The sequence below is a fragment of the Mycolicibacterium sp. XJ879 genome (assembly GCF_053483935.1).
Map to the genome: position 1 here is coordinate 57672 of NZ_JBEFTH010000005.1, position 226357 is coordinate 284028.

Sequence of the window (226357 nt, forward strand, 5' to 3'; positions counted from 1 at the left end):
TGATCTGTCGTTCCGGCTCACACAGCCGGCGGATCACCGCGGTGTCGACGTACTCCGGGTGTTTGGAAACCACCGGTCCCAGGCTGTGCAGCACCTCGTAAACGGCTTGGTGGAACTCGGTTTCGCCCGGGTTGCGCCGGGATACTTCCTCGTAGATGTCGTGCAGCTTGTTGTGAAGGCCACTCATTCTCAGTCCAGTTGGTAGCGCGGGAACACGCCGGTCGGTGCGGGCAGCGCCGTACCCGGCGCCAACCGCGTGCCAACCGACGCGAATGTGCGTTGTTCGGCAGGCTGCCCGAGCAAGTCGAGCAGCTTACCCGTCGATTCCGGCATCACCGGCTGGCTCAATAGCGCCGCGATCCGCACGGTCTCTAACGTCGTGTAGAGGACGGTTCGAAAGCGTACCCCGTCCTGGGGGGACTCCGACTTTCGCAGTACCCACGGCTCCTGCGCCGAGAAGTACCGGTTGGCCGCGCCCAGCACCGACCAGATCGCTTCCAGTGCCAGGTGCATCGCCGTCGCATCGAAATGCCCGCGCACCCGCTCCAGCAGGGCATCGGCGGCGGCCAGCAACTCGGAATCCTCCGCGGTGAAGTCACCCGGCTCCGGCACGATTCCGTCGAGGTTCTTGGCGACCATGGACAGCGAACGCTGGGCCAGGTTGCCCAGTTCGTTGGCCAGATCGGCGTTGATGCGCCCGATGATCGCATCTTCGCTGTAGCTGCCGTCCTGGCCGAACGGCACCTCGCGGAGGAAGAAGTACCGCACCTGGTCCAGCCCGAAGGTGTCGACCAACGCGTTCGGGTCCACCACGTTGCCGACCGACTTGCTCATCTTCTCGCCGCGGTTCAGCAGGAAGCCGTGCACAAAGACCTTGCGCGGCAACTCGATCCCCGCCGACATCAGGAACGCGGGCCAGTACACCGCGTGGAACCGGATGATGTCCTTGCCGATCATATGCAGGTCGGCGGGCCAGTAGCGGGTGAACAGATCCGATGAGGTATCCGGAAAGCCCACGCCCGTCAGGTAATTCGTCAAAGCGTCCACCCACACGTACATGACGTGGTCGGGGTGGTCGGGAACCGGTACACCCCAGTCGAACGTGGTGCGGGAGATGGACAGGTCACGCAACCCGCCGGTGACGAAGCTGACCACCTCATTGCGGCGCACCTCGGGCTCGATGAACTCCGGATTGGCCTTGTAGTGCGCCAACAGCCGCTCGGCGTACGCGGAGAGCCGAAAGAAGTAGGTCTGCTCCTCAGTCCACGTCACCGGTGCGCCGGTTTCGGCGGACAATCGCACACCGTCGGCGCCGACGATGGTCTCGGCCTCGGTGAAGAACCGCTCGTCCCGCACCGAGTACCAGCCCTGGTAGGAGTCGAGGTAGATGTCGCCGGCGTCGTTCATCCGGCGCCAGATCTCCTTGGACGCCTCGAAGTGGTCGGGATCGGAGGTGCGGATGAACCGGTCGAACGAGATGTTGAGCTTTTCCTGCATCCGCTGAAACACGTCGGAGTTGCGCCGCGCCAGCTCCGCGGTCGCGACTCCCTCGGCGGCGGCTGTCTCGGCCATCTTCAGCCCGTGCACGTCGGTGCCAGTCAGGAACCGCACGTCGTAGCCGTCGAGACGCCGAAAACGCGCGATCGCGTCGGTCGCGATGTACTCGTAGGCGTGGCCGACGTGCGGGTCGCCGTTGGGGTAGGCGATCGCGGTCGTGACGTAGTACGGCTGTTTCATTTCTAGGTCAGCTTATGGTGTTGCCGTGAGTGAGAAGCGCCCAGGCAGACGGCAGCCGCCGCCCGCACCGGAACCGCTGAGCCCGCTCATCGACGCGCACACCCACCTCGACGCCTGCGGCGCCACCGACGCCGAGAGCATCGCCGCGATCGTGGACCGCGCCGAACAGGTCGGCGTGCAGGCCGTCGTCACGATCGCCGACGACCTGGACTCCGCACGCTGGGTGACCGAAGCCGCCGACGCCGACCCCCGCGTCTACGCCGCGGTCGCGCTGCACCCCACCCGGGCCGACGCGCTGACCGAGGAAGCCAAGATCGTGGTCGAGCGGCTGGTCGAACAGCCCCGGGTGGTCGCGGTGGGGGAGACCGGCATGGACATGTACTGGCCCGGCAAGCTGGACGGCTGCGCGGAACCCGCCCGTCAGCGCGAGGCCTTCGCATGGCACATCGACCTGGCCAAGCGGACCGGCAAACCGCTGATGATCCACAACCGCGACGCCGACGCCGAGGTGCTCGACGTGCTGCGCGCCGAAGGGGCGCCCGAGACCGTGATCTTCCATTGTTTCTCCTCGGACGCGCAGATGGCCCGCACCTGCGTCGAGGCCGGCTGGCTGCTGAGCCTGTCGGGCACCGTCAGCTTCAAAAACGCCAAAGCGCTGCACGAAGCGGCGTCGCTGATACCGCTCGAGCAAATGCTCGTGGAGACCGACGCACCGTTTCTGACGCCGCACCCGTACCGAGGCGCCCCCAACGAGCCGTACTGCTTGCCCTACACTGTGCGGGCGCTGGCCGAACTGCTCGGCAGGCGCGCGGAAGTCCTTGCCCAAGCAACTACTGAGACGACCGCACGGGCCTACAGGCTGCCGAGTTGTTGGACGTAGTCCTTTTCGTTATCGTTCGGTGATCGAACAGCGCCCTTAGCACGCCGTCCGAGTCGGGATAAAGCAAATTTTGAACGTCATAAACAAGATTCATGAAACGCGCTCGCCGTTGCTGCGGCTTCTGGTCGGCGCGACATTGCTCGCACTGGTTTTCGCCGGCGGGGTAGCGGTTGCTGCGCACAAAACAGTCACGCTGACCGTGGACGGCACAACCACCAACGTGGCGACCATGAAGTCGCGTGTCATCGATGTCGTCGCCGAGAACGGGTTCGACGTCAGCGAACGCGACGATCTTTACCCGGCCGCCGAGGCGCCGGTTCGCCAGTCCGACACGATCGTGCTGCGTCGCAGCCGCCCGCTGCAGCTTTCGCTCGACGGTGAGAACAGCAGGGAGGTCTGGACCACGGCCTCCACGGTCGACGAGGCGTTGGCGCAACTGCAGATGACCGACAAGGCGCCCGCCGCGGCGTCGCGCGGAAGCCGGGTTCCGCTGGCAGGCATGTCACTTCCAGTGGTCAGCCCCAAAACGGTGCACCTGCACGACGCCGGGAGGCTGCGCACCGTGCACCTGGCCGCACCCAACGTCGCCGCGCTGCTGGAGGCCGCAGGCGCGCCGCTGCAGCAGAAGGACACCGTGGTGCCCGCGCCGCCCGCACCCGTCGTCGACGGGATGACCGTGCACGTCACCCGCGTCCGCATCGACCATGTCACCGAGCGGGTCCCGCTGCCCGCGCACACCACGCGCGTCGAGGACCCCACACTGAACCAGAGCCGGACTGTGGTCGAGGACCCCGGAACGCCCGGCACACAGGACGTGACCTTTGCCATCGCGAAAATCAACGGCGTGGAGACCGGCAGACTGCCAGTAGCCAATGTCGTTATTGATCCGGCCCGCGAAGGCGTGGTTCGCGTTGGCGCCAAGCCAGGAACCGAGGTTCCGCCGGTCTCCAACGGAGCTGTTTGGGACGCCCTTGCCCGGTGCGAAGCCGGAGGTAATTGGGCCATCAATACGGGCAACGGATATTACGGCGGTGTGCAATTTGATCAGAACACCTGGGAGCGAAACGGTGGTCTGAGGTATGCTGCGAGAGCCGACTTGGCGACAAGAGAAGAGCAAATTGCGATTGCTGAGGTCACTCGGGCGCGGCAAGGTTGGGGTGCGTGGCCGACGTGTAGCGGGAGGATTGGGGCGCGCTGACCATTCGACTACTCGGGCGGACCGAGATACGACATCTGGCCAAAGAGATTGACTTTCGGCCACGCAAATCGTTTGGACAGAACTTCGTCCACGATGCCAATACCGTGCGGCGAATCGTGTCCGCGTCCGGCGTCAACCGACACGATCACGTGCTCGAGGTCGGCCCCGGTCTGGGGTCCCTGACATTGGCCCTGCTGGATCGCGGGGCGCGGGTGACCGCGGTCGAGATCGATCCGGTGCTGGCCCGTCAGTTGCCGACGACCATCGCCGATCATTCGCACAGCGAGATCAACCGGCTGACGGTGCTCAACCGCGACATCCTGACGTTTCGACGGGCCGAGATGGACGATGAGCCCACCGCGCTGGTCGCCAACCTGCCCTACAACGTCGCGGTGCCCGCGCTGCTGCACCTGCTGGCCGAGTTCCCCTCCATCCGCACCGTGATGGTGATGGTTCAGGCCGAGGTCGCCGAGCGGCTCGCCGCCGAACCGGGCGGCAAGGACTACGGCATACCCAGCGTCAAAGCCAGGTTCTTCGGCAACGTGCGCCGCTTCGGCATGGTGTCGCCGACGGTGTTCTGGCCGATTCCGCGGGTGTACTCCGGGCTCGTACGCATCGACCGCTACGAGGTCTCACCGTGGCCCACCGACGAGGTCTTCCGCAAGCAGGTCTTCGGGTTGATCGACATCGCGTTCGCGCAGCGTCGTAAGACGTCGCGCAACGCGTTCGCCGAATGGGCCGGTTCGGGCAACGAATCGGCCAGCCACCTGCTGGCCGCGAGCATCGATCCGTCGCGGCGCGGCGAGACGCTGTCGATCGCGGACTTCGTGCGGCTGCTGCAGCGGTCGGGTCGGGCATATGAGCCCGAGGTCGAACAGGACGCCGGCGAGCAGGAGAAGGGCTCCATCGGCGTCAGCTAGCTGCGCCCCTAGTGCAGTGCCCGGGTGATCAACGAAACGAGCTCGCGGCACGACTGGTAGCGACCGGCGGGGTTCTTGGCCAGTGCTTTGGTCAGTACCGAATCGAACACTCTTGGCAGCCAAGAGTATTGGCGTGACAGCCGCGGCGGTCGCCGGTGTAGGTGAGCGCGGATCAAAGCCATGCTGGAGTCGTCGGTGAACGGCGGTGACCCGGTGATCAGCTCGACGGCGGTGCAGGCAAGCGCGTATTCGTCGGTGGCCGACGTCGGGGCGTGGCCGGCGATCAGTTCCGGCGCCGCGTACGGAAGGGACAACTCGGCCCTGGCGGGGCGACGCCCGATGTCGTCGGTGATCGAATGGGCCGCGCCGAAGTCGATGAGCACAGCGCGCAGCCGGTCTTCCGAGCTCATCCGGATGTTGGCCGGTTTGACGTCACAGTGCACGACCGCGCGGTTGTGCGTGTAGTCCAGGGCATCGGCGATCTGGCCGAGCGCGGTGAGCCGAGCGTCCAACTCGGCCAGCGTCGCCACCCCGCCGCCATCGACGACTTCCATTGTCAGCCAACCGCGCCCGCGCTCGAAGACCTGCACGATGTGCGGGTGGTCCAGCCGGTGCGCCAGCTCGAACTCCCGGCGAAGTCGCGCGACCTGATCTTGGTGGCGGTGTCGTTCGTCGAGGATCTTCAGCGCCGCCTGCCGGTGCGGAGCGGCGGCGTCGTGCACCAGATACACCGTCGCGTACCCGCCGTGACCCAGCACCGCGTCAACGACGTAGCTTTCGAACCGGTCGCCAGGGGCAATCACCGTTTCAGCCTAGGTTCAGCCTGCCTGCGCAGACGGCTGCTGGCGGCCGCCGGACTCCGATAGTGTCGTGCCGTGCCGACCTGGAACGGAAACACCGCCTCGGAATGGGTCCCCACTGGGTCGGTCACCGTGCGGGTGCCGGGCAAGGTCAACCTCTACCTCGCGGTCGGAGACCTCCGCGACGACGGCTATCACGAGCTGACCACCGTCTTTCACGCCGTGTCGCTGCTCGACGAGGTCACCGTGCGCAACGCCGACGTGCTGTCGCTTCAGATGTCGGGCGAAGGGGTCGATTCACTGCCCGCCGACGAGCGCAACCTGGCCTGGCAGGCGGCCGAGCTGATGGCCGAGCACGTCGGGCGCGCACCGGACGTGGCGATCTCCATCGACAAGTCGATTCCGGTGGCCGGGGGCATGGCCGGCGGCAGCGCCGACGCGGCGGCGGTATTGGTGGGCATGAACACGCTGTGGGAACTCGGGGTGCCGCGACGTGATCTGCACGCGCTGGCTGCCCAGCTCGGCAGCGACGTACCGTTCGCGCTGCACGGCGGCACCGCGCTGGGCACCGGCCGCGGCGAAGAGCTGGCGACGGTGTTGGCCCGCAACACTTTTCACTGGGTGTTGGCGTTCGCAGACGGTGAGCTGTCGACGCCGGCGGTGTTCGCCGAGATCGACCGGATGCGCGACGCCGGCTCGCCCGATCAGCCCCCGCGCCTCGCGGATCCCGAACCGGTGCTGGGCGCGCTGGCATCGGGCGATCCGAAGACGCTGGCACCGCTGCTGGGCAACGACCTGCAACCGGCGGCGTTGCGGCTGGACCCCGCACTTGCCCACACGCTGGCGGCAGGCACCGAGGCCGGCGCGCTGGCAGGCATCGTGTCGGGTTCGGGGCCGACGTGCGCTTTCCTGTGCGCATCGGCCACCGCGGCGCTCGACGTCGGCGCGATGCTGTCGGATTCCGGCGTGTGCCGCAGCGTGCGGGTGGCCAGCGGACCGGTACACGGGGCGCGTGTCGTCCCGGCGCCGTCGACGCCGGTCTGACCCCACGCCGGACGCCGTTCGCACGCCCTTGGCGCCAAGTTCCACCGGAGGGTTGCTGATTCTCAATCACGACCCGGGCGCAGAACTCGGTGAACCCGGCGCCCAGAAGGGTGTGACACACGACTCAAAAGTCACGAGAGTTTGGCAGCTACTTAAGAGTTGCATAAGATGAGCGACGGTGAAAACTAGCGGTCAAGCATCGGACGCGAGCATTTCGCCCCCCGACACCGTCGGTGGGCGGCTCGTCAGACGCATCCACTGGTCCGGTGCATCACCGATTCGAGACATAACCGCTCCCGTTTTGTGCGCGCGTAATCGCGAAGGTGCCCCTGATCAGGCGGACCATTACACCGGGGCCCTCGCCTCGGAACCGAGGAGGTTGTCGTGAGCCGATTCACCGAGAAGATGTACCGCAACGCGCGCACGGTCACGACCGGCATGGTCACCGGTGAACCCCACGAACCCGTTCGGCACACCTGGGGTGAGGTTCACGAGCGGGCCCGCCGCATCGCGGGCGGGCTGGCCAACGCCGGCATCGGACTCGGTGACGCCGTCGGCGTGCTGGCCGGCTTCCCGGTCGAGATCGCCCCGACCGCGCAGGGGCTGTGGATGCGCGGCGCCAGCCTCACCATGCTGCACCAGCCCACCCCGCGCACGGACCTGGCGATTTGGGCCGACGACACGATGACGGTGATCGGCATGATCGAGGCCAAGGCCGTGATCGTCTCGGAGCCGTTCCTGGTCGCGATCCCGGTGCTCGAGGAAAAGGGCATCACGGTGCTGACCGTCAGCGACCTGTTGGCCGCCGAGCCCATCGACCCGGTCGACGTCGGCGAGGACGATCTGGCGCTGATGCAGCTGACGTCTGGTTCCACCGGCTCACCGAAAGCCGTGCAGATCACCCACCGCAACATCTACTCCAACGCCGAGGCGATGTTCGTCGGCGCCGAATACGACGTCGAGAAGGACGTCATGGTCAGCTGGCTGCCGTGCTTCCACGACATGGGCATGGTCGGCTTCCTCACCATCCCGATGTACTTCGGCGCCGAGTTGGTCAAGGTCACGCCGATGGACTTCCTGCGCGACACCCTGCTGTGGGCCAAGCTCATCGACAAGTACAAGGGCACCATGACCGCGGCGCCGAACTTCGCCTACGCGCTGTTCGCCAAGCGGCTGCGCCGCCAGGCCAAGCCCGGGGAGTTCGACCTGTCGACGCTGCGGTTCGCGCTCTCGGGCGCCGAACCGGTCGAGCCCGCCGACGTCGAGGACCTGTTGGACGCGGGTAAGCCGTTCGGCCTCAAACCGGACGCCATCCTGCCGGCATACGGCATGGCCGAGACGACGCTGGCGGTGTCGTTCTCACCGTGTGGTGCGGGCCTGGTCACCGACGAGGTCGACGCGGACCTGCTGGCGGCGCTGCGGCGCGCCGTGCCTGCCACCAAGGGCAACACCCGCCGGCTGGCCTCACTGGGCCCGTTGCTGCAGGACTTGGAGGCCCGCGTCATCGACGAGCACGGCAACGTGATGCCCCCGCGCGGTGTCGGGGTGATCGAGCTGCGCGGTGAGTGCGTGACGCCCGGCTACATCACGATGGGCGGCTTCATCCCGGCGCAGGACGAGCACGGCTGGTATGACACCGGCGATCTCGGCTACATCACCGATGAAGGCAACATCGTGGTGTGCGGCCGCGTCAAAGACGTCATCATCATGGCGGGGCGCAATATCTACCCGACCGACATCGAACGTGCCGCCAGCCGCGTCGACGGTGTGCGTCCCGGCTGCGCCGTCGCGGTGCGCCTGGACGCCGGGCACTCCCGCGAAACATTCGCCGTTGCAGTCGAATCCAACGCCTGGCAGGACCCGGTCGAGGTGCGCCGCATCGAACACCAGGTCGCCCACGAGGTGGTGGCCGAGGTCGACGTGCGGCCCCGCAACGTCGTGGTGCTCGGCCCGGGCACGATTCCCAAGACGCCGTCGGGCAAGCTGCGCCGCTCCACCTCGGTGTCGCTGGTCACCTAATCCGGTCAGGCGACGCGCACACCCACGCCGCCGCTGGGCAATCCCCGTGCGCGCGACGGAGTTCGAGTTCGATATCCGCAGCGCGATTCGCCGCAGCCAGACCAGCCATGGGCGCTTCCCCCAACGCGACGACAAGATGGCAGACCCTAATCGGGCCGGTCCGCGCGTACGCCGGCTAACCCCTTGCGCGGCGGGGTGCGCCGGTCCTTCCGGGTCTATAACGTCGGAGTGTGCCCCTTTCACCGGCCGTCGAGGCCATTGATCTGGTGAAGCGTTTCGGAAACGACACCGCGGTAGACGGCGTCAGCTTCACCGTCCCGCCCGGTACCGTGCTCGGCCTGCTCGGGCCCAACGGCGCCGGAAAGACCACCACGGTGCGGATGATGACGACGTTGACCGAACCCACCTGCGGCACCGCGCGGGTGGCCGGCTACGACGTTCGCCGCGAACCGCACCAGGTGCGCCGCAACATGGGTCTCACCGGTCAGGTCGCGACCGTCGACGAGTTGCTGACCGGCCGCGAGAACATCCGGATGATCGGCGGGTTGTACGGCATTCGCCGCAAACCCCTCAAGCAGCTAGGAAATCAACTGCTGGAACGGTTTTCGCTCGCCGATGCCGCCGACCGTGTAGTGCGCTCGTACTCGGGCGGTATGCGACGTAGACTCGACCTGGCGGTGAGCCTGCTGGCGTCGCCGCCCGTGCTGTTCCTCGACGAGCCGACCACCGGCCTGGACCCGCGCAGCCGCAGCGAGCTGTGGGAGGCGCTGCGCGACCTGGTGCGGCAGGGCACCACCTTGGTACTGACCACGCAGTACCTCGAAGAGGCCGACCAACTCGCCGACAACATCGTGGTGATCGACAAGGGCCGCATCATCGCCGAAGGCTCACCGCTGCAACTCAAACAACAGGCAGGCAACGCCAGCCTGGTTGTCACGCTGTCGAACACCGACGATCTACCCCGAGCGCAGGCGCTGCTCACCCAGACCGGCGCGGAGGTGTTCGTCGACACCGGAGCGCGCCGGCTCACTGCGCAGGCCGACGGCCTTGACGACATGGTCCGAGTAGCGGACTGGCTGCGAGGCAGCGACATCGCCGTCGACGACATCGGGCTGTCGCGGCCCAGCCTCGACGACGTGTTCCTCACGCTCACCGGTCATCGCACCGAAGCGGAGGCTAGCGCATGACAGCCGTCGACGCAGCGGTGCGTATCCAGCAGCAACCGGTGCCGATCCGGCCCACGAACATCGCCCAGCAGTCGTGGATCATGGTGAAACGGAACATGATCCACACCAAGCGTATGCCGGAGATGCTCAGCGACGTCACCGTGCAGCCGATCATGTTCGTGCTGCTGTTCGCGTTCGTGTTCGGCGCGTCGATCATCAACCCGGGAGGGACCAACTACCGGGAGTTCCTGCTGCCCGGAATCCAGGCGCAGACCATCGTGTTCTCGGCGTTCGTGGTGGCCTCGGGCATCACCGCCGATGTCGAGAAGGGCATCATCGATCGCTTCCGGTCGCTGCCCATCTTGCGGTCCTCGGTGCTGATCGGGCGCAGCATCGCCAGCCTGATCCACTCATCGCTGGGCGTGGTGGTGATGGCGCTGACCGGGTTGGCCATCGGATGGCGGATCAGGGGGAGTGTCGCCGAGGCGGCGCTGGCGTTCACGCTGGTGCTGGTGTTCGGCTTCGGGATGATCTGGTTCGGCATCCTGATCGGGTCGCTGCTGCGGTCGGTGGAGGCGGTCAACGGGGTGATGTTCACGGTGCTGTTTCCGATCACGTTCCTGGCCAACACCTTTGTGCCCACCGAACCGATGCCGCATTGGCTGCGGGTGATGGCCGAATGGAATCCGGTGTCGTCGCTGGCGCAGGCCATGCGCGAACTCTGGGGCAACGGTGGACCCGCCCCAGCCAGTGCCCAACTGCCACTGCATCATCCGGTGCTCGCGACCATCGTGTGGTCGATGGTGCTGACCGCGATCTTCGCGCCGTTCGCGCTGTGGGCCTATGCGCGGCGCACCGGAAGCTAGTCGCCGATCGCCGCGGCGTCCAGGCCGGCCGGCTCACGGGCGTGCGCAAACTCGTCCAGTTTCGCGGCGTGTCGCCCGCTGAGCCCACCGCGCAGCGCAGGGAACACGCACGCTCGCGGCAAGAATTAGCCCCAGGCGTGCACGATGTTCTGCGCCGGCTCAAGCCCTTGTGACACAAGCAGTTCGGCAGCGTCGGCGGCCTGCTCGCAGATTGTCGGCACCTCGCGCCACTCGGCGGATGTGAAGTTGCTGAGCACGTACGCGGCGCCGTCCATCCGGCCGGGTGGACGGCCGATACCGATCCGGACACGGTGGAAGTCCTTGCTACCCAAGGATTGCGCGACCGAACGCAGCCCATTGTGGCCTGCCACGCCGCCGCCGGACTTCAGCCGAATCCGGCCGAACTCGATGTCGAGCTCGTCGTGGATCACCACGATGTCGGCGGGTGGCACCGAGTAGAACTTGGCCAGCGGGCCCACCTGCCGCCCGGCCTCGTTCATGTAGCAGCGCGGCTTGGCCAACACCACCGGGCGGCCGGCGAGTTGGCCGGTGACCACCTCGGCGCCGGACTTCTTGTGCGCCTTGAACCCGCCGCCGATGCGGTCGGACAGGATGTCGGCCACCAGAAACCCGAGGTTGTGTCGGGTCGTGGCGTACCGCGGGCCCGGGTTTCCGAGGCCGACCACCAGCCGGGGGTGCGCTCCGCCCGCCTGCGGTTCGGCCATGCCGGCCTACTCGGCCTCTTCGGCAGGCGCCTCGGCTTCTGCCTCGGCCGCGGCCTCGGCGGCCTCCTCGGCCTGCTCCTCCAGCGGTGCGCCGCCACTCTCGGCTTCGAGCTCCTCGGCCGTCGGCGCGGCAACCACGTTGACGACGAGCAGCTCCGGGTCGGAGACCAACGTCACCCCGGACGGCAGCTCAATCGAACCCGCCAAGAACTGCGTGCCGACATCGGCGCCCTCGATGGAGACCGTGAGCTGCTCGGGGATCGACTGCACGTCCGCCTCGACCGTGATGGTGTTGTACTCCTGGGTGACCAGCGTGCCCGGGACCGCTTCGCCCTCGATGACGACGTTGATCTCGACGGTCACCTTCTCGCCGCGGCGCACGACGAGCAGGTCGGCGTGCTGGATCGTGCGGCGGATCGGGTGGATTTCGAGCGCCCTGGTCAGCGCGAGCTGCTCCTTGCCCTCGATGTCGAGGGTGAGCACCGCGTTGGTGCCCGAGTAGCGCAGCACGGCGGAGAAGTCGTGGGCGTTGAGCTCGAGGTGCTGCGGATCGGTGCCGTGGCCGTAGAGCACGGCGGGCACGTTGCCGTTGCGGCGCGCACGCCGCGACGCGCCTTTGCCGGTCTCTTGCCGGACCAGCGCCTTGAGATTGTTGACGGTCTTCTTGGCCATGAGATGTTGCTCCTGTTTCGTGTCCTGAGCACGGCAGGGTCGCAACCTCGAAAGGCTCCCGTCGATCACGGTGGCCGAAACCACCCTCGCCGTGACGCGCCGTCGAGGGTAGCGCAGTCAGCGGCGAGCCCCCAAATCAGAGGCTGAATTTGGTGTCTGTGAGCTGCTCGGACAGCTCCCAGAGCGCGCCCGCCGTCTTCGCGCTGCGGGCCAGCGGGCTGCGGTACGACGTCGGCCCGGTCGGGCCCCGGCTGCCGAACCGCGGTCCCACGAACGTGTCGCCGGGCAGGTCCTCGGACACCGCGTACAGCGTCTGCCGCGCCCCGAAATCCGGCTCGGTCGCGAACAGCCGGTTGGCCGCCAGCCACACCGGCGTGCCGATCGGGTTACCCGTGCGGCCCTGCAGGTTCGTCGCCGAGTAGCCGGGGTGCGCGGCCAGCGACTTGACCGCTGAACCCGCCGCGTCCAGGCGCCGCTGCAACTCCATGGTGAACAGCAGGTTGGCCAGCTTGGACTGGCCGTAGGCCGGCCAGGCCAGGTACGGACGCGCCTTCCAGTTCAGGTCCTTGAGGCTGATCCGGCCGATGAAATGCATGATCGACGACACCGTGACGACACGTTCGCGGATCTTGGGCAGCAGCAGGTTGGTCAACGCGAAGTGGCCGAGGTGGTTGGTGCCGATCTGGCTCTCGAACCCGTCGACGGTCAGCGCGTAGGGCACCGCCATGATGCCGGCGTTGTTGACCAGCACGTCGACGCCGTCCCCCGGCCCGGAAAAGCCGTCGGCGAACTCGCGCACCGACGCCAGGTCCTGTAGGTCGAGCTTGCGCACCTCGACCGGCCCGAACCCCGTCCCGGTCATGGACGCGGCGGCCTCGTCACCCTTGGCGGTGTTGCGCACGGCCAGGATCGTCTTGGCTCCCACCCGGGCCAGTTCCCGCGCAGTGACCAACCCGAGCCCGCTGTTGGCGCCGGTGACGATGACAGTGCGTCCGGCGAAGGAAGGCAGATCGGCAGCGGTCCAACTCATGTCTTCGACCCTAGTGGTCGCGAGCGGGCCGTGTCGGTTTAGCGGGGCGGCTCGGGGGCTTTCGGGGCTTTCGGGGCCTCGACGTTGAAGCCGCCGATGATCGCCTCAATGTCCGGTGCCTGCTCGGCGGCCTTCGCCGCATAACCGGTGACGGTGAACTGGATGAGGTAACGCTGGTTCGCCGGGGGCGCGCCGGTCGCGATGACGATGCGGTTGTAGGTGTGCATGCGCTGACCGTTGAGGTCGTAGCTGCCCTCGATCATCGCCGACGGGAAACCCTTGAAGTCGTCGGTGGAGGCGTTGAGACGCTTGAAGTTCTGCGACAGCTCGGCGTCGGCGTAGCCGTGTTCGGTGATCGCCTTTTCGACGTCGAACTCGCCGGTGAGCCGAAACACCATGAGCATCGCGGTCGGATACGTCTCGCCCTTGGCGATCACCCGGGTGAGCGGCGTCAGGTTCGTGTTGACGTAGGGCGCCCAGCCCGGCGGCGTCGGGAACGTCACCGTCAGGTCGGTCAGCTTCTCGGGCGCCACGGGATCGCCGACCACACCCTGCTCCTCGAGATACATCGCGATGGGCACCGGCGGCTCGGTGTTCTCTGGCGTCGTGGTGGTCGGTGACGTCGACCAGACCGACTGGTAGTCAGGCGGTTCCGTGCCGCAACCCGATGCGAACACGGCGACCACCAGCGCGGCCCCCGCCACGTAGCGCAGAGCCGTCACAGAATCTCGCGCACCGCATCGATCGGCCGGCCGAGCCTGGTGCCCTTCGGCGTTACGACGAACGGGCGCTCGATGAGGATCGGATGTTCGACCATCGCGTCCAGCAGTTCGTCGTCGCTGGCGTCTGCGAGCCCCAGTTCGGTGTACACCGCTTCCTTCTTGCGCACCGCGGTGCGCACGTCGATACCGGCGTCGGCGATCATCTTCTCGAGTTCCGCGCGCGACGGCGGCGTCTTGAGGTACTGGATTACCGTCGGCTCGATCCCGTTCTCGCGCAACAACTCCAGGGTTTTGCGGGAAGTCGAACAGCGCGGGTTGTGGTAGATGGTGCTGTCTGTCATTCACGCCGATCCGTTGAAGAGTCCTGTGACGGAACCGTTTTCGAACACCGCGCGGATGGTGCTGGCCAGCAGCGGTGCGATCGAGAGCACCGTCAGCTGCGGGAACTGCTTGTCCTCACCGATCGGCAGGGTGTTGGTGACGATCACTTCACGTGCGCCGCAGTCGGCCAGCCGCTGCGACGCGGGCTCAGAGAGCACCCCGTGCGTCGCGGCGATGATCACGTCACCGGCGCCCTCGTCGCGCAACAGCTTCACGGCGCCGGCGATGGTGCCGCCGGTGTCGATCATGTCGTCGGTCAGCACGCAGGTGCGGCCGGCGACCTCGCCGACCACCCGGTTGGACACCACTTGGTTGGGCACCTTCGGGTCCCGTGTCTTGTGGATGAACGCCAGCGGCGTGCCGCCCAGCGCGTCGGCCCACTTCTCGGCCACCCGCACGCGACCGGAGTCCGGCGACACGACCACGAGGTTCTCGCACGGATAGTGCTCGGCGATGTAGCCGGTGAGCAGGTTCTGCGCCCGCATGTGGTCCACGGGCCCATCGAAGAAGCCCTGAATCTGGTCGGTGTGCAGGTCGACTGTCACGATCCGGTCCGCACCGGCGGTCTTGAGCAGATCGGCGACCAGCCGCGCCGAGATCGGCTCGCGGCCGCGGTGCTTCTTGTCCTGGCGCGCGTACGGATAGAACGGCAGGATCGCGGTGATCCGCTTGGCGCTGCCCCGCTTCAAAGCGTCGATCATGATCAGCTGTTCCATCAGCCACTTGTTCAGCGGATCGGCGTGTGACTGCAGCACAAACGCGTCGCATCCGCGCACCGATTCGTCGAAGCGGACGAAGATCTCGCCGTTGGCGAAGTCACGGGCAGTCTGCGCGGTGACGGGAACGTCGAGCTCTTTGGCCACCTGATCGGCCAGTTCGGGGTGCGCGCGACCCGCGAAGAGCATCAAATTTTTGCGGTTGTCGGTCCACTCGGTGCCCACAGTGTCTGTCGCCGCCCTCGAAATCGGGATCGATACGGCCCAATCGTACGTAGCGTTGACGGGTTCCCGTTGCCGGGTTACCAGAAAACGAACAGCTACTGGTCGGCGTCGTCTGATTCGGCGTTTGCGGCGGCCTGCGCCGCGGCGCTGCCCGGCCGCTTGCGCGACACCCAGCCCTCGATGTTGCGTTGTGGACCCGCCGACACCGCCAGCGCCCCCGGCGGTACGTCCTCGCGCACCACGGTGCCCGCCCCGGTGTAGGCGCCGTCGCCGACGGTGACCGGCGCGATGAACATGGTGTCCGAGCCGGTCCGCACGTGTGAGCCGATGGTCGTGCGGTTCTTGTTCTCGCCGTCGTAGTTGACGAACACGCTCGAGGCGCCGATGTTGCTGTGCTCGCCGATGTCGGCGTCGCCGACGTAGGTCAGGTGCGGCACCTTGGTGCCCGCGCCGATGGTCGAGTTCTTGGTTTCGACGAACGCGCCGAGTTTGCCGTCGGCACCCAGCACGGTGCCCGGCCGCAGGTAGGCGAACGGGCCGACCGCGGCGCCGTCGCCGATCACGGCCTGCCCGCCGTGGGTGCGCACCACGGTGGCGTGGTCGCCCACCGTGACGTCGGTCAGCGTGCTGTCCGGGCCGATGTGGCAGTGCCCGCCGATGCGGGTGGCCCCGAGCAGCTGGGTGCCGGGGTAGACGATGGTGTCGCGGCCGATCGTGACGTCGACGTCGACCCAGGTGGTGGCCGGATCGACGACCGTCACCCCGGCGCGCTGGTGCGCAGCCACGATGCGCCGGTTCAGCTCGGCGCCGAGTTCGGCCAGCTGCACGCGGTCGTTGACGCCGGCGACCAGGGTGGCGTCGTCGATGTGCTGGCCCCGCACCACCTGCCCGTCGGAACGCACGATCGAGATCACATCGGTCAGGTACTGCTCCTGCTGGGCGTTGTCGGAACCCAACCGGCTCAGCGCCGAGCGCAGCGCGGTCACGTCGAACGCGTATACCCCGGCGTTGACCTCGTCGATGGCCTGCTGCGACGGGCTGGCGTCGGCCTGCTCGACGATGCTCAGTAGATCCCCACCCTCCCCTTTCGGGGTGCGCAGGATCCGGCCGTAGCCGGTCGGGTCGGGCAGCGTGGTGGTCAGCACGGTTACCGCGGCGGGTTCGGCACTATGGGTCGCGATCAGCTCGGCCAGCGTGTCGGCGTCCAGCAGCGGAACATCACCTGAGGTCACCACGACGGTGCCGGCGAAGTCCTCAGGTAGCGCGGCCAGCCCGCAGGCCACCGCGTGGCCGGTGCCCAGCTGCTGCTCCTGCACCGCGATGTCGATGCCGCGCCCGAGCCGTTCGGCCAACTCGTCGACGGCCGGCGTCACCCGCTCGCGGTCGTGGCCCAGCACGACGACCAGGTGCTGCGGCGCCACCTTCGCGACCGCGTGCAGCGCGTGGGCCAGCATGCTGCGGCCGGCCAGCGTGTGCAGCACCTTGGGGGTGTCGGAGCGCATCCGGGTTCCGGCGCCGGCCGCAAGTACGACCACCGCAGCTTCGGTAGTTGCCGTCATCCGGTCTCCTGCCCTGTCGAATGTGCAGTTTCAGCCCGACACGCCGATGACACCGTATGAAAGCGCACAGTGGCGACCTCAGGCTGTTTGCTCACTCGGCAAGCCTCGCTCGCTGCTCCGTCGCCAGGACTCGAACCTGAACTATCTGAACCAAAATCAGAGGTGCTGCCGATTACACCACGACGGATCGATCACCACGTGATGCTAGTCGAACCAACTAGCCTGGAATCCGTGGCCGCATTCGACAAAGAGGTGCGTGCGCCGCGCGCCCGGATGACGGGTGCCGAGCGGCGCCATCAACTCATCGACGTCGCGCGTTCCCTGTTCGCCGAACGTGGTTACGAGGGTACCTCGATCGAGGAGATCGCCCAACGCGCCAGCGTCTCCAAACCCGTGGTCTACGAGCATTTCGGTGGTAAAGAGGGGCTCTACGCGGTGGTGGTCGACCGCGAGATGTCGGCGTTGCTGGACGGGATCACGTCGTCGTTGACGCGGATGACCAACAACCGCTCCCGGCTGCGCATCGAGCGCGTCGCGCTGGCGCTGTTGACCTACGTCGACGAGCGCACCGACGGGTTCCGCATCCTGATCCGCGACTCCCCGGCGGCCATCACCTCCGGCAGTACCTACTCGACGCTGCTCAACGAGGCCGTCAACCAGGTGTCGTCGATCCTGGCCGGCGACTTCTCCCGCCGCGGCTTGGACCCGGAGATGGCGCCGCTGTACGCGCAGGCGTTGGTCGGCTCGGTGTCGATGACCGCGCAGTGGTGGCTCGATGTGCGTGAGCCCAAGAAGGAGGTCGTGGCCGCGCATCTGGTCAACCTGTGCTGGAACGGGTTGATGCATCTCGAGGACGATCCGCAGTTGCTCGACGAGTAGGTCGGTCCGCGCCTTTGGCCCCCCGCGCCTTTCGCCGAGACCGACGTCTTGGTCGTTTTCGGCCGTACTCTCCCGCCGTTTCGTTGGTTTCGGCATTCCCAACAGCCACTCAACGCTGGAAATCACGCCGAAATCGCGCGCGCTTACGATGGATGCATCATGACCGTATCGGGGAACACCCATGTCCAAACCCCGATCGCGGGGCTTGTCGAGCTGGCGCTACGCGACCCCTCGCTGAAGGAAGTCGCGCGGCGCGCTGCCGACGAACCCGCCGATCTCCACCTCGTCGGCCCGTCCAGCGCGCGGCTGTTCGTCACGTGCGCGCTCGCGCAGGCCGGCCCGCTTGTCGTGGTCACCGCCACCGGCCGCGAAGCCGACGACCTGACCGCCGAATTGCGCGGCGTCTACGGCGACCAGGTGGCCATGTTCCCGTCCTGGGAGACCCTGCCCCACGAGCGGCTGTCCCCGGGCGTCGACACGGTCGGCGCCCGGCTGATGCTGCTGCGACGGCTCAAGTACCCCGACGACGCGCGCCTGGGCCCGCCGCTGCAGGTGGTGGTCACCACGACCCGCTCGCTGCTGCAGCCGATGGCGCCCGACCTCGCGGATATCGAGCCGGTGACGCTGACCGTCGGGCAAGAGCCGCGGTTCGAGGCCGGAGTCGCCCCGGCGGCGACATTCGACCAAGTCGTCGCCCGCCTGGTGGACCTGGCCTACGAACGCGTCGACATGGTCGGCAAGCGCGGCGAGTTCGCCGTCCGCGGCGGCATCCTCGACATCTTCCCGCCCACCGCCGAACACCCGGTGCGCGTCGAGTTTTGGGGTGACGAGGTCTCCGAGATGCGGATGTTCGCGGTCGCCGACCAGCGGTCGATCCCCGAGATCGACATCGACACCGTGATCGCGGTGCCCTGCCGCGAACTGCTGCTCACCGACGACGTCCGCGACCGCGCCGCCGCGCTGGCCGCCGAACATCCCGTCCAGGACAACCATCTGACCGGCAGCGTCCCGGACATGCTGGCCAAACTCGCCGACGGAATCCCGGTCGACGGTATGGAGGCGCTGCTGCCGCTGCTGCGCAAGACCGACCTCGTCACGCTGCCCGCGTATTTGCCGCCGAACACCCCGCTGCTGATCTGCGACCCGGAAAAGGTCCGCACCCGCGCCGCCGACCTGATCAAGACCGGCCGCGAGTTCCTGGAGGCGTCGTGGTCGGCTGCGGCGTTTGGTGCGCCAGAAAGCACAGCACCGATCGACCTGGAGTCGATGGGCGCATCGGGTTTCGTCGACATCGACGACGCCCGCGCAGCCGCGCAAGAGGGCGGCCACCCGTGGTGGACGCTGAGCCAGCTCTCCGATGAGGCCGCACTCGAAGTCGACATCCGGCCCGCCCCGTCGGCGCGCGGCTCACAGGCCACCATCAGCGAGATCTTCGCGATGCTGCGCGCCCACGTGGCGACCGGCGGCTATGCGGCGGTCGTGACACCCGGCACGGGAACCGCGCACCGCGTCATCGAGCAGCTGGGCGAAGCCGACACGGCGGCAACGCTTTTGGAAGCCGGCGCCACACCCAAGGAGGGTGTGGTCGGCGTGCTGAAGGGGCCGCTGCACGACGGGGTGGTGGTGGCGGGCGCGAACCTGGTTGTGATCACCGAGGCCGATCTGACCGGCACCCGGGTCGCGGCGAGCGAAGGCAGGCGGCTGGCCGCCAAACGCCGCAACGTCGTCGACCCGCTGGCGTTGACGGCGGGTGACCTGGTGGTGCACGACCAGCACGGCATCGGCCGGTTCCTGGAGATGACCGAGCGCGTCGTCGGCGGCGCCCGCCGCGAGTACCTGGTGCTGGAGTACGCGTCGAGCAAGAAGGGTCAGAAAGCCGACCGGCTCTACGTGCCGATGGACTCGCTGGATCAGCTGTCGCGCTACGTCGGCGGTGAGGCGCCGTCGCTGAGCCGGCTGGGCGGCAGCGACTGGACCAACACCAAGACCAAGGCCCGCCGCGCCGTCGCCGAAATCGCCCAGGAACTGGTGGCGCTCTACGCGAAGCGGCAGGCGTCCCCAGGGCACGCGTTCGGCCCCGACAGCCCGTGGCAGGCCGAGATGGAGGACGCGTTCGGGTTCACCGAGACCGTCGACCAGTTGACCGCGATCACCGAAGTCAAGGCAGATATGGAACGGCCGATCCCGATGGACCGGGTGATCTGCGGTGACGTCGGCTATGGCAAGACCGAGATCGCGGTGCGCGCGGCCTTCAAGGCGGTGCAGGACGGCAAGCAGGTGGCCGTGCTGGTGCCGACGACGCTGCTGGCCGACCAGCATCTGCAGACGTTCACCGACCGGATGGCCGGGTTCCCGGTCACCGTCAAAGGGCTGTCACGGTTCACATCGAACGTCGAGTCCAAAGCCGTGCTCGACGGCATGAAGGACGGCAGCATCGACATCGTGATCGGCACCCACCGGCTGCTGCAGACCGGTGTGACGTGGAAGAACCTTGGCCTGATCGTGGTCGACGAGGAGCAGCGGTTCGGCGTCGAGCACAAGGAGCACATCAAGTCGATGCGCACCCACGTCGACGTGCTGACCATGAGCGCCACCCCGATTCCGCGCACGCTGGAGATGAGCTTGGCCGGGATCCGGGAGATGTCGACGATCCTCACCCCGCCCGAGGAGCGCTACCCGGTGCTGACCTACGTCGGTCCGCACGACGACAAGCAGATCGCCGCGGCGCTGCGCCGTGAACTGCTGCGCGACGGGCAGGCGTTCTACATCCACAACCGGGTGCGCACCATCGACCAGGCCGCGGCCCGGGTGCAGGCCCTGGTGCCCGAGGCGCGCGTCGTCGTCGCCCACGGCCAGATGCCCGAGGAACTTCTCGAGCGCACGGTCGAGGGGTTCTGGAACCGCGACTACGACATCTTGGTGTGCACGACGATCGTCGAGACCGGCCTGGACATCTCCAACGCCAACACGTTGATCGTCGAGCGCGCCGACACGTTCGGGCTTTCGCAGTTACATCAGCTGCGGGGCCGGGTGGGCCGCAGCCGCGAGCGCGGCTACGCGTATTTCCTGTATCCGCCGGAGGTGCCGCTCACCGAGACCGCCTATGACCGGCTGGCCACCATCGCGCAGAACAACGAACTGGGTGCGGGCATGGCCGTGGCGATGAAGGACCTCGAAATCCGCGGCGCGGGCAATGTGCTGGGCGTCGAGCAGTCGGGTCACGTCGCGGGCGTCGGGTTCGACCTATACGTGCGGCTGGTGGGCGAGGCGGTCGAGGCGTATCGGGCGGCTGCAGACGGGAAAACCGTTGCAGCACCGGAGGAACCGAAGGACGTGCGCATCGATCTGCCGGTCGACGCGCACCTGCCGCAGGACTACATCGGCAGCGACCGGCTGCGGCTGGAGGGCTACCGCCGGCTCGCGGCCGCCGTCAGCGATGATGCAGTCGCCGCCGTCGTCGAAGAACTCGTCGACCGTTACGGACCGCTACCGGCGCCGGCGCGGCGGTTGGCGGCGATCGCGCGGTTGCGCCTGCTGATGCGGCACTACGGCGTGACGGAGGTCAGCGCGATGTCGGAGACGACGCTGAAGCTGGCCCCGTTGCAGCTGTTGGACTCCCAGCAGCTTCGGCTCAAGCGGATGTATCCCAGCGCGCGCTACCGTGCGACGACGTCGACGGTGCAGGTGCCGATTCCGCGCGCCGGTGACGGGGTGGGCGCGCCACGGATCCGTGATCTTGAATTGGTCCAGTTGGTCGCCGACCTGCTGTTGGCGCTCGACGGCAAGCCCCAGGGCAGCGTCGATGTGACGAAGCTCGAACTCTCGGTTTAACCCCTGCTCAGCCCGGTTGTGATTTGACCCACGGCGAGAATCGCGGCACCGCTGATAACGCGGCGCGGCGGGCGATCCGACACACCTAGTGGGGGGTCAAGGTGTTGCGCTGTCGTCTAGATCGGAGGCGGCCAGATCGTGCAATTCCTAAACCGAACATCACGCGACTGACGTCGCTGTGACGAGAGGCGAAGGAGTGAACATGAACTTCAAGAAATTCGCGGTAACCACGACGATGGCCGGTGCACTGGGTCTCGGCGGCGCGCTTGGCCTGGGTGCAGGTGCGGCGCAAGCCGATCCGTTCGTGCCGCCGCCGCCGCCGATTCCGGTTCCGGACGTCAACGTGCCCGACGTCAACCTGCCGGCCGTGAATGTTCCAGATGTGAATGTGCCGGCCGTCAACGTCCCGGACGTCAATGTGCCGGCCGTGAATGTTCCGGACGTGAATGTTCCGGACGTGAACGTTCCGGACGTGAACGTTCCGGACGTGAACGTTCCGGACGTCTGGCTCCCTGAGCTCGGTGACTACTTCCGGCTGCCACCCGCGGACATCGCGCCCGGCCAGCTGAAGAATTCACCGTTCATCAACGGGGTGCCCAACCCGTTCTACGGCATCCCGCCCGGGCAGCTGAAGAAGATGCCCACCGTGAACGGGCTCGTCAACCCGTTCTTCGACGAGGCGCCGGGACACTGGACCATTCCGGAGTCCTGAGTTACCAGCTATGACACGATGGCCGCCTTGCCACCAGGCAGGGCGGCCATCGCCTGTCACCAGGGCCGCCGCGCTCCGACGAAGTGTTGGTATAACCGAAACCAGCGGTCTCATCGAAATTGCGTGAGGGGGTCCAGCCCATGACCGTCGTATTGGTCGACCCCCGCCGCCCCGCCCTCGTGCCTGTCGACGCGATCGACCTGCTCAGCGGCGACGTCCAGTACACCGAAGAGATGCCGGTGAAGGTGCCGTGGTCGCTGCCGTCGGCGCGGCCGTGGTTCTCCGACGGTTCCGACGAGGAGGCCGCACCGGTGCTGCTGTCGTCAGATCAGGACCATCCCGCCGTCAAGGCGCGCCTGGCCGCCGGTGAGAAGCTGATCGCCGCCTCCGAGCCCGCACCGGGGGAGCGGCTTATCGACGCCGTCGAGATGATGGACAAGCTGCGCACGTCGGGACCGTGGGAAAGCGAACAGACCCATGACTCGCTGCGGCGTTACCTGCTGGAAGAGACCTACGAGCTGTTCGACGCGGTGCGTAGCGGCAACGCCGACGAACTACGCGAAGAGCTCGGAGATGTGTTACTGCAGGTGCTTTTTCACGCCCGCATCGCCGAGGACGCGCCATACAACTCGTTCACGATTGACGACGTCGCCGACTCACTGGTGCGCAAACTCGGCAACCGGGTGCCGGCAGTGCTTGCGGGCGAATCGATTTCACTCGACGACCAGTTGGCCCAGTGGGAGCAACGCAAGGCCTTGGAGAAGAGGGCCAGGCGGGCCTTCTCGGCCATGGACGACGTTCCGACCGGTCAGCCCGCATTGGCGTTGGCGCAGAAGGTCATTGAGCGCGTCACGGCGGCCAACCTGCCCGCCGAGCTGATCACCGACGCCATCACATCGGTGACCGTGACGGCGGGGTGCGACGCCGAGAACGCGTTGCGGGCCCAGGTCCTGGAGTTCATGGACACCGTGCGCAAGGTCGAGCACGCGGTAGCCGCCGCGCGCCGCGGCGACGACGTTCCCGAGGAACTCGACGTCGCCCCGCTCGGGGAGATCACCGAGGAGGAGTGGCGCGCACACTGGCCGTCGGCTGACACCGAACCGGCCCCGGACCGCATCCCGGAGCCGACGCCCGCCGAGGTGCCCGAGCCCACGCCCGCCGACGTGCCCGAGACCGGCCCCGAAGACGTACCCGAACCGTCGCCGGAGGATGGGGCAACCGATGAGGTCGTCGCATCGGAGTTCGAGCCGCGCTGAAAACGCGAGGGGCGTTCGGGCGCGACGCGGCAAACACGTGGGAACATGGGCAGCAACCGAAGTTGGTTGAGGAGTTTGGTGTCGCCGGTGCGTTGGCTGCGGGCTGTCGCCGTCGTAGGCGCGGCAGCGCTGCTCTTGGCTTCGAGCTGTTCCTGGCAGCTCGGTACGCCCATCCCTGATGGCGTGCCCCCACCCCCGGGTGACCCCGTGCCGCAGATCGATACCTACGCCGACGGCCGACCCGCCGACCAGTTGCGCGACTGGGCGGCCGAACGCGCGCCGGCGCTGGAGATACCCGTCGCCGCGCTGGAGGCCTACGCCTACGCCGCCCGGGTCGCCGAGGTGGAGAACCCGGACTGCAACTTGAAGTGGACGACGCTGGCGGGCATCGGTCAGGTGGAAAGCCACCACGGCACCTATCGAGGCGCGGCCATCGGGGACAACGGTGACGTGCACCCACCCATCCGCGGCGTCCTGCTGGACGGCACCGGCGGCAACCTCGAGATCCTCGACAACGACGCGGTCAGCCACGACGGCGACATGGACTACGCCCGTGCGATGGGACCGATGCAGTTCATCCCCGAAACCTGGCGGCTCTACGGCGTCGACGCCAACAACGACGGGGAGATCAGCGCCGACAACATCGACGACGCCGCGCTGTCGGCCGCCGGCTACCTGTGCTGGCGAGGCAAGGACCTGGCCACCGCCCGGGGCTGGATGAACGCGTTGCGCGCCTACAACCATTCCGACCAGTACGCCCGAACCGTGCGCGACTGGGCGAGGGCATATGCGAACGGACACCCCCTCTGAGCACGCCGGGCAGGTCCGCAGGCTCTAGGCTCGACCCCTAACGCCATCGTTCACATCACGATCAAGGAGAAGCGAGTGCCCATCATCGAGCAGGTCGGAGCCCGCGAGATCCTCGACTCCCGGGGCAACCCGACGGTCGAGGTCGAGGTGGCGCTGATGGACGGCACCTTCGCCCGCGCGGCGGTGCCGTCGGGCGCATCAACAGGTGAGCACGAGGCTGTCGAGCTGCGCGACGGCGGCGCCCGCTACGGCGGCAAGGGCGTGCACAAGGCGGTCGAGGCGGTGCTCGACGAGATCGCCCCCGCGGTCATCGGTATGAGCGCCGACGACCAGCGACTCATCGACCAGGCTCTGCTCGACCTGGACGGCACCCCCGACAAGTCCCGGCTCGGCGCCAACGCGATCCTCGGGGTGTCGCTGGCGGTGTCGAAGGCGGCGGCCGAATCGTCGGCGTTGCCCCTTTTTCGGTACATCGGCGGCCCAAACGCGCACATCCTTCCGGTGCCGATGATGAATATTCTCAACGGCGGCGCGCACGCCGACACCGGTGTCGACGTGCAGGAGTTCATGATCGCGCCGATCGGCGCCCCGTCGTTCAAGGAGGCGCTGCGCTGGGGCACCGAGGTGTACCACGCGCTCAAGGCCGTGCTCAAGGAGCAGGGCATGGCGACCGGCCTCGGCGACGAGGGCGGTTTCGCCCCCGACGTCGCGGGCACCAAGGCCGCGCTGGACTTGATCGTGAACGCCATCGAGACGGCGGGCTTCACGCCGGGCTCCGACGTGGCGCTGGCGCTCGACGTCGCCGCCACCGAATTCTTCAGTGCCGAGCAGGGTTACGCGTTCGAGAACGAGACCCGCAGCGCCGAGAACATGGTCTATTTCTACTCAGGTCTGATTGACTCCTACCCGCTGGTGTCGATCGAGGATCCGCTTTCCGAGGATGACTGGGACGGTTGGGTGGCGCTGACCAACGCGATCGGCGACCGCATCCAACTCGTGGGCGACGACCTGTTCGTCACCAACCCCGAACGGCTGGAAGACGGCATCCACAAGGGGGCAGCCAACGCGCTCCTGGTGAAGGTCAACCAGATCGGCACGCTGACGGAAACCCTCGACGCGGTGGCGTTGGCGCACGCCAGCGGCTACCGCACGATGATGAGCCACCGCAGCGGCGAAACCGAGGACACCACGATCGCCGACCTCGCCGTCGCGGTCGGCAGCGGTCAGATCAAGACCGGCGCCCCGGCACGCAGCGAGCGCGTCGCCAAGTACAACCAGTTGCTTCGCATCGAGGAGACCCTCGGTGACGCCGCCCGCTACGCCGGCGACCTGGCGTTCCCCCGGTTTACGCTGGAGACGAAATAGCCCGTGCCCGAAGCGAAACGACCCGATCCGAAGAGAAGGTCACCCACCTCCCGGCCCGGTAAGCCGGGTAAGGGCGGTGGCAAGGGTCGTCCTCGCACCACGGCTCGCCGCGACAGCCGCGCCGCCGATCCGAAAGAACCGCGTCAGGCCTCCGACGCAACCAAGGACACCACGGAGTCCATCCGCAAGTCGATCGTGGAGGCGGCCGAGCAGCAGTCCGAGCAGCGGTTCGGCTCCGCGGCGCGGCGCGCGGCGATCCTCGCCGCGGTGGTGTGCGTGCTGACGCTGACGATCGCGGGCCCGGTGCGCACCTACTTCGGTCAGCGCACCGAGATGAGACAACTCAAGGCCACCGAGGAGCAGCTGCGCGCGCAGATCGCCGAGCTCGAGGAGCAGAAGGTCAAGCTCGCCGATCCGGTGTTCATCGCCGCCCAGGCGCGTGAGCGGTTGGGGTTCGTGATGTCGGGTGAGACGCCGTATCAGGTACAGCTGCCGGAGAACTTCGCGGTGCCCGGCGCCCCGGGGCAGGAGCCCGAAACCGCGAAGCTCGACCAGCCTTGGTACACGGCGCTGTGGAACACGATCGCCGATGAGCCGCACGGGATCTCGCCCGCACCGCTGCCGCTGCCAGGAGCGCCCGGAGCACCGCCCGGGGCGCCTGGGGCGCCGCCGCCGACCCCCGCGCCGCCCGCTGCCGGTGGTTGAGCAGTCCGACCTCGACGCCGTCGCGCGGCAGTTGGGGCGGGAACCCCGCGGTGTCCTGGAGATCGCGTACCGATGCCCCAACGGAGAACCCGGCGTCGTCAAGACCGCGCCGAAACTGCCTGATGGCACACCGTTTCCGACGTTGTACTACCTGACCCACCCGGTGCTGACCGCGGCGGCCAGCCGCTTGGAGTCCGACGGCCTGATGAAGGAGATGACCGTGCGACTGCGCGAGGATCTCGAGCTGGCGGCCGCCTACCGCCGCGCCCACGAGTCCTACCTCGCCGAGCGTGATGCGATCGAGCCTTTGGGCACAACGTTTTCCGGCGGCGGTATGCCCGATCGCGTCAAATGCCTGCATGTGCTGATCGCGCATTCGCTGGCCAAGGGGCCGGGCACCAACCCGTTGGGTGACGAGGCGCTGGCGCTGTTGGCCAACGAACCCGCCATGGTGGGCATCCTCGAGCAAGGGAAGTGGACATGACCAGGGTCGGCGCCATCGACTGCGGAACGAACTCCATCCGGCTGCTGATCGCCGACGTCGACGGGCCGCGGCTGCGCGATGTGCACCGCGAGATGCGCATCGTCCGCCTCGGCCAGGGGGTGGACGCCACGGGAAGGCTTGCGCCCGAGGCCCTGGAGCGCACCCGGGCGGCGCTCAGCGACTATGCCCGGCTGCTGGCCGATCACGAAGTCGCCAGAATCCGGATGGTGGCCACGTCGGCGACCCGTGACGCAGCCAACCGTGACGTGTTCTTCGCGATGACGGCCGGTGTGCTGGGCGCCGTGGTGGCGGGCACGGTCGCCGAGGTGATCACCGGCACCGAGGAGGCGGAACTGTCGTTCCGCGGTGCGGTGGCCGACCTGGACGCGGCCGCAGCGCCTTTCGTCGTCGTCGACCTGGGCGGCGGGTCGACCGAGGTGGTGCTGGGCGACGACGACGTGACGGCCAGTTACTCGGCTGACATCGGCTGCGTTCGGGTGACCGAACGCTGTCTGCACTCCGACCCGCCGACCGCCGAGGAGGTCGCGACGGCGCGCGAGGTGGTGCACGACGGCTTGCGCGAGGCGCTCGACATGGTGCCCGTCGCCGGGGCCCGCACCTGGGTGGGCGTCGCAGGCACGATGACGACGATGTCGGCGTTGGCGCAGCGGATGACGACCTACGACTCGGCGGCCATCCACCTGTCGCGGGTCGGATTCGGTGATCTGTTGGGGGCGTGCGATGAGGTGATCGCGATGAGCCGTGCTCAGCGCGCAGCGCTGGGACCAATGCACGAGGGCCGCGTCGACGTCATCGGCGGCGGGGCGATCATCATCGAGGAACTCGCCGCCGCGCTGGGCCAGCGGGCCGGCATCGACGAGCTGGTGGTCAGCGAGCACGACATCCTCGACGGCATCGCGCTGTCGATCGCCTGAGCCGGATCGGTCAGGCCCGTACCCTTCTGCGCCGCTTGGTCGGGTCGCGTTGGCCTGCCAGCGTCAGCCCGAGCAGCGCCATGATCATGGCGAGCCCGAAGTGCAGCCAGTTGGCCGCTCCCTCGAAGAAGAACCCGTAGGCCCACAAAACCAGATACACCAGCGCGCCGCCGAGTAGGTATGCCCGTGCGGCGGCGTAGCTGTGGGCCATCATGAAGCCTGCCGCGCCGGTGACCAGATGCACCATGTTGTGCAGTGCCGTGACGGCGAACAGCCCGAACACCTCGGCGCCGGTGTGCCCGCCCGCCCACGTCAGCCGGTTGTAGCCGGTGGTGACGGCCGGGATGAAGCCGCACACGCCAAGGATGAGCAGACCCGCGCCGACGAAGATAGCCGCGGCTTGCACGGCCATGTATTTCGGATTATTCGCCGTCATCTCCGCCTCCCGCCCGACCCGCTGCATATTGACGGGCCGGCAGATCTAGGAGATACCCCCTAGGCCGGCGGTTAATCGGTCCGGGCGGCTACTTTTTGATGTAGCAGTTCGGTGCGTTGCCGCAGTGGTGGCCCTGGTCGCACTTGTGACAATGGCATGAACAACCGGAACGGTCATTAGCTGGTGCACGCATCGCAGATCAACTCCTCTGTCGAATCGTTCGCGCGAAGTAGGGCGAACGTGCGGACGCATATCAACATATGCCGATATCGCAACGGTGTCGATGCTTTGCGGGCTCATGCGCCGAGTCACCCCGGCGGACGATATCCGCTTCAGCAGGCGTTCAACACGTATTCAGCTGCCCTGCAAAGGATTCAACGCATCCAGTCGATTTGCTCCGGATGACATCGCGGGTGCCTATAGTCGTTAGCTGGGTTTCCTATTGAGTCGGGGGCGAGGATCTTGGCGGGTTCGGTGCAGCCGATCTGATGACAAAGGAGTGATATGGCAACCGATACGCCGATGCAATTGGGAATGGTGGGCCTGGGCCGGATGGGGGCCAACCTGGTGCGACGGTTGATGCGTGACGGGCACCGCTGCGTGGTCTATGACCGCAACGCCGACGCCGTCACCGCCCTGGCCGGTGAGGGCGCAACGGGTGCAGAGTCGTTGAGCGACTTAGTCGCCAAGCTCGAAAAGCCGCGCGCGGTATGGCTGATGCTGCCCGCGGCGGTGGTGGATTCGACGCTGGATCAACTGGTTGCGCTGCTCGACGCCGACGACACGGTGATCGACGGCGGAAACTCCTACTATCGCGACGACATCACCCGGGCGAAAGCCCTGCAGGAACACCACATTCACTACGTCGACTGCGGCACCAGCGGTGGGGTGTGGGGCCTGGAGCGCGGCTACTGCCTGATGATCGGCGGTGAGACCGACGTGGTCACCCGCCTCGACCCGATCTTCAAGACCATCGCGCCCGGGCAGGGCACCGCCGAACCCACCCCCAGCCGCACCCGTACCGACGGCACCGCCCCCGACGGCTATCTGCACTGCGGACCAAGCGGGGCAGGGCATTTCGTGAAGATGGTGCACAACGGTGTGGAGTACGGGATGATGGCCGCCATCGCCGAGGGGCTCAGCATTATCAAGCACGCCGACGCCGGCACCGTCGACCGGACGGTCGACGCAGAAACCACACCGCTGCGCGACCCGTGGGCCTACCAGTACACGATCGACGTCGGCGAGGTGGCCGAAGTCTGGCGGCGCGGCTCGGTGGTCGGCTCGTGGTTGGTGGATCTGACCGCAGACGCGCTGGCCCGCTCACCCGGACTCGACGATTTCACCGGCCGGGTGTCGGACTCCGGGGAGGGCCGCTGGACGGTGCTGGCTGCGGTCGACGAAGGTGTGCCTGCTTCGGTGATCACCACATCGCTGTTCGAACGCTTCGAATCCCGCCAGCTCGGTGGGTTCACCGACAAGGTGATGTCGGCGATGCGCAGTGAGTTCGGCGGCCACGCCGAGAAGAAGTAAGAACATGAAGACCGCATCCGCCGATGTGCTGGTGATCTTCGGGATCACCGGCGACCTCGCCAGGAAGATGACGTTTCGGTCGTTGTACCGGCTGGAACGAAATGGTCTGCTGGACTGTCCGATCGTCGGTGTCGCCCTCGACGACTGGTCGGCGTCGACCCTGCGTGACCACGCCCGCAAGGCCATCGATGCGAGCGGCGAGCCGGTCGACGACAAGGTGTTCGAGCGGTTCGCGCAACGGCTTTCGATGGTGTCGGGCGATTTCGCCGACCCGAAGACCTATGACCGCGTGGCCCAGGCGATCGAGGGCAAGCACACACCCGTGTTCTATCTCGAGATCCCGCCGTCGTTGTTCGGCCGCGTCGTCGAGGGTCTGGCGCGGGCCAGCCTCACCACCGGGGCCAGGGTCCTGGTGGAAAAGCCGTTCGGCCACGACCTGGCGTCGGCGCGGGAACTCAACGCGATGCTGCGCAGTGTTCTCGAGGAGTGGCAGATCTTTCGCATCGACCACTTCCTGGGCAAGGAACCGGCGATGGACATCATGTTCCTGCGGTTCGCCAACTCGATCTTCGAACCGCTGTGGAACCGCGACCGGATCCACTGTGTGCAGCTGACCATGGCCGAGAACTTCGGCGTCGACGACCGGGGCAGCTTCTACGATCCCGTCGGCGCGCTGCGCGACGTCGTGCAGAACCACCTGCTGCAGTTGATCGGATTGTTCGCCGCTGAACCGCCGAGCGTCGCAGGCGCCGACGGGATCCGTGACAAGCGCGTGGAGGTGTTCCGCGCGATCCCGTCGATCGACCCGGCCCACTATGTGCGCGGACAGTACGACGGCTACCCGTCGATCGAGGGGGTCAAACCGGACTCGCAGACCGAGACGTTCGCGGCGCTGCGCCTCGAGATCGACAACTGGCGCTGGTCAGGGGTCCCGTTCTTCATCCGGGCCGGCAAGGGTTTACCGGCGCGCGCCACCGAGATTCGCGTCATCTTCAACCGGCCGCCCAAGTTGCCGATCACCGCGACAACCCACGACCCCAACGAACTCGTGTTGCGCATCGATCCCAAACCCGGCGCCGACCTGATCGTGCAGGCCAAGGAGCCCGGCGCCAACCGCACCCGCACGGTGGACCTCTCCCTGGTCTTCGCCGAGGAACTCGGTGAGGCGCCCGAGCCCTACGAGCGGCTACTCAGCGACGCCATGCGCGGCAACTCCAGCCAGTTCGCCCGCGAAGACGGGGTCGAGGAGACCTGGCGCATCGTGCAACCGCTGCTCGACGCGCCACCACCCGTGGAGCCGTACCCGCGGGGATCGTGGGGTCCGCCCGGAGCGGCCAAACTCGTTGCCGGCTATCCGGGTTGGCGCGACCCCTGGCTGTAGTACTTCGCTCGCGAGGTGAATCTAGCGCTGCAGAATCGGCGTCAGCGCGTCGAGCACCGCGGGATCCTCGATGGTCGACGGCACCGGCTCCGTGCGACCCGCGGCGATACCGCGCATGGTCTTGCGCAGGATCTTTCCCGAGCGGGTCTTCGGCAGCGCAGGGACGACGTCGACGGTCTTGAAACACGCGACAGCGCCGATGTTCTCCCGCACCGCGGCGACCAGTTCGTCGGCCAGCCGATCGGCGGACGCTCCGGCTTTGAGCACGACGAACCCGCGCGGAACCTGGCCCTTGATCTCGTCGGCCACGCCGATGACCGCGCACTCCGCCACGGCCGGGTGTGCTGCCAGCACTGCCTCGATCGCGCCCGTCGAAAGACGGTGTCCGGCAACGTTGATCACGTCGTCGGTGCGCCCCATCACGAACAGGTAGCCGTCTTCGTCGAGATAGCCGCCGTCGCCGGTGAGGTAGAACCCGGGAAACGCCGACAGGTAGGACGCGATGTAGCGGTCGTCGTCGCCCCACAGCGTCGGCAGGGTGCCGGGCGGTAGCGGCAGCCGCACGCAGATCGCGCCCTCCTCGCCAGCGTCGCACTCCGAGCCGTCTGGGCGCAGGATTCGCACGTCGTAGCCGGGCATCGGCGCCGTGGCGGAACCGGGCTTGATCGGCATCGGCTCGACGCCCATCGGGTTGGCCGCGATGGACCAGCCGGTCTCGGTCTGCCACCAGTGATCGATGACCGGCAGGCCGAGTTTCTCCGCCGCCCACTGGTAGGTGTCGGGGTCGAGGCGCTCACCGGCCTGGAACAGATACCGCAGCGCGGACAAGTCGTACTTGTCGAGGTGCAGCCCGTCGGGATCCTCCTTCTTGATGGCGCGCATCGCCGTCGGCGCGGTGAACAACGCCTTGACCCCGTGCTCGGCGGCCACCCGCCAGAACGCGCCGGCATCGGGGGTGCCGACGGGTTTGCCTTCGTACAACACCGTCGTCGCGCCCAGCAGCAGCGGACCGTAGACAATGTAGGAGTGCCCCACCACCCAGCCGACATCCGAAGCGGCCCAATAGATGTCGCCGGGCGCGGTGTCGTAGATGTGGCGCATGCTCCACAGCAACGCGACGGCGTGCCCGCCGTTGTCGCGAACGATGCCCTTCGGTTTTCCGGTGGTGCCGGAGGTGTAGAGCACATACAGCGGATCGGTCGATTTCACCGGTACCGGGTCGACGGGTTGAGCCGTTGACATCAGCGCGTTCCAGTCCCGGTCCCGGCCATCGACCAGTTGGCACGGCTGGTGCTCGCGCTGCAGGATCACGCACGGGGGTGCCGGGTGCTCGGCCATCTCAAGGGCGGCGTCGAGCATCGGTTTGTAATCGACGGTGCGGGTCGGCTCGACGCCACACGACGCCGACACGATCACCGTCGGGCGGGCATCGTCGATGCGTAGGGCCAGTTCGTGTGCGGCGAACCCACCGAACACCACCGAGTGCACCGCACCCAGCCGCGCGCACGCCAGCATGGCGATCACGGCTTCGGGCACCATCGGCATGTAGATCACCACGCAGTCGCCCTTGCAGACTCCCAACTGGTGCAGTGCTCCAGCGAAACATGCTGTGGCCGAGAGGAGTTCACGATAGGTATAGGTGCGCTGAGTTCCGGTCACGGGGGAGTCGTAGATCAGCGCGGGTTGGTCGGCGCGGCCGCCCTCGACGTGGCGGTCGAGCGCGTTGGCGCATGTGTTCAATTCACCGTCAGGAAACCACCGGTAGAACGGCGGGTTGGAGTCGTCGAGGATCTGTTGGGGCTCGCGCATCCACGTCACCTCCCGCGCGGCATCGGCCCAAAACGACGCGGGATCACGGAGGCTGGCGTCGCACAGTTCTCGGTATCCGGTCATACCGGCACGGTAGCGCGACAAGCCTTCCTATAGTCGCGTTATGCCTGCGCAACCGCCACCTATCGACGGCGTTCGACGTTCGTTCATCGACGCCCGGGGCGTGCGGTTCCACGTCACCGAGGCCGGTCCGGCAGACGGCCGTCCGGTCCTCGCCCTGCACGGGTGGCCGCAGCACCACTGGGTGTACCGCGACCTGCTGGCCGATCCGCCGCCTGGAATGCGGATCATCGCACCCGATCTGCCTGGTTACGGCTGGTCGGGGCCCGCGCCGCACCGCTGGGCCAAAGACGATGTCGCCAGCGATGTCCTGGCGCTGATGGATGTGCTCGGACTGGACCGGGTGCTGCTGGTGGGCCACGACTGGGGCGGTTTCGTCGGCTACCGGATGCTGCTGACCGCGCCGCAACGTTTCGACGGTTATCTCGTGATGAATATGGCCCATCCGTGGCTGTCGCCGCGCGCGGTGGCGCCTCATCTGTGGCGGTTCTGGTACCAGCTGCTGATGGCCACAGTCGGCGTCCAGGTGCAGCAGCGCACGTCGTTTCTCGAGCGGGCGTTCGCGTCGATCTCCGACATCGACCGCGACACCGCCCGCATCTACGTCGAGCGGTTCCGCGATCCGGTGGTGGCCAGGACCGCACGAGACACGTACCGGACGTTCCTGCTTCGGGAACTCCCCGCCGCGGCGCGGTCGCCGGCGCCGCCGCGGGCGACTGTGCCGATCCGGTGCCTGTTCGGGCTCGATGACAGTGCGGTGCACGTCTCGTTCGCCGCGCCGGAATCCGCCAACGCCGACGACTACACGCTGGAGACCGTCGACGCCAGCCATTTCATCGTCGACGAGCGGCCCGATCTGGTTCGGGCGCGGTTGATCTCGTTGGCCGAAGAGACGCAGCGGTAGTGGCCGAACGAGATCGCGACGAGTTGGGCAAGGCGCGCAGCAGCCGGCCCCGCGACGCGCTCGGCAGACCGCTGCCGCACGGCAGCGAGGGCGTGGCGCGCATCCCCGAAAATCTCGAGTTGTCGCCGTCGGAGTCCCTGTCCTACGCGCAGGAGTTGCTGGACGACGGGCTGGCGTTCAACGCCCACGAGGTCCTGGAGGCGGCCTGGAAGAACGCGCCCGACGACGAACGCAACATGTGGCAGGGGTTGGCGCAGCTCGCGGTCGGCATCACCCACATCCAGCGCGGCAACACCGTCGGCGCCGCGACCGTTCTGACCCGGGCTGCGGAGCGGCTGGCGGACCGGCCCGAGGCCCAGCCGCACGGCATCGACGTCGACGGGCTGATCACCCACGCCCACGCGCTGATCGAGGACCTGCAGCGACAAGCCGACATCTCGGTCGAGCGGCTGCGGCCACGGCTTGAAGCCACCAGATGAGAACCTTCTCATCTGGTTATCACCACGGTGACATCCGAACGTCCGATCGTGGATGTCATGCGCAGCTCATTGACCCTTGTCCTGGCCGCGTTGGCCCTGCTGGCCGCCGGTGTGGGCGGCGTGGTGATCGCGTCGACGGGATCTACCGCCGACCATGAGCCGCTCGATCCGATCACTGTGCACGCGCCTGAGCAGCCGGCGACCCACGGGCCCGCGGCGCCCGCCGAGCCCGCTGCCCCCGCCCCGTCGCCGCAGCTCCCCGCCGCATCCAAGATCGCGCCGCCGCCGCCACCTGTGGATGTGCCCGCCCCGCCGCCCCCGGTCAGCGTGGGGGACTGGGACGACGATGACGACGACTGGGATGACGACGACTGGGATGACGATGACGACGACGATGACGACGACTGATCGCGCGTCCGTCGCCGAAGGCACGACGCGAGAGGATGGGTACTAGCGACGGCAGCGACCCGGGGAGGACGACGGATGACCGTTGAATCTGCCCCGGTGGATCCGAGGCGGAGATGGCGTCGGCTGCTGCCGTGGACAGCGCGCACACAGATCATCGCGTGGGTGCTGCTGCTGGTGCTGACCGCGTTGGGGGTCGTCACGTTCGTGACGTGGCAGCTGCTGGTCAGGGCGGTCGACGCGCGGATGGACGAGGCGCTGCGGTTCGAGGTGCAAGAGTTCGCCGAGCTGACCGAGCCCGGCGTCAATCCGCGTACGGGTGAGCCGTTCACGAGCGTCGAAGAGGTGATCCGGGAGGCTATCGCCTACAACATCGCCCGGCCCAACGAGAAGTTCCTCGGCTACGTCAACGGGCAGTACCGCACCCAGAGCAGGCAGGAACCCGGCGCGCAGGAGGTGCTGTCGCAGGACGAGGCTTTTGCCGAGCGGGTCGCCAACGTGACCGAGCCGGTGGAGGGCCGGTACCAGCACGCAGAAGCCGGCGAGGTGCGCTACCTCGCGATCCCGGTACGTCTGGCCGGTGATCCCGCGCAGGGTGTCATCGTCGCGGCGTACATGGGCGACGCCGAACGTGACGCCGCCAACGACGCGGCGCGGCTGATGCTGATCGTCGGTTCGGTGACGATGATCGGCGCCGCGGCGGCGGCCTGGATTCTGGCCGGCCGGATCTTGCGTCCGTTGCGCGACGTCGCCGACACCACTCGGATGATCAGCGACACGGACCTGTCGCTGCGGGTGCCGTCGCGGGGTAAGGACGACGAGCTCGACCTCCTCGTCGCTACGATCAACGAAATGCTCGACCGGGTCGAGGCGGGCGTTTCCGCGCAGCGGCGGTTCGTCGATGATGCGGGCCATGAACTGCGCACACCGATCACGATCGTGCGCGGTCACCTCGAGGTGCTCGACCCCGCCGACGCGCAGGATGTGGCGTCGACGGTGGCGCTGGTCGACGACGAGCTGGGCCGGATGAACCGGATGGTGTCGGACCTGTTGTTGTTGGCGCAGTCCGAGCAGCCGTCGTTCCTGCATCCCGACGTGGTCGATGTCGAGGCGCTGACTCGGGAGGCCTTCGAAAGATCACCCGGCTCGCACCGCGGGGCTTCAGGTTGGAGACGGTGGCACGAACGACCGCCGTCCTCGACCCGCAGCGGATCACCCAGGCGCTGGTGGCATTGGCCGACAACGCATCGCGGTTCACCGAAGACGGTGGCTGGATCGGCGTCGGCTCCCAGCTGTCCGGCGGGTCGCTGCGGTTCTGGGTATCCGATTCGGGACCGGGTGTCAGCGACGAAGAGCGACATCGGATCTTCGAGCGCTTCGCCCGGGGTGGGACACGGCGCTCAGACGGTGCGGGGCTTGGTCTTTCGATTGTGCGGGCGATCGCGGTCGCACACGGCGGTGACGTGCTGCTGGACAGCGAGCCCGGCCGGGGCGCGACGTTCTCGGTCGTGATTCCTGCGGTGAAAGAGGATCAATGGCGCGGATACTGATTGCCGAGGACGAGCCGCGGATCGCGTCGTTCGTCGAGAAAGGCTTGGCTGCCAACGGGTTCACCACCACGGTGGTGGTCGACGGGCCGTCGGCGTACGACTACGCGGTCAGCGGCGGGTTCGATCTGATGGTGCTGGACATCGGGCTGCCGGAAATGGACGGGTTCGAGGTGCTGCGCAGGCTCCGGGCCGAGAACCATCCGATCCCGGTGATCGTGTTGACGGCGCGCACCAGCGTGCACGATACAGTCGCCGGGCTGGAAGGTGGCGCCGACGACTACATGCCCAAGCCGTTCCGGTTCGAGGAACTGCTGGCTCGCATCCGGGTGCGGTTGGCGCCGGATCGGACACCTGAGCTGACCGTGTTGTCCTGCGGCGGTTTGCATTTGGATCTGCGTACGCGACAGGCCGAAGTGGATGGTCGCACGGTGGATCTGTCGGCGCGGGAGTTTGCGCTGGCGGAGACGTTCCTGCGCCATCCGGGTCAGGTGCTGTCGCGGGAACAGCTGCTCAGCCACGTGTGGGGCTACGACTTCGACCCGGGTTCGAACGTGGTCGACGTGTACGTGCGCTATCTGCGACGCAAGCTCGGCGCGGAGCGATTTGTCACGTTACGGGGGATGGGCTACCGGCTCGAGACCATCGACTGATCGGTTTTCCTTGCGTGCGGCCGGCAGGTCGATCTCGATCGTCAAGCCACCGCCGGGGGTGTCGGACGCCGTAATCGTGCCGCCCATCGCTTCGACGAACCGCCGTGCCACCGAAAGCCCGAGACCGACACCGATTCTCGGACCATCACCGAACCGTGAGAAGGGCTCGAAGATCTGTTCCTCGGTGCCGCGCGGGATGCCCGGGCCCTCGTCGACGATGGCGATGAGCATGCGGTCGCCCACCTGACCTGCTGTCACCCGAACCGCGCTACCGGGGGCGTAGCGCAGCGAGTTGTCAATCACGTTGGCCAGTACGCGTTCGAGCAGGGCCGCGTCTGCGAGGACCGCTGCGCCGTCGACGGTTGTCTTGACCCGCTCAACACCGCGCCGGGTGAAGTCGGTGTTACCCGTGGTGATCCCGAGCAATGACCGTTGGACGGCCTCCTCCAGTTCGACGCGGTCACGTTCGGGGTGGATCACTCCGGCGGTGAGACGCGACGAGTCGAGCAGGTTGCCGACGACGGCCATGAGTTCGTCGACGGATTCCTCGCCGGTGGCCAGTAGGTCAGCGACGTCCTGCACCGGGAAGTCGGCGTCACTGCTGCGCAAAATCGGCGCCGCTGATTTGGCCGCAGCCAGCGGACTGCGAAGTTTGTGGGCCACCGCTGAGGACAGCGAGCGCCATAGTTCGTCGACTGCGACGGCGGCGCCGGTTTTGGTGGCGTCCTGGGCTGATTCCCGGCGTTTGACGAGGTCTGCGGCGTGGTTGGCGACGGCGCTGATCACGCGGCGCTCACGGGTGGTGAGCGGTGGGCCGGCCAGGAGCATGCTGTATTCGTCGTCGCCGATGTCGACGGCGGTGTCGGCGTCGTCGACATCGGTGCACGGATCCTGGCCCACGGCGGCGACGACCTCGCCGGTTTGGGTGTGAATCATGCTGACGGCGCGTTGCAGATAGGCCTCGCGGATCCGTTCGAGCAGTACGTCGATGTCGACATCGCGGAGCACCGAATCTGCGAACAGCGAAAGCATTTCGGAGTCCTGGGATGTGCGACGCGCTTCGCGGGCGCGGTTGACCGTGTGGTCGAGGAGAGCGGCCACCAGAACGGCGACGAGCATCAGCATTACGACGGTGATTGCGCCGTCGGTATGCCCGACGGTGAACGTGTTTTGCGGGGCGAGAAAGAAATACGTGAGCAGCGCTCCGGAGAGCATCGTTGACAGCACTGCGGGGATGAGGCCGCCCAGCAGTGCGACGCCGAGTATGCCGGTCAAGAACAGCGCACCCTGACCGCCGATGCCGAGGAGTCCGTCCGGCAGTGCCATGGTCGACCCGAAGATCGCGAGCGGAATCGCCAGGGCGGCAAACCAAGACAGCGCCCGGTGCGGGCGAGGTGAGTTACGCGACCCCGAGGTGCCGCCACCGGCGTCCTCGTGGGTGACCATGTGGACGTCGATCGTGCCGGACTGCCGCACAACCCTGTCGCCGACGCCTTCCTCGAACAGGCGCGCCCACCGCGACTTTCGGGTGCTCCCGATGACCAGTTGCGTGGCGTTGGTGTCGTGGACGAAGTCGAGCAGTGCCGACGCGACGTCGCCGGCGACGACGGTGTGCATGGTCGCGCCGAGGCTGACGGCGAGGTCGCGCACGGCCTTTTTCTGCTGTGCGGAGATTCCGGTGAGGCCCTCGCCTTGGACGACGTAGACGACCTTCAGTTCCGCGCCTGACCGCGAGGCGATGCGGGAGGCGCGGCGCACCAGAGTTTCGGATTCGGGGCCGCCGGTGACGCCGACCACCACGCGCTCGCGAGGTGCCCACGTTTCAGGGATCTTCTTGTCGGAGCGGTATTTCGAGAGCGCGGCGTCGACCTGGTCGGCCATCCACAGCAGCGCCAGTTGCCGCAGCGCGGTGAGGTTCTCGACGCGGAAGTAATTGGACATTGCGGCGTCGACGCGCTCGGGCGGGTAGATGTTGCCGTGAGCGAGCCTGCGCTGCAATGCTTGTGGTGTGATGTCGACCAGCTCGATCTGGTCGGCGGCGCGAACGATCTCGTCGGGGATCCGCTCCTTGGTTTCGACACCGGTGATCTGGCTGGCGACGTCGGCGAGGCTTTCGAGGCTCTCGACGCCGACGGTGGTGATCACCGTGATGCCGGCGTTGAGCATCTCCTCGACGTCCTGCCAGCGTTCGGCGTTCTTGCTGCCGGGAGTGTTGGTGTGGGCGAGGTCGTCGACGAGCACGACTTTGGGGCGTCGCTCCAGGACCGCCTCTACGTCGAGTTCGGGATGTCGCTCGCCGCGATGCTCGACGTAGCGGGGCGGTAGCACCTCGATGCCAGCGAGGCGCTGGGCGGTTTTGCGGCGTCCGTGGGTCTGGATGACGGCGGCGACGACGTCGGTTCCGCGCTCGAGGCGCCGGTGCGCCTCGGACAGCATCGAGTAGGTCTTGCCGACGCCGGGTGCGGCGCCGAGGTAGATCCGCAGGTCGCCTCGGTTTCGGCTCAAGATTCCCATAGGGCCATTTTCCCTGATGATCGGCGTGTCGGGGGCGGCCCGTGCGTATCGAGACGATCAGCGCAGCTCACTGGGCCGATATTCTTGACCGTCGGCCCCAAGCGGTACCGTATTCGACGCCTAGCCCCCATAGCCCAATTTGGCAGAGGCAGCAAGCTTAAAACTTGCAAAGTGTCGGTTCGAGTCCGACTGGGGGCACCGGAGTTCTTGCAAGTAGGGGCCGATTGCGGCTCGAACATTCGAGCGGTTGCTGTCGTTGGCAGCTCCCTGCGTCAGCACCGCGTCAGCGAGGAACTTCGACCATTACCTAGACTCCGAGAATGCGCGTGCCGCGCCGAATCGCGGAGTTCAACAAGCGAGTCACCAATCCGGCGGCTCGCACGATCACACCGTGGCTTCCGAACCTCGGAACGCTCGAGCACGTCGGGCGGAAGTCGGGTAAGCGATATCGAACGCCCCTTCTGGTATTCAAGACCCATGATGGCTACGCCATCCTCATCGGCTACGGCCTACAGACGGACTGGTTGAAGAACGTGCTGGCCGGCGGGCCGACGGTGCTACGCAAGCGTGGACGGGCTGTCGCGCTCGTCAACCCACGGGTGGTAAGCAAGGCCGAGGCCGCGGCCCTGGTCATACCGCGTTCTCGCCTCCTCTACCGAGCGTTTCCCTACAACGAGGCAGCCGTGCTGCTGACGAATGCGGGCTCTGCGGGTTGACCTCGGTACCGCACCGGGCTTGGAGCCGAGGAAGCGGCTGAAATCCGCACAGTGTCGGTTCGAGCCCGACTGGGGCGCGACATCGATGCAGTCGCCGACGTGGTGTGCTAGCTGCGTCTCATGTGCTGAGAGTAGACACCCCTTTACGATTGCTACTGTGCACGCAAAACCCTGGTGAGGAGCCCTGATGGCGGCCGGCGTCCGGCAAAAGTTGCAGCAGGTGACCGAGGCGGGGCGCGCGGCCAAACGCCTCGTCGAAACCGGAATCATCGATCTGAAGGATCTCGGCTCGGGCGTCGAGACCGCCAAGCTCGCGCGCACGTATGGCCCGCAGGCCACGATGGCGATTCAGGGTGGTCGCAAGTACGCGGACCTACCCGCGGTCGTCGACGAGCGCGGAACATTGACCTACCAGCAGATCGATGACCAGTCGTGGGCATTGGCACACGGCTTGCAACGCCTCGGCGTCTCCCCGGGCTCAGTCGTCGGCGTACTGTGCCGCGACCACCGCGGTCTCCTCATCACCATGGCCGCCTGCGGCAAGGCAGGCGCCCGAATGGTGTTGATGAACACCGGGTTCGCCAAACCCCAGTTCGCCGACGTCTGCGAACGCGAGAAGGTGACCGTGGTGCTGCACGACAGCGAATTCCTCGGTCTGCTCGACGCGCTGCCCGCCGACCTGCCGCGTGTGCTGACGTGGGTGGACGACGGAACTGAACCGCCCGCGGGTACTCAGACTCTCGACGACATCGTCGCGTCGAACTCCACCGAGCCCCTGCCGCCGCCGAACAAAGCAGGCGGGTCGGTGATTCTCACCAGCGGCACGACCGGGCTGCCCAAGGGTGCGCCACGCGAAACGGTCTCTCCGCTCGCGACGGCGCAAATCGTCGACCGAATCCCCTTCCCGCGCAAGGGAACCATGGTCATCGTGTCGCCCATCTTCCACAGCACCGGGTGGGCCACTTACACCGTCGGTGCGGCGTTGGGCAACAAGGTCGTGACGACTAGGCGGTTCAACGCGGAGGGCACGTTCAAACTCATCGCCGACCACAAAGCTGACATGCTGGTCGCGGTCCCGACAATGCTGCACCGGATGGTCGAGCTCCCGTCCGACGTCATCGGCAAGTACGACACGTCCTCACTGAAGGTGATCCTGATCGCCGGGTCGATCCTGAGCCCTGACCTGTCCAACCGGGTGCAGGACACCTTCGGCGATGTTCTGTACAACATGTACGGCTCCACCGAATGCGCGATCGCCAGCGTCGCAATCCCTGCCGAGCTGCGCGCCGCCCCCGGCACTGCCGGTCGTGCTCCGGTGACCTGCGAGGTGGTGCTGTACGACGAGCAGGATCAACGCGTCGAGGGCGCGAACCGTCGCGGCCGGATCTTCGTCCGCAATGGCGCACCGTTTTCCGGATACACCGATGGTCGCCACAAGCAGATCATCGACGGCTACATGTCCAGCGGCGACATGGGTCATTTCGACGAGAACGGGCTGTTGTTCGTGGACGGCCGCGACGACGACATGATCGTGTCCGGCGGCGAGAACATCTTCCCGCAGGAAGTGGAGAACCTGCTCGAAGAGCGTGACGACATCGCCGAGGTGGCGGTGGTCGGTGTTGATGACGCCGAGTTTGGAAAGCGGTTGTGCGCCTTCATAGTTGCCGAGCCCGGCGCCGCGCAAGACGCCGCAGAGATCAAGCAGTACGTGAAAGATAACTTGGCGCGGCACAAGGTGCCTCGCGATGTGGTCTTCATCGACGAGCTACCCCGAAACGCCACCGGAAAGCTGGTACGCCGGGCGCTGGCCGACATGGACATCGAGGGCTGAGGTCGGCCGGAGCCTCTCCTAGACCGTTAACCGGTGGCCAAGCCCTGCAGTACACCGTGGCGTCGGCCAACAGTCTCGTGAAATACGCTATGCAGGGCCTGCTGCGCTGATAGCCGGCCACCGCTGTCGGACAACAAAATGCGCTGCTGTACTCCGATGTCGGAAGTGCAGCGGCGCTTTTCGTGTGGTACCTAGCTGTAGGCAGCAGAAAGCCCACCGGACGCTCTTGGTTTTGCGGCCGGTGTAGACCGCGACCCGGAGGACGGGTCGCGTTCGAGAGCTACGGGTCGTCGTCATCGTCGTCGGGCCGTAGATATCTCTCGGGAAAATGGTAGTTGTTGACACGGGCTTGGCCGGTATCGAGGTGTGGTGGTGGAATCCACTCGGTGCGGCCGTCGGCCCGCTTACGGGTGGTCCAGCCGCCCTTTTCGACGAGGCGGTTGTCGGGGCCGCAGGCGAAGGTGAGCTTGTCGATGTCGGTAGGCCCGTCATCGGCGGCCCAGCCCTCGACATGATGAACCTGGCTCCAATACCCCGGCACCGTGCACCCTGGACGCGAACATCCGCGCTCCTTGGCGTGCAACACAATCCGCTGTCCCGGCGCCGCGAAGCGTTTGGTGCGGCCGAGGTAGAGCGCTTGCTCGGTGTGCTTGTCGAATACCGCGAGATAGTGGTAGGCGTGGCTGGCCAGCCGGATCAGGTCACTCATCGGCAACAGCGATCCGCCTCCGGTGACGGCCTGGCCGGCACCGGCCTCCAGATCCTGCAGTGTGGTGGACACGATGATGGTGGCGGGTAACCCGTTGTGCTGTCCCAATTTACCTGAGGCCAACAACGCCCGACCCATTGCCTTGAGCGCGTCGTGTCTGCGTTGCCCGGCTGAGCGCAGATCGGCCGCCGCCTTGCTGGGATCAGGTTCACCGTCGACACAAGGGGTCTCGTCATCCGGGTTGCACTGACTGGGTGCGGCCCATTTGGCGAAGATCGCCTCAAAAATGGCACGCCCCTCGGGATCCAAGTTGCCGGTGACCTTGCTCATCCCGTCGGGGCCCTGCGGGTGCATGGTGAACTCGCGCTTGCGTGCTCGCTCCTCATCAGTGGGCGGCTTGCCGTCCTGGTTGGCCAGATAGGCCAACTTGTTGGCGGACTTGCGCAGCTGGGTGGGGCCGAGTCCGCTTGCCAAATCGGCGAGATGGGCCTCCAAATGGTCCCACAGGTCGCCGGGCACATAGGAGGGCAGTTCGTCGAAGAATTTGAAGATGATCTTCACGTGCTCGGCGCCGATGTCGCCGCGCTGCTGAGCGGCGGCGACGTTCGGCATCTTCGGCTCGAGCGGCTGGCCGGTCAATGTGCGCCGCGGACCCAGCAGCTCGGCTTCTTCGACGCGCTTTTTGGCCGCATCGTGGGAGATGCGCAGCGTGGTGGCCAGCACCTCGGGCAGCGAGGTGCCGCCCAGCGCGGCTGGATCGGCTTCGGTCGCCAACGCATTGACCAACCGATGCTCCACGGTCGGGACGCGGCGCATACTGCGCTCCAGCCGCACCGCCAGCTTCACTTTCTCGCGGTCAGAAATCGCGTCGAAAGACAGGTCGAGCAGCGTGTCGATCGCGGTGTCGAGCGCATCGAAAGCCGCCGTAACGGCTGCCCGATCCGACACCACACCCGAACTCATGACTCGAACATTAGTTCGAGGCACTGACAGAAAACCTCGTGCTGAGACCAAAGAAAACAAAGTGACAGAAGGGGTTTGCATGACTCGGCCTACCGGCGGCGGCAACGGGATCGCGCGGCGTTGTTCGACCGACTGCTCAGCGAGGCGCGGGCCGCGGGATATGTCACAGCCCGCCTCGAGGCCATGAGCCTTCATGACCGCGGCGCACGCGCTGTATCGGTCGGCGGGCGCGCGGGAGATCGACCCGTTCGACGGGTCCGGGGCGGGGCCTTGCCGGAGCCACCACGTATCTGGAGGTGCGGCTGTGAGCTCAAAAGAGTCACAAATGTTGCGGTAATACAAATAGTGGGACATATCCGGAAGCCAACGCCGACATGATCAGCGACGGCCAGCTGCCTGAGGACCGCGCGTCGGGGTGCGATGGCGAGTGGGCTCAACTCGAGAAGGCGTGGTCGACGCTGCTGGATCCCTACTTCAAGTAGCGGGCCATCCGTCGGTGACGAAGCGGGTCAGCGAAATCGACGTGCAATGAACCCCATAGATCGGGTATCAGTGGATGTATGACCGCCAAGGCGCGGACCGTCTCGAAAAGCACTGAGCCCGAAAGGACTTCTGCGTGCCCCAGACAAGACCTTGGACCGGCGATCCGGTTTGGCTGGCCGACGTACTGCGCGCCGAAGGTGTCGACCTCGTGGAGTTTCCCGGCTGGCAGAACCGCGGTCACGGAGACTTCAAGGACATCCGCGGTGTCATGGTGCACCACACCGGATCCGACAACGCCACCGCCGCCTCGATCGCCTACGGCCGTCCCGACCTGCCAGGGCCGTTGTCGCAGCTTCACATCGCGCGCGACGGCACCGTGACCGTCGTGGCGGTCGGTGTTGCATGGCACGCCGGACGCGGTATGTACCCGTGGCTTCCGACGAACATGGGTAACTGGCACATGATCGGAATCGAATGCGCCAACAGCGGCACGAGCCCGACGGCCCCGCACCGCCACAATTGGCCTGACGCACAGTATTTCGCACTGGTGCAGTGCTGTGCGGCCATCAATCGTCGACTGTCGCAGACTTCTGCGCGCACGATCGGGCACAAGGAGTACGCGGGCCGCGTCCAAGGTAAGTGGGATCCCGGCGCGATCGACATGGAAATTCTGCGCCAGGATATCCAGAAGCGAATCGGCGACACCGCGGGCTCGGCGCAGACCCCGCAACCGCCCGTGCCCGTCGGCGAATACGCGCACGTCTTGCTGTTTCGCGGCTCCGAGGGGCCCCAGGTCGCCGCACTCCAGCGCCGACTCAAGTTCGCATATCGCGAGTACGCCGGCCACCTCGTGGTAGACGGTGACTTCGGACCTCAGACCGAAGCCGCCGTCAGGGAGTTCCAACGTCGTACCCCAGGTTTGACAGTTGACGGCATCGTCGGCCCGGCCACCGCTGCCGCGCTGCGACTGGACCTGGTGCCTGCGCCGACCGTCACCACCGCTTCGTCCGCATTTCGCCGCGGCTAAGCGGGCATCAGCCGTCGGCGCCGTCGATTCCGCCGGGACTTCCGCCGCTACCGCCGGTGCCGCCGGGAGACCCGCCATCGCCGCCGTCACCGCCCCCGCCGATGCCGCCGTTGCCACCGTCACCGCCGTCGCCGCCCGCACGGTCCGGCGCGGTGCCGAGCGCTGAGCCGCCATCACCGCCCGCGCCTCCTGCCGACAGGACGCCGCCGTTTCCGCCGTCGCCGCCGTTGCCTCCGTCGGCAGTGCTCAGGGCGCCGTTGGCCGTCGCGCTGCCTGCCGTGCCACCGGCCCCGCCGTCTCCGTTGAGCGTGCCGCCATTGCCGCCGTTACCACCGTCGCCGCCGACGGTGTTGGCGAATCCGGCAGCGGAGCCTCCTGTGCCGCCAACACCGCCCGCGCCGCTGACTGCGGTACTGCCACCGGCGCCGCCGTCGCCGCCCTGGGTGCTGCTGCTGTGCAGGTCCAGCGCCGACGCGCCGCCACCGTCACCGCCGTCACCGGAGTCGCCGACACCGAGAACGCTGCCGCCGTTGCCGCCCGCGCCCGCGATCGCGTCGCTGCCGTCGCCAGTTGTCTTGGCCGCACCGCCTGCGCCGCCGTCACCCGCGTTGCCGTTGAGCCCGGTGCTTCCGCCGTGACCGCCGGCGCCGCCCGTGACGGCCCGAAGGCCCTCTGCGGCACCGCCGTTGCCCCCGACCGCGCCACTGCCGAACAACAGACCGCCGTTGCCGCCGTCGCCGCCGGATCCGCCTGCGGCGTCACTGCCGTTTACTCCCAGCGCCGTACCACCGTCACCGCCTGCGCCGCCACTTCCGACCAGCTTGGCGCTGCCGCCGTCGCCGCCGTCCCCTGCCGTGGCCGCGCCGCGGCCGCTCGACGCGTCACCGCCCGCCCCGCCGCTGCCACCGGCTCCGATGAACGCACCGCCATCGCCGCCTTGGCCGCCAGCACCGGCGACGGTGTCCGCGAACCCATCGGCGATTCCGCCCGCGCCGCCGTTTCCACCGGGTCCGATGAACCCGACGGTGCCGCCGTCGCCGCCAGCGCCCGCGGTCGTGCCGACTGAGTGCAGATCGAGGGAGTCCGCGTTGCCGCCGGCACCCCCGTTGCCCGCGGCGCCGATGCCGAGCACGTTGCCGCCGTCGCCGCCCGCCCCGCCGAGCGCGCCACCGCTGTCTTCGGACGTCTTCGCCGTCCCTCCGGCGCCACCGTCTCCGGCGCGGCCGAACAGTCCGGCGTTGCCTCCGGCGCCGCCCGCGCCACTGGTGGCGTTCGCCCCACCTTCGGCGTTACCTCCTCTGCCGCCTGTTCCGCCGTTGCCGAACAGCAGACCGCCACGGCCGCCGGCGCCTCCTGGGCCGCCAATTGCGTTGCCCGTCAACTGAATGTCGTCAACACCGTTTCCGCCGTTGCCGCCGTTGCCGATCAGACCAGCGTCTCCGCCTCGGCCACCGGGGCCACCGTTTCCGCCGTTGCCGAAAAGCAGGCCGCCGCGCCCGCCGGCTTGCCCGGGTGCCACACCGTCGGCGCCGTTGCCGATGAGCAATCCGGCATTCTCGCCCGGCTCATCACCATCGCTGATGAAGAACGCGATGAAGTCGGTCACGAAGTTGGCGGACGACGGCACAAGCAGCGCGGTGCTGCGATCGCCTGATCTTGAAGGCGCGCCACCCGTTCCGATCAACGCGACCGGCTGAGGCGCACGCAGCGCGGGCCTGTTCGGCCGCGTGACGTTTTCGGGATCTCTCGATAGTGGTGCAGCGAATGCGAAGGGCGCAAAGCTGTTTGGAGGTTCGTCGAGGGGTGTCCAGCTGCTGGCTACCACGCTGAGCAGCGGGTGCGGCGTTATCGGGGGAATGACGGTCGTTGTGGCGATGGCCGCGGCCGAACTGAGCGGCTTGACCGGAGTCACCGGCGGGGGAGGGTCGGCAGAACCGGTGCTGGGTACAGCAAGAACTCCGGCTGCCATCACAACAGTCGCCATGGATTTATGCGGCGAAATGTTCATCGCCGAGCCTCCCAGCGCCAGCCCCGAACTCAGCTGACACGAGAAGTGTCCCACCGCGGAATGACCGGTGGGCCGGACTTGCAAAAAGTCACCCCTTCGCGCGGCGAGTCCGATCCGTACGCTGGCGAATATGCCTGACGTCATCTTCTCGCTCGATCCCGACAAGCGATTCGACGAGCAAGATGTTCTTGGCCATAGCCGGTGGCATCCTGAGATCCCGCCCGTCGCGAGTGTGCGACCCGGACAGACATTTCGCGTGCACTGCCGCGGCTGGTTCGACGGTTCTATAGGCAATACCGACTCGGCCGACGACATCCTCAACGCCCCGTTCCACGAGGGCCACAAGTTGAGTGGTCCGTTCGCCGTGGACGGCGCCAAGCCCGGCGACTTACTCGTGGTCGACATCGTCGACATCGGCCCCATCTCGGAAGGCGACGTCGGGCCGCTCGCCGGACAGGGGTGGGGCTACACCGGCATCTTCGCCCCGCGCAACGGTGGCGGATTCCTCGGAGACCTGTTCCCCGACGCCTACAAGGCGGTGTGGGAGTTCTCCGACGGCCATGCCACTTCGCGTCACATCCCCGGCGTGAAGTTCGCCGGCGCGCCCCATCCCGGCTTGATGGGTACGGCGCCGTCATCGCAACTGCTCACCACGTGGAACAAGCGCGAAGCCAAGCTCATCGCCACCAAACCGGTGCGCGTCCCGCCACTGGCGCTGCCGCCGATGGCCAAGGGAGCGCTGCTGGGGCAGACGGCGGAGCAGGATGTGGCTCGGCTGGCCGTCGTCGCCGCCCAGACGGCGCCACCCCGCGAAAACGGGGGAAATCAGGACATCAAGGATCTGACCAAGGGCAGCCGCATCTTCTATCCGGTGTTCGTCGACGGCGCAAACCTGTCGGTGGGAGACCTGCACTTCTCCCAAGGCGACGGCGAAATCACCTTCTGCGGCGCGATCGAAATGGGCGGCTACATCGACCTGCATGTCGACGTCATCGCAGATGGTATGTCGCTCTACAAGATTCGAGAGAACCCACTGTTCGTACCCGGCGGCGCCGGAACCCAGTGCGACGAGTGGCTGACGTTCTCCGGGATTTCGGTCACCCGCGACGGCAAGCAGACATTCCTCGATCCCTTCGTCGCCTACCAGCGTGCCTGCCTCAACGCGATCGACTACCTGACCGCGTTCGGCTACTCGCGCGAACAGGCCTACCTGCTGCTCGGCGCCGCACCCATCGAGGGCCACCTGTCCAGCGTGGTCGACATTCCCAACACCTGCGCCACCGTGTACCTGCCCACGGCGATCTTCGACTTCGACGTCAAACCTCGAGCCGAAGGTCCGCACCAGGTGGTCTCGACGGTCGCCGTACCGCGCAGCGACGCCTCCGGTCTTCCCGAGGACAGCGTTTTGCGAGCGGTACCGAAAGACAAGCGCAGCCTACTGCCGACTGCCCAGCAACTTGGCGGCCGTGCTGCCCGGCCGATACGTAACGCGATGCGAAAGTTGTTGGGCTAGCGGCGTCAGTAACCCGGTGTGACGACCTCGGCGAGTTCCTGTTCGGGTTCCTGCGGGGGCACCGCCGCGGGCAACTCGGGCTGCGGCGAGCTGGCCTGGCCCCCGGTCGAGCCGCCGCACTCGGCGCCGCTGACTCCCGGCGGGCACATGCTCGGGCTCTCACCCGTCGTGGCGGCGTCCGCAGGCGCCGACGCAGGGGCGGAAGCCGGAGCCGAACCCGCCGAGTTCGGTACCAGATGGGGTATGCACTGGCTGGTGAAATTGTCTGGCTCTTCTCCGGCCGGGCAGTCGGCGAGATGGGAAGGAGGGCTGGCGGGCGCGGCCAGTGTCACCCCGACCACCGGAGCCGCTGCTGCGAGCGCGAACCCGGCAGCCATGATCACTCGTCGCGCGAACAGGGAGTTGGAACCCATTGATCACCCTTCACTCGGGGGCTTTGAGGTACGCCGACACTAACGCGTGGGCGGTCCCACCGCGCGTTTTACGACCAGGACAGAGCAGCGGACCTGCCGATATGTCAAAGAATCTGCTCCGCCACCGGCGCATCTGGGTGCTGTCGATGCATCGAGTTGACGAAGTCGATACTCTAGCGGCGGGTTCAGACTGCAGCCTCGTGATGTTGAATGAGGTTGCTTTGCGGGCGCCCCAAGTAAGAGGTGAGGTTTGGACGGACAGCTTTGTACCGAGAACTGGGTCGGACGCGTGGCGGTGGTCGCCGCGTCCGGTGACCTCGACATGCTCACCGCCCCCGAGCTGAAAAGCGCCGTCGAGGCGGCTTTGGCCAAGGATCCTGCGGGTCTGATCGTCGACCTCACCCAGGTGGACTTTCTCGGGTCGGCCGGGATGCAGGTGCTGATGGAGGCCCACAATCAGGTCGAGGGCACCGAGATACGGTTTGCTGTCGTCGCTGAGGGACCGGCGACCAGTCGACCGCTCAAGATCACCGGTATCGCGGATCTGATCGCCATGTATTCCACGGTTGAAGCCGCTCTCGAGAACTTCGCCGCATGACTTCAGCCGCGACGGGGTAATCAGTTCGCACGATGTCCGAATCGAATTGCTCCGCGGGCGAGATGGACGCGAGCCTCATCCGAAACGACACTGCCCACGCCCATAATGTCGCGCAGTTCCGTTCCGAGCTGTCCGGATGGCTGCGCAGGCACTTCACGCTCGACCCGGCCAGGTTCAACGACGTCGTGCTGGCCGTCAACGAAGCCCTCACCAACGCGGCGGAATTCGCTTACCGCGGGGGCACCGGCCCGATGACGATGCACGCCCGTCACTACGCGGCTGACCGTCAGCTAGAGGTTGTGGTCTCCGATCACGGCAGTTGGCGCTACGTCGACGGCGAGGGGCAACCGAATACGCGCGGCCGCGGTATTCCGCTGATGCGTGCGTTGGCCGACCGCACGACGATCTCCAAGCAGTCGACCGGCACCGAAGTGCGGTTGCAGTTCGACGATTGCGGGCCGGTTACCGAAAACGCCTGCAGCGCGTCGGTTTGATACGTTGTGGTCCGCGCCGTCATCGGTGGTTGAAGTGACGTGAATCACTGTTGCACTGGATGCGATTGACGTTGCACGCGAACCCAATCCGGCATGTCGTTTGTGATTTGTCGCTCACTTTTCGATTGCGAACCTGAGAGCGCCTTTTCGGCGTCGATATCGGAATCCGTTCAGCCACCGGTAAAGCCGCACGTTACCGGCACATTACGGATAACCGCCGAAGGGTAACGAACGGATAACGAAGAGTTTCTTAAGCGCTGTCTGAGAGCTTTTGACGCGTCGACGCCGATTGACGGTTGCGGCGAGAAAACGCGTCGGTGTTCGTCGCTAGACTCGTGGGTAATCAGCGCCAAAGGCGTAGGAAGACTTGAAATCTAGGGCCGGTGAACGCCATGCCGGCGGAGGTACACCGATGGAGATGGCTAAGTTTGTGGCGCCCATGAGGCAGATGAAGACGTCTGATTCAGATGAGACGAACGTCAGCTTCGCGGGCGCCGTCGAGGGGCGGCGAGGGCCGATCGGCGACATCGCGGCCGCCGATGACGTGATCGTGGCCGCCAATTTCGGCGACGACAGCATTTCGGTGCTCGACCCGACCACGCTGGCCTTGGAAAGCATCATCGCGGTGCCGGGCGAGCCCGTTGCGGTGGCGGTCGCAGACGACCGCGCGTACGTCGGCACATCGTCGTGGACCCATGACGAGGTCTCGGTGGTCGACCTCACGGCCAAGAGCGTCATCGCAACTTATGACCTGGCGTTGAGCGTCACGGCGTTGACCGTCAGCCCCGACGGTAAGCGGGTGTTCGCCGCGCGGACCGGCGACGGCTACGCCGACGTCGCGGTGATCGACGTGCCCGCAGAGCAGATGGGCACCATCGACATCGCCACCGGCGCCGGGATCGGCATCGACGCCGTCGAGGTAGACGCCAGCGGTAAACGCCTGTACGTGGGCACCACCGACGCCCGCGGCAGCGCGCTCGTGATCGTCAACGTGGAGACCACGCGCGTCGAGCGCGCCGTGCAGATCGGCGCACCGATCCGCGACATCACCGTCGCCGATGGCATCGCCTACGTGCTGACGTCGGACCGCACCCGCGGTGGCGTCGTGCACGTGATCGCGCTGGCGACCGGCCGCATCACCGGAACGGTCCAGCTCGGCGGCGCGCCGACGCAGCTGGTCATGGGCGCGGACAAGAACCGCGCATACGTCGTCGACTACGACGGTGTCGCGGTGCTGTGTCCGCTGACCCGCAAGGTGGTTCACACGATCACCACCGACGCTCGGCCGTCGAGCGTCGCGGTCGACGGTGACCACCTGCACGTCGCCGACTACGCCGGCGTTGTCACCGTCTTCGACGTCGAGTCGGCCACGCCGCTGACGTACTCCGATTTCGTGGCGACCGATCCCATCGCGGTGCCCGGAGTTGCCCCGCTGGAGCCGGCCACCGTCTAGCGCGAAAAAACTCTTTCGGCGCCGTTGAACCCCTCACGCGGTTGTCCCGTTGAACCGCAGTGAAGGCCATGGGGGCCTTCGCAAACGGAAAGGGGCGCGGCCATGCGCGCAACGCTGTTGGTACTAGCCGGGATCGCCGCGGCAGCCTTCGGGGCAATCGCGGTACCGGCAGTCGCGTCGGCCGAGTCGGCTGACCTGACCATCGCCACGCTCGAGGCGCAGGGCTTCGAGGTGAAGGTCAACAAGATCGGAAGCGCAACGCTCGACGAATGCGTCATCACCGATATCCGAAAGCCTAAGGAGCGAACCGAATTCGTGCGTCGCGGCAACGACCGGATTCAGGTGGTCACCGAACGCTCGATCACCGTGACGGCTGACTGCTCACGGCGGTGACACACAGCGGTTTGGGCGTATTTGGTCACGCTGAACGTGACCAAATACGCCGAGATCCCTTAGTTGCGGCGGCAGTCCAGCGACACCGAGATCGGTTGACTGATCGTCACCGGAAAGAGCACGCCGTCGTTTCTGCCGCCGAGCAGAGGCATCAACTGGGTGAACTGCTGCGGGTTGCGGACACTGGTCACCACACATTCCGACATCGGTGCCGTACCGATCTTGTCGATGGTGACGTTGTAGCCCCTGTCCTGCAGCTTGTTGATCACGTCCTGCGCTGACTCGCCGTCCTGGGCTGTGGCGATACCGGCGGGCGCGGCCATCGTTGCGTACGCGACAGCCGCGGCCCCGGCAAGGATCCATGTGGTGCGCATGGCATCAATGATCCCCTATCAGCGCTCGGCGCGCTGATAAGCGGTGACGACAGCGGCGCCGCCGAGCCCGATATTGTGCTGCAGCGCGGCGTTGACGCCGTCGACCTGCCGCTTGTCGGCCGTGCCGCGCAGCTGCCACGTCAGCTCGGCGCACTGCGCAAGGCCCGTCGCACCGAGCGGGTGGCCCTTGGAGATCAGCCCGCCGGACGGGTTGACGACCCAGCGCCCGCCGTAGGTGGTGTCGTTGTTGTCGATCAGCTTCGGCGCCTCGCCCTCCGCGCACAGGCCCAACGCCTCATAGAGCAGCAGCTCGTTGGCCGAGAAGCAGTCGTGCAGCTCGATCACCTGGAAATCACTCGGGCCGAGGCCGGACTGCTCGTAAACCTGCTGAGCGGCTTGCACGTTCATGTCATAGCCGATGAGGTTCTTGGCGCTGCCGTCGAACGACGACTGGAAGTCGGTGGTCATCGACTGGCCGACGATCTCCACGGCCTGCCCGGCCAGGTTGTGCTTGTCGACGAATGCCTCGTTGGCCACGATCGCCGCACCCGAACCATCGGAGGTCGGGGAGCACTGCAGTTTGGTCAGCGGATCGGAGATCATCTTCGCCGCCAGAATGTCGTCGAGGGTGTACTCGTCCTGGAACTGCGCATACGGGTTGTTCACCGAATGCTTGTGGTTCTTGAACCCGATCTTCGCGAAATGCTCAGCGGTGCTGCCATGTTGACGCATGTGTTCACGGCCTGCCGCGCCGAACATCCACGGTGCCACCGGGAACGCGAACTCGTCGATCTCGGCCATCGCCTTGACATGCTTGCCCATCGGCGACTCGCGGTCCTCGTAGCCACCCTTCAGCGAGCCGGGCTGCATCTTCTCGAAGCCGAGCGCGATCACGCAATCGGCGAGCCCGCCGCGGATGGTCTGCGCGGCAAGGAACAGCGCGGTGGAACCCGTCGAGCAGTTGTTGTTGACGTTGGCGATCGGAATTCCGGTCAAGCCGAGCTCGTAGAGCGCACGGTTGCCCGACGTCGAGTCGCCCGCGACGTAGCCGACGAAACCCTGCTGCACTTCCGAATAGTCGATGCCGGCGTCCTCGAGGGCCTTGGTGCCCGACTCCTTGGCCATCTGCGGATAGTCCCAGCCCTCGCGTCGGCCGGGCTTCTCGAACTTCGTCATTCCCACACCGACGACGTAAACCTTGTTGGGCATCTCGTGTTCCTTTCGCTGCGCTCTGCACACCCTAATGCGACGAGAAGACGCAAAGTCGTCCATTCGGGGCACGAAAAGTGCGACTTTGCGTCTGCTCGGCGGAGCGGCGGGGTACAAAGAGTAGAACGTGTTCTAGTTTCTTGGAGGCGATATGGGGTTGCGGGTCGTGCAGTGGGCCACCGGCGGGGTCGGCGTCGCAGCCATCAAGGGTGTGCTCGAGCACCCCGACCTCGAACTCGTCGGCTGCTGGGTGCACTCACCGGAGAAAGCAGGAAAAGACGTCGGTGAGATCATCGGCGCCGAACCCCTGGGCGTCACGGCCACCAACAGCGTCGACGACATCCTCGCGCTGGACGCCGACGCGGTGGTCTACGCCCCACTGCTGCCCAACCCGGACGAGGTGGCCGCGCTGTTGCGATCGGGTAAGAACGTCGTGACGCCCGTCGGCTGGGTGTACCCGAGTGAGCGCCAGGCCGCGCCGCTTCACACCGCCGCGCTGGAGGGTAACGCGACGCTGCACGGCACCGGCATCGCGCCCGGCGGTATCAGCGAGAAGTTTCCGCTGATGTTCTCGATCATGTCGACCGGGGTGAGTTTCGTTCGCGCCGAGGAGTTTTCGGATTTGCGTACCTACGAGGCGCCCGATGTGGTGCGGCATGTGATGGGTTTCGGCGAGGTGCCGGAGAAGGCGCTCAGCGGCCCGATGCAGAAGCTGCTCGACGGCGGCTTCATCCAGGCGGTCCGGATGTGCGTCGACAAGATCGGGTTCCGCGCCGAACCGAAAGTCCGCTCCTCACAAGAGATCGCGGTCGCGACAGCACCCATTCCGTCGCCGATCGGAGAGATCGAACCCGGGCAGGTCGCGGGCCGCAAATTTCACTGGGAGGCGCTGGTCGACGGTGAACCCGTCGTGCGGATCACGGTGAACTGGCTGATGGGTGAGGACAACCTCGACCCGGCGTGGAACTTCGGGCCCGAGGGGCAGCGCTACGAGATCGAGGTCCGGGGCAACCCGGATATCACCGTGGCCATCAAGGGTTTTCAGTCCGAAATCGGCGGCGAGGGACCCGAGTACGGCGTGGTCGGCACCGCTGCGCACTGCGTGAACTCCATCCCGGCGGTGTGTGCGGCACCGCCCGGTATCGCGACCTATCTCGACCTGCCGTTGATCAGCGGTAAGGCCGCACCGGATCTGAGCCGGCCATAGTGACGAAAATTGCGTTGGTGCTTGCCGGCGGCGGGCTGGCCGGTATCGCTTGGGAGACCGGGGTTCTGGTTGGTATCGCCGATGAAGCCCCCGAGGTGGCCAAGGCGCTGGTGGAGGCCGACGTATTGGTGGGCACCTCGGCGGGCTCGGCCGTCGCCGCACAGCTGTCCAGTGGGCTGGACCTGGAGGCCTTGTACGAACGGCAAACCGCGGCGACGTCGGCCGAGCTCACCCCGAGCGTGAGCATCGACGACATCACCGAGTTGTTTCTGGCCGCGGTGACCCAGCCCGGCACCAGGGCCGAGAAGCTGCAACGCATCGGCGCGGTTGCGGTGTCGACGCCGACGGTGGCCGAACCCGTGCGCCGTGCGGTGATCGCCCACCGCTTACCCATCAAGCGCTGGCCGCAGCGTCAACTGCGGATCAGCGCAATCGACGTGGCCACCGGCGAACTCGTCACCTTCGACCCGACCTCCGGCGTCGAGCTGGTCGATGCGGTCGCCGCGAGTTGCGCGGTGCCCGGGGTGTGGCCGCCGGTGACCATCGGCGATCGACGCTACATGGACGGCGGTGTCGGCAGCACGGTGAACATGGCGCTGGCCGCGGACTGCGATACCGCGGTCGCGCTTGTGCCGCAAGGCAAGTCGTCGCCGGCACCGTTCGGGGTCAGCACGTCCGAAGAGATCGACGCATTCGATGGCGCGACGTTCGCGGTGTTCGCCGACGACGACTCTCTGTCGGCGTTCGGCAAGGATCCGCTCGATCCGCAGTGCCGGATACCGTCCGCGGCGGCGGGCCGACGGCAGGGCCGGCGGGTGGCTGCCGAACTCGGCACGTTCCTCGGGCGCTGATCAACCCTCAGTCGAAGGAGTTTCGAGCTCGTCGAGCGCGACAGCCGCCAGCGCGCGGCCGACCTCTATGACCTCTGCGGCGCGGTGGAAATCCAGGCTGCGGCACGCACTGCGCGGCACCTCGATCAACAGGTCGGGCGGATAGTTGGCCAGCTGATGGCGTGCCAGCGCCGCCTGGGCGATGTCGATGGTGCGGTTCATCACCTCGAAGCTGCCGAGTTTGGGCACCGTCGCTTCGTTGGTGGCGTCGACCAGTTCGGTGTCGCTGTCGCTCTCGTCGTCGCTACCGGACCCGGAGCGGCTCCGCACCGCACTGGAATCGAACAGCGCCGTGGTGCTGCGCCATACCCTGCTCAGCCACTCGGTTGTCCTCGGGCCGCCATCGGAAACGGCCTCGGCACCACCGGATTCGCTGCCGGCCAACGACACTGCGATCGTGAGATCGGCATTGACGGCCGCGATGGGCGCCATCGGCAGGGGGTCGAGAATGCCGCCGTCGGCGAGCAGCCTGCCGTCAAGCACATGCGGGGTGATGACGCCGGGTATCGCGATCGACGCGCGAATCGCCGCATCGACAGGGCCGCGTTGCATCCACACCGACTTACCGGCGATCAGATCCGTCGCCACCGCGGTGTAGGGGATCGCAAGGTCCTCGATGCGGACATCACCGAGAATGTCGCGCACGGCATCCAGAATCTTCGATGCGCGCAGCACACCCGCGGCGGTGATCGAGGGATCCAGCAGCCGCAGCACCGCGGCCTGGGTCAGCGCCCGTGCCCAGTCGGCGAACTGACCGAGTTTGTCCGCCGCCTGTAGCCCACCGACGAGTGCACCCATCGACGAGCCGGCGATCCCGACGATGTCGTAGCCGCGGTCCCGGAGTTCGTCGATGACGCCGATGTGGGCGTAACCCCGTGCGCCTCCGCTGCCGAGTGCCAGCGCGACACGCTTGTCAGCCATCCCGTCATTGTCTCGCGCCGAGGGCAGTCAGCCACAGAGTGCGTCGGCGGCGGCGCGGACCGCCACGATGACGGCGGCCTGGCGCGGTGGATCCAACTGCGACCACGGGGTGCCGTAGGTCGCCGGTCCCGCCGAATCCGTCGACTGCAGCATGGCCAGATACGGCTCGACCTGCTCGTGCGGGTCGCCGCCCTGCTGCGCCATCCACTCCCGCGCGGTGGTGCAGGCGCGGTAGTACTCGTCCTCGGTGGAGTCGGCGGGTGCGCCGACGGCGGTGGTCACGCCGCCGGGGGAGACCGCGACCGACCCGGGTGCGGCCGTCGGGGTCTCGGCCCTGGTCGACGTGGTCGATGTCGGCGACGACGTCGGCTCGGTGTCGGTGCCCGACGAACAGGCCGTGGCGATACCGAGGCCGGTGATCATCAACGTCGCCGCAAAGGCATGCCGAAGGTGCGAGCGCATGCCCGCCAATCTATGCAATCGCTATCCGTCGGCCCCGTCGGAGCCATCGGAGCCGCCGTCAGAACCGGAACCGGTGCCGCCCGAACCGCCCGGGCCGTCCGCGGCGCCCAGGCCGTCACGTCCGCCGGTGCCGCCGTCGCCGCCGTTGCCGACGCCGTCGGTCGCGGTGCCGTTGCCGCCGTTGCCGCCCTTGCCGCCGCGGTAGCCGTTGGCCCAGCTGGTCCAGCCGCCGGTGCCGCCGTTTCCGCCGTTGGCCGTGCCCGTGTCCGCGGTGGCGTCGCCGCCGTCGCCGCCGTCGCCGCCGTTCTGCATCAACCCGCTGCCGCCGCCGCGGCCGCCGTTACCGCCGGTGGCTTCGCCCTCGTCGACGTCCGCGTCGCCGCCGTCGCCGCCGTTACCGCCCTGCCCGTCGATCCCGCCGGAGCCCGCGGACCCGCCGTCACCGCCGGTGGCCGTGCCGGTTCCGGCGTCCGCGGCACCGCCGTCGCCGCCGTCGCCCGCGGTGCCGTTGAAGAACGAGCCGCCGCCGGTTCCGCCGTTGCCGCCGGTCGCATCGCCCTCGTCGGTTTGCGCCGCGCCACCGGTTCCGCCGTTGCCGCCGTCGCCTTCGATGCCGATGTTGCCGCCGTCGCCGCCCGCACCGCCGGTGGCCGTGTTGGTGGTGCTGGTGGCCGCGCCGCCGTCGCCGCCGCCGCCTGCCCAGCCGAACAGCCATCCGGCATTGCCGCCGTCGCCCCCCGCTCCGCCGGTGGCGGCGCCGGTGTCGCTGGTGGCGCTGCCGCCCACACCGCCGAACCCGGCGCTGCCCAGCCACGTGTTGGCGCCGCCGTGACCGCCTTGGCCGCCCTGTGCATCGCCGGACCCGCTGACGGCGTCGCCGCCCGCGCCGCCGATGCCTGCGTTGCCGTGGAACCACCCCGCGTTGCCGCCGTTGCCTCCGTTGCCGGCGACGACGTCACCGTCCTCGTCGGTGATGCTGGCGCCCGCACCGCCGGCGCCGCCGTTGCCCCACAGGCCGGCGCTGCCGCCGTTGCCGCCCTTACCGTTGTTGACGCCTGCGACGCCTGCGCCGCCGTTTCCGCCGCTGCCGAAGAGCAATCCGCCGCGGCCGCCGTTCTGGCCGGGACCGCCGTCGGCGCCGTTGCCGATCAGCAGACCGCCGTTCTCGCCGGGTTCGGTGCCGTTGTGAAACAGCGTTTTGAAACCGGTCTGAAATGCCGAGCTCATCGCGAGCGCCGCGTTCTGGAACGCGGCGTTGGCGCCCAGCAGTGCTGACGTCGAGGGGTTGCCGTTGCTGCGGATGCCGGGCGTCCCGTCGCCGCCGCTCGGCACGGATATGGTCCAGCCGAACAGCGGGTTGCCCGCCGATGGGGGCTTCGGGATCACGTCTGTCCAGTCGAACAGCGGAGTGTTGGCGTTGCCCGACGGCGCGACCGGTGACGGCGGCAGGTAGTTGGTCCAGCCGAACATCACCCTGTTGTTCGGGTTCTCGTACAGGTCAGGCGAATACGGGGTGCCGCCATGCGGTGTCAGCCCGAGGAGCGAAGGCAGAAATGCGCCGAAGCCGAACAGCGAGTCGTTGAGCGCCGAGGACGAGGACGACGATGGGGTCTCGGCCACCGCCGGTGCCGAGGTGGCAAGCGCGCCGCCACCGGCTGCCGCGAGCACACCACTGGTCAACGCTGCCGCTGTCACCAGCGACTTCTTGTCCTTGGACGGTCGGGCGCGCGTGTGCTTGGCCATCGGCAATGTCGATCCCTTCGCTCGGTGAAGAAGCCATCGAATGTCATGGCTAATCAACCGCAAACAGTGAGCAACATATGATTAGCACAATTAGTGAGAAATTTCCCGGGTAACTCGGTGGTTGACAAGAATCCCTGATCGGCTCGTTCGGCATTTTCCCTGCTGGTTCCGCGCGTGCGCCTCGGCGGCACACCAGCAAACGCCAGGATCAGCCTCGATGAGTGTGCGTGCCGCGGTTACCGATATGAACGCAAACTCGGACGCCATCCGGTCCAATTTCGTTGGACGGCGTTTCGGTCGTCCTCTGGTGAGCCATGGCGATGCTGGCTTTCCCTGCCCATTATTGACGTACATGCCGAATAGTGGCTGGTGGTCAGCAACGCTGATGATGATGACCTGCAAAGCGGAACGTTGCCGACGACGTCCCCGGTTAATCGTTTTCGTCGCTGTGCAATATCGGACGCAGCTTCTCGGTCTTCTCCGCTGTCCATCCAGGCGGTTGCAGGATCGCCGCCCAGGCGTTCGCCACGTCCTTGACGTAGACGTGGCCGTGTCCGTCGGGCACGTCGACGGCGACCGCCATATCCGCCGACACCTGAAGGAACGTCACGATCGGAATCCACTGCATACGGCCGGACACGTCGTAGCCTTTCGGCTCGCGCAGCCAGTCCGGTTCGGCGAACAGCAGATCCGGATTCCACCACGCGATGGGGTCGGAGGCATGCTGCAAGTACACGACGCGCGGTGCGCCCCATGGGGCGTCGGGCCTGCCCAGGTTCTCGGCCCTGGCCGCGAACCTGACGTTCTCGCCGTCGTCGTAGATCGGCAGCCACATCGGTGACCCCGCGTCACGCTCGCGGGTGAGCTGGGTCCAGATGGTGTTGTTGAACGTCGGCCCGCTGAACAACGCGCCGTCGGTGCGGGCGATGAGGTTGTTGAGCGCCAGGAACGGCGCCTCACCGCCGAACGAACCGAGGCTCTCGCCGAAGACCACCAACCGCGGGCGCTGCGCTTCGGGCATCTCGCGGATCAACTCGTCGACGGCCTCGAACAGTGCCTGCCCGGCTTGGCGTGCGTTCTCCTTGTCCACCAGGAACGACAGCCAGCTCGGCAGGAACGAGTACTGCATGGACACGATCGCGGTGTCGCCGTTGAACATGTACTCCAGCGCAGAGGCCTCGGCATCGTTGATCCAGCCGGTGCCGGTGGTGGTGGCGACGGCGACCACCGCGCGGTCCAGTCCGCCTGCGCGCCTTAGCTCTTGGGCCGCCAACTCCGCGGTGGCCTTGATGCCGTCCGCGGAGTGCAGCCCGGCGTAGGCGCGGATCGGTTCGATCGCAGGCGCGCCGTTGAACTCGGTGAGCTGCTCGACCGTCGGTCCACCCGATACGAAGATCCGGCCTTGGTGCCCCAGGGACTCCCAGCTGTCCAGCGATTGCGGTCCGCCGGATCGCAACGGCGACGTCGGCGCAGCGAAGTCCGGGTCGGTCTCGTCGTTGACCGCCGAGAAGGTGTTGTTGATGGTGCTCATCGCAAAGCGGACCACCACGCCGTTGAGCAGCGCGATGCTCAACGCCAGCAGCAGGACCACCACCACGACGGCCGACACCCGCGGCGGTGCGAAGCGGCCGAGTTGGTGAACCAGGAAGCGCACCAATCTTCCGATCAGCTGGCCGATTTCGACCAGTACGAACAGCACGACGATCGACAGCACGGCGGTCAGCACATGGTCCCAGAACCCCATCCGCGGTACCCCGACGAGATCGCGGACCTCGTCCTGCCACACGTGGAAGTAGATGATCATCAGGATCTGGCCCACGATTCCGACGAACACCAGCCCGATCCATGCCAGCCGCGGTGCGGATGGGCTGCTGTCCTTGGACAGCATGTAGCGGGTCAACCAGACCGCGAACACGCCGATCCCGTATCCGGTGGCTCCGGCCCCGCCGCTGACAAGCGCTTGGAACAGCGGCCCCCGCGGCAACAGCGACGGCGTCAGCGAGAACCAGATGAACACCAGGCCCATCGCGGTTCCGGTGAACGTGTAGTGGCGCACCCACCACGGCTTGCGGGACGGTCGCTGTTGCGGTGGCTCCTCCTGGACGACCTCGGCCGTGTCGTCTCGGGTATCGGTCACCAAGGCAGATTAGCGATGGGTGAAGTTCGGGGGGCGCTTCTCGGTGAACGCGTTCATACCTTCGGTCTGGTCGTCGGTGGCGAACGCCGAGTGGAACAACCGGCGTTCGTAGAGGAGTCCCTCGGCCAGTGTGCTCTCGAACGCGCGGTTGACCGCCTCCTTGGCCATCCGCGATGCCGACAGCGACATATCGGCGATGGTCTTGGCCACCGCGCTCGCCTCGTCGAGCAGCTTGTCGGCGGGTACCACGCGCGACACCAGCCCGGCGCGCTCGGCTTCCTCGGCGTCCATGTTGCGCCCGGTCAGGATCAAATCCATGGCCTTGGCCTTGCCGATCGCGCGGGTCAGCCGCTGTGAACCACCCATACCCGGCAGCACGCCGAGCTTGATCTCGGGTTGACCGAACTTCGCCGAGTCGGCGGCGATCAGCACGTCGCACATCATCGCCAGCTCGCACCCGCCGCCGAGTGCGTAACCCGCCACCGCGGCGATGGTCGGGGTGCGCGTCGCGGCGAACTTGCCCCAGGCGGCGAAGAAGTCACTGGCGAACACGTCGGCGAACGTCAGGCTGGCCATCTCCTTGATGTCGGCGCCAGCCGCGAAGGCCTTCTCGCTGCCGGTGAGGACGATCGCGCCGACGCCGGGATCGCTGTCGAATTCCGCTGCGGCAGCGGTGACTTCGTGCATCACCTGGCTGTTGAGCGCGTTGAGCGCCTTCGGCCGGTTCAGCGTGATGGTGGCGACGCGGTCATCACGAGTGACCAATATGGTTTCGTAGCTCGTCATGAGAACTCCAGTTCGCGATCGGCCGGCGCGAAGTACGCTTCGACGTCGGCGGGGGTGACGGCCGCCAGCGAGGCCGGCGACCATTTCGGGTTGCGGTCCTTGTCGATGACCTGGGCGCGGATGCCCTCGACGAGATCATGGCTGCGCAGCGACGCGCACGAGGTCCGGTATTCCTGGCGCAGCACGTCTTCCAGCGTTTCGAGTTTGGCGGCCCGGCGCACCGCTTCCAACGCCACCGACACCGAAATCGGTGAACGGCTTTCGATCAGGTCGGCGGCCTCGCCGGCCAGCTCCGCGTCGTGGCCGCGCAACGCGGTGACGATGTCGGAAACGGTTTGCCCGGCGTAGCATTCGTCGATCCAGTTCCGCTGTGCGACAAGCTCGCTCGCCGGAGGCTCGGAGGCATGGGCGGATACGGCGGCGTCGATACCGTCGCGCAGCAGCGTATCCCTGAAGGACTGCAGCCGGTCGTGGGTGACGTAGTGGTCCGCGAAGCCCATCGCGATCGCGTCGGCGCCGTTGAACGTGACGCCGGTCAGCGCGGCGTGCAAGCCCAGCAGGCCGGGGGCGCGCGACAGGACCAGGGTGCCGCCGACGTCGGGTATGAAGCCGATGCCGACTTCAGGCATCGCCATCTTGGTGGTGTCGGTGGCGATCCGCACGCGCCCGTGGGCGCTGACGCCCACGCCGCCGCCCATCACGATGCCGTCCATGAGCGCGACGTATGGCTTGGGGTATCGGCCGATGTGGGCGTTGAGGAGATACTCGTCGTACCAGAAGTTGCGCGCTTCGGTGCCCTTTTCGGGGCCGTCGGCGATGGCGCTGTGGTAGATCGCCACGATGTCACCGCCTGCGCACAGGCCGCGCTCCCCGGCGCCGTCGACCATGACGGTGCGAACGGCGTCGTCGCTTTCCCATTCGGTCAGGACTTGGGACATCGTGATGACCATCGCGTGGTTGAGCGAGTTGATGGCCTTGGGCCGGTTCAGCGTGATCAAGCCGACGCCGCGGTCAACAGTTACTAGGACATCCTCGTTTTCGCCCACAAATGCAATCTAGATCGTCACGCGGGCTGATGGGGCGCCGGGTAAGGTTTTTCTGGAAATGGCCCGGCATCTTGGGAACCGACGTCTGGCCGTGATCGTTATCTGTGTGTTCGCCAACTCTGTCGAACCCACTTCACAGGAGAGGAACCGACGGTGCGGGAATCCAGCAACCCGGTATTTCGTTCGCTGCCCAAGACACAGGGCGGATATGCGCAATTCGGTACCGGAGCCGCCGGCTACGGTGCGGCGGCGGTACAAGCGGACCCCTATACGACCCAGTACCCCCCACAGCAGCAGGCCGGTGTCGCCCGCCCGCTGACCATCGACGACGTCGTCACCCGGACCGGCATCACGCTGGCCCTGCTGACCGCCGTCGGTGTCGTTTCGTACTACCTCGTGTCCCAGAACCTGGGCCTGGCCATGCCGTTCGCCCTGGTGGGCGGCCTGGGCGGGTTGGCGCTGGTGCTCGTCGCGACGTTCGGGCGCAAGCAGGACAACCCGGCCATCGTGTTGAGCTACGCCGCGCTCGAGGGCGTGTTCCTCGGCGCGATCTCGTTCATCATCGCCAACGTCATCTCGTTCGGCGGTGTCGGAATGATCGCGCAGGCGATCGTCGGCACGCTCGGGGTGTTCTTCGGTATGTTGGTCGTCTACAAGACCGGCGCCATCCGCGTGACGCCGAAGTTCACCCGGATGATCGTCGCCGGCCTGTTCGGTGTGCTGGCGTTGATGCTGCTCAACCTCGTCCTCGCGGTGTTCGGTGTGGGCGGCGGCACCGGTCTGGGCCTGCGCGACGGCGGCATGCTCGCCATCGGCTTCTCGCTGCTGTGCATCGGCCTGGCGGCGTTCTCGTTCCTGATCGACTTCGACGCCGCTGATCAGATGGTTCGGGCCGGTGCGCCGGAGAAGGCCGCGTGGGGTATCGCGTTGGGCCTGACGGTGACGCTGGTCTGGCTGTACATCGAGATCCTGCGTCTGCTCAGCTACTTCAACAGCGAGTAGTCGCTTCAAACGAAAAGCCCGGCACTACGGTGTCGGGCTTTTTCGTACGTTGGCTCTGTACACATGGCGTAGTTCATCCACAGATTCGCGCCGTGGGCGCAGAGTGACACTCTATTCGAGCGGCGAGGCTGCGAATGTGCGGTCATGGGGGAGATATCCGAACCGTTCATCGGATCAGAGGCGGTTGCGTCGGGTGCGCTCAGCCGGTACGAGCTGCGACGGTACTACCGCGCAGTCATGCCGAACGCCTACCTGGACAAGCGGATCGAGCCGTCTCGGAAGGCGGGGAACCCTTGGCCATGCGGTGGAGCGCCTCGATGCGTTAGCGCGGGCCACCGGTTTCAAGGCTTCGGCGATCGAAGAGCTGGCGGCAAGGCACCGCCACACGCGCGGCCTGCTCCAGCTCGAGCAGGCCCTGGATCTGATGGACGCCGGTGCGCAGTCACCAAAGGAAACGTGGTTGCGGCTGTTGCTCATTCGCGCGGGTTATCCGCGACCCCAGACACAGATACCGGTGTGGAGTCCAGACGGTACCCGACGCTATTTCCTCGACATGGGTTGGGAAGACCTCAAGATCGCCGCCGAGTACGAGGGCGATCAGCATCGGACCACCCGAGAACGGTTCGCCTACGAGATCCAACGTCTGGAGGACATCGCCGAACTTGACTGGCTGAACATCAGGGTGGCGGCGCGTCACCATCCCGCCGACATATTGCGTCGTGTCCGCCGCGCGTGGGAGGCACGCAATCGTTGACTCGGCGTCCAGGGCTCAAATTCGACTTTTTTGGCACCCTCAACGCAGAGTCAACGCCAACAAGTCAGGACAGCCGCTCGATCACCATCGCCATGCCCTGACCGCCGCCGACGCACATCGTTTCGAGGCCGAACGTCTTGTCGTAGGTCGTCAGGTTGTTCAGCAGTGTGGCGGTGATGCGCGCGCCAGTCATGCCGAACGGATGGCCCAGCGCGATCGCACCGCCGGAGACGTTGAGCTTGTCTTCGTCCATCCCGAGCTCACGCGCCGAACCCAGCACCTGCACCGCGAACGCCTCGTTGATCTCGTAGAGGTCGATATCGCCGATCGACATGCCCGCATTGGCCAGCGCCTTCTTCGTCGCCTCGATCGGGCCGAGGCCCATGATCTCCGGCGAGAGGCCACTGACACCGGTGGACACGATGCGCGCCAGCGGGGTCAGCCCCAGCTCGCGAGCCTTGGTGTCCGACATGACCACCAACGCCGCGGCGCCGTCGTTCAACGGACACGCATTGCCGGCCGTCACGGTGCCGTTGGGCCGGAACACCGGCTTGAGCTGGCTGATCTTGTCGTAGGTGGTGCCCGCGCGCGGACCGTCGTCCTTGCTGACCGTCGTCCCGTCGGGCAGCGTCACCGGCACGATCTCACGCTCGAAGAAGCCGCTGTTGATGGCCTCCTCGGCGCGGTTCTGGCTGCGCACGCCCCAGTGGTCCTGGTCTTCGCGGCTGATGCCGGTGGCCAGCGCGACGTTCTCGGCGGTCTGGCCCATCGCGATGTACACGTCGGGCAGCTGGCCGTCCTGGCGGGGGTCGTGCCATTCGTCGGCGCCGGCGGCGGCCTGCTCGGAGCGGCTCATCGCGTCGGAGAACACCGGGTTCTTGCTGTCCGGCCAACCGTCGGCAGTGCCCTTCGGGAACCGCGAAACCGTTTCCACGCCAGCGGAGATGAACGCATGGCCCTCGCCGGCCTTGATGGCATGGAACGCCATCCGGGTGGTCTGCAGCGACGATGAACAGTACCGATTGACCGTGGTGCCGGGCAGGAAGTCGTAGCCCAGTTGGACGGCGACGGCGCGGCCGACGTTGAACCCGGCCTCGCCAGCAGGTTGTCCGCAGCCCATGATCAGGTCGTCGATCTCCCGCGGATCCAGTGCAGGCACCTTGTCCAGCACCGCGCGCACCATCTGCGCGGCCAGATCGTCGGGGCGCATATCGACCAGCGAACCCTTCGCGGCGCGGCCAATCGGCGACCGCGCGGTCGCGACAATGACGGCTTCAGGCATGGTGTCTCCTCGCGTTGACGGCTATCAGGAGAACCTAGCTCGCGCGCGCCACGATGGGCGCGGGCACCCCAGTCGAACGCCGCCACAGCCTGCTCAAGCTGCCGACCCGAGCCACGAGCGTCGTGCCCTCGGACGGCTGCGTCTGCCACGGCAGCTCGGGCACCGCGCCACCGATCCAGTCACCCAACGCATTACACAACGCCGGGAACAACTGTTTGGCCGCGAGCGCATAACCGGCCGCCGACGGATGAAACATGTCGTGGGAGAACAGCACCTCGGGCATCTTGCGGAAATCGGGCGCCAGTAGGTCGGAGAACGGCACCGGCACACCACCGGCCGAGCGCACGGCTGCGGCCTGCACACGTGCCAGGCGCAGGCCGCGGCTGCGGGCCACCATACGCAGCGGCTGGGGGATGGCGCTGATCACGCCGAAGTCGGGGCAGGTGCCCACGACGACGACGGCTCCGCTGGCCCGTAGCCGCTGCACCGCCCGCGCCAGTCGCCGCGCCGACGCGCCGATTCCGTTCAGCGCGGTGACGTCGTTGGCCCCGATCATGATCACCGCGGCGTCCGGCGGCGGACCCGCGACGAACATGGCGTCGATCTGGCCAGCCAGCCCCTTCGACGTCGCCCCCACGATGGCCTTGGTGCTCAACCGAATTCGCTTACCCGACCTCTCGGCAAGCTCGCGGGCCAGCAGCACGCCCGGCACCTGGTCGGCGTCGATGCAACCGTATCCGGTCGCGGTGGAGTCACCGAAGATCATCAGATGCAGATCGAATGGCACGTCGCGCTGCCAGCGCTCGACCGGTCCGCCGCCCGGGGTGTACACGCCGTCGGCGCGCGGGGGGATGTCCCATGATTTGGGAATGACTTGGCGGGTTCGGGCCGCCTGTTCGCTGAGCAGGTTGCGCGCTCCGAGATATGCCGAACCCGTCGAGGCCAGCGCCGCCGCGGCCGCCAGGGCGACGGTTTTTGTCCGGTGCGGTGCGTGAGTGCCCACACACCGAGTTTAAGTGGGATTTTCTGGGATATCCGCGTGGCGGCAGGCAATCTCGTGTCACATTGCGGTATCAACTCCGGTATCGAATACGACTCGTCGATTGTTGATCGGCTTATAGAGTGTCAAGCTAAGGTACGGGCCACGCTCAGTAAAGAGGCGGCACCCGGAACTACAGTGGCGTAGGGAAGGGGTGGCGATGACGGCACCCAGCAAGGTTGCCAGGGCGCACAGCGCTGGTATACCGCCTGCTAAGGGGCGAAAACCCCGCAAGTTTCCGGTAAGTGACGGCGCGCCTGTCGAGGTTGTCGAAGACGGTCCAAGCCTCGCAGGACGGGTCACCGCGCTGGCTGCTCTGCTAACTATCCGGCCGACTCTAGCTATCGGAAGCTACGCACCGAAGCTGCCGTGGCCTTGGGGTTTGGTGGACTTCGTCTCGCGGGTGATGCGGCCGGCGCCCGGCACGGTCCGTGCGACGATCTCTTTGCCGAAGTGCACCGCGCAACTCGTGCGAGCGCCGGGCGTGCTGCCGGCAGACGGTAACCGCGCCGTCATCCTCTACATGCACGGAGGGGCGTTCTTGACGTGCGGCGTCAACTCGCATGGCCGCTTGGTCAGCGGGCTGTCACGGTTTGCTGACTGCCCGGTGCTCATCGTCAACTACCGGATGATCCCCAAGCACTCGGTGGGCATGGCGGTCGACGACTGCTACGACGCCTACAAGTGGCTGCGCCAGAAGGGCTACGAGGCCGACCAGATTGTGCTGGCCGGCGACTCCGCGGGCGGATATCTGGCGCTCGCACTGGCCGAGCGGCTGCAGGAGGAGGGTCCGCACGGCGAGGTGCCCGCGGCGATGGTGACGATGTCACCGCTGTTCGAGGTCGACAACGAAGCCCGCGCGAACCACCCGAATATCCGCACCGACGCCATGTTCCCGCCCCGCGCGTTCTACGCACTCGTCGACCTGGTCGAGGAGGCCGCGCGGCGCCATCACCAGGACGGCAGACCCGAAGAGGTCTACGAACCGCTGGACCACATCGAACCGGGCCTGCCCCGCACACTGATCCACGTTTCCGGCTCCGAGGTGCTGGTCAGCGACGCCCGCAAGGCTGCCCGCAGGCTGGCAGCTGCCGGGGTGCCGGTCGAGGTGCGCATCTGGCCCGGTCAGATGCATGTTTTCCAGCTCGCCGCGCCGATGGTTCCCGAGGCGACGAGGTCGCTGCGTCAGATCGGCGACTACATTCGCGAGGCCACCTGGTAAGCCGCCTGGCGACCCGGGAGGCCGCCTGACACGATGGAGTCATGCGGATCGCCAGGCACATCAGTGAGCTCATCGGCAATACCCCTCTGGTACAGCTGAACTCCGTGGTGCCGCCCGGCGCCGGCATGGTCGCCGCCAAGGTGGAGTACCTCAGCCCGGGCGCCAGCTCCAAGGACCGCATCGCGATCAAGATGATCGATGCCGCCGAGGCCAGCGGAGAACTCAAGCCTGGGGGCACGATCGTCGAACCGACGTCGGGTAACACCGGTGTCGGTTTGGCGCTGGTCGCCCAGCGGCGCGGCTACAAGTGCATTTTCGTGTGCCCCGACAAGGTCGGCGAGGACAAGCGAAACGTACTGCGCGCATACGGCGCCGACGTCGTCGTATGTCCGACCGCCGTACCGCCGGACCACCCCGACAGCTACTACAGCGTCTCCGACCGCCTGGTCGGCGAGATCGACGGTGCCTGGAAGCCCGACCAGTACTCCAACCCGATGGGCCCGGCCAGCCACTACGAATCGACCGGGCCGGAGATCTGGGCGGACACCGACGGCAAGGTCACCCATTTCGTCGCGGGCATCGGCACCGGCGGCACCATCACGGGAGCGGGCCGCTACCTCAAGGAGGTGTCGGACGGAAAGGTGCGCGTCGTCGGCGTCGACCCTGAAGGTTCGGTCTACTCGGGCGGTACCGGCAGGCCGTATCTGGTCGAAGGCGTCGGCGAGGATTTCTGGCCTGCGGCCTACGATCCCGCCGTGCCGGACGAGATCATCGCGGTCTCCGACGCCGACTCGTTCGAGATGACCCGAAGGTTGGCGCGCGAGGAGGCGATGCTGGTCGGCGGGTCGTGCGGGATGGCGGTCGTCGCCGCGAACAAGGTGGCCGAGGAGGCCGGACCGGACTCGTTGGTCGTCGTTCTGCTGCCTGATGGCGGAAGAGGTTACCTCTCAAAGATTTTCAACGACGAATGGATGTCGTCCTACGGTTTTCTGCGCAGTCGGCTCGACGGCTCGGCCGAGGGACCGACGTTGGTTGGAGACGTGTTGCGGGGCAAGTCGGGTGCGCTGCCCGACCTCGTGCACACCCATCCCTCCGAGACGGTGCGCGACGCAATCAACATCCTGCGTGAGTACGGGGTGTCGCAGATGCCGGTGGTCGGCGCCGAACCGCCGGTCATGGCCGGCGAAGTGGCGGGCAGTGTCTCGGAGCGCGAACTGCTCAAGGCGGTGTTCGAAGGACGTGCCAAACTGGCTGACGCGGTTGCCAAGCACATGAGCCCGCCGCTGCCGCTGGTCGGCTCCGGCGAGCTCGTCACCGACGCGGCCAAGACACTGCGCGAATGCGATGCGGTGATGGTGGTCGAGGAAGGCAAACCCGTCGGCGTACTGACCCGACACGATCTTCTCGGGTTCCTGTCCGACGGCGACGGCCGGCGTTAGGGCTGCGCAGCAGGATTGAAAAGCCGGGCAAACTCACGGTTCGGGCACGACGCCGGGTTCCGGTCGGAAATCGCTGCTGTCGACGCCTTCTCAGGTACTGTAAGCAGGCTTGTTACCACCTAGAGCAGCCCTGGGGAGGTCATCCATGACCGAGCAACCGCCGACGCCAGGGGGCTATCCACCACCTTTTCCGCCGGGGGGCCAGCACCAGGGCGGTGGATATCCGGCACCCGGCGGATTCGCGCAGCGGGTCCCGGTATTGCCGAAAGAGGCCTATACCCCGTGGTTTACTCGCGTGCTCGCGTGGATCATCGACTACATCCCGTTCACGATCATCTTGGGCATCGGGTTCGCGATGCTGGCGGGAACCCGCGAAACCGCCTGCATCACAGATGTTTCCGAGTACGAGCTGGGTGAGTTCTGTGCCACCGGAGCGTCCACGCTGGGACAGGCATCGGTGGTGATCGCACCGATCGTCGCGCTGGCGTATCTGGTCTGGAACCTCGGCTACCGCCAGGGCCGGACTGGGTCGAGCATCGGCAAGTCGATCGTGAAATTCAAGGTGGTCTCTGAAAAGACCGGTCAGCCAATGGGTTTTGCATTATCGGTCCTGCGTGAGTTCATCTACCTGGTCGCGTATCTGGCCTGCGGCCTGCTCTGGGTCATCGCGGTCTTGTTCCCGCTATGGGATGCGAAGAGGCAGACGTTGGTCGACAAGATCGTCAGTACTATCTGTTTACCGCTCTAATCGTTGACGAACCGACACTGGAAGGCAGCTATGAGCGATCAACCACCCCCCGGCAACTACCCGCCACCCCCGCCACCAGGCGGCGGAGATTACCCACCGCCACCTGGCGGCGGGGGCGGCTACCCCCCGCCGCCACCGCCAGGTGGCTATCCGCCGCCACCGCCCCCGGGGGGTTACCCGCCGCCACCGCCCCCGGGTGGTTACCCGCCGCCGCACGGCGGCGCGCCCGGCTATCCACCACCGCCGCAGCAGGGCGGCTACCCGCCTCCCGGCTATCCGCCCCCTGGCGGACCGGGTTTCGGCGGTGCGCCGGCCTACAGCATCGGCGACGCGTTCTCGTGGGCGTGGAACCGGTTCACCAACAACGCGGTCCCGTTCCTCGTCGCGACGCTGGTGTGGGGTCTGGTCATCGTCGTGCTGCAGTGGATCATCAACGCGCTCGGGGGAGCGTTCAACGACGGTGACACCACCAGTTACGCCACCGACGACGGCGGCTTCGCGTTCTCCTACAGCCTGAACAGTCCCGGCGCGGTCATCGTGTCGATCATCGGCTGGATCGTGCTGTTGATCGTCGGCGCGACTGTCCAATCGGCCTACGTCGGGGGTGTGCTCGACATCGCCAACGGGCAACCGGTTTCGATCGGATCGTTCTTTCGACCGCGAAACATCGGCAATGTCGTGATCGCGGGTCTGATCGTTGGAATCCTGACCTCGATCGGGCTGTTCCTGTGCGTCATCCCGGGTCTGATCGTGGCCATCTTCACGATGTTCACGATCGTCGCTCTGCTGGACCGCAACCTCGCGCCGATCGACGCGATCAAAACCAGCTTCAACGTCGTCAAGGAGAACTTCGGTGCGGCGCTGCTGACCTGGCTGGTGATGTTGGTCATCGCGATCGTCGGCGCATTGCTGTGCGGCGTCGGGCTTCTCGTCGCGATTCCGCTGGTGATCCTGATCGAGGTCTACGCCTTCCGCAAGCTCAGCGGCGGTCAGGTCGCCGAGCACAACCCGCAGCAGCTGCCGTCGCAGTAACGAGGCTCATCGGAAGGCGCTGACGCCGGTCAGCGCCTCTCCGATGACCAACTGGTGCACCTCGGAGGTGCCTTCGTAGGTCAGCACCGACTCGAGGTTGTTGGCGTGCCGCAGCACCGGATATTCCAGCGTGATTCCGTTGGCGCCCAGCAACGTTCGGCACTCCCGGGCGATCCGCAGCGCTTCGCGGACGTTGTTGAGCTTGCCGATGCTGATCTGCTCGGGACGGATCCGGCCCTCGTCCTTGAGCCGGCCCAGATGCAGCGCCAGCAGCTGCGCCTTGTTCAGTTCGACGGCCATATCGGCGATCTTGGCCTGCGTCAGCTGGTAGGCCGACAGCGGTTTGTCGAATACGGTGCGGGCGCCGACGTAGTCCAATGTGGTCTGCAGGCAGTCCCGCGCGGCCCCGACGCTGCCGAACACGATGCCGAACCGGGCTTCCGACAGACAGCTCAGCGGGCCCGACAACCCGTGGGCCTCAGGCAATTTGGCGTCGGCCGGCAGTCGCACGTCGTCCAGATGCAGTTCGGAGGTCACCGACGCCCGCAGCGACATCTTGCGGGTCATGTCGCCGGCCGCGAAACCCGGCGTTGCCGCAGGCACGACGAAGCCGACGATCCCCTCCTCGGCGCGGGCCCACACGATCGCCACGTCGGCTACCGAGCCGTTGGTGATCCACATCTTCGAGCCGTTGAGGATCCAATCCGAACCGTCCCGCTTGGCGGTGGTGCGCATGCCGGCCGGGTTGGACCCGAAGTCGGGTTCGGTCAACCCGAAGCAGCCGATGGCCTCGCCGCTGGCCATCGCGGGCAGCCACTGCGTGCGCTGGTCCTCGCTGCCCCACCGGTGGATCGCGAACATCGCCAGCGACCCCTGCACCGACACCAGGCTGCGCAGCCCGCTGTCGACGGCCTCAAGTTCCTGACACACCAGCCCGTAGGCGGTCGCCGACGAGCCGCCGCAGCCGTAGCCCGTCAGGTGCATGCCCAGCAGGCCGAGCTTGCCCAGGTCGACGGCCAGTTCGCGGACCGGTACCTGACCGGTTTCGAACCACTCGGCGATGTGGGGGCGCACCCGTTGGTCGCCGAACTTGCGCACGGTCTGGCGCAGCTCGATGTCTTCGGGGGTCAGCAGCGAGTCGAGGTCGAGGAGGTCAGCGCTCATCGTTCTTGTCTACACCGCTCTGACCGGCGTCCGCGTTCTCGCTAGGGTGAGACGTAATGACTGAACAGCACAAGTTTGCGGGCCTGTCGACCAAGGCCATCCACGCGGGTTTTCGCCCCGATCCGGCGACCGGAGCCGTCAACCCCCCGATCTACGCCAGTTCGACGTTCGCCCAGGACGGCGTCGGGGGATTGCGCGGCGGCTTCGAGTACGCGCGGACCGGCAACCCGACGCGCTCGGCGCTGGAGGCGGCGCTGGCGGCGGTCGAGGAAGCCGCGTACGGCCGGGCGTTCGGCTCCGGAATGGCCGCCACCGACTGTGCGCTGCGCGCGGTGCTGCGCCCTGGCGACCATGTCGTCATCCCCGACGATGCCTACGGCGGTACCTTCCGGCTGATCGACAAGGTGTTCACCCACTGGGGGATCAGCCATACCGCGGCCCCGTTGGCCGATCTCGACGCGGTCAAGGCCGCGATCACCGACAAAACCCGAATGGTTGTGGTCGAGACGCCGACCAACCCGCTGCTGACCATCGCCGACATCGGTGCCATCGCGGAGTTGACCGCCACCGCGAATGCCAGACTGCTGGTGGACAATACCTTTGCTTCACCGGCGCTGCAGCAACCGTTGGCGTTGGGCGCCGACATCGTGCTGCACTCCACCACCAAGTACATCGGCGGGCACTCCGACGTGGTGGGCGGCGCGCTGCTCACCGACGACGAGGAACTCGACACCGCGTTCGCATTCCTGCAGAACGGCGCCGGGGCGGTGCCGGGCCCGTTCGACGCGTACCTGACGCTGCGCGGGCTCAAAACCCTCGTCGTGCGCATGCAGCGGCACAGCGAAAACGCCGCCGTCATCGCCGACTTCCTCACCGGCCATCCCGCGATCGACACCGTGCTCTACCCCGGCCTGCCCAGCCACCCCGGCCACGACATCGCCGCCAAGCAGATGAGCGGCTTCGGCGGCATGATCTCGGTGCGGCTGCGCGGGGGAGCGCAGGCGGCCCGCGAGTTGTGTTCGCGCACTGAGATTTTCATCCTCGCCGAATCGCTCGGCGGCGTCGAGTCACTGATCGAGCACCCGGGTGCGATGACACACGCCTCGACCGCGGGCTCGCAGCTGGAGGTGCCCGACGACCTGGTGCGGCTGTCGGTGGGTATTGAGGACGCCGCCGACCTCCTCGCCGATCTGGAGCAGGCGCTAAGTTAGCTCGCGCCCGGAACAGACTCACTCCAGCGCGCGCCGGACCGCCGACGTAGTGACCGCCAAGTTCACCTCCGGCAGCGCCGTAGGATACTCGTCAACCCAACTGCCGCTGGCGATTTCGGCTGCCCGGGCGTGCACCCAGCGCCAGCCGCGGTCGTTGAGGCTCAACAGCGCGCCCAGCCCGTCGACGGCGTGCAACAGCGAAATGATCGCCGCGGTCGCCGGCGCCGGCGGTTTGCGATCGAACAACGCCGCGAGCAGCGCTGATCTGGCGTTACCCACCCGCTCACGGTTCATCAGCGGCCACGCGGACTCCTTGTGCCTCAAGCGGATCCGCCGGATCTGCCCGGTGTACTCGAGGTATCCGCTGACGTCGTCCTCGATGTGTGGCGACAAGCGCTTCAGCGCTGTCGCGGGGCGCAGCGGCCGTCGTCGCAGCAGCTCAAACGCCGGCTCGGCGACGTGATCCGGCGGACCGGGCGTCGTCGCCAGGGCCATCAACCGGCCCGGTTCAACCGGGTCGCCGGCCACCGCCGGACGGATCCGGCAGGCGTAGGCCAAGTCCAGCAGCACCGCCGCCGACAGCACCCGCGCGCGGCGGTGGCGTTCGAGGTTGGGCTGGGCGGATGCGTTGTCGAGCAGCAGCAGAAACAGGTCCTCGGCGATCTGCGCCATGTGCGGACTCTAACCGCGGCGCCGCGGTTAGCGCGCGTCAGGACTGGTACGGCTCGGCGCTGACCAGGGTGACCTTGACCGTGTTCCCGTTCGGCACCGTGTAGGTGCGGCTCTCGCCGACCTTCGCGTCGATGAGCGCCTCACCCAACGGCGACTTGGGCGAATACACCTCGAGCTTGCCGTCGCTGACGCCTTCCTGGCGGGTGGCAATCAAAAACGTCTCGGTGTCGCTCTTGTCGTCGTCGTAGTAGACCGTGACCACCGAACCGGGCAGGGCGACACCGGACTGGGTGGGCGCCTCGCCGACCTTGGCGGTGTTCAGCAGCTCCTGCAGTTGCCGGATCCGGGCTTCCTGCTGGCCCTGCTCCTCGCGGGCGGCGTGGTAGCCGCCGTTCTCGCGCAGGTCGCCTTCCTCGCGGCGGTCGTTGATTTCGGCGGCGATGACGGGCCGATTGGCGATCAACTGATCGAGTTCCGCCTTCAACCGGTCGTATGCCTCCTGGGTCAGCCAGGTGACCTGCGTGTCGGTCATGTCGTCGCGCTCCTGTCGTTGTTGCTCTCGCGCTGTTTCTCGGTAAGTCGTTCGTGTCACGGCGCCGGGGATTGGTTGTATGTATTGCCGCGTTCGCCGTCGTTATGCGCGCGCTAAAAGCAGCAATACACGGTCCCAGCAGGAACCGTGTATCCGACCATCATAGCACCGCGAACCCGGCTGCCTTTGCGCTTTCGTAGTTCGCTGTTCAGCTTGCGGACACCTGGTCGGGCTAGGGCGTGACCAGGTAGGACGGCACGTCGGTGCCGCAACCGTACACGTCGCCGACGACGGGTGGTTGGCTGGTCTTGACGGTTGTGGTCACCTGCACGGTGGGCTGTGTCGAAGGTGCTATTAGCACTTCTCGGCGCCCAGTCTCGCTGCCATCGTAGGAGCGGGCCCGCACGATGCACACCGCGGGCTGCGAGGGATCCTTGCGCGTGACGGAGAAGGTGACCGAGACGCTGGAGTCGTCGGTCACCTCGAAGCCGCCCATCTCGCCCTTGACGTCTTCGCTGGCGAACCGCTGGTAGGCGATCACGGCGAGTACGAACCCGGCGATCAGCGTCGCCACCGTCAGGCCCACGGCGATCCACCGACGTTGGCGGCGTGAGAGCCGCTGGCGCCCGTAGCGCGCGGCGGGACGTTCGATCATCTGGATTTACATGCCCGTCGGTCGGATGGATCTACAGAACTGGAACTATAGGGCGTGTCGAATGGTTGAAATGTCTTGACAAGGGCCGACGCAGGTCGGCCGGACAAACGTTAGGTAAAGGCAGATCAGGTTGAGCGAACTGCGGTTGATGGCCGTGCACGCCCATCCGGACGATGAGTCCAGCAAGGGCGCCGCGACGATGGCCCGCTACGTCGACGAGGGCGTGCGGGTGCTCGTGGTGACCCTCACCGGCGGTGAGCGCGGCGACATCCTCAACCCGGCCATGGACCTACCCGAGGTGCACGGCCGGATGGCCGAGATCCGCCGCGACGAGATGGCCAAGGCCGCGGAGATCCTCGGCGTCGAACATCACTGGCTCGGCTTCGTCGACTCCGGGTTGCCCGAGGGCGACCCGCCGCCGCCCCTGCCCGACGAGTGCCTGGGCGCGATACCGCTCGAGCAGCCGACCGAGGCGTTGGTGCGCGTCGTGCGTGAGTTCCGTCCCCATGTGATGACCACCTATGACGAGAACGGCGGCTACCCGCACCCCGACCACATCCGCTGCCACCAGGTGTCGGTGGCCGCCTACGAAGCCGCCACCGACTACCGGCTCTACCCCGACGCCGGCGAACCCTGGGAGGTCAAGAAGCTGTATTACACCCACGGCTTCCTGAGGCAACGCATGCAGCTGCTGCAGGACGAGTTCGCCAAGCATGGCGAGGTCGGCCCGTTCGAGAAGTGGCTCAAACATTGGGACCCCGACCGCGACATCTTCGCCAAGCGGGTCACCACCCGGGTCGAATGCGCCAAGTACTTCGCCCAGCGCGACGACGCGTTGCGCGCCCACGCCACGCAGATCGACCCCAACGGAGACTTCTTCCGCGCGCCCATCGACTGGCAGCAGCGGCTGTGGCCCACTGAGGAGTTCGAGCTGGCCCGCTCGCGGGTGCCGGTTGCGCTTCCCGAAACCGATCTGTTCGCCGGAATCGAGGACCGATGAACGACGCCGTCACGTTCGGCATGGAGCTGATCACCGCCGTGCTGGCCCAGCAGGAGCCCAACCAGCCCGGTCCCGAATTCGGCAAGGCCAGCCCATTCGGAATGCTGGTCATCGCGTTGTTGCTGGTGGGAACGTTCCTTCTGGTCTGGTCGATGAACCGGCATCTGCGCAAGCTGCCCAAGTCGTTCGACACCGAGGAACCCGACCCGACCGCCGAGAGCGGCGCCGCGGAACCTCCGCCCACCGGCGACGAGCGATAGTTCGCCGCGCTGCGTGATCGCGCCCCGGGGTTACCGTCGAAAGGGTGACGAACCAACTCGCTTCGGCCACCAGTCCATATCTGCGTCAGCACGCCGACAACCCGGTGCGTTGGCGGCAGTGGACGCCTGAGGCGTTGGCCGAGGCCGCCGCGCGGGATGTGCCGATCCTGTTGTCGATCGGTTATGCCGCCTGCCACTGGTGCCACGTGATGGCCCACGAGTCGTTCGAGGACGAGCAGGTGGCTGCCGCGATGAACGACGGTTTCGTGTGCATCAAGGTCGACCGCGAGGAACGACCCGACCTGGACGCCATCTACATGAACGCCACCGTCGCGCTGACCGGGCAGGGCGGCTGGCCGATGACGTGCTTCCTCACCCCCGACGGGCGGCCGTTCTTCTGCGGCACCTACTATCCCAAACCCAGCTTCCTGCAACTGCTGCACGCGGTTTCGGAGACCTGGCGCAGCCGGCGCGGCGAAGTCGAGCAGGCCTCCGACCGGATCACCGACGAACTGCGATCGATGACGGCGGGTTTGCCCGACGGCGGGCCGCCGGTGCAGCCGGCACTGTGCGACCACGCGGTGGCCGCCGCGCTGCGCGACGAGGACACCGAGCGCGGCGGCTTCGTCTCCAATCAGGCTGCCGCGCCGAAGTTTCCGCCGTCTGCGCTGCTGTTGGCGTTGCTGCGCAACCACGAGCGCACCGGTGACATCCTGCCGATGGAGGCCGTGGAGCGCACCTGCGCGGCGATGGCGCGCGGTGGCATCTACGACCAACTGGCGGGCGGGTTCGCGCGCTACAGCGTCGACGCGTCCTGGGTGGTGCCGCACTTCGAGAAGATGCTCTACGACAATGCGCAGCTGCTGCGGGTTTACGCGCACTGGGCGCGTCGCACGTCGAACCCGTTGGCGCGCAGGGTGGCCCACGAAACCGCCCGGTTCATCGTCGACGAGCTCGGCGTCGACGGCATGTTCGTTTCGTCGTTGGACGCCGACGCCGACGGTGTGGAGGGCCTGACCTATGTCTGGACGCCCGACCAGCTGCGCGAGATGCTCGGCGACGACGACGGCCGTTGGGCTGCGGAGACTTTCGAGGTGACCGAGCCGGGCACGTTCGAGGCAGGCAGTTCGGTGCTGCAGCTGCTGCGTGATCCCGACGACGTCGACCGCTTCACCCGGGTGCGCACCGCGCTGCTGGCCGCTCGGCTCACCCGGCCGCAACCCGAACGCGACAACAAGGTTGTCACCGCGTGGAACGGGCTGGCGATCACAGCATTGGCCGAGGCGGCCGTCGCGCTTGACCGTCCCGAATTGCTCCACGCCGCAACGCGATGCGCCCGGGCCGTCGTCGACCTGCACCTTGTCGACGACAGATTGCGGCGGGCCAGCCTCGGCGGCCGGGTCGGTGAGCCCGCAGCGGTTCTGGAGGACTACGCCGCGTTGGCCACCGCACTGTTGACGCTGTACCAGATGACCGGCGAGGCGTCCTCGCTACAGACCGCCACCACGCTGATCGACGTCGCGCTGCAACATTTCGCCGACCCCGAACGTGCCGGCCGGTGGTTCGACAGCGCCGACGATGCTGAGGCGTTGATGGTTCGACCCGCCGATCCGCTCGACGGCGCGACCCCGTCGGGCGCCTCGCTGATGGCCGAAGCTCTGCTACTGGCAACACATCTCGTCGGCGCGGACCGTGTCGAAACCTACGCGGCGGCAGCGGAGGCGACGCTGGCGTCGGGCACACCGATCCTGGCGCGCGCGCCGCGCTCGGGCGGGCATTGGCTGGCCGTCGCGGAAGCCGCCGTGCGCGGACCGCTGCAGATCGCGGTGGCCTGTGACCCCGGCCGCTCCGAGCTGCTGGCCGCGGCGCGCAGGTTGGCGCCGGGCGGGGCCGTCGTGGTGGGTGGGCCGGTGAACTCCACGGAGTTGCTGACGGGACGTGACCGCGTCGACGGCGCCGACGCGGCCTACGTGTGCCGCGGGCGGGTGTGCGACCTTCCCGTCACCACCGCGGAGGAACTGGCTGCCGCGCTGAATGTCGCCGTGTAGCCTTCGGCGCATGTCGACCCCCGAAGGCAACGCCAAGACCGTTCACCGCTATCTGGAGCTGGCCGCCCAGGGCAAGGCCGACGACATCGTCGAGCTCTACGCCGATGACGCGACCGTCGAGGATCCGGTGGGCGGGGAGGTGCACATCGGCCGCACGGCGATCCGGGGTTTCTACGAGAGCCTGAACAACATGAACGCCGAGTGCGACGTCGTCACGCTGCGCGCGCTCGGCAACGAGGTGGCGTTCTACTGGTCGTTGACCATCGACCTCGGCGAGAACCGGATGCGCATCGAGATCATCAGCGTCATGACGTTCAGCGAGGCGGGCCAGATCGCGTCGATGAAGGCCTACTGGACCCCCGAAAACGTCACCCAGCTCTAGCCTCGAGCGATTTGTGTGCGGTTTCGCGCGCTCACCGCAACGAAACGCACACAAATCGCTCAGAAGACGGCGAACCACATCGCGATGTAGTGGCAGATCGCGGCCACGGCCGTGCAGGCGTGGAAGAACTCGTGATGCCCGAACGTGGTCGGCCACGGGTCGGGCCACCGCAGCGCGTAGAGCACCCCGCCGACGCTGTACAACGCGCCGCCTACGATCAGCAGCACCACCGCGGCCACGCCGGCCCCGTGCATGATCGGACCGATGAACCATGCCGCCACCCAACCCAGCAGGATGTAGAGCGGCACCCCGAGCCACCGCGGCGCCGACGGCCAGAACATCTTGAGCAGCACCCCGGCGATCGCGCCGCCCCACACGATCCAGAACAAGACCATGCCGTCGGTCGACGGCAGCGCGAGCAGTGCGAACGGTGTGTAGCTGCCGGCGATGAAGATGAAGATCATCGAGTGATCCAGGCGTTTCATCCACTTGCGCGCGGTCGCGGATTTCCAGTTCACCCGGTGATAGGCGCCGCTGACAGCGAACATCGCCACGATTGTCAGCGTGTAGATCAGCGTCGCGATGCCGGCCCTGGTGGACTGCACCGACCACGACACCGCCACCAGCGTCGCACCGCATATCGCGGCCACCACGGCTGCGTAGACATGAATCCAACCCCGGGCACGCGGCCTGCCGATGAAATTGGCGACACCGTCGACGAAGGCCTCAGGCAGGTCTTCTGCCGGCGACTGCTGCTTGGATAGCGCGGCGGCGGTGTCGTCGTCTGAGCGATGCAGGGGGGCCGTCATACGTCACCTCCGCTATCGGCGTGGGTGTTTCCGAGCATCACAGTAGTCTGGATCTTCGTGGACCTCATTCCTCCGCGGCTCAAAGAACCGGCATACCGGCTCTATGAGTTGCGGCTGCGCCACGAGCTCGCGCGATCCAAATCCCAACTGCCCCGGCATATCGCGGTGCTGTGCGACGGCAACCGCAGATGGGCACGTGATGCTGGTCACGATGACGTCAGCTACGGCTACCGGATGGGTGCCCGCAAGATCGCCGAAATGCTGCGCTGGTGCCAGGAAGCCGGGATCGAGATGACCACCGTGTACCTGCTGTCCACGGAGAACCTGCAGCGCGATCCCGATGAGCTCTCGTCGCTGATCGAGATCATCACCGACGTGGTCGAAGAGATCTGCGCGGCCGACGACCGGTGGACGGTGCGCACCGTGGGAGACCTCGAGCTGATCGGCGAGGAGCCGGCCCGGCGGCTGCGGGAAGCCGTAGAGTCGACGAACGGCAACGGCAGCAATTTCCATGTCAACCTCGCCGTCGGGTACGGCGGGCGCCAAGAGATCGTCGACGCCGTGCGTCAACTGCTCGGCAAGGCGCTGGTGAACGGCGCCACCGGCGAGCAGTTGATCGAGTCCGTCACCATCGACGCGATCTCGGAGAACCTGTACACCTCCGGGCAACCCGACCCGGATCTCGTTATCCGCACATCGGGGGAGCAGCGGTTGTCGGGGTTCCTGTTGTGGCAGAGCGCCTACTCGGAAATGTGGTTCACCGAGGCGTATTGGCCGGCGTTTCGGCGGGTGGACTTCCTTCGAGCGCTGCGTGATTACTCCGTGCGCCACCGCCGCTACGGCATGTGATGGAAACTTGAACCATGGCTGCGCTGTCGGCGGTGGTCTTCGCGCTCAGCTGGTGGTTGGGGCTGTATCTGCTCGCGCGTGATCCACGTAAACCCGTCCTGGTGCTGTCCGCGATCGGCCTGACCAGTTTCGGGTTGGTGGTGGCGCTGGACGCGGTGCGGGTGGTCAGCGGTTCGGACGCGCTGAGCCGCGTCGAGATCTATCTCGTCGCGGTGCCGGGCATCGCCTGGTTCGCGGTGCTGCTCGAACTGTCGCGCCCCCGCGACACCTGGCGCGGCCGCGCAGGTGAGATTGCGCTCGTGGCCGGGGTGGCCGCGGTGGCGTTCGTCGGCGCGGCGATGGCCGGCAGCGTCGACGGCCCATTGCGCACCGGGCACTGGGTGATGTTCGGTGCCATCTCGGTGTCCTCGCTGGGCGCGATGGTCAACGCGGTGCTGCGGCGGTTACAGCCGGGCCCCGTGGTGGGCTTCGTCGTCGTCGCGACGCTGTTCTTCGCGCTGGGCAACGCAATCCTGATCATCCCACTGGGCCTGGTGCCGAGCTGGCTGGCGTTGGCGGGCACCGGGTTTGACGTGGCAGTGCTCGGCGTCGCGGTCGCGATCAGTGACGCGTTCGACGAGGGTCAGGCACTGCGGGCCGATATGTTGCGCTCGTTCGCGGCGACGACGGTGGTGGCGGTGCTGTTCGGCGGGCAGGCGTTGATCGGGTTGGCGGTCACCGGCCACGACACCGCGCTGACCGTGCTGCTGTTCACCAGCACGGGCATCGCGATCGCGATCAACGTGCTGGCGGACCCGCTGGCGGGCCTGCTGGACCGGGTGGCGTTCTCCCGCAGACCCGCGCTGCGCGCCGACCGCGCCGCGCTGCGCGAGGCCGAGGCCGCACTGCCGCGCCGGTCCACCAATCCGCTCGACGACGTCGACGACGAAACCTTCGTCCGGCTCACCCGTCGCGCGCTCGGCCACTACGGTGATCTGTCCAAGCTGGTGGCCAGCCCGCTGACCGCGCTTCCGGTCATCGACGAACGCCTCGCCGCCCGCGGCGCACCCGATCAGCCGCTGGAGCGGGCCAACGAACTCAAGGCGGTGCTGGCTGAGCGCATCGCCCGGCTCAAACCGCGGGACGGCGGCGACTTCGGCACCACCGAAGAGTGGCGCCACTACAACTCGCTGTACTTCCCGTACGTCGTGGGTGTGCGCGCCTACGCGCAGAACGCCACCGCATCCGGGCTGAACCCGGTCGCGCGCCGGGCCTGGCAGTGGTTCGTCACCGAGGTGCCGCAGCGCTCACTGCACAACTGGCAGAACGCCGCCGCGCGGCTGATCGCCGCTGATCTGCGCGGCAGCCTGGTGGCCGCTGGGGGACTGACGTCTGAGTTTCAAACCCGGAGCGCGAGCGCTCACCCTCGTACAACTTGAGCGTCTGGATCCGTACCAGGATGAGCGCTCGCGGGAGTTCAATGCTGCCGTGACCTGCGGCTGGCAGTAATTGGCAGCATCAGGTGTCGATCTGGCAGCGGCATCTGAGCATCGTCGGTGCCATGACCGCACTCGTCACCCGCCCCGCCGATACCGCCGGGGATGCGCTGTTACGTTTCGCGCTGCGCGCTGACGCCACGCTGTGCAGTGCGCTCGGCCTGCTGGTGGTGATGGCCGCCGAACCGCTGTCGCGGTTGACCGGGCTGTCCGCCACCGCCGAGTGGATCGGCGGCGCCGCGCTGGTCGGCTACGGCCTGCTGCTGTTCGTACTCGCCGGGCTGCCCGACGTCCGGCGCGTCGGGGTCGCCGTGCTGGCCGCCAACATCGCGTTCACCGTCGTCACCGTCACTTTCGCCTACGCCCAGTACCTCGGGGTGCGCCGCCTCGGCGTACCTCCCGCATGACTGGTCCGGAGCCGCCGTCGTTCGAGGTTGCGGCGTCGGCTCCGGAACGGTCAAACCACCCACCCAAGTGAAAGGAACAGATCCATGGCTGCCATCACCACCCCGAAACTCCACGAGTCCACCGACTCGCTACTGCGCCTGGCCATGCGCGCCGACGGGATCCTGACCGGCCTGGCCGGCGTCGCGGCCATCCCGTTGGCCGGCTGGCTGGCCGAGATCTCCGGTACCACAACCACCTTCGAGTACGCGATGGCCGCGTTCTTCATCGCATACGGGGTGGTGGTGCTCGGGCTGGCGGCGCTGCCGTCGGTGCGGCGCGCCGGGATGGCGGTGATCGTCGCCAACGTCGTGTACGCGGTCGCGGCGGTGGTGCTCGTCTTGGTCGACGTGTTCCCGTTGACCACGATCGGTGTGGTGTTGACCCTGGCCACCGGGGCCTACACGCTGGTGTTCGCCGAACTGCAGTACCAGGGCTGGCGGCGGATCAAACCATAAGTGGCCGCTCGCGCATCGGGTGGCTCACAGCTTGCGCAGCCGCAACCGGTTGATCGAATGGTCGGCGTCCTTACGCAACACCAGTGTGGCCCGCGGCCTGGTCGGCAGAATGTTCTCGATCAGGTTGGGCCGGTTGATGGAATGCCAGATGTCACGGGCGGCGAATACCGCCTGATCGTCGGTCAACGTCGCGTAGTGGTGGAAGTGCGAGGCGGGGTTGGCGAACGCCGTGGTGCGCAGGCCGAGAAACCGGTTGATGTACCACTGTTCGATGTCCTCGATGCGGGCGTCGACGTACACCGAGAAATCGAACAGATCTGACACCATCAACGTCGGGCCGGTCTGCAAGACGTTGAGGCCCTCGAGGATCAGGATGTCGGGGTGGCGCACGAGCTGCTTCTCACCCGGCACGATGTCGTAGAGCAGGTGTGAGTAGACCGGCGCACAGACTTCGTCGGCGCCCGACTTCACCGAGGTGACGAACCGCATCAACGCGCGGCGGTCATAGCTTTCCGGAAAGCCCTTGCGGCCCATCAGGTTACGGCGGACAAGCTCGGAGTTCGGATAGAGGAAACCGTCGGTGGTGACCAGGTCGACGCGCGGATGGTGTTCCCAGCGCGCCAGAAGTGCCTGCAGCACACGGGCGGTGGTCGACTTGCCGACGGCGACGCTGCCCGCCACCCCGATGACGAACGGCACCGGCCGGTCCGGGTTCTGCTGCGGCTCACCGAGGAACTCCGCGGTGGCCTCGAACAACCGCTGTCGCGCGGCGACCTGCAGGTGGATCAACCGCGCCAGCGGCAGGTAGACCTCCTGAACCTCGATCAGGTCGAGTTTCTCGCCGAGGCCCCGCAACCTCAGGAGTTCGTCCTCGGTGAGCTTGAGGGGCGTCGACATGCGCAGTGCCTGCCACTGACTTCTATCGAACTCCACGTAGGGGCTGGGTTCGCTCAGCCGCGCCATGCGCTCAGTGTGGCATTTAACGTTGAGGCCATGGACCCCAGCACCGTGATACGGGAGTACTTGCTGCTCGGTTTGCGCTTCGACCGGATCGAAGCCGGGTACGTCGACGCCTTCACCGGCGACCAGGAGCTACGCCGCGCGGTGGCCGCCGAACCCCCGCCCGACCCCGCTGAGCTGGCCCGTCAGGCCGAGCGGCTGCAGGCCGAACTACCTGCGGGACTGGAGCCGGCGCGCGCCGATTTCGTCGCCGCCCACCTGCGCGCGCTGGCCTGCGCCGGACGCAAGTTCGCAGGCCACGACGTCGGGTTCGTCGACGAGGTCGAGGCCTACTTCGACGTGCGCGTCACCAAGGGCGACGAGGAGCGGTACCGGCAGGCGCACCGCCGGCTCGACGAGGCGCTGGGCGGGCACGGGCCGCTGGCCGAGCGCATGGCCGCCTACCGCGCCGGTGAGGAGATCGCGCCGGAGCGCCTCGAGGAGTGCATCCACGCGTTCTCCAGCGCGCTGCGGGACCGGGTGCGCGCGCAGTACCCACTGCCCGAGACGGAGACCATCACCTACGAGGTGGTGACCGATAAACCGTGGTCGGGGTTCAACTACTACCTCGGCGACTACCGCTCCACCGTCGCCGTCAACGCCGACCTCAAACAGCAGATGGCCAACCTGCCGCGGCTGGTGGCACACGAGTCCTATCCGGGCCACCACACCGAGCACTGCCGCAAGGAAGCCGGCCTGGTCGAGGGCAAGGGGCAGCAGGAGCAGACGATCTTTCTCGTCAACACCCCGCAGTGCCTAATGGCCGAGGGCCTCGCCGATCTCGCGCTCTACGCCGCGGTCGGCCCCACCTGGGGGAGTTGGGCCGCTGAGATCTACGCCGATCTGGGCCTGCGGTTCGACGGTGAGCGTGCGCAGGCGGTGGCGGAGGCGACGGCAGCGCTGGCTGATGTGCGCCAGGATGCGGCGTTGATGCTGCACGACGAGCACCGCGACGTCGACGACGTCGTCGCGTTCCTGGAGCGGTGGCTGCTGGTCGACGACCAGCGGGCGCGTCAGATGCTGCGGTTTCTGTCCTCGCCGCTGTGGCGGGCCTACACCAGCACGTATGTCGAGGGTTACCGGTTGCTGCGCGGTTGGCTCGACGCCCGCCCGGCCGGCGTCGGGCTGACCGAGCGGTTCGGCAGGCTGCTCGACGAACCGCTGATCCCGTCGTCGCTGCGCTAAACCCGCGCCGAACGTGGGTTACCCGCACGCCTGCGGCGGTCCGGACGTGCGTTACTCCCACACTCGGCACCCTATGCACGGGCATTAGGCTGAACCCCATGACTGCAGACCCCGTGACCACCCACGCTGCTGCTCCAGGTGCGGAGTACGCCGAGACCGCCAGCCAGGCCTACCGGGCAGCGCTGCAGGTCATCGAGTCCGTCGAGCCGCGTATCGCCGCCGCGACACGCAAAGAGCTTGCCGACCAACGGGATTCGCTGAAGCTGATCGCCAGCGAAAACTATGCCTCACCGGCGGTGCTGTTGACGATGGGCAGTTGGCTGTCCGACAAATACGCCGAGGGCACCATCGGGCACCGGTTCTACGCGGGCTGTCAGAACGTCGACACCGTCGAAAGCGTTGCCGCCGAGCACGCCCGCGAGCTGTTCGGTGCGCCGTACGCCTACGTCCAGCCGCACTCGGGGATCGACGCCAACCTGGTCGCGTTCTGGGCCATCCTGGCCACCCGCGTCGAGGCGCCGGCGCTGGCCGAGTTCGGCGTCAAGCACGTCAACGACCTGTCGGAGGCGGACTGGGAGGGGCTGCGCAACAAGCTCGGTAACCAGCGTCTGCTCGGCATGTCGCTGGACGCTGGTGGCCATCTCACGCACGGGTTCCGGCCCAACATCTCCGGCAAGATGTTTCACCAGCGCAGCTACGGCACCGACCCCGAGACCGGGCTGCTCGACTACGACGCGCTGGCGGCCGCCGCGCGGGAGTTCAAGCCGCTGATCCTGGTCGGCGGGTACTCGGCGTACCCGCGGCGGGTCAACTTCGCGAAGCTGCGCGAGATCGCCGACGAGGTCGGCGCCACGCTGATGGTCGACATGGCGCACTTCGCCGGGCTCGTTGCGGGCAAGGTGTTCACCGGCGACGAGGACCCCGTGCCGCACGCGCACGTCACCACCACGACGACACACAAGTCGCTGCGCGGACCGCGCGGCGGGATGGTGCTCGCGCAACCGGAGTACTCCGACGCCGTCGACAAGGGATGCCCGATGGTGTTGGGCGGCCCGCTTTCTCACGTGATGGCCGCCAAGGCCGTCGCGCTGGTCGAGGCGCGCCAACCCGCCTTCCAGGGCTACGCTCAGCGGGTCGCCGACAACGCCAAGGCGCTGGCCGACGGATTCGGTAAGCGCGGGGCCCGGCTGGTCACCGGCGGCACCGACAACCACATCGTGCTGCTCGACGTGACGTCGTTCGGGCTGACCGGACGCCAGGCCGAGTCCGCGCTGCTGGATTCCGGTGTGGTCACCAACCGCAACTCGATTCCGGCCGACCCCAACGGCGCGTGGTACACCAGCGGCATCCGGTTCGGCACCCCGGCGTTGACGACGCGCGGGTTCGGGGCGGCCGAATTCGACCGCGTCGCTGAGCTCGTCGTCGACGTGCTGACCAACACGGAACCAGCGGTAGGCACGGCTGGCCCCTCCAAGGCCAAGTACAAGCTGGCCGACGGCACCGCCGAGCGGGTGCACTCCGCCGCCGCCGAGTTGTTGGCCGCCAACCCGCTGTATCCGGGCCTGACGCTGTAGCTTGCGGCGCGGTCCTCCCGTAACGCCGAGGTCGACGGTTGGTCGCGCTTTAATCGCACTTTTCTGTCCAAACGCCCCTTTCGGCGGGGTGGTTTTCCGGAACGTGTGAACTCGGGTTACAGTTACTTTCATGGCACAGAAACCTGTACCAAACGCGCTGATCACCGAGCTCGAACCGGTCGTGCAGCAGGAGTTGCGCCGCCACATCGACTCCGAAGATCTCTGGTACGCGCATGACTATGTGCCGTTCGAGCAGGGCGAGAACTTCGCCTTCCTCGGTGGCCGGGATTGGGACCCGTCGCAGGTGACGCTGCCCAAGCACGTCACCGATGCGCTGGAGATCCTGTTGATCACCAAGGACAACCTGGCCAGCTTCCACCGCGAGTTCGTCTTCAGCTTCATCCTGGAAGAGAAGTGGGGCCGCTGGATCGGCCGCTGGACCGCCGAGGAGCACCTGCACGCGATCGCGCTGCGCAACTACCTCGTCGTTACCCGCGAGATCGACCCGGCTGCCAACGAAGACGTGCGCGTCGAGCACGTGATGAAGGGATACCGCGCCGACACCTACAGCCAGGTCGAGCGGCTGGTGTTCATGGCGTTCTTCGAACGCGCGCACGCCGTGTTCTGCCGCAACCTCGAAGCGCAGACCTCCGAGCCGGTGCTCAAGAACCTGATCGGGCGGATCGCCAGGGACGAGGAGCGCCACGAGGAGTTCTTCGCCAACCTGGTCTCCCACCTGCTGACCACGCACCGCGACGAGACCATCGAGGCGATCGCCAACCGCGCCGCCGACCTCGGCGTCGTCGGCGGGGACATCGACGCCTACGCGGACAAAGTCGAGCACGTCGCCGAGGCGGGCATCTTCGGGCCCGACGAACTGCGCCAGGTCGTCACCGACCGCATCGCCGCGTGGGGGCTGGCCGACGAATCACGACTTGCGGAGTTCGCCACCACGTAACCCGCAGCTACGGCGCGCCTGCGCGGCGGGAATGTCGCGACCGGAGTAGCGTCGGCTTCGATGGCTAGCGACGTGCTCTGCTATCCGGGCGGTACCGATCGTTACAACGACGAGAGGACCGGCCCCGGTCCTCGTACCGCAGCGTCCGCCGACGTGTTCGTGTGGGGCCGCGCGGGCTCGAGGAGCGCTACGTGACTGATTCGGTCATCCGGAGCTATGTGCTCGACACCTCTGTGCTGCTGTCCGATCCGTGGGCGGCAACCCGGTTCGCCGAACACGAGGTCGTTGTTCCGCTGGTGGTCATCAGCGAACTGGAAGCCAAGCGTCATCATCACGAGCTGGGCTGGTTCGCCCGCCAGGCGCTGCGGATGTTCGACGATCTGCGCCTCGAACACGGACGGCTCGATCAGCCGATTCCTGTTGGCACACAAGGCGGCACGCTGCACGTCGAACTCAACCACAGCGATCCCTCGGTGCTGCCCGCCGGATTCCGCACCGACAGCAACGACGCGCGGATCCTGACCGTGGCCGCCAACCTCGCGGCCGAAGGTAAAGCGGTCACTTTGGTCAGCAAGGACATCCCGTTGCGGGTCAAGGCCGGTGCCGTCGGATTGTCCGCCGACGAGTACCACGCCCAGGACGTCATCACTTCGGGCTGGACGGGCATGGACGAACTCGACGTCGCGCCCGAGGACATCGACATGCTGTTCGCCGACGGTGAGGTCGACCTGGAGGACGCCCGTAATCTACCCTGCCACACCGGTATTCGCCTGCTCGGTGGCTCATCGCACGCGCTGGGACGGGTCAACGCCGAAAAGCGGGTGCAGCTGGTGCGTGGCGATCGTGAGGCGTTCGGGCTGCGCGGGCGCTCCGCCGAACAACGTGTGGCGCTGGACCTGTTGCTCGACGAGTCGGTCGGCATCGTCTCGCTGGGCGGCAAGGCCGGCACCGGCAAGTCCGCGCTGGCGCTGTGCGCCGGGCTGGAGGCGGTGCTGGAGCGTCGCACCCAACGCAAGGTCGTGGTGTTCCGGCCGTTGTACGCAGTCGGCGGGCAGAACCTCGGCTACCTGCCGGGCAGCGAGAGTGACAAGATGGGCCCGTGGGCGCAGGCCGTCTTCGACACCCTCGAGGGCCTCGCCAGTCCCGCGGTGCTCGAGGAGGTGCTTGCCCGCGGCATGCTCGAGGTGCTGCCGCTAACCCACATCCGGGGGCGTTCGCTGCACGACTCGTTCGTCATCGTCGACGAGGCCCAGTCGCTGGAGCGCAACGTGCTTCTCACCGTGCTGTCGCGGCTCGGAACCGGGTCGCGGGTCGTGCTCACCCACGATGTGGCCCAACGTGACAACTTGCGGGTCGGCCGCCACGACGGGGTGGCCGCGGTGATCGAAAAGCTCAAGGGCCACCCGTTGTTCGCCCACATCACGCTGTTGCGCAGCGAGCGTTCACCGATCGCGGCGTTGGTCACCGAGATGCTCGAGGAGATCAGCCCCGGCGCCCTGCCCTGACCGCGGTTTGTGGAGCCGCAACCGCGCTCAGCGCGGTCAGCGCTCCACAAATCACCGGTCGTAGCCGCGCACCAGGTACCAGCCCGCGGCCGCCGCGCCGCCGAGCGCCATCACCCGATCGGCTCGGTCGGCGCGCGGCAGGTCGAGCAGCGCCGCCAGCCCCAGTGCCGCGAACCCGGTACGCAACGCGGGCTGCCAGGTGCCCGTGGTCACCAGGGCACACGGGTAAGCGGGCGGGATTGCGGAGTCGTGATCAGCGAGCACCGGATACTCCTGAAGTCGATCGATCGGTCCAGCGCTCGACGCTAATTGCTGATGGGACGCAGGGAAATAGGGTGTTTCCCTATGCCTCGGCGCGCCCGACGTGGCGGCCCAGCTCGGCGCGCGATTTGATGCCCAGCTTGCGGTAGACGCGGGCCAGGTTCGCTTCGACGGTCTTGGGGCTGATGAACAGCGCGGCGGCCACGTCGCGGTTCTTCATCCCGGCGGCGGCCAACTCGGCGACCCGCTGTTCGGAGGGGGTGAGCTGACCGCTCTGGCGGGGGCCGACGCTGGCCCGCACCAACTCCGAGCGCGCCCGGTCCGCCCACAGCGGGACGTGCAATCGCTCGAAGATGTCGAAGGCTTCCCGCAGACGCGTCGACGCCGACTCTTTCCTGCGTTGCCTGCGTTCGATCTGGCCCAGCAGAAGCAGGGTGCGGGCGCGTTCGAACGGCATCGGCAACCGTTCGTGTGCGTTCATCGCGCGCAGCGCCGCCGCATGCGCGCCGTCGAGATCCCCACAAACCGCGAGCAGCATGCCCCGCGAGCGCGCGCCGACGGCAAGCATCCAGGGCCGGTCCAGCCGGTGCCCGTTGCGTTCGAGGGCATCGATCAACGGTGCGGCCTCCTCCGGGCGGCCCGACTGCACCAGCGCCTCGATGGCGTCGGGCAGGTACGCCGCATTGGGCAGCTCCGTCGGCGTCGAGGCCGGATCGAAAGCCGCCAGTAACGGCGCCACCGCCGCCAGCGCCGCGTCATGGTTGCCCAGCGACAGCTCCAGGAACGCCAGCGCGCCCAACACCCGCTCCGACAACCGGGAAGTCCCTGAGTGCCTAGCGCTTTCGAGCGCATCGGCGACGGCCCGACGGGCGTCGGTTTCGTGGCCTGCGTATGCCGCCAACTGCGCGCGCAGGCTCTGGGCCAGGAAGCGCGGCGTGTTCCCGCCGAGCTGACGGGCATATTCCAAGGTGTCCTCGGCGACCAAATTGGCGTTTACCAAGTCGCCACGCCACAGCGAGTTCATCGCCGCATGCTGAGCGATGAAGATGTGTTCGCCTTCTTCGCCTTTCTCCAGGCAGCGAGACCGGATCGCCTCGAGCTTCTGATCGGCGAGGTCGAACTGGTTGGTCCATTGCAACAGCAGGGCGTGCTGGACGCTGGGCCGAAACACCAGCGGTGTCAACGCTTCGGTGTCCTCGAGTTCCAACGCCCGACGGATGGATTGCTCGTCGAGTCCCCGGCCTGCCGTGAACAACAGGATCGAACGCATCCCCAGCGCGATGCTCAACAGGTGCGGTTGGCCCAGTCGCTCGGCATATGACACCGCCTCGTCGGCCGTGCGGACGCCCTCTTCGATGTGGTTGTTGTGAAAGAGGCAGTACGCCAACGTAACCAGCAGCTGCACCCGCAGCGGGCTGCCATCGACGGCATGGTCGAGCGCCTCCCGTAGCAACGGTGCCGCCTCGAAGAAGCCCGCACTGTAGAGGCGCACCACGGCCAAGCGGCTCAACGTCTCTGCGCGCAGATCACCGGAGGGCAATTGGTCCACGGTCTCTTCGAGCACGGCCGCCGCCCGGCGGTGGTCGCCGGCGTCGAAATGGTGCAGTGCGCTGCGGAGTCGACGGTCGGGGGTGTCACCGCCGAGGCCGATCGCCAGATCCACCAGTTCGGCTGCGGCCGCGGGCGCTCCGCGTATCTGCGCGGATTCGGCCGCCGCATCCAGTGCGTCGAGGGTGACCTGGTCGCCGCTGGTGGCGGCCAGGGCCAGGTGTCTGGCCCGCAGTTCGGGTTCGTCGACGATCTCGGCGAGCCGGCGGTGCATCTGGCGGCGGCGGCCCGGGGCGGCCTGGCTGTACACCCCGCTGGCCAGCAGGGGGTGGGCGAAGTGGATCCGGTTGCCGTCGATGGCGATAATGCCTTTGTTCTCGGCGACTTCGAGCAGCTCGACCACCCGGTCGTCGTCGCTGACCGTCGCACTCGACACCGATTCGACGGTCGGGAACGCCATGCACGACGCCGCGAGCAGCGCGTCGTGCACGTCGGAATCGAGGGTGCCGATCCGGCTGCGCACGACGTCGGTGAGCGTGCGCGGCAGCGCGGTGCCGATGCTCGTCGGCCGGTCCCCGATCGCGCGGGCCAGTTCGATCGCATAGAACGGGTTACCGCCCGATATCTGGTGGATTTGCCCGATTAGCGGGCGCGAGAACGGCTTTCGCAGCCGAGCCGTCACCGCCGTGTGTAGGTCCTGAACGCTCAACGGGTGCAGCCGGATGCGCTTGAGCGCCTCCGGTCGCGGCAACTGCAGCCATCCCGCGCCGGCACCGTCGCCCGGGTCGGTGCGCACGGTGGCCAGGATTCCCGCCGGACCCATGAGCCGGCGCGCCGCGAACGCGATGACGTGCATGCTGGACGGGTCCACCCACTGCAGGTCATCGATCGCCAGCAACACCGGGCCTTCGTCGCCGAGCCGTTCGATCACCGAAAGAAACGCCGCCGCCACCGCGCGCTGGTCGGTGACCGCGTCGTTGTCTGCGCGCAGCAGCACCTGATCGACCGCGTGCAGCTGCGGGTCCGGCAGATCGGCCCAGGCGCCGGCGTCGACCTCGTCGAGCAGGTCGGCCAGCGCCGTGTACGCGAGCACCGACTCCGCTTCTGCCGCGCGTGCGGAAAGCACTCGAAAGCCCCGCGCCTGTGCCTGCTCCACCGCGGCCAACCAGAGCGTGGTCTTGCCGATGCCCGCCTCGCCCTCGATCAGCAGGGCCGAAGGGCCGACCGCGGTGGCCGCCAAGAACTCATCGATCGCACGCTTGTGCACAGGATGGGTCCCCACATCGCCGGTGGCCATACCAAAAAGAATCTCAGCAAACCGCGAGGATCACCAATTGTTCGGTGCAATGTCATCGGCGGCGGCCGCCATCACCCGGCCGAGCTCGGCGCGCGAGTGAATTCCCAGCTTGCGATACGCCCGCGCCAGCGTGGCTTCGACGGTCTTGGCGCTCAGCGACAGCTCTCCGGCAACGGCGCGGTTCGTCATGCCGGAGGCGGCCAGCTCGGCCACCCGGCGCTCGACAGCCGTCAGGTCGCGGCGCTGCTGTGGCGCCTCGGCGCCGCCGGGTAACCGGGCCCGCGCGCGAGCCGCCCACAGCGGGGTGCCGAGCTGCTCGAAGGCCGTCAGCGCCTGGTGCAGTGACGCCGGCGCCTCCCGCTGCCGGGAACGCGCCTGAAGCGTGCCGAGCACGAGCTGCGTGCGGGCCCGCTCGAACGGCATCGCAAGCCGGTCGTGATGGTCGATCGCCTGATGTGCGGCGGCGACGGCGCCGGTCAGGTCACCTCGGGCGGCCAGCACCAGCGCCCGGCAGCGCCCACCCGTCGCCAGCATCCAGGAGCGGTCGAGCCGGTGTCCGTTGCGTTGCAGATCGTCGACGAGCGGTTCGGCCTCGGCCACCCGCCCCGTCGCGACGAGTGCCTCCACCGCGTCGGGCAGGTATGCCGCCGCCGACAACTCCGTGGAGTTCGGGGCGTGCCGCGCCATCAACGGCGCCAACGCGTTCACTGCGGCGTCGTGATTGCCCAGCGACAGCTCCAGCAAGCCCAGAGCGGTTCTGGCCTGGTCTTCGTGCCACGCGGTGCCGCTGAGCTTGCAGACGTCCATCGCGTCGGCGATGACGGGGCGGGCCTCGTCTTCGGCACCGTCATAGACGGCCAACCAGGCCTTGAGCAGCAGGCTCAGCATCGTGGGGAAGTCGCCGCCGAGTTGCCGGGCCAGCGCTGTGACTTCCTGGGCCAGCCGCTTGGCCTCGGTGAAGTCAGCGCGCCAGATCCGGTTCACCACGACGTAGAAGTTGACGAAGATCAGCTCGCCTTCCTCACCCCGGTCGATGCAGCGTCGCTCGACGGCCCGTAGTTGTTCATACGAGGAGTCCAGGTCGCCGCTGCAGGCCAGGATCAGCGCGTGTTCGACGCTGGGGCGAAGCATGGTCGGGGTGAAGGAGTCGTGGTCCTCGAGCTCGAGCGCGCGCTGCAGGCTGGCCTCGTCGATACCGCCGCCGCCGAAAAACTGCAGGGTGGCGCGCACGCCCAGGGCCTGGCTGAGCAGCGCGGGGTCGCCGAGCGGTTCGGCGTGTGACACGGCCTCTTGACCGAGCCGCCACGCGGCTTCGAACTGGCCGGTCATGTGCTGCGCGTATGCCAGCGCAATCAAGATGCTGACCCGAAGTGGACCGTCGGGTGAGTCTTCGTCCAGCGCGCGGGCCAGCAGATTGCGTCCCTCGACGTAGCCGTCGGCCATGAACCGCACGAACGCCAACGCGTGCCGGGCCTGCGCGCGTAGCGGTCCGGGTTCCATGTCCGCGATGGACTGCTCAAGCAGGGTGCGGGCTCGGACCGGGTCGCCGGCGTCGAAAGTGTGGGTGGCCAACAGCATTCGACGCTGCGGGGTGTCGCCACCGAGACCGATCGCGAGGTTGAGAAGGTCGGCTGCGGCCGCGGGCGCACCGCGGGCCTGTGCGGAGGCGGCGGCGTCGTCCAACGCCTGCAGTGTCTCGGCATCGCCATTGGTCGCCGCCAAGGCCAGGTGCCGGGCCCGCAGTTCGGGTTCGACGGCGACGTCGGCCAGGCGCCGGTGCATGGATCGGCGCCGCGCCGGTGAGGCGTCGGAGTAGACACCGGCGGCCAGCAGCGGGTGGGTGAACCGGATCCGGTGGCCCTCGATGGCGATGATGTCTTGCTGTTCGGCCGCCTCGAGCAGTTCGACCAACCGGTCGCGATCGGTGTCGGACGCGGCGAGCACCCGCTCGACGGTCGGCGTGGCCAGCGAAGCGACGGCCAGCAGCGTGTCGTGGGTTTCGGCGTCGAGGCCGCTGAGCCGAACGCGCACCAGCTCCGCCAACGTGTCAGGAAGCTCGGTGCCGGTGTTCTCGTCGATAGTGCGGGCCAATTCGATGGCGTAGAACGGGTTTCCACCCGAAACGTGATGTATACGCGTGAACGTCGATCGTGGCAGCGGTCGATCGACACTTTGTGACAGCACCTGATGAAGTGCGCGGGACGACAAGGGTCCCAACGTGATCCGACGGACTGCGTCGGGCCGGGGCAGCTGTAGCCACGATGCGTCGTCGCCGGCGTCGGGTTCGGTGCGGATCGTGGCGACAAGCCCCACCGGGCCGGTCAGCCGCCTTGCGGTGTAGGCGATCACGTACGCGCTGGAGGGGTCCAGCCACGGCAGGTCGTCGATGGCCAACAACAACGGGCCGTCCTCGCTCAACCTCTCGACGATCGACAGGAACGCCGCCGCGACCGCACGCTGATCGGTTGCCGCAGCGGAGCCTTTCGTTTCGGACAGGATGTGATCGACCGCGGCATGCTGCGGTCCCGGCAAGTAAGACCAGATCGCGGGATCCACGTCGGCGAGCAGGTCGGCCAGCGCGGTGTAGGCCAGCACCGACTCCGCTTCGGTCGCGTCGGTCGACATCACCCGGAACCCGCGGTGGCGCGCACTTTCGGCGGCTGCCAGCCACAACGTGGTCTTACCGATGCCCGCATCGCCCTCGATCAACAGCGCCGACGGCGTGCTGGACGCGGAATCCAGGAACTCCGCCACCGTCGCCTCTTCGGCGGGGCGGTGTGCCAGATACGCGGGCATACGGACGAACTCTCGGCGGTTACAGGTGTGCGTGTCGTTGTAGTGCTGCCTGAGCGTATCGGCGTTTCGTCCGTCGCGAACATCGAACCCCGCGGCGATATGGCCGTTGGTCACTTCACCAATGCCGAAAGCCTCCAGATTCGTGGTCCCAACCTGGCCTATCGTCGGTTGAAGCGATCGCACAAGGAGTAATCGATGTCTGAGTTTGCCTCCCGGCACGGCATCGTGGTGGGTGTCGACGGGTCACCCGCGGCGAAGGTCGCGGTGGACTGGGCGGCTCGGGAGGCGGCGCTGCGCAACGCCGTCCTGACCATCGTGCACGTCATGCCCGCGCTGACAGTGTGGCCTGAGTTGTCGATGTCACAGAAGATCGACCAGCTCTACAAGAAGCAGGCCGAAGCGTCGTTGCGCGACGCGCGCCAGGTGGCGCAGGAGGTGGAGGGCACACCGGGCCGCATCGAAACCCAACTGCTCGATGGTGCGGCGCTACCTGCGCTCGTCGAGCTCTCCGGCGAGGCTGAGCTTGTCGTGGTCGGGTGTCGCGGGCTCGGCTCGATCGCGCGACGGCTGCTCGGCTCGATCAGCAGAGGACTCGTCCAACGTGCGCACTGCCCCGTCGCGGTCATCCACGACGAGGATCCGCTGATGCCCTGCCCCGTCGCCGAGGCGCCCGTGGTCGTCGGCATCGACGGCTCTCCGGCCTCAGAGCTGGCCACCCAGGTCGCGTTTGAGGCCGCATCCCGCCGCGGGGTCGAACTCGTCGCGGTGCACGCCTGGATCGACGACGCGGGCATCGTGTTACCCGCCGACGAATGGTCGGCGAGGGGTGAGGAACTCGCCGAGCAGAAGTTGACAGAACAGCTGAGCCGTTGGCAGCAGCGCTATCCCCACGTGCCCGTACGCCGTGTCGTGGTTCGCGACCACCCGGCGCGGCAGCTGGTCAAGCAGGCCGATTCCGCGCAACTCGTGGTGGTGGGCAGCCGCGGCCGGGGCGGTTTCGCCGGGATGCTGCTGGGCTCTGTGGGAGCGGCGGTTGCCGAGGCTGCCCGCATGCCGGTAATCGTCGCCCGATCATCCTGACATCACGCCGAATCAGGCTCCGCTGTGGCGGAACTGGAGCACTTCGCGCAGCGAACGTCGGGGGGTTGGGGGCGGCACATCTTCAATCGAAGGTGCCAGCCCGACGCGGACGAGAACCTGCGGCGCGATGTCCTGACCGATCAGCTCGGCGAGCATCCGTCGGCTCTCGGGGTGCTCGATGATATGGGTCAACGTGCAGGTGGCCAAGCCGGCCATGGTGGCCTCGAGCAGCACGGCCGAGAGCCGCTCACCGCATCGCAGCACGCTGTCGTGGGATTCGTCGTACGTGGACAGCGCCAGGATCTTCGACTGGTCCCGCTCGACGTGTTCACGTCGGGCGCCATATTGTGTGACGGGGAACACCCGCGCAACGTCAACACGGTCCGCCTCGGACTCCGAAAGCAACGAGCTGCGCGGTATGCCCTCGGCGGCCTCGAACCCGGCTGTCCACCAATGCAACTCGGCGTGGTAGTGCGAGTCGTATCGACGCAGATCTTCGGTGAGCTTCGACGCCGTGGCCAGCTCTGGACGCAGATCGTCGGCGATCACGTCGAGACGCACCGCCGCGCAGTCCACGACGTGGCGCAGATGCGGCTCAAAGGTTTGCCAGTCAGGAGGTGCGGCGAACGGCAGGCGATCGGTGCGCCGCAACAGGATGGCGTTGGCGCGGCGGCGATGACCATCGGTCACGAAGTCCATCGGGCGGAATTCGATCGACGCCAGATGCAGACGGTTGGTCGCGTCGGGAAACCGGTGCACCGTGGTCGCCCACCCGGCCGCCGCCATCGCCGCATCGAGATGGTCGAGAACCACACCGCAGCTCAGTAGCGTCTCACGGCCCGACGTGTCGGTACCACGAACATTGCGCGTCACAGCGGCGAAAAGGTGAAGTCCGCTGTCGTCGCCCACCCATCGCCACGGCTGGCTGTTGTGCAACGACGGCGCGCGGCAGGCCAACTGCACGGCATTCGCGATTACGGCGGAATCCACCATGGTGTGCGTCATCTCAGGCCTCCACTGCGCTCCGGTTCCCAGTCTCGTCACGCGCGGGCACCGCGGATAGGGCCTTTGTGCCTCGGCGCGCAGGGACGGACGGCCACTGCGCGCCCGCGCGGGCGACCGGCAAGATGGGGGTATGGCTGCGACGACGCCCGGCAATCTGTCCGCAGAGGTGCATGAGACCCACACCGGGTTGGTGATGTTGCTCGGGGAGTTTGCCTACAAGGCGAAAAAGGCCGTCGTCACCGATTTCCTCGACTTCAGCACATCACAGCATCGCGAGGCGGCCTGCGCGCACGAGATCGAGCTCAACAGCCGGCTCGCACCCGACAGCTACCTCGGGTTGGCCCATTTCAGCGGCGTCCACGGCGAGCCGCCCGAACCGGTGATCGTGATGCGCCGCTATCCGGACGCCTACCGACTGACATCCCTGGTCAAACGCGGCAGCCCGGTAAAAGCGCACCTGACGTCGATCGCCGAGACGTTGGCGTCGTTTCACGTCCGTGCGGCCCGCGGCAAATCGATCGACGCGTGCGCGACGGCCGACGCCGTCGCCGCGCGCTGGCGCGACAACATCGACGAGCTATACCGCCAGGCGGTACTGGACCGCGAAACCATCGACGAAGTGTGGCGCCTTGCCGCGCAGTTCATCTCGGGCCGCGCAGCGTTGTTCGCCCAGCGCATCGCCGAACGCCGCATCCTCGACGGGCATGCCGACCTGATCGCCGATGACTGTTTCTGCATGCCCGAAGGGCCGGTGCTGCTCGACTGCCTCGAGTTCGACGACAAGTTGCGCTATGTCGACGGCCTCGACGACGCCACTTTTCTGGCGATGGACCTCGAATTCCTCGGCCGAAAGGACTTGGCGGAGTACCTTTTGGCGCAGTACAGCCGCGCCGCCAGTGAAACCGCACCGAGACCGCTGGCCGACTTCTACGTCGCCTACCGCGCGGTGGTGCGCGGCAAGGTCGACTGCGTACGGGTGGCACAGGGCCACGCCGATGCCGCGGCCGACGCTCAGCGCCATATGGACATCGCTCTGGACCATCTGCGGGCCGCTACGGTGCGGCTGGTCATCATCGGCGGCGGTCCCGGAACGGGGAAGACCACGCTGTCGCGTGCGCTTGCAGAACGGATTGGCGCACAGGTGATCTCGACCGACGATGTGCGCCGCGAACTGCAAGCCGACGGGGTCATCACCGGAAAGGCCGGCGAGGCCGGAGCCGGGCTGTACTGCGCGCGCAACGTCGCCGCCGTCTACGACGCCGTGCTGCAGCGCGCGCGCAAGTGCCTTCAAGGCGGTCGATCGATGATCCTCGACGCGACATGGCGCGATGCGCACCACCGCGAACGCGCCCGCACGCTGGCGGCCGAATCCCATGCGCCGTTTGTGGAACTGTGTTGCAGCCTGCCGTTGCCGACCGCCTCGGCCAGGATCGAGAACCGTGGCGCGACAAGCTCGGACGCCACCCCCGAGATCGCTGCCAAGCTGGCAAGTTCGGTCGACGACTGGCCGGACGCGCACCGCGTCGACACCGGCCGCCCGCTGGCCGAGTCCGTCGCCGACGCCACCAGTATCGTGTACGCGGCGGTGGCCACCGGGTAGGGACCTTGGTCCCTCGGTTCGGTGGCCTTTGGCCGGCGACCACACCCGTCTTCGTACGTAGCGTCGCCACCATGACCTATGTGATCAGTGCGGCGTGTGTGGACGTGATGCACAAAGCCTGCGTCCAGGAGTGTCCGGCGGATTGCATCTACGAGGGCGCCAGGGTCCTCTACATCAACCCGGACGAATGTGTGGACTGCGGTGCCTGCAGGCTGGCGTGCGAAGCGGACGCGATCTACTACGAGACCGATCTGCCGGAGGATCAGCTCCAGCATCTGGCTGACAACGCCGCGTTCTTCAACGAAACGCTGCCCGGGCGAGACGGACCGCTCGGGGCACCGGGCGGGGCCGCCGCATTGGGCCCCGTCGGTGTGGACACACCGCTGATCGCCGCGATGCCCAGCACGCCGCGGCGAACTGTCAGGGGTTAGCGTTGTGGCACACCAGCACCGGAACCGGGCTGTGGTGCAGCATGTTCAGGCTCGTCGAGCCCAATAGCGCGCCGGCCAGGAGCCCGCGGCCCCGGCTGCCGACGACCACCAACTGTGCGTCGGCGGCGTAGTTCAGCAGCGCGGAACCGGCCCCGGCCGCGTCGACGAAATATCTGACCTCGACGGAGGGGTACTTCTCGCTCCACGGCTCCACCGCGCCCATCACGTACTGCCATTGCGCCGCCTCGACGGCACCCCAGTCGATCAGCGCAGGGATCTCGATCCCGCCGAGGATGCGGCGCCCCGGCCAGGCGTTGATGGCGTGCACGGGTACGCCGAACCGGTCGGCGAATTCGAACGCGGCCCGAAACGCGGCGGCACCGGTGCGTTCGGGTTCAACGCCCAGCACGACGGGCTGATCCGTCGGCGCGGTGATCTCGCCACGCCAGGTGACAACGGGACACGACGAATGTGTGGTCACCGCAACGGTTGTCGAACCGAGGAGCAGGGCAGCGCTGGGAGAGATCTCTTTGCTTCCGAGGACGACGAGGCGGGCCTGTTTGCTCAGGTCGGTCAACACCTTCGACGCCGATTCATCGAATCGGTCGGCCGTGACGGTGAGCTTGGCGAACCGTGTGCGCACCGCCTCCTCGACTGACTTGAGGATCGCGTCGGCCGACCTTTGTTGTTCGGCCATCAGCGATGCGCGTACGGCCGCAGCAGCATCGGAGAAAAGACGCCCGGTGTCCGGTGTGGCGTGCACGATGTGCAGCGGCGCTTCGAACTTCTCGGCCACGGCCACCGCCCAGACCGCGGCTTTTGTCGCCTCGTTCGAACCGTCGACGCCGACGACGACCGGGCCTGTGCTGTCGGGTTTCGGGGCCATCGGTTATCGACCGCGGACGACGATGACCGGAACCTTGGCTCCTTGGGCAACCTTTGAGGCGACCGAACCCAACAGCATGCCCTTGAAGCCGCCGCGACCGCGACTGCCGACCACGACAAGCTGTGCTTGGTTGGACTCGTCGAGCAACCACCGCGCCGGGTGGTCAGCAACGAGGCGGCGGCGCACCTGCACATCGGGATACTGCTCCTGCCAACCCGCTAGACGCTCGGCGAGCACCTTGTGGCCTTCTTCTTCGTATTTCTGCCAGTCCATTCCGACGATCGGAAAGATCCGGTTGTCGCTCCATGCGTGCAGGGCCACCAACTCCACGCCGCGACGTGACGCCTCGTCGAACGCCAGGGCAGCGGCACCGTCTGAGGCCGGTGAGTCGTCGATACCGAGCAGGACAGGGGCCGCGGGGTCGGGGGTTTGGGCTTCGTCGGGGACGATCGCGACCGGGCACCGCGCGTAGTTGAGCAGACCGTTGCTGACCGAGCCAAGCAGCGTGCGCCCGAGCGCACCCATGCCGCGGGTGCCCGCGACGACCAACCACGCGTCACCGCTCGCCGTGATCAGCGTCGACGCGATCGGTCCGTGCTCGATCGCGGTGCGCACCGGCGGTGCTTCGGCGGTGCCGACGCATTCCGAGAAGATCTTCTGCGCTTGCTCGATGACCTGTGTGCCGTTTTCTTCCTGGTACTCGTCGAAACTCGACTGCAGGTACGTGACGGGCCACGTCACCTCGACGGGCGCGATGACGTGCATCAACGTGACCTGCGTGCCCCGGGTGGCGGCTTCGCGGGCCGCCCACCGGATGGCAGCCTGTGATTCCGGTGATCCGTCGACGGCGACCAGAATTCCGTACTTGGTGGTGGGCTCCGACATGCCGTTACCTTTCGACTCGGTCTCGCATCCCCACCAACCCTATGCGGGTGGGCGCGGATTGTGCAGGGCCGTTGGTCCCATGCCGACAGCTACCGGTCGCCGTCCTTGACTTTGGCCATCGCCAGCACATCGAGGCGCTTGTCGAGCTCCTCCATGGAGAGCTTGTCGCCGATCAGACCACGGTCGATGACCGTCTGCCGAATCGTTTTCTTCTCCTTGAGCGCCTGCTTGGCGACCGCGGCGGCCTCTTCGTAGCCGATCGCGGAGTTCAGCGGTGTCACGATCGACGGCGATGACTCGGCGAGCTCGCGCAGCCGGTCCTCGTTGGCGACCAGGCCGTCGATACACCTCTCGGCGAACAGCTTTGAGGAGTTCGTCAGGATTTTGAACGACTCGAGCAGGTTGCGCGCCATCATCGGGATGTAGACGTTGAGTTCGAACGCGCCGGACGCGCCGCCGAACGCGACCGCGGCGTCGTTGCCGATGACCTGTGCGGCCACCTGGGTGACGGCCTCGGGGATGACGGGGTTGACCTTGCCCGGCATGATCGAGCTTCCCGGCTGCAGATCCGGAAGCTGGATCTCGCCGAGGCCGGTCAGCGGTCCCGAGCCCATCCACCGGATGTCGTTGGCGATCTTGGTCAGCGAGACCGCGATGGTGCGCAGCGCGCCGGAGGCCTCGACCAGCCCGTCGCGTGCTGCCTGAGCCTCGAAATGGTCGGCGGCCACCCGTAGTTCGGCCAGCCCGGTCTGCTGGGTCAGCACCGCGACGACGCGCTCGTCGAAGTCGTCGGGTGCGTTGAGCCCGGTGCCGACCGCGGTGCCGCCGATGGCCAGTTCACCCAGCCGAGGCAGGGTGGCCTTGACTCGTTCGATGCCCGCCTCGATCTGTCGCGCATATCCGCCGAACTCCTGGCCCAGCGTCACCGGAACGGCGTCCATCAAGTGGGTGCGACCGGACTTCACCACGGTGCGCCACTGCCGCGCCTTGCCGGCCAGCGATTCGTGCAGCACTTCCAGCGCCGGGATCAGGTGGCGCACAGCGGCTTCCGTCGCAGCGATGTGGGTCGCGGTGGGGAAGGTGTCGTTGGACGACTGCGACATGTTGACGTCGTCGTTGGGGTGAACCGTCACGCCGTTTTGGCCGGCGATGCTGGCAATCACCTCGTTGGTGTTCATGTTCGAGCTTGTGCCCGAACCGGTTTGGAACACGTCGATGGGGAATTGGTCGTCGTGCTGGCCGTCGGCGATCTCGTTGGCCGCGGCGATGATCGCGTCGGCCTTGTCGGCCGCCAGCAGCCCCAGGTCCTTGTTCACCTGCGCGCACGCGCCCTTGAGCAGGCCGAGCGCCCGGATCTGGGTGCGCTCCAGGCCGCGGCCCGAGATCGGGAAGTTCTGCACCGCGCGCTGCGTCTGGGCGCGCCACAGCGCCTCGACGGGCACCCGGACCTCGCCCATGGTGTCGTGTTCAATGCGGTAGTTCACGTCGTTCTCGACGCTCATGTGTTGTTCCTCGCTCGTTGTTGTTATGGCAGCGGTCGGATGGCGCTGGAATCGCCGGTGAAGTTGATGGCGGAGTACTCGTTGAGCTTGGAGAGCCGGTGGTAGGCCTCCACCATGCGGACCGTGCCGGACTTGGACCGCATCACGATCGACTGCGTGGTGCAGCCGCCGCTGTAGAAGTGCACGCCCTTGAGCAGATCGCCGTCGGTCACGCCGGTTGCGGCGAAGAAGATGTTGTCGCCTGACACCAGGTCCTCGCTGGTCAGCACCTGGTCGAGGTCGTAACCGCGGTCGAGGGCCTTCTGGCGTTCCTCGTCGTCGCGGGGCGCCAGCCGGCCCTGGATCGCACCGCCCATGCAGCGGATCGCCGCCGCGGCGATGATGCCCTCGGGGGTGCCGCCGATCCCGACCAGCATGTCGGTGGGGGTGTTGGGCCGGCACGCCGAGATGGCTCCGGCGACGTCGCCGTCGGTGATCAACCGGCACCTGGCGCCGGCCTCGCGCACGTCGGCGATCAGCTGCTGGTGGCGCGGCCGGTCCAGAATGCACACCGTGAGGTCGGACACCGACACGCTCTTGGCCTTCGCGACCCGGCGGATGTTCTCGCCGATCGGGGCGGTGATGTCGATGACGTCGACCGACTCCGGGCCGACGGCGATCTTGTCCATATAGAACACCGCCGACGGGTCGAACATCGTGCCCCGCTCGGAGACCGCCAACACCGAGATCGCGTTGGCCAGCCCCTTGCTCATCAGCGTGGTGCCGTCGATGGGGTCGACGGCAAAGTCGCATTCCGGGCCGTCGCCGTTGCCGACCTCTTCGCCGTTGTAGAGCATCGGGGCGTTGTCCTTCTCACCCTCACCGATCACCACGATCCCGCGCATCGACACCGAGTTGACCAGTTCACGCATGGCGTCGACGGCGGCGCCGTCGCCGCCCTCCTTGTCACCACGGCCGACCCAGCGGCCGGCCGCCATCGCGCCTGCCTCGGTCACTCGCACGAGCTCAAGGGCAAGGTTTCGGTCCGGGGCTTCTCCACGAGCGGGCGTCATGGGCCAGATTGTCCCATTATCGGCGCGCCCTGGGGCAGCTGGGATACTGGCGGCTATGAGCACGCAGCCACCACCGGCCCCCAAGCCGCAGAAGCCCCGGCTTCTGCAGGACGGTCGCGACATGTTCTGGTCGATGGCCCCGCTGGTGCTGGCCTGCATCGTGCTGGCCGGGCTGCTGGGCATGTGCTCGTTTCAGGCGGGCGGGCCCGGCGAGGGCACGATCCCGTCGTACGACGCGCCTGCGGCCCTGCAGGCCGACGCTGACGCGCTCGATATCCCCATCCGGGTGCCGCAGCTGCCCGACGGTTGGCAGTCCAACTCCGGAAGCCGTAAGAGCATCGAGGCAGGCCGCACCGATCCGGTGACCGATCAACCGGTGCGCGCGGTCGGTTCGGTCGTCGGCTACCTCACGCCCAGTGGCATGTACGTCAGCCTGACGCAGAGCAACGCCGACGAGGCCAAGCTGGTCTCCTCGATCAACGTCGACACCCACCCGATCGGCGTCGAGGACGTCGCGGGCGTCAGCTGGGTGGTGTACGAGGGCGGTGAAGGCGACGACAAACCCGCCGAGCCGGTGTGGACGACGCGGTTACCGGACCCGACCGGGCCCGCGCAGATCGCGATAACGGGCGCCGCAAGCGAGGCCGAGTTCCGTACGCTGGCTGCGGCGACACAGACCGCCGCGCCACTGCCCGGCAAGTGACGGATGGGAAGCCATGACAGCCGACGCCGCTCCTGAAGCCGATCTGGCGGGCTGGGTCGCCGCCCCGTTCTCCGCCGCGGGATCCACCTACGATGTCTACCGCAAGGGCGACGGCCCCGGTGTGCTGCTGATCCCCGAGATGCCCGGACTGCACCCGGGCGTGCTGGCATTGGGAAACCACCTGGTGGACAACGGTTTCACCGTCGCCGCGCCGTCACTATTCGGTACCCCGGGCGCGGCGGCCGTGCGGCCCGGCATGGTGGGTGTGCTGGCGCGCGGATGCGTGGCGCGGGAGTTCGCCGCCTTCGCCACCAACGCCGACCGGCCGGTGGCCCACTACCTTCGTGCGCTGGCCCGCGACCTCAACGAGAAGACGCCGGGCAAGGGTGTCGGCGTGATCGGGCAGTGCTTCACCGGTGGCTTCGCGCTGGCGGCGGCGGTCGAGGACAGCGTGCTGGCCCCGGTGCTGAGCCAGCCGTCGCTGCCGCTGCCGCTGACCCCGAAGCAGCGCCGCGACCCGGGCCTGTCGGAGGCCGAGCTGCGAATCGTCGAACAGCGCGCCGCGACCGAGGGGCTGTGCGCGATGGGATTGCGGTTCAGCGAGGACCCGCTGGCGCCTGCGGAGCGGTTCAAGACGCTCAAAGCCCGGCTGGGCGATGCGTTCGAGGTCATCGAGATCGACTCGAAGAAGGGCAACGAACACGGGTTCGCGAAGATGGCGCACTCGGTGCTCACCGAAGAGGTGCGCGAGGTCGACGGGCACCCGGCCTACGAGGCCCGCAAGCGTGTCGTCGAGTTTCTCACCCGGCGGTTGACTTAGCCGGTTTGCGATCCCGTTTGAGACGCTCCGCGAGCCGGCTGAACAGTTTGGGCGGGCGCGACTTCTCGTCGTCATCGTCGTCGTGTTGGGTGATCGGCACGCCTTTGTAGACCGACAGGTAGACGCTGATGGTGGTGACGATGATGATCATCAGCACCGGTCCGATGACGATGCCCCAAAACCCCCACAGCGCGATCCCGGAGAACACCGCCAGCAGCATCAGCGCGGGGTCGAGCCTGGCTTCTTTGGGCACCAGGATCGGGCGCAGGAAGTTGTCGATGTTGGTGACCACCACTAGGTGAAAGACCACCACGAACGCCCCGCCGATGATGTTGCCGAAGAACATCATCCCGATCCCGAACGGGATGGTCACGATGCCGCCGCCGAGCGGGATGACCGAAAGCGCGGTCAACAGGATCGCGAAGATGAAGAAGCCGTCGTGAAAACCGGCGATGTAGATCGACGCCGCCCCGGAGACCCCCTGACACAACGCGATCACGAACTGGCCCTTGACCGTTCCGCGCACCATGGCGCCCGTCTTGGCCAGGTACAGATCGGTGATCTCCTCACCTAGCGGGTTGAGTTGGGCGATCAGCCTGCGGATCTTCTCGCGGTTCACCAGCAGCGAGATGAACACGTACAGGAAGATGATCGCCGCCGCGATCGCGGCGACCATGCTGCCCGCCGCGCCCTGCAGCACCTGCAGCAGCCATTCACCGACCCGTTGGGCGACCGTGACAACCGCCTGGCGCAGCGAGTCGGGGGTCACGTTGACGTCGAGAAACGGTACCTTGTCGAACAATTCGTTGATCAACTGCAGGCTGCGGTCACCCAGCGTGGACATGTCGGTCTGCGCCACCCAGCCGCTGACCGCGTTGACCATGTGGGAGATCTGCACGATCGCCAGGAACACGATCCCGGCCAGCGGGATGGCGACGATCAGCAGCGCCGCAATCAATGTGAGCGTCGCCGACATCCCGACGCTGAGCCGTCGCTGCAGCCGCTCGTAAAGCGGGGTGAACAGGTAGGCGAACACTGCCGCCACGACGATCAGCACGAAGAAGCCACGCAGGAAATAGACCCCGACCAGCAACGCGATCACGGTGACCACGGCTAGGGCCCGTTTCTGGGTGGTGCTGAATTCGTCGGTCGTCATCGGCGTGCTCAGACTACGGGCACGTCGACGGGAATGGCGGGAGTTCAGGTTTCGGCACGTTGCCGAGCGCGCTGCGACGCGATGAACCGCATCGACATCCGGTTCATCAGAGCCGGCGCCAACCGCGCGAACATCCATTGCGCATGGGCGATACGGGGTTTCACCAGAAGCGGTTTGTTCTTCTGCACGGCGCGCAGGATGTCGCGGGCCAACCGGTCGGCGTCATACGGCTTGCCGCCCTGGGCCTGCAGGAAGTAGTCGCGACCGACGAAACCGCCGATCGCGCCCTTGTCGAGGATCGGGGTTTCGACGGCGGCCGGGCAGACGGCGAGGACGCCGACCCCACGCGCGGCCGCCTCGCTGCGCAGCGCCAGCGACAACCCCACCACCGCGTGTTTGCTCATGACGTAGCTGGTGACCTGCCCGGCCGCGGTCAATCCGGCCATCGACGCGGTGTTGACGATGTGGCCGTGGCCTTGGCGCACCATCAGCGGGTACGCGGCCGCGACCCCGTGTACCACACCGCGGATGTTGACGTCGATGATGGCGTTCCACTGCGCAAGCGTCAGCAGTTCGGTGTCACCGCCCCAGACGATTCCGGCGTTGTTGAACATCAGGTCCAGCCGGCCGGCCCGGTCGACGACGTGGTCGACGGCGGCCTGCACCGCCGCTGCGTCGGTGACATCGAGACGCGACGCACGTGCCCGCGGCCCAAGGGCCGCGGCGGTGCGTTCGGCCGCGTCAGCGTCGACGTCGGTGCACAACACATCGGCGCCGGCGTTGGTCAACGCCCGGCACAGCGCCGCGCCGATACCCGATCCCGCTCCGGTGACGATCGCCTGTTTACCGTCGAATGTCATTGCGCGGCAAGCTTCATCACGTGGGCCATCACATCCGGGTACCGCTTCATGTGCGCGCCACCGTTGAGGTCGAGTACCTCGCCGGTGAGCCAGGACGACGCCGGTGAGCAGAGGTAGCGCACCGCTTCGGCGATGTCGTCGGGCGTGCCTGCGCGCCCGAGCGCGGTGTTCTCCACGTATTCCTCGACGACGCCGGGCACCGCAGCGGCGGGTGCGGTCAGCGGGGTGTGCACGAAACCAGGTGCCACGGCGTTGACCCGGATGCCGCGCGGACCGAATTCGAGCGCCGCGACCTGGGTGAGCATCGACAGCCCGGCCTTGGCCGCGCAGTAGGCGCTCATCCCGGCGGCGGCCTGTCGGGCATTCAGCGAACTCATCGACAACAGCACCCCGCCTTCACCCAGCGTGCGCCCGGCATGTTTGGCGACGATGAACGCGCCGTTGAGGCAGACGTCGATGACGGCGCGGAAGTCCTCGACGGGCATGTCGGTGATCATGCCGACGTTGGAGAAGCCCGCGCAGTTCACGACGATGTCGAGCGGGCCGGTGTGGTCGAAAAGTGCCTGCACCGAGGCCTCGTCGGTGACCTCGACGTGGGCGGCGGTGTGCGGATCACCGAGTTCGGCGGCCCGCTGCCGGGCGCCATCGATGTTGCGGTCGGCGATCGTGACGTGACAGCCGTCGGCCCCAAGAGCTTTGGCGCTGGCCCACCCGATGCCCGATGCCGCGCCGATGATCAGCGCCTTCCTGGTGACATGCCCGTTGCTCATACAGTTACCCTTTCGACGTTGGCCGCTCTCAACCTAGCGGTTGACGCCTCAGGGCACGATGACGGCGCGGCCGCGGACCTTGCCTTCCTGCAGGTCGCGGTACGCGCGCGGGGCCTCGTCGAGTGCGTACGTGCTCGCCTCGACGTGTACACATCCTCTGGCCGCCAGTTCGAGCAGCTCGACGAGTTCGCGTCGGGTGCCCCAGTAGGTGGTCTGCATGCTGACCTCGTAGGGCTGGGAGAAGAACGATAACGGTACGGAGCCGCCGGCGATGCCGACGATCGTGACGTCGCCGAGCGTTCGGGCGGCCGCGCGCGCCAGCTCGATCGTCGCGTCGGCGCCGACGAAGTCCAGCAACACGTCGGCGCCGCGGCCCGCGGTGAAATCTTTGATCGCTGCCGCCGCGGTGCCATCCGACATGACGGTGTGGTCGGCGCCCATCTGCGCCGCGAGATCCAAAGCCTCCGTACGGTTGTCGACGGCGATGACCTTCGCCGCCGTCGTCGCCTTCACGAGCTGCAGCGCCACATGGCCCAAACCCCCGACGCCGATCACGACTACAGTCGACGTCGGCGTCATCTTCGGCCACGACCGGCGGATCGCATGGTAGGGGGTCAGTCCGGCGTCGGTCAGCGGTGCGGCTGTCACGGGGTCGAGGCCGTCGGGCAGCCGAACCAGCAGACGCGCGCCAGGCACCAGCAAGTACTCCGCCATACCGCCGTCGAGGCCGAGCCCACCGCCGCCGCTCACCACCGGCGCCGCAGCGGGGGCTTCGCAATAGTTCTCGATGCCGTGTCGGCATCGCTGGCATTTACCGCAACCCCACGGGCCGTAAACCGCGACAGCGTCACCTTCGGCGAGGGTGCTGACGCCGTCGCCGACCGAGTCGACCCACCCGGCGTTCTCGTGGCCCAAGGTGAACGGCAGCTGCCACGGCATCATGTCGGCGTCGAAGTCGTGCATGAGATGCAGATCGGAGTGACACGCCCCGGCACCACCGATCCGGACGACAACCTGCCCTGGTCCCGGCGTCGGCTTCGGTACCTCGACGAGTTCGGGCTCGGCCTTCCAGCCCGTCAATCGCAACGCCTTCATCGTGCCCCTCGCTGGCTCGGAAGATCTTCGTTACTGCACGTTATGCAGGTGTAGCCGGTTTCTGCGGAAATCTGTCGAATCGCTTTACAGACCAACGGTTATGTGATGGCTGAAAGCGGGCGGTGGCAGCGGCCCGGTTGCGGCGAGGGTGCGGCGAACGCTGCTAAGGTTACGGAATCGTAGGTTTGTCGCGTCTCCGTTCGTTGGTTTCCGTCTGCGATCACATCGCGAGATGACGGGAGCGCCGCCTATGGTGCAAATCGTTTCGGACCGTTCGAGCCCGGCCAGGTTGCTGTTGTGCGACCGCGGGACAGCGGCGGGCGCTGTGGACGGTGTCTGGTGGCCTGCCAGCACCGACCTGCGAAAAGTTCTTCCCGACCTGGTCACAGTGCTTTCACGACTGATCGGAGCCGTGCATCGCGTGGTCTACGACCCCATTGTCTGGCCAAATGCTCCGTCACGGATCATTCGGGGGAATACAGCGGTCGCGGTGGACCCGTACGCCATGGTCGCGTCCGACACGATCTACCTGATGGGCACCCATTCCCGCGACGCCGTGCTCTACGTGCTGGCGCCCTCGAGCCGCAAAGACATCGCCGGCCAACTGCTTCGCACGGTTTCTGATGCGCATGCGCCGATGAGCGCGGACATGTTGAGACGGTTGGTCAACGACATCTCGAACGTCGAACCTGTCAGGGGGCAGCGGTGAGCAGATTCTGCGACACCATGTACGCCAACGCCGAAGCCAGCACCAGGGGCCTGGTGACCGGCGAACCGGTCGCGCCGGTCCGGCACACGTGGCAACAGGTGCACCAGCGCGCACGTCGTATCGCCGGTGGCCTGGCAGCGGTGGGTGTGGGACACGGCGATGGCGTGGCGGTACTGGCCGGCGCTCCAGTGGAGATTGCGCCCACCGCTCAGGCCGTCTGGATGCGCGGGGCGCATTTGACGATGCTGCACCAACCGACACCGCGCACCGATCTGGTGCTGTGGGCCGCCGAAACGGGCGCGGTGGTCGGCGTCATCGGTGCCAAGGTCGTGGTGGTCTCCGAACCGTTTCTGGCGGCGGCCCCGGTGCTGGCCGAAAGCGGCTTTCACGTCGTCACGATTGCCGAGCTGCTGGCGTACGACCCGATCGACCCGCTTCACGTCGGCGAGGACGACCTCGCGCTGCTGCAGCTGACCTCCGGTTCGACCGGCTCGCCGAAGGCGGTGCAGATCACGCACCGCAACCTGGTGTCCAATGCCGAGGCGATGTTCAAAGGCGCCGAGTACGACCTGGAAACCGATGTCATCGTCAGCTGGCTGCCGTTGTTCCACGACATGGGGATGACCGGCTTCCTCGTGGTGCCGATGTATTTCGGTGCGGAGTTGATCAAGGTGACTCCGATGGACTTTCTGCGGGACACGCTGCTGTGGGCCAGGCTCATCGACAAGTACAAGGGCACCATGACCGCAGCGCCGAACTTCGCCTACGCGTTGTTCGCCAAGCGGCTGCGTCGCCAGGCCAAGCCCGGTGAATTCGACCTGTCCACGCTGCGGTGGGCGCTCTCGGGCGCCGAGCAGGTCGAACCCGCCGATGTCGAGGATTTGTGCGATGCCGGGGCACCGTTCGGGTTACGGCCGGAGGCGATCCTGCCCGCATACGGGATGGCCGAAACCACTGTGGCCGTGTCGTTTACCGAATGCGGTGCTGGCCTGGTGGTCGACGAGATCGACGCCGACCTGCTTGCGGTGCTCCACCGCGCGGTACCGGCGACAAAGGGGCACACCCGGCGCTTGGCGACGCTCGGTACATTGCTGGACGGCCTGGAGGCCAGGGTCGTCGACGAGTTCGACGTCGTCTTGCCGACCCGCGGGGTCGGAGTAATCCAGGTTCGCGGAGAACCGGTTACGCCGGGCTATCTGACCGTGGGCGGTTTTATCCCGGCCCAGGACGAGCAGGGGTGGTATGACACCGGGGATCTCGGCTATTTGACGAAGGACGGCCGCATCGTGGTGTGCGGCCGGGTCAAAGACGTCATCATCATGGCGGGCCGCAACATCTATCCCACCGATGTCGAGCGGGCCGCCTGCCGCGTCGAGGGCGTGCGTCCCGGTTGCGCCGTCGCGGTGCGACTCGATGCCGGACATTCGCGGGAAGGGTTCGCGGTCGCCGTGGAGTCCAACGCGTTCGAGGACGGCGCCGACGCTCGACGCATCCAGCATCAGGTGGCCCATGAAGTGTTCGCCGAGGTCGACATGCGACCGCGCAACGTCGCGGTGCTCGGCCCGGGCACCATACCCAAGACGCCGTCGGGCAAGCTGCGGCGGGCCCACGCGCTGTCCCTTATCGGCCGGTAGCTTCAGGGCGGGCTACGCGGAGACGCGCTGCGGCGCTTCGTTCTTCATCTGGTTGAACAGGTCGACGTAGTACGGCAGGCACTCGGCCATCGCCTGCGCTGTGGTGAACAGCGGCCGGTACCCCAGATCGCGCTCGGCTTTGGCGATTGAGAAGTAGTTGTCAAGGTAGAGGCGTTCCACCCCAAGGGGTTCGATCATCGGCTTGGGCAGGCCGAAGCGGAAGTGCATCCACTGCCAGGCCGTCATCGCCAACCACGCCAGCCGGCCGGGGACACGGATCCTGGGATAGCGATGGCCGCAGGCTTCCACGACCGGGCGGGAGAACTCGAACATGTTGACCGGCTCGCCGTCGTTGATGAAGTAGGCCTGACCGGGAGCCGTCCCGCCCGGCACCAGATGCTCGGCGGCCAGGATGAAGCCGTGAACGAGGTTGTGCACATAGGAGTTGTCCAGCTTGACGTTCTTGCTGCCGACCAGCATTTTGACGTGACCGGCGAGCACACTTTCGAACACCTTGCGAAACATGGTCTGATCGCCGCGGCCCCAGATCCCGCTGGGCCGAACCGAACACGTCAGCAGACCCGCTCCATCTTCGCCACCGTTGGCGGCTAACACGAACTTCTCGGCCACGACCTTGGTCTCGGTGTAGAGGTCGTTGAATCGCTCGGTGTAGGGCAGGGTTTCGTCACCGCCGGAGAGCTTCTTGCCGCCCATCACCACGCTGTTGGACGCGGTGTAGACGAACCGCTTCACGCCCGCACGCTGTGCCGCGCAAACGAGGTTCTCCGTACCGTGCACGTTCACCGCGAAGCTGCGCTGCCGGTACGCCTCGGTGACCGACGCCCCGCCCATCAAGTCGATGATCGCCGCGGTGTGAAAGACGGTGTCGATGCCTGTCACCGCCGCCGCCACGGTGTCGGGGTCGCAGATGTCGCCGTCGAGCACCTCGAGGCGTGGATGCTCGGCCAACGGCGACGGCACCCGGTCAAACGAGCGCACGTGGTGTCCGCGGTTCAGGAGTTCGGTCACGAGGTTGGCGCCGACGAACCCGGATCCCCCGGTAACCAGCACCCGGCCCAGTTCGGTGGTCAACGCTGAATCGCCCATGGCGAAGAAGCGTAACTGAAACGTGTTACAGTTTCGACCCTTCGGCCATTAAACATTTGAGAGTTCAACCTTCGTCGGTGTCCTTCGAGGCCAGCGCCTCCGCCACCCTCTTGCGGGCTCCAGCTAAGTGTTCTTCACAACGTTTAGCGAGTTCTTCGCCGCGCTCCCACAGTTTCAGCGATGCTTCTAAGTCCAGCCCGCCCTGCTCGAGCTGGTGCACGACGGCGATCAATTCGTCGCGGGCTTCTTCGTATCCCAGTTCGCTAATGGGCTTCATTCGATTGTCCCTTCTGGGCCTTCGCTCACCGCCGAAATCGCGCCGTCCGTGACGCGGATGCGCAACCGGGTGCCCGCGGGCGCGTCCGCCGTCGTGCGCAGCACGTGCGTCTCCGGCATGGTCTGCACGACGGCGTACCCGCGCGCCAGCGTCGCCGCGGGCCCCAGCGTAGAAAGGCGCGCGGACAGGTGGCCGATGCGATCGCCCTCGGTGGCCACCAGCCGGGTGATGTCGCGTCGGGCGGCGGCAAGGGCGCGGTGCACCTCGTCGGCGCGTGCGGTGATTGCGGCCAGCGGTTGCGCCAGCACCGGCCGGCTGCGCAACTGGTCCAGTGTGTGCTGTTCGCGGTGCACCCAGTTGCGCAGTGCGCGACCGCCGCGACGGCACAGGTCGGCGATGAGTGCCGCCTCGGCGGCGGCGTCAGGCACGATGCGCTTGGCCGCGTCGGTGGGGGTGGCCGCCCGCAGATCGGCCACCAGATCGCACAGCGGGTTGTCGGGTTCGTGGCCGATCGCGCTCACCACGGGCGTCGTGCACTTGGCGATCTCGCGGCACAGCGTCTCGTCGTAGAACGGCAGCAGATCCTCCACGCTGCCGCCGCCGCGGGCGATGACGATGACGTCGACGTCGGGGTCGGCGTCCAACCCGCGTAGCGCCTCGACCACCTGGGGCACGGTGTTGGGGCCCTGCACGGCGGTGTTGCGAACGGCAAACCGCACCGCGGGCCAGCGGTTGGTGGCCACCGAGATGACGTCGCGCTCGGCGTGGCTGCCGCGGCTCGTGATCAGCCCGACCGTGTTCGGGAGGAACGGGATGGACCGTTTGAGCCGCGGGTCGAACAGCCCCTCCGCGTGCAGCAGCTGGCGCAGGCGCTCGATGCGGGCCAACAGTTCGCCGACACCCACCGCGCGAATCTGGTTGACACGCAACGAGAACGATCCGCGCCCGACGAAGAAGTTCGGTCGTCCGAGCATCACCACCCGGGTGCCCTCGGTGAGCTTGACGGGCGCGTTGAGCACCAGCTCGCGCGGGCAGGTGATCGACAGCGACATGTCGACCGATGGGTCTCGCAGCGTGATGTAGGCAGTGCTGGAGTTCGGTCGCGTCGACAGCTGGGCGACCTGGCCCTCGACCCACACCGTGCCGAGGCGCTCGATCCAGTTCTTGATCTTCATCGACACGGAGCGAACCGGGTAGGGGTTCTCCGGGGACTGGCCCTGCTCAGCGTCCGTCATCGTCGCCAGCCCGTCGAGGTGATCACTTGGCCGTCGCGCGGGTGATCCTGTTGGCTAGCAGGGTCTGAAACGGTGCGCGCGCTTTGGTGGCTTCCTCGTAGGCCAGCAGGGCTTCCAGGTCGGGCACCCGCAGCGACGCCAACCGCGCGCGCAACTGGGCCAGCGTGAGCGACTCGTAGTCCAGTTCGGTGACGATCTCCGGTGTCTCATCCGCTGCCACCGAGACGTTGTTGACGCCGGACCCGGACGCAGGCGTCTCGGGCTCCCCCTGGCTGAACAGGGCGAAGCGGCCTTCGGTGCGACGCTCCCCGGCAGAGCCTGCGGAGTCCTCGAGGTCCTCGTCGAACGTCGCCCACTCCGGTTGCTCGTCCTTGGGCGGGAACATCGCATCGAGGGTCTCGTCACCCTTGATGACCAGGTCGGCCACGTCCTGCTGCATCTTCATCACCAGATGCGCGACCTGGCTGGCGACCGTCATCGGATACATCAGGATGGTCTGCGGAAGCTTGCGGGTTTCCTCGATGGCGGTGACCGCTGCCCCAACCAGCAGACGGACCCCATACGGTGCAGTTGCCATGGCCCCCAGCCTACGGCTGGCTGCTGCGCTGGTCTGAAACGGTTGCCGATGCGTACGCTGGGTGCCATGCCGCCGACAATTGACATGGGGATTCCGGGCGTCAGCCAGACGGCAGCGGGCTCGGTGACCGGTGGTGTGACGGGCAAACGGGTGCTGCTGGCCGAACCGCGAGGTTACTGCGCCGGAGTGGACCGGGCCGTCGAGACCGTGGAGCGTGCGCTGGAAAAGCACGGCGCACCGGTCTACGTGCGCCACGAGATCGTGCACAACCGGCACGTCGTGGAAACGCTGGCCAAGGCGGGCGCAGTGTTCGTCGACGAGACCGACGAGGTGCCCGAGGGCGCCATCGTGGTGTTCTCCGCGCACGGCGTCGCGCCGACGGTGCACGCCAACGCCAAGGAGCGCGAGCTCAAGGTCATCGACGCCACCTGCCCGCTGGTGACCAAGGTGCACAACGAGGCCAAACGGTTCGCCCGCGACGACTACGACATCCTGCTGATCGGCCACGAGGGCCACGAAGAGGTCATCGGCACCGCGGGCGAGGCGCCCGACCACGTCCAGCTGGTCGACGGGCCCGACGCGGTCGACCAGGTGAGGGTGCGCGACGAGGACAAGGTGATCTGGCTGTCGCAGACCACGCTGTCGGTCGACGAGACGATGGAAACCGTGCAGCGTCTGCGCGAACGCTTCCCGAAACTGCAGGATCCACCCAGCGACGACATCTGCTACGCCACCCAGAACCGCCAGGTCGCGGTGAAGGCGATGGCACCGGAGTGCCAGCTGGTGATCGTTGTCGGGTCGGCCAACTCGTCGAACTCCGTGCGGCTGGTCGAGGTCGCGCTGGGGGCGGGTTCAGACACTGCCCACCTGGTCGACTACGCCGATGACATCGACCCCGCCTGGCTCGACGGGGTGACGACGATCGGTGTCACCTCCGGCGCGTCGGTGCCCGAGGTGCTGGTGCGCGGTGTTCTGGAACGTCTCGCCGAGTACGGCTACGGCACCGTGCAGCCGGTGACGACGGCCAACGAAACGCTGGTGTTCGCCCTTCCCCGGGAAATCCGGCCCGCCAGGTCATAACCGCGAGAAGACGCAGAAGCGGCCAAAACCATGGCGCTTAGGACACTCGCCGGGGGACTGGCGCTCGTGCTCGTCCTATCCGGCTGCTCGAATGCCCAGGACCGGCTGACCGACACGGTCAACGCGTTCGCCGAGGCCCTCTCCAGGGGCGACGCGTCGGCCGCCGCAGCGCTCACCACGAACCCGACGGAGGCGTCGGGCACGCTGGCGGAGTTGTTCGCCAGCCTGGGCACCGACGTGCAGGTTCAGGCTCAAGCCGCAGAGCCTCGGGAGGACGGCGGCGCGACGTTCACCCTCGACACGACGTGGAAGTTCCGCGACGGCCAGACCCAGTGGAACTACACGACCACCGGCACCGCCGTCGAGTCGGACGCGAAGTGGAAGGTCGACTGGAATCCGGCCACCGTCGCACCGGGCCTGGACGCGGGGCCGCTGTCCTACAGCACGCTCGTCCCCAGCCCGGCGGCGCGGGTGCTCGACCGCACCGGCGCCGAACTGTTGACCCAGCACATCGTCACGCTGGTCAACGTATCGACGGGCGCGGACCTGGGCGCGCTGGCCGCGCTGCTGAACCCGCTGGCGCCCGGCATCACCGCCGAGTCGCTGCGACAGGACCTCGCTGCGGCCGGTGGTCAACCGGTCACCGCAATCACGTTGCGCCAAGAGGACTTTGAGCCGATCGAGTCGCAACTGACGAGCCTTGCCAACGTCACGCTGTCCCCGCAGACGCGGCTGCTGGCCGTCGACAAGACGCTGACCTCACCGACGCTGGCCGGGTTGTCGGACCTGTGGCAGCAGCGCACCGAGGCCGCGTTCGGGTGGGCGGTGAACGCGGCGACCAGCGCGGGGCCGCGCCGGGTCGGCGGGCAGGACCCCGAGCCGGTCGGCGACATCAACAGCACCCTCGACGTCGGCATGGTGCGCGCGGGGGAGCAGGCCCTGGCGCCGCTGCCGACCCCGGCGGCGATCGTGGCCATCCAGCCGTCGACCGGCGGTCTGCTGGCCGTCGCGCAGAACGCCGCCGCCGACGCGCAGGGACCCATCGCGCTGACCGGGCTCTACCCGCCGGGCTCAACGTTCAAGACCGTCACGGTGTCGGCGGCGCTGCAGGCCGGCCAGGTGACCCCCGACAGCGTCGTCGCCTGCCCGGGCACCGAGAACATCGAAGGCCGCCAGATCCCCAACGACGACAACTTCGACCTCGGGCAGGTGCCGTTGCACACCGCGTTCGCGCGGTCCTGCAACACCACGATGGGCCGGCTGGCGGTGAACCTGCCGCCCGACGCGTTGACCAAGGCCGCCGAGCAGCTCGGCCTGGGCATCGACTACACCGCGCCCGGAATGACCACCGTCACCGGCTCAGTACCCGTGGCCGACACAGCCGCGCTGCGCGTCGAGGAAGGCATCGGTCAGGGCAAGGTCACCGCGTCACCGTTCGGGATGGCGTTGGTGGCCGCCTCGATCGCGCGCGGCTCGGTGCCGGCACCGGCGATCGTGGCCGGCCAGCCCGGAACGCCGGATCGGACCCCGGAGCCGCTGGCGGCGACGGTCGCCGAGCAGGTCAAGGCGATGATGCGCGAAACCGTCACCGACGGGACCGCCACCGAGCTGCGCGCCATTCCGGGCCTGCTGGGCAAGACCGGGACCGCCGAGTACATCGACGACACGCATGCGCACGGTTGGTTCGTCGGGATCCGGGGCGACCTGGCGTTCGCGGTATTCGTCAGCGACGCAGGCAGTTCGGGGCCCGCGGTGAACGCCGCGGGCAGCTTCCTGCGCGCGCAGGGCTAGATGTCGTACTCCCAGCTTTCGGCGTCGCGGCCGCGGGTCGGGCGCCGACGGGTGCGGTAGCTCGCACGGTCGTCGTCGCCCTCGGCACCGCGGTAACGCACCCGGGAGATCGGGTGGTGTGTGCCGTTTCCGTTGCTGGTGTGTGGTTCACGCGGTTCGTAGTAGTCGTCGTAGCGGCGGCGACGCTCGGGCTCGGGGCGCTTGTAGGCCGAGCGACGGTCAGCCGGCGGTGGGCCCGGCTGGCGCGGGTTGGCCGCCTTGCGAGGGCGTCGCCGCGGGGGCGGTGGCGGCTCGGCCTGGCGGTTGGCCCTGCTGCGGCGCGGACGCTCGGCAAGCGGGTCGAAAGGTTCGCCCTCCGGCGGCCGGACATGGCGCGAACGCGACGGCGTCGTGCTCTTGGTCGGTTTTCCGCTGCGCCCCGACGTGCCCGCCGGGGTCCTGGCGGGGCGGCGGGGCCGGTCGGTGCGTTCGGCCCGTTGGGGCCGTTGGGGCCGCTCGGCGGTGCGCCGCTTGCGTGGCGGTTCTGCGGCGGCCTCGTCGCCGTCGGCGCGGGGGCGTGCCAACAACGACGACAACTTCGCGGTCAGCGTCGACGCCACCGCGGGTTTGTCGGTCTGCGAGCTCGACTTGCGCGTCGCCACGCCGTAGTACCAGCGCGCCGCGCCGATCAGCAGCACCGCGGCCGATGTGAACAACATCAGCGGGAAGCGCTCGATGAGCGGATAGCCGCAGTTGATCAGCGCGTCTTTGACGCTGGTGATCTGGGCGTTGTGAAACAGGAAGTACGCCGTGGGCACGGCGCCGAACAAGATCAGCGGTGGCTGGATGATGGCGGTGAACAGGCCGGCCTGACGCACGGCGAGCACCGCGGCCAGGCAACCGAGCACATAGCAAGCCGCGAACACCGCGCTCAGTTCTTTGCTGCCCGACCCGGCATCGAACGCGAAGCCGATCGTCGTCGCGGTAATAGCGATCAGCACGGCACCCCACCACGGAACACCCGGAAAGTTTGGATGCACGGAACGATGGTCGGCGGTCACTGCCGACCGTGCGCGCTGTGCTGACACAGGTAGACCGTACCGGCTCTTGCTGAGCGCGGCTGCCAGCGCGGTGCTGGCGTGCCCGTCACACTCTCCTAGACTCTGGACCCTGTGGGCCTGAATCTGGGAATCGTCGGACTGCCGAACGTCGGGAAATCGACGCTGTTCAACGCGCTGACGCGCAACGAAGTGCTGGCAGCCAACTATCCGTTCGCCACAATCGAACCGAACGAGGGTGTGGTGCCGCTGCCCGACCCGCGGTTGCCTGAACTAGCGAAAATCTTCGGCTCGGAGAAGATCATCTACGCGCCGGTGACCTTCGTCGACATCGCCGGGATCGTCAAGGGCGCGTCCGAGGGCGCCGGTCTGGGCAACAAGTTTCTGGCCAACATCCGCGAATGCGACGCGATCTGCCAGGTGGTGCGTGTCTTCACCGATGACGACGTCGCCCACGTCGACGGCCGTATCGACCCGAGGTCCGATATCGAGGTGATCGAGACCGAGCTGATCCTCGCCGATCTGCAGACGCTCGAACGAGCGTTACCGCGGCTGGAAAAGGAGGCGCGTACCCACAAGGACCGCCGCCCGATCCACGATGCCGCGGTGGCCGCTCAGGAGATCCTCAACGGCGGCACGACGCTGTTCGGGGCGCGCTTCGACGCGTCGCTGCTGCGTGAGCTGAACCTGTTGACCACCAAGCCGTTCCTGTACGTGTTCAACGCCGACGAAGCGGTGCTCACCGATGAGGCGCGCAAGGCCGAGCTGCGCGAGCTGGTCGCCCCGGCGGACGCGGTGTTCCTGGATGCGAAGATCGAGGCCGAGTTGCAGGAGCTCGACGACGAGTCGGCCGCCGAGTTGCTCGAGTCGATCGGCCAGTCCGAACGAGGTCTGGATGCCTTGGCGCGTGCGGGGTTTCACACATTGAAGCTGCAGACCTTCCTTACCGCAGGGCCGAAAGAGGCGCGGGCGTGGACAATCCGGCAAGGCGACACTGCGCCGAAAGCCGCCGGCGTGATCCACAGCGACTTCGAGAAGGGCTTCATCAAGGCCGAGATCGTGTCGTTCGACGACCTCGTCGAGGCCGGGTCGATGGCCGCCGCCAAGGCCGCGGGCAAGGTGCGCATGGAGGGCAAGGACTACGTCATGGCCGACGGTGACGTCGTCGAATTCCGGTTCAACGTCTGACGAGATGTCCCGCAATCTGGCTACGGAGTCGTGAAATGATCATCCGCGCCGCGATCGAGTAACCGATTGCCGGCCGTTCTTGTACCCACCTGCCGCCGGCGCGCTATGACCGAGATTGCACACAGGGCAGTGGTCGCCGCGCAACAGCCCTGTGTGCATTCTCGTCGCTAGCGCCAGTTTGAAAGGCCCCCGGTGTCACCTGGCAAGCCAAGCGAACCCTGCCCGCCGAGACCGTGAGGCTCTCGCGTGTCTTCGCCGCGGTCGGCATCGTCTTCGGCATCGTGTTCGTCTTGGTCAACGCAGGCGGGCTGCCCAGCCGCTGGGACGTCGTAGCCCGCGTCGCGGGCGTCGTACTGGCGATCGCCGCGGTCGCGCGGATGTTGCTCACCCACGCGCCCAAAGAGAACTGGTTGCTCGCGCTGGTCTCCGCGGCCGGATACCTCATCGCTGACATCGCGTGGGCGCCTCCTGCCGGCGCGGTGCTGGCCGGCGCGGCGCTGTTAGGGTTCGCGGCCGTGCCCAGCATGTCCCGTCCTCGTTCTCTCGCCGATCGTCTGCCCAGCGCCGAGGGTGACGTGACAGTCCGGCGACTGCGCCACGACGACGCCCAGGCTTTCGCCGCCGGCACCCGGGATCCTGCCGTTCGCCGCTACGGGCACCTTCCGTTGCCGCATTACTCACCGCGGATCGTGCGCGAGCAGATCGACGGCGTCATCGCCGACGGTCTGGCCGACGGCTCGCTGGCGGTGCTCGCCATCGCCGACGCCTCCGCTGATGAGTTTCTCGGCAGCATCGTGTTGTTCGACATCGGCGAAACCCGTGCCGAGGTGGGGTTTTGGCTGTGTCCGGAGGCGCGTGGTCGCGGCGCCGCTCAGCAGGCCCTTGCTGCCGTCGCGCGCATCGCTGCCGGCGCAGGGTTGACCCACTTGACGGCCAGAACGGTCCCGGAAAACGCCGGATCACGTCGCGTGCTGGAAGGAGCCGGCTTCGTCCAAAAGGGTGAGCCGGAGCCACAGGTCACGCCGTCAGGAGAGGCGGCGATAGTGATGACGTTCACGCGTGCGCTGGATTGAACTATCCGGCCGCTGCCAGCTCCGGCTCGCGCACCTGGCGGCGCAAGGTGTCGAGTGATTTCGCGAGCAGCCGCGAGACGTGCATCTGCGAGATCCCCATGCGCTCGGCGATCTGCGTCTGCGTCATGTCTTCGAAGAACCGAAGGGTGAGCAGCGTGCGCTGCCGCTCCGGCAGCGCCGCGATCAGCGGGCGCACCGTTTCGAGGTCGAGCACTTTGTCCATGCCGGGGTCGACGTCGCCGAGCGTGTCCACCACCGCGCGCGAATCGTCGCTGGGCCCGGCCTGCACGTCGGTCGACAGGGTCGAGTAGTTGCTGCTGGCGATCGTCGCGTCGACCACCAGCTCACGCGGCACGTCCAGATGTTCGGCGATCTCCGAGGCGTTCGGCGCGCGGCCCAGTACCTGGGACAGCTCCGCACGGGCCCGCACCAGCTGTGCCTGGATGTCCTTGCACCGCCGCGGCACCTTGACCGCCCACCCGTGATCCCGGAAGTGGCGGCGCACCTCGCCCATCAGCGTCGGCACCGCGAACGACAGGAACTCCGCGCCGGTGTCGACGTCGTAGCGGTTCACCGCGTTGAGCAGGCCGACGCGCGCCACCTGAATGAGATCGTCGAGCGGTTCGCCGCGGTCCCGGTAACGGAAGGCGACATGGTCGGCCAACGGCAGGCAGCGTTCGATGATCGCGTCGCGCTGACGCCTGTACTGTGCCGAGCCTTCGGGAAATTTCTTGAGCCGCCGGAACATATCCGTCACATCTTTGTAATCGCCAGACAAGCCAGCCATGCGGCAATCCCCGTTCATCGAGTGAATTCGGCGGCTCTTGGAGCTGAACCTGATGACGGCCGTGTACCCCCCGAGAAGCGATGTTGAAACATCGCAGGTGCCAGGCATGAGAATCGGCCGCCACCGGAGGTCAAGCGGTGGCGGCCGAAGGGGATGGTCGTCACTTTCGAAACCATCCGCGGACAAAGTCAGGTTCTGCGCGCCGCAGATGAACCGGGTGTTTCCCTATGCCTGCACCGGCTCGTCAGCGACACATGCGCACGGCTCCTGCGAACCGTCGCCGAAGGTGTCCGAATCGGTGAGCACGGTGTAGACCTCCCACTTCTCACCGCCCGGCCCCGTCACCCACACCTTGTCCTGGGTGGCGAAACAGCACGTCGTGCCGAGCTCCTCGGAAGTGAACAGGCCCTCGCCGGACAACCGTGCGATCTCGGTGTGCACCTGCTCGCTGGTTTGCACCTCCACCCCGAGGTGATTGATCGTGCCGCCCTGGCCGGGATTCTGCAGCAGAACCAGCTTGAGCGGCGGATCGGCGACGGCGAAGTTCGCGTAGCCGTCCTTGACCTTGTTCGGTGCGGTGTTGAACAGCTTCGAGTAAAAGGTGATCGCCTGGTCGAGGTCGTCGACATTGAGGGCGAGTTGGATACGGGACATGATGAACCTTCCGGTGATGTGACATATATCGAACTGGCGCCGGTTACAGAATGCCCCTCCTTTTCGATATATGTCAAGAGGCTTGGCTATGATGGGTTCCATGCCGAAAGCACTGCCCATGATCGACATGTCCGCGCCGGTGTGCTGTGCCCCCGTGGCTGCGGGGCCGATGACCGATGAGGCCGCACTCGAGGTGGCACTGCGGCTCAAGGCGTTGGCGGACCCCGCGCGGGTCAAGATCATCTCGTTGCTGTTCGGCGCCGACGCCAGCGAGCAGAACAGCGGTGAACTCGCAACTGCCCTTGCTCTCACCGAGTCCACCGTCAGCCACCACATCGCCCAACTCCGCAAAGCCGGTCTGGTGGAATCCGAACGGCGCGGCATGAACGTCTACCACCGGGCGCACCGTGACGCCCTCGCGGCGTTATGCGTCGTCCTTGACCCGAATTGCTGTACCTAAGGCACCGAAAAGTTATGGGAGCACTTCGATTTCGGCGCTGAGCTGGTAACCCGGCGCTAACGGCAGCGAATCGCCACTCCAAAACGATCCCGGGTCGAACCAGTTGAAGTGCTTCTCGGTGGACAGCAAGCCCATCTCTTCGTAGGTGATGGCGACGGTCTCGGCGCAGTACGCGGTTTCCAGCCCGACGTTGAGCTTCTCGGCCTTCTTGCGTCGGCTGGCCTCGCTGACCTTTTTGTGCAGGAACGGGATGCCGCGCGTCACGTCCGACACCGCGACGCGTCCGCGCAACCAGCGGCCGGTCAGCCGCGCAGTGCTGGGAAACGGGGTGCCGTCCATCCGCGCCACCACTTTCAGCGCGCGATCCTCCTGCTCGCGGTCGGCATGTGGGATGAGCTGACGCAGCCAGCAGCGCTGGTGGTAGTGGTGCACCCAGCGTTCGACCACCTCACGGGCATCGTTGAGTTGCACGCCCCGGTGGTTGTCGCCGGTCCACATGTCGGTCAGCTTGTCGCCCAGTTCGGCGTGCCAGATCAACGCAGGCAGGTCCTCGACCGCGATCGTCATGCCGACGTGGTTGACCGGGCTATTGGTCAACGACTGGATCGCGCGGTCGGGGCCCGAACGTCCGCGAAATAGCCACAGATCCCCGGTTCGGGTTTGGTCGAGCGCCTGCTGCAACGGCACCGTGGTTGGCCTCACCCTGGCAGCTTAGGCAGACTCATGCCATGCGCCGGATATGGAAATGGGTCGGGTTGGCCAGTGTCGCCGGCGTGGTGGCCGGCGGGGTGTTGGTCGCCCGCGACCAGCGTCGCCGAAATGCCTATACGCCAGAGGACATCCGCGCCCGGTTGCATCAACGCGTCGCCGAAAGCGAACAACAACCAGAACAGTCGCCGACGGCGTAGAGCCGCTGTGCGCCGCTGAACCCCTTGAGCTCGGCGTCGCTGCCGTCGTCGAACGCGATATCGGGGGCGTCGGCGAGGGCGTCGCGCACCACCTGGCTGACCAGAATCTGGCCGCCGCTCGCCTCGCCGGCCACCCGCGCGGCCATCGCGACGTTGCGTCCGAACAGATCGTCGCCGCGACGCACCGACTTGCCCATGTGAATGCCGATCCGAACACGAATCCTGTTGGGCTGTCGTCGAAGTGAGCGTTGAATGTCGATGCCGCACCGCACTGCCTGCTCGGGTTGCGCGAAGGCCACCATGAAGCCGTCGCCCTGGCTTTTCACCACATGCCCGGAGTGGGTGTGCACGTGTCTGCGCACCATCTTGTCGTGGCGGCCGATGAGCCGCACCCATGCGCGGTCCCCGATCCGCTCGTTGAGCGCGGTGGACTCCTCGATGTCGGTGAACAGGATGACCACCACGCCGCTGGTAGCGAGCCGGGCCAGGTCGGGGCGTTCGACCTCGGCCCAATCGGCAAGGTCCTCGATGGAGGACCGCACCGCGGCGCCCAACCCGTCCTTGCGCAGGATGTTGGCGGTCTGCCACACCTGTTTGACCGCCTCGCGCCCGCCGGTGAGCAGCATGTTTTTGGTGTCGACGCGCCGGCGCGCGTCGTCGAGCTCCGCCTGCTGCGTGCGGTTTCGCCGCCACAGTACGACGAGCGCGACGGCCTGCACCGCCGCGACCGCACCGAGCGCGTAAGCGACGATCTGGGCTGTCATCACCGGTCAAGTATTGGATGCTGAACCCGTGAGGATCCCGAAGGCCCCCTATTACGAGAGTCGCTACATCCGCGCCAACCATCCCGAACTGGCACAAGCCGTGTGGCTGCGCCAAACGCTGCTGCTTTCCACGGTCGCCGAGCCCGTCGCCGATGTGTGGGTGATGGTGTTCGACCCGGACGGCGCGGGCAACCGGGCGCTCAAGGAGCCCTACCCCATCGACCTGGCCAGCTACGCCGACGAACCGTGGTCGGCGCGCATCGGATCGGCCGTCCTCGACGACCGGTCCGCCCACGGCGTGGTGACCGGTGGTGGCCGCTCGTCGCGCTGGGACCTGCGGATCACGCCCGGCCCCGGGGAACCGGTCAAACTGCTCACCGAGCGGGCGTATGAGACGCGGTTCCCGACAGCGAAGACGATGGTGCGAGATCCCTTGGCGCAGTTCGATGGCCAGCTCGAACTCGACGACGTACCCATCGTGATGGACGGCTGGACCGGCAGCGTCAGCCACAACTGGGGCAGCAGGCACACCCCCGCCTACGCCTACGGGCAAATCTGTGGGTTCGACAATGCCCCCGACTCGACGCTGGAAATCGTCACGGCCCGCGCCGCCGTCGGGTCGCTGCTGTTGCCCGGTGCGACGCTGTTCGTGTTCCGCCATGCCGGAGAGGAATTCGCGGTGCGTTCGGTTCTGGGCAGCCTGCAGACCCACGGACGGTACCGGCCGTTCACGTGGACGTTCGGCGGCAGGGTGGGGGAGCGCATGATCGAGGGTGAGTTGATTGCCGAACCCGCCGACGCCATCGGTCTGACTTACACCGACACCGACGGCCGGTCCAAGTACTGCTACAACTCGGCTCTCGCCACATGTCGAATGCAGGTGGCAGGCAAGGCGTTCGAGCGTGCCGAGCTGGTGGCCGAGCGCCGCGCGATGTTCGAGATCCTCACTGACAACGCCGACGAGCGCGTCCCGCTGCTGGCCTAGCCGGTCCTGTTGCCGAGCAGACGCAAAATCCCCCAAAAGTGGTGCTGTTTAGGGGATTTTGCGTCTGCTCGCGCGGAGAAAGTCAGCGGCAGACGAACTGCACGACGACATCGGAGAACGCGTCGTTATCGTCGCCGGCGGCCGTGTGGCCGGCCTCGGAAAGTTCGACGAACTCCGCGCGGGGCACCTTCTGCAGGAAGTCCGCGACGCCTTCGGGGCTGACCACGTCGGACAGCTTGCCGCGGATGAGCAGGATCGGAATGGACAGGTTCATCACGGCCCGGTCGAGCTTTTCCACCCGCACGAACGGGTCGTCCATGGGCGCGGTCAAAAATGCCGGATCCCAGTGCCAGTACCACCGCCCGCCGCGCAGGCGCAGGTTCTTCTTCAACCCCTCCGGATTGCGCGGCCTCCTGCGATAGGGCAGATACGCCGCGACGGCGTCGGCGGCTTGCTCCAGCGTCTCGAAGCCGTCGATACCGCTGGCCATGAAGTCGCGGATCCGGGCGCTGCCGTCCTTTTCGTAGTGCGGCACGACGTCGACCAGCACCAAATTGGTCACCTTCTGTGGGCCGGCGGCGTCAGCGACCAGCATCCCGGTCATTCCGCCCATGCTCGCGCCGATCAGCGCCACCGGCCGGCCGATCTGGTCCACCACCCCCAGCGTGTCGGCGCACAACGCGTCGACGGTGTAGTTGGCGTTGGGTGCCCGGTCGCTGTCACCGTGGCCGCGGCTGTCCAGCGCCACCACGTGCAGGCCGTGATCGGCCAGGATCTGCCCGGTGTTTTTCCACGAGAAGCGGTTCTGGCCGCCGCCGTGCAGCAGCAGCACGGTGGGCCGGTCGACCGGCGGCGCATCGCGGTTCCATTCGTCGGCGACCAGGGTGATGCCTTCGCTGCCCCGAAACTGCACAGTGCGCGATTCGCTGCGGGTGGTGCTCACGGACATCCTCTCGGCTGGTTCCGAGCGCTCACGTTACCCAGCGGGCATTTGCGCCGATCTGCGGCCCGTGACGGGCGCGGCTCCCTACAATCCGCCGTGTGCGGTCCGATACGGGGGATGACCGCCGCTGCATCATCGAGGCGGCCTACCGGTGCCTGTCTGAACCGCACAGCGGTGCGATCCCGGTGGCCGCGATCCTGGCGCGGGCCGGGGTGTCGACGCGGGCGTTCTACCGCCACTTTCAGTCCAAGGACGAACTGTTCCTGGCGATGCTGCGCCACGAGACCGACGCGCTGGCTCAACGCCTGGACCACATCGCCGCGCAACCCTGCGGCGGTCCGGCCGCGCAGCTGGCGGCGTGGATCGACGGCATGTTCGCGTTGATCACCGACGACACGCTGCGGACGCACTTCACGGTGATCGACACCGATGAGGTCCGCGCCGCACGGGGCTACCGCGAGACCCGCGAAAAGGCCCACAGCGACCGGGAATGCTCCCTGGTGACGATCCTGCGCCGGGGCCGCGACGACGGAACGTTTCCGCTGGCCGACCCCGAACCCGACGCGGTCGCGATCAACGCGATCGTCAGCAGGGTGATGCCGAACCAGTCGTTTCGCGACCTCGAACGGGTCAACCAGACCAAGGCCCGGGTGCTCGACTTCGCGCTGCGCGCGCTGGGCGCCGAACGTCACCGATGAGTTCGGTCCGCTTCGGCGGTCGGTACTCACATGCCGACCATCACACCGTCCCTCTGGTTCGACAACAACCTCGAGGAGGCCGCGCAGTTCTACGTATCGGTCTTCCCCAACTCGTCGATCGAGAAGATCAGCCGCTACACCGACGCCGGACCCGGCACGCCGGGCCAGGTGGTTTCGGGCACTTTCGTGCTCGACGGCAACCGGTTCGTCGCCATCAACGGCGGCCCGCACTTCAGCTTCACCGAGGCGGTGTCGTTCCTCGTCAGGTGCAAAGACCAGCGCGAGGTCGACTACTACTGGGACCGGCTCAGCGAGGGCGGGGAGGAGTCGCAATGCGGCTGGCTCAGGGACCGCTTCGGGCTGAGCTGGCAGATCGTGCCGGACCGCCTCTACGAGCTGCTCGACGATCCGGACCCGACCCGGGCCGCCGCAGCGACGAAAGCGATGCTCGGAATGCGAAAGATCGTCGTCGCCGACCTGGAGGCCGCCGTCCGGGGTAGCTGACAGCGCCGCAGCCGCTTGGCCGGTTTTGGTGTCACGGTCTGGTGTTCGGCCGCAAATGCCGATATCCGTTTCCCCGCCGCCCACCCCTGTGTACCCTTGCGCCACAGCCATCACAGGCGCGTGTTGTTGGTGTCAGGGAAGGTCGGCGTTGCTATGGCGGTGCAGGGCACGCGGGTGAGAGCCGACTGATGGTCGCTGTCAACGCAATTGCCAAACCGGTGCGCGCCTTCGGTGGGTTCTATTCGATGGCCCTCGACACATTCGTGTGGATGTTCAGACCGCCCTTCGCATGGCGTGAGTTCATCTCTCAGGCGTGGTTTGTCGCGCGGGTGTCGATTCTTCCGACCCTGATGCTGACCATTCCGTACACGGTGTTGTTGACGTTCACGTTCAACATCCTGCTGCGGGAATTCGGCGCCGCGGACTTCTCCGGTACCGGCGCCGCGCTCGGGACCGTCCGTCAGATCGGGCCGATCGTGACGGTGTTGGTCGTCGCGGGCGCCGGCGCTACCGCCATGTGCGCCGACCTGGGCGCCCGCACCATCCGCGAAGAACTCGATGCGCTGCGGGTCATGGGCGTGAATCCCATTCAAGCGCTGGTTGTTCCGCGCGTACTGGCCGCTACCTTGGTGTCGCTTGCGTTGTCGGCGACGGTGATCCTCGTCGGACTGGCGGGCGCCTACTTCTTCGTGGTCTACATCCAGAACGTCTCACCGGGTGCGTTCGCGGCCGGTCTGACATTGCTCATCGGAACCACCGATGTCACGATCGCGTTGCTCAAGGCCGCGCTGTTCGGCCTGTCCGCAGGCATGATCGCTTGCTACAAGGGCATTTCCGTCGGCGGAGGGCCAGCGGGTGTCGGCAACGCGGTCAACGAGACCGTGGTTTTCACGTTCATGGCCCTGTTCGCGATCAACATCGTCGCGACCGCAGTTGCGGTGAAGGTGACGTTGTGACAGTTTCGAGGCCGCATTCCCAGTTCCCCTGGCTGAAAGCCCGGTTCCGCAGCGTCGCCGATCCCTGGAACCGGGTCGGGATGCAGGCCAAGTTCTTTGGCCGGACCCTGAGTTCGATCCGCTACACCGTCGTTCATTATCAGGTCGAGTTGATCCGCATCATCGCCCAAATGGGCCTTGGCGCCGGGGCGCTCATCATCATCGGCGGCACCGTCGCGATCGTCGGGTTCCTCACCGTCACGACGGGCGCGCTGGTGGCGGTGCAGGGCTACACCGACTTCTCGGAGATCGGTGTCGAGGCCCTGACCGGCTTCGCGTCAGCGTTCTTCAATGTGCGCCTGATCGCACCGGCCACCACTGCGGTGGCGTTGTCCGCCACCATCGGAGCGGGCGCGACGGCACAACTCGGTGCCATGCGGATCAACGAGGAAGTCGACGCGCTTGAAGTGATGGGCATCCGAAGCGTCGCCTATCTCGCCTCCACGCGGGTCGTCGCCGGCTTTCTCGTGGTGATCCCGCTGTACTGCGTCGGTGTGATCGCCGCGTTCTGGGCGGCACGGTTCGGCACCACCGTGCTGTACGGTCAGTCGACGGGTGTGTACGACCACTACTTCCGGACGTTCCTCAATCCCACCGACCTGATGTGGTCATTCGGTCAAACCATCGCGTTGTCGGTGATGATCATGCTCGTGCACACCTACTACGGCTACACCGCCCGTGGCGGCCCGGCGGGCGTTGGCGAGGCCGTCGGACGGGCGGTGCGCACCTCGCTGATCGTTTCGGCCTTCGTGCTGGTGATGCTCTCCCTTGCGGTCTACGGTCAATCCGGCAATTTCAACCTGGCGGGCTGATCGATGGATGTCGAAGACGAAGGCCTGCATCCCGCTTGGTGGACGTTGATCCTCGCGGTGATCATCGCCGTCGCCATCTGGCTGACGTGGGCCCTGTTCGTCGGCGCCTTCAGGGCCACCGAGACCGTCACTTTGACATCTGAGCGCGCCGGTTTGGTGATGGAAACCGACGCCGATGTGAAGTTGCGCGGCGTGCAGGTCGGCCGGGTGTCGGCAATCCAGGGCGGCAGCACTCCGGTGTCCTTGAAACTCGAGATCGACAAGGACAAGATCGAGTACATCCCATCGAACATCGAGGCGCAGATCAGGGCGACGACGGTGTTCGGCGCCAAATTCGTCGACTTGATCTATCCGAGCGATCCCAGTTCACAGCGACTCACCGCCGGTCAGGTGATCCAGTCGCGCAATGTCACCGTCGAAGCCAACACGGTGTTCCAGAACATCGTCGATGTGCTCGAACAGGTCGACCCGGTCAAGCTCAACAGCACCCTGTACGCCCTCGCCGAGGGCGTCCGGGGGCAGGGCGAGCTGATCGGTGAGGCCACCACCGCCGCGAATCAAGTTCTGCTCGAAGTCAATCCACGTCACCAAACGGTGACCGAAGACCTGCGCGCGCTGCGCGATTTCAACGACACGTACAGCGCTGCAGCACAGGACATTCTGACCACCCTCGATGCCCTCAGCACCACGAGCGCCACGATCACGGGCCAGGCCAGCCAATTGGATGCGTTGCTGCTGGCCACCATTGGCCTCTCCAACAGCGGAATCAACCTGCTGGCGCCGAACCAGGCGAACCTGATCAAGTCCATCAACGTGCTCGAGCCGACGACGAACCTGCTGCACAAGTACAGCCCGGAGTACACCTGCCTGCTGACCGGCGCCAAGCACCTGCTGGACAACGGCGGATACGACGGACCGGGCGGTAACGGTCGGACGCTGGTTTTGGATGTGGCACTGGGCCTCGGCGACGACTCTTACCGGTACCCCGATCACCTGCCGATCATCGGCGCCAAGGGCGGGCCGGGCGGCAAACCCAGTTGCGGCTCGCTGCCCGTCGTCGCGGAGAACTGGCCGGTGCGCAACCTCGTCACGAACACCGGCTTCGGTACCGGACTCGACTGGCGGCCCAACCCCGGCATCGGCTTCCCCGGGTACGCCAACTACCTGCCGACGACCCGCGCTGTGCCCGAACCGCCGAGCGTCCGCAACCTCTTCGGTGGACCCGCGATAGGCCCGGTCCCGTACCCGGGGGCTCCGGCTTACGGTGCGGACCTGTACGCAGACGACGGCACCCCGCTGTGGCCGGGGCTGCCGGCCGCACCGCCGCCGATGGCGCCGCGGGATCCGGGCCCGGCGCCGGGTTCAGAGCCGTTCATCGTTCATTCGCCTGCGCAGATGCAGCCCACGCCGCTACGACCGACACCCTTGCCGACGCCGGCGCGACCCGGTCCGCCGTTCGGATGAGCCACCACGCCATGAGAGGTGAAACGCCATGTCCAGCATGAACGCCAGGGTCCGCCGAGACGCAGTGCGTCTCGGCGTGTTCCTGGCTGTGTGCCTGCTCGGCGTATTCGGATTGTTCGCGGTCTTCGGCGAGTTTCGCTTCGGGGAAGCCACCAACAGCTATGTCGCCGAGTTCACCAACGTCACCGGGTTGGAGAACGGCGATTTCGTCCGCATCGCCGGCGTGGAGGTCGGCAGCGTGGAAGACGTCGCCATCCAACCCGATACCACGGCACGGGTGGAGTTCACCGCAGACGAGTCGGTGGTGCTGACCGAGGGCAGCAGGGCGGTCATCCGATACGACGATCTCATCGGCGGCCGCTACCTGGCGCTCGAGGAAGGCGCAGGCGGAGTCAAGAAACTCGAGCCCGGCGGCACGATTCCCTTCGCCCGCACGTCTCCTGCGCTCGATCTCGACGCGTTGATTGGCGGCTTCCGGCCGTTGTTCCGCGCGCTGGATCCCGATCAGGTCAACGCGCTGTCGGGTCAGCTGATCCAGGCCTTGCAGGGCCAGGGCGCGACAATCAACTCGTTCCTCGCCCAGACCGCGGCGCTGACAACGACTCTGGCCGACCGTGACCGACTGATCGGGGATGTCATCGTCAACCTCAACGTGGTGCTGGGATCACTTGGCGACCAGAACGACCAGTTCGCGAAGGCAGTCGACGCGCTCAGCGAATTGGTAGGGACGCTGGCGGAGCGCCGAGAGGACATCAGCAACGGGTTGGCGTACACCAACGAAGCGGCCGGAACGGTCGCGGATCTCTTGTCGCAGGCTCGACCACCGTTCAGCAAGACGGTGCAGGAGACCGACCGCGCGGCCGGAATCGTGGTGGCCGATCACGAGTACTTCGACAACCTGCTGAACACTTTGCCCGACGCCCATCAAGCGCTCGCACGCCAAGGGCTCTACGGCGACTTCTTCAACTTCTATCTCTGTGACATCGTGCTCAAGCTAAACGGCAAGGGCGGCCAACCGGTCTATGTGAAAGTCGCCGGGCAGTCCACCGGGAGGTGTGCGCCGAGGTGAAGTCCTTCTCTGAACGGAATCAGACCGTCATCGGTGCCGTCGGGCTGGTGTTGACGGTCGGCATCGTGCTCGGGGCGTTGAACTACGATCGGCTGCCGTTCCTGCAGGGCAGCGAGTACTCGGCCTACTTCGCCGAAGTGGGCGGGCTACAAGCCGGTAAGGCCGTACGTGTTTCGGGCTTCGAAGTCGGCCAAGTCAAATCCATCGAGGTGGACGGGCCCCGCGCCCTGGTGACGTTCACCGTCGACAGTGACATCCGGTTGGGCGATCGCACCGAGGCGGCGATCAAGACCGAAGGCCTGCTGGGCACGAAGATCCTCGAGGTGACCTCCCGCGGTGACGGCCAGCAGGAGGGCACGATCCCACTCGATCGCACGACGTCGCCCTATGAATTACCCGATGCATTGGGAGAATTGGCCACGACGATTAGCGGCCTGAACACCAACCAGTTGTCGGATTCGCTGAGGGTGCTCTCGGAGACATTCTCCGACACGCCGCCGGAACTGAAGATCGCGATCGAGGGGGTGGCGCGGTTCTCCGACACGCTGAATGAACGTGACGCGCAGCTGCGAGGTCTACTCGGCAACGCCAACAAGGCCACCACGGTGCTGGCCGAGCGCAGCAACCAGATCGTGAGTCTGGTCGCCGATACCAACGCGCTACTGGCCGAGCTCGAAAATCAAAGCGCCGCACTCGATGAGGTTTCCGGCAACATCTCGGCGCTCAGCGCGCAGTTGCAGGGCTTCATCGGCGAGAACCGCGAAACCCTCCGACCCGCCCTGGACAAGCTCAACGGCGTGCTGACGATCATCGACAACCGCAAGGAACGCTTGCAGAAGTCGCTCGAGCTGGTTACCGACTACGTGATGTCACTGGGTGAATCGGTGTCGGGCGGGCCGTTCTTCAAGAACTACGTCGCCAACCTGCTGCCGGGCCAATTCCTGCAGCCGTTCATCGATGCTGCGTTCTCCGACCTCGGCCTGGATCCCAATGTGAAGCTGCCATCGGAACTCAGCGACCCGCAGGTCGGGCAGCCGGGAACACCGGCGCTGCCGGTGCAGTTCCCGCGCACGGGCCAGGGCGGCGAACCGCGGCTGACGGTCCCCGACGCCATCACCGGCAATCCGGGCGATCAGGCGTGTGGACCGCCCGGGCTGCCATTGCCCGGCCCCGGCTGTTATCCATACCGTGAGCCGCTGCCGGCGCCGCCCCCCGGCGGGTCGCCGCCGGGGCCGCCCGCCGAGGCACCGCCGGGCCTGCAATCGACGCCCGATCCGACACCGTCTCCGGTCGCGGTGCCTGCTCCCGGTGGCGTCGCCCACCTTGCACCGGAAGAGGCCGGACGATGACGCGCGCCGCCCGCAACATGTTGGCCGTCGCGCTGGTGGTGATACTGGCCGGCGGCGCAATCGTGGTGTTCGGCAACACCGAACGCATCAACCGCACACACGTCGTCGCCTACTTCGACAACGCCAACGGCATCTACCCCGGCGATGACGTCAACATCGTCGGCGTGCCCGTTGGCAGGATCGAATCAATCGAACCGCAGCCCGAGCGGGTCAAAATCTCGTTCTGGTACGACAGCAAGTACAAGGTGCCGGCCGACGCCAAGGCCGCGATCCTGTCGCCGACGCTGGTGACCGCGCGCGCCATTCAGCTGACCCCGCCCTACACCGGCGGACCGGTGATGCAAGACGATACGGTCATCCCGCAGTCGCGCACCGCTGTCCCGGTGGAGTGGGACGAGGTCCGACAGCAGTTGGAGAGGCTCGCCGAAACCCTGCAGCCGACCGAACCGGGAGACGTGAGCCCGTTGGGATCGGTCATCAACACCACTGCCGAAAACCTGCGTGGTGAAGGCGCCAACATCCGGGACACCCTCATCAAGCTGTCGCAGGCCGTGACAGCCCTGGGCGATCACAGCACCGACATCTTCTCTACGGTCAAGAATCTCGCGATCCTGGTTTCGGCGCTGCAGGACAGCACCGACGTGATGCGCCAGCTCAACCAGAACCTCGCGAGCGTGACCGGACTGCTTGCCAACGACCCCGACGAGGTCGCTGACGCGCTGCGCGACCTCAACAACGTGGTCGGCGAAGTCCAGGCGTTCGTCGCCGACAACCGCGAAGCGCTGGGCACCACGTCGGACAAGTTGGCCGGGGTGACCCAGGCGCTGACCGACAGCCTCGCCGACGTCAAGCAGTTCCTGCACGTGGCGCCCAACACACTGCAGAACTACGTCAATATCTGGCAACCCGCCCAGGGGGCAGTGAGCAGCTTGCCGATGCTCAACAACTTCGCCAACCCGATTTCGTTTTTGTGCGGCGGAATTCAGGCGGCGTCCCGGCTGAACGCCGAGCAGTCGGCCAAGCTGTGCGTGCAGTACCTGGCGCCGATCCTGAAGAACCGCCAGTACAACTTCCTGCCCATCATGCAGAACGTCTTCGTCGGCGCTACGACACGACCGAATGAGCTGACCTACAGCGAGGACTGGCTGCGGCCCGATTACATCCCGCCGCAACCTGCCCCGGCGCCGGCTTCAGGTCCACCGGCACCGGCACCGCCGCCGGCCGGGGGCCCGCCGCTGCCGGCGGAGGCACCGGTCCCCACGAACCCGGCCGGTGGTCTGCACGGGATGATGGTGCCCCAGGGAGTCGGGCCATGATGCGGCGCAAGCTCTTTCGCAGAGGGGCGGTGGTGGCCCTGGCGGCTGCGCTGCTGTCGGGCTGTTCCGACTGGCAGGGGCTGAACTCGCTACCGTTGCCCGGCGTCGAGGGCACCGGGCCGGGTGCGTTCACGATCCAAGCGCAGATGCCCGATGTCGACAACATCGAGCCGAACTCGCGTGTCCGCGTCGGCGATGTGAACGTCGGCACCGTGCGCAAGATCGAACGCCAGGACTGGCATGCGCTGGTGACGATGGAACTCAACGGTGACGTCGAGCTGCCCGCGAATGCGACGGCCAAGCTCGGGCTGACCAGCCTGCTTGGTTCACTGCACATCGAATTGGCACCGCCGACCGATGTGGCGCCGGTCGGCAAGCTGAAAGAGGGCTCGCTGATCCCGTTGGAGTCCTCGAGTGCGTATCCGAGTACCGAGCAGGCGCTGGCCGCCGTTGCGCTGTTGCTCAACGGGGGCGGCATCGGCAACATTCACGACATCACCGAGGCCTTGAGCGTCGCGTTCACCGGCCGCGAGAACGACCTGCGCAGCCTCATCGAGCAGCTCGACATCGCGATCGGCCATCTCGATGACCAGAAGCAAGACATCATCGACGCCGCCGAGAGCCTGAACAACCTGATGGGTCAGATTGCCGAGCAGAAGCCGGTGGTGGACAAAGCCCTAAGGACCATTCCCGATGCCCTGGCCGTGCTCAGGGACCAGCGGCAGAACCTGGCCGAGGTGCTGACCCAGCTCGGCCGGTTCAGCGCGCTGACCGCCGCTTCGGTCGACCAGACCAAAGACGCTCTGGTGCAAGAGCTCAGGGACCTCGGCGTGGTGCTGGAGGAGTTGGCCGACGCCGGTCCTGCGCTGACCCGCGCGCTGAGCTTCCTACCGACCTTCCCGTTCCCCAAGGAGACATTGCTCAATTGGATGCGCGGCGACTACGCGAACCTGACGTTGGTCGTCGACCTGACGTTGAGCAGACTCGATGCGAGCTTCTTCACCGGAACGCGGTTCGAGTGCAACCTGACCTGGTTGGAGTTGCAATGGGGACGGACCATCGGCCAGTTCCCCAGCCCGTGCAACCACAACGTGCCGCCACCAGGCGGCAACCCGTTGGTTGCTCCGTACCGCTGGGATCAGGGGCCGTAGCATGCGAATGACCCGGCAGATCCTTATCCAGATGGCGATCTTCTCCGCCATCGCGATCCTGGCGTTGGGCATCATGGTCTTCGGATACATGCGGCTCCCTACGCTTCTCGGGGTCGGTCAGTACCGCGTCACGGTGGAATTGCCGGAGACCGGAGGGCTGTATCCGAGGGGAAACGTCACCTACCGCGGTGTCCAGGTCGGCGAGGTGAAAAGCGTCGAGTTGACCGATACCGGTGTCGAGGCGGTGCTGTCGCTGGACTCCGACGTCCCGATTCCCGCTGACCTCGAAGCCGAGGTGCACAGCGTGTCCGCGGTCGGCGAGCAGTACGTCCAGTTGCTTCCGCGTAGCGGCGAAGGTCCGGACCTCCAGGACGGCGACGTGATCGCGTTGGATCGCACCACGGTTCCGACGGATATCAATACGGTCCTCAACGATACGGCGCGCGGCCTACAGGCGATCCCGCAGGAGAATCTCAAGACCGTCGTCGACGAGGCTTATACCGCGGTGGGCGGGCTCGGGCCCGATTTGCGCCGGTTGGTCGGCGGCAGCGCCAAGCTGGCCATCGACGCCCGCGAGAACCTCGACCCGCTGCTCACGCTCATCGACGAGTCCAAGCCGGTGCTCGACACCCAGACCGAAACCGCCGGCTCGATTGAGGCGTGGGCGGCCAATCTGGCGAACATCAGCGGTCAAGTGCAGAGCCAGGATCCGGCGGTGAGAGGAATCCTGGCCAAGGGGCCCGGTGCTGCCGACGAGGTGCGTGCACTGTTCGACCGGCTGCAACCGACGCTGCCGATCGTGTTGGCCAACCTGGTCAGCATCGGAGAGGTCGCGGTGGCCTATCAGCCGAGCCTCGAGCAGCTACTGGTGCTGCTGCCGCAGGGCACCGCGGTCACGCAGGCCGTGGGTGTGCACAAGCGCGGCACCAAACAGGACTACATGGGTGACTCGTTGATCTTCAACCTGAACGCGATCCTGCCTGCGTTCCCGGCGCCGCTGCCGCTGCCCCCGCAGAACCTGCCGCCGCCGTGTACGACCGGGTTCCTGCCTGCGCAGCAGCAGCGGGTGCCGGTCTTCGAGGACTACCCAAACCGGCCGGAGGGCGATATGTACTGCCGGACACCGCAGGACGCGCCATTCAACGTCCGCGGCGCCCGCAACCTGCCGTGCATCACCGTGCCCGGTAAGCGCGCTCCGACGTGGCAGATGTGCGAGAGCGACGAGCAGTACGTGCCGCTCAACGACGGTTACAACTGGAAGGGCGATCCCAACGCCACGCTGTCGGGTCAGCCCATTCCGCATGTGCCCCCGGACGTGCCCGTCGACATCACGCCCCCGCCGCCGGGTACGCCGCCGCTGCCCGTCGCCGCCGCCGAATACGACCCGGCCAGCGGTAGTTACGTCGGGCCGGATGGGAAGGTCTACACGCAGTCCAACCTGGCAGGTGGGTCGGCAGAAGAGCAGACGTGGCAGTCGATGCTGGTGCCGCCAGGGCGGTGATCGTCCCGCGGAACCGGCTCAGTCCATGATGTCGCGGACCCTGGTCTGCTCGTGGCCCCGAAGCATCGCTGCGCCTGCGGCTTCCATATGCCGACGCCAGTGCGCTTCGACGGCGTCGCCCTTGCGGGCTTCGACGAGGTCCGCCAGCTTCGTGTAGGACTTGAGCAGTTTCGCGTACTCCGCCTCGCCCATCCCGGTCCGGTTGTCGGCCCCGAGTAGTGCTGCGGCCGTATGTCTTTCACCGATCTCGTGCAGCATGCCCGCGATCATGCCCAGCGTCGCGTTACCGGAAAGCTCGACCATGCGGCGGTGCAGGAGCGCAGTTGCCGCCGCCAGCGTGCCGTCCTCCCAGGCTTGCGGTACGGCGTCGATCAACGCGCGAAGCTCGCGGTGCGCCTCGACGGTGCCCTCCTCGGCGAGCAGCTTGGCCGCCGGCGGCTCGATCGCGGTGCGCGCCGTCAAGACGTCGGCGAGCGTGGTGCCCGACAGCGCCAGCAGCAACCCGGCCGGTCGCGCGACGATCTCGGCACCCGGTACCCGGACCCGCGCTCCGGTGCGGGAGCCGCGGCGCACCTCGACCAGGCGTTCGGACTCCAGCACCCGAACCGCTTCGCGCAGCGTGGGCCGGCTGACCTGGAAATGCGCCATCAACTCAGCCTCGTGCGGCAGGAAGTCGCCGTCCGTCAGCTGGCCCTCGACGACCATGCGTCGAAGCGTACGAGCCACGAGCTCGGCCGTCTTGGGCGACCGGACGGCCCCCGACGCCGGGTCGGGCGAGATCATCGGGGCGAGCGGTTCTCGTCGTGACACCGCAGGTTCCTCCTCGGTGCTTCAGTTGTAGCACTCAGTAAACCATGTCGGCCGTCCCTGGCGCCCGCGACGGCGAAAGCGTCGTCGGGTATGGGCCAAAGCTCCCAAAGACGGATCCCGATTTGGTAGGGATGTCCTGGACTTCTGAACTCCGACGATAAGGTGTCGCACGTAAGTTGGAGCCGATCTATGCAATCCACCCGACCAGGCCCGCTGGGCCGCAGAGGAACCTGATGGCAGACGATGCGAACCCCCCCGCGGGGAACCCGGACGATTCGACGTCTGAGGACCCCGCCGACCCCGGCCCAGTCGAGGCCACGGCCGACCCAGGCCCAGTCGAGGCCGAAACCGACGTCGTCGATACCGCTGCCGAAGGGGAGGACTACGACGCCGCCGCCGGCCACGAGGACTCCGCCCAGGAGGTCGCCGCCAAGCCGCGGATGTCGCACGTGCGGCTGGCCACGATCGTCGGTGTCGTCCTCGTGCTGGGGCTGGGCGGATTGGTCGGGTGGCTGGGCTATCAGGCCTATGAGGCGCACCAGGCCGAGGAACAACGTCAACTGTTCGTGCAGGTGGGCCGGCAGGGCGCGCTGAACCTCACGACGATCGACTGGGAGAACGCCGAGGAGGACGTGCAGCGCATCCTCGACTCGGCCACCGGGACGTTCTATGACGACTTCCAGCAGCGCTCGGCACCGTTCGTCGAGGTCGTCAAGCAGGCGCAGTCGAAGTCGGAGGGCACCATCACCGAGGCCGGCCTGGAGTCCGTATCGGGCGACGAGGGGCAGGTGCTGGTGGCGGTGACCGTCAACACCAGCAACGCGGGTGCTCCGGAGCAGCAGCCCCGGTCGTGGCGAATGCGGATCACCGTGCAGCAGATCGACGACGAGGCGAAGGTGTCCAACGTGGAGTTCGTCCCGTGAGCCGGCACAGCATGCCGCGAGGCGGCGACAAGGCAGAAACGCCGGACAAGACCGAGGCGACGGCAGAAGAAACCCAGGAGGCGGCCATTACCGAAACGGCTGAGGAGACCGTCGCGGATACGGCGGAGGACCCCACGGAAGCCCCAGCCGAGGACGTTGCCGCCGAGGAAGCCGAACCTGCCGCGACGGGTAAACGCCGGGTCGACTGGTCGCGTGTGCTGGCCTACGGCATCCTGCCCGGTCTGGCATTGGTGCTCGTGTTTGCCGCGGCCTACCTGAAGTGGAAACACGAATCGATCGACCACGACAACACCGCCCGTATCGAGTCGGTGCAGACGGCCAAGGACAGCACCGTCGCGATGCTGTCCTACAAGCCGGACACCGTCGGTGAACAGCTCAACGCCGCGCGCGACCTGCTGACCGGGGAGTTCCGCGACTCCTACACCTCGTTGATCAACGACGTGGTGATCCCAGGCGCCCAGGAACAACAGATCTCCGCGGTCGCCACCGTGCCCGCCGCGGCGTCGGTGTCGGCCGATCCGAACCACGCGGTGGTGCTGTTGTTCGTCAACCAGACGGTGGTCGTCGGCCAGGACGCTCCCACCGACACCGCTTCGAGCGTGCGGGTCGGATTGGAGAAGGTCGGGGATCGCTGGCTGATCTCGCAGTTCGACCCGGTGTAGTGGACGCGCCCGAGGTCATCGAGGTGGCGTCGCCCAACGTGACGCTGCAGGCGCTGACGTGGGGGCCGCCGGACGCTCCGATCGCCCTGTGCCTGCACGGGTTTCCCGACAGCGCCCACGGGTGGCGCAAGGTCGCACCGCAGTTGGCCGACGCGGGCTGGCGGGTGGTGGCGCCGTTTCTGCGCGGCTACGCACCCTCGTCGCTGCCGTCCGACGGCAGCTACCACGTCGGCGCGCTGATGGACGATGCGCTTCGGGTCCTCGACGCCGCGGGTCCGACCGGGCGCGACGTGTTCGTCGGGCACGACTGGGGTGCGATCGCCGGTGCCGGTCTGGTCGCGATGTCCGACAGCCCGTTCACCAAGGCCGTGATCATGTCGGTGCCCATGCCCGCGTCGTTTCGGCCGCTGGGCCGCGTCCCCGACGCTGGGCGCCTCGCGGGTCAGATACCCCGTCAGCTGCTGCGCAGTTGGTACATCATGTATTTCCAATTGCCCTGGCTTCCCGAACGCTCGCCGTCGTGGGTGCTGCCGAGGCTGTGGCGGCAATGGTCGCCGGGATATCGGGCCGACGAGGATCTGCGCCACGTCGAGGCGGCCATCGGCGCCCCGGAGCGGTGGCGCGCGGCACTCGGGTACTACCGCGCCGCGGTGCGCAACACCAAGCCGCCCGCGCAATACGCCGACCTGCACCGCCACTGGTTGTCTGAGCCGCGGGTGCCGACGCTGTACATGCACGGCCTGGACGACGGTTGTGCCTCACCGGATTACGCCCATTGGGTCCAGCGGGTGTTGCCGGAGGGCAGCAAGGTGGCGCTGGTGGAACGCGCGGGCCACTTCCTGCAGTTGGAGCAGCCGGAGGCGGTCGCACACCACATCGTCGACTTCGTGGGCGCCGCCTAGTCTGGGCCCATGACGCCCCGCCGACTATCCGCGGTCGACGCGCAGACGTACTGGATGTCGGCGATGATCCCCAACGATCAGTTCCTGCTGTACGGCTTCGTCGGGGCGCCCTCGGATATGCACGGTGCGTTGCAGCAGATCCGGGGGAGGGCGAACGGGTGTCCTGAACTGGGGTTGCGGGTGCGCGACCGGCTGCTGGGCTATCCCGAATGGGTGTGTGGCGCCGTCGTGTCCGATCAGGTCGTGGTGCACGAACCACCCGGTGCCTGGCCGGATTGTCTGGCTGCGGTGGCCGAACTCGCCGGCGACCAGTTGGACCCACGGGCCTATGCGTGGAAGTTGCATGTCTTTCCCGAGGTGTCCGGACCGGTCGACGGCGGCGTGGCCACGGTGGCGGTGCTGCAGGTCGCGCACGTGCTGGGCGACGGTGTTCGGTCGTCGGCGTTGGCGGCCCTGCTGTTCGGCCGCGCCGCGACGGTGCCCACCGCCCCGTCGCGCCCGGCGCTGCAGAGCCTGAGCCTGCCGTGGCGCGCGTACCGGGCCGCGCGGGCCCACCGCCAGCTGGCCCGCGACACCGACACCGGATTAGTTGTGCCACAGGCGAAGTCGCGTCCCGCCCTGCGGAGCAACAGCCTGCCCGATGGTGCCCGCAGTGTGCGAACCGTGATCCTGCATCGGTCGCAGATCCCAGGCCCGACGGTGACGGTCGGTGTGCTCGCAGCGGTGTCGTCTGCGTTGTCCGCGCATCTTCGCGAGCTCGGCGACGACCCGGCCCGGTTGGGAGCCGAGGTGCCGATGGCGAAAGGTGGTATCCGGCTGGCGCACAATCATTTCGGCAACGTCGGCGTCGACCTGCACCCGGAGCTGACGTACTCCGAGCGGGTCGCGCGTATCGCGGCGGAACTGGACCAGCGCCGTCGTCGCGCCGCGCATCCGGCGCTGCTCGCGGCAAGCCGCGCGTCCGCCGCGGTGCCGGCGCCGCTGTTGCGGTGGGGAGTGCGCCAGTTCGATCCGACGCTGCGTTCGCCGACGGTCACCGGCAACACCGTGGTGTCCAGCGTCAATCGCGGCGCCGCCGACCTGCGGTTCGGGGATGCGCCGGTGGCGCTGACGGCTGGCTATCCCGCGTTGTCGCCGATGATGGGCCTGACACACGGTGTGCATGGCATTGGCGACACCGTCGCGGTCAGCGTGCACGCCGCGCAGTCAGCGATCGGTGACGTCGACGCGTATGTGCAGCGGTTGTCCGCGGCGTTGACCGCGCACCGGTAGGGGTGTTAGTGCGTTGCTACATGGCCTAAGTTCTGTTGCATGACTGCTTACGACTCGGCCTTGGATTTCGGGTTGCTATTCCTGCGGGTGGTGCTAGGCCTGACGATGGCCGCGCACGGCTACAACAAGTTCTTCGGCGGCGGGCGGATCCCCGGTACCGCCGGCTGGTTCGAGAGCATCGGAATGAAGCCGGGCACCTTCCACGCCCGCATCGCCGCCACCACGGAGATGGCCGCCGGCATCGGCCTGGCTGTCGGGCTGCTGACGCCCGTGCCTGCCGCGGGGTTTGTCGCGTTGATGCTGGTCGCGGCATGGACGGTGCACCGCGCCAACGGCTTCTTCATCGTCAAGGAGGGCTGGGAGTACAACCTGATTCTGGCGACGACGGCGGTGGCCATCGCGACCATCGGCGCGGGCAAGTACAGCCTCGACTACCTGCTGTTCGGCGAGAGCGGCTTCGCCGAGCTGCTGCACGGCTGGTGGGGTCTGATCATCGCGCTGGGGCTGGGGTTGGCAGGCGGCATCGGTCAGCTGGCGATCTTCTACCGTCCGCCGGCCAAGACCGACGCCTAACGAGCGCCCCACGCAGTTCGCGAACCGCACACCACGGTCGTGAACCGCGCGGCGATCGCGACCATGTTGTAGTTTTCGCGAAGCGGACGTGAGGATCTAGGGCCGCCGAGCTAGAACACGTTCTAGTCTTTGAGCATGGGGTTCTTGAAACAAGACGCGCCGGTCGTCGACTACGAGCAGTGGAGCAAGGGCACCCGCGCCGAGAAGATCGTGCCGATGGCGCGGCACTGGGCCGAGGTGGGGTTCGGGACGCCCGTCGTCCTGCACCTGTTCTACGTCGTCAAGATCTTGCTCTACATCCTCGGCGCTTGGCTGGTGTTGCTCACGACCGAGGGCATCGACGGGTTCACCAACGTCACCTCCTGGTACAACGAGCCGATCGTGTTCGAGAAGGTCGTGCTCTACACGATGCTGTTCGAGGTCGTCGGCCTGGGATGCGGGTTCGGGCCGCTGAACAACCGCTTCTTCCCGCCGATGGGCTCGATCCTGTATTGGTTGCGGCCCAACACCATTCGGCTGCCACCGTGGCCGACCCGCATCCCGCTGACCAAGGGGACCAGGCGCACACCGTTCGATGCGCTGCTGTATGCCGCGCTGGTGGTGATGCTCGTCGTGGCCTTGTTCTCCGACGGCACCGGCCCGATCCCCGAACTCGGGACGACGGTGGGTGTGCTGCCGGTGTGGCAGATTTGGGCGATCCTGGGCCTCCTCGCGGTGCTGGGGCTGCGCGACAAGGTGATCTTCTTGGCCGCCCGCGGCGAGGTGTATGCCTCGCTGGCGGTGTGCTTTCTGTTCGCAGACGCCGACATCATCCTCGCCGCCAAGCTGGTCTGCCTGACGATTTGGCTGGGCGCGGCCACATCCAAGCTCAACAAGCACTTCCCGTTCGTCATCTCGACGATGATGAGCAACAACCCGGTGTTCCGGCCGAAGTGGATCAAACGCAAGTTCTTCGAACGCTTTCCGGACGATCTGCGGCCGGGTCGGCTGTCGCGATGGCTTGCGCACTTCAGCACCGCCATCGAGGGCCTGGTCCCGCTCGTATTGTTCTTCTCGGGCGGCGGCTGGCCGACCTACATCGCCGCGTTCATCATGGTGTGCTTCCACTTCGGCATCCTGTCGTCGATACCGATGGGTGTTCCGCTGGAGTGGAACGTCTTCATGATGTTCGCCGTGGTGGCGTTGTTCGTCGGGCACGCCGGGATCGGGCTGGGCGACCTGCAGAGCCCCTGGCCGATCGTGCTGTTCGCCGTCCTGGCCACGACGGTGGCGCTGGGAAACCTTTTTCCCCGCAAGGTGTCCTTCCTGCCGGGGATGCGCTACTACGCGGGCAACTGGGACACCGGGCTGTGGTGCATGAAACCCTCAGCCGCCGAGAAGCTCGAGAAGGGCATCGTGTCGATCGCGAGTATGCCGCAGGCGCAGATGGAACGCTACTACGGCAGCCCCGAGACCGCGCAGATGTACCTCTACATGGGATATGCGTTCCGCGCCTTCAACACTCACGGCCGCGCGATGTTCACGCTTGCGCACCGCGCGATGGCCGGACACAACGAGGACGACTATGTGTTGACCGACGGGGAGCGCATCTGCAGCACCGCGATCGGATGGAACTTCGGCGACGGCCACATGCACAACGAGCAGCTCATCGACGCGCTGCAGGAGCGCTGTCACTTCGAACCCGGTGAGGTCCGGGTCGTGTTGATCGACGGCCAGCCCATCCACCGCCAGACCCAGCAGTACCGGTTGGTGGACGCGGCCACCGGCGAATTCGAGCGGGGCTTCATCCGGGTCGCCGACATGGTGACGCGCCAACCCTGGGACGACACCATCCCGGTGCAGGTGACGTGGCGGGATTCCGCGCAACCGCGGGCGGATCGAGACCCCGCGCATTAGCAATTCCGCCTACCAACCAGTAGGTTGACCTAGTAAACCTTGTTCGTTTACGTTCAGGGGTGACCCGTTTCGGGCCGAGCCCTGCGTGGGAACAACATCGAACTTCGAAGGAGAAGGTCATGGCTGAAGCCGTCATCGTCGAGGCCGTGCGGTCGCCGGTCGGCAAGCGCAACGGCGGACTGTCGGGCGTCCATCCCGGCGAGCTGTCGGCGCAGGTCCTCAACGGTCTCGTCGAACGCGCGGGCGTCGATCCCGCGCTGGTCGACGACGTCATCTGGGGTTGTGTCATGCAGGCCGGTGAGCAGGCGCTCGACATCGCCCGCACCGCGGTGCTCGCGGCCGGGTGGCCTGAGACCGTGCCGGGGGTCACCGTCGACCGCCAGTGCGGTTCGAGCCAGCAGTCAGTGCACTTCGCCGCCGCGGGCGTGGTCGCCGGCCACTACGACGTGGTGGTCGCAGGCGGCGTGGAGTCGATGTCACGCACGCCGATGGGTTCCTCGCTGGCCAACGGCGGGCACCCCTACCCCGATGCGTTCCGCAACCGCTACCAGCAGACCCCGAACCAGGGCATCGGCGCCGAGATGATTGCCGAACAGTGGGGCTTCGACCGCGCCGCGCTCGACCAGTTCTCGCTGGATTCCCATGAGAAGGCCGCCGCTGCACAGGATTCGGGCGCCTTCGATGACGAGATCGTCGGGATCAAGGACCAGGACGGCAATCCAGTGCTCAAGGACGAGGGCATCCGCCGCGGCACCACCCTGGAGAAGATGGGCCAGCTGAAGCCGGCGTTCAAGGAGGACGGCGTCATCCATGCCGGTAACTCCTCGCAGATCTCCGACGGCTCGGCTGCGCTGTTGTTCATGTCCGCCGAGAAGGCGAAGTCGTTGGGCCTCAAGCCGATCGCGCGCGTTCACACCGCGACGCTGGCCGGTGCCGACCCGGTGATCATGCTGACAGCACCGATTCCCGCTACCCAGAAGGCGCTCAAGAAGTCCGGTCTGAGCGTCGATGACATCGGCGTGTTCGAGGTCAACGAGGCGTTCGCCCCGGTGCCGCTGGCGTGGCTGAAGGACATCGGCGCCGACGAGAAGAAGCTCAACCCCAACGGTGGTGCGATCGCGCTGGGACATCCGCTCGGCGGCTCGGGCGCCCGCATCATGACGACGATGCTCTATCACATGCGGGCCAAGGGCATTCAGTACGGCCTGCAGACCATGTGTGAGGGTGGCGGGCAGGCCAACGCCACCATTCTCGAGCTGCTGTGACCGAAGAGGCGACCGCCCCGGCCGCTCTGAGCGAGCGGCGGGGCAGGAATGATGACGTACTGCTCATCACCCTCAACCGGCCCGAGGCGCGCAACGCCGTCAACAGCGCGGTGAGCACCGCCGTCGGCGACGCGTTGCAGCAGGCGCAAGACGATCCCGAGGTGCGCGCGGTGGTGCTCACCGGCGCCGGCGAATCATTTTGTGCTGGAGCCGATCTCAAGGCGATTTCGCGTCGTGAGAACCTGTTCCACCCAGACCATCCGGACTGGGGTTTCGCCGGGTACGTCCGGCACTACATCGACAAGCCGACCATCGCCGCGGTCAACGGCACCGCACTGGGCGGTGGCACCGAGCTGGCGCTGGCCAGCGATCTGGTGGTGGCCGAGCGGCGGGCCAAGTTCGGTCTGCCCGAGGTCAAGCGTGGCTTGATCGCGGCGGCCGGCGGGGTGTTCCGGGTCGTCGATCACCTGCCGCGCAAGGTCGCGATGGAGTTGTTGTTCACGGGTGAACCGATGACGTCGGATGACGCGCTGAAGTGGGGCCTGATCAACGAGGTGGTGCCCGACGGCACCGCGGTCGACGCGGCATTGGCGCTGGCCGAACGGATTACGTGCAATGCACCGCTGGCGGTGTGGGCCAGCAAGCGGGTGGCGATGGGCGTCGACGACGGCGTGATCGTCGGCGACGAACCGGGCTGGACCAGAACCATGAGCGAGATCGCCACCGTGATCCGCTCCGAGGACGCCAAAGAAGGACCGCTGGCCTTCGCCGAGAAGCGCCAGCCCGTATGGAAAGCAAAGTAAGCAAGTAATGAAACGACTGGTTTTCGAACCCGAGCACGAGCAGTTGCGCGAGACGGCACGCCAGTTCCTGGAAAAGGAATGCGCACCGCACGTCGAAAAGTGGGAGCAGGACCGGCTGGTCGCGCGCGAAGCCTACGCTGCCGCAGGCAAATACGGGCTCATCGGGTTCAACATGCCCGAGGAGTACGGCGGCGGCGGTGTCGACGACTTCCGGTTCAACGCGGTCATCGTCGAGGAGTTCGCGAAGTTCGGCCCGGCCACCCCGGGGCTGAGCCTGCAGAACGACATCGTCGGGCCCTATTTCGCGTCGCTGGCCAACGAGGAACAGAAGCGGCGCTGGCTGCCCGGCTACATTACCGGCGAGCTGATCGGCGCCATCGCGATGACCGAGCCCGGTGCGGGCAGCGACCTCGCCGGCATCAAGACCACCGCCGTCCGCGACGGTGACGACTGGATCCTCAACGGCTCCAAGACCTTCATCTCCGCAGGCATCAACAGCGACCTGGTCATCGTGGTGGCCCGCACCGACCCAGAGGCCGGGCACAAGGGCTTCTCGCTGCTGGTCGTCGAGCGCGGCATGGAAGGCTTCGAACGCGGCCGCAAGCTCGACAAGATGGGGCTGCACGCCGCCGACACCGCCGAGCTGCACTTCGAGAATGTTCGGGTGCCCGGTAGCAACCTGCTCGGCAAGGAGGGGCGGGGCTTCTACCACCTGATGACCAACCTGCCGTCGGAGCGGTTGTCGATCGCCGTGGCCGCCATCGCCGGCGCGCGCGCGACGTTCGATGAGACGCTGCAATATGTCAAGGACCGCAAGGCTTTCGGGCAGCCCATCGGTAGCTTCCAGCACAACCGGTTCGTGATGGCCGAGATGGCCACCGAGCTGGAGATCGCCGAGCAGTACATCGACCGGTGCCTGCGCGCGGTGGTCGACGGGGAGCTGACGGCCGTGCAGGCGTCCAAGGCCAAGTGGTGGTGCACCGAACTCGGCAAGCGCGTGGTCGACAACTGTGTGCAGCTGCACGGCGGCTACGGCTACATGAACGAGTACAAGGTCGCCCGCGACTACGTCGACGTGCGCATCCAGACGATCTTCGGCGGTACGACCGAGATCATGAAGGAGATCATCGGCCGCGACCTGGGTTTGTAATCCGTCGAGACCAACGTTTTGGCGGATTCAACGCGCATGTATCCGCCAAAGCGTCCGTCTCGGCGAAACCGGGTCAGCCGATGGGGGCTTCGGCGGCCGGGACCGGCGACGGCTCCGTCGTCGTGGTGGGCGTCTCGGTTGTCGTCGTCGCCGAGGCCGTCGGGGTGGCGGCCGCCGGCGGGTTGGTCGGATCCAGCACCGTGTCGATCAGATAGATGCGGGCATTATCGGCCTGGATACCGCCGCAGACCACCTTGGCGGTGTCGTTGACGGTGATGTCGCCGCCCGTACCGGTCACCTTGATCTCCGCGCCCTGCTGGGTGGGCCGCTGCCCCTTGACGTCGTTCGGGCCCAGAATGCCGAGGAACACATGGTAGTAGTCCAGGTCGGTCAGCGCGGCCGGATCAGCTTTCAACGCGTCGAGCTGCGCAGGCGGCAGCGCCGCGAAGGCCTCGTTGGTCGGCGCGAACACCACATACGGGCCGTTCTCCAACACCGGCACGACGTTGACCGCCGGGTTGAGTCCACCCGAGATCGCCGAGTAGAAGGTGCTGGCCTCCGGGATGCTCTGCAGCGCCTGCCCGACCGGCAACTGGGCTAGCGCCTCCCAGTTCGGCACCGCCTCCCTGAAGGCGTCGCAGCCCGGCCCCTCCGGATTGGGAATCTCGACGGTGGGCTCCGGCTCCTCGGCCGGCTGGGCATACGCGGTTACCGCCAACGGCACAGAGAGGGCCATCGCCGCGATTCCGGCGGCGGCGCCAATGGCCTTGCTGGTGCGAGTCTTCACTTACAGCTCCTCGGCTCGGTTCACGTCGTCACGCATGTTAAAGGCACTCGAGCGACAACACCAAAGCGATGACCACGCAAAACACCAGCGGCACCCGGCCTGAGCTGCGGGTTTTCATTGGTCAACGGTCGCGTCACACAGCGTCTCCGATACCTTCCACAACGCGGCGGCGCCACGGCCCGTCAGCACCATGTGCGCGCCCGTCGACGCCGTCGACCACGTCCACCGCAGTGCGCACGGCTGCTCAGGTTATCTGAACGGGTCATGCCTACGATGGCGCGCATGCCCGAACCGCTGATCCTGCCCATCCGTGGCAACACCCCCCAACTCCACGCCGAATCCTGGGTGGCGCCGAACGCGGCGGTGATCGGTCAGGTCACCCTCGCGGCCAGGGCCAGCATCTGGTACGGAGCGACGCTGCGCGCCGAGTTCGAGCCGATTGAGGTCGGCTCCGGCACGAACCTCCAGGACGGGGTCACCGTGCACGTCGACCCCGAATTCCCGGTGAGCGTCGGCGCGGGCGTGAGCGTCGGCCACAACGCCGTGCTGCACGGTTGCGTGATCGAGGACGACGTGCTCATCGGCATGGGCGCGGTTATCCTCAACGGTGCGCGGATCGGAAGCGGGTCGCTAATCGCTGCGGGCGCGCTGGTGCCGCAGGGGATCGTGGTGCCACCGCGCTCGCTGGTTACCGGCATCCCCGGGACCATCCGCCGCGAGCTCAGCGAGGCCGAGGTCGCAGGGAACCGGTACAACGCACAGGCGTATCAACGGCTCATCGAACTGCACCGCGAAGCGACCGGCTAAATTCCGGGTCTATCGGGTACAGCCCTACTGTGAAAACTGTGCGGATCCTGGTCACCGGCGCGACCGGCTACATCGGTTCACGTCTTGTCACGACCCTGCTCGACCAGGGCCACGACGTCGTCACCGTCAGCCGAAACCCGGCTCGGCTGGCCGGTTTCGGCTGGTACGAACGCGTCACCGCGGTGTCGCTGGACGCGCACGACGCGGCGTCGGCGCGGCAGGCTTTCGCCGACGCGGGCCCGATCGACGTCGTGTACTACCTCGTGCACGGCATCGGCGAACCCGATTTCCGGGACGCCGACAAGCGCGCGGCGACCAACGTGGCCAACGCCGCCAAGGACGCCGGTGTGCGACGGATCGTGTATCTGGGCGGCTTCGTGCCCGACGAGCACGACCTGTCCGAGCATTTGACCAGCCGCGCGGAAGTCGCCGAGGCGTTGCGGGTGGACGGTGGCGCGGACGTGGTGTGGTTGGGCGCGGCGATGATCATCGGGGCGGGGTCGACGTCGTTTGAGATGCTGCGTTACGTCGGTGACCGGTTCCTGGTCATCCCGTTGCCTGCCTGGTCGGCCAACCCGATCGATCCGATCTCGATCCAAGATGTGCTGTACTACTTGGTCGCTGTGGCCGACGTCGACCGTGTGCCCGCAGGCGCCTACGACATCAGCGGTCCGGAGACCACGTCCTACGGCGATCTGATGCGCAGCTATGCGCGTATCGCGGGCAAGTGGCGCGCCGAACTGCCGGTCGTCGGTATCGATGTCGGCGTGGTGTCGTGGATGACGGCTGCGGTGCTGCCGGTCCCGGGCGGGCTGGCCGCGGATCTCGTTGAGTCACTTGATCATCCGATGATGGCCTCCGATTCGGGGCTGCGTGACCTCGTCGGTGAGCCGCCCGGCGGGCTGGTGGACATCGACGAGGCGATCACCCGTGCACTTTCGAGTCGGCGGCCGATGCCGGTCGACGAACTCGCCGACCCGCATCATCTGGCCGACACCGATCCGGTGTGGGCCGGCGGCGACACGCTGCGCATCCGCCAACTGGCCCGTGCCGTAACGCCGTCGATCGCGCGGCCGGCGCTGGGGTTGATCGGCGCGGTGCCGGGGCCCGTCGCGGCGGCCGTGCGCACCGGACTCGACACCTTGCTGGGCTTGGTGCCGAAGGCCCGCCCCGCATGACCTCTACCGACGGGTTCCTCAGCGAGGTGCGCGATATCGCCACCACCGTCGCCGTCCCACATAACGAACCGCCCGGGGTGATCCGTCGCCGCCGCATCACCGTGGCTGTGGTGTTGGTGGTCGGCGCTGTGCTGCTTGGCTATTCGCTCACCCGGTCGCCCGGCGACGAATCTTTCTACTGGCTGACGCTGGCGCTGGCCGCGGTGTGGGCGCTCGGTGCGCTGGTGTCGGGCCCGCTGCATCTGGGGTGCGTGAGGTTTCGTGGACGCAACCAACGGCCGGTGATCACCGGCACGGTCGTCGGGCTGGCGTTGGGCGGCGCGTTCGTCGTGGGCGGCCTGATCGCACGCGAGATCCCCGGCGTGCGCGAATACATCACCCGTGTCCTCGAATTCGCCGACTACGGTCCGCTGGTGTTGGTCGTCTTCATCACGGTGGTCAACGGGGTGGCCGAGGAGATGTACTTTCGCGGTGCGCTCTACACCGCACTGGGCGGTTTTCATCCGGTACTGGTCTCGACGGTGCTCTATGTCGTTGCGACATCGGCGACCACTGGGAACCCGATGCTGGGCTTCGCCGCGATCATCCTCGGCACGGTCTGCGCGCTGGAGCGCCGAGCGACCGGCGGCGTGCTCGCACCGATGCTCACCCACTTCTTCTGGGGTTTGGTCATGGTGCTCGCACTGCCGCCGATCTTCGGCGTCTAGCTCACCGCAGCGGGTGGGCCAGCTCGTCGCGGCGCATCCGCGCGGCCCACATCGCGATCGCGGCCAGCAGCGGCGGCGCGATACCGGCCACCAAGAAGATCGTTTGCATGGAAACGACTTTCGACAGCGGTCCGACGATCGCGAACGACACCGGCAGGAACGCCAATGAGACGAAGAAGTCCAGGCTGGACACCCGGCCCAGCATCGCCCTCGGCACCCGCCGCTGCAGCAGCGTGCCCCAGATGACCATGCCTGCACCGTCGGTGACGCCGATGACGAACGTCGCCGCCGCCATCAACGCAAACGACGAGGTGAAGCCAAACACCACCAGCGGTATGGACCCCAGGCCCCACATGGCCATCATCGCCGTGAGGTAGCGCCGCGGTAGCCGGCCCGACGAAACCGCCAGCGCGCCAATGGCGCTGCCCATACCGAAGAACGCTAGGATGAAGCCGTAGCGGCGGGCGCCGTCGGCGAAACGGTCGTTGGCCACGAACGGCAGCAGCACCTCGATCGGGCCCAGCACCACGAGCACGAACATGCTGGCGAACAGCAACGTCCACAGCAGCCACGGGGTGCCGAGCACGAACACGAAGCCGTCGCGCAGATCTCGCAGCACATGCGAATTATGCTCGGAGACAACAGGCGTCGGGTCCGGGCGGGTCGCGATCAGCAACGCCAGGCCGAGGGTGAACAGGACCGCGACGACCGTGGCGCCCAGTGCCGGGAACGCCGCTCCGATGACGACGCCTGCCACGGCGGGGCCGACGGCGCGTTGAAACACCGGGCGCACCACGCCTTCGACGCCGTTGGCGGCAAGCAACTGCTCGGGCGGCAGGATCCGCGGCAGGATCGCGCTGTAGGCGGGGAAGAAGAACGCCGCCGCGCCGCCGAGCCCCGCCGCACCCACCGCCAGATGCCAGATTTGCAGCGTCCCAAGCATTCCCAGCGCCGCGATGGTTGACGAGGCGAGCACGTTGACCGCCTGGACCGCGATGATGATGGCGCGTTGCGGCAACCGGTCAGCGGCGATCCCGCCCACCAATACCAAGCCGACAAGGGCGGCGCCGAAGCACGTCGTCACCAGCGACAGAGACACCGGGTCGTTGTTGAGTTCGATCACCTGCATCGCCAGCACGACCGCGAACATGCCGTCGGCGAAGATCGACAGCGTGACCGCCGTGATCAGCAGCCGGTACTCGCGGAACCGAAACGGTGCGAGTACGCGCCAGCCGCCGGCGTCGCGGACCGGCTTGATATCGAATTGCGTACTCACCCACAGATGGTCGCCGACGCGTCATCGCGGCGTCCACCGATTTTTCTCCCTGTGCGCGGGGCCCGCGGGGTGAGCGGGAGCCTAGAAGTCGGAGAACTTGGCGGGGCGGCGCTGCTGGAATGCGGTGATGCCCTCGATGAAGTCCGGCGAGGTCAGCAGCGCCAGCTGACCCTCCCGCTCACGACCCAGCGCCGATTCGAACTCGGTCAGGGTCGCGGCGTTGATGGCGTGCTTGGTCTTTCGCAGCGCCACTGCCGGCCCCGACACCAGCGTGGTGAGCATCTCGTCGACCATGGCGTCGAACTCGTCGGCCGGATGGACCGCGGACACCAGGCCCCAATCGTAGGCGTCCGCGGCGGTGATCCGCTCGGCCAGCAGCGCCATCCGGAACGCGCGGATGCGGCCGATCGCGGCGGCCACCAGCGCCGAGGCCCCGCCGTCGGGCATCAGCCCGATCTTGGTGAACGCCAACATGAAATAGGCGTTCTCTGAAGCGAGTACGACGTCGCAGGCCAGCGCCAGCGACACGCCGACACCGGCCGCCGGGCCGTGCACCGCCGCGACGACGGGCTGGGGCAGGTTCACGATCGAGCGGACCGCGCGGTTGGCCGCATCCAGCACCGAGGCCGGACCGTCGACGCTCTTCTGCGCCTGGTCGTCGTCGCCGATGCCGGCGCCGGAACAGAACCCGCGACCCGCGCCGCCGAGCCGCACCGCCTTGACGCGCGAATCAGCGGCCGCGGTTTCGAGTGCGTCCGCGATACCGTCCAGCATCGGTCGGGTCAGTGAGTTGAGGCTGTCCGGCCGGTTCAGCTTCACCGACAGCACGCCGTCGGACAACTCCACAAGAAGATTGTCGGTACCGGTGTAGGTATGCACGCTGGAACCCGCGGTTGTCATGGCTGCACCCTAAATCCGGTCCACTTGGTTATACAAGTAAGCTATGTCGGCGGTCGGCAGCGTTCGCGCGGATGAAGGGCGGTTGAGTATGGCTGGACCACTGCACGGACTTCGAGTCATCGAACTGGCCAGCATCGGCCCGGGTCCGCACGCCGCGATGATCCTCGGCGACCTCGGCGCTGACGTGGTGCGCGTCGACCGGCCCGGCAAAATGGGCGGCGTCCCGACCAAGAACCGCGAAGCCACCCTGCGCAACCGCCGGTCGGTGACCGCCGACCTCAAGTCAGAGGAAGGCCGCGACCTGGTGCTGCAGCTCGTCGCCAAGGCCGACGTACTCATCGAAGGTCTGCGCCCGGGGGTGACCGAACGGTTGGGCCTGGGCCCCGAGGACTGCGCGAAGGTCAACGAACGCCTCATCTATGCCCGGATGACCGGTTGGGGCCAGACCGGTCCGCGGCGGCTGCAGGCGGGCCACGACATCAACTACATCTCGCTCAACGGTGTGCTGCACAGCATCGGGCGGGCGGGGGAGCGGCCCGTTCCGCCGCTGAACCTCACCGGCGACTTCGGCGGCGGATCGATGTTTCTGCTCGTCGGCATCCTCTCGGCGCTGTGGGAACGGCAGACCTCCGGCAAGGGCCAGGTGGTCGACGCCGCGATGATCGACGGGTCCAGCGTGCTGGCCCAGATGATCTGGGGCTTCCGCCAGGACGGGCTGTGGTCCGACGAGCGCGGGGTCAACATCCTCGACGGCGGCGCCCCGTACTACGACACCTACACCTGCGCCGACGGCCGCTACATCGCCGTCGGCTGCATCGAGCCGCAGTTCTACGCGGAGTTCCTCAAGGGCCTGGGCCTGGACGGGGAGGACCTGCCCGACCAGAACGACGCCGGTCGCTGGCCTGAACTGCGCGCCCGCTTCACCGAGGTCATCGGCGGAAAGGACCGCGGCCACTGGGCGAAGGTGTTCGCCAACAGCGATGCCTGCGTGACGCCGGTGTTGTCGTTCGGTGAGGTGGAGTCCGAACCGCACGTCACCGAGCGCAGCACCTTCTACCGGGACGGTGACCATCTGCAGCCGATGCCCGCGCCTCGGTTCTCGCGCAGCGTGTTGCCGACCCCAACACCGCCCGGCGAGGCCGGCGCGGACACCGAAGCCGTCCTGCGGGACTGGACGTAGAGAAGGGAATTCATTTCAGTGGAGATCAAAGACGCTGCAGCCGTCGTCACCGGAGGCGCTTCGGGCCTCGGCCTGGCGACCACGAAGCGACTGCTCGACCGCGGCGCATCGGTCGTCGTCATCGACCTCAAGGGTGGTGACGCCGTCGCGGAACTCGGTGATCGCGCCAAGTTCGTCGAGGCCAACGTGACCGACCCCGATGCGGTGACCGCGGCGCTGGACGAGGCCGAGAAGATGGGTCCGCTGCGCATCAACGTCAACTGCGCGGGCATCGGCAATGCGGTCAAGACGCTGTCCAAGGACGGCCCGTTTCCGCTGGACGGCTTCAAGAAGGTCGTCGAGGTGAACCTGATCGGCACCTTCAACGTGCTGCGGCTGTCGGCCGAGCGGATCGCCCGGCAAGAGCCCCTCGCCGGAAAGAACGGGAGTGAGCGCGGCGTCATCGTCAACACCGCGTCGGTGGCAGCGTTCGAAGGGCAGATCGGCCAAGCCGCGTACTCGGCGTCCAAAGGCGGGGTGGTCGGCATGACGCTGCCGATCGCGCGCGACCTCTCGCGCGAGTTGATCCGCGTCTGCACCATCGCACCGGGTCTGTTCAAGACGCCGCTGCTGGGCTCGCTGCCCGAGGAGGCGCAACAGTCGCTGGGCAAGCAGGTGCCGCATCCGGCCCGCCTCGGCGATCCCGACGAGTACGGCGCGCTGGCCGTGCACATCGTGGAGAACCCGATGCTCAACGGTGAAGTGATCCGCCTCGACGGCGCCATCCGAATGGCCCCGAGGTAGGCCCCGATGGCAATCAGGACGAAGTTCACCGAGACGTTTGGGGTCGAGCACCCCATCGTGCAGGGCGGTATGCAGTGGGTTGGTCGCGCGGAACTCGTTGCAGCGGTGGCCAATGCGGGTGCGTTGGGTTTCATCACCGCGTTGACCCAGCCGACGCCTGCGGATCTGGCCAAGGAGATCGACCGGTGCCGCGAGCTCACTGACAAACCGTTCGGGGTGAACCTGACGATCCTGCCGACCATCAACCCGCCGCCCTATGACGAGTACCGGCAGGTGATCGTCGACTCCGGTATCAAGATCGTCGAGACCGCCGGCTCCAACCCGGCGCCGCACCTGCCGATGTTTCACGACAACGGGATCAAGGTGCTGCATAAGTGCACATCGGTGCGCCACGCGGTCAAGGCGCAGAGCCTCGGTGTCGACGGCATCAGCATCGACGGTTTCGAATGTGCGGGCCATCCCGGTGAGGACGACATCCCGGGGTTGGTGCTCATCCCGGCGGCGGCCACCAAGATCGACATCCCGATGATCGCCTCGGGCGGCTTCGCCGATGCGCGGGGTCTGGTGGCCGCGCTGGCGCTCGGCGCCGACGGCATCAACATGGGTTCGCGGTTCATGTGCACGGTCGAGTCGGCGATCCATCAGAACGTCAAGGAAGCGATCGTGGCGGGCAGCGAACTCGACACCGAGCTGATCTTCCGGCCGCTGCGCAATACCGCCCGCGTCGCCAGCAACAAGGTGTCGCGCGAGGTGGTGGAGATCCTCGACCGCGGCGGGCAGTTCGAGGACGTCAAGGACCTGGTCGCGGGAACCCGCGGCGTCAAGGTGTTCGAGGTCGGCGATTTGGATGCCGGCATCTGGAGTGTCGGCACGGCGATGGGCCTCATCAACGACATCCCCACCTGCGGTGAGTTGGTGTCGCGGATGGTGGCCGAGGCCGAGGAGATCATCAGCGACCGGCTGACCGGCATGGTCGAAGCCGACCAGGAAGAAAGTGTGGCGTAAAGCAGGGATCAGCGAGGGGCCCGCGGTGGGCAAACAGTCACGGCCGACCGCGCCGCTCGCTCGGGGCGCGTGAGGTCAGACCGCGGTGCGCAGCGGCTGGTCGTCGTCGAGCTGTTCGGAGGTGTCGCCTTCTACCAGGACATCGCCGTGGTAGAGCGCCTCGAAATCAACCTTGATGACATCGGCACTGGTGTCGTCGATCCACATGTACTGAACAGTAACCATTACGTCTAAGGATTCATTGAGTCACGAATCGGAATATCGTGGCAATTCTTACCGCCGGGTAGGTTCCGCGGCCTGTTTTGGCGCGGCTCTTAGCGCCGAGCAGACGCAAAGTCGCGTGTTGACACGCCGAAATGTGCGAGTTTGCGTCTGCTCACCCGGGGAAAGTTACCGAGCCGGCGCGGTGAAGTGGATCGGGTTCGTGCCGTTGAGCGCGACCCAGGTCAAGATCGCTGCCGCGAACGCCGCGACCAGCAGTCCCACGGCGATCCGCGGCGACCAGGTGGTGCGGCCCAGGACCCGAGCATCGACCGAATATGCCCCCGCCCCGGCGAACAGCAGCGCAGTTGTGCCGATGCCGATCAGGAACGGCACGTTGAACGGCTGCGACCAGAACGCGGCCGTCGAGACGTTGACCGCCCAGGCGTCGATCATCGCCGCGATCACCGCGAACGCGGCCAGCGGCGTCAGCACGCCGAGGATCAACGCGATGCCGCCGAGGGTCTCGGCGGTGGTGACCATCAGCGCGGCCAACGTGGGGGCCCGCCAACCGCCGGCCGTCATGAACTCGACCGTCGTGCTGAAGTCGAAAGCCTTGATCAGACCGGCCTGAAGAATCGCCGCGCCGACCCCGATACGCAGGATCAACAGGCCGATATCACCGGTGGCCGCCCGGGCTGGGGTGTGCAGTTCCGTTGTCGTCATATCGAATACGACTACCAGAGCAGGCTGAACTCATCGCACGATCTCTCGCTGAACGGTTCCGGGTAGTCGGTGCGTGTCATCGGTGGGGCGCATTGACCCGCATTGGTTACCGCTGTTAAGTTACCCGCGTTATCCACGGATTGGAGGGACGCGACGTGCTGCAACGCATCGCCCGCCTGGGGCTGGCCGCGCCGCGCCGGATCATCGCGGTCGCGGCGCTCGGCATGGTCGCCTGCGGAATCTTCGGCGTCCCCGTCGTCAAGCATCTGTCCGCGGGCGGCTTCGCCGATCCGACGTCGGAGTCCGCCCAGGCCAACCAGCTACTCGTCGACAAATTCGGCCAGGGCGATATGGAGTTGCTGATCAGCGTCACCGACGACGACGGCGCGCTCAGCCCGGCCGCACGGACAGTTGCCACCGACATCGCCGCCCAGCTGCAGGCATCACCGCACGTCGTGCAGGTCGTCTCCGCATGGACGGCGCCGGAGGTGGCGACGCCAGCGTTGATCAGCAAGGACGGCAAGACCGGGTTGCTTGTCGTCGGCATCACCGGTGGTGAGAGCGGTGCGCAGAAGCACGCCAAAGAACTCACCGACCGGCTGGTGCATGACCGCGACGGGGTCACCGTGCGCGCCGGCGGTGAAGCGATGACCTACGTGCAGATCAACGGGCAGACCGAGCGGGATCTGCTGTTGATGGAGTCGATCGCGATCCCGCTGAGCTTCGTCGTGCTGGTGTGGGTGTTCGGCGGGCTGGTGGCCGCCGCGCTGCCGCTGGCGGTCGGCGGGTTCGCGATCCTGGGTTCGATGGCGGTGCTGCGGGCCGTCACCCTCGTCACCGATGTGTCGATCTTCGCGCTGAACCTGACCGTGGCGATGGGGCTGGCCCTGGCCATCGACTACACGCTGCTGATCATCAGCCGGTACCGCGACGAGCTGGCCGACGGCGCCGAGCGCGACCGTGCGCTGATCCGCACCATGGTCACCGCCGGGCGCACGGTGTTGTTCTCGGCGTTGACCGTCGCGTTGTCGATGGTCGCGATGGTGCTGTTCCCGATGTACTTCCTCAAGTCGTTCGCCTACGCAGGTGTCGCGGTGGTGACGTTCGCGGCGCTGGCCGCGGTCGTCGTCGCACCTGCGGCGATCGTGCTGGCCGGCGATCGGCTGGACGCGTTGGACGTGCGCCGGTTGGCGCGTCGGCTGCTGGGCCGTCCCGAGCCGGTGCGCAAATCCGTCGAGCAGACGTTCTGGTACCGCAGCACGAAGTTCGTCATGCGCCGGGCGATGCCGATCGGTGCGGCGATCGTGGCGTTGCTGCTGGTGCTCGGCGCGCCGTTCCTCGGCGCCAACTGGGGCTTCCCCGACGACCGGGTGCTGCCGGCGTCGGCGTCGGCGCGACAGCTCGGCGACGAACTGCGCAGCGACTTCGCCGTCGATTCCGCCCGCAACGTCACCGTCGTGATACCGGATGCGCGCGCCGTCACACCCGCCGACCTCGACCGTTACGCCCGCGCGCTGTCGCAGGTGCCCGACGTGTCCTCGGTGTCGGCGCCCAGCGGCACATTCGTGGCCGGTGCGCCGGTCGGCCCGCCGTCGGCGCCGACGGGCATCAAGGACGGCAGCGCCTTCCTGACGGTGGCCAGCACCGCGCCGCTGTTCACCGAAGCCTCCGAAGACCAGCTCGTCGCGTTGCGGGAGGTGGACACGCCGGATGGCGCTGCGGCGCAGTTGACCGGCGTCGCGCAGACCAACCGCGACAGCTCCTCGGCGGTCACATCGCGGCTGCCCCTAGTGCTCGCGGTGATCGCCGGCATCACGTTCATCCTGCTGTTCATGTTGACCGGCAGCGTGGTGCTGCCACTGAAAGCGTTGATACTCAACGTGTTGTCGCTGACCGCGGCGTTCGGCGCGCTGGTGTGGATCTTCCAGGACGGCCATCTGGGCGCGCTGGGCACGACGCCGACGGGCACCTTGGTGGCCAACATGCCGGTGCTGCTGTTCTGCATCGCGTTCGGGCTGTCGATGGACTACGAGGTGTTTTTGGTGTCGCGGATCCGGGAGTACTGGCTGCGGTCGGGCCGCACACCAGCCGACAATGACCAGAGCGTCGCGCTCGGGCTTGCCCGCACCGGCCGGGTCATCACCGCCGCGGCGCTGATCATGTCGATCTCGTTCGCCGCGCTGATTGCCGCCGAGGTGTCGTTCATGCGGATGATGGGGGTCGGCCTGACGCTGGCGATCGTCGCGGATGCGACACTGGTGCGCATGGCGCTGGTTCCCGCGTTCATGCACGTGCTCGGCCGATGGAACTGGTGGGCGCCCAAACCGCTGGCCCGGCTGCATGCGCGGATCGGCATCAGCGAGTCCGCCGAAGAGCAGGCACCGGCCAGCGGCCCGTCGTCTGAGGTAGTCGGATCGCGATGAAACGGCGGCGTGCGCCGCGCGGATCCGGTGAACGGTTGCGCGAGGAGATCCTCGACGCCACCACCGATCTGCTGCTGGAGACCGGTCACGCCAAGGCGGTGTCGATCCGGTCGGTCGCGCAGCGGGTGGGGGTGACGCCCCCGTCGATCTATCTGCACTTCGCCGACAAGGACGCGCTGCTGGACGCGGTGTGCGTGCGGTACTTCGAGAAGCTCGACGAGGAGATGCAGAGTCTGGCCGCCGACGCGCCGTCGGCGATCGAGGTGCTGCGCGCGCAGGGACTGGCCTACGTGCGGTTCGCGGTGAGAACCCCTGAGCTGTACCGGATCGCGACGATGGGCGAGGGCCGGCCCGGTAGCGATGTCGACATGATGTTGAACACGTCGGCTTTCGTGCACCTGCGCAGCTCGGTGAAGCAGCTGATGGCCGAAAATGTGTTCCCACCCGGCGACCCGGTTGCGCTCGCGCTGCAACTGTGGACGGCCGCCCATGGCGTGGCCGCGATGCTCATTTCGCGGCCATATCTGCCGTGGGGTGATGCCGAGGAGTTCACCGACCGGGTACTGCGGTCCGTGGTGGTGGGCGAGATCGTCTCGGGCACAGTCGATCCCAAGGTCAACCCGCAGGAAGCTCTCACCATGTTGAAAGGACTGCTTGATGAGCAACACCGTTGACAACCCGTTCTTCGCGCGACTGTGGACGTTCATGTCCCGCCACGAGACGGAGGCGATTCAGCGGCTGCGCCGCGAGAACCTCGCAGGTCTGTCCGGGCGGGTGCTCGAGGTCGGGGCGGGCACCGGCACCAACTTCGAGTTCTACCCGGACACGGTGACCGAGGTGGTGGCGGTCGAACCCGAGCGCCGACTGGCCGAGTTGGCGCAGCGCGCCGCCGCCGTCGCACCGGTCCCGGTGACCGTCACCGCCGACACCGTCGAGCACTACGCAAGCCACGGCGCTGAACCGTTCGACGCGGTGGTGTGCTCGCTGGTGCTGTGCTCGGTCGATGAGCCTGAAGCGGTGCTGCGCCAACTGCATTCGCTGCTGCGCCCCGGCGGTGAGTTGCGCTACCTCGAGCACATCGCCGGCACCGGGGCCCGCGCACGGATGCAGAAGCTGGCCGACGCCACGCTGTGGCCGAAGCTGTTCGGCAACTGCCACACCCACCGCCACACCGAGCAAGCCATCGGCGGCGCGGGATTTCAGGTGGCCGGCGCGCGCCGCGAGTGGACGTTGCCGACCTGGGCGCCGATTCCGGTGGCGGAGTTCGCGCTGGGCCGCGCCGTCAAGTAGCGATTTGTGTGCGTTATGGCGCGGTCAGCGCAACAGAACGCACACGAATCGCTCAGGAACTGAGTGCGTGTTTGATTTCGGCGAGCACCCGCTGCGGGTTCACGGTGAGGTCAAACCACGTGAAACGCAGTACTTTCCATCCGCGCAATGAGATGGCGTTCTGCCGTTTTCGATCGCTGACGAACACCTCTGCGTCGCTGTGGAACGCCCAGCCGTCGACCTCGATCGCCACCTTCTCGTCGGGAAACGCCACATCTACCTTGTAGCCGCCAACCGGATAATTCGTTCGCCAGCCCGTGATGCCCCCTTCGCGCAGGAGTTTCCCGAAGAGGCGTTCAGCTTCGGATCGGGCACCGTCGGAAGCTGCCTGTAACAGCCGCCTGGCTGCTGGTGATCCGTGCCGACCCTTGTTCTTTAGATGGGCGCGCCATAGGTCGCGAAGTTCGACGTGGCGCTGCAGTGCAGAATCCATCAACACGGCACCCCCGCGTAACCGGACGGCAGCCTCAAGGACGGTCAACGCCAACGCGGTAACCCTCAGATCGTCTCGCTCGACGATGTCTGCGGGGTTCAGGTCACGTCGCCGCATCCGGATACCGTCACGGTGCGGATGGTGGCTCGCCCTCGGCACCGTCACGTCGACGACTGGTGGGGCATACCGCGTCAGCCCATGCCACCAGGCTGCTGCGATGCCGCTGGCAACCGCTTGCGGACCGTAACCCCAGACGGCAGCTCGGATTCGCGCTGCATCGGTGAACGGCCGGTCGTCGGCGAAGAACACGCCGGGCGAGCACCGTCGCCAATGTCCGGCGCGGACACGGCGGTCGACCGCATACCTGCTCAGCCCGGCCTGCTGCGCCTGCGCAAGTGTGATCACTCCGTCGTGCCGGCGTAGATAGTCGTCGACCACATTAGGGTTGGACGCGGGACGCGCCCAACCGGTTCCACCCACCGTGATTTGTGTGCGTTATGGCGCGGTCAGCGCAACAGAACGCACACAAATCGCTCAGCTGAGCAGGGCGGGCAGGCGCTGCAGCAGGCCGGGCAGCGCGTCGACCGCGGTCTCGCGCAGCGACACCGTGGCGGCGTCCGACAGCGGGGTGCGGTCGGGGTTGACCTCGACGACGGCCGTGCCCCGGGCCAGCGCCATCTCGGGCAGGCCGGCGGCGGGGTAGACGATCGACGAGGTTCCCACCACGATCACGATGTCGGCGCCGATGACCGCATCCACCGAACGCTGCCAGGCGTCCTCGGGCAGGGCCTCGCCGAACCACACCACTTTCGGCCGGATCAACCCGCCGCACGGACACACCGGTGGCTCGACGGCCTCCACCGGCTCGGGCATCGCGGGCAGATCGCCCTCGAACGCGGAGTTGCAAGCATCGCAATGGAATTCGAACAAACTGCCGTGCAGATGGTAGACCTTCGTGCTGCCGGCACGCTCGTGCAGATCGTCGACGTTCTGGGTGACGACGTGCACGTCGGCGTAGTCCTGCCAGGCCGCGACGGCCAGGTGACCGCTGTTGGGCTGCACCGAACGCATCATGTAGTGGCGCCACAGGTACCACGCCCACACCTTCTCCGGGTTCGCGCGCCAACCCTCAGAGCTGGAAATCTCGTACGGGTCCACCTTTGCCCACAGCCCCGTCTCGACATCCCGGAACGTGGGCACCCCGCTTTCGGCTGAGATGCCCGCACCACTGAGAACTGCAACCTGCACATGTCCAAAGTAGCCGCTTTGGGCGATACTGATGCACGTGGCGGGGTTGGCGGAGTGGGTACGCATCGATCAACGGGCCTCCGGCGCCCTGTTTGACCAGCTGAGAACGCAAGTCATCGACGGAATTCGCGACGGCAGGCTGCCTCCTGGCACTCGGCTGCCGACGGTGCGGGAGCTGGCTGGCCAGTTGGGGCTGGCCGTCAACACGGTCGCGCGCGCCTACCGCGAGCTGGAGTCGAGCGGAATCCTCGAAACGCGGGGGCGGTTCGGCACATTCGTGGCCCGGGTGGACCCCGTCGATCAGGCGATGGCCGCCGCAGCGCACAACTTCGCCTCGGCGGCCAAGGCGATGGGCATGGGCAAGGCCGACGCCCTGCGCTACGTCGAGGCGGCCTTCGACTGAGCCGCGGTGTCGGTCAGCCGAACTCGAGCAGCGTGAACACCGGTCGCACCGGATCGAAGACCGGAATCCGCTGAGCGCTCCACACCAACGTGTTGAAGATCTTGCCGCGGCCGGGCGGGATGGGCACATCGTGCACGGCCCGGATACCCGCGATGTCGTGCACCAGGTCCGCAGCTCGGGACGGGGTCAGGCTGAACGGCATCGCCGGCACCCGGTAACGCAGCGAGGGCCGCAGCAGTCCACTGCGGGCGGCGGCCGCGAACCACGCCGGCGGCAGGTCGAACATCATCTGCCCGCCGGGGAACCGTCTGGCGCATTCGGTGATCAACCCGAGCGCGTCCTCGGGTTGCAGGTACATCAGCAGGCCCTCGGCGGTGACGAACACCCCGTGCTCGGTGTCGACACGGTCCATCCAGCTGTAGTCCAGCGCCGACTGTGCGGCCATCTGCACCCGATCGGAGACAGGCAGCAGCTTGCGGCGCAACTCGATCATCGGCGGGAGATCGACGGTGAGCCAACGAAACTCATGTCCGACATCGGCCGTGTCGAGCCGGTAGAAGCTGGTCTGCAGCCCCTCGGCCAACGCCACCACGGTGGCCTTCGGGTGGTCGCGTAGGTAGCGGCGGGTATGCCGGTCGAAGGCCAACGCCCGCACTGCCATGTCCTGGCGTCGCGAAGACCCGAATTTGGCGAAGTCGAAATCGATGGAATCGACCAGTTGCACGGCCATCGGGTCGTCGAGGATGGAGTCGGGCCGGCGCGCCTCGGTCGCGCGGACCTGCAGGGTCATCAGTGCGGTTTCCGAGACGCCGGTCAACACGGTGCCGTCGGCCTTTGCGGTGGGTGTGGAGCTCACCTGTCCGAATCTACCTACCGCAGAACTTTCTCGACGGTGCGCAGGTTGCGGGTGGTGGTCGACGACTTGTAGCGCTTCTTGCCCATGGTCTTGCCCATGACCGAGCCCAGCGTGGCCGATTTGGCCACCTGCCAGTAGACGACACCTTCCCCGCGGCGGATCTTCTCGAGGTCTCCGGGATCGAGGCTGGCCAGTTCGTCGAGCACTTGCGGGTCGCTGACGAAGGTGACGTAGGAGTGGTGACCTTCGACCTCGCGCTCGAACGGATACGCCTCCGAGATGGCCCTGACCGTGTCCAGGTCGTAGGCCAGCACCCAGGCGTCGTAGCCGAACCGCTCGCGCAGCGCCTTCTCAGCGCGCCGCCGCACTGCTGTCACGTCGGCGGGGCTGTCCAGGAGCACGTTGCCGCTCGCCAAAACCGTTCGGACATCGCGGAATCCGGCCGTCTCGAACGCGTCGGCGACGTCGGCCATCTTCAGGTTGACACCGCCGACGTTGACCCCGCGCAGAAAGGCCGCGTAGCGCGTCATGCGCCGAACTCGAGCAGCGTGAACGAAGGCCTTCGGCGCCGGAACGCACCCAACCGGTCGAGCACCTGGGAGCCGGCCAGCTTCCACAGGCCCCGTGCGGGCGGCATCGGGACATCGCGGGCGACGCGTACGCCCGAGATGCGCCCGGCGAGTGCGACGGCGTCGTCGGGGCTGAGCCCGAACGGCATCGGCGGCGCGATGTAACGGTCGGAGAGCTTGAGCCCGGCCAACGTGCGTTGGCTGAGCCAGGGCGGCACGGAATCGAACATCATCTGCCCGCCGCCGAAGCGTTCGGCGCATTCGGCGATCAGCCCCAGCGCGTCCTCGGGTTGCAGGTACATCAGCAGGCCCTCGGCGGTGATGAAGACGCCGTGCTCGGTGTCGACGTGGTCCATCCAGCTGCGCTCCAGCGCCGACTGAGCCAGCGTCACGATGCGTTCATCGTGGGGCAGCAGCTTGTCGCGCAGCGCGATGACGGCCGGCAAATCGATGGAATACCACGTCAACTCGTCGGCGACGCCGGTGCGCTCGAGCCGCCAGAAGCTGGTCTGCAGCCCTTCGGCCAACGCCACCACCGAAGCCTTGGGATGGGTGGTGAGGAAGTCGCGCGTGGCGGTGTCGAAGGCCACCGCGCGCAACGCGTGCGTCGGGTTGGGCTTGCCGAACTTGAGGTAGTCGTAGTCGATCGCATCGAACAGCGCGACCGCCCACGGGTCGCGGATCACGCCGTCGGACCGCTTCGCCTCGCTGGCGCGGTTGTGCAGCGTCCACAGCGTGGTGGCCGAGACGCCGTCGAGCACGCTGCCGTCGACAGAAGAAGTCATCGACTTCGATCGTAGAGACGTAGTCGTTCGTAGAGACGTAGGCTCAAACCATGGGACGCGACGTGTTCGACGACAAGCTGTTGGCGTTGATCGGCGGGAACTCGCTGGGCGTGCTGGCCACGATCAAGCGCGACGGCCGACCACAGCTGTCGAACGTGTCCTATTACTTCGATGCGCGCGCGTTGACGATCCAGGTGTCGATCACCGAGCCGCGGGCCAAGACGCGCAACCTGCGTCGCGACCCTCGGGCGTCGATCCACGTCAGCTCCGACGACGGCTGGGCGTATGCCGTGGCCGAGGGTGACGCGGTGCTCACCCCGCCGGCCGCCGCGCCCGACGACGACACGGTCGAGGGTTTGATCGCGTTGTACCGCAACATCGCCGGTGAACATCCAGATTGGGACGACTACCGCCGCGCCATGGTCGACGACCGGCGCGTGCTGATGACGCTGCCCATCTCACACGTCTACGGGATGCCGCCCGGTAGGCTATAAACCGCGCGACGGCAGTCGGTGCCGCGCTAGGCTGCCTGTCATGGCTGACGCGCTGCGCGAAGACGACACCAAACGTAAGTTCCGGGAAGCGTTGGAGCGCAAGAAGGCCAAGGCGGCCGGCGGCGGCAATCACAAGGACGGCGGCGCTAAGCAACCGCGGGCGCACGGACCAGTTGAGCATCGCCGGGAGTTCCGGCGCAAGAGCGGCTGATTCCGCGCGGCGATGAGCGCGGCAAACATCACCGCCACACGCAGCAGGCCCTGATCCTCAGCCCCGGCCCACCGAGGCCAGCGTGGCTGCGCCCGCGACGCAGAGCAGCGCGCCGACCGTCGCGCTACGGACGCCGGGCCGGTCGACGAATCCACCATCCATTAGCGGCAGCGGGTTGTTCTCCAGCGGGCGCGGCGTGGGTGGATAGGCCCAAGACCCAGCGGTAACCGCGGTACGCCGACCTCTTGACACCGCTGCGGAGGGCGGTTAACGTCGTCGCAACTTGACCGGCCGGCCGGTAAAGTAAGGAAGGGAACAGAACACACGTGACCGAGACCGACACCACAGTCGAAAAGCCGCAGATTCCAGAGAAGATCTTGGTGGCCGCCGCCCGGGTGATGGGGCGCGAAGGCTTTGCCAACGCCTCCCTGCGTCAGATCGCCGACGAGGCCGGCATGACCAAGGCAGGGCTGTACTACCACGTCGCCAGCAAGGAAGTGCTGCTGTTCGCACTACATGAGCGGTTCGCCGGCAGGCTTTCTGTTTACTCCGAACGGATCGCGGCCGCCGACCTGTCTCCGACCGAAAAGCTGCGCCAGCTGATCAAGCACACCATCGAGACGGCGGTCGTCTATCAATCCGAGGGCACGGTGTTCCTGCGGGAGTACACCCACCTTACCGGCGAGATGGCCGCGACCGTCTTCAAGCAGCGCGACCGCTTCCGGTCGGTCTTCGAAGAAGTGATCGACGAAGGCCTCGCCACCGGTGAATTCCGGCCGGGCAATACGCGTTTGGATGCGCTCGCGATTCTCGGCGCATGCAATTTCACGGCCTTCTGGTTCGACCCCGAGGGCGCGGCAAGCATCGATGAAATCGCCGAGACGTTCGCGGACCGGCTGGTCTACGGCATGGGCGTCCGAGACAACGACAAAGGAGGTCGGGCATGACCGACAAACCGGCACTTCGGATCGGAATCGATACGGGCGGAACCTTCACTGACCTGGTGCTCGCCGAAGGCGAGAACGTGCGCATCGGCACCAAATCGTTGACGACGTACGACGACCTCGCCAACGGTCTGCTGCGCACCGTGGAGAAGGCCGGCCCCGGCGACGCCCCGGTCGATCAGATCGTGCACGGCACGACGGTCGCACTCAACGCGATCCTGACCCGGCGCGGCGCCGACATCGGCATGGTGACCACCCACGGCTACCGCGACCTGCTCGACATGGCCCGTGGCTGGCGGCCTTTCGAGGCGATGGTGGACCCACGCTGGCGCCGGCCCCATGAGCTGCGCCCGATCGTCGAGCGCTATCGCCGCCGCACCGTGGGTGAGCGGCTGATGGCCGACGGCGGGGTGCTGATGACCCTCGACGAAGAGCGCCTGCTGACGGAGGTGGAACGCCTGGTAGCCGACGGGTGCCAGGGCGTCGCAGTGTGCTTCCTGCACGCCTACAAGCATCCGCAGCACGAACAGCGTGCCGCCGAACTCATCCGCGACCGGTTCCCCGGCATCAGCGTGAGCACCTCGGCGGAGGTTGCACCCTTTCCCCGCGAGTACAACCGGTTCTCCACCTGCGTGCTCAACGCCTATGTCCAGCCGCTGATGGAGTCCTACACCACGCGGGTCGAAGACAGGCTGCGCGAGGCCGGCGTCGAGGCTCCGTTGACATTCATGACTAACGACGGCGGCCTGGTCACCGCGGAACAGGTCACGTCACGACCGGTGGCCACGCTCAACAGCGGACCCGTCGGCGGAGTGATGGGTGTGCAGGCCTACGCCGAACGGTTGGCGATGCCCAACCTGGTCGGCTTCGACATGGGCGGCACCAGCACCGAGGTCGCCGTCGTGGTGGACGGCAGAGCCTCGGTGAAACGCGAACTCGAGATCGAGCACGACCTGCTGGTCAGCCTGCCTGTGGTGGAGATCCACAGCATCGGCGCGGGCGGCGGCAGCCTGATCGCGATCGACGAGGGCGGCGGACTCAAGGTGGGTCCGGAAAGCGCGGGCAGTGATCCGGGCCCGGCGTGCTACGGACACGGCGGCACCCAACCGACCGTCACCGATGCGTTCCTACTGCTGGGCGTGCTGGATGCCAAGGTGCCGCTGGGCGGTGAGATCTATCCGGACGTCGCGGCCGCAGAGAAGGCGTTCGCGCCGCTGGCTGCAGCGTTGGGTCTGAGCCCCGCCGACGTGGCGCGCACCGCGACCGAAGTCGCCATCCACAACATGGCCGAGGCGGTTCGCCGGCTCACGGTGTACCGCGGTGCCGACCCGCGTGAGTTCGGGCTCGTCAGCTACGGCGCGGCCGGCCCGCTGGTCGCCAGCCAGATCGCCCGCACCCTGCAGATGCCGCGCGTGGTGATCCCGTCCCTGTCCGGGGTGTTCTCGGCGTTCGGTTTGCTGACGGCTCAGGCGTTCGAGGAGGAGGTCACGCCGGTCATGGCGACGGTCACCGCAGAGGTTGCCGACGACGTGTTCGCCCGGGCCCGGCAGAGCCTGGACACACTCGTACGTCAACTGCGCGACCGCGGTAACAGCGACGTCGTCGTGGAAGCCTGGCTCGACGCCACCTATCTCGGTCAGCGCTGGGAACTGGCGGCCGTCATCGACCCGTCGCATGGCGAGCCGCTGCAGCATCTGACCGAAGCCTTCGCCGCCGCACATGACCGTCAGTTCGGATACAGCCTCTCGGCACCGATCTACGTGCAAACGCTGCGAACCCGCGCGGTGTCGACCGATCAACGGCGGCTGTTCCCACCTCGGTTGACCAACAGCGAACCGGCGCAACCCAGGCGCCGTCGCGACATCACCTTGATGGGCCAGCTGAACCGGGATGTACCCGTGTACAACGCCGACGAGTTCGCACCCGATCAGGTGGTGGCGGGCCCGGCCGTGATCGAGGCGCAGACCTACACCGGCGTGCTTGTCGCCGGAGATGTGGCGAAAGTCAACGAATTCGGCGATGTGGTCATCGAGATCGAGGAGAACAACCAGTGACAACTCTGGCACCCCAACCGGTTTCAGTCCTTGGCGCCAAGGACGTCGAAGCTCGCTACGGCGTTGACATCACCACCGCCGAAGTCATCCGGCACGCTTTGGAACACATCGGCCTGCAGATGCAGATCAAGATCAACACCGCGTCGCTGAGCCCGCTACTCAGTGAGGTGAACGACTTCGGCATCGGGTTGTTGGCGCCCCGAGATCCGGAGCGCGACCTGGACTTCGATGCGATCGCGATGGGTACCGCGGCGCCGGGGCACTACGTGATCAACCAGTTCTACGCGCGGATGGCCATCGAGCACTGGGGCGTGGAGAACTTCAAGCCCGGCGACGTCATCATCTTCAACGAGCCGTACCGCGGGGGCAGCCACATCAACGATGTCGGCACCCTGATGCCGATCTTCCACGACGGGGAGCTGGTCGGCTTTGCCGCCGCGATCACCCACTGGCTCGACATCGGCGGTCCGATCCCCACCGGGTTCGGGCCGGGCCTGCAGCGGGACATGTACGCCGAAGGGATCCGGATCTCTCCGCGGCACCTTTATCGCGAGGGCAAACTCGTACGTGAAACCGTCGAACTATTCACCGGGCAAACCCGGATCCCGGATATCAGCGTCAACGACCTCCAGGTCATCCATTCGGCGCTGGCGTTGGGCGCCGAAATGGTGTTGCGCTACGTCGACCGCTACGGACGCGACGCCTACGCGGGCGCGGTGCAGTACTCCCTCGACCACACCGAGCGCGCGATGCGCGCGGCGTTGAGCCAGATCCCGGACGGTGAATACACCGCCGAGGACTACATGGACAACGACATGAACGGTGATCCCATGTTGATCCGCTGCACGGTGCGCAAGCGCGGCGGTGAGGTAGAGGTCGACTACTCCGGCTCGTCGCGCAACGAATGGGGCGGCTTCGCCTGCACTTGGTCCGATGGGGTCTCCGGCGCCCATCTGGGGTTGCAAGTGGCGCTGCCGGAGTCGATCAGCCCCAACGCCGGTGCCTACCGTCCGGTTCACGTCGTATTGCCACCGGGAAGCTGTCTGCACGCGCTGCCCCCGATGGCCACCAACGCCGGGCACACCATGTTCATCGCCAAGGCGATCAATTTGGTGAAAAAAGCTCTATCGCAGGCAGACCCATCCATGGCAGTGGCCGAGAACTACGACGACGTGCTGTTCATGAGTTTCGCCGGTGCTGATACCCGCAGCGGCTTTCCCATTCCGTTCATTTCGATGAACCTGTTCCAGGGACCGTTCGGCGGTACGGCGCAGAGCGACGGCAGTTGCTACACCTTTCAGGAGGGCGGCAACTGCGTGGTGACCTCGGTCGAACTCGAGGAAGAAGCTTTCCCGGTGCTGCTGCTGGAACGCGAATTCGTTGCGGACACAGCCGGATCCGGGCAGTATCGCGGGGGTCCGGCCACCCGCTCCGTGATGGTCCCACTGGTGGATTGCGAAAGCTCGTTCCAGCTTGATCAGTGCCGGATCGGGCCTCGGGGTGCGATGGGCGGCGATAACGGAGCCACTGCTCACATCAAGGTTTATCGTGACGCACTCGACGCCTGGGCCTCCGGAGGCGACCTCGAGGAACCGGAAGTGCTCGCCGGCATCGTCGACGAGTCCGGCCAGCTGGTGAGCGAAGAAGTCCCCGGTGTCACCGAATTCCGGTCCAGTAAACAGGCCGGCGTGCTCATCGGCGCCCGCGACGTCGTCGTCCATCAGACCCCTGGCGCGGGCGGCTGCGGTGACCCCGCCCTGCGTGATCCGAACGCAATCGCGCGCGACATCCGCAACGACATTGTGACCGCCGGCAACTGACCCGACGCCGCTGCTATCTGGAGGAGTACCCGTGAAGATCTTCCCTCAGCCAACAGAGCTGTTCATCAGCGAGCCGACCGAGGAGGTTGACGATGGCTGTGAGCGCTGCGGTGCCCAGGCGCTGGCCCGCTACCGCGTGGTCGACTACCGCGGTTGGCTGCGTGTCGTCAAATGCCGGTCGTGCCTGCACACCGCGGATGAGGAGCGGATTGAATCCCCGGTGCTTTCCGGAGACCTGTAGTGGACACGCCGATAGGAGAGTTCGACATCCTCGACTCCGTGCTGAGTGCGGTCGTCGAACGGTGGGCCGCCCACGATCCCGATCGGGTGTGCATCGTGCAGGACGACGGGATCAAGGTCACCTATCGTGAGCTCGACCAGCGCGCGTCGGCTGTCGCCGCCGCGTTGCGGGACCGTGGGGTGGAGGCCGGCGACCGGGTGATGACGTTGGTTCCCAACGATGTTCGGTCCGTCTACCTGATGTTGGGCCTCAACAAGATCGGTGCCATCGAGGTGCCGATCAACCCGGGCCTGGTGGGTGCGAGCCTGCGCCACGTGTTGCAGGACGCCGCACCAAAGGCGGCCGTGATCGACAGCGGACACCGTCAAGTCATCGAGGAGGCGCTGCCCGAAGGCGTCTGCCGGCTGATCGTCGAGGTGATACCGGAACGCGGCGCGCCGGCCACCGGCCAAGAAGTGCTGGACACGTTCATCGCCAGCACCGGTGCGCCAGTGAAGACTTCCGCACTCGGCCCGGACACCGCATCGATCATGTACACCTCGGGCACCACCGGCCTGCCCAAGGGTGCGGTGCTGCCGCATCGCGCCACCGTGCACATGGGTGCGCGCACCGGGCGGGCGCTGGGGCTGAACCCGGATGACACCCTGATCACCGTGCTGCCGCTGTTCCATGGCGGGGGCAAGTACATGAACGTGGGCGCGTGCCTGATGGCGGGCACTCGACTGGTGCTGGTTCGCAAGTTCAGCGCGAGCAAGTTCTGGGAACAGGCGCGTCACCACCGGGTGACGGTGGCCCACATGGTGGTGTCGATGGCGCACTTTCTACTGGCCCAACCGGAGTCGCCCGCGGACCGAACCAACGAAATCACCCGTGCGTTGATCGTCCCTGCTCCACAGGCGCTGATCTCGACCTTCGCGCAGCGGTTCGACATCCCGATCTTCGAGATGTATGGCGCCACCGAGATCAACATCCCGATCCTGAACTCGGCCGATGACACCGCTCCGGTCGGCTCGTGCGGGCGACCGGTCGAGCCCTACCGGGTGCACGTCGTCGACGAGTACGACCGCGCGCTGCCACCCGGCGAAGTGGGCGAACTCTGCATCAGCTGCGAGGAGCCGTGGGCGATGACCACCGGCTACTGGAATCAGCCCGAGGAGACGCTGAATGTCATGCGTAACTTCTGGTTCCACACCGGTGACGCCGGCCGGATCGACGGGGACGGCTACGTCTACTACGTCGACCGGCTCAAGGAGATGATCCGCCGCCGCGGCGAGAACATCTCACCGCGCATCGTCGAGGACGCGATCAACACGATCGACGGTGTGGTGGAGTGCGGTGCCTACCCGGTGCCGTCGGAGTTCGGCGAAGACGAGATCGCTGTTGCAGTCGTCGCGGAACCGGGCCGTACGCCCGGCCTCGACGACATCGCTGCGGTGTGCACAGCAGCGTTGCCGCGGTTCGCGATACCGCGCTACATCCGATTTGTCGACGAACTACCCAAGACCGAAACCGCCAAGGTCCAAAAGTTCAAGCTCAAGCAGCAGGGCCTGGCCAACGCGGTGGAACTGCCGCAACTCACCAATCAAGGAGCACGACGATGAAATTGGAAGGCCGCTGCGCCATCGTGACCGGCGCCGCATCCGGCATGGGCCGGGCCACCGCACAAACCCTGCATAAGGCAGGCGCCAACGTGGTGATGCTCGACGTTGCCGAGGAGTTACTGCAGCAGGCAGCCGCCGAACTGGGTGACGGCGCGATTGCGGTGCGCACCGATGTCAGCGACGCCGAACAGGTCGAGACTGCGGTGCGACTGGCCACCGAGCGGTTCGGCACCGTGCACGCCGCGGCCAACTGTGCCGGTATCCCGTCGGCGATGAAAACGGTGTCCAAGGGTGTCCCGCACAGCCTCGAGGTGTGGCAGCGCGTGATCGACGTCAACCTGACCGGGGTGTTCAACGTGATCCGGCTCGCCGCGGCGCAGATGGTGACGAACGAACCGGACCCGGAAACAACCGAACGTGGGGTCCTGGTCAACATAGCGTCCGGGGCCGCCTGGGACGGCACACGTGGCACCGTGGCTTACGCCGCCAGCAAGGCCGGCGTCGTCGGAATGTCGATGCCGATCGCCCGCGATCTCGCTAACGACGGAATACGCTGTGTCTCAGTCGTTCCCGGAGTCTTCGAGACCGGTATGGCTGGTGAGGTGTCAGAGGCGGTGCTTGCGTCTCTGCAGGATTCGGTGTTGTTTCCGAAGCGGATGGGTGACCCACCCGAGATCGGGCGGCTGATCGAGCACATCATCACCAATTCCTACTTCAACGCCACCTGCATCAGCTTGGATGCCGGACTGCGCGCCCGCCACTAGGAGCACATCGACCTCATGCCAACCATTTTGGAAACGTATCGTGACGGCCGGGTGGAGTGGCTGTGCCTCAACCGGCCCGACGTCCTCAACGCATTCGACAGGAACCTGCTTGTCGCACTGCGTGATGCGCTGCTGAAGGCGACCGCCGATCCCGATGTGCGCGTGATAGCGCTGACCGGCGCCGGGCGGGCGTTCAGCGCCGGTGGCGACCTCAAGCTCGTGCTGGCTGAGATGGGCCAAAGCATCGAAGGCCCGAATGCGCCAGCATCGAGCGTGGAGACGTTCTCCGCGCTGCGTAAGTGCCCCAAACCGGTGATCGCCGCGGTCAACGGCCCCGCCGTCGCCGGCGGGTTCGAGCTGCTGCTGTTCTGTGATGTGCTCTTCGCCGCGGAAAGCGCCACGTTCGCCGACGGACACGCCAAGTACGGGCTGTTTCCCGGTGGGGGCGGGGCGGCGGTCTTGCCCCGCCGCATCGGTGCGCAGCGCGCCAAAGCCCTGTTGTTCAGCGGTGAACCGATCTCGGCGGCGACGGCGCGCGATTGGGGCCTGGTCTACGAGGTGGTTCCCGACGACCAGTTGAGGACCACGGTCGAACAATACTGCGCGAAGCTTGCCGCCAAGAGTCCGCTGGTCCTCAGCGCGATGAAAGAGGTAGCCAACGCCGCTTTGGATCGCGACGAGGAGATGGGATTGCGCGAGGAGATGCGGGTCCTGCAGAACCACATGCAGAGCAAGGATTTCCAAGAAGGGCTGACCGCATTCATCGAGAAGCGCGAACCCGTATTCGAAGGACGATAGCGAGATGAACACCTACATACTCGGGGTCTACGCGACGAGCGTCGGCAAGTTCCCCGACAAAAGCCCCAAGGATCTCACCCGTGAGGCCTACCTCGGCGTGCTCGCCGACGCCCAGCTGGAGAACACCGACGTGATCGGTGCGGCGTGGTTCTCGAACATGCTGATGGAAAACCAGGGACAGCCGTATCTGAAGGGCCAGTTGTGCTTCACCCCGCTGGTCAATGACGGCTTGGCCCCGCGCGGTATGCCCATCACGAACGTCGAAGGCGGTTGCGCCGCAGGCTCGCAGGCCTTCAACAATGCAGTCAGAGAGGTGCAGTCAGGGCACAGCGAGGTGGCGCTGGCCATCGGAGTAGAGAAGATGTTCGACCCGGACAACCCCCGGGCGGCGCTACGCGGGATGGAGGGCGCGCTGGACTGGCTGGAACCGCAGTCGTGGCGTGACCTCTACCAACGCACCGCCGCGGCCAACGGTATGACGTTCGAGACCGCTCCGGAGCGGAGTCTGGCGATGGACCTCTACGGGATGTGGGCTCATACCCACATGCAGGCGTATGGGACCACGGCGGAGCAACTCGCCGTCGCGGCGGCCAAGAACCACACCAACTCCGTGCACAACCCGCGCGCCCAGTACCAATTCCCGCTGACGGTGCAACAGGTGCTCGAGGACCGGATGGTCAGCGACCCGCTGACTAGGGCAATGTGCGCGCCCGTCGGTGACGGTGCCGCCGCCGCGCTGGTCTGCTCGCAATCCTATCTCGACAGCTGCCCGGCCGAGGTGCGCGAACGGGCTATCCGAGTGCGGGCCAGCGAGGTCGCGTGCGGGGTGTTCGACACCTCCTGGGAAGACGAGCGCGCACCGGTGATAGCTGGGCGCCGTGCCTTTCGCAACGCCGGTCTGACTCCAGCTGACATCGATTTGGTCGAGTTGCACGATGCGAGTTCGTTCGCCGAAATCCATATCCTCGAGGATCTCGGCTTCTGCGAACGTGGCAAGGGTGGCGAGTTCACCGCCTCTGGTGCCACCGCGGTCGGTGGCGAGCTTCCGGTTAACGCGTCGGGAGGGTTGGTTTCGCGCGGGCATCCGATCGGGGCGACCGGGCTGATGATGCTCAATGAGATCACCATCCAACTGCGTGGTGAAGCGGGCGGTAACGCCGTGGCCAACCCCCGCTACGGCCTCGCGGAAAACGGCGGCGGGGTTATCGGCAACGACAATGCGGTCTGCGCGGTGACCATCCTGGAGGCTCCGGGCGCCTAGCTCACATCGCGCGGACGAGGGGGGCGAGTTCGACCGCCATCCGGAGGTTCAGGCTGCTCGAGGCGATCGGCCGGCCGAGGTGCTCCTCGATCCGTTCCAGGCGTTTGATCACCGTGTTCGGATGCACGTACATCCGGCGCGCCGTGCGGGTGGGGCTGGCCAACTCGTCGAGATAGATCTGCAAGGTTTCCAGCAGTCGGCAAGTGGCTTCGTCGGTGGCCACGAGCCGGCCGAGTTCGCGATCGACCAGGGCGCGGGCTGCGGCGAGATCACGTGTGGCCAAGGCGAGATGGGCGACGTCCTCGAATAACACAACACCGTTGCGCGACGTGGCGCCGGCGACGCGGTGGCCTTCCAGCGCTTCGGCCCGGGTCTGGCGGAAGCCGGACAGGCCTTCGTGCGGAGCGCCCATGCACAGTAGAACCGAGTCGGGTACCGCCAGGTCCTTCAGCGCCTCGCGCCAGTTGTCCCGTAGCGGACTGAACCAACCGTAGCAGCCGTCCGGCTCCCGCATCGCCAGGTGATGCCGGGCGCCGAGGCGCGCGCCGAGGCGCGACAGCGTGGTGCCCAACCGGTCGGCCAGCTCATGATGACCCTCGAACGTTGCGACGTAAGCGATCTGCGTGGTGTTGAACTCGTGGCGTAGCAAGAGCTCGGCCTCGGCCTGTTCGAGTTCGCCGGCCAGCACCCGGGTGACCACCTCATGGCGGGCGGCCGCGTTGCGCATCTGATGGAGCGAGCGCGCCGCCTGGTAGGCGCGTGCGGTCTGGGTACCGACGGAATTGAAGTACTCGAACAGTCGTGCCGACGCGAATTCGAGTAGTTCTCCGCGATGCTCTGGCCGCACCCCGTGGTGCGGGCTGCGCAACGCCGTCAGCAACTGACCCCAGAGGTGGGCATGCATTTTGTCGAAGGACCTCAACAGCACCGACAGCGCAGGGGTTTCGTCACGGGCGAGTCGACGCGTGTAGTCGTCGAACACGGCGGGCAGAATCACCTGGGTCATCTCATCCGGCCTGCCCAGCACTTGACGCACGGTATCCACATGCGCGCCGATGGCCTCGCGGACATGGACTTCCGGACGGTGCGGGGCGAATGCGAGTTCGGGCAGTTCGCCCAGCACCTCTGTGGTGAGCTGATCGAGGATGGTGTCGTGTTCGCCGGTCATCCAGACGGACAGCCATCTCCACGGCTGTGACGACGCATCGTCTCGACACGCCCCCGGGGTGATGGTGGGAGTGCTCATTGCGCCGACGCTAGGAGGACCGCGTCCGGTCGCGCTTTCTGCGGAGCGCACGAAACCGCTCCCCGAGCGCACGGCGTTCGGTGCCTGCCCGGCCATTGGTCGCTGACACCACTCGACTGTGGCCGGGTACGACATTGTCGCTGCCCAGACCGGCCGCGAAGGTGGACCTCACGAACACCGCGACGATCCAGCGAAAGGGTCGCAATGGCAACAACGACGATCAGTATCGACACCGGTGGAACATTCACCGACGGGTTCGTCATCCACGACGGCCGGGTCCACACGGTGAAGACGTTGACCACTCCACACGACCTGCTGGTGTGTTTCCGGGCGGTCCTCGAAGCCGCGGCCGAATCGGTCGGTGTCAGCGTTGCGGAGATGCTGCGCACCACCGACGTGGTGCGGTACGCGACCACCGTAGGCACCAATCAGGTCCTCGAACGGACCGGGCCCCGGCTCGGCCTGTTGACCGCGCAGCCAGCCGAAACTTCCGCGGGAGTCGGCGTTTTCGTCGAACCGGAGATGGTGGCCGAGTTGGCATGCGGAGCCGATGACGAAACCACGGTGCTCCCGCCGATCAGGGATCTGCTGCATCGCGGGGCGCGCGGTCTGGTGGTGGCCATCCATGACAGCACCGATGACGACGCCGCGGCCGAACGGGTCGCCGAAATCTTCTTGCAGAACTATCCGCGGCACTGTCTCGACGCGGTGCCACTGTTGACTGCCGGCGTGGTGGCGGCGGATTCCGATGCGGCCCGCCGGACCGCGACCGCGCTGTTCAACGCCTACGTCCATCCGTCGGCGGCCGACTTCCTCTACCGCGCCGAGGACCACTTGAGGTCGCTGGGCTACCGCAGGCCGCTACTGATCGTGCACAACGACGGCGGCGCGGCCCGAGTGGCCCGCACCGTCGCGGCCAAAACCTACAACTCGGGTCCGATGGCAGGGCTGCTCGGCGCCCGCGAAATCGCCCGCGACTACGGCATCGATTCGCTGGTCACCGTCGACATGGGTGGGACGAGCCTGGACGTTGGCGTCGTCAGTGACGGCGTGGTGCGGATGCTCGACCACGGTCTGGTCGCCGGCGTCGAGGTATCCCTGTCCCTGCCGCAGCTGGAACCCTTTGGCGCCGGGGGCGGTTCGATCGCTTGGCTGGATGGCGACGAGGTGCGCGTCGGGCCGCGCAGCGCCGGAGCATATCCCGGGCCGGCCTGCTTCGGCCTGGGCGGCACGGAACCGACAGTTACCGATGCGGACGCGGTACTGGGAATCCTGCGGCCCGAGGCATTCCTGGGTGGCTCGATGCCGCTGGACGTGGCGGCGGCGCAGCGCGCCTATCAGGGGCTCGCGGAAGCGCTCGGACTTGGCGTCAGTGAAACCGCCGCCCGTGTCCGGGCCGCCCTGCATCGCCAGACCGGTCGGCAGTTGGCAGCGCAGCTCAGCGCCTGGGGCATCGACCCGGCCGAGTCGACCATGCTGGCCTTCGGCGGCAACGGCCCGACGCACTGTGTGGCGATCGCCCAGGCGGCGGGTATCCGGGACGTACTGGTGATGCCGTACGCACCGGTGTTCTCGGCGTACGGCGCGTCCACCGTCGACATCGTGCACCGCCACGAAGCGCCCGCACCCGGTGTCGGCGAACCCGATCCGCAGCCGCGACTGCGCGATGCGGTCTTGCGCGATATGCGGGGCGAAGGCTACAGCGCCGAAGTCGTCCAGATCGAGACGGCACAGTGCCTTCGCGACGGACTCAGCTACGTCACCGTCGAGGGACGTTATCCGTTGCCGCGGCCCCAATCGGCCGCAGTCGCCGGCGGTGCCGATGTCGCCGCCCGGTCGGTAGAGGTGTTCTGGGACGAGCACGGCCTTCTGCCCACCGCGATCATCGACCAGAAGCACACTTCACCGGAGTACGAGCTGGCTGGACCGGCACTGATCGACGGTGTCGCGTCGACCTGTGTCGTGCCACCCGGTTGGACCTTGACGATCGATGACCGCGGCGCATTCCGGTTGCGCCCCAACGGCGCCGGGAAGGACCAAGCATGACCAGCACCATCACGATCACCGAATACCTCGGCATCGATCCGAGAACCCGGCGTTGGGTGTGCCTGCGCTGCGCACACGACATCGGGCCGGCCGACTCCGACTACAAGCGCGGTCTGCTGCTCTACGACCGCGATCCGCGCGACATCTACCCCGCGGGTCTGCCCGGCGATCGCGGCTACCACCCGGATCCTCAGTGGTGCCGCATCGTCGAGTACTACTGCCCGGGCTGTGCCAGTCAGGTGGAGACCGAGTACCTGCCGCCAGGACATCCGCTGACGCGCGATATGGACATCGACGTCGATGCGCTGATCGCCGGCGACGAGGCATAGGAGAGCACATGGAGATCAACGTCGATATCGGTGGCACCTTCACCGACTGTGTGGCCACCGGCGAATGGCCCGGCGGCCCGCGCACGGCCAAGGCGCTCACCACCCATCACGACCTCGCGCTCGGCTTCTTCCGAGCGATCGAATCCATCGCTTCGACAGCAGGTCTCGATGTCGACGAGATGCTTTCGCAGACCGACACCATCCGGTATGCCACCACCTTGGGCACCAACGCGCTGATCGAACGCAACGGTCCACGCCTGGGCTTGTTGACCACCGCGGGCCATGAACACACCGTGCCGATCGGCCGCTGCCGGCAATGGGCCGACGGCCTGCCTGTCCAGGTCACCCGCGACCTGCCGCGGGCCCGGCGCCCCGAACCGCTCATCGAGCCCGAACAGATCGCGGTGCTCAAGGAACGCGTCGACGTCAACGGCCGGATACTCATTCCGTTGCGCGACAGTGAAGTCGCCGACCGGGTACAAGACCTCGTCGACGCGGGTGTACGCGGCTTCGTGGTGTCACTGCTGAACTCGCATATCAACCCCGATCACGAACTGCGCGTTCGCGAGATCATCGAAAGAGATTACCCGACAACCTATCTGGGTCGTTTCCCGGTGATCCTCACCCACGAGATATCGCGCCGGTCCGGCGAGTATGCCCGCACCATGACCGCGACAATCAACGCCTATCTGCACCGGTTCACCGCCGACCGGCTGTCGCACCTGCGCGACGAGTTGCGCCGCCGCGGCTACCGCGGCGGGCTGCTGCTGGTGCACAACAGCGGTGGGATGGGCACGCTGGCCGCGACGACCCCGATCCACACCGTGCACGCCGGCCCGGTGTCGGGGCTCTACGGATCGCGGCACGTCGCCGCCGCACACGGCTTCGACAAGGTGGTGACCACCGATATGGGCGGCACCTCGTTCGACGTCGGCACCGTGGTCGCCGGATCGGTGCGCTTCTACGATTTCAACCCCGTCATCGACCGGTGGCGGGTGCAGGTGCCGATGATGGACATCTCGGCGATCGGCGCCGGCGGCGGGTCGATCGCCCGGTTGGACGCGGTGGCCGGAATCGTGGTCGGTCCGGAGTCGGCGGGGTCGGATCCCGGCCCGGCCTGCTACGGGCAGGGCGGCACCGAGCCCACCGTCACCGACGCCGACCTGGTGCTGGGTTACCTCGACCCGAAGCGGTACCACGGTGGCGAACTCCCGTTGGACCTGCGCCGCGCCGAGCGAGCCATCGAACGGCGGATCGCCAAACCGCTGGGCATTCCGGTGACCGAAGCGGCCCTGCGCATCCGCCGGGTGGTGGACGAGACGATGGGCTCGGAACTGTTCAAATCGATCACCGTCAAGGGCTACGACCCGCGCGAGTTCACCGTGTTCTCGTTCGGCGGCGGCGGACCGCTGCACGCCTGCGGCTACGCCGGCTCGCTGAACGCCAACGAGGTCGTGGTGCCCCCGCACAGCGAGGTGTTCTCGGCCACCGGCGCCGCCGGGCTCGAGCGGCTGCACATCTACGAGCAGTCGGTCTGGCAGGTGCTGTTCAACCCGTTGATCAAGCAGGTGCTGACCGACTACACCGAATTCAATTCGATCATCGAAGAGTTCGAGAACAAGGCCTATCAGGACTTCGCCGGGCAGGGTTTCCGTCCCGACGACGTGGAGACCGCCGTCGAACTGGACATGCGTTCCACCGGCCAGCTCTTCGTCATCACGATCGCCAGCCCAGTCAAGCGGTTGCGCACCGAGGCCGACGTCGCCGCGGTGATCCGGGCCTATTTCGACGAGTACGGCGACCGGTTCGGCGACCTGGCGCTCACCCGGGAAGTCGGCGTGTCGATCGACGCAATCCGGTTGCGGGCATGGATCCCTCGCGCGGCACCCGAACCCGAGAAGCGAGTCACCACCGGCAGCACGTCGGGCGTGACGGCGGCGTGGACCGGATCGCGATCCTGCGTGTGGCGAGGGGGACCGGCGGAAACCGACATCTACGACTACGGCGCGCTGCAGCCGGGCCACCGGGTCAGCGGCCCCGCGGTCATCGAATCCGCCGACACCACAATCCTCGTCGAACCCGGTTGGACCGGCGAGATGGACGATTACGGCTTCTTCCGGATGCGACAGGAGAACACCCGATGAGCACGATGGATTCCGCCGTGAACGGCGAAATGGATTCCGCGGAGGCGCAGGAGTTCCTCTCCGACCTGATCAGCAACCAGCCGGTGATGTACGGACCCGACGCGGGTCTCACCGCCGAATACCGGTTGCGTGAGCGCACCGCACGCGAGGACGCGGCCATCCGGTCGATCACCGACCCCACCGACATCACCGTGGGGCTGAGCCGCATCGAAGCGGTGCTCGAGTCCGCGATGGAGATGCTGGAACAGATCTGCGCCTCGCCCGCCGCCAAGTACGGCGACCTGATCGTCGGAATCTACACTCGCGAGGGCGAGTTTGCAGTGGCCAGTTCCGGGGGCGTAAACATGTTCTCGGCGACTACGTCGCCGGTGCCGAAGTTCATCAACCGGTATTGGGCCGACGAGTCCACCGTCGGCATCGCCGAGGGTGACGTGTTCTACCACAACGACGCCAACTACGGCGGCACCCACAACCCCGACCACACCCTGCTGATCCCGTTGTACTGGCAAGGCGAGCACATCGCCTGGGTCGGCGCGATCGTGCACGAGGGTGAGAACGGCGCGGCCGTCGATCCGGGCGGCTTCGCGCTGCGCGCGACCACGAAATACGGCGAAGGGGTACGGATCCCGCCGATGAAGGTCGGCGAGAACTACACGTTCCGACGTGACCTGATCAACCTGTTTCAAAATCAGGTTCGCGATCCGCTGTTGTGGCTCACCGACTTCCGATCGAAACTGGCGACCGTGCGGATGGTCGAGCAACGCATGCACGACTTCATGGCCGAACGATCGGCTGACCTGTTGATCGCCACCATGCGCACGGTGCTGGAATCGACCGAGGCCGAAGTCCGGCGTCGGATCTCGGCTTGGCCCGACGGTATCTACCGTGGCAACCAGTTCGCGGACACCACGCTGCTGGAAGAGCGGTTGTTCAAGCTCACCGTCGAGTTGGAGAAGCGCGGTGACCGGCTCACCGTGCGCACCAAAGGCTCCTCGCCCTCGATCGACCGCGCGCTCAACGCGCAGGCCCATTTCACCCGGGCCATGGTTGGCAACCTATTCATGAACTTTCTGTTCGCGGACCTGCCCCGAACGGCCGGTTTCATCTCCGCACTCGATTTCGAGTTGGAGCCGGGTTCCATCGTCACCGCCGAGGCCGAGCAGCCGACCTCGCTGTCGTTGATGACGATGTTCTGTTTCAGCGCTGCACTGCACTCGGCGGTCACCAAGGCGCTGTTCGCCAATCCGGGCAGCGTCCGGCCGATGGCGCCGTGGTACGCCATGATCCCGACCCTGCAGTATGGCGGGCTCACCCAACACGCACAGCTCACCGCGAACGTGTCCACCGAGATGAACGCGGCCGGCGGCGGCGCCCGGTTCGACGAGGACGGTGAGCACGCGGCGGGCCCGGTGTTCGCGCCGGTTTCGGACTGGGGTGAGATCGAGTTGCGCGAGAACGAGATTCCGGTGCTGGGCATGTGGCGGCGCATTCCGCCGGACAACCACGGCTTCGGTAAGTACCGCGGCGGGTCATCGGTGGAATGGGCCTACATGCTCTACGGCAGTCAGATGTTCGCCTTCGGGATCACCAGCATGGGCGGAAAGTTCCCAGTGACCAGTGGGATGTTCGGCGGCTATGCCGGTCCGTGTATCCCGCTGGTCCGGGTGCGGCCCGAGGGCGGAGTGAACGCGGTCCTGCAATGGCTGGCGGACGGCGCGGACGGGTTGACCTACGACGCGCGCAGCATCATGCGGGACCAACCACTGGCTGGGACCTATGAGGTGAGCAACCCGGTGCAGGCCGCCGATCCCATTGTGGAAGGCGACATCTGGATTCAGCGGGTCGGCGGCGGCGCCGGTTACGGCGACCCGCTGGAACGCGAACCCGCCGAGGTGTGCAAGGATCTGCGGCGCGGGCTGATCAGCGAGGAGGTGGCGCACAATGTCTACCGGGTCGCCGCAGATGATCGCGGTGAGCTCGATGTGGAGCGTACCCGCGAGGCGCGCGCACAGGCCCGGCAGGATCGGCTTGACCGGGGGATGAGCTACGACGCCTTCGTCGCACAGTGGCGCGCTGACGATCCGCCCGCACACCTGGGCTATCTGGGATCGTGGGACTGGTCCGACGACGCGGACCGAGCAGCGGGCCGATGACGCACGGCCCCAACGCGTTCGCGCCGGTGCTCGACCGGGTGGCGGCCCGGATCGCCGGGGTCGATCCCTGCTGGAGATCCGACCCGACGCGTTGGGCCTACTGCCTGCGCGAGGCCGTCGCATTGGTGCGGCCGGACTGGGTGATCACCCACTTCGATCCGCACGCCGAGGCCGACGCGGTGACCGCCTCGGTGACGCAGACCACCGAGGTGGTCGACGTCGAGTTGGCCCGGACTCCAATTCTGGCTGCGGCACTGGAGCTGACCACGGTGCTGGCCGGCTTGTATCCCGCACAGCCGGTGGCAGCCTCGGTCACCGGACCCGGCCTATTGAGTCGTTTTCTGGCGGAACGTTTTTCGACTCCCGACGAGGACTTTGCGGATCTGATCGCCGATGTGGGCGACCTAATCGGTGTGCTCGTCGGCAGCTATGTGGCCGCTGGCGCCGACCGCATCCTGGTGTGGGAGCCGGCCGACGATTGTCACGGCGATCTGGTGGACGCGCATGCACCGCTGGTGAGACGGCTCGACACGATGGGCGTACCGGCCGTGTTGTGCGGCGCGCAGCGGCTCGACGGACTCGGCTACGCCGACCACGTGGTGCCGGGAAGGGGCCTGGCGGCGGCCGCCGACTTCGGCACCGTGCCGTTCGACCAGCTGTGGCCGGCCCTTGTCGGCGGACACGACGGACCGATCGTCTCCGACGGACCCATCCCCGGCGACGCCGATTTGAGCCTGCTCGCGGCCGCGGCTAACCGCCGCTGAGCGTTGCGCGCCGGGTTTCTTCGCGTAACTGCCGGGGGCTGCGCCCGTAGCGCTCGCGAAACGCCGTGCTGAACGCGCTCGGGGTGGCGAACCCCAACTCGGTCGCCAGCTCGCTGATGGAATAGGGCGAGCCAGGAGCCACCACTCCCGCGTACGCCGCGCTGAGCCGTTCGTCCTTGATCAGCTTGTTCGGTGTCGTCCCAGCATGTTTGAGCGCAAGCTGTACTTGACGAGGAGACCAGCCGAGGCCCGCGGCGATGTGATGGACCGACAAGTTGCGGTCGCCCAGATTCTGTTGAATGTACGCCCGGGCCGCACGCGCCACTTGGCTGAGCCGGCCCGGCGCGGCATCGGCGGCGACGCGTTCCTGAGTCAGGGTGAACAGATCGATGAGGCGATCGGCCACCGCGTCGAATTCGTGGGCGGCCAGCGCATCGGATTCGCGGATCAGGCTGGTGAGTAGCGCGTGTACCGAGCTGCCCAGTCCGGTGCGTAGATCGATGGGTTCAGCCGGTGCGCCGACGTCGCACAATCGCCGAGCGATCATTTCCGAATCGAGTGCCAGCGCGAGGATCTCGGCGCCCGGGCCGTGGCTGAGCGTCATCGGCCGCGCCATCGAGATCGGATAGGCCTGGCCGGCGTGGACCACCACAGTTTTCTCGTCGTGGGTCACCGTCAGTGAACCGCTACGGGGCACCATCAACCGGGCGCTGAGGTCGCGGTCCGTGGCGATGTGGCGCGATGTGCGTCGATAACTCGTAGCGTCGCATCGCCACGAAACGTACTGGAATCGGCTGGTGCGCGCCCGTACCGCCGAGCCGGTCACCCACTTCGGTTCGAAGCTGCAGTCGAACTCGGATTCGTAGGTCATCAGCAGCTCAGTCCACAGCGCGCGCCCCTCGGCGGGGTCGAGGCCGCAGGTGGTCACCCGCTCGATCTCGACGGTGTTCATCACCATGACCGGTACCTCACATCACGTGGTCCCTGCAGCTTTGCTGGACGGTGCTCATGGTAGCCGCCACGACGAGAAGCTATGACCGCGGTCACACGACACGGTGGCGCGGTAGATCGCGGGCCGCGTCGATGTGTCCGTTGGCCACCGGCTGGTGGCACCTCGTCCCATTGTTGGCCCGGTACCGCGCTCATAGCGTCGAAATCGACCCGAAAACCGGGTCTGTCAGCGCATAGAGAGGGGCAGCGATGGATCTGGCAACGCTGATCCGGCGTGGAGCAGAGCGATTCCCCGGCAATCCTCTGCTGCTCTGCGACCAACAGACGCAGACCTACGCCGACTGCTACCAGCGGGCCTGCCGACTGGCGCAGGCCCTGGCCGGGCTCGGGCTAAAGCCCGGCGACCGGGTGGCGACGCTCGCAGACAACTCGCCCGAGGCGCTCGAATTGATTTTCGGTATCGCGCTGGGCGGGTTCGTCCGAGCCTCGCTCTACACCCACAACACCCCCGAGATCAACGCCGAGCTGTTGACCGCGATCGGCGCCTCGGCGCTGATCGTCCAGCACGAGCACCATGCGACGATTGCACCGCACCTCGCTCGGGTGCGGGAGCTGTCACATGTGTTGATCTGCGACGGTTCCGCCGGGGGCGCCGCCCTGGACTACGCCGACGTGTTGGCAGCCGCCTCTGCGCAGGATCCGCACCTCGACATTGCGTCCGACCGGCCGCAAACCATCCGCTTCTCCGCTGGTACCACCGGACGCCCCAAGGCCGTCTTCCACGACGTGGCAGGCTGGACGGCCGTCGGCACCGAAACCGCACGGGTGCTACCTACTTTCACCCCTGACGACCGCTATCTGGCGGCTGGGCCGCTCTCCCACGCGAGCCTCATGCCGATGCCCGCCTTCGTCAGTACCGGCGGATCGATCGCGCTGATGCGCAGCTTCGACGCGGGCGCATACCTGGCAAACATCGCTGACCTGGGGTGCACCTTCAGCTTCGGTGTGCCCACCATGATCCATGCGGCCGCAACCCACCCCGCAGCGGCGACCACCGATCTGAGCACCCTGCGCTGCATCGCTTACGGCGGATCGCCGATCACTCCCGAGACCATGCGGCTGGCACGCAAAGCGTTCGGCGATGTGCTGCTGCAAATCTACGGGCAGAGCGAAGGCGCGCCGCTGGCAGTCCTGGGTCCGACCGACCACATCGCGGAGGGCGGCAAGTGGCTGCGTTCCGCGGGTAGGCCCGTTACCGGGTCGCAACTGCTGATCGTCGATGAGGACGGCCGGGAACTGCCCCGCGGCGAGGTCGGCGAGATCGCGTCTCGGACTCCCACCGCTTTCGCCGGTGTGTGGGGTGACGACGAAGCGACCAAGGCCCGTTTCCTGGCGAATGGCGCCGTACTTACCAGAGACATGGGCTATTTGGACGACGACGGCTATCTGTTCCTTACTGGCCGCAAGGAAGACCTGATCATCTCGGGTGGCTTCAACATCTGGCCCACCGAACTCGAGTTGGCGCTCACGGCGCACCCCGCCGTGGCGGAGGCGGCCGTTGTCGGAATCCCGCATGACCGGTGGGGTGAGACCCCGTTGGCGCTGATCGTGCCCACCGCGGGCGCAGCCGCCGTCACCGGACAGGAGCTCGTGGACTGGACTCGCGAGAAGCTCGGTCCGGTCAAGAAACTCGGCGCGGTCATGTTCGGTGAGCAGCTGCCGCGATCGCCGATGGGCAAGGTGCTGCGAAGCCGGATACGCGATCAACACAACGAGGACCCCAGCGGCACTTGGTTTTCCACGTCCACTAAATCGACGAGAACAGGAATGGCAACGCGATGAGAACCGCCCATGTCATCGGCGTCGGGATGACGCCGTTCACCAAGCCCGGCGCATCTCCGGCCGATTACCCTGATCTGGCCGGCGCGGCGATCAACGCGGCGCTGCTCGACTCCGGGCTTGAGTATTCGCATGTCGAGCAGGCGCTGGTCGGCTATGTGCATGCCGACTCGACAGCCGGCCAGCGCGCGCTCTACGACATCGGCAGAACCGGAATTCCGGTGCTGAACGTCAACAACAACTGCGCCAGCGGATCCTCGGCGCTGTTCGGCGCCCGCCAACTGGTCGAAGGTGGAATTGCCGAATGCGTACTGGCGGTGGGCTTCGAGAAGATGAGGCCGGGCTCTCTCGGAACGATGGCCTATCCCGACGTGGCCAGCCCTGTGCAGCCCTTTCTCGACGCGGCCGCAGGCCATCGCCCGGCCAGCGGTGCGCCTCCCATGCTGGAGTTGTTCCGCAACGCCGGGCTGGAACACCGGGAGAAGTTCGGCACCACTGCCGAGCAGTTCGGCAAGGTCGCCGAGAAGAACCATCGGCACTCGGCGAACAACGAACGGGCGCAGTTCCGTTCGGTGTACACACTCGACGAGATCATGGCCTCGACGCAGGTGTGTGAGATGCTGACCAAACTGCAGTGCTCGCCGACCTCCGACGGGTCGGCCGCCGCGATCGTGGCCTCCGAGGACTTCGTGGCCAAACACGGGCTCGAGGGCCAGGCAGTACACATCGTCGGACAAGCGATGACCACCGACACTGCGGCCACTTTCGAATCCGGCAGTTCGTTCGACGTCGTGGGGCGCGACGCCTCGCGCCGGGCCGCCACCGCGGTGTACGACCGAACCGGTTTGGGCCCGGCCGATATCGATGTCATCGAGTTGCACGACTGCTTCTCGATCAACGAGATATTGCTCTACGAAGCTTTGGGGTTGTGCGCCGAAGGCGAGGGCGGCCGACTGATCGACGACGGTGACACCACCTACGGCGGCCGCTGGGTGGTCAACCCCTCGGGCGGGCTGATCTCCAAAGGGCACCCGCTCGGCGCGACCGGGCTAGCTCAGTGCGCCGAGCTCGTCTGGCAGGTGCGCGGCGAGGCTGGCGACCGGCAGGTCGACGGTGCGCGTACCGCACTGTCGCACAACCACGGCCTGGGCAGCGCCTGCGTTGTGACGATGTATCGGCGGGTCGCCTGATGTCCGAGCCGAGCACTTCTGAACTGGTCCTCTTCGATCGGGTTGGGCACGTCGCGGTGCTGACCATAAACCGGCCGCAGCGTCGTAACTCCTTCGACCTGCCGACCGCGGAGGCGATGGAGGCCGCCGTCGACCACTTCGAGGCGGATCCCGATCTACGGGTGGCCGTCCTCACCGGCGCGGACGGGGTCTTCTCGGCAGGTCAGGACATGAAAGCCGCCGCCCGCGGCGAGATCGCCAGGACCGAACGGCGCGGCGGTTGCGGCATCATGCTCGACCCCCCGACGAAGCCGATGATCGCGGCGGTCGAGGGGCACGCCCTCGGCGGCGGCCTGGAACTGTGTCTGGCCTGCGATCTGATCGTGGCGGCGAAAGACGCGCGGATGGGGCTGCCAGAGGCGTCACGAGCGGTGCCGGCGATGGGCGGTGGCCTATTCCGGCTGCCGAGGCGCATTCCGTACCACCGGGCAATGGAGCTGGCGCTCACTGGAAAACCGTTGATGGCCACGGACTTCCACGCGCTGGGGCTGGTCAACCGACTGGCCGAGCCGGGGCAGAGCCTCGCCGTCGCGCTGGAGCTTGCCGAGGAGATCGCCGCCAACGGACCGGTGGCCGTGCGGGCCAGCACGGCCGTCATCCGCCGCTCCCAGGAATGGGAGGACCGGGCGAGTTGGGATCTGCAAGTCCCGTTGCTCGAACCCGTACTCGAGTCCGAGGACTTCAAGGAGGGGTTGGCGGCATTCGCGGAGAAGAGAGCACCGAAATGGAAAGGCCGCTGAGGATGAGTGAGGGCATGGACATGGCCGGCCGAATCGCCGTGGTCACCGGCGCCGGTCAAGGAGTCGGGTATCGCATCGTGCACGACCTGGCACGTTTGGGTGCCGGTGGAGTTGCTGTCAACGATATCGACGCCGACCGGGCTGAGCGCGTTGCCAAGGAGATTCGCGAAACGGGGGTGCCCGCTATAGCGGCTCCGGCTGACGTCGGCGACTTCGATGAAGTGGGCGAAATGTTCGGAACAATCGAACGCGAACTGGGGCCGGTCGGGATCCTGGTCAACAACGCAGGCAATCAGGGCGGCGGCGGTACGCCACCCCCTGCCATGCCGTTCTGGGAACAGTCGCCCGCGCAGTGGGACAAATCGATCCGGGTCAACCTCGGTGGGGTGTTCAACTGTGCGCGTCATGCGATCGAACAAATGGTGCGCGCCGGTAACGGTGGCCGCATCGTCACCGTCATCTCCGATGCCGGGCGCATGGGTGAGGGTAACGGGCTGGAGGCCTACTCCGGGGCGAAGGCCGGCGCGGCCGGGTTGACCCGTGCGCTGGCCCGGATCGGTGGACGCTACCTGATCACCGCGAACTCGGTGGCCCTCGGCGCCACCTACACCCCGGCGACCGCCGATATGCTCGCCGACGAGCGGGTGCAGCGAAAAGTGCTTGAACAGTACATGATCCGACGTATCGGCGATCCTGCTGACGGGTCGGCGATGATCTGCTTCCTGGCATCAGAGGCAGCGGGTTGGGTCACCGGGCAGACGGTGGGCGTCAACGGTGGCTATTCGGTGACATTGTGACCGCCGGGTTGTTCTCGGTCGCCGGTAAGAACGCCGTCGTCACCGGCGGTTCATCGGGGCTGGGTGAGATGATCGCCACCGGCCTTGTCGAGGCGGGTGTACGGGTGGCGATCGCCTCCCGGCGTGCGGACGCCGGGCATGCGGTAGCCGCGCGACTCGCCCAGCGGGGCGACTGCATCTCGATTGTCGCCGACGTCGGTGCGCCCGAAGGCAGTGCCGCTATTGCGCAGGCAGTTGCGACCCAGTTCGGCGGTCGGCTCGACCTCCTGGTGAACAATGCGGGTGCGACGTGGGGAGCACCGCTGGACGACTTTCCGGATGACGCATGGCACAAGCTTGTCAACGTGAACCTGACCGGCCTGTTTCGATTGACGACAACGCTGTTAGGCCCCTTGCGGCAGGCGGCGTCGGCCGACGACCCGGCGCGCGTTGTCAACATCGGCTCGTTGGCCGGGCATCGGGTGACCGCGGTGGAGAACTATCCGTACAGCGCGACGAAGGCTGCGGTCCACATGTTGACCCGCCACCTTGCGGGACGGCTCGCGCGCGAGCATGTCACTGTCAACGCGATCGCCCCCGGTTACTTTCCGAGCCGGATGAGCGCATTTGCCCTCGACGACGACGCGACGCGGGCCGAGCTGCTCTCTACAGTGCCGCTGGGCCGCACGGGAACGCCCGAGGACATCGTCGGCGCCGTGCAGTTCCTTGCGTCGCGCGCAGGTGCGTATCTCACCGGCAGCGTGCTCGAGGTCGACGGCGGAGCCGCTGGGGCAGCGTGAGCTACCTCTTGGTGAGGTCGCTGAATTGCTGTCGGAGCCGAAAGCGTTGCACCTTGCCGCTGGGCGTTCTGGGCAGCTCGGCTGTGAAGTGGATCCGGCGCGGATACGCGTGCGCGGCAAGGCCTTCCTTCACCATCTGCTGCAGCTCTTCGACGAGGGAATCCTCGGGTGACACGCCGGGAGCGAGGACGATGATCGCGATGAGCACCTCGCCGCGCAACTCGTCGGGCACGCCGATGGCTGCGGCGTCGACGACCGCGGAGTGCTTGGTGAGCACCGATTCGACCTCGAACGGGCCGATGCGGTAGCCCGCCATGAGAATAAGGTCGTCGTCGCGTGAGGCGAACCTGAAATGGCCGTCGACGTCGCGAGACACGACGTCACCGGTGAGGTACCAGCGCCCGTCGCCGCTGAATCGAGCGGCGCTATTTTCGGGGGCGTCGCGATACCCGGTGAACGTCATCAGTGGACTTCTGGTGATGTCGACGGCGAGCCGGCCCGGCTCGCCGACGGCGGCGATCTCGTCTGTTTCAGTCCTTAGCACCTCCAGGGTGAAACCCGGTAGGGCCGGGCCCATGGAACCGGGCTTCGCCGCGGCGACCAGCTCAGGGTGCCAGGCGTTTGCGGCGATCATGCCGGTCTCCGTCTGGCCGTAGTGGTCCCGGACTTCAAGACCCAACGCCTGGCTGGCCCAATCGATGACTGATGGAGTGAGCGGTTCACCGGCTGACGAAAGATGCCGCAGCGCAAGATCGTTCGGTACCGGCGCACTGCGCAGCGCCCGGTACACCGTCGGCGCGGCGGCGAAGTTGGTCACTCCGAAGCGCTGCAGAACCGACCAGGTGAGCTGCGCGTCGAACGGGGCGCACAGCATCAGGCTTCGGCGGCCGGACGCCAAGGGGCTGATGATCGCGTAGTAAAGCCCGTATGCCCACCCCGGGTCGGCGGCGTTCCAAAACACGTCTTCGTCGGTGTGATCAAGCGCGAACTCGTCATAGGAGACCATCGCCGCTACCGCGGCCAGCGGGATCGGTACCGCCTTAGGTGTGCCGGTGGTACCGGAGGTGAACAACTCGACCAGGATGCCGGCACCACCGCAAGCCACTGGATCAGCAAGCGGCGCAGAAGACTCCAGCAGCTGGTCGAATGACAGGTCGTCGCCGGTTGCGTTGCCGGTGGTGATGATTTCCCAGTCACGTTCAGCCGGCAGATCGGCACTCGGATCGAGCTTCGGCCGCTGGGCGGCGTCGGTGATGACGAACTTGGTGCGGTTGCCGGTTACCCGCACCGCTATTGCAGCCGGAGCGAAAGCGGTGAACAGCGGCACCTGCACGGCGCCCAAGCGCCATAGCGCCAGCATCGAAACCAACAGTTCCATCGACTTGCCCATCAACGTGGCGATCCGGTCTCCGGCGACCACTCCCTGAGCGGCAAGGCCGGAAGCCAACTGCTCGGAACGACGGTGCAGTTCGCCGAACGTTACATCCAGACTGGACAGGTCTTCGTCGATGAGCGTGAAGGCCACTGCCTCAGGCGGATGACGGTCACACAGCAGATAAGCCGCGCAGGCTCCGGTGCTGGCGTACTCGTTGTGGAGTTGCTGTACTCGGCCGTTGACGTTCGGCATTGCGATACCTCCATCGCGTCGGTTCGGACGCCTAGGGACCGGCGCCGAAGTGTGGTCAATGTGGCGGCACAGCCCACTCAACAGTGTTCGGGCACTCCATTTCCGGTCTCGGCGCGAGGGACAAAGCTGGAAGCCGACACGCATCGCCGGCCAGGAGGGCCTCGATATCGATGAACCGGGACATGGACCGCCTCGTGACGCCGATCGACCCCTCGATTATCGCGGGTCTGCTCCCAACCATCATAACTATACTAACGGATAAGGAAATGTTCGCGTTGGCCCGCCGGCGCGTCCGCCGGGCTCGGACCGTCAACCCCTCGGCCCCGCCGATCACACCTTGCGCATTCCGTCGCGCCAGGCAACCGGATGAAGCCGTCGCAAGACGGCGGACCCCATGCGTACTGGCTTTCAGTACAAGGTATTACAAACTTTCTCTCCGCCGCTGTGACAGCACGCCGACCCGTACTGTGTGGCCCGAAAGGCCTTATGGAATGCGGCTGGCCGACCCTTGACAGTCCCGATGGGGACGGTTAACGTCCCCCGATAACTTTACTGCACAGTAAGGCTTAATGAAAGGCAGCTCGGATGGCCGGACGCGAGGTGGCAACCCATGCACGCCGGCGAACCCTTGACTTCATTCGCGAGAGCGGCCTACGTTCATGCCGACAACTTTACCGGCTGGCCGGTAAAGTACTGGGAAGGGCGGAATGTGCAGGCTGAGCTGAAGCGGGGCGTCGAGGGCGGTCTCAGCGGCGGTCTTCGAGCATCCGGTCGGAGGGGGAACGGGCTGTGAGCGTGACGCAGGCCGCCGCCAAACCGGTGCGGGCGCTGGGCGACTTCTTCATGATGTCGTTCGACACCTTCGTCTTGATGTTCAAGCCGCCATTCGCGTGGCGCGAGTTTCTGACCCAGAGTTGGTTCGTGGCACGGGTTTCCATCGTTCCGACGGTCATGCTCGCCATCCCGTTCACCGTGCTCACCGTGTTCACCCTGAACATCCTGTTCGTCGAGATCGGTGCGGCCGACTTCTCCGGCACCGGCGCCGCGCTCGGTGCAGTCACCCAAATCGGGCCGATCGTGACCGTCCTGGTGATCGCCGGCGCCGGTGCCACCGCGATGTGTGCGGACCTGGGGTCGAGGACCATCCGTGAAGAGATAGACGCGATGCGGGTGCTGGGAATCAACCCCGTGCAGGCGCTGGTAGTGCCGAGAGTGCTGGCCGCAACGCTGGTTTCGCTGCTGCTGGCCTCGGTGGTCACCATCGTGGGCATCGTCGGCGGCTTCTTCTTCTCGGTCTATGTCCAACACGTCACGCCCGGCGCGTTCGCGGCGGGCTTGACGCTGTTGGTCGGCATGCCGGAAGTCATCGTGTCCCTGGTCAAGGCCTCGATTTTCGGGCTGGCAGCTGCATTGATCGCCTGCTACAAGGGTATTTCGGTCGGTGGCGGTCCAGCCGGTGTGGGCAATGCCGTCAACGAGACGGTGGTGTATTCGTTCATGTCGTTGTTCGTAATCAACGTGGTCGCCACTGCCGTCGCGGTGAAGGTGACGCTGTGACCCTCAATGTCGCGAGCTCGCAGTTCCCCAGGATCCGGCGCAGCTGGTCCGGATGGGTCGAGGGATGGCGACGCCTGGGCCGACAGACCCAGTTCTACGGCCTGACGCTCAAGGGCCTCGGGGACGCGCTGGTGCGCTACAAAGTCGAATCGCTGCGGCTCATCTCGCAAATGAGCCTCGGGCTCGGCGCGCTGGCCATCATCGGCGGCACCCTCGTCATCGTCGGATTCCTGACGCTGTCGGCCGGAGCCTGGATCGCCGTGCAGGCCTACAACCAGCTCGCCGATGTCGGCGTGGAGGCGCTGGCCGGCTTCACCTCCGCCTTCCTCAATGTCCGCATCACCTCGCCGCTGGTCGCCGGCATCGGGCTGGCCGCGACCGTCGGCGCGGGCACCACCGCCCAACTGGGGGCGATGCGGATCAACGAAGAGATCGATGCGCTCGAGGTCATGGGCATCCGGTCCATCGCGTACCTGGCCTCGACCCGGGTGCTGGCCGGTGTCATCGTGGTGATCCCGTTGTACTGCATCGCGGTTCAGGTGGCCTTCGTGGCCGCCCGGATCGGCACCACCTTCTTCTACGGCCAGTCGACCGGTGTCTACGACCACTACTTCAATACGTTCCTCAACCCCGTCGATGTGATTTGGTCGTTCCTGCAAGCTATTTCGATGGCGATCGTGGTGATGCTCGTGCACACCTACTACGGCTTCACCGCGTCGGGTGGCCCGGCCGGCGTGGGAGAGGCCGTCGGCCGCGCGGTGCGGGCATCGCTGGTGGTGTCGTCATTTGTGACCTTGCTCGTCTCACTGGCCATCTACGGCCAGTCCGGCAACTTCAACCTCTCGGGCTAGCAGATGGATTCGATACGGCAGGACAAAGGGATCGACCCGGCGTGGTGGACGCTGGTGCTGTTCGTCGTCATCATCGCGATGGTCCTGGGTGCCTGGGGGTTGTTCACCCGCTCGTTCAAGCCCACGCTGAGTGTCACCGTCACCTCCGAGCGCGCCGGCCTGGTGATGGAATCGGGTGCCAAGGTGAAGATGCACGGCGTAGCGATCGGACGTGTCAGTGCCGTCGAGGGCGGCAAAGATCCGGTGCGCCTCAAGCTGGATATCGACCCGAAGCAAGCCCAGTTCATCCCTGCCAACGTCTTTGCGGAGATCAAGGCGACCACCGCATTTGGTGCGAAGTACGTCGATCTGGTTTCGCCGGCCATGCCCGCTTCACAGCAACTCAAGGCCGGGGCGGTGATCCAGTCGCACAACGTCAGTACCGAGGTCAACACGGTATTTCAGAACCTGACCGACGTCCTGCGACAGATTGATCCGGTCAAACTCAACGGCGTGCTCTCCGCGGTGGCGGAGGGATTACGGGGCGAGGGTGACGCCATCGGGCGGGCCACCACCGACGCCAATGCGGTTCTGCTGGCGCTGAACCCCCGCAGTGAAACCATCCGCGAAGACTGGCAGGCGTTACAGGGCTTCAGCGACACCTACAGCGCCGCGGCCCAAGACATCCTGGACACCCTCGACGCCGCGACCACTACCGGTGCCACCATCACCGCCCATGCCGACGAACTCGACGCGTTGCTCGTGAGCGTCGTCGGAATGTCGCGCAGCGGCACGGACCTCATCGGTCCCAATAAGGACAACCTCGTCGACGCGGTCAACAAACTCGAGCCGACGACACGGCTGTTAATGAAGTACAACCCGCAGTTCACCTGCATGCTGGTGGGTGGCCACTGGTTCCTGGAGAACGGCGGCTACGACGTCACCGGCGGCGTCAACGGCAAGTCCATCACCACCGACGTCGCGCTGCTCCTCGGCGACGACCAGTACCGCTATCCGCAGAACCTACCCATCGTCGGCGCCAAAGGCGGTCCGGGCGGCCAACCCGGGTGCGGCTCGCTACCCGTCGTCGACGACAACTTCCCCCTCCGCCAGCTGATCACCAACACCGGCTGGGGCACCGGACTGGATATCCGTCCCAACCCGGGAATCGGATTCCCCGGCTACGCCAACTATTTCCCGTCCACCCGAGCGGTTCCAGAACCACCGAGCATTCGCAACCTCGGACCGCCGGCACCCGGGCCGATCCCGTATCCCGGCGCGCCGGCGTACGGCGCGGCGCTCTACGCGCCGGACGGGACGCCGCTGTGGCCGGGCCTGCCGCCGGCACCGCCGCCCGGCCAACCTCGGGAACCGGGGCCGCCACCGCCGGGCAGTGAGCCGTTGCACCCGTCGACGCATGGAACGGCGCCGTAGTGAAGGGAGGCCGCCGCGATGAGAGCTGATCTGCGCCACGTCGTTTGGCGCCTGGGCGTCTTCGTGACGGTGTGTCTGCTCGGCGTCTTTGCGATGTTCGCAGTGTTCGCCGAGTTGCGCTTTCAGCCCGAGCAGACCTATGCGGCCGAGTTCCGCAATGTCAGTGGCCTGGAGAGCGGCAACTTCGTGCGAATCGCCGGCGTGGAAGTCGGCAAGGTCAGCTCACTGACGCTGCAACCCGATTCCACGGTGCTTGTACGGTTCACCACCGATGACTCGGTGGTCCTGACCAAGGGCAGCCGGGCCGTCATCCGCTACGACGACCTGATCGGCGGACGGTATCTGGGCCTCGAGGAGGGCCCAGGCGATACCGAGATACTCAAACCAAACGGGACCATTCCCCTGGACCAGACCGCGCCGGCACTGGACCTCGACGCGCTCATCGGCGGCTTCCGGCCACTGTTCCGCGCCTTGGACCCAGAACAGGTCAACGCGTTGAGCGCGCAGTTGATCCGCGCGTTTCAAGGGCAGGGACAGACGATCGGTTCGCTGCTGTCGCACACCGCTGCGCTGACCAACAAACTGGCCGACCGGGACCAACTGATCGGGGAGGTGATCGCAAACCTGCACACCGTACTCGGCACGTTTTCAGATCAGAGTAAGCAGTTCGACAAGGGGGTGGGCGCGCTGGCTGAACTCGTCGACGGCCTCGAAGCGCGCAAATCTGACATCAGTGCCGCAGTGGGCCATGCCGATTCGGCCGCCATGTCGATCACCGACTTGCTGCGCCAGGCGCGGCAACCGCTGACCAAAGTCGTCGCGGAGACGGACCGAACGGCGGGGCTGGTGGTGGCCGACCACGAGTACGTGGATGAGCTGCTCGCGACCTTGCCCGAGGCATACCAGGCGCTGGGCCGCCAAGGTCTCTACGGCGACTTCTTCAGCTTCTATCTGTGCGACATCGTGTTGAAGCTGAACGGTAAGGGCGGCCAGCCGGTGTTCGTCAAGTTGGTCGGCCAGAGCACGGGCAGGTGCGCATCGAAATGAAGTTCTCCGCGAGACGAAACCCCGTCGTGACCGGTGCTCTGGGAATCTGCCTCATCGCCGTGCTGGCGCTGGGTGCGTTGCAGTACGACAAACTGCCGATCTTCAACCGGGGCAACGACTACTCGGCCTACTTCGCCGAAGCCGGAGGAATCACTGTGGGCGCAGACGTCCAGGTATCTGGATTGCGGGTGGGGCAGGTGTCCAGCCTCGAGCTGGCCGGCCCGTGGGCGCTGGTGAAGTTCCGGCTCGCGCCCGACGTCCGACTCGGCGATCGCACCGAAGCAGCGATCAAGACGCAGACCCTGCTCGGTTCCAAGATCGTCGAGCTCACCCCGCGCGGCGACGGGACTCAGGACGGCCCGATCCCGCTGGAACGCACGCGCTCGCCCTACCAGCTGCCCGAGGCGCTCGGCGACCTCACGACGGCGATCAGCGGGCTCGACACCCACCAGGTGTCGGACTCGTTACGGGTGCTGGCGCAGACGTTTTCCGACACGCCGCCCGAACTGAAGATCGCCGTAGCGGGAGTGGCCCGGTTCGCCGAGACGTTGAACAAACGCGACGACCAGTTGCGCAATCTCCTGAGCAACGCGAACAAGGCGACGACGGTACTCGCCGAACGCGCCGGCCAAGTGGTCGACCTGATCGCCGACAGCAACGCGCTGCTGGTGCAGCTACAGGCCCAAAGCGATGCCCTGGACCGTATTTCGGGCGATATCTCCGCCGTGGCTCGCCAGATCGAGGGCTTCATTGCGGAGAACCGCCAGACATTGAAGCCGGCATTGGAGAAGCTGAACGGGGTGCTCGCGATCGTCGACAACCGCAAAGCCGAGGTGCAGGAGTCGATCAAAAGGCTCAACGCGTACGCGATGTCGCTGGGGGAGTCGGTGTCCTCGGGCCCGTTCTTCAAGGCCTATATCGCCAACCTGCTGCCTGGTCAGTTCGTGCAGCCATTCGTCGACGCCGCATTCTCCGATCTCGGTCTGGACCCCAATGTGTTGCTGCCGTCCCAGCTCACCGATCCGCCGGTGGGCCAGCAGGCCAGTCCCGCGCTACCGGTTCCGTTTCCGCGCACCGGGCAGGGCGGTGAGCCGAGAATGACGCTGCCCGACGCGATTACCGGCAACCCCGGTGATCCGCGTTACCCCTACCGCGAGCCGCCGCCGGCTCCGGCTCCCGGTGGCCCGCCGCCCGGTCCGCCCGCCGAGGCACCACCGGAGTTGGCGTCCACGCCGGCACCCACCCCCAACCCGCTCTATGTACCGGCACCGAACGAGGTAGCACCGTCCGGGGAGGCAGCACCGTGAAGAAGCTTGGTCTGGTTCGGGTGGGTGCCGCGATCACGCTGGTGGCCGTCCTGTTCGGCGGGCTGATCGTTGCGCTGTCGACCGAAACGCTCCGACGCACCACCGTGGTGGCCTACTTCGCGAACAGCAACGGAATCTTCGCCGGCGACGAGGTCCGAATCGTCGGTGTACCGGTCGGCACGATCGAGCGCATCGAACCCGAACCGACCCGGGTCAAGATCACCTTTTCCGTCGATGCCAAGCATCCCGTCCCGGCCGACGTCAACGCCGTGATCATGTCCCCGTCGTTGGTGACGGCGCGGGCCATCCAGCTGACCCCCTCCTACACCGGCGGGCCACAACTGCAAAGCGGTGCAGTCATTCCCGAAGAGCGCACCGCCGTCCCGGTGGAGTGGGACGACTTCCGGGAGCAACTCGAGCGGCTCACCGAGGCGCTGCAGCCAACCGAACCGGGCGGGGTCAGCACCCTGGGCTCCTACGTCAACACCGCCGCGGCCAACCTCCGCGGCGAGGGAACCAACATCAGGAACGCAGTGGTCCAACTGGCGCAGACGTTCTCGATGCTCGGTGACCACAGCGGCGACCTGTTCGCCACCGTCGAAAGCCTGTCGATCCTGGTTTCCGCGTTGTACAACAGCACCGACCTGTTGCGATATCTGAACCAGAACATCGCCTCGGTGACCGCCCTGCTCGCCGACGACCCCGACGAGGTCGCCAACGCGGTGCGGGACCTCAACGCGGTGGTCGACGACGTCGGTGCCTTCGTAGCCGATAACCGCGAAACCGCCGGAACCACCAGCGACAAGTTGGCATTGGTGACGCAGATGTTGCACGATAGCCTCGGCGACATCAAGCAGACACTGCATCTGGCCCCCAACGCATTTCAGAACTTCCTGAACATCTACCAGCCCGCGCAGGCCACCATGACCAGCGCACTGGCCGTGACCAACTTCGCCGACCCGATCGGGTTCTTGTGCGGAGCCGTGCAGGCAGCGTCTCGCCTCGGCGCCGAGGAGTCCGCCAAACTGTGCGTGCAGTACCTGGCGCCGATCGTGAAGAACCGCCAATTCAACTTCCTGCCCCTGGGCGAGAACCTGTTCGTCGGCGCGACGGCTCGACCTAACGAGGTCACCTACAGCGAGGACTGGCTGCGGCCCGACTACATCCCGCCGCCGGGCAGCACCGAATCGACCGCTGCGCCGCCGCTGCCCGCCGAGGCTGCGCCGACCGATCCGGCCGGCGGTCTGGAAGCAATGATGGTGCCGCACGGGAGTGGATCGTGAGGCGCACCAATGTGATCGCGGTGCTGGCAACCGCGAGCATCATGTCGGTTGCCGGCTGCGCGGACTGGCATGGCGCAAACTCGCTGCCGCTGCCCGGCACCGAAGGCGGCGGGCCCGGGGCGTACACCGTGCAGGCGCAGCTCCCGGATGTGGACAACATCGAACGCAACTCGCGCGTACGCGTCGGCGACGTCACCGTCGGCAACGTCACCGGCATCGAGCGGCAGGACTGGCACGCGCTGGTCACCATGGAGCTCAACGGCGACGTGCGGCTGCCTGCCAATGCGACCGCGACGGTCGGCCAGACCAGCCTGCTGGGTTCGTTGCACATCGAGCTGGCGCCACCCGTTGATGTGCAGCCAGAAGGCCGGTTGCAGGACGGATCGCTGATACCGCTGTCGTCGGGCAGCCGGTACCCGTCCACCGAACAAGCGCTGGCCGCGGTGTCGCTGCTGCTCAACCAGGGTGGCATCGGCAGCATCCACGACATCACCCAAGCGTTGAGCAGAGCGTTCGCCGGCCGCGAGGACGATCTGCGCAGCCTCATCGAGCAGCTCGAGCAGTTCATCGGGCACGCCGACGATCAGACCGACGAGATCATCGCCGCCACCGAGAGTCTCAACGGGCTCGTCGGTCAGGTCGCCGAACAGGATCCGGTTGTCGAAAGCGCGCTGCAGACCTTGCCGGACGCGTTGACCGTGGTGAAGGACCAACGCGACCACCTCACCGAAGCCCTACACCAGCTCGGTGAATTCAGCGCGCTGGCATCGGATTCGGTCAACCTGACCAAGGAGAATCTGGTCAAGGAGCTCAAGGATCTCGGGCCGGTGCTGGAGTCCCTGGCCAACGCGGGCCCGTCGCTGACCCGGTCGTTGAGCTTCTACTCCACCTTCCCGTGGCCAAAGGAGACCATCACCAAGTGGCAGCGCGGTGACTACGCGAACCTGACCGCCGTCATCGATCTGACGCTGAGCCGGCTCGACGCGTCGTTTCTCACCGGCACCCGATTCGAGGGTGAGCTGACGGAACTGGAGATGCAGTGGGGCCGCACCATCGGACAGCTGCCCAGCCCGTACACCGCCGGCAATCCGCTCGTTGTGCCCTACCGCACGGACCAGGGGCGTTGACATGCGCATGACCAGACGGAACTGGATTCAGCTGGGCATTTTCGGCGTCGTGGCTGCGCTGGCCTTCACGTCGCTGATGTTGATCTACATCAAGTTGCCCGGCCTGATGCTGGGTGTCGGCCGGTACACGGTCACCGTCCAATTGCCGGAAGCCGCAGGCCTTTACGAACGGGCCAATGTCAGCTACCGGGGTACCGAAGTGGGCCGGGTGACGGCGGTCAACCTCACCAGAAGCGGTACGGAAGCGGTGTTGTCGCTGGATTCGGACACCCGAATCCCGGCTGACCTCGACGCGCAGGTGCGCAGCCAGACTGCTGTCGGCGAGCAGTTCGTCGCGCTGCTGCCGCGCAGCGAGGACGGTCCGGTACTCGAGGACGGCGACATCATCGCGCGTGACCGCACATCGGTGCCGCCCGACATCAACGAACTGCTCGATGCGACCAACCGAGGGCTGCAGGCCATCCCGCAGGAGAACCTGAGAACCGTCGTCGACGAGGCCCACCTCGCGCTCGGCGGGTTGGGTCCCGAATTGTCGCGCCTGGTAAGGGGATCGACCACGTTGGCGATCGACGCCCGCGAGCATCTCGATTCGTGGACCGCGCTGCTTGATCGAGCCGGCCCGGTGCTCGACAGCCAGACGCAGACCTCGGATGAGGTGCGGGCCTGGGCGGCAAATCTGGCCAGTGTCACCGATCAGCTGCGCACCACCGACACCGATGTGCAAGGCGTGCTGACGCGTGGCGCGCCGGCCGCCGACGAAGTGCGCCGGCTGTTCGACCGGGTACAGCCCACCCTGCCGATCGTGCTGGCCAATCTCGTCAGCGTCGGCGAGGTGGCGCTCACCTACGACGACAGTCTCGAGCAACTGTTGGTGCTGCTGCCGCAGGGCGCGGCGGCGATGCAAGCGATCGGCGTGGCCAACCGCCACACCAAACAGGACTACAAGGGCGCCTTTCTCAGCTTCAACCTCAACGTGAACCTGCCGCCACCGTGCACGACCGGCTTCCTGCCGGCACGACAGCAGCGGGTGCCGACCTTCGAGGACTACCCGGACCGGCCGGCTGGGGACCTGTACTGCCGGGTGCCGCAGGATTCGACGCTGAACGTGCGCGGCGCCCGCAACACTCCGTGTGCCACCCGGCCCGGAAAGCGGGCACCGACGTGGCAGATGTGCGTAAGTGACCAAACCTACGTTCCGCTCAACGACGGATTCAACTGGAAGGGCGACCCGAACGCGACGTTGTCGGGCCAGGACATCCCGCAGCTGACCGTGGATCCGAACGCGAGTGCACCGCAGGCGCCCGCACCGGCGCCGATCGCGGTGGCCGAGTACGACCCTGCCTCCGGTACGTACGTCGGTCCGGATGGGCAGATCTACACCCAAAGCGACCTGGCGGTCACTGCCGGCGGCGAGCAGACATGGCAGTCGATGTTGCAGCCCCCGGCCGGCAACTAAGGCAGGCCGACCGGGGGCGCGCCCACCGTCATTGTTGTACTCCTTGATCGTTTTCTGCGGCTGCAGCGAACCGGTCGCGGATCTCGCGGCGCAGGACCTTGCCGATGGGGGTTTTCGGTAGCGCCGTCACGAACGCGACGCTGGTGACCTTCTTGTAGGAGCCGAGCCGGTCCCGCGTCCACTCGACCAGGTCCTCCACGGAAACAGTGCCGGCACAGCCTGATTCGAGGACCACGTCGGCGTGTGGCGTTTCGATCCATTTGTCGTGCGGAATCCCGACCACCGCGGCCTCGCGCACCGCCGGGTGTTCCACCAGGACGTTCTCGAGTTCGGCAGGCCAGATGTTGAACCCGCCGGAGATGATCATGTCCTCCTTGCGGTCGGCAAGGAACAGGAACTGTTCGTGGTCAAGCCATCCCATGTCACGGGTTCGCACCCATCCGTCGTCGGTCACCCGTTGCGCGGTGACATCCGGCGCCCGCCAGATCTCCTTCATCCGACCCGGCGACTTGACGACGATTTCACCGACCTCTCCCGGCGGCAGCACATTGTCGTTCTCGTCGACGATGCGGATTCCAGATCTGGGGGTCGCCTTACCGGCCGACCGCAAGCGCCGCCGCTGCGCCGGCGACCCGTCGACGACGTGGTGCTCCGGTAGCAGCGCTGCCACCGGAACCGCTTCGCTCTGCCCGTAGCTCTGGTACATCACGTTGCCCCACAACTTCAGTGCGGCAACAAGGGTGGTCTCGGGTATCGGGGACGCGCCGTAGAAGATCGCCCGCAGGCTCGACAGATCCCGCACGGTGGCGTCGGGATGCACAGTGATCATCTGCACCATCGTCGCGACGAGAAGGGTCACGGTTACGCGCTCTTCTTCCACCAATCGCAGGAACCCGCCGGTGTCGAACGCGGGCATCACCACGACGGTGCCGCCTGCGGCCAGTATCGGCCACACCGGGATGCTCGCCGCGTGGGTCAGCGGGCTGGCGGCGAGATAGCGGTCTGCGGCGGACAACGGCGGCGAAACGTCGGCCAGGGTCTCCTCGCCGACTGCCATCCAGCCGCCCAGGGTGTGCAGGATCCCCTTGGGCAAACCCGTTGTACCCGCCGAGAATCGGATCTGGTAGGGGTCGTCCGGCCGAAGCTCGAATTCCTGGTCGGCGGGCGAGGCGTCACGCAGCAGCACCTCGTAGTCCAGGGCCGAGTGCGCGGATTCGGAGCCGATGACGACGACCGCACGGATGGACGGTGCCGCGGCGAGCACCGGTTCCAACGCGCCGAAGTACTTGTCCTCCACGATGATCGCGGCGGGTTCGGTGAGTTCGATCAGGTAACGATGCCGGTCCGCGGTATCGTGGGTGTACAGCGGACACCGGACGTAGCCACCGACGGTCAACCCGGCCAGGATCTCCAGCGTCTCGAAACTGTTGTCCGCGGCAACCGCCACCCGATCACCGCGCTCAATACCGTGCTCACGCAGCGCGTTCGCTAGCCGGTTCGCCCGTTCGTGCAACTCGCGATAGGTCTGCGTCCGTCCTTCGAATCGCAAGGCGGCTTTGTCGCTCGCGGCAACAGCATTGCGGCGCAGTACCGCAGCGGGGTCCATCACGGTGCAATCTCCTCAAATCTCTACTCGCGGGTGGATTTCGTTGTGGCTGGGTCATCGAGGTAGCGGTCCACGTCGGAAGTGCTCAGCCCCCAGTCGATCAGCGCCGAACGGGTGTCCGAGCCCGGTTCGGGCGCCGGCGACGGCAGGCCGACGATCGAGCGACTGAATCGCGGCGCGGGCGCGGGCTGCAGGTGGCCGTCGATGTCGACAAACGTGTTCCGCTCGATGTTGTGCGAATGCTGTGCGGCCTCGCCGAGCCGGTACACGGGGGAGATGCACGCATCGGAGGACTCGAATGTGCGGGCCCATTCATCGCGCGTCCTGGTCCGGAACACCTGAGCCAACCGATCTGACAACTCGGGCCACCGGCTGCTGTCCCACTGTGGCCACTGATCCGCTGGCAGACCCAGCTCGCGAAGCATCGCCGCATAGAACTGCGGCTCCACCGCGCCCACCGCAACGAAGCCGCCGTCGGAAGTTTCGTAGACGTTGTAGAAATGCGCGCCACCGTCGAAGTAATTGGTCCCGGGCTCATCGGAAGACATGCCCGCATTACGCAGGGCGTGGAACACGGTGCTCAACAACGCGGTTCCTTCGACCATGGACGCATCGACGACCTGACCCAGGCCCGATTGCCGTGCCTCGAGCACGCCGCACAGCAATCCGAATGCGACGAGCATCCCGCCGCCGCCGAAATCGCCGAGAAGGCTGAGCGGGAACGTCGGTTTGGTTCCGGGTCGGGCGATTGCGCCGAGAACACCGGCGATCGAGATGTAGTTGATGTCGTGACCGGGCCGTGCGGACAGCGGCCCGTCCTGGCCGTACCCGGTGGCGCGGCAATAGACCACTCGCGGGTTCCGCGCGTGGATCACCTGCGGGCCCAGCCCGTGCTTCTCCATGACGCCGGGGCGGAAGCCTTCGATCAGCGCGTCGGCGGACTCGACGAGGGTCAGGACCAGATCACGCCCGGCGGCGGTGCTCAAGTCGCATTCGACTGAAGGCCGGCCGCGATGCATGTGGTTCCAGGCCCCGCTGCCGATGCTCTGAACTGCCGAGCGCTCGAGTCGGATGACCTCGGCGCCCATGTCGGACAACAGCATTCCGGCGAATGGGGTGGGTCCAAGGGCGGCAATCTCGATGACCTTGACGCCTGCTAGCGGGCCCATTCCTTTCATCGGTCCTCCGAAGGGCGCACGACCCGAACGTAATCAATACTGCACGGTTAGATTAACGCTGATGTAGTGCTGTTGTTGGTGCAGATGGATAGCCGGTCAGCGCGAGTCGACGATGTAGCCGCTCAACATGCCCAGCACTTGATGGACGAGTTCGTCGGCGTTGACTCGCCCAGAGGTGTGAAACCAGCGCGCGATGGACAACAGCATTCCGTTGAGCAGGTTCGCCGATGTTCCGATGTCGAGATCGTCGCGGATGACTCCGGCCTCGACGCATTCATGCAGAAGCTTCTCGGTGGCATGGTTGACGTCGCGCGCCCACGACAGATAATTGCGTAGCGCCTGTGGGGAAAGTTGGTGCTGGTCGGCGGTAAGCACTGCGTAATAAGTCCGATAGGTGATTGCGGATTCGATCTGAACACGGATGAACGCGATGAGTTTGTCTCGCGGCGACTGATCACTGGTCAGGATCTGTTCGATATTGTGCCGCAGCGGATAGATGATCTGCTCCACGATCGTTTCCAGTAACCAGCGCTTGGAGTCGACGTACTGATAGACGGTCGGCTTGCTGACCCCGGCCTCTGCGGCGATGTCGGCGATGGTCGCATCGACGTAGCCGACCCGCTCGAACACCCGCGCTGCGGCGTCCACCAGCTCCTGCACGGAGGTGACGCGTCGGCGTGCCATTCGAACTCCCTCCGTTTGCGCCGGGCGCATATGAGTCGCACGGGTAAAGATAACTGTACCGGGTGCGCCGCTCATCGTGGCTGCATCCGGGTCGCGGCGTCGAGGCGAACGCATTCGGCGTTGAGGTACTCGTTCTCGACGAGGTGTCGAACCAGGCGGGCGAACTCGGCCGGCCGGCCGAGTCGCTTCGGTTCCAGCACCGATTCGAGCAGTCCGTCGCGGACCGCGTCTGGTAGCGAGGCCGACATCGGGGTGTCGAACAGCCCTGGGGCGACGGTATTGACCCGAATTCCGCTGCCGGCCAGGTCCCGTGCCGCTGGCAGGGTGAGACCGATGATCCCTGCCTTGCTCGCGCCGTATGCGGCCTGCCCGCTCTGGCCGTCGAACGCCGCGCCCGATGCCGTATTGACAATGACGCCCCGCTCGCCGTTCTCGGGGTCGTGGCGCATCATCGCGGCGGCACTGACCCGCATCGCGTTGAAGGTGCCGACGAGGTTGACGGCCACCGTCCGTTCGAACTCGCTCAGGTCGGCGGGTCGGCCTTTCGACACGAGCTTGGCAGCCGACACCACACCGGCAGTGTTGACGTCGATGTGTAGCGCGCCAAACGCATGCAACACGGCGTCCACCGCAGCCTCCATCGAGTTGGCGCTGGTGGTGTCCGCCTGCACCGCAAGTGCATCCGGTAGACCGTCGGCTACCCGCTGTGCCGCGTCGGCATCGCGATCGAGCACTGCGATACGACCGCCGGCGGCCGCGAACTCCTCACACACAGCCGTGCCCAGCCCCGAGGCGCCGCCGACCACGACGACGACCTTGCTGTCGATATTCACAAGGGTCCCTTCGTATTACAAACCACCGCGCTACTCCCCGGCCTATCGCCCGGTGAACGTCGGTTCTCGTCGATCACCAAAGGCCCGAAGGCCTTCGGAGAAGTCAGCGCTCTTGGAATACGCGGTGCATTCCGCGAGTTCGAGTGCGAGCGCATCGGCCAGCGGCCGGTCCGCGCCCTCGTCGACAACCCGCTTCATCCCGGCGATGCCGAGCGGACTGTGCCTGCCGATCGCGTCGGTCAGCGCCGACACGGCGCTCGCCAACTCCTCGGCCGCAACCACCTGCGATACCAGCCCGGCGTCGAACATCCGCTGCGCCGTCCAGCGGTCCGCGGTGAACAGCAGGTGCTTGGCGCGGTTCATCCCGATCTTGCGCGGCAAGCGTGTTGCCCCGCCGGCGGCCGGGAAGAGCCCGTAGCGGGCGTGTCCGTCGCTGAAGACGGCCTCGGTGGTGGCGACCACCAGATCACAGGCCAGCACCAGTTCCAACCCGCCCGCAATCGCGGCACCGTGCACCGCCGCAATGACCGGTTTTGGGTGGTTCGCAACCTGATCGAACAGCGCGGCAGCTGTTTTCAGGAAGGCCACCACGTTGCCGTGGTCCTCCATTGCGCCCACCCGCTTGAGATCGGCCCCGGCGCAGAATGTGGGTCCGGTTGCGGCTATCACCACGGCCCGAACGCCGGTGTCCTCGGCGGCGCGGGTGAGACCCGTTCCGATCAGGTCGAACACTTCGCGGGACAACGCGTTGCGGGCATCCGGTCGGTTCAGCGTTATCCACGCCGCGCTGTTGCGGACGTCGTATCGAACTTCCTCGGCGGCCACGTTGTTGCTGTCAGTCATTTTCGGCTCCTGCGGGGTCAGCGGTGGTGGATCAGGCAGCAACGTCAACGGGCGTCGACAACAATGCCGCCGTCCCGCCGACACCGGCAATCGCCTCGAAGAAGCCCGCGGCCGCGGCCATCAGCAACTGCCGGCCGTCGTGGCCGCCGAGGGCGCAGGTGTACACGTTGACGCCATCGGGGTGGGCGACTTCGTCAACGATCTGACCGGCAGGCGAGACACGCACGCAGCGTTGGTGATTCGCGTCGGCAACCCAAATATGGTCCTGCGAGTCGATGGTCATACCGTCGGGGGCGAGTTCGGTGGCGGCGATCATCTGTGCCGGCCCGGCAAGTTGCGGTGCCGGGCCGAACTGCGCGAAGACGCGGCGGTCGCTCAAGGTGCCGTCGGCTCCGATCGTGAACGCCGTGAGCCGGGCGGCGAACGACTCGGCGACGATCAACGTGCCGCCGTCGGCGCTGACGACGACACCGTTCGGGCACCAGAGGTCACTGGCAGCCACGGTGACCGTGCCGTCGGGATCAACCCGGAAGAGCTCAGCGGGCCGCGGCGTTTCGCCTTCGTGGATCGCGAAACCGATGGTGCCGACCCAGGCGCGACCCAACTCATCGACGAACATGTCGTTGATCCAGTGCGGTGACAACGCTGACAAGTCCGAATGACGCGTCACCGCCCCGTCGACGCCGCGCGCGAGCAGCGACCGGTCCTTCATGGAGACGACGAGCAAGGTGCCGTCCGGCATCCAGCCCAGCCCCGAGCACAGCGCGTCGACCTGCATGAGATCCTCTCGGCGACCGGACTCGTCGAAGGCGCAGACCACGCCCTTCAACGCGTCCGAGACATACCAACGTCCGTCGCGCCAGCGCGCGCCCTCGAAGTAGTCGCCGCCTTGAACCACGGTGGTGTACTGCCGTTGCATAGCCGTCTCCTCGGTTAATCGGTCTCGGGTGCGGGTAGGTTCATGAAGCTGGGCCGCGGCCGGGTGCGGCCACTTCGGGCGTCGGCGCGGATCAGGTCGGCACCGCCCGGGTCGACGAGGTGGTCGTAGAGCTCCCGGTTGTGCGAGTGCGCCAAATGGTGGGCGTCGAAGGCGGATTGGACCGCTGCGCGTTGGCCCTGCAGATCGAGCGCGTTGTTGACGGCCCGCTTGGCGAGCCGGAGTCCGAAGCTGGGACGCGTGGCGATGCGCTGCGCCAGCTTGAGCGTTTCGGCTTCCAGCTGCTGGCGCGGTACGACGCGGTTCACCATGCCCAGCGATTCGGCGTCGAACGCGTCGATCGGCTCGCCCGTGAAGAGCATCTCCTTGGCTCGGCGATGGCCCAGTTCCCAAGGGTGGACGAAGTATTCGGCAACCGCGCAGCCGAATGCGCTGATTGGATCGTGAAAGACGGTGTCATCGGCGGCGATGATCAGGTCGCACGGCCAGATCAGTTCCAGGCCCCCGCCGATCACCCGGCCGTGCACCTGAGCGATGGTAGGACGCGGGATGTCGCGCCAACGCAGACACAGCCCGAGGAACAGTTCTTCCTCGGTGGCATACCAGCCCTCTGCCCCGGGGTCTGCGAAGCCGCCGGTGAGCGTACGCGGCGTGATGCCGTCCATGTCGTATGCCGTCTCGAACCGTAGGTCGTGCCCGGCAGAGAAATCCGGGCCGTCGGCCGCCAGGATTATGACCCGAACGGACTCATCCTGCAGGGCCCGCAGATACGCGTCGTCGAGCTCGTACAACATGGCCCGGTCCTGGGCATTTCGCTTCTCGGGCCGGGCGAGCACAATGCGCGCCACGCCGGGACTGGGTTGCTCGTAACGGATCTGGGCCGCTTCGTTGTCGCCGCTCACAGTCCGTACGACTTTCCGATGATGTCGCGCTGGATCTCACTTGTCCCGGCGTACACCGTGCCGATGATGCTCTCGCGCAGATGACGTTCCATATCGTGGTCGAGCGTGTAACCGGCTCCGCCCATGAACTGCATGCCCTCGACGGCAAGCCGTTTCGCGGTTTCGGTGACCTTCAGCTTGACCATCGACGCCTCCCTTGGGATCTGTCGGTCGGGGTCCTCGTCGAGCTTGCTCGCCAGGTTGTCGACGAGAAGCCGACAGCATTCGAGCTCGGTGGCCAGGTCGGCGATCCGGTGGCGTAGCGCCTGAAAACTGCCGATCGGCCGGCCGAACTGTTCGCGCTCCTTCAGATAGGACAGCGCATCGTCGAAGGTGCGCCGCGCTCGGCCGAGGAACATCGCCCCGCACATCAGCCTGTCGGTGTTGAGCCCCCGCATGATCTGATGCCAGGCGCGTCCCTCGGTGCCGATCACCCGGTCGGCGGGCACCACGACGTCGTCGAAGAACACATCGTTGACTTCGTCACCGCCCATGCTGGGTATCGGCCGGATCGTCATGCCGGCAGCGTCGGCCGGCACATCGAGCATCGTGATGCCTTCGTGCTTGTCGGCGCCGGTATCGGTCCGGCACATCAACAAGATGCGAGAGGCGATGTGCGCGCATGAGATCCACGTCTTCTGGCCGTTGATGACATAGGAGTCGCCGCGGCGCTCGGCGCGGCAGATCATCGAACCGGGGTCCGACCCGGCGCCGGGCTCGCTGATTGCCGTCGCGAGCACCTCACCACGGCACACCCCACCGAGGATGTCCTGCTTCTGAGCTTCGGTGCCGAAACGTTCGACCATCGTCGAGCTGACCAGGCTCACACCGAGGCCGAACAACGGCGCCAGACCGTAGGCCATCTCCTCGACCAGCCGGCAGGCGTCACTGGGCTTTCCGCCGCCGCCCCCGTAGGCGACCGGTATCGCGCAGCCGATCCAGCCGAGGTCGGCGACCTTCGCGTAAAGCTCGGGGTTGTGGGTGAGCGAACCGTCGCCGCGCAGCTTTTTGCGCTGCTCGGATGTGCCGCATTCCTTTTGCGCAAAGGCGCGCACCGATTCGACGAAGGTGTTGTCTGTGGTGGTTGGCATCGTGGCGGTTCCTCTCAGATCGTGGCGTGCTGGCCGGTCAGGGCAGCAGCGTCGCGCCGTTGTCGAGCAGATAAAACATTCCGGTGGTGAACGACGCGTCATCGCTGGCGAGGTGGGCCGCGACGGCGGCCACTTCCTCGGGCTCGCCCCAGCGATGCTGTCGATCGGCGACATAGCGGTCGACGTCCATGCCGAGGCCGGGCGCGAGCGCGTCTTTGGCTGCACTGGCGGTTTTGGTGCGGATCATGCCGGGGACAATGGCGTTGACGCGAATGTTGTCTGAGCGCAACTCCAACGCCGATGTCCGCGTCAGCGCCTCCACGCCGGCCTTGGCAGCACTATAGGAGGCCATCGACCGCATGGCAGTGCGACCGGCCACCGACGAGATGTTCACGACAGCGCCGCCGCCGCGTTCCCGCATGTGCGGCGCGGCGTGCTTGATGCCGTGGAACGTTCCGTTCAGCGTCACGCCGAGCACCCGATCCCAGTCGGCTCTGGAGGTTTCGGCCAGCGGGGACGTCGAACCGAGCGCGGCGTTGTTCACCAGCACGTCCAGGCCGCCGACTTCGGCGACGACAGCGCCTAAGGTGTCGGCCACCTCGTCTTCGTCGGCGACATCGCAACGCCTGGCCATCGCGGGTGCGCCGAGTGTAGCGGCACATGCCTCCGCGGCGCCCATGGACACATCAGCGACCACAACCGTTGCGCCCTCGGCCGAAAACCGTTGCGCGATCGCGGCTCCGATGCCACGACCCGCACCCATTACGACCGCAACTTTCTGCGTCAGCAGGCCCGCCACCGCCACCATCCTTGTCCAATAGGTTGGTTTACCAGTTAGTTAGAATACCAGCCGTAGTCTACCTCGATAACCGGGGTACGCAAGGCCTGTTCGTCATCGGCCCAGGATCATCACCGTCGCCACCGCGGCGTCCGGGCCGAGATAGCCGCCGGCGTTCTCCGACAGCCCGATCCGGGCGCCATCCACCTGTCGGGTTCCGGCCCGGCCGCGTAGCTGGTCGGTCAGTTCGACGATCTGGGCCAGTCCAGTCGCACCCAACGGGTGTCCCTTGGATTGCAGTCCGCCGCTTGGGTTCACCGGCAATCGCCCACCGATTCGAGTCTGGCCCGATCTCAACAGATCGACAGCGCCGCCCGGCTCGCACAACCCCAGCTCCTCGAGGACAATGAGCTCAGCCGGCGAGGCGGCATCGTGACATTCGACGACATCGATGTCGGCCGGGTCGATGCCGGCGCCGTCGAAGGCGCGGCGAGCAACGGCCGGCACCAGTTCGCCGTACCCGCCCGGTCGACCCGAACCGAGCGCGCTGGCCAGGATTCGGACCGGTGCCGCACCGCATCGTCGTGCAACGTCTCTGCTCATGACTACGGCGGCCGCGGCGCCGTCGCTCATCGGTGCGCACATCGGCACGGTGAGCGGGCCACTGACGCGCCGGGCGGTCAACACGTCGTGAACGGTCAAAGCACCTCCGTACTGCGCCTTTGGATTGGCCCCGCCGTGCTCGGAATTCTTCACGGCGACCCTGGCGAAATCTTCTGGGGTGGCTCCGGAGCGTTCCATGTACCAGGTGGCGAAGCGGGCGTAGATGTCCATGAACACCGAGCCTGACCCGGTGCTGCCCAGGTCGGCGATCACATCATCGAGGCGGTCCTGGTCCAACGCTGACGTCAGCGCGCCTATCGCCTTGGCTTTGTCGTCGAAATGAAGCTTCTCCGCTCCCACCGCGACGGCCACGTCCACTTGGCCCGACGCCACCGACAGCCACGCCTGACTGAATGCCGTTGCGCCCGAGGCACACGCATTCTCGACATTGATCAGGGGCGCGCCGCGCAACGCGGTGTCACGTACCGCGTGCTGGCCCCGATTGGATTCCTGACCCAGCAGAAGCCCGGCCATGACATTGCTGAAGTACACCATCTCGACCGAGTCGCCGCTGTCCGCGAGGCCGGCGTCGTCGAGTGCTTCGGCAACCGCTTCTGCCACGAGGTTGGCCAGCGTCCGGCCCTGATGTTTACCGAAGGACGTCATCCCGACGCCGGCGACCACGGCTTCCCGCATATTCGACGAACCCGCCTTCCACTCTGATGGCAATCGAAGCTAAACTTTACCAAACGGTTCAGATTGGATTCGTGGCCGGTAGCCGCGGCTCGCATGGGGTCTCCCGACCCTGAAAAGTGGGGTATGGAGACATTTCCGAGGTCGTGCATCACCGGATATGGTTCGCGCCGACCGGCGCGTCAAGCTGCGGTGGCGAAACCCAATAATGACCAGTGAAAGGGGAAGGCGACTTGATGAGCAGCTCATGGCGCAGCGACGAGACCGAGGCGGTCTACGAGCTTGCGCTGGAATTCTTTGAGCGTGAGGTCGTTTCACACAACGACGTGTGGGATGTGAAGCATTGCATCGATCGGCAGGTGTGGCGCTCGGCAGGCGAGCTCGGCCTACTGCTGTGCTCGGTACCCGAGCGCTACGGCGGCGGAGGCGGAACGTTCGCGCACGACCTCGCCGTGTTCGAAGCGCAGGGATACGCAGGTGATCTGAGCTTCGGAATCTCGGTGCACAGCGGCATTGTGCCGCACTATCTGTTGGAGTACGGCAGTGAGGCGCAGAAGTCGGCATGGCTGCCCGGCATGGCCAGCGGAGAGGTCCTCGGCGCGATCGGGATGACTGAACCGGGCGCAGGCTCGGACCTCAAGGCGATCCGTACCACCGCGATTCGCGACGGCGACCACTACGTCGTCAATGGCTCGAAGACGTTCATCACCAACGGATCTTCGGCCGACATGATCGTGCTGGCGGCCAAGACCGATCCTGGCGCCGGGGCCAAAGGGGTGTCGTTGTTGATCGTCGACCTGCGTGACTGCCCGGGGTTTTCGGTCGGCCGGGTGCTCGACAAGGTGGGCCAGCACGGCGCGGATACCTCGGAGCTGTCGTTCACCGATGTGCGCGTACCGGTGGACAATCTGCTCGGCGGGGCAGAGGGCCGCGGGTTCGGTCAGCTGATGGCCCAACTGGTCCAGGAACGGTTGATCATCGGTGCGCAGGCCAGCGGCGCCATGCAGCGGGCGGTACGAGAAACGCTGCGCTATACCCAAGAGCGCCAAGCGTTCGGGCACCGCCTGTTCGATCTCCAGAACACGGCATTCGAGCTCGCCGAATGCCACACCATCGCCACCACCTCTCGGGTATTTCTCGACCACTGCATCGAAAAGCACCTACGCGGACAACTCGACGCCGCTGAAGCCGCGATGCTCAAATACTGGCTCACCGACCGGCAGTGCGAGGTCGTCGACCGCTGCGTGCAGCTACACGGCGGATACGGCTACATGCGGGAGTACTTGATCGCCCGCATGTATGAAGACGCTCGTGCCCAGCGGATCTACGCCGGCGCGAACGAGGTGATGAAGTCGATCATCGCCAAGTCGCTGAGGTGAGTCCGGCTCCTAGACGTGTTTCGGGCTCATCGGGCACGACCCGGCGTGGACGCAGCGCTGACGCCTTCGGGTTTCATTGCCCGCACAGCTGGGAAGGATAGAGAACTAAGTCGAAAGGATTTCGGTGACGTTCTCCATCTGTGCGTACGATCCCGCCACCGGGCAGCTGGGCGTCGGCGCCATCACCGCCATGCTCGGAGTCGGCAAACTCGTCTCGCACGCTCGGACCGGTGTTGGCGCGGTGGCGTCGCAGGCCATGATGAACCCGTACCTGGCGATCGACAGTCTCGAGTTGATGGCCGCGGGCCATTCCGCCCAGGAGGCGCTCGACGAAGTGATCGGCCGCGACGACGGACGCGATTATCGGCAGGTCGGCGTCGTCGACGCGCAGGGCAACACCGCCGCGTGGACCGGCGCCCGCACGGAACGCTGGGCCGGGCACGTGCATCGGGGCGACACGGTGGCACAGGGCAATCGTCTGGTCGGCGTCGAGACGCTCGAGGCGACCTTGGACGCCTTCTATGCGAATCAGCACCTTGACCTCGCGCACAGACTTCTACGCGCGCTGCAGGCCGGGGAAGCCACCGGCGCAGACCTGAAGGGCTCCCTGTCGGGAGCGATCTATGTGGTCGACACTGAGGAATACCCGCTCTGGGATGCGCGCGTGGACCATGCCGAAGATCCTGCGGCCGCCCTCGAGTCGCTTGTCGACGAGTTCCAGGACGGGCTCCTGCCACAGGTGTTGAAGTTGTCGACTCGCGCGGACTATGTGGGGACGATGGCTCGCGAGGCCATGGCCGGAAATTAATCACTTCACGCTGTAGCGCGATTTTTGCACCAGGATCGCGACCAGGCAGATGGCCGACAGCACCGCGACTGCCACCGCGAAAATCACACCCGCGGTGCGCAATCCCCAGGCTTCGGCGGCTAAGCCCTCGCCGACCACCGGCAGCGAGATGGCCACATAGCCGACGACGAAGTAGGTCGAGTTCACCTCCGCGCGACGCTCCGCCGGGGTGCGCTCGGCGATCGCGGCGAGCCCGCGGCTGAACGCGATACCGTGGCCGACGCCGGATATCAGCCCGGCGGCGATCAGCCCGAGCAGCGATGAAAGTCCAAGCGCGCCAGCCAAAAGGACCATGCCCGCGATGAGGATCACGCAGCCGATTGCCACCGCGCGCTGCGGCTCCATGCCGCCGACAACCACCTGGGTCACCGCCGACGCGATGAAGATCGAGCTGGCGACCAGACCGGCCACGGCGTCGTTGTCGATTCCGGCGACGTCGGCGACGAAGGCCGGCGCCACCGCCATGAACAGACCGGTCACCGCGAAACCCGCGAACCCGGCGAGCGCGGCGATGGTGAACACCGCGCGCACCTCGGCGGGCACCGACAACCGCTGCATGCCGAGTCGGCCGGTGCGCTCCGACGTCTCGGGTGCGATCAGCACGGCGACGCCCGCCAGCAGCGCGAGCACGATGTGCACGACGAAGCTCAAATGCAGCGGTCCGGGTGCGTACTGGACGAGCACGCCGGCCACCACCGGTCCGGCGCCCAGCCCGCCGATGTTGGCGATGGTCGCGACCGCCGCCGCCCTGGTCCGCCAGTTCGGCGGGGCCGCCTCGATCACCGCGGCGGTCGCCGTCCCGGTGAACAGCCCCGCCGACAACCCCGACAACACCCGGCCGACCGACAGCAAGGTCACCGAGTCGGCCGTCAGGAACACCGCGGCGCTGAGCACCGCGGCCAACACCCCGGCCAATAGGATCGGTCGCCGTCCGATGACGTCGGACCAGCGGCCGAACGCCACCAGGGCGAACAGCACTCCGCCCGCATACATCGCGTAGATGACGGTGGTGGTCAACACCCCAAAACCCAGCTGTTCGGCGTAGAGCGAATACATGGGCGTGGGCATCGTGGTGCCGAGCATGATGGCTGCGAAGGCATAGGCCAGCAGCGGAAAAGCGAACCGGCTCCTAGTCACGACGGGAAGCAACTCGGTGGGCTGCAACCCTATTCCAGTGCGCCGATTAGTGCGCCACCGCCTGCTCGGCGCCGACGCCGGTCAACGTACGCACCTCGAACTCGGCGTTGATCTGCGGGTCGCCGCGGTCCTGTGAGGTCAGCGTACCGACGATGCCGAGCGCGAACGCCAGCGGAATCGACACGATGCCGGGATTGGCCAGCGGGAACCACGCGAAGTCGACGTTGGCGAGCATCGCCGTCTTCGCACCCGACACCGCGGGGGAGAAGATGATCAACACAATGGTCGAGATCAGCCCGCCGTACATGCTCCACAGCGCTCCGCGGGTGTTGAAGCGCGGCCAGTACAGCGAGTACAGGATCGTCGGAAGGTTGGCGGCGGCGGCGATGGCGAACGCCAGCGCGACCAGGAACGCGATGTTCTGCTCGGCGGCCAGGACGCCGAGGCCGATCGCCAGGGTGCCGAGCACCACCACGGTGATCCTCGAGACCCGCACCTGCTGGCGTTCGCCCACGTCGTCGTCGCCGTGGCGCCGCAGCACGTTGGCGTAGATGTCGTGCGCGAACGACGTTGCGGCGGTGATGGTGAGCCCGGCGACCACCGCCAGGATCGTGGCGAACGCGACCGCGGAGATGACCGCGAGCAGGATCACCCCGCCCAGTTCGAAGGCCAGCAGCGGGGCGGCCGAGTTCTGCGCGCCGGGTGCAGCGAGGATGACGTCGGGCCCGACGAGCGCGGCGGCACCGTAGCCCAGCGCCAGCGTGAATAGATAGAACGCGCCGATCAACCAGATCGCCCAGACCACCGAGCGGCGTGCCTCCTTCGCCGAGGGCACGGTGTAGAAGCGCATCAACACATGCGGCAGACCGGCGGTGCCGAGCACCAGCGCCAGCGCCAGTGAGATGAAGTTGATCTGCGACGTCAGCGAGGCGCCGTATTGCGCGCCGGGAGCCAGTACGTCGCGGCTGGCGACCGCTTCGTTCGCCGAACCTGATACCGCCGACTGGGCGGCGCCGAGAATCGACGAGAGGTTCACCCCGAACTTGGCCAGCACCATCACGGTCATCATCGCGGCGCCGCCGATCAGCAGGACGGCCTTGATGATCTGCACCCAGGTGGTGCCCTTCATGCCGCCGATCAGCACGTAGAGGATCATCAGCACGCCGACGACGGCGATCACCACGGCCTGGCCGAAGTCGCTGGACACGTTGAGCAGCAGCGCCACCAGACCGCCGGCGCCTGCCATCTGCGCCAGCAGGTAGAACAGGCAGACCGCCAGCGTGGTGGTTGCCGCGGCCAGGCGTACCGGCCGTTGTCGAAGCCGGAAGCTGAGCACGTCGGCCATCGTGAATTTACCCGCGTTGCGCAGCAATTCGGCCACCAAGAGTAGCGCCACCAGCCAGGCCACCAGAAAGCCGATGGAGTAGAGGAAGCCGTCGTAGCCGTAGACCGCGATGGCGCCGGCGATGCCGAGGAAGCTGGCCGCCGAGAGGTAGTCACCGGAGATCGCGATGCCGTTCTGCGGTCCGGTAAACGACCGACCCGCGGTGAAGAACTCCGTCGCGGTGGCGTTGCGTTTACTCGCCCTGATCACGATGTAGAGCGTCACGGCGACGAACAGCGCGAAGATGGCGATGTTGGTGACGGGGTTACCGACGGCCGCGGCCTGTGCCAGCACGTCGACGTTCATGCGGCGCCGCCCTCGAGTTTGGCGGCGATGGCCTCGGCCCGCGGGTCGAGGTCACGGTTGGCGAACCGGACGTAGATCCAGGTAATGACGAACGTGGACACGAACTGGCCCAACCCGATCAACAATCCGACGTTGATGTTGCCCCACACCTTGATCGCCATGAAGTCATGGGCGAACGCCCCCAACAGCACATAGGCGGAGTACCAGATGAGAAACAGCGCGCTCATCGGAAACACGAAGCGGCGCAATCTACTTCGTAAGTCGGCGAATTCGGGGCTGGCCGCAGCGGCAAGGTAATCGTTGCCGCTGATCGGTGCCACGCGCGGCGTGTAGTGGGTCTCGGGCAAGGCGGCTCCTGACCTCGATGTGCAGATGTGCGTGCGCCAGCCTATGAGACGTGCGTCACATTCGGCTCGTTCCCACAGGATGTGCCGTTCAAACTTCGCACCTGGACAGCCGCGGCCGGGTTCTCCTATTGAACCGGGCAGGCGTACTTTCTGGCCACGTCGAACACCCGCTCCTGTGCTCCTGGGCCGATGACTCCTTGAGCGGCCATCTCCAAACCGATGTAACCGGGCAGACCGCCTACACACGCTTGGTGAGCAACGCGCCAGGCGGTATCCGGATTGAAGTGATAGCCGTTGCGTTCCAGGCCTTGCATGTATTCGTCGAACGCCGGTGTGCCCTGGTCCGGTATCGCTTGAGCCGGGCTGGCCAACGCGAGGGCGGCGACCACCGCGGCAACCAGAGCTGCAATCACCCGTTTCATGTCGGCCTCCTAGGGGTGTATCCAGCGGTTACGTCGCTACGATCGCACACCTCAGCGACATGACGTGCCGGTTCACTGCAGCCGATCACTCGCACGCGTCGTCCTAGACTGAGGAGGTGGCGAAACTGCAGCTAGTACAAGATCCTGCGGCCGACGCGCTGCTGGAGTCCAACCCGTTTGCGCTGCTGGTGGGCATGTTGCTCGATCAGCAGTACCCGATGGAGGCGGCATTCGCCGGTCCGAAGAAGATCGCCGACCGGATGGGCGGCGAGCTCGACCCGCATGAGATCGCCGCCTACGACCCCGAGAAGTTCGCCGGGCTGTGTTCGAAAACCCCTGCGGTGCACCGGTTCCCGGGCTCGATGGCCAAACGGATCCAGGCGTTGGCGCAACTCGTCGTCGACCGCTACGACGGTGACGCTGCCGCAGTGTGGACCGCCGACGACCCCGACGCCGCGGAGGTGCTGAAGCGGCTCAAGAGCCTGCCCGGCTTCGGCGAGCAGAAGGCGAAGATTTTCCTGGCGCTGCTGGGCAAGCAGTACGGGGTGACACCGGACGGTTGGCGCAAGGCCGCGGGCGACTACGGCAAGGATGGCTCCTACCTGTCGATCGCCGACGTGGTCGATGCCGGCTCGCTGGAGAAGGTGCGCAGCGCCAAGAAGCAGGCCAAGGCCGCCGCGAAGGCCGCAAAGGGCTAGTCCCGCGCCCCGAGGGCTTCGGAGTCCAGCGCGGCCAACGCCGAGACGATGCTGGCGACCACCCGTCCGGTCGTCGTACCGGTGTCCAATCCCTCCTTGAGGGTGCGCAGCCTGATTCCGCGGTCGGTGAGGTTGGCGATCGTGCGGGTCACCTCTGCGGTCGAGACGCCCAGCCGGTCCAGGGCGACGACGATGATCGTGTCTCCCGAGCGGGCGTAGCTCAACATCGCGTGCAGACCGGCGCGCACCCGGTCGGCCGATTCGGACAACGTGTCGGTGAACACCCGACGAGGGTCGACGCCCGCGTCGGAGAGCGCCGCGAGCTGACCTTCGAGGTTCTGCCCGACGGCGCTTGCTGTGGCGTAGCCCAGCATGCAGGTCACCTTGACAAGGTCTCATGGCAAACGGCGGTTGGGAACCAGACGCGCTCATCGAGTCGGCTCGGCAGCCGAACTGTAACCCGTTGTCAACCTGGGTTGGCTGCGGGTTGGCTTACGGCCCCCAGCGGTTCCCCGTCGAAGCGCTCCCGGGTGGCGATCTGGGACACCGGTTTGCGGCTGAGCTTGCTGAGCTGGCGGGTCGGCTTGCCGAGCGGCAGCAGCGCCGCAACCGCATAGTTGTCCGGGATGCCGAGCAACTCTCGGACACGCGGCTCCTCGGCCACGGCCGCGGTGGTGAGCACACCGCCGTAGCCCTCGTTGCGGGCCGCCAGCAGGATGTTCCAGACGAACGGGTACACCGACGCGCCCGCGATCAGGCCGACGCGGTCCAGGTGCTGGTCGAACGCCGCGACTACGCCTAGGTCGACGCACACCACCAAGACGACGTCGGCCCCGCGCAATGGGGACTGCGTCGGCACCTCGACCGCGGCGATGGTCTCCTCGTCGACGCCGGTTGGCTGCAACGCATTCCACGGGTTTTCCCCGTGTCTCAGCTGGGCGATGTAGCGCTTGGTCCCGGGAACCGTGCATTCGATCAGCGATTCGCGCGTCTGGGGATCTCGCACGGCGATGACGCGGTTGCCCTGGCGGTTGCCGCCGCTCGGCGCGAACCGGGCGTTGTCGAGGATGCGGACGAGCACGTGGTCGGGCAGCGGATCGCCGGTGAACTCGCGAACGGCAAACGTTGAGCGCATGACGTTGTAGAGGTCCATGCTCTCCATCTTTCACGTCGCGTATACCGACCTATGCCATGGTGATCATATGAAGACGCATCTGAACTGCCCGTGCGGCGAAGCGATCACCGGTAAGGACGAGGACGATCTGGTCGAGCAGGCGCAGGCGCACCTCGCGGACAAGCACCCCGGCCTCGAGTACGACCGGGACGCCATCCTCTTCATGGCCTACTGACCCTTTAGCGCGGGTCAAAAGGCATTACGGCACCACCGTGGAGCCGATGGTCGGCATGAACTGACACTGCTTCTCGGTCGTGGTGACCTGGCCGAAGATCGTCGAGAGAACGCTGCCCGACCCGGTGTCGACGATCGCGGTCAATGTGGTCGGGCCCTCCGGGTTGATGTCGGCACGCGGCTTGAGCGTCGCGCTGCCCGATTTGCCGGTGCTCAGGTTGACCCAGGTGACGTTGAGCGGCAGTTTCTGTTCGGCCGCGGGCCCCGGCGTGCCGACCGCGGTGAACACATAAGCGGTCTGGCCAGGCCCGGGACCCGGCGTCGGAATCTTGGCGGGTCCCGCCACCGAGATCGCGGTGGCCAACACGGTTCCGCCGTCTTTCATGCACCCATTGCTGATCGACGGATACATGAAGTCCTGTGTCGGCGGCGCGTCCGGACCGAACGCCGGGTCCGAGGCGGCCGCCGGAGCGGGCGGTGGTGCGGCTTCGGGTGCCGGCGCAGGCGCGGGTGCGTGTGCGACGGGCGCGGCCTCCGGGGCAGGGGCGGGTGCGGGTGCGGGTGCGGCTTGCGGCGCCGGAGCAGGCACCTCGACCGCTTCCGGCGCCGGCCCGACGGCATGGGCCGGGTTCACGCCCGCCGGCAAATGCGCCTGCGTGCCGGGCACAGCGCCGGGCGCAGGCACATGCGCGACGAACTCGTTGACGGCCGTCGCGACATTGCGCGAATCGGCCGGGACCAACGCATCGCCGGCGAATACCGCCGCGGCGGCCATCAACGTCGACGCGGCGTTGGTCGGATCGGACGCCGCCTGCTGAATGGCCGGGCCGATACTCTGCACCGCCGACAGGCCGGGCGCCTGCAGCCCGTCGGTCGGCGGCGGCGGTGCGGGTTGAGCGTTGGCTACACCGGCCACGCTGCCCAACAGCAGCGTGGCCGATGAGCCGATCGCGACGGCGACGGTGGCGAACATCGTCCTAGATGACATGGCTCCCCCAAGGTGTGCTGGTCGTGGTCTGGTCGTGAGCTACCGTCGCCGTCGTCGTCAGGGCAGCGCCGAGAGCGGGGTGAACACCGGTGGCAGGCTCGTGCCGGGCGCCGGAGCTGCCGGGGCCGCCGGAGCCGCCGGCACGGTAAGCGCGGGTGCGGGAGCCGCCGGTGCTGGGGCAGATGCGGGTGCGGGCAACAGGTTCACCAGCGGTGTGCCCTCCGGCAGCAGCGACGCGAGGCTGGTGGGGATGGTGGTCAGCAGGTCCTGCGGCGCGGTCGCCATGGCGGTGGTCGGCGCCGCAGGCGCAGCATCCGGCATTCCCGGCAGCGACGTCGGAGGCTGCGGAAGGGTCACCGAGGCCGTGGCCGACGGCGGCGTGGCGGCCGGCGCCGCCGGGGCCGGTGCCTGCGCGGCACCGAGCAGGGACGTGACGCCCTGCATGAGCTGCGACGCAGCGGCCGGGTTGCTGGCGAGCTGCTGGATGAACGGGATACCCGGCACGTTCGGCGCGGGTGCGGGCGCGGCGGGTTGGGCCCCGGCGGAGGCGCTGAACGCGAGCGCCGCGGCAACCGCCCCTCCTGCGGCGATCATCGAGGTCGTGAATGCTTTTCCGATCTTGTGCATGGTGTTTCCAATCCGTTGTAGGCACGCCTCCGCCCGAAGCTAGGCCTGTTACTAGTGAGGCTCGTGTGACACGTGGGGCGGTTATTCAACCGTTACGGATGCGAAGGGTTTTGGTGACCACGGTCGGCCGCTGGTTAGAGTCGGCGCATTGACATCAAAAAGGCCCCGCAAAAGGGTGCGCCCGTGCCGCTGACCGCGACGCGCATGGCTGACTGTGTGGCCGCCGCGGGGCCGCTCCTTCTTCTCCTCAGCATTGCCGCGCGTCTGGCGTGGACTTACGTGGTGCCCAACGGCGCGAACTTCGTCGACCTTCATGTGTACGTCGGCGGGGCCGGAACGCTGGACGGGCCCGGCGCGCTCTACGACTACGTCTACGCCGAGCAGACGCCCGATTTTCCGCTGCCGTTCACCTATCCGCCGTTCGCGGCGGTGGTGTTCTACCCGTTGCACCTGTTGCCGTTCGGGGTCGTCGCGTTCGTCTGGCAGCTCGGAATCATCGCGGCGCTGTACGGCGTGGTGCGGATCAGTCAGCGGCTCTTGGGTTTCGACGACCGGCGCATCGCCATGCTGTGGACGGCGGTCGGCATCTGGACCGAACCGCTGCGAAGCACGTTCGACTACGGACAAATCAATGTGCTGCTGGTGCTGGCGGTGCTGTACGCGGTCTACAGCACCCGATGGTGGCTGTCGGGACTGCTGGTCGGTCTGGCCGCGGGGATGAAGCTCACGCCCGCGATCTCGGGGCTCTATTTCGTCGGCGCCCGGCGTTGGGGCGCGGCGGCGTTCTCGGCGGTCGTTTTCTTTGCCACCGTTGGCATTTCGGCGCTGGTGATCGGTGGCCCGACGCGGTACTACTTCACCGAGCTGCTCGGCGACGCGGACCGGGTCGGCCCGATCGGCACGTCGTTCAACCAGTCGTGGCGCGGCGGCATCTCGCGCATCCTCGGTTACGACGCGGGTTTCGAGCCTGCGGTGCTGATCGCGGTCGCGGCAACGGCGGTGCTGGCGGTCTTCGCGTGGCGCGCGATCGGCGGGGCCTCCGACCGGCTCGGCGCGATCCTGGTCGTGCAGTTGTTCGGCCTGTTGCTGTCGCCGATCTCATGGACGCATCACTGGGTGTGGCTCATTCCGCTGATGATCTGGCTGCTGCACGGCCCGCTGCGCGACCGCTGGGGCGCACGGATCCTGGGCTGGGGGTGGCTGGTGGTGAGCCTGGTCGGCGTGCCGTGGCTGCTGAGCTTTGCCCAGCCGAGCATCTGGGACATCTCCCGACCGTGGTATCTGGCCTGGGCAGGCCTGGTCTACATCATCGCGACGTTGGCGACGCTGGCGTGGATCGCAGCTAGCCGACGAGCCCGTTGATCTCGCGGGCCATCTCGACGTCCTGTTCGGTGATACCGCCCTCGGAATGGGTGACCAACGCGAAAGTCACGGTCCGCCAACGGATATCGATATCCGGATGGTGGTCCTTCTCCTCGGCCTTCTCGGCGACGCGGCGCACCGCGTCGATGCCCTCGAGAAAGGCGGGAAACTTGATCGAGCGGCGCAGCGCCCCGTCGGCTCGCTCCCAGCCGGGAAGGTCGGGCAGTGCGGCGTCCACTTGTTCGTCCGTTAACACAGCCATGGTTTCGACCGTATACCGTCACTGGCAGTGTTGAACCAGAAGCCGAACCAGATCGTCGTCGCGGGTGCGCTGATCACGGGAGCATCACTGCTGGTTGCCCAGCGGGCCCGGCCTCCCGAACTCGCCGGGCTGTGGGAGCTGCCCGGCGGCAAGGTCACCGTGGGGGAGACCGACGAGGCGGCGCTGGCGCGTGAACTGCACGAGGAACTCGGCGTCGAGGTGACGGTGGGCGCGCGTCTGGGTGCCGACGTTGCGCTGAACGCGACGACGACGTTGCGCGCTTACCGGGTCACGCAGACCGGCGGCAACCTGCATCCCAACGACCATCGCGCGTTGCGGTGGGTGTGCGTGGATGACCTCGACGGGTTGGCCTGGGTACCCGCCGACCGGGCCTGGCTCGGCGAACTGCGGGATGCATTGCGCTGAGCGCGCCGCTGAGTCAGCTTCGTCGGGCCCGTTTGTGAACCTTTTCGAGGGCCTTACCCCGGATCCCGTGGCGCTCGGCCTTGCGTAGCTTGGCCACCACCACCGGGCTGGGGCACCTCCCGCTTGCGGGGGACGCTTGCACCGCGGATCGCTGCGGCAGCACTTTTTCTTCGGTTTGAGGTCGGCCAACTTACTGGCCTTCACGTGAGATGGCTCTCTCGTTTTCGCGATCGACGGTTTGCGCTGCGACAATGGCCGACGTGAATTTTCGCAACGTCGCCATCGTGGCACATGTCGACCACGGTAAGACAACTCTGGTCGACGCGATGCTGCGGCAGTCGGGCGCATTGACGCACCGGGGCGACGACGCCACTGAACGGATCATGGACTCCGGTGACTTGGAGCGGGAAAAGGGCATCACGATCCTGGCCAAGAACACTGCCGTGCACCGCCATCACGCCGACGGCACCGTGACCGTCATCAATGTGATCGATACGCCCGGACACGCTGACTTCGGCGGCGAGGTCGAGCGCGGGCTGTCCATGGTCGACGGGGTGGTGCTGCTGGTCGATGCGTCCGAGGGGCCGCTGCCGCAGACGCGGTTTGTTATGCGCAAGGCGCTGGCCGCGCACCTGCCGGTCATCCTCGTGGTCAACAAGACTGATCGGCCCGACGCGCGCATCGCCGACGTCGTAAACGCCAGCCATGACCTGCTTCTCGACGTCGCTGACGATCTTGCCGCCAGCGACCCGGCCGCGCAGAAGGCGGCAGAACACGCGCTGGGCCTTCCCACGCTGTACGCATCGGGTCGCGCTGGGGTGGCCAGCACGGAGGAACCGGCCGACGGTCAGGTTCCCGACGGTGACAACCTCGACCCGTTGTTTGACGTTCTGCTGGAACACATTCCACCGCCGAGCGGCGATCCCGACGCGCCGCTGCAGGCACTCGTTACCAACCTCGACGCGTCGGCGTTCCTGGGCCGCCTCGCGCTGATCCGCATCCACAACGGCAGGCTGCGCAAAGGCCAGACCGTGGCGTGGATGCGGCTCGTCGACGGCGCGCCGGTCATCACGAACGCGAAGATCACCGAGTTGCTCGCCACCGTCGGTGTCGAACGCAGCCCCACCGACGAGGCCGTCGCCGGGGACATCGTGGCCGTCGCCGGGTTGCCCGAGATCATGATCGGCGACACGCTGGCCGACCCCGAACACGCGCACGCGCTGCCGCGCATCACCGTCGACGAGCCGGCGATCTCGGTGACCATCGGCACCAACACATCACCTTTGGCGGGCAAGGTATCCGGGCACAAGCTCACCGCGCGGATGGTGCGCAACCGGCTGGACCAGGAACTGGTCGGCAACGTCTCGATCCGCGTCGTCGACATCGGCAGGCCCGACGCGTGGGAGGTGCAAGGCCGCGGCGAACTGGCGCTGGCGGTGCTGGTCGAACAGATGCGCCGGGAGGGTTTCGAGCTGACCGTCGGCAAGCCGCAGGTGGTGACCAAGACCGTCGACGGCAAGCTGCACGAGCCGTTCGAGGCGCTCACCATCGACTGCCCCGAGGAGTTCGTCGGCGCCATTACCCAGCTGATGGCCGCACGCAAGGGCCGGATGGAGGAGATGGCCAACCACGCCGCGGGCTGGGTGCGGATGGATTTCATCGTGCCCAGCCGTGGGCTGATCGGTTTTCGCACCGACTTTCTCACGCTGACGCGGGGTACCGGGATCGCCAACGCGGTGTTCGACGGCTACCGGCCGTGGGCCGGTGAGATCCGCGCCCGCCACACCGGCTCGCTCGTCTCCGACCGCAGCGGCCAGATCACGCCGTTCGCGCTGATTCAGCTGGCCGACCGCGGGCAGTTCTTCGTCGAACCCGGCGAGGACACTTACGAGGGACAGGTGGTCGGGATCAACCCGCGCGCCGAGGATCTCGACATCAACGTCACCCGCGAGAAGAAGCTGACGAACATGCGCTCGTCGACCGCCGACGTGATCGAAACGCTCGCCAAGCCAATACGATTGGATCTCGAACAGGCGATGGAGTTCTGTGGCTCCGACGAATGTGTCGAGGTCACACCGGAAGTGGTGCGGGTGCGCAAGGTCGAGCTGAACGCCGCGCAACGGCTGCGGGCCAAGGCACGCGCCAAAGCCCGCGGATAGCACTACCCGTCGAGTACGCCCGTTCGGGTCAGCTTGTCGAGCATGATCTCGGCCATCAGGTCGGCGCGCTTCGCACACGACAACCGGGCGCTGTCGGGGTCACGTCGGCAGATCGCCGAGATTTCCTCTTCGTAGACCGAAAGGAAATCGCTATGGCTGTCGGGGTAGTTCCAGAAACTATTCGGCACGAAGCTCTGCAACGCGCGGATCGCCGCCTGCAAGCGGGGACCGGCGTACTCCTCGTTGAGGGGAAGCCGATACGCCCAAGCCGCCTCCTGAAACTGGATCGGATCGTGGGCGGCCCGCAAGACCCGCAGTGAGGAGTCGAGGTGGGCCAGAATCCGCGGAGTGGGGTTGGCCGCCGCACGCGCCGCGACGATGCCGGTGAGCAGGCCGTACAACTCATGATGTTCGCGAACGGTGGATTGGTCGAAACGGTCGACGAAGGCACCCCGGTGATAGCG

217 protein-coding genes, 2 tRNA genes and 5 pseudogenes (2 of these 224 only partly in view) are annotated in these 226357 nt (G+C 66.8%); 133 read left to right on the forward strand and 91 right to left on the reverse strand.

Annotation, left to right across the window (positions count from 1 at the left end; translation table 11 throughout):
* Both gdhA and metG read right to left on the reverse strand, forming a co-directional pair.
* Window positions 1-187, reverse strand: the start of a protein-coding gene (gene gdhA, locus ABQF13_RS13115; RefSeq protein WP_448393194.1) for an NADP-specific glutamate dehydrogenase. 1163 nt of this gene lie to the left of the window's left edge; 187 of the gene's 1350 nt are visible here — the first part of the coding sequence; it begins with the start codon at window positions 185-187; its stop codon lies off the left edge, out of view.
* A gap of 2 nt (window positions 188-189) precedes the next feature.
* Window positions 190-1737: a methionine--tRNA ligase gene (metG, locus tag ABQF13_RS13120; RefSeq protein ID WP_448393195.1), complete on the reverse strand. Its 1548-nt coding sequence runs from the start codon at window positions 1735-1737 to the stop codon at window positions 190-192.
* A 25-nt stretch (window positions 1738-1762) separates the two neighbouring features.
* On the opposite strand from metG, the gene ABQF13_RS13125 reads away from it, so the two are divergent.
* The 3 genes from ABQF13_RS13125 (at window position 1763) to rsmA (ending at window position 4735) form a co-directional block, all read left to right on the forward strand.
* On the forward strand, window positions 1763-2617 hold the full coding sequence (locus ABQF13_RS13125) for a TatD family hydrolase (protein ID WP_448393196.1): 855 nt from the start codon (window positions 1763-1765) through the stop codon (window positions 2615-2617).
* A gap of 70 nt (window positions 2618-2687) precedes the next feature.
* Window positions 2688-3815: a resuscitation-promoting factor gene (locus ABQF13_RS13130; RefSeq protein WP_448393197.1), complete on the forward strand. Its 1128-nt coding sequence runs from the start codon at window positions 2688-2690 to the stop codon at window positions 3813-3815.
* Window positions 3812-4735: a 16S rRNA (adenine(1518)-N(6)/adenine(1519)-N(6))-dimethyltransferase RsmA gene (rsmA, locus tag ABQF13_RS13135; RefSeq protein ID WP_448393559.1), complete on the forward strand. Its 924-nt coding sequence runs from the start codon at window positions 3812-3814 to the stop codon at window positions 4733-4735. Before ABQF13_RS13130 ends, rsmA begins: the two co-directional genes overlap by 4 nt.
* An 8-nt stretch (window positions 4736-4743) precedes the next feature.
* Here rsmA and ABQF13_RS13140 read toward each other — a convergent pair whose 3' ends face one another.
* Window positions 4744-5538, reverse strand: a complete 795-nt coding sequence (locus ABQF13_RS13140) for a serine/threonine-protein kinase (protein ID WP_448393198.1) — start codon at window positions 5536-5538, stop codon at window positions 4744-4746.
* A 72-nt stretch (window positions 5539-5610) separates the two neighbouring features.
* Here ABQF13_RS13140 and ABQF13_RS13145 point away from each other — a divergent pair, with 72 nt between their 5' ends.
* From ABQF13_RS13145 to ABQF13_RS13160, 4 genes are all read left to right on the forward strand, one after another.
* Window positions 5611-6579 (forward strand): 4-(cytidine 5'-diphospho)-2-C-methyl-D-erythritol kinase, encoded by a 969-nt coding sequence (locus tag ABQF13_RS13145; protein ID WP_448393199.1) that lies wholly within the window; start codon window positions 5611-5613, stop codon window positions 6577-6579.
* 384 nt (window positions 6580-6963) lie between these two features.
* A complete protein-coding gene (locus ABQF13_RS13150) occupies window positions 6964-8598 on the forward strand; it encodes a fatty acyl-AMP ligase (protein ID WP_448393200.1) in 1635 nt (544 codons plus the stop codon).
* A 230-nt stretch (window positions 8599-8828) separates the two neighbouring features.
* On the forward strand, window positions 8829-9785 hold the full coding sequence (locus tag ABQF13_RS13155) for an efflux ABC transporter ATPase subunit, DrrA-related (RefSeq protein ID WP_448393201.1): 957 nt from the start codon (window positions 8829-8831) through the stop codon (window positions 9783-9785).
* A complete protein-coding gene (locus ABQF13_RS13160; RefSeq protein WP_448393202.1) occupies window positions 9782-10630 on the forward strand; it encodes an ABC transporter permease in 849 nt (282 codons plus the stop codon). The genes ABQF13_RS13155 and ABQF13_RS13160 overlap by 4 nt, the downstream gene beginning before the upstream one ends.
* A gap of 125 nt (window positions 10631-10755) precedes the next feature.
* Here the strand turns inward: ABQF13_RS13160 and pth are convergent, their stop codons facing one another.
* From pth to ABQF13_RS13200, 8 genes are all read right to left on the reverse strand, one after another.
* Complete coding sequence (gene pth, locus ABQF13_RS13165; RefSeq protein WP_448393203.1) at window positions 10756-11355, reverse strand: aminoacyl-tRNA hydrolase; 600 nt, start codon at window positions 11353-11355, stop codon at window positions 10756-10758.
* A gap of 6 nt (window positions 11356-11361) precedes the next feature.
* Window positions 11362-12027, reverse strand: a complete 666-nt coding sequence (locus tag ABQF13_RS13170; RefSeq protein ID WP_448393204.1) for a 50S ribosomal protein L25/general stress protein Ctc — start codon at window positions 12025-12027, stop codon at window positions 11362-11364.
* Window positions 12028-12163: 136 nt separating this feature from the next.
* The gene (locus tag ABQF13_RS13175; protein ID WP_448393205.1) at window positions 12164-13057 is read right to left on the reverse strand and encodes an oxidoreductase; all 894 of its coding nucleotides are present in this window, start codon (window positions 13055-13057) and stop codon (window positions 12164-12166) included.
* 38 nt (window positions 13058-13095) lie between these two features.
* Entirely contained in the window at window positions 13096-13770 is a 675-nt protein-coding gene (locus ABQF13_RS13180; protein ID WP_448393560.1) for an LpqN/LpqT family lipoprotein, read from the reverse strand.
* Window positions 13771-13775: 5 nt separating this feature from the next.
* Window positions 13776-14120: an arsenate reductase (glutaredoxin) gene (gene arsC, locus ABQF13_RS13185; RefSeq protein ID WP_448393206.1), complete on the reverse strand. Its 345-nt coding sequence runs from the start codon at window positions 14118-14120 to the stop codon at window positions 13776-13778.
* The gene (locus ABQF13_RS13190) at window positions 14121-15101 is read right to left on the reverse strand and encodes a ribose-phosphate diphosphokinase (RefSeq protein WP_448393207.1); all 981 of its coding nucleotides are present in this window, start codon (window positions 15099-15101) and stop codon (window positions 14121-14123) included.
* 95 nt (window positions 15102-15196) lie between these two features.
* Window positions 15197-16660, reverse strand: coding sequence for a bifunctional UDP-N-acetylglucosamine diphosphorylase/glucosamine-1-phosphate N-acetyltransferase GlmU (gene glmU, locus ABQF13_RS13195; protein WP_448393208.1), 1464 nt, complete (start codon window positions 16658-16660; stop codon window positions 15197-15199).
* A 115-nt stretch (window positions 16661-16775) separates the two neighbouring features.
* A tRNA-Gln gene (locus ABQF13_RS13200) sits at window positions 16776-16847 on the reverse strand.
* 86 nt (window positions 16848-16933) lie between these two features.
* Between ABQF13_RS13200 and ABQF13_RS13205 the strand changes: the two genes are divergently transcribed.
* From ABQF13_RS13205 to ABQF13_RS13245, 9 genes are all read left to right on the forward strand, one after another.
* On the forward strand, window positions 16934-17539 hold the full coding sequence (locus ABQF13_RS13205; protein WP_448393561.1) for a TetR/AcrR family transcriptional regulator: 606 nt from the start codon (window positions 16934-16936) through the stop codon (window positions 17537-17539).
* 159 nt (window positions 17540-17698) lie between these two features.
* The gene (gene mfd / locus ABQF13_RS13210) at window positions 17699-21370 is read left to right on the forward strand and encodes a transcription-repair coupling factor (protein ID WP_448393209.1); all 3672 of its coding nucleotides are present in this window, start codon (window positions 17699-17701) and stop codon (window positions 21368-21370) included.
* 202 nt (window positions 21371-21572) lie between these two features.
* Window positions 21573-22082: a hypothetical protein gene (locus ABQF13_RS13215; protein WP_448393210.1), complete on the forward strand. Its 510-nt coding sequence runs from the start codon at window positions 21573-21575 to the stop codon at window positions 22080-22082.
* A 140-nt stretch (window positions 22083-22222) separates the two neighbouring features.
* On the forward strand, window positions 22223-23338 hold the full coding sequence (locus ABQF13_RS13220) for a nucleoside triphosphate pyrophosphohydrolase (RefSeq protein WP_448393211.1): 1116 nt from the start codon (window positions 22223-22225) through the stop codon (window positions 23336-23338).
* 78 nt (window positions 23339-23416) lie between these two features.
* A complete protein-coding gene (locus ABQF13_RS13225) occupies window positions 23417-24148 on the forward strand; it encodes a lytic transglycosylase domain-containing protein (protein ID WP_448393212.1) in 732 nt (243 codons plus the stop codon).
* A gap of 75 nt (window positions 24149-24223) precedes the next feature.
* Entirely contained in the window at window positions 24224-25513 is a 1290-nt protein-coding gene (gene eno / locus ABQF13_RS13230) for a phosphopyruvate hydratase (protein ID WP_448393213.1), read from the forward strand.
* Window positions 25514-25516: 3 nt separating this feature from the next.
* Entirely contained in the window at window positions 25517-26218 is a 702-nt protein-coding gene (locus ABQF13_RS13235) for an FtsB family cell division protein (RefSeq protein ID WP_448393214.1), read from the forward strand.
* Window positions 26211-26702, forward strand: a complete 492-nt coding sequence (locus ABQF13_RS13240) for a DUF501 domain-containing protein (RefSeq protein WP_448393215.1) — start codon at window positions 26211-26213, stop codon at window positions 26700-26702. Before ABQF13_RS13235 ends, ABQF13_RS13240 begins: the two co-directional genes overlap by 8 nt.
* Window positions 26699-27637: a Ppx/GppA phosphatase family protein gene (locus ABQF13_RS13245; RefSeq protein WP_448393216.1), complete on the forward strand. Its 939-nt coding sequence runs from the start codon at window positions 26699-26701 to the stop codon at window positions 27635-27637. The genes ABQF13_RS13240 and ABQF13_RS13245 overlap by 4 nt, the downstream gene beginning before the upstream one ends.
* 10 nt (window positions 27638-27647) lie before the next feature.
* On the opposite strand, the gene ABQF13_RS13250 is transcribed toward ABQF13_RS13245, so the two are convergent.
* On the reverse strand, window positions 27648-28073 hold the full coding sequence (locus tag ABQF13_RS13250) for a DUF4383 domain-containing protein (RefSeq protein WP_448393217.1): 426 nt from the start codon (window positions 28071-28073) through the stop codon (window positions 27648-27650).
* 522 nt (window positions 28074-28595) lie between these two features.
* Here ABQF13_RS13250 and gnd point away from each other — a divergent pair.
* Window positions 28596-29606 (forward strand): phosphogluconate dehydrogenase (NAD(+)-dependent, decarboxylating), encoded by a 1011-nt coding sequence (gnd, locus tag ABQF13_RS13255; protein WP_448393562.1) that lies wholly within the window; start codon window positions 28596-28598, stop codon window positions 29604-29606.
* Window positions 29607-29610: 4 nt separating this feature from the next.
* Window positions 29611-30987, forward strand: coding sequence for a glucose-6-phosphate dehydrogenase (zwf, locus tag ABQF13_RS13260; RefSeq protein ID WP_448393218.1), 1377 nt, complete (start codon window positions 29611-29613; stop codon window positions 30985-30987).
* A gap of 21 nt (window positions 30988-31008) precedes the next feature.
* Here the strand turns inward: zwf and ABQF13_RS13265 are convergent, their stop codons facing one another.
* A complete protein-coding gene (locus tag ABQF13_RS13265) occupies window positions 31009-32880 on the reverse strand; it encodes a propionyl-CoA synthetase (RefSeq protein ID WP_448393219.1) in 1872 nt (623 codons plus the stop codon).
* Between the two features lie 40 nt (window positions 32881-32920).
* Here ABQF13_RS13265 and ABQF13_RS13270 point away from each other — a divergent pair, with 40 nt between their 5' ends.
* The 6 genes and pseudogenes from ABQF13_RS13270 to ABQF13_RS13295 all read left to right on the forward strand — a co-directional run bounded on the left by ABQF13_RS13270 (window position 32921) and on the right by ABQF13_RS13295 (window position 36865).
* Window positions 32921-33781 (forward strand): alpha/beta fold hydrolase, encoded by an 861-nt coding sequence (locus ABQF13_RS13270; RefSeq protein ID WP_448393220.1) that lies wholly within the window; start codon window positions 32921-32923, stop codon window positions 33779-33781.
* A complete protein-coding gene (locus tag ABQF13_RS13275; protein ID WP_448393221.1) occupies window positions 33781-34260 on the forward strand; it encodes a DUF309 domain-containing protein in 480 nt (159 codons plus the stop codon). The genes ABQF13_RS13270 and ABQF13_RS13275 overlap by 1 nt, the downstream gene beginning before the upstream one ends.
* Window positions 34261-34317: 57 nt before the next feature.
* Window positions 34318-34668 carry a hypothetical protein gene (locus ABQF13_RS13280; RefSeq protein WP_448393222.1) on the forward strand — a complete coding sequence of 117 codons (351 nt, stop codon included), beginning with the start codon at window positions 34318-34320 and terminating at the stop codon, window positions 34666-34668.
* Window positions 34669-35430: 762 nt separating this feature from the next.
* Window positions 35431-35679, forward strand: a pseudogene (locus tag ABQF13_RS13285) (histidine kinase dimerization/phospho-acceptor domain-containing protein); the annotation flags it as partial.
* Between the two features lie 212 nt (window positions 35680-35891).
* Window positions 35892-36215 (forward strand): sensor histidine kinase, encoded by a 324-nt coding sequence (locus tag ABQF13_RS13290; protein WP_448393563.1) that lies wholly within the window; start codon window positions 35892-35894, stop codon window positions 36213-36215.
* Window positions 36200-36865, forward strand: coding sequence for a response regulator transcription factor (locus ABQF13_RS13295; RefSeq protein ID WP_448393223.1), 666 nt, complete (start codon window positions 36200-36202; stop codon window positions 36863-36865). The genes ABQF13_RS13290 and ABQF13_RS13295 overlap by 16 nt, the downstream gene beginning before the upstream one ends.
* Here the strand turns inward: ABQF13_RS13295 and ABQF13_RS13300 are convergent.
* A complete protein-coding gene (locus tag ABQF13_RS13300) occupies window positions 36827-39379 on the reverse strand; it encodes a sensor histidine kinase (RefSeq protein WP_448393224.1) in 2553 nt (850 codons plus the stop codon). The two genes, ABQF13_RS13295 and ABQF13_RS13300, sit on opposite strands and share 39 nt — an antisense overlap.
* A 123-nt stretch (window positions 39380-39502) precedes the next feature.
* Between ABQF13_RS13300 and ABQF13_RS13305 the strand changes: the two genes are divergently transcribed.
* The 3 genes from ABQF13_RS13305 to ABQF13_RS13315 all read left to right on the forward strand — a co-directional run bounded on the left by ABQF13_RS13305 (window position 39503) and on the right by ABQF13_RS13315 (window position 41926).
* Window positions 39503-39577, forward strand: a tRNA-Leu gene (locus tag ABQF13_RS13305).
* Between the two features lie 122 nt (window positions 39578-39699).
* A complete protein-coding gene (locus ABQF13_RS13310; RefSeq protein ID WP_448393225.1) occupies window positions 39700-40095 on the forward strand; it encodes a nitroreductase family deazaflavin-dependent oxidoreductase in 396 nt (131 codons plus the stop codon).
* 187 nt (window positions 40096-40282) lie between these two features.
* Window positions 40283-41926, forward strand: a complete 1644-nt coding sequence (locus ABQF13_RS13315) for an acyl-CoA synthetase (RefSeq protein WP_448393226.1) — start codon at window positions 40283-40285, stop codon at window positions 41924-41926.
* Between the two features lie 280 nt (window positions 41927-42206).
* On the opposite strand, the gene ABQF13_RS13320 is transcribed toward ABQF13_RS13315, so the two are convergent.
* Window positions 42207-43598: an HNH endonuclease signature motif containing protein gene (locus tag ABQF13_RS13320; RefSeq protein ID WP_448393227.1), complete on the reverse strand. Its 1392-nt coding sequence runs from the start codon at window positions 43596-43598 to the stop codon at window positions 42207-42209.
* Between the two features lie 347 nt (window positions 43599-43945).
* On the opposite strand from ABQF13_RS13320, the pseudogene ABQF13_RS13325 reads away from it, so the two are divergent.
* Window positions 43946-44080 (forward strand): annotated as a pseudogene (locus tag ABQF13_RS13325) (DUF4344 domain-containing metallopeptidase); the annotation flags it as partial.
* 134 nt (window positions 44081-44214) lie between these two features.
* Entirely contained in the window at window positions 44215-45108 is an 894-nt protein-coding gene (locus ABQF13_RS13330) for a peptidoglycan recognition protein family protein (protein WP_448393228.1), read from the forward strand.
* Between the two features lie 7 nt (window positions 45109-45115).
* Here the strand turns inward: ABQF13_RS13330 and ABQF13_RS13335 are convergent, their stop codons facing one another.
* Window positions 45116-46714: a hypothetical protein gene (locus tag ABQF13_RS13335; protein ID WP_448393229.1), complete on the reverse strand. Its 1599-nt coding sequence runs from the start codon at window positions 46712-46714 to the stop codon at window positions 45116-45118.
* 532 nt (window positions 46715-47246) lie between these two features.
* Here ABQF13_RS13335 and fmdA point away from each other — a divergent pair.
* A complete protein-coding gene (gene fmdA / locus ABQF13_RS13340; RefSeq protein ID WP_448393230.1) occupies window positions 47247-48629 on the forward strand; it encodes a formamidase in 1383 nt (460 codons plus the stop codon).
* A gap of 5 nt (window positions 48630-48634) precedes the next feature.
* Here the strand turns inward: fmdA and ABQF13_RS13345 are convergent, their stop codons facing one another.
* Window positions 48635-49042 (reverse strand): hypothetical protein, encoded by a 408-nt coding sequence (locus ABQF13_RS13345; RefSeq protein ID WP_448393231.1) that lies wholly within the window; start codon window positions 49040-49042, stop codon window positions 48635-48637.
* Window positions 49043-49292: 250 nt separating this feature from the next.
* Here ABQF13_RS13345 and ABQF13_RS13350 point away from each other — a divergent pair, with 250 nt between their 5' ends.
* The 4 genes from ABQF13_RS13350 (at window position 49293) to ABQF13_RS13365 (ending at window position 51980) form a co-directional block, all read left to right on the forward strand.
* The gene (locus ABQF13_RS13350) at window positions 49293-49640 is read left to right on the forward strand and encodes an STAS domain-containing protein (protein WP_448393232.1); all 348 of its coding nucleotides are present in this window, start codon (window positions 49293-49295) and stop codon (window positions 49638-49640) included.
* 32 nt (window positions 49641-49672) lie between these two features.
* A complete protein-coding gene (locus ABQF13_RS13355) occupies window positions 49673-50134 on the forward strand; it encodes an ATP-binding protein (RefSeq protein ID WP_448393233.1) in 462 nt (153 codons plus the stop codon).
* A 448-nt stretch (window positions 50135-50582) separates the two neighbouring features.
* Window positions 50583-51587 carry an MmpL3/TtfA transport complex stabilizer gene (locus tag ABQF13_RS13360; RefSeq protein WP_448393234.1) on the forward strand — a complete coding sequence of 335 codons (1005 nt, stop codon included), beginning with the start codon at window positions 50583-50585 and terminating at the stop codon, window positions 51585-51587.
* A gap of 102 nt (window positions 51588-51689) precedes the next feature.
* Window positions 51690-51980 carry a hypothetical protein gene (locus ABQF13_RS13365; RefSeq protein WP_448393235.1) on the forward strand — a complete coding sequence of 97 codons (291 nt, stop codon included), beginning with the start codon at window positions 51690-51692 and terminating at the stop codon, window positions 51978-51980.
* Between the two features lie 59 nt (window positions 51981-52039).
* On the opposite strand, the gene ABQF13_RS13370 is transcribed toward ABQF13_RS13365, so the two are convergent.
* Together ABQF13_RS13370 and ABQF13_RS13375 are read right to left on the reverse strand one after the other, a co-directional pair.
* A complete protein-coding gene (locus ABQF13_RS13370; RefSeq protein WP_448393236.1) occupies window positions 52040-52354 on the reverse strand; it encodes a hypothetical protein in 315 nt (104 codons plus the stop codon).
* Between the two features lie 18 nt (window positions 52355-52372).
* Window positions 52373-53563, reverse strand: a complete 1191-nt coding sequence (locus ABQF13_RS13375) for a lipid-transfer protein (RefSeq protein ID WP_448393237.1) — start codon at window positions 53561-53563, stop codon at window positions 52373-52375.
* Between the two features lie 151 nt (window positions 53564-53714).
* On the opposite strand from ABQF13_RS13375, the gene ABQF13_RS13380 reads away from it, so the two are divergent.
* Together ABQF13_RS13380 and ABQF13_RS13385 are read left to right on the forward strand one after the other, a co-directional pair.
* A complete protein-coding gene (locus ABQF13_RS13380; protein ID WP_448393238.1) occupies window positions 53715-54770 on the forward strand; it encodes an NAD(P)H-dependent amine dehydrogenase family protein in 1056 nt (351 codons plus the stop codon).
* The gene (locus ABQF13_RS13385) at window positions 54767-55621 is read left to right on the forward strand and encodes a patatin-like phospholipase family protein (protein ID WP_448393564.1); all 855 of its coding nucleotides are present in this window, start codon (window positions 54767-54769) and stop codon (window positions 55619-55621) included. The genes ABQF13_RS13380 and ABQF13_RS13385 overlap by 4 nt, the downstream gene beginning before the upstream one ends.
* On the opposite strand, the gene ABQF13_RS13390 is transcribed toward ABQF13_RS13385, so the two are convergent.
* The 6 genes from ABQF13_RS13390 to ABQF13_RS13415 form a co-directional block, all read right to left on the reverse strand.
* Window positions 55622-56581, reverse strand: a complete 960-nt coding sequence (locus ABQF13_RS13390; RefSeq protein ID WP_448393239.1) for a patatin-like phospholipase family protein — start codon at window positions 56579-56581, stop codon at window positions 55622-55624.
* A 27-nt stretch (window positions 56582-56608) separates the two neighbouring features.
* Entirely contained in the window at window positions 56609-57043 is a 435-nt protein-coding gene (lpqV, locus tag ABQF13_RS13395; RefSeq protein ID WP_448393240.1) for a lipoprotein LpqV, read from the reverse strand.
* A gap of 21 nt (window positions 57044-57064) precedes the next feature.
* Window positions 57065-58786 carry a PGRS repeat-containing protein gene (locus ABQF13_RS13400; protein ID WP_448393241.1) on the reverse strand — a complete coding sequence of 574 codons (1722 nt, stop codon included), beginning with the start codon at window positions 58784-58786 and terminating at the stop codon, window positions 57065-57067.
* Window positions 58787-59216: 430 nt separating this feature from the next.
* The gene (locus ABQF13_RS13405; protein ID WP_448393242.1) at window positions 59217-60923 is read right to left on the reverse strand and encodes an alpha/beta hydrolase; all 1707 of its coding nucleotides are present in this window, start codon (window positions 60921-60923) and stop codon (window positions 59217-59219) included.
* A 9-nt stretch (window positions 60924-60932) separates the two neighbouring features.
* Window positions 60933-61709, reverse strand: a complete 777-nt coding sequence (locus tag ABQF13_RS13410; protein WP_448393243.1) for an enoyl-CoA hydratase — start codon at window positions 61707-61709, stop codon at window positions 60933-60935.
* Window positions 61706-62755, reverse strand: coding sequence for an enoyl-CoA hydratase/isomerase family protein (locus ABQF13_RS13415; RefSeq protein ID WP_448393244.1), 1050 nt, complete (start codon window positions 62753-62755; stop codon window positions 61706-61708). The genes ABQF13_RS13410 and ABQF13_RS13415 overlap by 4 nt, the downstream gene beginning before the upstream one ends.
* A 153-nt stretch (window positions 62756-62908) precedes the next feature.
* Here ABQF13_RS13415 and ABQF13_RS13420 point away from each other — a divergent pair, with 153 nt between their 5' ends.
* Together ABQF13_RS13420 and ABQF13_RS13425 are read left to right on the forward strand one after the other, a co-directional pair.
* Window positions 62909-63757 (forward strand): Bax inhibitor-1/YccA family protein, encoded by an 849-nt coding sequence (locus ABQF13_RS13420; RefSeq protein ID WP_448393245.1) that lies wholly within the window; start codon window positions 62909-62911, stop codon window positions 63755-63757.
* Between the two features lie 144 nt (window positions 63758-63901).
* A pseudogene (locus tag ABQF13_RS13425) lies at window positions 63902-64511 on the forward strand (hypothetical protein).
* A 64-nt stretch (window positions 64512-64575) separates the two neighbouring features.
* Here the strand turns inward: ABQF13_RS13425 and ABQF13_RS13430 are convergent.
* Both ABQF13_RS13430 and ABQF13_RS13435 read right to left on the reverse strand, forming a co-directional pair.
* On the reverse strand, window positions 64576-65793 hold the full coding sequence (locus tag ABQF13_RS13430) for an acetyl-CoA C-acetyltransferase (RefSeq protein ID WP_448393246.1): 1218 nt from the start codon (window positions 65791-65793) through the stop codon (window positions 64576-64578).
* 34 nt (window positions 65794-65827) lie between these two features.
* Window positions 65828-66796: an SGNH/GDSL hydrolase family protein gene (locus tag ABQF13_RS13435; RefSeq protein WP_448393247.1), complete on the reverse strand. Its 969-nt coding sequence runs from the start codon at window positions 66794-66796 to the stop codon at window positions 65828-65830.
* A 196-nt stretch (window positions 66797-66992) separates the two neighbouring features.
* On the opposite strand from ABQF13_RS13435, the gene ABQF13_RS13440 reads away from it, so the two are divergent.
* From ABQF13_RS13440 to ABQF13_RS13455, 4 genes are all read left to right on the forward strand, one after another.
* The gene (locus ABQF13_RS13440; protein ID WP_448393248.1) at window positions 66993-68054 is read left to right on the forward strand and encodes an alpha/beta hydrolase; all 1062 of its coding nucleotides are present in this window, start codon (window positions 66993-66995) and stop codon (window positions 68052-68054) included.
* Between the two features lie 41 nt (window positions 68055-68095).
* Window positions 68096-69493: a cystathionine beta-synthase gene (locus ABQF13_RS13445; protein WP_448393249.1), complete on the forward strand. Its 1398-nt coding sequence runs from the start codon at window positions 68096-68098 to the stop codon at window positions 69491-69493.
* A 145-nt stretch (window positions 69494-69638) separates the two neighbouring features.
* Entirely contained in the window at window positions 69639-70241 is a 603-nt protein-coding gene (locus ABQF13_RS13450) for an Rv1078 family RDD domain-containing protein (protein ID WP_448393250.1), read from the forward strand.
* 30 nt (window positions 70242-70271) lie between these two features.
* Window positions 70272-71273: a DUF2189 domain-containing protein gene (locus tag ABQF13_RS13455; RefSeq protein ID WP_448393251.1), complete on the forward strand. Its 1002-nt coding sequence runs from the start codon at window positions 70272-70274 to the stop codon at window positions 71271-71273.
* 6 nt (window positions 71274-71279) lie between these two features.
* On the opposite strand, the gene ABQF13_RS13460 is transcribed toward ABQF13_RS13455, so the two are convergent.
* Window positions 71280-72437, reverse strand: coding sequence for an acyl-CoA dehydrogenase family protein (locus tag ABQF13_RS13460; RefSeq protein ID WP_448393252.1), 1158 nt, complete (start codon window positions 72435-72437; stop codon window positions 71280-71282).
* Between the two features lie 56 nt (window positions 72438-72493).
* Between ABQF13_RS13460 and ABQF13_RS13465 the strand changes: the two genes are divergently transcribed.
* On the forward strand, window positions 72494-73648 hold the full coding sequence (locus tag ABQF13_RS13465; RefSeq protein ID WP_448393253.1) for a cystathionine gamma-synthase: 1155 nt from the start codon (window positions 72494-72496) through the stop codon (window positions 73646-73648).
* Window positions 73649-73666: 18 nt separating this feature from the next.
* Here the strand turns inward: ABQF13_RS13465 and ABQF13_RS13470 are convergent, their stop codons facing one another.
* The 3 genes from ABQF13_RS13470 to ABQF13_RS13480 form a co-directional block, all read right to left on the reverse strand.
* Entirely contained in the window at window positions 73667-74320 is a 654-nt protein-coding gene (locus tag ABQF13_RS13470; RefSeq protein ID WP_448393254.1) for a GOLPH3/VPS74 family protein, read from the reverse strand.
* A gap of 37 nt (window positions 74321-74357) precedes the next feature.
* Window positions 74358-74852, reverse strand: coding sequence for a transcription elongation factor GreA (gene greA / locus ABQF13_RS13475; protein WP_448393255.1), 495 nt, complete (start codon window positions 74850-74852; stop codon window positions 74358-74360).
* A gap of 232 nt (window positions 74853-75084) precedes the next feature.
* Entirely contained in the window at window positions 75085-75507 is a 423-nt protein-coding gene (locus ABQF13_RS13480) for a DUF4307 domain-containing protein (protein ID WP_448393256.1), read from the reverse strand.
* Between the two features lie 130 nt (window positions 75508-75637).
* Here ABQF13_RS13480 and mca point away from each other — a divergent pair, with 130 nt between their 5' ends.
* From mca to ABQF13_RS13500, 4 genes are read left to right on the forward strand one after another with little or no spacing between them, the layout of a single operon-like run.
* A complete protein-coding gene (mca, locus tag ABQF13_RS13485) occupies window positions 75638-76507 on the forward strand; it encodes a mycothiol conjugate amidase Mca (protein ID WP_448393257.1) in 870 nt (289 codons plus the stop codon).
* Complete coding sequence (locus ABQF13_RS13490) at window positions 76504-76767, forward strand: hypothetical protein (protein ID WP_448393258.1); 264 nt, start codon at window positions 76504-76506, stop codon at window positions 76765-76767. The genes mca and ABQF13_RS13490 overlap by 4 nt, the downstream gene beginning before the upstream one ends.
* A gap of 44 nt (window positions 76768-76811) precedes the next feature.
* Window positions 76812-78815 carry a thioredoxin domain-containing protein gene (locus tag ABQF13_RS13495; RefSeq protein ID WP_448393259.1) on the forward strand — a complete coding sequence of 668 codons (2004 nt, stop codon included), beginning with the start codon at window positions 76812-76814 and terminating at the stop codon, window positions 78813-78815.
* Window positions 78816-78825: 10 nt separating this feature from the next.
* The gene (locus tag ABQF13_RS13500; protein ID WP_448393260.1) at window positions 78826-79197 is read left to right on the forward strand and encodes a nuclear transport factor 2 family protein; all 372 of its coding nucleotides are present in this window, start codon (window positions 78826-78828) and stop codon (window positions 79195-79197) included.
* A 59-nt stretch (window positions 79198-79256) separates the two neighbouring features.
* Here the strand turns inward: ABQF13_RS13500 and trhA are convergent, their stop codons facing one another.
* Window positions 79257-80006, reverse strand: a complete 750-nt coding sequence (gene trhA, locus ABQF13_RS13505; protein ID WP_448393261.1) for a PAQR family membrane homeostasis protein TrhA — start codon at window positions 80004-80006, stop codon at window positions 79257-79259.
* A 57-nt stretch (window positions 80007-80063) separates the two neighbouring features.
* Here trhA and ABQF13_RS13510 point away from each other — a divergent pair, with 57 nt between their 5' ends.
* The 4 genes from ABQF13_RS13510 to ABQF13_RS13525 all read left to right on the forward strand — a co-directional run bounded on the left by ABQF13_RS13510 (window position 80064) and on the right by ABQF13_RS13525 (window position 83232).
* The gene (locus ABQF13_RS13510; protein ID WP_448393262.1) at window positions 80064-80855 is read left to right on the forward strand and encodes a (2Z,6E)-farnesyl diphosphate synthase; all 792 of its coding nucleotides are present in this window, start codon (window positions 80064-80066) and stop codon (window positions 80853-80855) included.
* Window positions 80856-80869: 14 nt separating this feature from the next.
* Window positions 80870-82273: a hypothetical protein gene (locus ABQF13_RS13515; protein ID WP_448393263.1), complete on the forward strand. Its 1404-nt coding sequence runs from the start codon at window positions 80870-80872 to the stop codon at window positions 82271-82273.
* A 122-nt stretch (window positions 82274-82395) separates the two neighbouring features.
* On the forward strand, window positions 82396-82737 hold the full coding sequence (locus tag ABQF13_RS13520; RefSeq protein ID WP_448393264.1) for a hypothetical protein: 342 nt from the start codon (window positions 82396-82398) through the stop codon (window positions 82735-82737).
* A gap of 84 nt (window positions 82738-82821) precedes the next feature.
* A complete protein-coding gene (locus tag ABQF13_RS13525; protein WP_448393265.1) occupies window positions 82822-83232 on the forward strand; it encodes a hypothetical protein in 411 nt (136 codons plus the stop codon).
* Between the two features lie 24 nt (window positions 83233-83256).
* Here the strand turns inward: ABQF13_RS13525 and coaA are convergent, their stop codons facing one another.
* Window positions 83257-84195: a type I pantothenate kinase gene (gene coaA / locus ABQF13_RS13530; RefSeq protein ID WP_448393266.1), complete on the reverse strand. Its 939-nt coding sequence runs from the start codon at window positions 84193-84195 to the stop codon at window positions 83257-83259.
* Window positions 84196-84225: 30 nt separating this feature from the next.
* On the opposite strand from coaA, the gene ABQF13_RS13535 reads away from it, so the two are divergent.
* The 4 genes from ABQF13_RS13535 (at window position 84226) to ABQF13_RS13550 (ending at window position 89453) form a co-directional block, all read left to right on the forward strand.
* On the forward strand, window positions 84226-85416 hold the full coding sequence (locus tag ABQF13_RS13535; protein WP_448393267.1) for a DUF885 domain-containing protein: 1191 nt from the start codon (window positions 84226-84228) through the stop codon (window positions 85414-85416).
* A 98-nt stretch (window positions 85417-85514) separates the two neighbouring features.
* Window positions 85515-86990 carry a glycine hydroxymethyltransferase gene (locus ABQF13_RS13540; protein ID WP_448393268.1) on the forward strand — a complete coding sequence of 492 codons (1476 nt, stop codon included), beginning with the start codon at window positions 85515-85517 and terminating at the stop codon, window positions 86988-86990.
* Between the two features lie 130 nt (window positions 86991-87120).
* Window positions 87121-87948 (forward strand): acyl-ACP desaturase, encoded by an 828-nt coding sequence (locus ABQF13_RS13545; RefSeq protein WP_448393269.1) that lies wholly within the window; start codon window positions 87121-87123, stop codon window positions 87946-87948.
* 191 nt (window positions 87949-88139) lie between these two features.
* Window positions 88140-89453 carry an RNA 5'-3' helicase PhoH2 gene (locus tag ABQF13_RS13550; RefSeq protein ID WP_448393270.1) on the forward strand — a complete coding sequence of 438 codons (1314 nt, stop codon included), beginning with the start codon at window positions 88140-88142 and terminating at the stop codon, window positions 89451-89453.
* A gap of 51 nt (window positions 89454-89504) precedes the next feature.
* Here the strand turns inward: ABQF13_RS13550 and ABQF13_RS13555 are convergent, their stop codons facing one another.
* The 3 genes from ABQF13_RS13555 to ABQF13_RS13565 form a co-directional block, all read right to left on the reverse strand.
* Window positions 89505-89717: a hypothetical protein gene (locus tag ABQF13_RS13555; RefSeq protein ID WP_448393271.1), complete on the reverse strand. Its 213-nt coding sequence runs from the start codon at window positions 89715-89717 to the stop codon at window positions 89505-89507.
* Window positions 89718-89796: 79 nt separating this feature from the next.
* Window positions 89797-92559, reverse strand: a complete 2763-nt coding sequence (locus tag ABQF13_RS13560; protein ID WP_448393272.1) for an ATP-binding protein — start codon at window positions 92557-92559, stop codon at window positions 89797-89799.
* Between the two features lie 30 nt (window positions 92560-92589).
* Complete coding sequence (locus ABQF13_RS13565) at window positions 92590-95355, reverse strand: AAA family ATPase (protein WP_448393273.1); 2766 nt, start codon at window positions 95353-95355, stop codon at window positions 92590-92592.
* Window positions 95356-95550: 195 nt separating this feature from the next.
* On the opposite strand from ABQF13_RS13565, the gene ABQF13_RS13570 reads away from it, so the two are divergent.
* On the forward strand, window positions 95551-96435 hold the full coding sequence (locus ABQF13_RS13570) for a universal stress protein (RefSeq protein ID WP_448393274.1): 885 nt from the start codon (window positions 95551-95553) through the stop codon (window positions 96433-96435).
* 12 nt (window positions 96436-96447) lie between these two features.
* Here ABQF13_RS13570 and ABQF13_RS13575 read toward each other — a convergent pair whose 3' ends face one another.
* Window positions 96448-97440, reverse strand: a complete 993-nt coding sequence (locus ABQF13_RS13575) for an Acg family FMN-binding oxidoreductase (RefSeq protein ID WP_448393275.1) — start codon at window positions 97438-97440, stop codon at window positions 96448-96450.
* Window positions 97441-97570: 130 nt separating this feature from the next.
* Here ABQF13_RS13575 and ABQF13_RS13580 point away from each other — a divergent pair, with 130 nt between their 5' ends.
* Both ABQF13_RS13580 and fdxA read left to right on the forward strand, forming a co-directional pair.
* A complete protein-coding gene (locus tag ABQF13_RS13580; RefSeq protein WP_448393276.1) occupies window positions 97571-99040 on the forward strand; it encodes a bifunctional aminoglycoside phosphotransferase/ATP-binding protein in 1470 nt (489 codons plus the stop codon).
* 71 nt (window positions 99041-99111) lie between these two features.
* Window positions 99112-99471: a ferredoxin gene (gene fdxA, locus ABQF13_RS13585; protein ID WP_448393277.1), complete on the forward strand. Its 360-nt coding sequence runs from the start codon at window positions 99112-99114 to the stop codon at window positions 99469-99471.
* Here the strand turns inward: fdxA and ABQF13_RS13590 are convergent.
* The 4 genes from ABQF13_RS13590 to glpX all read right to left on the reverse strand — a co-directional run bounded on the left by ABQF13_RS13590 (window position 99461) and on the right by glpX (window position 103796).
* Window positions 99461-100357, reverse strand: coding sequence for a universal stress protein (locus ABQF13_RS13590; RefSeq protein WP_448393278.1), 897 nt, complete (start codon window positions 100355-100357; stop codon window positions 99461-99463). The genes fdxA and ABQF13_RS13590 overlap by 11 nt on opposite strands.
* A 3-nt stretch (window positions 100358-100360) precedes the next feature.
* Window positions 100361-101242: a universal stress protein gene (locus ABQF13_RS13595; protein WP_448393279.1), complete on the reverse strand. Its 882-nt coding sequence runs from the start codon at window positions 101240-101242 to the stop codon at window positions 100361-100363.
* 89 nt (window positions 101243-101331) lie between these two features.
* A complete protein-coding gene (locus ABQF13_RS13600) occupies window positions 101332-102744 on the reverse strand; it encodes a class II fumarate hydratase (protein WP_448393280.1) in 1413 nt (470 codons plus the stop codon).
* 23 nt (window positions 102745-102767) lie between these two features.
* The gene (gene glpX / locus ABQF13_RS13605) at window positions 102768-103796 is read right to left on the reverse strand and encodes a class II fructose-bisphosphatase (RefSeq protein WP_448393281.1); all 1029 of its coding nucleotides are present in this window, start codon (window positions 103794-103796) and stop codon (window positions 102768-102770) included.
* A 55-nt stretch (window positions 103797-103851) separates the two neighbouring features.
* On the opposite strand from glpX, the gene ABQF13_RS13610 reads away from it, so the two are divergent.
* Complete coding sequence (locus ABQF13_RS13610) at window positions 103852-104499, forward strand: DUF4245 domain-containing protein (RefSeq protein ID WP_448393282.1); 648 nt, start codon at window positions 103852-103854, stop codon at window positions 104497-104499.
* Between the two features lie 13 nt (window positions 104500-104512).
* Entirely contained in the window at window positions 104513-105319 is an 807-nt protein-coding gene (locus ABQF13_RS13615; RefSeq protein ID WP_448393283.1) for a dienelactone hydrolase family protein, read from the forward strand.
* Here ABQF13_RS13615 and ABQF13_RS13620 read toward each other — a convergent pair.
* From ABQF13_RS13620 to ABQF13_RS13635, 4 genes are read right to left on the reverse strand one after another with little or no spacing between them, the layout of a single operon-like run.
* Complete coding sequence (locus tag ABQF13_RS13620) at window positions 105300-106475, reverse strand: AI-2E family transporter (RefSeq protein WP_448393284.1); 1176 nt, start codon at window positions 106473-106475, stop codon at window positions 105300-105302. The genes ABQF13_RS13615 and ABQF13_RS13620 overlap by 20 nt on opposite strands.
* 44 nt (window positions 106476-106519) lie before the next feature.
* On the reverse strand, window positions 106520-107335 hold the full coding sequence (locus ABQF13_RS13625) for an SDR family NAD(P)-dependent oxidoreductase (RefSeq protein ID WP_448393285.1): 816 nt from the start codon (window positions 107333-107335) through the stop codon (window positions 106520-106522).
* Entirely contained in the window at window positions 107332-108105 is a 774-nt protein-coding gene (locus ABQF13_RS13630; protein ID WP_448393286.1) for an SDR family NAD(P)-dependent oxidoreductase, read from the reverse strand. The genes ABQF13_RS13625 and ABQF13_RS13630 overlap by 4 nt, the downstream gene beginning before the upstream one ends.
* 48 nt (window positions 108106-108153) lie before the next feature.
* A complete protein-coding gene (locus ABQF13_RS13635) occupies window positions 108154-109200 on the reverse strand; it encodes an NAD(P)-dependent alcohol dehydrogenase (protein WP_448393287.1) in 1047 nt (348 codons plus the stop codon).
* Window positions 109201-109432: 232 nt separating this feature from the next.
* On the opposite strand from ABQF13_RS13635, the gene ABQF13_RS13640 reads away from it, so the two are divergent.
* Entirely contained in the window at window positions 109433-109909 is a 477-nt protein-coding gene (locus ABQF13_RS13640) for a DUF5994 family protein (protein WP_448393288.1), read from the forward strand.
* Window positions 109906-111543, forward strand: a complete 1638-nt coding sequence (locus tag ABQF13_RS13645; RefSeq protein ID WP_448393289.1) for a fatty acyl-AMP ligase — start codon at window positions 109906-109908, stop codon at window positions 111541-111543. Before ABQF13_RS13640 ends, ABQF13_RS13645 begins: the two co-directional genes overlap by 4 nt.
* A 12-nt stretch (window positions 111544-111555) precedes the next feature.
* Here ABQF13_RS13645 and ABQF13_RS13650 read toward each other — a convergent pair whose 3' ends face one another.
* The 4 genes from ABQF13_RS13650 to ABQF13_RS13665 form a co-directional block, all read right to left on the reverse strand.
* Window positions 111556-112650 carry a 3-beta-hydroxysteroid dehydrogenase gene (locus ABQF13_RS13650; protein ID WP_448393290.1) on the reverse strand — a complete coding sequence of 365 codons (1095 nt, stop codon included), beginning with the start codon at window positions 112648-112650 and terminating at the stop codon, window positions 111556-111558.
* A 64-nt stretch (window positions 112651-112714) separates the two neighbouring features.
* Window positions 112715-112927: an exodeoxyribonuclease VII small subunit gene (locus tag ABQF13_RS13655; protein WP_448393291.1), complete on the reverse strand. Its 213-nt coding sequence runs from the start codon at window positions 112925-112927 to the stop codon at window positions 112715-112717.
* Window positions 112924-114162 (reverse strand): exodeoxyribonuclease VII large subunit, encoded by a 1239-nt coding sequence (gene xseA / locus ABQF13_RS13660; protein WP_448393292.1) that lies wholly within the window; start codon window positions 114160-114162, stop codon window positions 112924-112926. Before xseA ends, ABQF13_RS13655 begins: the two co-directional genes overlap by 4 nt.
* A 22-nt stretch (window positions 114163-114184) precedes the next feature.
* The gene (locus tag ABQF13_RS13665; protein WP_448393293.1) at window positions 114185-114739 is read right to left on the reverse strand and encodes a lipid droplet-associated protein; all 555 of its coding nucleotides are present in this window, start codon (window positions 114737-114739) and stop codon (window positions 114185-114187) included.
* Between the two features lie 66 nt (window positions 114740-114805).
* On the opposite strand from ABQF13_RS13665, the gene ABQF13_RS13670 reads away from it, so the two are divergent.
* Together ABQF13_RS13670 and ABQF13_RS13675 are read left to right on the forward strand one after the other, a co-directional pair.
* On the forward strand, window positions 114806-115819 hold the full coding sequence (locus ABQF13_RS13670; protein ID WP_448393294.1) for a 4-hydroxy-3-methylbut-2-enyl diphosphate reductase: 1014 nt from the start codon (window positions 114806-114808) through the stop codon (window positions 115817-115819).
* Window positions 115820-115849: 30 nt separating this feature from the next.
* Window positions 115850-117610 (forward strand): penicillin-binding transpeptidase domain-containing protein, encoded by a 1761-nt coding sequence (locus ABQF13_RS13675; protein ID WP_448393295.1) that lies wholly within the window; start codon window positions 115850-115852, stop codon window positions 117608-117610.
* On the opposite strand, the gene ABQF13_RS13680 is transcribed toward ABQF13_RS13675, so the two are convergent.
* A complete protein-coding gene (locus ABQF13_RS13680) occupies window positions 117607-118629 on the reverse strand; it encodes a DUF6542 domain-containing protein (protein ID WP_448393296.1) in 1023 nt (340 codons plus the stop codon). The two genes, ABQF13_RS13675 and ABQF13_RS13680, sit on opposite strands and share 4 nt — an antisense overlap.
* Before the next feature lie 132 nt (window positions 118630-118761).
* On the opposite strand from ABQF13_RS13680, the gene ychF reads away from it, so the two are divergent.
* Together ychF and ABQF13_RS13690 are read left to right on the forward strand one after the other, a co-directional pair.
* Window positions 118762-119835, forward strand: a complete 1074-nt coding sequence (ychF, locus tag ABQF13_RS13685) for a redox-regulated ATPase YchF (protein ID WP_448393297.1) — start codon at window positions 118762-118764, stop codon at window positions 119833-119835.
* Between the two features lie 233 nt (window positions 119836-120068).
* The gene (locus ABQF13_RS13690; RefSeq protein ID WP_448393298.1) at window positions 120069-120908 is read left to right on the forward strand and encodes a GNAT family N-acetyltransferase; all 840 of its coding nucleotides are present in this window, start codon (window positions 120069-120071) and stop codon (window positions 120906-120908) included.
* A gap of 1 nt (window position 120909) precedes the next feature.
* Here the strand turns inward: ABQF13_RS13690 and ABQF13_RS13695 are convergent, their stop codons facing one another.
* Window positions 120910-121695: a SigB/SigF/SigG family RNA polymerase sigma factor gene (locus tag ABQF13_RS13695; protein ID WP_448393299.1), complete on the reverse strand. Its 786-nt coding sequence runs from the start codon at window positions 121693-121695 to the stop codon at window positions 120910-120912.
* Window positions 121696-121920: 225 nt separating this feature from the next.
* Window positions 121921-122349: an ArsI/CadI family heavy metal resistance metalloenzyme gene (locus tag ABQF13_RS13700; protein WP_448393300.1), complete on the reverse strand. Its 429-nt coding sequence runs from the start codon at window positions 122347-122349 to the stop codon at window positions 121921-121923.
* A 100-nt stretch (window positions 122350-122449) separates the two neighbouring features.
* Between ABQF13_RS13700 and ABQF13_RS13705 the strand changes: the two genes are divergently transcribed.
* Window positions 122450-122809 (forward strand): Rv2640c family ArsR-like transcriptional regulator, encoded by a 360-nt coding sequence (locus ABQF13_RS13705; protein WP_448393301.1) that lies wholly within the window; start codon window positions 122450-122452, stop codon window positions 122807-122809.
* 12 nt (window positions 122810-122821) lie between these two features.
* On the opposite strand, the gene ABQF13_RS13710 is transcribed toward ABQF13_RS13705, so the two are convergent.
* Complete coding sequence (locus ABQF13_RS13710) at window positions 122822-123496, reverse strand: guanylate cyclase (RefSeq protein ID WP_448393565.1); 675 nt, start codon at window positions 123494-123496, stop codon at window positions 122822-122824.
* 41 nt (window positions 123497-123537) lie between these two features.
* Between ABQF13_RS13710 and ABQF13_RS13715 the strand changes: the two genes are divergently transcribed.
* Window positions 123538-123717 (forward strand): hypothetical protein, encoded by a 180-nt coding sequence (locus ABQF13_RS13715; RefSeq protein ID WP_448393302.1) that lies wholly within the window; start codon window positions 123538-123540, stop codon window positions 123715-123717.
* Here the strand turns inward: ABQF13_RS13715 and ABQF13_RS13720 are convergent.
* A complete protein-coding gene (locus ABQF13_RS13720) occupies window positions 123666-124481 on the reverse strand; it encodes an adenylate/guanylate cyclase domain-containing protein (RefSeq protein ID WP_448393566.1) in 816 nt (271 codons plus the stop codon). The two genes, ABQF13_RS13715 and ABQF13_RS13720, sit on opposite strands and share 52 nt — an antisense overlap.
* Before the next feature lie 34 nt (window positions 124482-124515).
* Between ABQF13_RS13720 and ABQF13_RS13725 the strand changes: the two genes are divergently transcribed.
* A complete protein-coding gene (locus ABQF13_RS13725) occupies window positions 124516-125466 on the forward strand; it encodes a hypothetical protein (RefSeq protein ID WP_448393567.1) in 951 nt (316 codons plus the stop codon).
* 82 nt (window positions 125467-125548) lie between these two features.
* On the opposite strand, the gene ABQF13_RS13730 is transcribed toward ABQF13_RS13725, so the two are convergent.
* Window positions 125549-126409, reverse strand: coding sequence for an alpha/beta fold hydrolase (locus ABQF13_RS13730; RefSeq protein WP_448393303.1), 861 nt, complete (start codon window positions 126407-126409; stop codon window positions 125549-125551).
* 98 nt (window positions 126410-126507) lie between these two features.
* On the opposite strand from ABQF13_RS13730, the gene ABQF13_RS13735 reads away from it, so the two are divergent.
* From ABQF13_RS13735 to ABQF13_RS13780, 10 genes are all read left to right on the forward strand, one after another.
* The gene (locus tag ABQF13_RS13735) at window positions 126508-127107 is read left to right on the forward strand and encodes a TetR/AcrR family transcriptional regulator (protein ID WP_448393304.1); all 600 of its coding nucleotides are present in this window, start codon (window positions 126508-126510) and stop codon (window positions 127105-127107) included.
* A 30-nt stretch (window positions 127108-127137) separates the two neighbouring features.
* On the forward strand, window positions 127138-127611 hold the full coding sequence (locus ABQF13_RS13740; RefSeq protein ID WP_448393305.1) for a VOC family protein: 474 nt from the start codon (window positions 127138-127140) through the stop codon (window positions 127609-127611).
* A 188-nt stretch (window positions 127612-127799) separates the two neighbouring features.
* A complete protein-coding gene (locus ABQF13_RS13745) occupies window positions 127800-128567 on the forward strand; it encodes an MlaE family ABC transporter permease (protein WP_448393306.1) in 768 nt (255 codons plus the stop codon).
* On the forward strand, window positions 128564-129418 hold the full coding sequence (locus ABQF13_RS13750) for an ABC transporter permease (RefSeq protein ID WP_448393307.1): 855 nt from the start codon (window positions 128564-128566) through the stop codon (window positions 129416-129418). The genes ABQF13_RS13745 and ABQF13_RS13750 overlap by 4 nt, the downstream gene beginning before the upstream one ends.
* A 3-nt stretch (window positions 129419-129421) precedes the next feature.
* Window positions 129422-130882, forward strand: a complete 1461-nt coding sequence (locus ABQF13_RS13755) for an MCE family protein (protein ID WP_448393308.1) — start codon at window positions 129422-129424, stop codon at window positions 130880-130882.
* Window positions 130883-130919: 37 nt separating this feature from the next.
* Window positions 130920-131951 (forward strand): virulence factor Mce family protein, encoded by a 1032-nt coding sequence (locus ABQF13_RS13760; RefSeq protein WP_448393568.1) that lies wholly within the window; start codon window positions 130920-130922, stop codon window positions 131949-131951.
* Entirely contained in the window at window positions 131948-133300 is a 1353-nt protein-coding gene (locus ABQF13_RS13765; protein WP_448393309.1) for an MCE family protein, read from the forward strand. The genes ABQF13_RS13760 and ABQF13_RS13765 overlap by 4 nt, the downstream gene beginning before the upstream one ends.
* Window positions 133297-134616 (forward strand): virulence factor Mce family protein, encoded by a 1320-nt coding sequence (locus ABQF13_RS13770; RefSeq protein ID WP_448393310.1) that lies wholly within the window; start codon window positions 133297-133299, stop codon window positions 134614-134616. The genes ABQF13_RS13765 and ABQF13_RS13770 overlap by 4 nt, the downstream gene beginning before the upstream one ends.
* Window positions 134613-135767 (forward strand): MCE family protein, encoded by a 1155-nt coding sequence (locus tag ABQF13_RS13775; RefSeq protein WP_448393311.1) that lies wholly within the window; start codon window positions 134613-134615, stop codon window positions 135765-135767. Before ABQF13_RS13770 ends, ABQF13_RS13775 begins: the two co-directional genes overlap by 4 nt.
* Window position 135768: 1 nt before the next feature.
* A complete protein-coding gene (locus ABQF13_RS13780) occupies window positions 135769-137268 on the forward strand; it encodes an MCE family protein (protein WP_448393312.1) in 1500 nt (499 codons plus the stop codon).
* Window positions 137269-137286: 18 nt separating this feature from the next.
* Here the strand turns inward: ABQF13_RS13780 and ABQF13_RS13785 are convergent, their stop codons facing one another.
* Window positions 137287-138078: a FadR/GntR family transcriptional regulator gene (locus ABQF13_RS13785; protein ID WP_448393313.1), complete on the reverse strand. Its 792-nt coding sequence runs from the start codon at window positions 138076-138078 to the stop codon at window positions 137287-137289.
* A 233-nt stretch (window positions 138079-138311) separates the two neighbouring features.
* Between ABQF13_RS13785 and ABQF13_RS13790 the strand changes: the two genes are divergently transcribed.
* The 9 genes from ABQF13_RS13790 (at window position 138312) to ABQF13_RS13830 (ending at window position 147545) form a co-directional block, all read left to right on the forward strand.
* Window positions 138312-139001: an Rv1363c family protein gene (locus ABQF13_RS13790; protein WP_448393314.1), complete on the forward strand. Its 690-nt coding sequence runs from the start codon at window positions 138312-138314 to the stop codon at window positions 138999-139001.
* 11 nt (window positions 139002-139012) lie between these two features.
* Complete coding sequence (locus tag ABQF13_RS13795; protein ID WP_448393569.1) at window positions 139013-139684, forward strand: Rv1363c family protein; 672 nt, start codon at window positions 139013-139015, stop codon at window positions 139682-139684.
* On the forward strand, window positions 139684-140586 hold the full coding sequence (locus ABQF13_RS13800) for an alpha/beta fold hydrolase (protein WP_448393315.1): 903 nt from the start codon (window positions 139684-139686) through the stop codon (window positions 140584-140586). Before ABQF13_RS13795 ends, ABQF13_RS13800 begins: the two co-directional genes overlap by 1 nt.
* A 9-nt stretch (window positions 140587-140595) precedes the next feature.
* Window positions 140596-141858 (forward strand): WS/DGAT domain-containing protein, encoded by a 1263-nt coding sequence (locus ABQF13_RS13805; protein ID WP_448393316.1) that lies wholly within the window; start codon window positions 140596-140598, stop codon window positions 141856-141858.
* Between the two features lie 39 nt (window positions 141859-141897).
* Window positions 141898-142431, forward strand: a complete 534-nt coding sequence (locus ABQF13_RS13810; RefSeq protein ID WP_448393317.1) for a DoxX family protein — start codon at window positions 141898-141900, stop codon at window positions 142429-142431.
* Window positions 142432-142566: 135 nt separating this feature from the next.
* On the forward strand, window positions 142567-144327 hold the full coding sequence (locus tag ABQF13_RS13815) for a DUF3556 domain-containing protein (protein ID WP_448393318.1): 1761 nt from the start codon (window positions 142567-142569) through the stop codon (window positions 144325-144327).
* Between the two features lie 119 nt (window positions 144328-144446).
* Window positions 144447-145592, forward strand: coding sequence for a thiolase family protein (locus ABQF13_RS13820; protein WP_448393319.1), 1146 nt, complete (start codon window positions 144447-144449; stop codon window positions 145590-145592).
* On the forward strand, window positions 145589-146395 hold the full coding sequence (locus tag ABQF13_RS13825; protein WP_448393320.1) for a crotonase/enoyl-CoA hydratase family protein: 807 nt from the start codon (window positions 145589-145591) through the stop codon (window positions 146393-146395). The genes ABQF13_RS13820 and ABQF13_RS13825 overlap by 4 nt, the downstream gene beginning before the upstream one ends.
* A 7-nt stretch (window positions 146396-146402) precedes the next feature.
* Complete coding sequence (locus tag ABQF13_RS13830; RefSeq protein WP_448393321.1) at window positions 146403-147545, forward strand: acyl-CoA dehydrogenase family protein; 1143 nt, start codon at window positions 146403-146405, stop codon at window positions 147543-147545.
* Window positions 147546-147618: 73 nt separating this feature from the next.
* Here ABQF13_RS13830 and ABQF13_RS13835 read toward each other — a convergent pair whose 3' ends face one another.
* Window positions 147619-148332, reverse strand: a complete 714-nt coding sequence (locus tag ABQF13_RS13835; protein ID WP_448393322.1) for a fasciclin domain-containing protein — start codon at window positions 148330-148332, stop codon at window positions 147619-147621.
* Window positions 148333-148614: 282 nt separating this feature from the next.
* On the opposite strand from ABQF13_RS13835, the gene ABQF13_RS13840 reads away from it, so the two are divergent.
* From ABQF13_RS13840 to ABQF13_RS13850, 3 genes are read left to right on the forward strand one after another with little or no spacing between them, the layout of a single operon-like run.
* Window positions 148615-149139: a gamma carbonic anhydrase family protein gene (locus ABQF13_RS13840; RefSeq protein WP_448393323.1), complete on the forward strand. Its 525-nt coding sequence runs from the start codon at window positions 148615-148617 to the stop codon at window positions 149137-149139.
* Window positions 149140-149168: 29 nt separating this feature from the next.
* Window positions 149169-150317 (forward strand): NAD(P)H-binding protein, encoded by a 1149-nt coding sequence (locus ABQF13_RS13845; RefSeq protein WP_448393324.1) that lies wholly within the window; start codon window positions 149169-149171, stop codon window positions 150315-150317.
* Window positions 150314-151024, forward strand: coding sequence for a CPBP family intramembrane glutamic endopeptidase (locus ABQF13_RS13850; protein ID WP_448393325.1), 711 nt, complete (start codon window positions 150314-150316; stop codon window positions 151022-151024). Before ABQF13_RS13845 ends, ABQF13_RS13850 begins: the two co-directional genes overlap by 4 nt.
* 1 nt (window position 151025) lies before the next feature.
* Here the strand turns inward: ABQF13_RS13850 and tet(V) are convergent, their stop codons facing one another.
* Window positions 151026-152282, reverse strand: a complete 1257-nt coding sequence (tet(V), locus tag ABQF13_RS13855) for a tetracycline efflux MFS transporter Tet(V) (RefSeq protein WP_448393570.1) — start codon at window positions 152280-152282, stop codon at window positions 151026-151028.
* A gap of 99 nt (window positions 152283-152381) precedes the next feature.
* Window positions 152382-153200, reverse strand: a complete 819-nt coding sequence (locus ABQF13_RS13860) for an enoyl-CoA hydratase (protein ID WP_448393326.1) — start codon at window positions 153198-153200, stop codon at window positions 152382-152384.
* 88 nt (window positions 153201-153288) lie between these two features.
* Here ABQF13_RS13860 and ABQF13_RS13865 point away from each other — a divergent pair, with 88 nt between their 5' ends.
* From ABQF13_RS13865 to ABQF13_RS13875, 3 genes are read left to right on the forward strand one after another with little or no spacing between them, the layout of a single operon-like run.
* Window positions 153289-154380 carry a CaiB/BaiF CoA transferase family protein gene (locus tag ABQF13_RS13865; protein WP_448393327.1) on the forward strand — a complete coding sequence of 364 codons (1092 nt, stop codon included), beginning with the start codon at window positions 153289-153291 and terminating at the stop codon, window positions 154378-154380.
* An 18-nt stretch (window positions 154381-154398) separates the two neighbouring features.
* The gene (locus ABQF13_RS13870) at window positions 154399-155163 is read left to right on the forward strand and encodes a 3-hydroxyacyl-CoA dehydrogenase (protein WP_448393328.1); all 765 of its coding nucleotides are present in this window, start codon (window positions 154399-154401) and stop codon (window positions 155161-155163) included.
* Between the two features lie 6 nt (window positions 155164-155169).
* Complete coding sequence (locus tag ABQF13_RS13875; protein ID WP_448393329.1) at window positions 155170-156168, forward strand: NAD(P)H-dependent flavin oxidoreductase; 999 nt, start codon at window positions 155170-155172, stop codon at window positions 156166-156168.
* Window positions 156169-156243: 75 nt separating this feature from the next.
* Here the strand turns inward: ABQF13_RS13875 and ABQF13_RS13880 are convergent, their stop codons facing one another.
* Together ABQF13_RS13880 and ABQF13_RS13885 are read right to left on the reverse strand one after the other, a co-directional pair.
* Window positions 156244-156393, reverse strand: a complete 150-nt coding sequence (locus tag ABQF13_RS13880; protein WP_448393588.1) for a hypothetical protein — start codon at window positions 156391-156393, stop codon at window positions 156244-156246.
* A 165-nt stretch (window positions 156394-156558) separates the two neighbouring features.
* On the reverse strand, window positions 156559-157095 hold the full coding sequence (locus tag ABQF13_RS13885) for a DoxX family protein (protein WP_448393330.1): 537 nt from the start codon (window positions 157093-157095) through the stop codon (window positions 156559-156561).
* A gap of 155 nt (window positions 157096-157250) precedes the next feature.
* Here ABQF13_RS13885 and ABQF13_RS13890 point away from each other — a divergent pair, with 155 nt between their 5' ends.
* The 3 genes from ABQF13_RS13890 to ABQF13_RS13900 are packed head-to-tail and all read left to right on the forward strand — an operon-like array spanning window position 157251 to window position 160808.
* Window positions 157251-159518: an MMPL family transporter gene (locus tag ABQF13_RS13890; RefSeq protein ID WP_448393331.1), complete on the forward strand. Its 2268-nt coding sequence runs from the start codon at window positions 157251-157253 to the stop codon at window positions 159516-159518.
* On the forward strand, window positions 159515-160192 hold the full coding sequence (locus ABQF13_RS13895; RefSeq protein ID WP_448393332.1) for a TetR/AcrR family transcriptional regulator: 678 nt from the start codon (window positions 159515-159517) through the stop codon (window positions 160190-160192). Before ABQF13_RS13890 ends, ABQF13_RS13895 begins: the two co-directional genes overlap by 4 nt.
* Complete coding sequence (locus ABQF13_RS13900) at window positions 160176-160808, forward strand: class I SAM-dependent methyltransferase (protein WP_448393333.1); 633 nt, start codon at window positions 160176-160178, stop codon at window positions 160806-160808. The genes ABQF13_RS13895 and ABQF13_RS13900 overlap by 17 nt, the downstream gene beginning before the upstream one ends.
* A gap of 52 nt (window positions 160809-160860) precedes the next feature.
* Here the strand turns inward: ABQF13_RS13900 and ABQF13_RS13905 are convergent, their stop codons facing one another.
* A complete protein-coding gene (locus tag ABQF13_RS13905; protein WP_448393571.1) occupies window positions 160861-161718 on the reverse strand; it encodes a PDDEXK-like endonuclease domain-containing protein in 858 nt (285 codons plus the stop codon).
* 96 nt (window positions 161719-161814) lie between these two features.
* The gene (locus tag ABQF13_RS13910; RefSeq protein ID WP_448393334.1) at window positions 161815-162528 is read right to left on the reverse strand and encodes an NAD-dependent deacylase; all 714 of its coding nucleotides are present in this window, start codon (window positions 162526-162528) and stop codon (window positions 161815-161817) included.
* Between the two features lie 37 nt (window positions 162529-162565).
* Here ABQF13_RS13910 and ABQF13_RS13915 point away from each other — a divergent pair, with 37 nt between their 5' ends.
* Window positions 162566-162931, forward strand: a complete 366-nt coding sequence (locus tag ABQF13_RS13915) for an Rv1152 family transcriptional regulator (RefSeq protein WP_448393335.1) — start codon at window positions 162566-162568, stop codon at window positions 162929-162931.
* 13 nt (window positions 162932-162944) lie between these two features.
* On the opposite strand, the gene ABQF13_RS13920 is transcribed toward ABQF13_RS13915, so the two are convergent.
* From ABQF13_RS13920 to ABQF13_RS13930, 3 genes are read right to left on the reverse strand one after another with little or no spacing between them, the layout of a single operon-like run.
* Complete coding sequence (locus tag ABQF13_RS13920) at window positions 162945-163787, reverse strand: class I SAM-dependent methyltransferase (protein WP_448393336.1); 843 nt, start codon at window positions 163785-163787, stop codon at window positions 162945-162947.
* 14 nt (window positions 163788-163801) lie between these two features.
* On the reverse strand, window positions 163802-164317 hold the full coding sequence (locus ABQF13_RS13925) for a DUF1697 domain-containing protein (RefSeq protein ID WP_448393337.1): 516 nt from the start codon (window positions 164315-164317) through the stop codon (window positions 163802-163804).
* On the reverse strand, window positions 164314-165141 hold the full coding sequence (locus tag ABQF13_RS13930; RefSeq protein ID WP_448393338.1) for a class I SAM-dependent methyltransferase: 828 nt from the start codon (window positions 165139-165141) through the stop codon (window positions 164314-164316). Before ABQF13_RS13930 ends, ABQF13_RS13925 begins: the two co-directional genes overlap by 4 nt.
* Window positions 165142-165191: 50 nt before the next feature.
* Here ABQF13_RS13930 and ABQF13_RS13935 point away from each other — a divergent pair, with 50 nt between their 5' ends.
* Both ABQF13_RS13935 and ABQF13_RS13940 read left to right on the forward strand, forming a co-directional pair.
* The gene (locus tag ABQF13_RS13935) at window positions 165192-165635 is read left to right on the forward strand and encodes a PPOX class F420-dependent oxidoreductase (RefSeq protein ID WP_448393339.1); all 444 of its coding nucleotides are present in this window, start codon (window positions 165192-165194) and stop codon (window positions 165633-165635) included.
* A gap of 40 nt (window positions 165636-165675) precedes the next feature.
* A complete protein-coding gene (locus tag ABQF13_RS13940) occupies window positions 165676-165846 on the forward strand; it encodes a DUF5302 domain-containing protein (protein WP_448393340.1) in 171 nt (56 codons plus the stop codon).
* Here the strand turns inward: ABQF13_RS13940 and ABQF13_RS13945 are convergent.
* Window positions 165765-166038: pseudogene (locus tag ABQF13_RS13945) on the reverse strand (hypothetical protein); the annotation flags it as partial. The gene ABQF13_RS13940 and the pseudogene ABQF13_RS13945 sit on opposite strands and share 82 nt — an antisense overlap.
* A gap of 134 nt (window positions 166039-166172) precedes the next feature.
* Here ABQF13_RS13945 and ABQF13_RS13950 point away from each other — a divergent pair.
* Genes ABQF13_RS13950 through ABQF13_RS13985 form a run of 8 tightly spaced genes read left to right on the forward strand, consistent with a single transcriptional unit; the run spans window position 166173 to window position 175329 of the window.
* A complete protein-coding gene (locus ABQF13_RS13950; RefSeq protein ID WP_448393341.1) occupies window positions 166173-166793 on the forward strand; it encodes a TetR/AcrR family transcriptional regulator in 621 nt (206 codons plus the stop codon).
* Window positions 166790-168844, forward strand: a complete 2055-nt coding sequence (locus ABQF13_RS13955; RefSeq protein ID WP_448393342.1) for a hydantoinase/oxoprolinase family protein — start codon at window positions 166790-166792, stop codon at window positions 168842-168844. Before ABQF13_RS13950 ends, ABQF13_RS13955 begins: the two co-directional genes overlap by 4 nt.
* The gene (locus ABQF13_RS13960; RefSeq protein ID WP_448393343.1) at window positions 168841-170664 is read left to right on the forward strand and encodes a hydantoinase B/oxoprolinase family protein; all 1824 of its coding nucleotides are present in this window, start codon (window positions 168841-168843) and stop codon (window positions 170662-170664) included. Before ABQF13_RS13955 ends, ABQF13_RS13960 begins: the two co-directional genes overlap by 4 nt.
* A 31-nt stretch (window positions 170665-170695) precedes the next feature.
* A complete protein-coding gene (locus ABQF13_RS13965; protein WP_448393344.1) occupies window positions 170696-170905 on the forward strand; it encodes a hypothetical protein in 210 nt (69 codons plus the stop codon).
* Window positions 170905-172506 (forward strand): class I adenylate-forming enzyme family protein, encoded by a 1602-nt coding sequence (locus tag ABQF13_RS13970; RefSeq protein ID WP_448393345.1) that lies wholly within the window; start codon window positions 170905-170907, stop codon window positions 172504-172506. Before ABQF13_RS13965 ends, ABQF13_RS13970 begins: the two co-directional genes overlap by 1 nt.
* Window positions 172503-173270, forward strand: coding sequence for an SDR family NAD(P)-dependent oxidoreductase (locus ABQF13_RS13975; protein WP_448393346.1), 768 nt, complete (start codon window positions 172503-172505; stop codon window positions 173268-173270). The genes ABQF13_RS13970 and ABQF13_RS13975 overlap by 4 nt, the downstream gene beginning before the upstream one ends.
* Before the next feature lie 15 nt (window positions 173271-173285).
* On the forward strand, window positions 173286-174068 hold the full coding sequence (locus tag ABQF13_RS13980) for an enoyl-CoA hydratase/isomerase family protein (RefSeq protein ID WP_448393347.1): 783 nt from the start codon (window positions 173286-173288) through the stop codon (window positions 174066-174068).
* Window positions 174069-174072: 4 nt separating this feature from the next.
* On the forward strand, window positions 174073-175329 hold the full coding sequence (locus ABQF13_RS13985) for a thiolase family protein (protein WP_448393348.1): 1257 nt from the start codon (window positions 174073-174075) through the stop codon (window positions 175327-175329).
* Window position 175330: 1 nt separating this feature from the next.
* On the opposite strand, the gene ABQF13_RS13990 is transcribed toward ABQF13_RS13985, so the two are convergent.
* Complete coding sequence (locus ABQF13_RS13990) at window positions 175331-176575, reverse strand: PucR family transcriptional regulator (protein ID WP_448393349.1); 1245 nt, start codon at window positions 176573-176575, stop codon at window positions 175331-175333.
* A 204-nt stretch (window positions 176576-176779) separates the two neighbouring features.
* Here ABQF13_RS13990 and ABQF13_RS13995 point away from each other — a divergent pair, with 204 nt between their 5' ends.
* From ABQF13_RS13995 to ABQF13_RS14015, 5 genes are read left to right on the forward strand one after another with little or no spacing between them, the layout of a single operon-like run.
* Entirely contained in the window at window positions 176780-178621 is a 1842-nt protein-coding gene (locus ABQF13_RS13995) for a hydantoinase/oxoprolinase family protein (RefSeq protein WP_448393350.1), read from the forward strand.
* Window positions 178618-178950, forward strand: a complete 333-nt coding sequence (locus ABQF13_RS14000) for an acetone carboxylase subunit gamma (RefSeq protein ID WP_448393351.1) — start codon at window positions 178618-178620, stop codon at window positions 178948-178950. Before ABQF13_RS13995 ends, ABQF13_RS14000 begins: the two co-directional genes overlap by 4 nt.
* A gap of 8 nt (window positions 178951-178958) precedes the next feature.
* Complete coding sequence (locus ABQF13_RS14005; protein WP_448393352.1) at window positions 178959-181094, forward strand: hydantoinase/oxoprolinase family protein; 2136 nt, start codon at window positions 178959-178961, stop codon at window positions 181092-181094.
* The gene (locus ABQF13_RS14010; RefSeq protein WP_448393353.1) at window positions 181091-183247 is read left to right on the forward strand and encodes a hydantoinase B/oxoprolinase family protein; all 2157 of its coding nucleotides are present in this window, start codon (window positions 181091-181093) and stop codon (window positions 183245-183247) included. The genes ABQF13_RS14005 and ABQF13_RS14010 overlap by 4 nt, the downstream gene beginning before the upstream one ends.
* Window positions 183244-184011: a hypothetical protein gene (locus ABQF13_RS14015; RefSeq protein WP_448393354.1), complete on the forward strand. Its 768-nt coding sequence runs from the start codon at window positions 183244-183246 to the stop codon at window positions 184009-184011. The genes ABQF13_RS14010 and ABQF13_RS14015 overlap by 4 nt, the downstream gene beginning before the upstream one ends.
* On the opposite strand, the gene ABQF13_RS14020 is transcribed toward ABQF13_RS14015, so the two are convergent.
* A complete protein-coding gene (locus ABQF13_RS14020) occupies window positions 183998-184969 on the reverse strand; it encodes an AraC-like ligand-binding domain-containing protein (protein ID WP_448393355.1) in 972 nt (323 codons plus the stop codon). The genes ABQF13_RS14015 and ABQF13_RS14020 overlap by 14 nt on opposite strands.
* Before the next feature lie 242 nt (window positions 184970-185211).
* On the opposite strand from ABQF13_RS14020, the gene ABQF13_RS14025 reads away from it, so the two are divergent.
* From ABQF13_RS14025 to ABQF13_RS14045, 5 genes are read left to right on the forward strand one after another with little or no spacing between them, the layout of a single operon-like run.
* A complete protein-coding gene (locus tag ABQF13_RS14025) occupies window positions 185212-186804 on the forward strand; it encodes a class I adenylate-forming enzyme family protein (protein ID WP_448393356.1) in 1593 nt (530 codons plus the stop codon).
* Entirely contained in the window at window positions 186801-187991 is a 1191-nt protein-coding gene (locus tag ABQF13_RS14030) for a lipid-transfer protein (RefSeq protein WP_448393357.1), read from the forward strand. Before ABQF13_RS14025 ends, ABQF13_RS14030 begins: the two co-directional genes overlap by 4 nt.
* Window positions 187991-188770 (forward strand): crotonase/enoyl-CoA hydratase family protein, encoded by a 780-nt coding sequence (locus tag ABQF13_RS14035; RefSeq protein ID WP_448393358.1) that lies wholly within the window; start codon window positions 187991-187993, stop codon window positions 188768-188770. The genes ABQF13_RS14030 and ABQF13_RS14035 overlap by 1 nt, the downstream gene beginning before the upstream one ends.
* 2 nt (window positions 188771-188772) lie before the next feature.
* Window positions 188773-189567 carry an SDR family NAD(P)-dependent oxidoreductase gene (locus ABQF13_RS14040; RefSeq protein ID WP_448393359.1) on the forward strand — a complete coding sequence of 265 codons (795 nt, stop codon included), beginning with the start codon at window positions 188773-188775 and terminating at the stop codon, window positions 189565-189567.
* Window positions 189564-190346, forward strand: coding sequence for an SDR family oxidoreductase (locus ABQF13_RS14045; protein ID WP_448393360.1), 783 nt, complete (start codon window positions 189564-189566; stop codon window positions 190344-190346). The genes ABQF13_RS14040 and ABQF13_RS14045 overlap by 4 nt, the downstream gene beginning before the upstream one ends.
* Before the next feature lies 1 nt (window position 190347).
* Here the strand turns inward: ABQF13_RS14045 and ABQF13_RS14050 are convergent, their stop codons facing one another.
* Window positions 190348-191973: an AMP-binding protein gene (locus ABQF13_RS14050; protein ID WP_448393361.1), complete on the reverse strand. Its 1626-nt coding sequence runs from the start codon at window positions 191971-191973 to the stop codon at window positions 190348-190350.
* An 843-nt stretch (window positions 191974-192816) separates the two neighbouring features.
* On the opposite strand from ABQF13_RS14050, the gene ABQF13_RS14055 reads away from it, so the two are divergent.
* Genes ABQF13_RS14055 through ABQF13_RS14090 form a run of 8 tightly spaced genes read left to right on the forward strand, consistent with a single transcriptional unit; the run spans window position 192817 to window position 202014 of the window.
* Complete coding sequence (locus ABQF13_RS14055; RefSeq protein ID WP_448393572.1) at window positions 192817-193530, forward strand: MlaE family ABC transporter permease; 714 nt, start codon at window positions 192817-192819, stop codon at window positions 193528-193530.
* Window positions 193527-194381, forward strand: coding sequence for an ABC transporter permease (locus tag ABQF13_RS14060; RefSeq protein ID WP_448393362.1), 855 nt, complete (start codon window positions 193527-193529; stop codon window positions 194379-194381). The genes ABQF13_RS14055 and ABQF13_RS14060 overlap by 4 nt, the downstream gene beginning before the upstream one ends.
* Window positions 194382-194384: 3 nt before the next feature.
* Entirely contained in the window at window positions 194385-195794 is a 1410-nt protein-coding gene (locus ABQF13_RS14065) for an MCE family protein (RefSeq protein ID WP_448393363.1), read from the forward strand.
* 18 nt (window positions 195795-195812) lie between these two features.
* Entirely contained in the window at window positions 195813-196841 is a 1029-nt protein-coding gene (locus ABQF13_RS14070) for an MCE family protein (RefSeq protein ID WP_448393364.1), read from the forward strand.
* Window positions 196838-198148, forward strand: a complete 1311-nt coding sequence (locus tag ABQF13_RS14075; protein ID WP_448393573.1) for an MCE family protein — start codon at window positions 196838-196840, stop codon at window positions 198146-198148. Before ABQF13_RS14070 ends, ABQF13_RS14075 begins: the two co-directional genes overlap by 4 nt.
* On the forward strand, window positions 198145-199431 hold the full coding sequence (locus ABQF13_RS14080; protein ID WP_448393365.1) for an MCE family protein: 1287 nt from the start codon (window positions 198145-198147) through the stop codon (window positions 199429-199431). Before ABQF13_RS14075 ends, ABQF13_RS14080 begins: the two co-directional genes overlap by 4 nt.
* A 41-nt stretch (window positions 199432-199472) precedes the next feature.
* Window positions 199473-200558, forward strand: a complete 1086-nt coding sequence (locus ABQF13_RS14085) for an MCE family protein (protein ID WP_448393574.1) — start codon at window positions 199473-199475, stop codon at window positions 200556-200558.
* Window position 200559: 1 nt separating this feature from the next.
* Window positions 200560-202014 carry an MCE family protein gene (locus ABQF13_RS14090; protein WP_448393366.1) on the forward strand — a complete coding sequence of 485 codons (1455 nt, stop codon included), beginning with the start codon at window positions 200560-200562 and terminating at the stop codon, window positions 202012-202014.
* A gap of 28 nt (window positions 202015-202042) precedes the next feature.
* Here ABQF13_RS14090 and ABQF13_RS14095 read toward each other — a convergent pair whose 3' ends face one another.
* The 10 genes from ABQF13_RS14095 to ABQF13_RS14140 all read right to left on the reverse strand — a co-directional run bounded on the left by ABQF13_RS14095 (window position 202043) and on the right by ABQF13_RS14140 (window position 212204).
* Window positions 202043-203620 (reverse strand): class I adenylate-forming enzyme family protein, encoded by a 1578-nt coding sequence (locus ABQF13_RS14095; RefSeq protein ID WP_448393367.1) that lies wholly within the window; start codon window positions 203618-203620, stop codon window positions 202043-202045.
* A gap of 23 nt (window positions 203621-203643) precedes the next feature.
* A complete protein-coding gene (locus tag ABQF13_RS14100; protein WP_448393368.1) occupies window positions 203644-204798 on the reverse strand; it encodes a CaiB/BaiF CoA transferase family protein in 1155 nt (384 codons plus the stop codon).
* A 96-nt stretch (window positions 204799-204894) separates the two neighbouring features.
* On the reverse strand, window positions 204895-205482 hold the full coding sequence (locus tag ABQF13_RS14105) for a TetR/AcrR family transcriptional regulator (RefSeq protein WP_448393369.1): 588 nt from the start codon (window positions 205480-205482) through the stop codon (window positions 204895-204897).
* A gap of 71 nt (window positions 205483-205553) precedes the next feature.
* On the reverse strand, window positions 205554-206315 hold the full coding sequence (locus ABQF13_RS14110) for an SDR family NAD(P)-dependent oxidoreductase (RefSeq protein ID WP_448393370.1): 762 nt from the start codon (window positions 206313-206315) through the stop codon (window positions 205554-205556).
* 42 nt (window positions 206316-206357) lie between these two features.
* Window positions 206358-207158, reverse strand: coding sequence for an enoyl-CoA hydratase/isomerase family protein (locus ABQF13_RS14115; protein WP_448393371.1), 801 nt, complete (start codon window positions 207156-207158; stop codon window positions 206358-206360).
* 31 nt (window positions 207159-207189) lie between these two features.
* On the reverse strand, window positions 207190-208077 hold the full coding sequence (locus ABQF13_RS14120) for an SMP-30/gluconolactonase/LRE family protein (RefSeq protein WP_448393372.1): 888 nt from the start codon (window positions 208075-208077) through the stop codon (window positions 207190-207192).
* A gap of 14 nt (window positions 208078-208091) precedes the next feature.
* Window positions 208092-208997, reverse strand: coding sequence for an enoyl-CoA hydratase (locus ABQF13_RS14125; protein WP_448393373.1), 906 nt, complete (start codon window positions 208995-208997; stop codon window positions 208092-208094).
* Window positions 208994-210127, reverse strand: a complete 1134-nt coding sequence (locus ABQF13_RS14130; RefSeq protein ID WP_448393374.1) for an acyl-CoA dehydrogenase family protein — start codon at window positions 210125-210127, stop codon at window positions 208994-208996. Before ABQF13_RS14130 ends, ABQF13_RS14125 begins: the two co-directional genes overlap by 4 nt.
* 37 nt (window positions 210128-210164) lie before the next feature.
* Window positions 210165-210926, reverse strand: coding sequence for an SDR family NAD(P)-dependent oxidoreductase (locus ABQF13_RS14135; protein ID WP_448393375.1), 762 nt, complete (start codon window positions 210924-210926; stop codon window positions 210165-210167).
* A 93-nt stretch (window positions 210927-211019) separates the two neighbouring features.
* Window positions 211020-212204, reverse strand: coding sequence for a thiolase family protein (locus tag ABQF13_RS14140; RefSeq protein ID WP_448393376.1), 1185 nt, complete (start codon window positions 212202-212204; stop codon window positions 211020-211022).
* 233 nt (window positions 212205-212437) lie between these two features.
* Here ABQF13_RS14140 and ABQF13_RS14145 point away from each other — a divergent pair, with 233 nt between their 5' ends.
* Together ABQF13_RS14145 and ABQF13_RS14150 are read left to right on the forward strand one after the other, a co-directional pair.
* The gene (locus ABQF13_RS14145; RefSeq protein WP_448393377.1) at window positions 212438-213580 is read left to right on the forward strand and encodes an acyl-CoA dehydrogenase family protein; all 1143 of its coding nucleotides are present in this window, start codon (window positions 212438-212440) and stop codon (window positions 213578-213580) included.
* Between the two features lie 124 nt (window positions 213581-213704).
* On the forward strand, window positions 213705-214388 hold the full coding sequence (locus ABQF13_RS14150) for a DUF1028 domain-containing protein (protein ID WP_448393378.1): 684 nt from the start codon (window positions 213705-213707) through the stop codon (window positions 214386-214388).
* Here the strand turns inward: ABQF13_RS14150 and ABQF13_RS14155 are convergent, their stop codons facing one another.
* The 4 genes from ABQF13_RS14155 to ABQF13_RS14170 form a co-directional block, all read right to left on the reverse strand.
* Window positions 214389-215564, reverse strand: coding sequence for an MFS transporter (locus ABQF13_RS14155; protein WP_448393379.1), 1176 nt, complete (start codon window positions 215562-215564; stop codon window positions 214389-214391).
* Window positions 215565-215610: 46 nt separating this feature from the next.
* Entirely contained in the window at window positions 215611-217254 is a 1644-nt protein-coding gene (locus ABQF13_RS14160; RefSeq protein ID WP_448393380.1) for a monocarboxylic acid transporter, read from the reverse strand.
* The gene (locus ABQF13_RS14165; protein WP_448393381.1) at window positions 217251-217601 is read right to left on the reverse strand and encodes a DUF485 domain-containing protein; all 351 of its coding nucleotides are present in this window, start codon (window positions 217599-217601) and stop codon (window positions 217251-217253) included. Before ABQF13_RS14165 ends, ABQF13_RS14160 begins: the two co-directional genes overlap by 4 nt.
* Before the next feature lie 125 nt (window positions 217602-217726).
* On the reverse strand, window positions 217727-218023 hold the full coding sequence (locus ABQF13_RS14170; RefSeq protein ID WP_448393382.1) for a DUF732 domain-containing protein: 297 nt from the start codon (window positions 218021-218023) through the stop codon (window positions 217727-217729).
* Window positions 218024-218139: 116 nt separating this feature from the next.
* Here ABQF13_RS14170 and ABQF13_RS14175 point away from each other — a divergent pair, with 116 nt between their 5' ends.
* A complete protein-coding gene (locus ABQF13_RS14175) occupies window positions 218140-218721 on the forward strand; it encodes an HhH-GPD-type base excision DNA repair protein (protein ID WP_448393383.1) in 582 nt (193 codons plus the stop codon).
* Here the strand turns inward: ABQF13_RS14175 and ABQF13_RS14180 are convergent.
* The gene (locus ABQF13_RS14180; protein WP_448393384.1) at window positions 218718-219104 is read right to left on the reverse strand and encodes a recombinase family protein; all 387 of its coding nucleotides are present in this window, start codon (window positions 219102-219104) and stop codon (window positions 218718-218720) included. The genes ABQF13_RS14175 and ABQF13_RS14180 overlap by 4 nt on opposite strands.
* Window positions 219105-219187: 83 nt before the next feature.
* Window positions 219188-219874: a nitroreductase family protein gene (locus ABQF13_RS14185; protein WP_448393385.1), complete on the reverse strand. Its 687-nt coding sequence runs from the start codon at window positions 219872-219874 to the stop codon at window positions 219188-219190.
* A 49-nt stretch (window positions 219875-219923) separates the two neighbouring features.
* Here ABQF13_RS14185 and ABQF13_RS14190 point away from each other — a divergent pair, with 49 nt between their 5' ends.
* Window positions 219924-220070, forward strand: a complete 147-nt coding sequence (locus ABQF13_RS14190; RefSeq protein ID WP_064891404.1) for a DUF1059 domain-containing protein — start codon at window positions 219924-219926, stop codon at window positions 220068-220070.
* Window positions 220071-220094: 24 nt separating this feature from the next.
* Here the strand turns inward: ABQF13_RS14190 and ABQF13_RS14195 are convergent, their stop codons facing one another.
* A complete protein-coding gene (locus tag ABQF13_RS14195) occupies window positions 220095-221057 on the reverse strand; it encodes an Rv1157c family protein (RefSeq protein WP_448393386.1) in 963 nt (320 codons plus the stop codon).
* A 57-nt stretch (window positions 221058-221114) separates the two neighbouring features.
* On the reverse strand, window positions 221115-221684 hold the full coding sequence (locus ABQF13_RS14200; RefSeq protein ID WP_448393387.1) for a hypothetical protein: 570 nt from the start codon (window positions 221682-221684) through the stop codon (window positions 221115-221117).
* Between the two features lie 204 nt (window positions 221685-221888).
* On the opposite strand from ABQF13_RS14200, the gene ABQF13_RS14205 reads away from it, so the two are divergent.
* A complete protein-coding gene (locus ABQF13_RS14205) occupies window positions 221889-223046 on the forward strand; it encodes a mannosyltransferase (RefSeq protein WP_448393575.1) in 1158 nt (385 codons plus the stop codon).
* Here ABQF13_RS14205 and ABQF13_RS14210 read toward each other — a convergent pair.
* A complete protein-coding gene (locus ABQF13_RS14210) occupies window positions 223027-223308 on the reverse strand; it encodes a 4a-hydroxytetrahydrobiopterin dehydratase (protein WP_448393388.1) in 282 nt (93 codons plus the stop codon). The two genes, ABQF13_RS14205 and ABQF13_RS14210, sit on opposite strands and share 20 nt — an antisense overlap.
* A gap of 27 nt (window positions 223309-223335) precedes the next feature.
* Between ABQF13_RS14210 and ABQF13_RS14215 the strand changes: the two genes are divergently transcribed.
* Entirely contained in the window at window positions 223336-223734 is a 399-nt protein-coding gene (locus ABQF13_RS14215; RefSeq protein WP_448393389.1) for a (deoxy)nucleoside triphosphate pyrophosphohydrolase, read from the forward strand.
* 13 nt (window positions 223735-223747) lie between these two features.
* On the opposite strand, the pseudogene ABQF13_RS14220 reads toward ABQF13_RS14215, so the two are convergent.
* Window positions 223748-223938 (reverse strand): annotated as a pseudogene (locus ABQF13_RS14220) (hypothetical protein).
* Window positions 223939-223985: 47 nt separating this feature from the next.
* On the opposite strand from ABQF13_RS14220, the gene typA reads away from it, so the two are divergent.
* A complete protein-coding gene (typA, locus tag ABQF13_RS14225; protein WP_448393390.1) occupies window positions 223986-225893 on the forward strand; it encodes a translational GTPase TypA in 1908 nt (635 codons plus the stop codon).
* 2 nt (window positions 225894-225895) lie between these two features.
* On the opposite strand, the gene ABQF13_RS14230 is transcribed toward typA, so the two are convergent.
* A protein-coding gene (locus ABQF13_RS14230; protein ID WP_448393391.1) for a GntR family transcriptional regulator crosses the window boundary here: on the reverse strand, window positions 225896-226357 show its 3' portion. It continues 189 nt past the right edge of the window; the window shows 462 of its 651 coding nt (coding positions 190-651); the start codon falls outside the window, past its right edge; it ends in the stop codon at window positions 225896-225898.

What these genes read in the sequence shown, in the direction of transcription:
- ABQF13_RS13380 (WP_448393238.1), top strand. Translation starts at nt 53,715, where the DNA reads ATGGGGTTGCGGGTCGTGCAGTGGGCCACCGGCGGGGTCGGCGTCGCA.
- ABQF13_RS14105 (WP_448393369.1), bottom strand. Translation starts at nt 205,482, where the DNA reads ATGGCACGCCGACGCGTCACCTCCGTGCAGGAGCTGGTGGACGCCGCA.
- ABQF13_RS13600 (WP_448393280.1), bottom strand. Translation starts at nt 102,744, where the DNA reads ATGAGCGTCGAGAACGACGTGAACTACCGCATTGAACACGACACCATG.
- ABQF13_RS13990 (WP_448393349.1), bottom strand. Translation starts at nt 176,575, where the DNA reads ATGAGCACTCCCACCATCACCCCGGGGGCGTGTCGAGACGATGCGTCG.
- ABQF13_RS13545 (WP_448393269.1), top strand. Translation starts at nt 87,121, where the DNA reads ATGGCACAGAAACCTGTACCAAACGCGCTGATCACCGAGCTCGAACCG.
- ABQF13_RS13775 (WP_448393311.1), top strand. Translation starts at nt 134,613, where the DNA reads ATGATGCGGCGCAAGCTCTTTCGCAGAGGGGCGGTGGTGGCCCTGGCG.
- ABQF13_RS13410 (WP_448393243.1), bottom strand. Translation starts at nt 61,709, where the DNA reads ATGACGAGCTACGAAACCATATTGGTCACTCGTGATGACCGCGTCGCC.
- ABQF13_RS13900 (WP_448393333.1), top strand. Translation starts at nt 160,176, where the DNA reads ATGAGCAACACCGTTGACAACCCGTTCTTCGCGCGACTGTGGACGTTC.
- ABQF13_RS14050 (WP_448393361.1), bottom strand. Translation starts at nt 191,973, where the DNA reads ATGCCGAACGTCAACGGCCGAGTACAGCAACTCCACAACGAGTACGCC.
- ABQF13_RS14035 (WP_448393358.1), top strand. Translation starts at nt 187,991, where the DNA reads ATGTCCGAGCCGAGCACTTCTGAACTGGTCCTCTTCGATCGGGTTGGG.
- ABQF13_RS13540 (WP_448393268.1), top strand. Translation starts at nt 85,515, where the DNA reads ATGACTGCAGACCCCGTGACCACCCACGCTGCTGCTCCAGGTGCGGAG.
- ABQF13_RS13500 (WP_448393260.1), top strand. Translation starts at nt 78,826, where the DNA reads ATGTCGACCCCCGAAGGCAACGCCAAGACCGTTCACCGCTATCTGGAG.
- ABQF13_RS13610 (WP_448393282.1), top strand. Translation starts at nt 103,852, where the DNA reads ATGAGCACGCAGCCACCACCGGCCCCCAAGCCGCAGAAGCCCCGGCTT.
- ABQF13_RS14190 (WP_064891404.1), top strand. Translation starts at nt 219,924, where the DNA reads ATGAAGACGCATCTGAACTGCCCGTGCGGCGAAGCGATCACCGGTAAG.
- ABQF13_RS13280 (WP_448393222.1), top strand. Translation starts at nt 34,318, where the DNA reads ATGCGCAGCTCATTGACCCTTGTCCTGGCCGCGTTGGCCCTGCTGGCC.
- ABQF13_RS13665 (WP_448393293.1), bottom strand. Translation starts at nt 114,739, where the DNA reads ATGGCAACTGCACCGTATGGGGTCCGTCTGCTGGTTGGGGCAGCGGTC.
- ABQF13_RS13650 (WP_448393290.1), bottom strand. Translation starts at nt 112,650, where the DNA reads ATGGGCGATTCAGCGTTGACCACCGAACTGGGCCGGGTGCTGGTTACC.
- zwf (WP_448393218.1), top strand. Translation starts at nt 29,611, where the DNA reads ATGAAGACCGCATCCGCCGATGTGCTGGTGATCTTCGGGATCACCGGC.
- ABQF13_RS13980 (WP_448393347.1), top strand. Translation starts at nt 173,286, where the DNA reads ATGCCAACCATTTTGGAAACGTATCGTGACGGCCGGGTGGAGTGGCTG.
- ABQF13_RS13295 (WP_448393223.1), top strand. Translation starts at nt 36,200, where the DNA reads ATGGCGCGGATACTGATTGCCGAGGACGAGCCGCGGATCGCGTCGTTC.
- typA (WP_448393390.1), top strand. Translation starts at nt 223,986, where the DNA reads ATGGCCGACGTGAATTTTCGCAACGTCGCCATCGTGGCACATGTCGAC.
- ABQF13_RS14200 (WP_448393387.1), bottom strand. Translation starts at nt 221,684, where the DNA reads ATGCACAAGATCGGAAAAGCATTCACGACCTCGATGATCGCCGCAGGA.
- ABQF13_RS14130 (WP_448393374.1), bottom strand. Translation starts at nt 210,127, where the DNA reads ATGCCAACCACCACAGACAACACCTTCGTCGAATCGGTGCGCGCCTTT.
- ABQF13_RS13525 (WP_448393265.1), top strand. Translation starts at nt 82,822, where the DNA reads ATGGCTGCCATCACCACCCCGAAACTCCACGAGTCCACCGACTCGCTA.
- ABQF13_RS14145 (WP_448393377.1), top strand. Translation starts at nt 212,438, where the DNA reads ATGAGCAGCTCATGGCGCAGCGACGAGACCGAGGCGGTCTACGAGCTT.
- ABQF13_RS13595 (WP_448393279.1), bottom strand. Translation starts at nt 101,242, where the DNA reads ATGTCGGAGCCCACCACCAAGTACGGAATTCTGGTCGCCGTCGACGGA.
- ABQF13_RS13360 (WP_448393234.1), top strand. Translation starts at nt 50,583, where the DNA reads ATGAAGACGTCTGATTCAGATGAGACGAACGTCAGCTTCGCGGGCGCC.
- ABQF13_RS14030 (WP_448393357.1), top strand. Translation starts at nt 186,801, where the DNA reads ATGAGAACCGCCCATGTCATCGGCGTCGGGATGACGCCGTTCACCAAG.
- glmU (WP_448393208.1), bottom strand. Translation starts at nt 16,660, where the DNA reads ATGACGGCAACTACCGAAGCTGCGGTGGTCGTACTTGCGGCCGGCGCC.
- ABQF13_RS13560 (WP_448393272.1), bottom strand. Translation starts at nt 92,559, where the DNA reads ATGGCCACCGGCGATGTGGGGACCCATCCTGTGCACAAGCGTGCGATC.
- ABQF13_RS13795 (WP_448393569.1), top strand. Translation starts at nt 139,013, where the DNA reads ATGCCGCGAGGCGGCGACAAGGCAGAAACGCCGGACAAGACCGAGGCG.
- ABQF13_RS13160 (WP_448393202.1), top strand. Translation starts at nt 9,782, where the DNA reads ATGACAGCCGTCGACGCAGCGGTGCGTATCCAGCAGCAACCGGTGCCG.
- ABQF13_RS13840 (WP_448393323.1), top strand. Translation starts at nt 148,615, where the DNA reads ATGCCCGAACCGCTGATCCTGCCCATCCGTGGCAACACCCCCCAACTC.
- ABQF13_RS14055 (WP_448393572.1), top strand. Translation starts at nt 192,817, where the DNA reads ATGATGTCGTTCGACACCTTCGTCTTGATGTTCAAGCCGCCATTCGCG.
- ABQF13_RS13805 (WP_448393316.1), top strand. Translation starts at nt 140,596, where the DNA reads ATGACGCCCCGCCGACTATCCGCGGTCGACGCGCAGACGTACTGGATG.
- ABQF13_RS13445 (WP_448393249.1), top strand. Translation starts at nt 68,096, where the DNA reads ATGCGGATCGCCAGGCACATCAGTGAGCTCATCGGCAATACCCCTCTG.
- ABQF13_RS13655 (WP_448393291.1), bottom strand. Translation starts at nt 112,927, where the DNA reads ATGAAGCCCATTAGCGAACTGGGATACGAAGAAGCCCGCGACGAATTG.
- ABQF13_RS13820 (WP_448393319.1), top strand. Translation starts at nt 144,447, where the DNA reads ATGGCTGAAGCCGTCATCGTCGAGGCCGTGCGGTCGCCGGTCGGCAAG.
- ABQF13_RS13770 (WP_448393310.1), top strand. Translation starts at nt 133,297, where the DNA reads ATGACGCGCGCCGCCCGCAACATGTTGGCCGTCGCGCTGGTGGTGATA.
- ABQF13_RS13535 (WP_448393267.1), top strand. Translation starts at nt 84,226, where the DNA reads ATGGACCCCAGCACCGTGATACGGGAGTACTTGCTGCTCGGTTTGCGC.
- ABQF13_RS13705 (WP_448393301.1), top strand. Translation starts at nt 122,450, where the DNA reads ATGCCGAAAGCACTGCCCATGATCGACATGTCCGCGCCGGTGTGCTGT.
- ABQF13_RS13670 (WP_448393294.1), top strand. Translation starts at nt 114,806, where the DNA reads ATGCCGCCGACAATTGACATGGGGATTCCGGGCGTCAGCCAGACGGCA.
- ABQF13_RS13300 (WP_448393224.1), bottom strand. Translation starts at nt 39,379, where the DNA reads ATGGGAATCTTGAGCCGAAACCGAGGCGACCTGCGGATCTACCTCGGC.
- ABQF13_RS13885 (WP_448393330.1), bottom strand. Translation starts at nt 157,095, where the DNA reads ATGACGACAACGGAACTGCACACCCCAGCCCGGGCGGCCACCGGTGAT.
- ABQF13_RS14140 (WP_448393376.1), bottom strand. Translation starts at nt 212,204, where the DNA reads ATGCGGGAAGCCGTGGTCGCCGGCGTCGGGATGACGTCCTTCGGTAAA.
- ABQF13_RS13700 (WP_448393300.1), bottom strand. Translation starts at nt 122,349, where the DNA reads ATGTCCCGTATCCAACTCGCCCTCAATGTCGACGACCTCGACCAGGCG.
- ABQF13_RS13220 (WP_448393211.1), top strand. Translation starts at nt 22,223, where the DNA reads ATGACCGTCGTATTGGTCGACCCCCGCCGCCCCGCCCTCGTGCCTGTC.
- ABQF13_RS13440 (WP_448393248.1), top strand. Translation starts at nt 66,993, where the DNA reads ATGACGGCACCCAGCAAGGTTGCCAGGGCGCACAGCGCTGGTATACCG.
- trhA (WP_448393261.1), bottom strand. Translation starts at nt 80,006, where the DNA reads ATGACGGCCCCCCTGCATCGCTCAGACGACGACACCGCCGCCGCGCTA.
- ABQF13_RS13760 (WP_448393568.1), top strand. Translation starts at nt 130,920, where the DNA reads ATGAACGCCAGGGTCCGCCGAGACGCAGTGCGTCTCGGCGTGTTCCTG.
- ABQF13_RS13640 (WP_448393288.1), top strand. Translation starts at nt 109,433, where the DNA reads ATGACGGGAGCGCCGCCTATGGTGCAAATCGTTTCGGACCGTTCGAGC.
- ABQF13_RS13365 (WP_448393235.1), top strand. Translation starts at nt 51,690, where the DNA reads ATGCGCGCAACGCTGTTGGTACTAGCCGGGATCGCCGCGGCAGCCTTC.
- ABQF13_RS14210 (WP_448393388.1), bottom strand. Translation starts at nt 223,308, where the DNA reads ATGGCTGTGTTAACGGACGAACAAGTGGACGCCGCACTGCCCGACCTT.
- ABQF13_RS13375 (WP_448393237.1), bottom strand. Translation starts at nt 53,563, where the DNA reads ATGCCCAACAAGGTTTACGTCGTCGGTGTGGGAATGACGAAGTTCGAG.
- ABQF13_RS13265 (WP_448393219.1), bottom strand. Translation starts at nt 32,880, where the DNA reads ATGACCGGATACCGAGAACTGTGCGACGCCAGCCTCCGTGATCCCGCG.
- ABQF13_RS13590 (WP_448393278.1), bottom strand. Translation starts at nt 100,357, where the DNA reads ATGGCCCCGAAACCCGACAGCACAGGCCCGGTCGTCGTCGGCGTCGAC.
- ABQF13_RS14020 (WP_448393355.1), bottom strand. Translation starts at nt 184,969, where the DNA reads ATGGTGATGAACACCGTCGAGATCGAGCGGGTGACCACCTGCGGCCTC.
- ABQF13_RS13455 (WP_448393251.1), top strand. Translation starts at nt 70,272, where the DNA reads ATGAGCGATCAACCACCCCCCGGCAACTACCCGCCACCCCCGCCACCA.
- ABQF13_RS14025 (WP_448393356.1), top strand. Translation starts at nt 185,212, where the DNA reads ATGGATCTGGCAACGCTGATCCGGCGTGGAGCAGAGCGATTCCCCGGC.
- ABQF13_RS13875 (WP_448393329.1), top strand. Translation starts at nt 155,170, where the DNA reads ATGGCAATCAGGACGAAGTTCACCGAGACGTTTGGGGTCGAGCACCCC.
- ABQF13_RS13310 (WP_448393225.1), top strand. Translation starts at nt 39,700, where the DNA reads ATGCGCGTGCCGCGCCGAATCGCGGAGTTCAACAAGCGAGTCACCAAT.
- ABQF13_RS13745 (WP_448393306.1), top strand. Translation starts at nt 127,800, where the DNA reads ATGGTCGCTGTCAACGCAATTGCCAAACCGGTGCGCGCCTTCGGTGGG.
- ABQF13_RS13245 (WP_448393216.1), top strand. Translation starts at nt 26,699, where the DNA reads ATGACCAGGGTCGGCGCCATCGACTGCGGAACGAACTCCATCCGGCTG.
- ABQF13_RS13490 (WP_448393258.1), top strand. Translation starts at nt 76,504, where the DNA reads ATGAACGACGCCGTCACGTTCGGCATGGAGCTGATCACCGCCGTGCTG.
- ABQF13_RS13620 (WP_448393284.1), bottom strand. Translation starts at nt 106,475, where the DNA reads ATGACGACCGACGAATTCAGCACCACCCAGAAACGGGCCCTAGCCGTG.
- ABQF13_RS13400 (WP_448393241.1), bottom strand. Translation starts at nt 58,786, where the DNA reads ATGGCCAAGCACACGCGCGCCCGACCGTCCAAGGACAAGAAGTCGCTG.
- ABQF13_RS14115 (WP_448393371.1), bottom strand. Translation starts at nt 207,158, where the DNA reads ATGACTGACAGCAACAACGTGGCCGCCGAGGAAGTTCGATACGACGTC.
- ABQF13_RS13580 (WP_448393276.1), top strand. Translation starts at nt 97,571, where the DNA reads ATGGCTGCGACGACGCCCGGCAATCTGTCCGCAGAGGTGCATGAGACC.
- ABQF13_RS14205 (WP_448393575.1), top strand. Translation starts at nt 221,889, where the DNA reads ATGGCTGACTGTGTGGCCGCCGCGGGGCCGCTCCTTCTTCTCCTCAGC.
- fdxA (WP_448393277.1), top strand. Translation starts at nt 99,112, where the DNA reads ATGACCTATGTGATCAGTGCGGCGTGTGTGGACGTGATGCACAAAGCC.
- ABQF13_RS13215 (WP_448393210.1), top strand. Translation starts at nt 21,573, where the DNA reads ATGAACTTCAAGAAATTCGCGGTAACCACGACGATGGCCGGTGCACTG.
- ABQF13_RS13975 (WP_448393346.1), top strand. Translation starts at nt 172,503, where the DNA reads ATGAAATTGGAAGGCCGCTGCGCCATCGTGACCGGCGCCGCATCCGGC.
- ABQF13_RS13570 (WP_448393274.1), top strand. Translation starts at nt 95,551, where the DNA reads ATGTCTGAGTTTGCCTCCCGGCACGGCATCGTGGTGGGTGTCGACGGG.
- arsC (WP_448393206.1), bottom strand. Translation starts at nt 14,120, where the DNA reads ATGACAGACAGCACCATCTACCACAACCCGCGCTGTTCGACTTCCCGC.
- ABQF13_RS13740 (WP_448393305.1), top strand. Translation starts at nt 127,138, where the DNA reads ATGCCGACCATCACACCGTCCCTCTGGTTCGACAACAACCTCGAGGAG.
- ABQF13_RS13720 (WP_448393566.1), bottom strand. Translation starts at nt 124,481, where the DNA reads ATGACAGCCCAGATCGTCGCTTACGCGCTCGGTGCGGTCGCGGCGGTG.
- ABQF13_RS13430 (WP_448393246.1), bottom strand. Translation starts at nt 65,793, where the DNA reads ATGCCTGAAGCCGTCATTGTCGCGACCGCGCGGTCGCCGATTGGCCGC.
- ABQF13_RS13830 (WP_448393321.1), top strand. Translation starts at nt 146,403, where the DNA reads ATGAAACGACTGGTTTTCGAACCCGAGCACGAGCAGTTGCGCGAGACG.
- ABQF13_RS13925 (WP_448393337.1), bottom strand. Translation starts at nt 164,317, where the DNA reads ATGACGCGCTACGCGGCCTTTCTGCGCGGGGTCAACGTCGGCGGTGTC.
- ABQF13_RS13935 (WP_448393339.1), top strand. Translation starts at nt 165,192, where the DNA reads ATGGGACGCGACGTGTTCGACGACAAGCTGTTGGCGTTGATCGGCGGG.
- ABQF13_RS13565 (WP_448393273.1), bottom strand. Translation starts at nt 95,355, where the DNA reads ATGCCCGCGTATCTGGCACACCGCCCCGCCGAAGAGGCGACGGTGGCG.
- ABQF13_RS13470 (WP_448393254.1), bottom strand. Translation starts at nt 74,320, where the DNA reads ATGGCGCAGATCGCCGAGGACCTGTTTCTGCTGCTGCTCGACAACGCA.
- coaA (WP_448393266.1), bottom strand. Translation starts at nt 84,195, where the DNA reads ATGGCGCGGCTGAGCGAACCCAGCCCCTACGTGGAGTTCGATAGAAGT.
- ABQF13_RS13755 (WP_448393308.1), top strand. Translation starts at nt 129,422, where the DNA reads ATGGATGTCGAAGACGAAGGCCTGCATCCCGCTTGGTGGACGTTGATC.
- gnd (WP_448393562.1), top strand. Translation starts at nt 28,596, where the DNA reads ATGCAATTGGGAATGGTGGGCCTGGGCCGGATGGGGGCCAACCTGGTG.
- lpqV (WP_448393240.1), bottom strand. Translation starts at nt 57,043, where the DNA reads ATGCGCTCGCACCTTCGGCATGCCTTTGCGGCGACGTTGATGATCACC.
- ABQF13_RS13635 (WP_448393287.1), bottom strand. Translation starts at nt 109,200, where the DNA reads ATGAAGGCGTTGCGATTGACGGGCTGGAAGGCCGAGCCCGAACTCGTC.
- ABQF13_RS14010 (WP_448393353.1), top strand. Translation starts at nt 181,091, where the DNA reads ATGAGCACGATGGATTCCGCCGTGAACGGCGAAATGGATTCCGCGGAG.
- ABQF13_RS14185 (WP_448393385.1), bottom strand. Translation starts at nt 219,874, where the DNA reads ATGGACCTCTACAACGTCATGCGCTCAACGTTTGCCGTTCGCGAGTTC.
- ABQF13_RS13315 (WP_448393226.1), top strand. Translation starts at nt 40,283, where the DNA reads ATGGCGGCCGGCGTCCGGCAAAAGTTGCAGCAGGTGACCGAGGCGGGG.
- ABQF13_RS14005 (WP_448393352.1), top strand. Translation starts at nt 178,959, where the DNA reads ATGGAGATCAACGTCGATATCGGTGGCACCTTCACCGACTGTGTGGCC.
- metG (WP_448393195.1), bottom strand. Translation starts at nt 1,737, where the DNA reads ATGAAACAGCCGTACTACGTCACGACCGCGATCGCCTACCCCAACGGC.
- mfd (WP_448393209.1), top strand. Translation starts at nt 17,699, where the DNA reads ATGACCGTATCGGGGAACACCCATGTCCAAACCCCGATCGCGGGGCTT.
- ABQF13_RS13460 (WP_448393252.1), bottom strand. Translation starts at nt 72,437, where the DNA reads ATGAGCGCTGACCTCCTCGACCTCGACTCGCTGCTGACCCCCGAAGAC.
- ABQF13_RS13865 (WP_448393327.1), top strand. Translation starts at nt 153,289, where the DNA reads ATGGCTGGACCACTGCACGGACTTCGAGTCATCGAACTGGCCAGCATC.
- ABQF13_RS13955 (WP_448393342.1), top strand. Translation starts at nt 166,790, where the DNA reads ATGACCGACAAACCGGCACTTCGGATCGGAATCGATACGGGCGGAACC.
- ABQF13_RS13450 (WP_448393250.1), top strand. Translation starts at nt 69,639, where the DNA reads ATGACCGAGCAACCGCCGACGCCAGGGGGCTATCCACCACCTTTTCCG.
- ABQF13_RS13780 (WP_448393312.1), top strand. Translation starts at nt 135,769, where the DNA reads ATGCGAATGACCCGGCAGATCCTTATCCAGATGGCGATCTTCTCCGCC.
- ABQF13_RS14015 (WP_448393354.1), top strand. Translation starts at nt 183,244, where the DNA reads ATGACGCACGGCCCCAACGCGTTCGCGCCGGTGCTCGACCGGGTGGCG.
- ABQF13_RS13175 (WP_448393205.1), bottom strand. Translation starts at nt 13,057, where the DNA reads ATGAGTTGGACCGCTGCCGATCTGCCTTCCTTCGCCGGACGCACTGTC.
- pth (WP_448393203.1), bottom strand. Translation starts at nt 11,355, where the DNA reads ATGGCCGAACCGCAGGCGGGCGGAGCGCACCCCCGGCTGGTGGTCGGC.
- ABQF13_RS13995 (WP_448393350.1), top strand. Translation starts at nt 176,780, where the DNA reads ATGGCAACAACGACGATCAGTATCGACACCGGTGGAACATTCACCGAC.
- ABQF13_RS14090 (WP_448393366.1), top strand. Translation starts at nt 200,560, where the DNA reads ATGCGCATGACCAGACGGAACTGGATTCAGCTGGGCATTTTCGGCGTC.
- glpX (WP_448393281.1), bottom strand. Translation starts at nt 103,796, where the DNA reads ATGACGCCCGCTCGTGGAGAAGCCCCGGACCGAAACCTTGCCCTTGAG.
- ABQF13_RS13205 (WP_448393561.1), top strand. Translation starts at nt 16,934, where the DNA reads ATGACGGGTGCCGAGCGGCGCCATCAACTCATCGACGTCGCGCGTTCC.
- fmdA (WP_448393230.1), top strand. Translation starts at nt 47,247, where the DNA reads ATGCCTGACGTCATCTTCTCGCTCGATCCCGACAAGCGATTCGACGAG.
- ABQF13_RS13520 (WP_448393264.1), top strand. Translation starts at nt 82,396, where the DNA reads ATGACCGCACTCGTCACCCGCCCCGCCGATACCGCCGGGGATGCGCTG.
- ABQF13_RS13465 (WP_448393253.1), top strand. Translation starts at nt 72,494, where the DNA reads ATGACTGAACAGCACAAGTTTGCGGGCCTGTCGACCAAGGCCATCCAC.
- ABQF13_RS13810 (WP_448393317.1), top strand. Translation starts at nt 141,898, where the DNA reads ATGACTGCTTACGACTCGGCCTTGGATTTCGGGTTGCTATTCCTGCGG.
- ABQF13_RS13940 (WP_448393340.1), top strand. Translation starts at nt 165,676, where the DNA reads ATGGCTGACGCGCTGCGCGAAGACGACACCAAACGTAAGTTCCGGGAA.
- ABQF13_RS13930 (WP_448393338.1), bottom strand. Translation starts at nt 165,141, where the DNA reads ATGACTTCTTCTGTCGACGGCAGCGTGCTCGACGGCGTCTCGGCCACC.
- ABQF13_RS14000 (WP_448393351.1), top strand. Translation starts at nt 178,618, where the DNA reads ATGACCAGCACCATCACGATCACCGAATACCTCGGCATCGATCCGAGA.
- ABQF13_RS13250 (WP_448393217.1), bottom strand. Translation starts at nt 28,073, where the DNA reads ATGACGGCGAATAATCCGAAATACATGGCCGTGCAAGCCGCGGCTATC.
- ABQF13_RS13675 (WP_448393295.1), top strand. Translation starts at nt 115,850, where the DNA reads ATGGCGCTTAGGACACTCGCCGGGGGACTGGCGCTCGTGCTCGTCCTA.
- ABQF13_RS13270 (WP_448393220.1), top strand. Translation starts at nt 32,921, where the DNA reads ATGCCTGCGCAACCGCCACCTATCGACGGCGTTCGACGTTCGTTCATC.
- ABQF13_RS13695 (WP_448393299.1), bottom strand. Translation starts at nt 121,695, where the DNA reads ATGGCTGGCTTGTCTGGCGATTACAAAGATGTGACGGATATGTTCCGG.
- ABQF13_RS13895 (WP_448393332.1), top strand. Translation starts at nt 159,515, where the DNA reads ATGAAACGGCGGCGTGCGCCGCGCGGATCCGGTGAACGGTTGCGCGAG.
- ABQF13_RS14170 (WP_448393382.1), bottom strand. Translation starts at nt 218,023, where the DNA reads ATGAAACGGGTGATTGCAGCTCTGGTTGCCGCGGTGGTCGCCGCCCTC.
- ABQF13_RS13985 (WP_448393348.1), top strand. Translation starts at nt 174,073, where the DNA reads ATGAACACCTACATACTCGGGGTCTACGCGACGAGCGTCGGCAAGTTC.
- ABQF13_RS13370 (WP_448393236.1), bottom strand. Translation starts at nt 52,354, where the DNA reads ATGCGCACCACATGGATCCTTGCCGGGGCCGCGGCTGTCGCGTACGCA.
- ABQF13_RS14065 (WP_448393363.1), top strand. Translation starts at nt 194,385, where the DNA reads ATGGATTCGATACGGCAGGACAAAGGGATCGACCCGGCGTGGTGGACG.
- ABQF13_RS13320 (WP_448393227.1), bottom strand. Translation starts at nt 43,598, where the DNA reads ATGAGTTCGGGTGTGGTGTCGGATCGGGCAGCCGTTACGGCGGCTTTC.
- ABQF13_RS14040 (WP_448393359.1), top strand. Translation starts at nt 188,773, where the DNA reads ATGAGTGAGGGCATGGACATGGCCGGCCGAATCGCCGTGGTCACCGGC.
- ABQF13_RS14075 (WP_448393573.1), top strand. Translation starts at nt 196,838, where the DNA reads ATGAAGTTCTCCGCGAGACGAAACCCCGTCGTGACCGGTGCTCTGGGA.
- ABQF13_RS13630 (WP_448393286.1), bottom strand. Translation starts at nt 108,105, where the DNA reads ATGAGCAACGGGCATGTCACCAGGAAGGCGCTGATCATCGGCGCGGCA.
- ABQF13_RS13515 (WP_448393263.1), top strand. Translation starts at nt 80,870, where the DNA reads ATGGCTGCGCTGTCGGCGGTGGTCTTCGCGCTCAGCTGGTGGTTGGGG.
- ABQF13_RS13880 (WP_448393588.1), bottom strand. Translation starts at nt 156,393, where the DNA reads ATGGTTACTGTTCAGTACATGTGGATCGACGACACCAGTGCCGATGTC.
- ABQF13_RS13355 (WP_448393233.1), top strand. Translation starts at nt 49,673, where the DNA reads ATGTCCGAATCGAATTGCTCCGCGGGCGAGATGGACGCGAGCCTCATC.
- ABQF13_RS13170 (WP_448393204.1), bottom strand. Translation starts at nt 12,027, where the DNA reads ATGGCCAAGAAGACCGTCAACAATCTCAAGGCGCTGGTCCGGCAAGAG.
- ABQF13_RS14095 (WP_448393367.1), bottom strand. Translation starts at nt 203,620, where the DNA reads ATGGACCCCGCTGCGGTACTGCGCCGCAATGCTGTTGCCGCGAGCGAC.
- ABQF13_RS14100 (WP_448393368.1), bottom strand. Translation starts at nt 204,798, where the DNA reads ATGAAAGGAATGGGCCCGCTAGCAGGCGTCAAGGTCATCGAGATTGCC.
- xseA (WP_448393292.1), bottom strand. Translation starts at nt 114,162, where the DNA reads ATGACGGACGCTGAGCAGGGCCAGTCCCCGGAGAACCCCTACCCGGTT.
- ABQF13_RS14085 (WP_448393574.1), top strand. Translation starts at nt 199,473, where the DNA reads ATGTCGGTTGCCGGCTGCGCGGACTGGCATGGCGCAAACTCGCTGCCG.
- ABQF13_RS14160 (WP_448393380.1), bottom strand. Translation starts at nt 217,254, where the DNA reads ATGAACGTCGACGTGCTGGCACAGGCCGCGGCCGTCGGTAACCCCGTC.
- ABQF13_RS13345 (WP_448393231.1), bottom strand. Translation starts at nt 49,042, where the DNA reads ATGGGTTCCAACTCCCTGTTCGCGCGACGAGTGATCATGGCTGCCGGG.
- ABQF13_RS13860 (WP_448393326.1), bottom strand. Translation starts at nt 153,200, where the DNA reads ATGACAACCGCGGGTTCCAGCGTGCATACCTACACCGGTACCGACAAT.
- ABQF13_RS14070 (WP_448393364.1), top strand. Translation starts at nt 195,813, where the DNA reads ATGAGAGCTGATCTGCGCCACGTCGTTTGGCGCCTGGGCGTCTTCGTG.
- ABQF13_RS14120 (WP_448393372.1), bottom strand. Translation starts at nt 208,077, where the DNA reads ATGCAACGGCAGTACACCACCGTGGTTCAAGGCGGCGACTACTTCGAG.
- ABQF13_RS13615 (WP_448393283.1), top strand. Translation starts at nt 104,513, where the DNA reads ATGACAGCCGACGCCGCTCCTGAAGCCGATCTGGCGGGCTGGGTCGCC.
- ABQF13_RS14195 (WP_448393386.1), bottom strand. Translation starts at nt 221,057, where the DNA reads ATGTCATCTAGGACGATGTTCGCCACCGTCGCCGTCGCGATCGGCTCA.
- ABQF13_RS13790 (WP_448393314.1), top strand. Translation starts at nt 138,312, where the DNA reads ATGGCAGACGATGCGAACCCCCCCGCGGGGAACCCGGACGATTCGACG.
- greA (WP_448393255.1), bottom strand. Translation starts at nt 74,852, where the DNA reads ATGACCGACACGCAGGTCACCTGGCTGACCCAGGAGGCATACGACCGG.
- ABQF13_RS13715 (WP_448393302.1), top strand. Translation starts at nt 123,538, where the DNA reads ATGCGCCGGATATGGAAATGGGTCGGGTTGGCCAGTGTCGCCGGCGTG.
- ABQF13_RS13815 (WP_448393318.1), top strand. Translation starts at nt 142,567, where the DNA reads ATGGGGTTCTTGAAACAAGACGCGCCGGTCGTCGACTACGAGCAGTGG.
- ABQF13_RS13850 (WP_448393325.1), top strand. Translation starts at nt 150,314, where the DNA reads ATGACCTCTACCGACGGGTTCCTCAGCGAGGTGCGCGATATCGCCACC.
- ABQF13_RS13575 (WP_448393275.1), bottom strand. Translation starts at nt 97,440, where the DNA reads ATGACGCACACCATGGTGGATTCCGCCGTAATCGCGAATGCCGTGCAG.
- ABQF13_RS13480 (WP_448393256.1), bottom strand. Translation starts at nt 75,507, where the DNA reads ATGATCGAACGTCCCGCCGCGCGCTACGGGCGCCAGCGGCTCTCACGC.
- ABQF13_RS13390 (WP_448393239.1), bottom strand. Translation starts at nt 56,581, where the DNA reads ATGGCTGACAAGCGTGTCGCGCTGGCACTCGGCAGCGGAGGCGCACGG.
- ABQF13_RS13625 (WP_448393285.1), bottom strand. Translation starts at nt 107,335, where the DNA reads ATGACATTCGACGGTAAACAGGCGATCGTCACCGGAGCGGGATCGGGT.